General features: G+C 32.0%; 197 protein-coding genes (2 of these 197 only partly in view). 53 read left to right on the plus strand and 144 right to left on the minus strand.

Translation table 11 applies throughout. From position 1 onward, the window contains the following. From recA to J8L88_RS00280, 4 genes are all read left to right on the plus strand, one after another. Positions 1–665: the 3' portion of a recombinase RecA gene (gene recA, locus J8L88_RS00265; RefSeq protein WP_091406197.1), read on the plus strand. 349 nt of this gene lie to the left of the window's left edge; the window shows 665 of its 1,014 coding nt (coding positions 350–1,014); its start codon lies beyond the left edge, outside the window; it ends in the stop codon at positions 663–665. 190 nt (positions 666–855) lie between these two features. Beyond that, positions 856–1,278 (plus strand): hypothetical protein, encoded by a 423-nt coding sequence (locus J8L88_RS00270; RefSeq protein WP_027394308.1) that lies wholly within the window; start codon positions 856–858, stop codon positions 1,276–1,278. Positions 1,279–1,317: 39 nt separating this feature from the next. Then, positions 1,318–1,863, plus strand: coding sequence for an RNA polymerase sigma factor (locus J8L88_RS00275; protein WP_027394309.1), 546 nt, complete (start codon positions 1,318–1,320; stop codon positions 1,861–1,863). Positions 1,864–1,865: 2 nt separating this feature from the next. Next, positions 1,866–3,557, plus strand: coding sequence for a hypothetical protein (locus tag J8L88_RS00280; protein WP_211059636.1), 1,692 nt, complete (start codon positions 1,866–1,868; stop codon positions 3,555–3,557). Between the two features lie 123 nt (positions 3,558–3,680). Here the strand turns inward: J8L88_RS00280 and J8L88_RS00285 are convergent, their stop codons facing one another. Further along, a complete protein-coding gene (locus tag J8L88_RS00285) occupies positions 3,681–4,421 on the minus strand; it encodes a 1-acyl-sn-glycerol-3-phosphate acyltransferase (protein WP_118388602.1) in 741 nt (246 codons plus the stop codon). A 73-nt stretch (positions 4,422–4,494) separates the two neighbouring features. On the opposite strand from J8L88_RS00285, the gene trpS reads away from it, so the two are divergent. Further along, positions 4,495–5,463 carry a tryptophan--tRNA ligase gene (trpS, locus tag J8L88_RS00290; protein WP_027394312.1) on the plus strand — a complete coding sequence of 323 codons (969 nt, stop codon included), beginning with the start codon at positions 4,495–4,497 and terminating at the stop codon, positions 5,461–5,463. A 224-nt stretch (positions 5,464–5,687) separates the two neighbouring features. Here the strand turns inward: trpS and J8L88_RS00295 are convergent, their stop codons facing one another. Further along, the gene (locus J8L88_RS00295) at positions 5,688–7,157 is read right to left on the minus strand and encodes a hypothetical protein (RefSeq protein ID WP_211059637.1); all 1,470 of its coding nucleotides are present in this window, start codon (positions 7,155–7,157) and stop codon (positions 5,688–5,690) included. 230 nt (positions 7,158–7,387) lie between these two features. On the opposite strand from J8L88_RS00295, the gene J8L88_RS00300 reads away from it, so the two are divergent. The 3 genes from J8L88_RS00300 (at position 7,388) to J8L88_RS00310 (ending at position 9,977) form a co-directional block, all read left to right on the plus strand. Continuing rightward, positions 7,388–7,747, plus strand: coding sequence for a BlaI/MecI/CopY family transcriptional regulator (locus tag J8L88_RS00300; protein ID WP_118388600.1), 360 nt, complete (start codon positions 7,388–7,390; stop codon positions 7,745–7,747). Position 7,748: 1 nt separating this feature from the next. Beyond that, positions 7,749–9,242: a M56 family metallopeptidase gene (locus J8L88_RS00305; protein WP_211059638.1), complete on the plus strand. Its 1,494-nt coding sequence runs from the start codon at positions 7,749–7,751 to the stop codon at positions 9,240–9,242. A gap of 111 nt (positions 9,243–9,353) precedes the next feature. Continuing rightward, positions 9,354–9,977, plus strand: a complete 624-nt coding sequence (locus J8L88_RS00310; protein WP_027394316.1) for a DUF6624 domain-containing protein — start codon at positions 9,354–9,356, stop codon at positions 9,975–9,977. Between the two features lie 245 nt (positions 9,978–10,222). Here the strand turns inward: J8L88_RS00310 and J8L88_RS00315 are convergent, their stop codons facing one another. The 4 genes from J8L88_RS00315 to J8L88_RS00330 form a co-directional block, all read right to left on the minus strand. After that, complete coding sequence (locus tag J8L88_RS00315; protein WP_118388596.1) at positions 10,223–10,843, minus strand: hypothetical protein; 621 nt, start codon at positions 10,841–10,843, stop codon at positions 10,223–10,225. Positions 10,844–11,013: 170 nt separating this feature from the next. Next, on the minus strand, positions 11,014–11,409 hold the full coding sequence (locus J8L88_RS00320; RefSeq protein ID WP_211059639.1) for a hypothetical protein: 396 nt from the start codon (positions 11,407–11,409) through the stop codon (positions 11,014–11,016). A 1-nt stretch (position 11,410) separates the two neighbouring features. After that, positions 11,411–12,430 (minus strand): phenylalanine--tRNA ligase subunit alpha, encoded by a 1,020-nt coding sequence (gene pheS / locus J8L88_RS00325; protein ID WP_027394319.1) that lies wholly within the window; start codon positions 12,428–12,430, stop codon positions 11,411–11,413. Positions 12,431–13,088: 658 nt separating this feature from the next. Continuing rightward, positions 13,089–13,445, minus strand: a complete 357-nt coding sequence (locus J8L88_RS00330) for a hypothetical protein (RefSeq protein ID WP_211059640.1) — start codon at positions 13,443–13,445, stop codon at positions 13,089–13,091. 204 nt (positions 13,446–13,649) lie between these two features. Here J8L88_RS00330 and J8L88_RS00335 point away from each other — a divergent pair, with 204 nt between their 5' ends. Further along, positions 13,650–14,159 (plus strand): CvpA family protein, encoded by a 510-nt coding sequence (locus J8L88_RS00335; RefSeq protein WP_027394321.1) that lies wholly within the window; start codon positions 13,650–13,652, stop codon positions 14,157–14,159. A 9-nt stretch (positions 14,160–14,168) separates the two neighbouring features. On the opposite strand, the gene J8L88_RS00340 is transcribed toward J8L88_RS00335, so the two are convergent. The 4 genes from J8L88_RS00340 to J8L88_RS00355 form a co-directional block, all read right to left on the minus strand. Continuing rightward, positions 14,169–16,031: a SulP family inorganic anion transporter gene (locus J8L88_RS00340; protein ID WP_211059641.1), complete on the minus strand. Its 1,863-nt coding sequence runs from the start codon at positions 16,029–16,031 to the stop codon at positions 14,169–14,171. Between the two features lie 200 nt (positions 16,032–16,231). Further along, positions 16,232–16,864, minus strand: a complete 633-nt coding sequence (locus J8L88_RS00345; RefSeq protein WP_118388594.1) for a carbonic anhydrase family protein — start codon at positions 16,862–16,864, stop codon at positions 16,232–16,234. A gap of 17 nt (positions 16,865–16,881) precedes the next feature. Further along, on the minus strand, positions 16,882–18,480 hold the full coding sequence (locus tag J8L88_RS00350) for a SulP family inorganic anion transporter (RefSeq protein ID WP_118388592.1): 1,599 nt from the start codon (positions 18,478–18,480) through the stop codon (positions 16,882–16,884). 125 nt (positions 18,481–18,605) lie between these two features. Further along, positions 18,606–18,938: a hypothetical protein gene (locus tag J8L88_RS00355; RefSeq protein ID WP_027394325.1), complete on the minus strand. Its 333-nt coding sequence runs from the start codon at positions 18,936–18,938 to the stop codon at positions 18,606–18,608. A gap of 182 nt (positions 18,939–19,120) precedes the next feature. On the opposite strand from J8L88_RS00355, the gene J8L88_RS00360 reads away from it, so the two are divergent. Next, the gene (locus J8L88_RS00360; RefSeq protein WP_211059642.1) at positions 19,121–20,335 is read left to right on the plus strand and encodes a DUF418 domain-containing protein; all 1,215 of its coding nucleotides are present in this window, start codon (positions 19,121–19,123) and stop codon (positions 20,333–20,335) included. Here J8L88_RS00360 and J8L88_RS00365 read toward each other — a convergent pair. From J8L88_RS00365 to J8L88_RS00405, 9 genes are all read right to left on the minus strand, one after another. After that, positions 20,330–21,079, minus strand: a complete 750-nt coding sequence (locus J8L88_RS00365; protein ID WP_027394326.1) for an SH3 domain-containing protein — start codon at positions 21,077–21,079, stop codon at positions 20,330–20,332. The two genes, J8L88_RS00360 and J8L88_RS00365, sit on opposite strands and share 6 nt — an antisense overlap. A gap of 13 nt (positions 21,080–21,092) precedes the next feature. Beyond that, positions 21,093–22,859 (minus strand): BatD family protein, encoded by a 1,767-nt coding sequence (locus J8L88_RS00370; protein ID WP_211059643.1) that lies wholly within the window; start codon positions 22,857–22,859, stop codon positions 21,093–21,095. Positions 22,860–22,954: 95 nt separating this feature from the next. Continuing rightward, a complete protein-coding gene (locus J8L88_RS00375; protein ID WP_118388586.1) occupies positions 22,955–23,833 on the minus strand; it encodes a tetratricopeptide repeat protein in 879 nt (292 codons plus the stop codon). 68 nt (positions 23,834–23,901) lie between these two features. Continuing rightward, a complete protein-coding gene (locus tag J8L88_RS00380; protein ID WP_211059644.1) occupies positions 23,902–24,936 on the minus strand; it encodes a VWA domain-containing protein in 1,035 nt (344 codons plus the stop codon). Between the two features lie 79 nt (positions 24,937–25,015). After that, positions 25,016–25,522, minus strand: a complete 507-nt coding sequence (locus tag J8L88_RS00385) for a flavodoxin family protein (protein WP_211059645.1) — start codon at positions 25,520–25,522, stop codon at positions 25,016–25,018. 15 nt (positions 25,523–25,537) lie between these two features. Next, positions 25,538–26,542, minus strand: coding sequence for a VWA domain-containing protein (locus J8L88_RS00390; protein WP_027394331.1), 1,005 nt, complete (start codon positions 26,540–26,542; stop codon positions 25,538–25,540). Positions 26,543–26,544: 2 nt separating this feature from the next. Continuing rightward, positions 26,545–28,128, minus strand: a complete 1,584-nt coding sequence (locus J8L88_RS00395; RefSeq protein WP_211059646.1) for a DUF4381 domain-containing protein — start codon at positions 28,126–28,128, stop codon at positions 26,545–26,547. 91 nt (positions 28,129–28,219) lie between these two features. Beyond that, on the minus strand, positions 28,220–29,086 hold the full coding sequence (locus tag J8L88_RS00400) for a DUF58 domain-containing protein (protein WP_118390063.1): 867 nt from the start codon (positions 29,084–29,086) through the stop codon (positions 28,220–28,222). A gap of 96 nt (positions 29,087–29,182) precedes the next feature. After that, positions 29,183–30,184, minus strand: a complete 1,002-nt coding sequence (locus J8L88_RS00405) for a MoxR family ATPase (RefSeq protein WP_108802773.1) — start codon at positions 30,182–30,184, stop codon at positions 29,183–29,185. A 260-nt stretch (positions 30,185–30,444) separates the two neighbouring features. On the opposite strand from J8L88_RS00405, the gene J8L88_RS00410 reads away from it, so the two are divergent. Together J8L88_RS00410 and J8L88_RS00415 are read left to right on the plus strand one after the other, a co-directional pair. Further along, on the plus strand, positions 30,445–31,194 hold the full coding sequence (locus J8L88_RS00410) for an SDR family NAD(P)-dependent oxidoreductase (protein ID WP_211059647.1): 750 nt from the start codon (positions 30,445–30,447) through the stop codon (positions 31,192–31,194). Positions 31,195–31,281: 87 nt separating this feature from the next. Beyond that, positions 31,282–32,421 (plus strand): ATP-binding protein, encoded by a 1,140-nt coding sequence (locus J8L88_RS00415; RefSeq protein ID WP_027394336.1) that lies wholly within the window; start codon positions 31,282–31,284, stop codon positions 32,419–32,421. A 70-nt stretch (positions 32,422–32,491) separates the two neighbouring features. Here the strand turns inward: J8L88_RS00415 and J8L88_RS00420 are convergent, their stop codons facing one another. Beyond that, positions 32,492–33,397 (minus strand): alpha/beta hydrolase, encoded by a 906-nt coding sequence (locus J8L88_RS00420; RefSeq protein ID WP_211059648.1) that lies wholly within the window; start codon positions 33,395–33,397, stop codon positions 32,492–32,494. Positions 33,398–33,642: 245 nt separating this feature from the next. On the opposite strand from J8L88_RS00420, the gene J8L88_RS00425 reads away from it, so the two are divergent. The 3 genes from J8L88_RS00425 to J8L88_RS00435 all read left to right on the plus strand — a co-directional run bounded on the left by J8L88_RS00425 (position 33,643) and on the right by J8L88_RS00435 (position 36,179). Continuing rightward, positions 33,643–34,371 carry a metallophosphoesterase gene (locus J8L88_RS00425; protein WP_118388576.1) on the plus strand — a complete coding sequence of 243 codons (729 nt, stop codon included), beginning with the start codon at positions 33,643–33,645 and terminating at the stop codon, positions 34,369–34,371. A gap of 116 nt (positions 34,372–34,487) precedes the next feature. Further along, positions 34,488–35,465 carry a kelch repeat-containing protein gene (locus J8L88_RS00430; protein ID WP_211059649.1) on the plus strand — a complete coding sequence of 326 codons (978 nt, stop codon included), beginning with the start codon at positions 34,488–34,490 and terminating at the stop codon, positions 35,463–35,465. Positions 35,466–35,489: 24 nt separating this feature from the next. Continuing rightward, positions 35,490–36,179 (plus strand): hypothetical protein, encoded by a 690-nt coding sequence (locus tag J8L88_RS00435; RefSeq protein WP_211059650.1) that lies wholly within the window; start codon positions 35,490–35,492, stop codon positions 36,177–36,179. Between the two features lie 74 nt (positions 36,180–36,253). On the opposite strand, the gene J8L88_RS00440 is transcribed toward J8L88_RS00435, so the two are convergent. The 10 genes from J8L88_RS00440 to hemB all read right to left on the minus strand — a co-directional run bounded on the left by J8L88_RS00440 (position 36,254) and on the right by hemB (position 45,265). Continuing rightward, complete coding sequence (locus J8L88_RS00440; RefSeq protein ID WP_027394341.1) at positions 36,254–36,967, minus strand: 3'-5' exonuclease; 714 nt, start codon at positions 36,965–36,967, stop codon at positions 36,254–36,256. Continuing rightward, entirely contained in the window at positions 36,957–38,111 is a 1,155-nt protein-coding gene (locus J8L88_RS00445) for a serine hydrolase (protein WP_211059651.1), read from the minus strand. The genes J8L88_RS00440 and J8L88_RS00445 overlap by 11 nt, the downstream gene beginning before the upstream one ends. A 465-nt stretch (positions 38,112–38,576) precedes the next feature. Beyond that, the gene (locus J8L88_RS00450) at positions 38,577–39,326 is read right to left on the minus strand and encodes a LytTR family DNA-binding domain-containing protein (protein ID WP_158594474.1); all 750 of its coding nucleotides are present in this window, start codon (positions 39,324–39,326) and stop codon (positions 38,577–38,579) included. 8 nt (positions 39,327–39,334) lie between these two features. Beyond that, complete coding sequence (locus tag J8L88_RS00455; RefSeq protein ID WP_211059652.1) at positions 39,335–41,302, minus strand: histidine kinase; 1,968 nt, start codon at positions 41,300–41,302, stop codon at positions 39,335–39,337. Next, positions 41,302–41,778: a methylated-DNA--[protein]-cysteine S-methyltransferase gene (locus J8L88_RS00460; RefSeq protein ID WP_211059933.1), complete on the minus strand. Its 477-nt coding sequence runs from the start codon at positions 41,776–41,778 to the stop codon at positions 41,302–41,304. Before J8L88_RS00460 ends, J8L88_RS00455 begins: the two co-directional genes overlap by 1 nt. Further along, positions 41,778–42,896 (minus strand): CNNM domain-containing protein, encoded by a 1,119-nt coding sequence (locus J8L88_RS00465; protein WP_118388564.1) that lies wholly within the window; start codon positions 42,894–42,896, stop codon positions 41,778–41,780. The genes J8L88_RS00460 and J8L88_RS00465 overlap by 1 nt, the downstream gene beginning before the upstream one ends. Before the next feature lie 73 nt (positions 42,897–42,969). Beyond that, positions 42,970–43,485 carry a DinB family protein gene (locus J8L88_RS00470; RefSeq protein WP_027394347.1) on the minus strand — a complete coding sequence of 172 codons (516 nt, stop codon included), beginning with the start codon at positions 43,483–43,485 and terminating at the stop codon, positions 42,970–42,972. Further along, positions 43,485–43,880, minus strand: coding sequence for a c-type cytochrome (locus J8L88_RS00475; protein WP_211059653.1), 396 nt, complete (start codon positions 43,878–43,880; stop codon positions 43,485–43,487). Before J8L88_RS00475 ends, J8L88_RS00470 begins: the two co-directional genes overlap by 1 nt. A 10-nt stretch (positions 43,881–43,890) precedes the next feature. Continuing rightward, positions 43,891–44,271, minus strand: coding sequence for a TerB family tellurite resistance protein (locus J8L88_RS00480; RefSeq protein ID WP_027394349.1), 381 nt, complete (start codon positions 44,269–44,271; stop codon positions 43,891–43,893). 19 nt (positions 44,272–44,290) lie between these two features. After that, a complete protein-coding gene (hemB, locus tag J8L88_RS00485; protein ID WP_211059654.1) occupies positions 44,291–45,265 on the minus strand; it encodes a porphobilinogen synthase in 975 nt (324 codons plus the stop codon). A gap of 155 nt (positions 45,266–45,420) precedes the next feature. Between hemB and J8L88_RS00490 the strand changes: the two genes are divergently transcribed. The 4 genes from J8L88_RS00490 to J8L88_RS00505 all read left to right on the plus strand — a co-directional run bounded on the left by J8L88_RS00490 (position 45,421) and on the right by J8L88_RS00505 (position 53,385). Then, positions 45,421–46,302: an ABC transporter ATP-binding protein gene (locus tag J8L88_RS00490; RefSeq protein WP_211059655.1), complete on the plus strand. Its 882-nt coding sequence runs from the start codon at positions 45,421–45,423 to the stop codon at positions 46,300–46,302. Positions 46,303–46,304: 2 nt separating this feature from the next. Then, positions 46,305–49,904, plus strand: a complete 3,600-nt coding sequence (locus J8L88_RS00495) for a M1 family aminopeptidase (protein WP_211059656.1) — start codon at positions 46,305–46,307, stop codon at positions 49,902–49,904. Between the two features lie 236 nt (positions 49,905–50,140). Next, positions 50,141–51,649: a carboxypeptidase-like regulatory domain-containing protein gene (locus J8L88_RS00500; RefSeq protein WP_211059657.1), complete on the plus strand. Its 1,509-nt coding sequence runs from the start codon at positions 50,141–50,143 to the stop codon at positions 51,647–51,649. A 233-nt stretch (positions 51,650–51,882) separates the two neighbouring features. After that, positions 51,883–53,385 carry a carboxypeptidase-like regulatory domain-containing protein gene (locus J8L88_RS00505; RefSeq protein ID WP_211059658.1) on the plus strand — a complete coding sequence of 501 codons (1,503 nt, stop codon included), beginning with the start codon at positions 51,883–51,885 and terminating at the stop codon, positions 53,383–53,385. 4 nt (positions 53,386–53,389) lie between these two features. Here J8L88_RS00505 and J8L88_RS00510 read toward each other — a convergent pair whose 3' ends face one another. The 9 genes from J8L88_RS00510 to hemA all read right to left on the minus strand — a co-directional run bounded on the left by J8L88_RS00510 (position 53,390) and on the right by hemA (position 60,809). Then, positions 53,390–53,791 carry a hypothetical protein gene (locus J8L88_RS00510; RefSeq protein ID WP_211059659.1) on the minus strand — a complete coding sequence of 134 codons (402 nt, stop codon included), beginning with the start codon at positions 53,789–53,791 and terminating at the stop codon, positions 53,390–53,392. Between the two features lie 125 nt (positions 53,792–53,916). Continuing rightward, a complete protein-coding gene (locus tag J8L88_RS00515; protein WP_027394356.1) occupies positions 53,917–54,528 on the minus strand; it encodes a hypothetical protein in 612 nt (203 codons plus the stop codon). Positions 54,529–54,689: 161 nt separating this feature from the next. After that, entirely contained in the window at positions 54,690–55,592 is a 903-nt protein-coding gene (gene hemF, locus J8L88_RS00520) for an oxygen-dependent coproporphyrinogen oxidase (RefSeq protein ID WP_211059660.1), read from the minus strand. Between the two features lie 5 nt (positions 55,593–55,597). Beyond that, entirely contained in the window at positions 55,598–56,389 is a 792-nt protein-coding gene (locus J8L88_RS00525; RefSeq protein ID WP_108802752.1) for an EI24 domain-containing protein, read from the minus strand. Between the two features lie 80 nt (positions 56,390–56,469). Next, complete coding sequence (locus tag J8L88_RS00530) at positions 56,470–56,958, minus strand: hypothetical protein (protein WP_027394359.1); 489 nt, start codon at positions 56,956–56,958, stop codon at positions 56,470–56,472. 1 nt (position 56,959) lies between these two features. After that, positions 56,960–57,985: a uroporphyrinogen decarboxylase gene (gene hemE, locus J8L88_RS00535; RefSeq protein WP_211059661.1), complete on the minus strand. Its 1,026-nt coding sequence runs from the start codon at positions 57,983–57,985 to the stop codon at positions 56,960–56,962. Beyond that, a complete protein-coding gene (locus J8L88_RS00540; protein ID WP_211059662.1) occupies positions 57,982–58,644 on the minus strand; it encodes a uroporphyrinogen-III synthase in 663 nt (220 codons plus the stop codon). The genes hemE and J8L88_RS00540 overlap by 4 nt, the downstream gene beginning before the upstream one ends. Further along, entirely contained in the window at positions 58,645–59,559 is a 915-nt protein-coding gene (gene hemC, locus J8L88_RS00545) for a hydroxymethylbilane synthase (protein ID WP_027394362.1), read from the minus strand. Further along, positions 59,559–60,809, minus strand: a complete 1,251-nt coding sequence (hemA, locus tag J8L88_RS00550) for a glutamyl-tRNA reductase (RefSeq protein WP_211059663.1) — start codon at positions 60,807–60,809, stop codon at positions 59,559–59,561. The genes hemC and hemA overlap by 1 nt, the downstream gene beginning before the upstream one ends. Positions 60,810–61,009: 200 nt before the next feature. On the opposite strand from hemA, the gene J8L88_RS00555 reads away from it, so the two are divergent. Continuing rightward, positions 61,010–61,900 carry an AraC family transcriptional regulator gene (locus J8L88_RS00555; RefSeq protein ID WP_211059664.1) on the plus strand — a complete coding sequence of 297 codons (891 nt, stop codon included), beginning with the start codon at positions 61,010–61,012 and terminating at the stop codon, positions 61,898–61,900. A 1-nt stretch (position 61,901) separates the two neighbouring features. Here the strand turns inward: J8L88_RS00555 and J8L88_RS00560 are convergent, their stop codons facing one another. Next, a complete protein-coding gene (locus J8L88_RS00560) occupies positions 61,902–62,084 on the minus strand; it encodes a hypothetical protein (RefSeq protein WP_027394369.1) in 183 nt (60 codons plus the stop codon). A gap of 225 nt (positions 62,085–62,309) precedes the next feature. Here J8L88_RS00560 and hemH point away from each other — a divergent pair, with 225 nt between their 5' ends. The 9 genes from hemH to nadD all read left to right on the plus strand — a co-directional run bounded on the left by hemH (position 62,310) and on the right by nadD (position 73,226). Beyond that, positions 62,310–63,350, plus strand: a complete 1,041-nt coding sequence (gene hemH, locus J8L88_RS00565; RefSeq protein ID WP_027394370.1) for a ferrochelatase — start codon at positions 62,310–62,312, stop codon at positions 63,348–63,350. Beyond that, complete coding sequence (locus J8L88_RS00570) at positions 63,347–64,735, plus strand: MATE family efflux transporter (RefSeq protein WP_211059665.1); 1,389 nt, start codon at positions 63,347–63,349, stop codon at positions 64,733–64,735. Before hemH ends, J8L88_RS00570 begins: the two co-directional genes overlap by 4 nt. 104 nt (positions 64,736–64,839) lie before the next feature. Then, positions 64,840–66,582 (plus strand): CocE/NonD family hydrolase, encoded by a 1,743-nt coding sequence (locus J8L88_RS00575; protein WP_211059666.1) that lies wholly within the window; start codon positions 64,840–64,842, stop codon positions 66,580–66,582. Between the two features lie 244 nt (positions 66,583–66,826). Then, positions 66,827–69,892, plus strand: coding sequence for a glycosyl hydrolase (locus J8L88_RS00580; protein ID WP_247666402.1), 3,066 nt, complete (start codon positions 66,827–66,829; stop codon positions 69,890–69,892). A gap of 3 nt (positions 69,893–69,895) precedes the next feature. Continuing rightward, positions 69,896–70,447, plus strand: coding sequence for a CopD family protein (locus J8L88_RS00585; protein ID WP_027394374.1), 552 nt, complete (start codon positions 69,896–69,898; stop codon positions 70,445–70,447). A gap of 21 nt (positions 70,448–70,468) precedes the next feature. After that, the gene (locus tag J8L88_RS00590) at positions 70,469–71,014 is read left to right on the plus strand and encodes a GNAT family N-acetyltransferase (protein WP_211059668.1); all 546 of its coding nucleotides are present in this window, start codon (positions 70,469–70,471) and stop codon (positions 71,012–71,014) included. Between the two features lie 106 nt (positions 71,015–71,120). Further along, positions 71,121–71,987 (plus strand): YicC/YloC family endoribonuclease, encoded by an 867-nt coding sequence (locus tag J8L88_RS00595; protein ID WP_118388510.1) that lies wholly within the window; start codon positions 71,121–71,123, stop codon positions 71,985–71,987. Between the two features lie 71 nt (positions 71,988–72,058). Further along, the gene (gene gmk, locus J8L88_RS00600; RefSeq protein WP_027394377.1) at positions 72,059–72,631 is read left to right on the plus strand and encodes a guanylate kinase; all 573 of its coding nucleotides are present in this window, start codon (positions 72,059–72,061) and stop codon (positions 72,629–72,631) included. 13 nt (positions 72,632–72,644) lie between these two features. After that, positions 72,645–73,226 (plus strand): nicotinate (nicotinamide) nucleotide adenylyltransferase, encoded by a 582-nt coding sequence (gene nadD / locus J8L88_RS00605; protein WP_027394378.1) that lies wholly within the window; start codon positions 72,645–72,647, stop codon positions 73,224–73,226. On the opposite strand, the gene J8L88_RS00610 is transcribed toward nadD, so the two are convergent. The 4 genes from J8L88_RS00610 to J8L88_RS00625 are packed head-to-tail and all read right to left on the minus strand — an operon-like array spanning position 73,217 to position 76,262. Then, a complete protein-coding gene (locus J8L88_RS00610) occupies positions 73,217–73,771 on the minus strand; it encodes a hypothetical protein (protein WP_118388505.1) in 555 nt (184 codons plus the stop codon). The genes nadD and J8L88_RS00610 overlap by 10 nt on opposite strands. Positions 73,772–73,777: 6 nt before the next feature. Beyond that, complete coding sequence (locus J8L88_RS00615) at positions 73,778–74,560, minus strand: enoyl-CoA hydratase-related protein (protein ID WP_211059934.1); 783 nt, start codon at positions 74,558–74,560, stop codon at positions 73,778–73,780. 16 nt (positions 74,561–74,576) lie between these two features. Next, entirely contained in the window at positions 74,577–74,780 is a 204-nt protein-coding gene (locus tag J8L88_RS00620) for a DUF4177 domain-containing protein (RefSeq protein WP_118388501.1), read from the minus strand. Positions 74,781–74,804: 24 nt separating this feature from the next. Continuing rightward, positions 74,805–76,262: a PAS domain-containing sensor histidine kinase gene (locus J8L88_RS00625; protein ID WP_211059669.1), complete on the minus strand. Its 1,458-nt coding sequence runs from the start codon at positions 76,260–76,262 to the stop codon at positions 74,805–74,807. Positions 76,263–76,389: 127 nt separating this feature from the next. Between J8L88_RS00625 and J8L88_RS00630 the strand changes: the two genes are divergently transcribed. The 5 genes from J8L88_RS00630 to J8L88_RS00650 all read left to right on the plus strand — a co-directional run bounded on the left by J8L88_RS00630 (position 76,390) and on the right by J8L88_RS00650 (position 81,876). Continuing rightward, positions 76,390–78,078: an ABC transporter ATP-binding protein gene (locus J8L88_RS00630; RefSeq protein WP_211059670.1), complete on the plus strand. Its 1,689-nt coding sequence runs from the start codon at positions 76,390–76,392 to the stop codon at positions 78,076–78,078. Between the two features lie 101 nt (positions 78,079–78,179). After that, positions 78,180–78,725, plus strand: coding sequence for a hypothetical protein (locus J8L88_RS00635; protein ID WP_027394384.1), 546 nt, complete (start codon positions 78,180–78,182; stop codon positions 78,723–78,725). Positions 78,726–78,865: 140 nt separating this feature from the next. Next, positions 78,866–79,366 (plus strand): hypothetical protein, encoded by a 501-nt coding sequence (locus J8L88_RS00640; protein ID WP_147404065.1) that lies wholly within the window; start codon positions 78,866–78,868, stop codon positions 79,364–79,366. A 168-nt stretch (positions 79,367–79,534) separates the two neighbouring features. Next, positions 79,535–80,671, plus strand: a complete 1,137-nt coding sequence (locus J8L88_RS00645; RefSeq protein ID WP_027394386.1) for an SPFH domain-containing protein — start codon at positions 79,535–79,537, stop codon at positions 80,669–80,671. An 86-nt stretch (positions 80,672–80,757) separates the two neighbouring features. Next, positions 80,758–81,876, plus strand: coding sequence for a DNA helicase PriA (locus J8L88_RS00650; RefSeq protein ID WP_211059671.1), 1,119 nt, complete (start codon positions 80,758–80,760; stop codon positions 81,874–81,876). A 3-nt stretch (positions 81,877–81,879) separates the two neighbouring features. Here the strand turns inward: J8L88_RS00650 and J8L88_RS00655 are convergent, their stop codons facing one another. The 7 genes from J8L88_RS00655 to J8L88_RS00685 all read right to left on the minus strand — a co-directional run bounded on the left by J8L88_RS00655 (position 81,880) and on the right by J8L88_RS00685 (position 90,586). Continuing rightward, entirely contained in the window at positions 81,880–82,365 is a 486-nt protein-coding gene (locus tag J8L88_RS00655) for a hypothetical protein (RefSeq protein WP_211059672.1), read from the minus strand. Positions 82,366–82,440: 75 nt separating this feature from the next. Continuing rightward, on the minus strand, positions 82,441–86,127 hold the full coding sequence (locus J8L88_RS00660) for a T9SS type A sorting domain-containing protein (RefSeq protein ID WP_211059673.1): 3,687 nt from the start codon (positions 86,125–86,127) through the stop codon (positions 82,441–82,443). An 88-nt stretch (positions 86,128–86,215) separates the two neighbouring features. Further along, on the minus strand, positions 86,216–86,593 hold the full coding sequence (locus J8L88_RS00665) for a hypothetical protein (protein WP_211059674.1): 378 nt from the start codon (positions 86,591–86,593) through the stop codon (positions 86,216–86,218). Positions 86,594–86,799: 206 nt separating this feature from the next. Further along, on the minus strand, positions 86,800–88,353 hold the full coding sequence (locus J8L88_RS00670; protein WP_027394390.1) for an aldehyde dehydrogenase family protein: 1,554 nt from the start codon (positions 88,351–88,353) through the stop codon (positions 86,800–86,802). 162 nt (positions 88,354–88,515) lie between these two features. After that, entirely contained in the window at positions 88,516–89,055 is a 540-nt protein-coding gene (locus J8L88_RS00675) for a 3-hydroxyanthranilate 3,4-dioxygenase (RefSeq protein ID WP_027394391.1), read from the minus strand. 112 nt (positions 89,056–89,167) lie between these two features. After that, positions 89,168–89,380 carry a hypothetical protein gene (locus J8L88_RS00680; RefSeq protein WP_027394392.1) on the minus strand — a complete coding sequence of 71 codons (213 nt, stop codon included), beginning with the start codon at positions 89,378–89,380 and terminating at the stop codon, positions 89,168–89,170. A gap of 282 nt (positions 89,381–89,662) precedes the next feature. Next, positions 89,663–90,586: a nicotinic acid mononucleotide adenyltransferase gene (locus J8L88_RS00685; protein ID WP_211059675.1), complete on the minus strand. Its 924-nt coding sequence runs from the start codon at positions 90,584–90,586 to the stop codon at positions 89,663–89,665. A 214-nt stretch (positions 90,587–90,800) separates the two neighbouring features. Between J8L88_RS00685 and J8L88_RS00690 the strand changes: the two genes are divergently transcribed. The 7 genes from J8L88_RS00690 to J8L88_RS00720 all read left to right on the plus strand — a co-directional run bounded on the left by J8L88_RS00690 (position 90,801) and on the right by J8L88_RS00720 (position 96,153). After that, entirely contained in the window at positions 90,801–91,796 is a 996-nt protein-coding gene (locus tag J8L88_RS00690; protein ID WP_027394394.1) for an NAD(P)H-dependent glycerol-3-phosphate dehydrogenase, read from the plus strand. 63 nt (positions 91,797–91,859) lie between these two features. Then, on the plus strand, positions 91,860–92,105 hold the full coding sequence (locus J8L88_RS00695) for a VF530 family DNA-binding protein (protein ID WP_211059676.1): 246 nt from the start codon (positions 91,860–91,862) through the stop codon (positions 92,103–92,105). A gap of 101 nt (positions 92,106–92,206) precedes the next feature. Next, positions 92,207–92,662, plus strand: coding sequence for a nuclear transport factor 2 family protein (locus J8L88_RS00700; RefSeq protein WP_108802724.1), 456 nt, complete (start codon positions 92,207–92,209; stop codon positions 92,660–92,662). A 2-nt stretch (positions 92,663–92,664) separates the two neighbouring features. After that, positions 92,665–93,510 carry a sulfurtransferase gene (locus tag J8L88_RS00705; protein WP_211059677.1) on the plus strand — a complete coding sequence of 282 codons (846 nt, stop codon included), beginning with the start codon at positions 92,665–92,667 and terminating at the stop codon, positions 93,508–93,510. Positions 93,511–93,539: 29 nt separating this feature from the next. Next, the gene (locus tag J8L88_RS00710) at positions 93,540–94,637 is read left to right on the plus strand and encodes a glycoside hydrolase family 3 N-terminal domain-containing protein (RefSeq protein ID WP_211059678.1); all 1,098 of its coding nucleotides are present in this window, start codon (positions 93,540–93,542) and stop codon (positions 94,635–94,637) included. 39 nt (positions 94,638–94,676) lie between these two features. Further along, positions 94,677–95,381 carry a DUF3667 domain-containing protein gene (locus tag J8L88_RS00715; RefSeq protein WP_118388478.1) on the plus strand — a complete coding sequence of 235 codons (705 nt, stop codon included), beginning with the start codon at positions 94,677–94,679 and terminating at the stop codon, positions 95,379–95,381. Positions 95,382–95,439: 58 nt separating this feature from the next. Beyond that, positions 95,440–96,153: an SGNH/GDSL hydrolase family protein gene (locus J8L88_RS00720; protein WP_211059679.1), complete on the plus strand. Its 714-nt coding sequence runs from the start codon at positions 95,440–95,442 to the stop codon at positions 96,151–96,153. Here the strand turns inward: J8L88_RS00720 and dprA are convergent, their stop codons facing one another. Continuing rightward, entirely contained in the window at positions 96,154–97,257 is a 1,104-nt protein-coding gene (gene dprA, locus J8L88_RS00725; RefSeq protein ID WP_211059680.1) for a DNA-processing protein DprA, read from the minus strand. Positions 97,258–97,464: 207 nt separating this feature from the next. Here dprA and J8L88_RS00730 point away from each other — a divergent pair, with 207 nt between their 5' ends. Then, positions 97,465–98,499, plus strand: a complete 1,035-nt coding sequence (locus J8L88_RS00730; RefSeq protein WP_211059681.1) for an SPOR domain-containing protein — start codon at positions 97,465–97,467, stop codon at positions 98,497–98,499. A gap of 214 nt (positions 98,500–98,713) precedes the next feature. Next, entirely contained in the window at positions 98,714–99,223 is a 510-nt protein-coding gene (locus tag J8L88_RS00735) for an acyl-CoA thioesterase (RefSeq protein ID WP_027394402.1), read from the plus strand. A gap of 4 nt (positions 99,224–99,227) precedes the next feature. Here the strand turns inward: J8L88_RS00735 and J8L88_RS00740 are convergent, their stop codons facing one another. The 25 genes from J8L88_RS00740 to J8L88_RS00860 all read right to left on the minus strand — a co-directional run bounded on the left by J8L88_RS00740 (position 99,228) and on the right by J8L88_RS00860 (position 122,998). Continuing rightward, a complete protein-coding gene (locus tag J8L88_RS00740) occupies positions 99,228–100,001 on the minus strand; it encodes a sulfite exporter TauE/SafE family protein (RefSeq protein WP_027394403.1) in 774 nt (257 codons plus the stop codon). Between the two features lie 7 nt (positions 100,002–100,008). Then, positions 100,009–101,238 (minus strand): murein hydrolase activator EnvC, encoded by a 1,230-nt coding sequence (locus J8L88_RS00745; RefSeq protein WP_211059682.1) that lies wholly within the window; start codon positions 101,236–101,238, stop codon positions 100,009–100,011. Next, complete coding sequence (locus tag J8L88_RS00750) at positions 101,235–102,008, minus strand: DUF4292 domain-containing protein (RefSeq protein ID WP_108802714.1); 774 nt, start codon at positions 102,006–102,008, stop codon at positions 101,235–101,237. Before J8L88_RS00750 ends, J8L88_RS00745 begins: the two co-directional genes overlap by 4 nt. Positions 102,009–102,014: 6 nt before the next feature. Then, on the minus strand, positions 102,015–103,391 hold the full coding sequence (locus J8L88_RS00755) for a lipopolysaccharide assembly protein LapB (protein ID WP_211059683.1): 1,377 nt from the start codon (positions 103,389–103,391) through the stop codon (positions 102,015–102,017). A 31-nt stretch (positions 103,392–103,422) separates the two neighbouring features. Next, the gene (locus tag J8L88_RS00760) at positions 103,423–104,439 is read right to left on the minus strand and encodes a sugar nucleotidyltransferase (protein ID WP_027394407.1); all 1,017 of its coding nucleotides are present in this window, start codon (positions 104,437–104,439) and stop codon (positions 103,423–103,425) included. Positions 104,440–104,517: 78 nt separating this feature from the next. Then, positions 104,518–104,952, minus strand: a complete 435-nt coding sequence (dut, locus tag J8L88_RS00765) for a dUTP diphosphatase (RefSeq protein WP_027394408.1) — start codon at positions 104,950–104,952, stop codon at positions 104,518–104,520. Positions 104,953–104,983: 31 nt separating this feature from the next. Further along, positions 104,984–106,435 (minus strand): lipopolysaccharide biosynthesis protein, encoded by a 1,452-nt coding sequence (locus J8L88_RS00770; RefSeq protein WP_211059684.1) that lies wholly within the window; start codon positions 106,433–106,435, stop codon positions 104,984–104,986. 32 nt (positions 106,436–106,467) lie between these two features. Next, complete coding sequence (locus tag J8L88_RS00775; protein WP_118388461.1) at positions 106,468–106,980, minus strand: hypothetical protein; 513 nt, start codon at positions 106,978–106,980, stop codon at positions 106,468–106,470. Next, entirely contained in the window at positions 106,965–107,618 is a 654-nt protein-coding gene (locus tag J8L88_RS00780) for a hypothetical protein (protein ID WP_108802709.1), read from the minus strand. Before J8L88_RS00780 ends, J8L88_RS00775 begins: the two co-directional genes overlap by 16 nt. 106 nt (positions 107,619–107,724) lie before the next feature. After that, a complete protein-coding gene (locus J8L88_RS00785; RefSeq protein WP_211059685.1) occupies positions 107,725–109,659 on the minus strand; it encodes a hypothetical protein in 1,935 nt (644 codons plus the stop codon). A gap of 198 nt (positions 109,660–109,857) precedes the next feature. Continuing rightward, entirely contained in the window at positions 109,858–110,724 is an 867-nt protein-coding gene (gene atpG, locus J8L88_RS00790) for an ATP synthase F1 subunit gamma (protein WP_211059686.1), read from the minus strand. A 124-nt stretch (positions 110,725–110,848) separates the two neighbouring features. Continuing rightward, on the minus strand, positions 110,849–112,426 hold the full coding sequence (gene atpA / locus J8L88_RS00795; RefSeq protein ID WP_027394414.1) for a F0F1 ATP synthase subunit alpha: 1,578 nt from the start codon (positions 112,424–112,426) through the stop codon (positions 110,849–110,851). A gap of 74 nt (positions 112,427–112,500) precedes the next feature. Beyond that, complete coding sequence (gene atpH / locus J8L88_RS00800) at positions 112,501–113,028, minus strand: ATP synthase F1 subunit delta (RefSeq protein ID WP_211059687.1); 528 nt, start codon at positions 113,026–113,028, stop codon at positions 112,501–112,503. A gap of 7 nt (positions 113,029–113,035) precedes the next feature. Next, positions 113,036–113,536 carry a F0F1 ATP synthase subunit B gene (locus J8L88_RS00805; protein WP_027394416.1) on the minus strand — a complete coding sequence of 167 codons (501 nt, stop codon included), beginning with the start codon at positions 113,534–113,536 and terminating at the stop codon, positions 113,036–113,038. Positions 113,537–113,625: 89 nt separating this feature from the next. Further along, positions 113,626–113,817: an ATP synthase F0 subunit C gene (gene atpE, locus J8L88_RS00810; RefSeq protein ID WP_211059688.1), complete on the minus strand. Its 192-nt coding sequence runs from the start codon at positions 113,815–113,817 to the stop codon at positions 113,626–113,628. A gap of 36 nt (positions 113,818–113,853) precedes the next feature. Then, positions 113,854–114,930, minus strand: a complete 1,077-nt coding sequence (atpB, locus tag J8L88_RS00815; protein ID WP_211059689.1) for a F0F1 ATP synthase subunit A — start codon at positions 114,928–114,930, stop codon at positions 113,854–113,856. 122 nt (positions 114,931–115,052) lie between these two features. Then, positions 115,053–115,430 carry a hypothetical protein gene (locus tag J8L88_RS00820; protein WP_211059690.1) on the minus strand — a complete coding sequence of 126 codons (378 nt, stop codon included), beginning with the start codon at positions 115,428–115,430 and terminating at the stop codon, positions 115,053–115,055. 88 nt (positions 115,431–115,518) lie between these two features. Continuing rightward, positions 115,519–115,746, minus strand: coding sequence for an AtpZ/AtpI family protein (locus tag J8L88_RS00825; protein WP_051336234.1), 228 nt, complete (start codon positions 115,744–115,746; stop codon positions 115,519–115,521). Continuing rightward, the gene (locus J8L88_RS00830) at positions 115,718–116,137 is read right to left on the minus strand and encodes a polymer-forming cytoskeletal protein (protein ID WP_027394421.1); all 420 of its coding nucleotides are present in this window, start codon (positions 116,135–116,137) and stop codon (positions 115,718–115,720) included. The genes J8L88_RS00825 and J8L88_RS00830 overlap by 29 nt, the downstream gene beginning before the upstream one ends. A gap of 21 nt (positions 116,138–116,158) precedes the next feature. Further along, complete coding sequence (locus tag J8L88_RS00835) at positions 116,159–118,786, minus strand: hypothetical protein (RefSeq protein ID WP_247666388.1); 2,628 nt, start codon at positions 118,784–118,786, stop codon at positions 116,159–116,161. A gap of 216 nt (positions 118,787–119,002) precedes the next feature. Continuing rightward, positions 119,003–119,698 (minus strand): ABC transporter ATP-binding protein, encoded by a 696-nt coding sequence (locus J8L88_RS00840; RefSeq protein ID WP_027394423.1) that lies wholly within the window; start codon positions 119,696–119,698, stop codon positions 119,003–119,005. 4 nt (positions 119,699–119,702) lie between these two features. Next, positions 119,703–121,178, minus strand: coding sequence for a DUF5687 family protein (locus J8L88_RS00845; RefSeq protein ID WP_118388450.1), 1,476 nt, complete (start codon positions 121,176–121,178; stop codon positions 119,703–119,705). Positions 121,179–121,309: 131 nt separating this feature from the next. Then, a complete protein-coding gene (locus tag J8L88_RS00850; RefSeq protein ID WP_211059691.1) occupies positions 121,310–121,930 on the minus strand; it encodes a hypothetical protein in 621 nt (206 codons plus the stop codon). Continuing rightward, positions 121,927–122,658, minus strand: a complete 732-nt coding sequence (locus J8L88_RS00855; RefSeq protein WP_211059692.1) for a hypothetical protein — start codon at positions 122,656–122,658, stop codon at positions 121,927–121,929. The genes J8L88_RS00850 and J8L88_RS00855 overlap by 4 nt, the downstream gene beginning before the upstream one ends. A gap of 1 nt (position 122,659) precedes the next feature. Beyond that, a complete protein-coding gene (locus tag J8L88_RS00860) occupies positions 122,660–122,998 on the minus strand; it encodes a PadR family transcriptional regulator (protein WP_118388444.1) in 339 nt (112 codons plus the stop codon). A 203-nt stretch (positions 122,999–123,201) separates the two neighbouring features. Here J8L88_RS00860 and J8L88_RS00865 point away from each other — a divergent pair, with 203 nt between their 5' ends. Continuing rightward, positions 123,202–124,257 (plus strand): ferredoxin--NADP reductase, encoded by a 1,056-nt coding sequence (locus tag J8L88_RS00865; protein WP_211059693.1) that lies wholly within the window; start codon positions 123,202–123,204, stop codon positions 124,255–124,257. 87 nt (positions 124,258–124,344) lie between these two features. Here J8L88_RS00865 and J8L88_RS00870 read toward each other — a convergent pair whose 3' ends face one another. The 5 genes from J8L88_RS00870 to J8L88_RS00890 are packed head-to-tail and all read right to left on the minus strand — an operon-like array spanning position 124,345 to position 128,599. Next, positions 124,345–125,421, minus strand: coding sequence for a glycosyltransferase family 9 protein (locus tag J8L88_RS00870; protein WP_247666389.1), 1,077 nt, complete (start codon positions 125,419–125,421; stop codon positions 124,345–124,347). Between the two features lie 10 nt (positions 125,422–125,431). Further along, positions 125,432–126,040, minus strand: coding sequence for a DUF4254 domain-containing protein (locus tag J8L88_RS00875; RefSeq protein WP_027394431.1), 609 nt, complete (start codon positions 126,038–126,040; stop codon positions 125,432–125,434). A gap of 5 nt (positions 126,041–126,045) precedes the next feature. Beyond that, positions 126,046–127,041: a DNA adenine methylase gene (locus tag J8L88_RS00880; protein ID WP_118388440.1), complete on the minus strand. Its 996-nt coding sequence runs from the start codon at positions 127,039–127,041 to the stop codon at positions 126,046–126,048. A gap of 11 nt (positions 127,042–127,052) precedes the next feature. Further along, positions 127,053–127,682, minus strand: a complete 630-nt coding sequence (locus J8L88_RS00885) for a hypothetical protein (RefSeq protein ID WP_158594486.1) — start codon at positions 127,680–127,682, stop codon at positions 127,053–127,055. After that, complete coding sequence (locus tag J8L88_RS00890; RefSeq protein ID WP_371813593.1) at positions 127,679–128,599, minus strand: DUF6427 family protein; 921 nt, start codon at positions 128,597–128,599, stop codon at positions 127,679–127,681. The genes J8L88_RS00885 and J8L88_RS00890 overlap by 4 nt, the downstream gene beginning before the upstream one ends. A 113-nt stretch (positions 128,600–128,712) precedes the next feature. On the opposite strand from J8L88_RS00890, the gene J8L88_RS00895 reads away from it, so the two are divergent. Next, positions 128,713–128,946, plus strand: coding sequence for a hypothetical protein (locus tag J8L88_RS00895; RefSeq protein ID WP_027394435.1), 234 nt, complete (start codon positions 128,713–128,715; stop codon positions 128,944–128,946). A 112-nt stretch (positions 128,947–129,058) separates the two neighbouring features. Here J8L88_RS00895 and purD read toward each other — a convergent pair whose 3' ends face one another. The 32 genes from purD to J8L88_RS01055 all read right to left on the minus strand — a co-directional run bounded on the left by purD (position 129,059) and on the right by J8L88_RS01055 (position 165,720). Next, complete coding sequence (purD, locus tag J8L88_RS00900; RefSeq protein ID WP_211059694.1) at positions 129,059–130,330, minus strand: phosphoribosylamine--glycine ligase; 1,272 nt, start codon at positions 130,328–130,330, stop codon at positions 129,059–129,061. Positions 130,331–130,432: 102 nt separating this feature from the next. After that, on the minus strand, positions 130,433–131,698 hold the full coding sequence (locus J8L88_RS00905) for an O-antigen ligase (RefSeq protein WP_035086053.1): 1,266 nt from the start codon (positions 131,696–131,698) through the stop codon (positions 130,433–130,435). A gap of 137 nt (positions 131,699–131,835) precedes the next feature. Continuing rightward, the gene (locus J8L88_RS00910; RefSeq protein WP_211059695.1) at positions 131,836–133,188 is read right to left on the minus strand and encodes an exopolysaccharide biosynthesis polyprenyl glycosylphosphotransferase; all 1,353 of its coding nucleotides are present in this window, start codon (positions 133,186–133,188) and stop codon (positions 131,836–131,838) included. Positions 133,189–133,194: 6 nt separating this feature from the next. After that, on the minus strand, positions 133,195–134,175 hold the full coding sequence (locus J8L88_RS00915) for a UDP-glucuronic acid decarboxylase family protein (protein ID WP_211059696.1): 981 nt from the start codon (positions 134,173–134,175) through the stop codon (positions 133,195–133,197). Further along, a complete protein-coding gene (locus J8L88_RS00920; RefSeq protein WP_211059697.1) occupies positions 134,172–135,491 on the minus strand; it encodes a UDP-glucose/GDP-mannose dehydrogenase family protein in 1,320 nt (439 codons plus the stop codon). Before J8L88_RS00920 ends, J8L88_RS00915 begins: the two co-directional genes overlap by 4 nt. 22 nt (positions 135,492–135,513) lie before the next feature. Further along, positions 135,514–136,857 carry an undecaprenyl-phosphate glucose phosphotransferase gene (locus J8L88_RS00925; RefSeq protein ID WP_211059698.1) on the minus strand — a complete coding sequence of 448 codons (1,344 nt, stop codon included), beginning with the start codon at positions 136,855–136,857 and terminating at the stop codon, positions 135,514–135,516. Next, positions 136,850–138,043: a glycosyltransferase family 4 protein gene (locus J8L88_RS00930; RefSeq protein WP_211059699.1), complete on the minus strand. Its 1,194-nt coding sequence runs from the start codon at positions 138,041–138,043 to the stop codon at positions 136,850–136,852. Before J8L88_RS00930 ends, J8L88_RS00925 begins: the two co-directional genes overlap by 8 nt. Positions 138,044–138,193: 150 nt before the next feature. Next, on the minus strand, positions 138,194–139,234 hold the full coding sequence (locus J8L88_RS00935; protein ID WP_211059700.1) for a glycosyltransferase family 1 protein: 1,041 nt from the start codon (positions 139,232–139,234) through the stop codon (positions 138,194–138,196). A gap of 99 nt (positions 139,235–139,333) precedes the next feature. Continuing rightward, a complete protein-coding gene (locus tag J8L88_RS00940; protein ID WP_211059701.1) occupies positions 139,334–140,068 on the minus strand; it encodes a class I SAM-dependent methyltransferase in 735 nt (244 codons plus the stop codon). 60 nt (positions 140,069–140,128) lie between these two features. Beyond that, positions 140,129–141,505 (minus strand): O-antigen ligase, encoded by a 1,377-nt coding sequence (locus tag J8L88_RS00945; protein ID WP_211059702.1) that lies wholly within the window; start codon positions 141,503–141,505, stop codon positions 140,129–140,131. Continuing rightward, entirely contained in the window at positions 141,486–142,688 is a 1,203-nt protein-coding gene (locus J8L88_RS00950) for a hypothetical protein (RefSeq protein ID WP_211059703.1), read from the minus strand. Before J8L88_RS00950 ends, J8L88_RS00945 begins: the two co-directional genes overlap by 20 nt. Before the next feature lie 68 nt (positions 142,689–142,756). After that, on the minus strand, positions 142,757–143,557 hold the full coding sequence (locus tag J8L88_RS00955; RefSeq protein WP_211059704.1) for an FkbM family methyltransferase: 801 nt from the start codon (positions 143,555–143,557) through the stop codon (positions 142,757–142,759). Positions 143,558–143,609: 52 nt separating this feature from the next. Next, positions 143,610–144,788, minus strand: a complete 1,179-nt coding sequence (locus tag J8L88_RS00960) for a glycosyltransferase family 4 protein (RefSeq protein ID WP_211059705.1) — start codon at positions 144,786–144,788, stop codon at positions 143,610–143,612. Then, complete coding sequence (locus J8L88_RS00965) at positions 144,785–146,224, minus strand: lipopolysaccharide biosynthesis protein (RefSeq protein ID WP_211059706.1); 1,440 nt, start codon at positions 146,222–146,224, stop codon at positions 144,785–144,787. The genes J8L88_RS00960 and J8L88_RS00965 overlap by 4 nt, the downstream gene beginning before the upstream one ends. A gap of 16 nt (positions 146,225–146,240) precedes the next feature. Further along, complete coding sequence (locus J8L88_RS00970; protein WP_211059707.1) at positions 146,241–147,263, minus strand: hypothetical protein; 1,023 nt, start codon at positions 147,261–147,263, stop codon at positions 146,241–146,243. 10 nt (positions 147,264–147,273) lie between these two features. Further along, positions 147,274–148,434, minus strand: a complete 1,161-nt coding sequence (locus J8L88_RS00975; protein ID WP_211059708.1) for an acylneuraminate cytidylyltransferase — start codon at positions 148,432–148,434, stop codon at positions 147,274–147,276. Beyond that, positions 148,431–149,303 (minus strand): N-acetylneuraminate synthase family protein, encoded by an 873-nt coding sequence (locus J8L88_RS00980; RefSeq protein WP_371813594.1) that lies wholly within the window; start codon positions 149,301–149,303, stop codon positions 148,431–148,433. The genes J8L88_RS00975 and J8L88_RS00980 overlap by 4 nt, the downstream gene beginning before the upstream one ends. A gap of 266 nt (positions 149,304–149,569) precedes the next feature. After that, a complete protein-coding gene (locus J8L88_RS00985) occupies positions 149,570–150,916 on the minus strand; it encodes an exopolysaccharide biosynthesis polyprenyl glycosylphosphotransferase (protein ID WP_211059710.1) in 1,347 nt (448 codons plus the stop codon). An 82-nt stretch (positions 150,917–150,998) separates the two neighbouring features. Continuing rightward, positions 150,999–152,114: a glycosyltransferase family 4 protein gene (locus J8L88_RS00990; protein WP_211059711.1), complete on the minus strand. Its 1,116-nt coding sequence runs from the start codon at positions 152,112–152,114 to the stop codon at positions 150,999–151,001. A 253-nt stretch (positions 152,115–152,367) separates the two neighbouring features. Further along, positions 152,368–153,606: an O-antigen ligase gene (locus J8L88_RS00995; RefSeq protein ID WP_211059712.1), complete on the minus strand. Its 1,239-nt coding sequence runs from the start codon at positions 153,604–153,606 to the stop codon at positions 152,368–152,370. Between the two features lie 10 nt (positions 153,607–153,616). Continuing rightward, positions 153,617–154,912 carry an oligosaccharide flippase family protein gene (locus tag J8L88_RS01000; protein WP_211059713.1) on the minus strand — a complete coding sequence of 432 codons (1,296 nt, stop codon included), beginning with the start codon at positions 154,910–154,912 and terminating at the stop codon, positions 153,617–153,619. After that, positions 154,857–155,912, minus strand: coding sequence for a hypothetical protein (locus tag J8L88_RS01005; RefSeq protein WP_211059714.1), 1,056 nt, complete (start codon positions 155,910–155,912; stop codon positions 154,857–154,859). The genes J8L88_RS01000 and J8L88_RS01005 overlap by 56 nt, the downstream gene beginning before the upstream one ends. An 11-nt stretch (positions 155,913–155,923) precedes the next feature. Continuing rightward, a complete protein-coding gene (locus J8L88_RS23465; RefSeq protein WP_247666390.1) occupies positions 155,924–156,430 on the minus strand; it encodes a DapH/DapD/GlmU-related protein in 507 nt (168 codons plus the stop codon). After that, entirely contained in the window at positions 156,431–157,294 is an 864-nt protein-coding gene (locus J8L88_RS01015; RefSeq protein ID WP_211059715.1) for a phytanoyl-CoA dioxygenase family protein, read from the minus strand. A 9-nt stretch (positions 157,295–157,303) separates the two neighbouring features. Further along, positions 157,304–158,632: an O-antigen polymerase gene (locus J8L88_RS01020; protein WP_211059716.1), complete on the minus strand. Its 1,329-nt coding sequence runs from the start codon at positions 158,630–158,632 to the stop codon at positions 157,304–157,306. Then, positions 158,625–159,941 (minus strand): hypothetical protein, encoded by a 1,317-nt coding sequence (locus J8L88_RS01025; protein WP_211059717.1) that lies wholly within the window; start codon positions 159,939–159,941, stop codon positions 158,625–158,627. The genes J8L88_RS01020 and J8L88_RS01025 overlap by 8 nt, the downstream gene beginning before the upstream one ends. An 8-nt stretch (positions 159,942–159,949) precedes the next feature. Beyond that, a complete protein-coding gene (gene pseI / locus J8L88_RS01030) occupies positions 159,950–161,002 on the minus strand; it encodes a pseudaminic acid synthase (protein ID WP_211059718.1) in 1,053 nt (350 codons plus the stop codon). Between the two features lie 9 nt (positions 161,003–161,011). Continuing rightward, on the minus strand, positions 161,012–161,953 hold the full coding sequence (locus J8L88_RS01035; RefSeq protein WP_211059719.1) for an ATP-grasp domain-containing protein: 942 nt from the start codon (positions 161,951–161,953) through the stop codon (positions 161,012–161,014). Beyond that, positions 161,950–162,660 (minus strand): metallophosphoesterase, encoded by a 711-nt coding sequence (locus J8L88_RS01040; RefSeq protein ID WP_211059720.1) that lies wholly within the window; start codon positions 162,658–162,660, stop codon positions 161,950–161,952. Before J8L88_RS01040 ends, J8L88_RS01035 begins: the two co-directional genes overlap by 4 nt. Positions 162,661–162,665: 5 nt before the next feature. Beyond that, the gene (locus tag J8L88_RS01045; RefSeq protein ID WP_211059721.1) at positions 162,666–163,364 is read right to left on the minus strand and encodes an SDR family NAD(P)-dependent oxidoreductase; all 699 of its coding nucleotides are present in this window, start codon (positions 163,362–163,364) and stop codon (positions 162,666–162,668) included. 38 nt (positions 163,365–163,402) lie between these two features. Then, a complete protein-coding gene (gene pseG / locus J8L88_RS01050) occupies positions 163,403–164,428 on the minus strand; it encodes a UDP-2,4-diacetamido-2,4,6-trideoxy-beta-L-altropyranose hydrolase (RefSeq protein ID WP_211059722.1) in 1,026 nt (341 codons plus the stop codon). Positions 164,429–164,430: 2 nt separating this feature from the next. Continuing rightward, positions 164,431–165,720, minus strand: coding sequence for an aspartate aminotransferase family protein (locus tag J8L88_RS01055; RefSeq protein WP_211059723.1), 1,290 nt, complete (start codon positions 165,718–165,720; stop codon positions 164,431–164,433). A gap of 248 nt (positions 165,721–165,968) precedes the next feature. On the opposite strand from J8L88_RS01055, the gene J8L88_RS01060 reads away from it, so the two are divergent. Further along, positions 165,969–166,286, plus strand: a complete 318-nt coding sequence (locus J8L88_RS01060) for a hypothetical protein (RefSeq protein ID WP_211059724.1) — start codon at positions 165,969–165,971, stop codon at positions 166,284–166,286. Between the two features lie 595 nt (positions 166,287–166,881). On the opposite strand, the gene J8L88_RS01065 is transcribed toward J8L88_RS01060, so the two are convergent. The 15 genes from J8L88_RS01065 to J8L88_RS01135 form a co-directional block, all read right to left on the minus strand. After that, positions 166,882–167,637, minus strand: coding sequence for a cytidylyltransferase domain-containing protein (locus J8L88_RS01065; RefSeq protein ID WP_211059725.1), 756 nt, complete (start codon positions 167,635–167,637; stop codon positions 166,882–166,884). Positions 167,638–167,640: 3 nt separating this feature from the next. Beyond that, complete coding sequence (locus tag J8L88_RS01070) at positions 167,641–168,516, minus strand: aldo/keto reductase (RefSeq protein ID WP_211059726.1); 876 nt, start codon at positions 168,514–168,516, stop codon at positions 167,641–167,643. Beyond that, the gene (locus J8L88_RS01075; RefSeq protein WP_211059727.1) at positions 168,509–169,033 is read right to left on the minus strand and encodes a GNAT family N-acetyltransferase; all 525 of its coding nucleotides are present in this window, start codon (positions 169,031–169,033) and stop codon (positions 168,509–168,511) included. The genes J8L88_RS01070 and J8L88_RS01075 overlap by 8 nt, the downstream gene beginning before the upstream one ends. After that, on the minus strand, positions 169,030–170,175 hold the full coding sequence (gene pseC / locus J8L88_RS01080; RefSeq protein WP_211059728.1) for a UDP-4-amino-4,6-dideoxy-N-acetyl-beta-L-altrosamine transaminase: 1,146 nt from the start codon (positions 170,173–170,175) through the stop codon (positions 169,030–169,032). Before pseC ends, J8L88_RS01075 begins: the two co-directional genes overlap by 4 nt. Continuing rightward, on the minus strand, positions 170,172–171,188 hold the full coding sequence (pseB, locus tag J8L88_RS01085; protein ID WP_211059729.1) for a UDP-N-acetylglucosamine 4,6-dehydratase (inverting): 1,017 nt from the start codon (positions 171,186–171,188) through the stop codon (positions 170,172–170,174). Before pseB ends, pseC begins: the two co-directional genes overlap by 4 nt. Before the next feature lie 52 nt (positions 171,189–171,240). Next, on the minus strand, positions 171,241–172,254 hold the full coding sequence (locus J8L88_RS01090) for a type I phosphomannose isomerase catalytic subunit (protein WP_371813595.1): 1,014 nt from the start codon (positions 172,252–172,254) through the stop codon (positions 171,241–171,243). After that, positions 172,212–173,066, minus strand: coding sequence for a dTDP-4-dehydrorhamnose reductase (gene rfbD / locus J8L88_RS01095; RefSeq protein ID WP_211059730.1), 855 nt, complete (start codon positions 173,064–173,066; stop codon positions 172,212–172,214). Before rfbD ends, J8L88_RS01090 begins: the two co-directional genes overlap by 43 nt. Before the next feature lie 22 nt (positions 173,067–173,088). Further along, entirely contained in the window at positions 173,089–174,132 is a 1,044-nt protein-coding gene (locus J8L88_RS01100) for a hypothetical protein (protein WP_211059731.1), read from the minus strand. Between the two features lie 73 nt (positions 174,133–174,205). Continuing rightward, positions 174,206–174,751 carry a dTDP-4-dehydrorhamnose 3,5-epimerase gene (rfbC, locus tag J8L88_RS01105; RefSeq protein ID WP_211059732.1) on the minus strand — a complete coding sequence of 182 codons (546 nt, stop codon included), beginning with the start codon at positions 174,749–174,751 and terminating at the stop codon, positions 174,206–174,208. Between the two features lie 2 nt (positions 174,752–174,753). Further along, positions 174,754–175,611 carry a glucose-1-phosphate thymidylyltransferase RfbA gene (gene rfbA, locus J8L88_RS01110; RefSeq protein ID WP_211059733.1) on the minus strand — a complete coding sequence of 286 codons (858 nt, stop codon included), beginning with the start codon at positions 175,609–175,611 and terminating at the stop codon, positions 174,754–174,756. A 1-nt stretch (position 175,612) separates the two neighbouring features. Continuing rightward, positions 175,613–176,623, minus strand: a complete 1,011-nt coding sequence (gene rfbB / locus J8L88_RS01115) for a dTDP-glucose 4,6-dehydratase (protein WP_211059734.1) — start codon at positions 176,621–176,623, stop codon at positions 175,613–175,615. 4 nt (positions 176,624–176,627) lie between these two features. After that, complete coding sequence (locus J8L88_RS01120; protein ID WP_211059735.1) at positions 176,628–177,620, minus strand: hypothetical protein; 993 nt, start codon at positions 177,618–177,620, stop codon at positions 176,628–176,630. Positions 177,621–177,625: 5 nt separating this feature from the next. Continuing rightward, positions 177,626–179,317, minus strand: a complete 1,692-nt coding sequence (locus J8L88_RS01125; protein WP_027394480.1) for a hypothetical protein — start codon at positions 179,315–179,317, stop codon at positions 177,626–177,628. Positions 179,318–179,342: 25 nt separating this feature from the next. Next, on the minus strand, positions 179,343–180,842 hold the full coding sequence (locus J8L88_RS01130) for a GH3 auxin-responsive promoter family protein (protein WP_027394481.1): 1,500 nt from the start codon (positions 180,840–180,842) through the stop codon (positions 179,343–179,345). A 9-nt stretch (positions 180,843–180,851) separates the two neighbouring features. After that, positions 180,852–181,721: a M23 family metallopeptidase gene (locus J8L88_RS01135; RefSeq protein ID WP_211059736.1), complete on the minus strand. Its 870-nt coding sequence runs from the start codon at positions 181,719–181,721 to the stop codon at positions 180,852–180,854. Positions 181,722–181,930: 209 nt separating this feature from the next. On the opposite strand from J8L88_RS01135, the gene tatA reads away from it, so the two are divergent. Together tatA and J8L88_RS01145 are read left to right on the plus strand one after the other, a co-directional pair. Further along, a complete protein-coding gene (gene tatA / locus J8L88_RS01140) occupies positions 181,931–182,122 on the plus strand; it encodes a twin-arginine translocase TatA/TatE family subunit (RefSeq protein WP_027394483.1) in 192 nt (63 codons plus the stop codon). A 388-nt stretch (positions 182,123–182,510) separates the two neighbouring features. After that, positions 182,511–182,852 (plus strand): hypothetical protein, encoded by a 342-nt coding sequence (locus tag J8L88_RS01145; RefSeq protein WP_211059737.1) that lies wholly within the window; start codon positions 182,511–182,513, stop codon positions 182,850–182,852. A 76-nt stretch (positions 182,853–182,928) separates the two neighbouring features. Here J8L88_RS01145 and J8L88_RS01150 read toward each other — a convergent pair whose 3' ends face one another. From J8L88_RS01150 to pgk, 4 genes are all read right to left on the minus strand, one after another. Further along, positions 182,929–185,055, minus strand: a complete 2,127-nt coding sequence (locus tag J8L88_RS01150; protein ID WP_211059738.1) for a Tex family protein — start codon at positions 185,053–185,055, stop codon at positions 182,929–182,931. 46 nt (positions 185,056–185,101) lie between these two features. Beyond that, the gene (locus tag J8L88_RS01155) at positions 185,102–186,085 is read right to left on the minus strand and encodes a DUF4837 family protein (protein ID WP_027394486.1); all 984 of its coding nucleotides are present in this window, start codon (positions 186,083–186,085) and stop codon (positions 185,102–185,104) included. A gap of 120 nt (positions 186,086–186,205) precedes the next feature. Then, on the minus strand, positions 186,206–187,837 hold the full coding sequence (locus tag J8L88_RS01160) for a LysM peptidoglycan-binding domain-containing protein (protein ID WP_211059739.1): 1,632 nt from the start codon (positions 187,835–187,837) through the stop codon (positions 186,206–186,208). A gap of 219 nt (positions 187,838–188,056) precedes the next feature. Continuing rightward, positions 188,057–189,244: a phosphoglycerate kinase gene (pgk, locus tag J8L88_RS01165; RefSeq protein WP_211059740.1), complete on the minus strand. Its 1,188-nt coding sequence runs from the start codon at positions 189,242–189,244 to the stop codon at positions 188,057–188,059. Between the two features lie 204 nt (positions 189,245–189,448). Here pgk and J8L88_RS01170 point away from each other — a divergent pair, with 204 nt between their 5' ends. Both J8L88_RS01170 and J8L88_RS01175 read left to right on the plus strand, forming a co-directional pair. After that, positions 189,449–190,603, plus strand: a complete 1,155-nt coding sequence (locus tag J8L88_RS01170; protein ID WP_211059741.1) for an ATP-binding protein — start codon at positions 189,449–189,451, stop codon at positions 190,601–190,603. Between the two features lie 35 nt (positions 190,604–190,638). After that, a complete protein-coding gene (locus J8L88_RS01175) occupies positions 190,639–191,037 on the plus strand; it encodes a hypothetical protein (RefSeq protein WP_027394490.1) in 399 nt (132 codons plus the stop codon). Positions 191,038–191,086: 49 nt separating this feature from the next. Here J8L88_RS01175 and J8L88_RS01180 read toward each other — a convergent pair whose 3' ends face one another. The 11 genes from J8L88_RS01180 to J8L88_RS01230 all read right to left on the minus strand — a co-directional run bounded on the left by J8L88_RS01180 (position 191,087) and on the right by J8L88_RS01230 (position 227,680). Further along, on the minus strand, positions 191,087–197,638 hold the full coding sequence (locus tag J8L88_RS01180) for a PA domain-containing protein (protein WP_211059742.1): 6,552 nt from the start codon (positions 197,636–197,638) through the stop codon (positions 191,087–191,089). Between the two features lie 273 nt (positions 197,639–197,911). Beyond that, the gene (locus J8L88_RS01185) at positions 197,912–198,889 is read right to left on the minus strand and encodes a type IX secretion system membrane protein PorP/SprF (RefSeq protein WP_027394492.1); all 978 of its coding nucleotides are present in this window, start codon (positions 198,887–198,889) and stop codon (positions 197,912–197,914) included. Positions 198,890–198,894: 5 nt separating this feature from the next. Next, positions 198,895–213,864 (minus strand): T9SS type B sorting domain-containing protein, encoded by a 14,970-nt coding sequence (locus J8L88_RS01190; RefSeq protein WP_211059743.1) that lies wholly within the window; start codon positions 213,862–213,864, stop codon positions 198,895–198,897. A gap of 57 nt (positions 213,865–213,921) precedes the next feature. Next, positions 213,922–217,032, minus strand: coding sequence for a PorP/SprF family type IX secretion system membrane protein (locus J8L88_RS01195; RefSeq protein WP_211059744.1), 3,111 nt, complete (start codon positions 217,030–217,032; stop codon positions 213,922–213,924). A gap of 3 nt (positions 217,033–217,035) precedes the next feature. Then, entirely contained in the window at positions 217,036–219,084 is a 2,049-nt protein-coding gene (locus J8L88_RS01200; RefSeq protein ID WP_211059745.1) for a gliding motility-associated C-terminal domain-containing protein, read from the minus strand. Positions 219,085–219,742: 658 nt separating this feature from the next. After that, the gene (locus tag J8L88_RS01205; protein WP_027394497.1) at positions 219,743–220,264 is read right to left on the minus strand and encodes an OmpH family outer membrane protein; all 522 of its coding nucleotides are present in this window, start codon (positions 220,262–220,264) and stop codon (positions 219,743–219,745) included. A 229-nt stretch (positions 220,265–220,493) separates the two neighbouring features. Then, the gene (locus J8L88_RS01210; protein WP_211059746.1) at positions 220,494–221,342 is read right to left on the minus strand and encodes a bifunctional 2-polyprenyl-6-hydroxyphenol methylase/3-demethylubiquinol 3-O-methyltransferase UbiG; all 849 of its coding nucleotides are present in this window, start codon (positions 221,340–221,342) and stop codon (positions 220,494–220,496) included. A gap of 107 nt (positions 221,343–221,449) precedes the next feature. Beyond that, a complete protein-coding gene (locus J8L88_RS01215) occupies positions 221,450–221,929 on the minus strand; it encodes a hypothetical protein (protein WP_211059747.1) in 480 nt (159 codons plus the stop codon). Next, entirely contained in the window at positions 221,929–223,800 is a 1,872-nt protein-coding gene (mnmG, locus tag J8L88_RS01220) for a tRNA uridine-5-carboxymethylaminomethyl(34) synthesis enzyme MnmG (RefSeq protein ID WP_027394500.1), read from the minus strand. The genes J8L88_RS01215 and mnmG overlap by 1 nt, the downstream gene beginning before the upstream one ends. An 81-nt stretch (positions 223,801–223,881) precedes the next feature. Then, positions 223,882–224,304: an rRNA maturation RNase YbeY gene (gene ybeY / locus J8L88_RS01225; RefSeq protein WP_027394501.1), complete on the minus strand. Its 423-nt coding sequence runs from the start codon at positions 224,302–224,304 to the stop codon at positions 223,882–223,884. Then, positions 224,297–227,680 carry a DUF4175 family protein gene (locus J8L88_RS01230; RefSeq protein ID WP_211059748.1) on the minus strand — a complete coding sequence of 1,128 codons (3,384 nt, stop codon included), beginning with the start codon at positions 227,678–227,680 and terminating at the stop codon, positions 224,297–224,299. The genes ybeY and J8L88_RS01230 overlap by 8 nt, the downstream gene beginning before the upstream one ends. A gap of 102 nt (positions 227,681–227,782) precedes the next feature. On the opposite strand from J8L88_RS01230, the gene J8L88_RS01235 reads away from it, so the two are divergent. From J8L88_RS01235 to J8L88_RS01245, 3 genes are all read left to right on the plus strand, one after another. Then, complete coding sequence (locus J8L88_RS01235) at positions 227,783–228,820, plus strand: alkane 1-monooxygenase (protein ID WP_211059749.1); 1,038 nt, start codon at positions 227,783–227,785, stop codon at positions 228,818–228,820. A gap of 114 nt (positions 228,821–228,934) precedes the next feature. Further along, entirely contained in the window at positions 228,935–230,446 is a 1,512-nt protein-coding gene (gene gltX, locus J8L88_RS01240) for a glutamate--tRNA ligase (protein WP_211059750.1), read from the plus strand. 129 nt (positions 230,447–230,575) lie between these two features. Beyond that, positions 230,576–230,686, plus strand: the 5' portion of a protein-coding gene (locus J8L88_RS01245) for a DUF4177 domain-containing protein (protein WP_027394505.1). 69 nt of this gene lie beyond the right edge of the window; the window shows 111 of its 180 coding nt (coding positions 1–111); the start codon lies at positions 230,576–230,578; its stop codon lies off the right edge, out of view.

Here is a 230,686-nt window from a genome sequence, read left to right on the forward strand (position 1 = left end):
ACTTAATTATTTCCCAACCTGATAATGGAGAACAGGCATTAGAAATTGCTGATAATTTAATACGATCTGGAGCAATTGACATCATTGTTATTGATTCGGTGGCTGCATTAACTCCTAAAAGTGAGATTGAAGGAGAAATGGGAGATTCTAAAATGGGTCTTCATGCAAGATTAATGTCTCAAGCATTAAGAAAACTGACAAGTTCTATAAGCAAGACCAATTGTACTGTAATCTTTATCAACCAGCTTCGTGAAAAAATCGGAGTAATGTTCGGAAATCCGGAGACTACTACTGGTGGTAATGCCCTTAAGTTCTATGCTTCGGTTCGATTAGATATACGTAGATCTACCCAAATTAAGGATAGCAATAGTGCCGTACAAGGAAATAAAACTCGTGTAAAAGTCGTAAAGAATAAAGTTGCTCCACCATTTAGAACTGCTGAGTTTGATATTATGTATGGTATGGGAATTTCTAAAACTGGTGAAATTATAGACATCGGTGTTGATTATGAAATTGTTAAAAAGAGTGGTTCGTGGTTTAGTTATCAAGACACAAAACTTGGACAAGGTAGAGATGCAGTAAAAAATCTATTAAATGATAATCCAGAACTTATGGAAGAACTGGAAGAGAAAATCAAAGAAGCTATCAGTATTGTAAATGAATAAGTTACAATAGTATTCTATAAAAAAATCCCGGATGTCCGGGATTTTTTTATACCTTATATCGAAGTTTCATCTAATATCAATCCTTCTAAAAATAGTATTCTCGTTAAAAAACTATCATCTAAACGCAACCATATCTATATCTAAACATCTATCTAATAGAATTTGGTATGTAAACCCCAAAATTAGTGGTATGAAAAATATAAAAATAATAGCACTATTCATTTTTACAATTTGTTTATCCAGCTGTTTGAATGATGATGATGCAGGAATCAATTTTTCTTATGAATTAGTTCCAATTGAAGAAGTAAGTATTCCCGACCAATTTGTAAGAGGAGACACCTATGAGATTACAGCATCTTACTTTAGACCTTCGGATTGTCACTCTTTTAGTGGATTTGATTATGATAGAGTTTCTAATGAGCGAACTGTATCCGTGGTAAATGTAATAGTTAATGATCGTACTTGTGAAAATCTCGAACAAACTGATTTAGTTGATGTATCCTTCAACTTTTTAGTTGGGTTTGAAGATTCATATATATTTAGATTCTGGCAAGGTAGAAATGACCAAGGAGAGAATCAATTTTTAGTTATGGAAATTCCCGTAGTGGAATAATGATTTCATAAATTCTGTTAATCAAAACAAAAACTGTTAGTGAGTTTAGACCAACTCATAAAAAAGTGTAAAAAACAAGATGCCAAGGCACAAGAACAACTGTATAGATTATACGGCAGTAAATTATTTTCTATCTGTCTAAAATATTCTAACAGCTACCCTAATGCTGAAGACACCTTGCAAGACGCTTTTATTACAATTTTTGATAAAATAGAGCAATATCGAGGTAAAGGTTCATTCGAAGGGTGGATAAAAAGAATCACCGTAAATACTGCTTTACAAAAATATCGTAAACAAAAAGTTTTTGAAATTATTGGAGAAGAACAGATAGAAGAGGTAGAAGTAGAAATCGATGAAGATACGGTTTCATTAGATTATTTATTAGAAATTATCCAGCAACTACCTGATAGATATAGATTAGTATTCAATCTATATGTATTAGACGGTTATTCTCATAAAGAGATAGCGGAGATGCTAGACATTTCTACCGGTACTTCTAAATCTAATTTAGCAAGAGCCAGAAATATTTTAAAAGAAAAAATAGAAACCAATCAAGAACATCACGTTCAATCAATTGAAGGATGAAGATGAGTGATAAAAAAAATATAGACAGATTATTTCAGGAGAAGTTCAAAGATTTTGAAGTTTCTCCTAATGATGAGGTGTGGAAAAAAATTCAAGCTCGAAAAAACAAAGATCGTAAACGAGTAATTTTTATACCATTTTGGTATCGTATTGCTGGTGTTGCAGCTATCCTAGCAGTTATTTTATCCGTGGGATCTGTATTTGTTACAGATGACTCAACAAAAGAAACTATTGTAAGTACCGAGGAAGAATTGAATGACATAAAGCCTTTGTCTTCTGAGAAGCAAAATTTAGATTCTAAAAACTCTGATGATGCACTTGTTAATACTTCAGATAATAATGAATTTGACTTCAATGATGAAACTTCAGAAAGTAATAAAACAAACAACCAGGCCATTACTGAAAACTCTTTAACTAATGACAATAAAGAAGAAGAATCTTCAAAAAAATCAGAAGGTAAAAATACTTTTACCACTAATTCTTTTAAAAACCCTCCAGTAAATAAAAACAATACTGAAGGAATAACAAATATCAACGAAACAAAAAAGGAGATTGATAATATTAATGATGATTACCTCAGAAAAGATCAGACTATTTCAAAACAAAAAGTAACTAACACCGGTTCAATAACAGATATACAGAAAACAAATACTTCGCAGAAAAATACAGAAGAAAAACTTTCTGAATTTAAGAAAACAAATATTGAGAATACTATTGCAGATAATGCAATATCGTCAGGCAATAAAAAACAACAAGTCACTGATAATAAGGATAACACAAACTTTAAAGATTCTGAAGACTTTATAAAAAACACAGAAGAAAGTATTGCAAATAATACGGAGATCAATAAAAATAGAGAAACAGAGAAAACAGTTTCAGATGAAGTAATAGATCAAGACCTAGACAATGGCAAAAAATCAATCTTTGACGCTATAAAAGAAAAAGAAGCAGCTGTAGCTAAAGCAGAGTCTAAAACAATCAAAAGATGGAATATAGCTCCTAATATAGCACCTGTTTACTACGATTCTTTTGGTGGTTCTTCCATAGACTCCCAATTCTCTGACAATAATAAACAAGGGGAAGTAAATCTTAGTTATGGAATACAAGTTGCATATGCCATAAATGAAAAATTAATTTTACGATCAGGTGTTAGCAAGGTTGATGTTGGCTACAATACCGAAGATGTTGGTTTTGGAATTGCCTCATTAGGAAGAGAAAATGGATTAAGCAATACCCAAAGTATAGTTGTCTCTGATTATCAAAATGGATCTGTTAGTTTAGCGCCTCCTCCAGGAGACGTTAACAGCGAAATTTTAGTGAAATCTCAGAATCCAGGATTACTTAATCATAGTATTGGATACATAGAAGTTCCTTTAGAACTTAAATATGCACTAACCAACTCTAAAGTTGGAATTCATATGATTGGTGGAGTTAGTACTCTATTTCTGGAGGATGATGAAGTATCTATTATTGCAGGTAGTTTTAGAAACGAAAATGTGAGCAGAGAGCAAACTGTCAATGATATTAGTTTTAGCGGTAATATTGGTATAGGATTTGATTATAAGTTATCTGATAAGTTTAAAATTAATATGGAGCCTATCTTCAAATATCAATTTAATGGTTTCAAAGACAGTGCAGACAATTTTAAACCATATTATTTTGGTATTTATACAGGAGTAAGTTTTAGGTTTTAAAAACAATGAAAAAGAAAATAACTAAAATGTGTTTTAGGTTATTTTAGTTGGTTAGGTTGAATTATTGCTCTAGGGAAGCAATGATGACAAAGCTGTTTCTGGGGAGAAGCAGCTTTTGTTTTTTTATAATTGATTGGATTTTAACTTATCCAAAATAACATTTCGTGCTATCATATTCAATTCTTTCTTACGTTCTTGAGTAAATCCTTCTGTCAAAATCTCTTTATGAACATAAGCTCTCATCTTACCAGGACTTCCGCTAAAGAAGGTGTAGGAAAATCTTCTTTTATTATCCAGAAAGGTTAAAGGAAGTATTGGGATTTGGTGATCGATCGCTAATCTAAAAGCTCCATCTTTAAACTCATCTAATAAAACCGACTCATCCTCAGGCACACCACCTTCTGGAAAAATACAGATACTTGTTCCATCTTGTAGTCTTGCCTGAGCACGATCAAAGACTTCTTTTCTACTTTTTTGACTACTTCTATCTACAAGAATACAAGTTCTCTTGTAGAAAAAACCGAATATTGGAATTTTCGCTAGTTCCTTTTTACCTACAAAAACAAAAGGATTCTTTACACAATATAACATTAACATGATATCCGCCATAGAAGTATGATTAGCAACAAACATATAGCTTCTTTGCGGATCTATTTTTGTTTCATTTTTTACTCTCGGTATAAACCCACTACCATACAAAACTATTTTAGCCCAAAACCTAGCCACAACAAAAAACTGTGCGTACCATTGTTCTCTTGAAGTTAGTATTAAAAGAATAGGAAACAGAATAATGATAGGAATTCCCATCATTATATAAAACCAAATACGCCAAAGAAGAATTAATATATTCCTAAGGACAACCATAAGCGCAAAAATACACAATTGGTTTGAGGTATCTGAACAAAAAAATTACCTTTGCCGGAAACTAAAAATTACTATGGCAAGAATTTTAACCGGAGTCCAGAGTACAGGAACACCTCATTTAGGAAACTTATTAGGAGCTATCATTCCTGCAATTCAAATGGCTAATCAGCCGGAGAATGATTCTTTCTTATTTATTGCAGATATGCATTCTCTTACTCAGATTAAAGATGCTAAAACACTAAGAGAGAACACCTACTCTACTGCTGCTACCTGGTTAGCATTTGGTTTAGATATAGAAAAAACGGTGTTTTATCGCCAGAGTGATATACCACAAGTAACAGAACTATCTTGGTACCTAAGTTGTTTCTTCCCATACCAGAGATTGACCTTAGCTCATTCTTTTAAAGACAAAGCAGATCGATTAGAAGATGTTAACGCAGGTTTGTTTACTTATCCTATGTTAATGGCAGCTGATATATTATTATATGATGCAGATATTGTACCTGTTGGAAAAGATCAGGAACAACATATAGAAATGACTCGTAATGTAGCAGAACGCATGCACAATCAGGTTGGAGAACTTTTTGTACTACCAAAGGCGCAATTTCAAAAAGAAACTATGTATGTACCAGGAACAGATGGTGCAAAAATGAGTAAATCAAAAGGTAATACAATCAATTTGTTTTTACCTGATAAAAAATTACGAAAAGATGTTATGTCTATTAAGACCGATAGCACACCTTTAGAAGAACCTAAAGACCCTGATACTTGTAATGTATTTGCAATATATCAACTAATAGCCACTAAAGAACAGCTATCAGAAATGCGTGCTAATTATTTAGGTGGTAATTATGGATATGGTCATGCGAAACAAGCTTTATACGAACTATTAATTGACAAATTCTCTGAAGAACGTAAACGCTACACATACTATATGGAAAACCTAGCGGAAGTAGATAAAGCTTTAGCCATTGGTGCTAAAAAAGCTTCAGAAGTTGCCAATAAAGTACTTTCTAGAGTGCGTGAAAAAGTTGGATATTAAATATCTTTGATTCATTTTAGAATTAATAATTTCTAAAACAAAACTTAAAAAATGCAATCTCTTTATAAGTAGATTGCATTTTCTTTTTATAGTTATTCTTTAGAATCTCTTATATATATCTTAATTAAGCTTTCATTTTTTCTTAATACTAGAAAGAATTTGTGTATGATTAGTTACAGGTTAAAGAACTAACTTAGTAAATAATCCTTTGCCAAAACAATTAGCTATCGCAAAATATTAGGCAACTTTTTCCTTGTTTTTTTCGTAAGTTCAAGTTCAGGATATTTATTACCTAACTCCAATAAATCAGAGTGTTCATCTAATAAATACAAGTCAAAAAATTGTAATACTATTTTTGTAGTTACCTCATATGTTTTCCTTGGATTTATTGTTCCTGCTTCATTTATAAATTGTAAATTAATCATTAACGGAATATCCATAAAACTAGAATGTCCAGAATTCTTGATTTTAGCATTGTAAAAATCAGAAGAACTTCCATTATGATACGCCTGTATGTTTAAATTTGGGTGTGAATCATCCCATTCAGACGAAATTAAAGCAAATGGTTTGGTCATTATTGTATCTATCATTTTTCCCCATTGCATACCATCCACGTTAATTCCCGCTTTTATTCTGTCATTATCAAGTAATGCTTGACCTGCAGCTGCGCCTCCTTGAGAATGCCCAAATACGCCAATTTTCGTTGTATCAAGATGGTGTGCTAAAAAAGAAGATGTGTTCCATTTTTTTAATTCATCTATAACCAAAGAAATATCGTTGCTATATCGCTCAGTTAGTTCAGCGCCGTAATAATTTAAAATAAGATTGTGAACAGTACTAAATTGTTCTTCTGGTGTTGTTGCCTTATTATAGTTTTGCATGGCATTCCAAGCCATTTCAGCCATTTCTTGATTATTCTGTTTTCTGTCGTATTCAGAATTAAAAAGCTTTATTTCTCCATCAGGAAAAAGTGTTCCCGTACTTTCATATGTATGATTTATATTTAAAACAATGTACCCGTGACTTACAATTTCTTCTATCAAAGCATAGTAGCCCGAAGCTTGAGAATAGCTCCCATGAGAAAAAATTAATACAGGGAATTTACCTGTAGCTACAGATGGCTTAATATATGTATGCGTTTTGACAATATCTAAATAATTAAATATGGTTTTAGGCAACCCATGTTTTACTGCAAAGCTCACTCTGTCCCCGTCATTAAGATAAGGTTCTGCTTTCTCATTATCTAGGATTGCAGGATACCATGCCTTTATCATCAATTCTCTTTTATCTCCTATATCAGAAGTCATTATTTCATCTTGGGTTGATTTTAAGTGAATATATTGAGAGCCAATATTGTATTTTCCAGTAGGTTTTGGCAAGTTAAAAACAGGTAGAATATAGGGTAACACCCAACTAAATAACAATAGTAAAATTAATACTATTCCTCTTATAGTTTTTCTAATCCAACCTCCATTAAAAAATGGATATTCTTTATACAAACACCAACCTAAAATTAGAACTAATAAGTAAGTAGGAATCATTTGCCATCGGTATCCTTCAAAAACAAAATGTAAAACAGTGATGCCTCCAATAATCAACAAGGGGATTTTTTTGTTTAATCGATAGCCTTTTGTTGAAATGTAAAAAGGAAAAATTGTGCTAATGGCAAGTAGAATGATTTCTAGAATTCTCATAAAAAAAATTAAAAGATTATTTCGCAAGATTCTTAATTTAATCTATTAGTAAAGTTAAAATAGACAGACTACTCTTTTAGGGAACCTTTCTACAGAATTAACCATTTCTAAGACATCCTATTTGTTTAAAAAACAAAAATTAAACTAAAATATTAGTTCAAACTAATATTTTAGTTTATATTAGCAACCTCAAACTAAATTCTTAGTTTGGATCTGTAAAAAATAGACAAATGAAACAATTAACAAAAGCTGAAGAAGATATTATGAAAATTCTATGGAATCTGAATGAAGGGAGTGTTCTATCCATACTCGATGAATTACCAGAACCAAAACCAGCTTACAATACTGTTTCTACAATCGTTAGAATACTAGAAGATAAGGGGTTTGTAAACTATCGTAAAGAAGGACGAATTCATATCTACATTCCACTAGTTAAAAAGACAGAATATAGTAATCAAAGTATTAACAAGTTAATCGATGGTTATTTTCAAGGTTCTTTTAAAAGTATGGTATCATTTTTCATGAAAAAAAATGATATCAGTATCGCAGAAATGGAAGAAGCTATGAGAGAAATTAATAAAGAAGAATAATATGATACACTATATATTACAGATCATAGGATTTCAATTACTTTTTTTAATCACTTATGATTTATTCTTAAAAAAGGAAACATTTTTCAATTGGAATCGTGGTTATCTTTTGATAACTCCTATTCTTAGTTTTTTACTTCCACTAATTCAATTAGATGTGATAAGACAACTTATACCTACATCTTATAACATAAAGTTACCGGAGATACTTACTACTGATTCTCCTATGCAGGTTCATCTGCTACCAGAAGTAGTAATCGGATCAGAGAATCAACTGTCCAACTATTTTTCCTTAATACCAATTATTGGATATTTATGGTATATAGGAATTACAATTAGCGTATTTCTATTTCTTTTCAAAGTATATAAAATATCTAAACTAAAGCGTTCCGGAAACAAAGTACATACTAAAAATATCACTCTAGTTTCATTACCAAATACTGATACTGCATTTTCATTTTTCAATACAATATACATCGGTAATGATCTTTCTGAAGTTAAAAAAAGTAATGTCATTATACATGAAAAAATACATGTAAGAGAATATCATTCTCTTGATTTAATTTTCTTCGAGATATTACGAATTATACTCTGGTTCAATCCATTGGTATATATCTACCAGAATAGAATAGCTACACTTCAGGAATACATTGCCGATTCTGAAGCAATAGCAGAAACCAATAAAAAAGACTATTACCAAGACCTATTATCTCAGGTTTTTCAAACAGAAAAAATTTCATTTATAAATACATTTTTCAATCATTCTTTAATCAAAAAAAGACTTGTTATGTTACAAAAATCAAAATCAAAAAAAGTTTATCTATTAAAGTACTTACTTCTTATTCCAATCATCAGTTCAATGCTTATCTATAGCTCTTGTTCGGAAGATTCACGTACAATAGAAAGTAAAGAAGTACCATTAACAACCCTTACACAAAGAGCCGAGTCCTTGTTAAGTAAAATAAACAGTGAAGGTATTTACTCCGAAGAAAGCAAAGAACTGTTTTCTATACTTATGCAAGACATTGGAAATATCTCGGATGATCAATTAAAATCTGAAAAGATGGAAGTTTTTCAAAACTTAATCCAGACTATTACGAAATTAACCCCAGAGATTACTCAAAAAGAAGAAATAGAAGGCGTACCATTTATAAAAGCAGATGTTGTTCCTATTCATCCTGATTGTACTCACTTAACCGGAGAAGATGCTAAAAAGTGCTTTTCGCAGAAAATATCACAACATATTGGTAAAGAGTTTGACACTAAAATTGGTAATGATATTGGGCTTAATGGAAGATTAAGAATATATGCTAGATTTAAAATAAATAAAAACGGAGAGATTGAAGACATTCAGGCTAGAGGTCCACACAAGAAATTAGAAGAAGAAACTCTTCGCGTCATAAATACATTACCTAAAATGACACCTGGAATGAAAGATGGAAAAGCGGTAAGCGTTCTATACTCTTTACCAATAGTTTTTGAGATAAAAGAATAAAATAAATTCTTAGAATAGGCAATTTTTCTTTAAAAGCTAATAAAAAATACTACCCATCCTAGAGGATTAGTCTCGAGGGTGGTTAGGTTTAAGCATCAATTATCGAAGTTTATGAAAAGAATAATTTTTCACATAATTTTCCTTGGTTTTATCTGTAATAGCTATGCACAATCAAAACCATTATCAAAAGAAACTAAAGATTATTTAAAAAAGCAATTAGAAATAGTTTTTATGAAAGATCAATTGTTTAGAAAATTATATAAACAGGCAGAAGAACAGTTTGGTAAAGAATCTAATGAAATGGACTATTTTTGGGAAGTCGTCGAAAAACAAGACAAACTTTTGGAAAAAGAGGTCATTTCGATTATTGACACTTATGGCTGGTTAGGGATTTCAGAAGTTGGTCGATTAGCCAATACCACTTTATGGGGGGTTTTACAACATGGTTCGATTTCGTCAAAAGAGAAATATGCACCATTATTAAAAGAATCAGTACTACAAAAAGAATCCCAACCAACTCATTATGCTAGGCTTATTGATAGAATGTTAATTAACTCTAATAAGTCCCAACTTTATGGAACACAATATGAGTATAACTCTAAAGGAAAAATATCTTTTTTACCAATTAAAAGTCCTGAATCGATAAACAAAAGAAGAAAAGAAATTGGACTTAATTCAATTGAAGATTTCTCTAAATCAAAAAATATTCCTTGGACAATTCCTCAAAAAAAATGAAAAAGACATTTATAATCGTATTGCAACCGTAAAGTTGATTTATGATAACTAGGTCGAATACCTACAATTAATTAAACTAGATGGTCATTAGGAAATTATAAATTTACTCTGGCAATATAAAGATGTAAGAAGATATGGCGAATAAGTACTTTTACCTATCTACTCACATAACATAATTACAATAATAACCTGATTAGAGAGTTACTCTAACCAGGTTTATTTATTACCAACATTTTCACTAAATATTAGCGTTTGAAACCTTTTTCTACTGCTAAAATAACATTATAAGTTCCGTTCTCTTTATTATGAATCACAGGATATTCGCCAGCTTTTACTACATTACCTTGTAATCCCAATTCTTTGGAAGTCTCTGCATCCAAGACTAATGATTCCTTTACTGTAAAAACATTATCCTTAAATAAACCTTCCTCTTGATAAAATTGTAATCCCGCTATTTCTTCGTTTAATGCAAATGGCATAGCAGTTTCTCGTGGATCAATATCTAATTCTAGTTTATCTCTAAAAGAAAGAAAATCTCTAGGATCTATCTTTTCATAAATTATCCATGGATCAAAAATATCTATCCAACAAGGCACAATCCAACAAGGATCCACGATGATAGGGATACATATTCTCTTTACACCACAAACTCCATTAAATTGTGAGTAGCAATTACCTCGAAAGTTAAGCCCTCTTTCGAAAATGTAATAACATCGCCAAACAATGCCCCATTTACCCTGAACATCTGTTTCATTATCAATAAGATCAACTGTTACATTTTCATTTGCTTCCTCTACGCTTCCTTTTTCGCAGGAAAAGAACATGCTTGATAGTACTATTACCGCTAAAAAAAATACTTTTTTCATATTATTTGGTTTTAAGATTAGAATAAAAAACCCCACGACAATTGGATGTTGGCATTCCAATTATTGTAGGGGAATATAACGCTAAAGTATTATCAATTTAGAAACAATACGAGGGTTATTTAACTGTTTTTTAATAAGTTAAACAACTAATAATGGCTAAAACCTTAAGTTTATGATACTAATACGCCTCGTTGTTCCATAACAGGAATATCCCGAAAGGCACGTTCGTTTATTGTATTTTTTCTGAAGATGTATTTCTTATCATACAATTTTCCATCTGAAAAGAAGGAAACAGCAAATTCATTATTCATGGAAAACAATTCTTCCTGAATCATTTCTATTTTAGCCGATGATTTGGCATTCACGGTTCCAATACCGTGTCTAAGTAAAGATGTTTTTTTCTGGGCATCATACCCTTTTGTCACCACGAATACCATCTCTATAGGGGTATCTCTATCATTAATGATGTAAGAATTCCAATCGTCGCCTCCAAATTCATCATTCCACTCTTTCACAATGGCTATGTAAACATTTTTTACTAATGGTATTTCTATATCCTTTCTCAATTTATAATGCGGACTTAAATTGTTCTAAGAAACGTACATCATTTTCACTTAACATACGGATATCAGAGATTCCATATAATAGTAAGGCAATTCGATCGATTCCCATACCAAAAGCAAATCCACTATACTCTTCAGGATCGATATTACAATTCTTTAATACATTAGGGTCAACCATCCCACAGCCCATTATCTCTAACCAACCTGTTCCTTTGGTCATTTTATAATCTGTTTCGGTTTCTAATCCCCAATATACATCCACCTCAGCACTTGGTTCTGTGAATGGAAAATATGAAGGACGTAACCTAATCTTAGATTTACCGAACATTTCAGTAGTAAAATATTGCAACGTTTGCTTAAGATCGGCAAAGGAAACATCTTTATCTATATATAATCCTTCTACCTGATGAAAAAAGCAATGTGATCTAGCAGATATCGCTTCATTTCTATAAACTCTTCCTGGAGAAATTGTTCTTATTGGAGGTTTATTCTCTTCCATATATCTTACCTGTACGGAAGAAGTATGCGTACGCAATAAGATATCCGGATCCGTTTGTATAAAGAAAGTATCTTGCATATCACGTGCTGGGTGATACTCTGGTAAGTTCAGTGCTGTAAAATTATGCCAATCATCCTCTATTTCTGGACCTTCACTAACATTAAACCCAATACGAGAAAAAATATCTATAATTTGATTTTTTACTAAAGAAATTGGATGTCTAGATCCCAACGAAATAGGTTCAGATGGACGTGTAAGATCTCCATAGGCTCCTTTTTCTTCTTCCTTTGATTCTAACTCATCTTTTAAGGATTTTACTTTCTCTTCTGCTGCTACTTTTAGTGCATTTATTGCTTGACCAAATTCTTTCTTCTGATCATTGGCAATATTCCTGAATTCTGCAAAAAAGTCATTTACAAGTCCTTTTTTACCAGAAAACTTTATTCTAAATATTTCAACTTCTTCTTTGGTCTTCGCAGAAAACTCCTCAACTTCTGAGATATATTCTTTAATCTTATCGATCATGATCTTTTTCTTATATAGAGGACAAATTTAAACAGAAATACAATAAATAGTACCCAAAATATAATAGAAGTTATATTTAAGAGCTTAATTTTTGTTTTTTTGTTCAATTGCTTCTAAAACTACATTATCTTTCAATTGATTTTTGCACACAAATTGTATCAAAAAGAAAACGGTATTCTCTCAAACTACCAAAAAAGAACACTATAACATCCACATCTCACTCTAATCAAGAAACAGAAATACAACATACGTTAAAGCTCGTTAAAAATCTTGATAAAACAGATAACATTGATTATATTTAAGTACAGTTTTTGTGCTTATAGAAACAACTATTGCTTAGCCTAAACTTCCCAAAAAAACTCCTTAACCAATAATTTTGAATCAATGGTAATGACTAAAAGTTAGTCATGTAATGTTTAATTTAAAATTGCCGGATATGAAAAAGTTATTTTTTGGAATTCTTATTATAGATATGAAAGGATTAAAAGAATTGATTAGCAATCTTCCTTCGGCCTCTTGGTATGCAATGAGAAGATAATTATACAATTAAAAACTTAACTATAAAAAAGGAGCCTTATAAGGCTCCTTTTTTATTAAATCTCATTAATAGCGATTATTACATGTTTTAATAGATAATTAAAAAAGTTACATCGTCAAACTAAAGAATATATTGACTTGTAACAAAATAATTTACAATTGCTTCTTTCATCAAAATCGATTGTTCTCCTGCCTTAAGATTAGGAAGTTGTTCTTTTACAATATAATGTGGCCATCCTTCTTCATCAAAATAATCAAACTCATAATAACCATATGGCTCTAACAATCTACAAATTGCAATGTGCATCAAATCTAATTTTTCATCCTTTTTAAATCTACGATGTACTTGACCTAATTCTTGCACTCCAATCAAATAAATAATAGCGTCTAAATCTAACTCATCTCCATCGGCAAACTGATTAGATAACTTCATTACCAATTCTTCCCATCTTTCTTTTAATTTCTCATCTCTGGTCATAATCTAATTTTCCTCGCTTTTTATAAATACTAATTAAAAAATTAAGCAGTACAAAAATAACGCTTAACTAAAAGACCAACCATCATTTTTTGAGAAAACTTAAAGCATCCATAATATCCTAACCTTAACAAATTATTGAAGTCTAACTGTATAAATAACTCGATTTTGATTTAAAACATTATATTAGTCTAAACAAAGCTGTCAATGAATTATATCGATATCATCTTAGGTATTTTACTGCTATGGGGATTAATCAAAGGGTTTAGCAAAGGGTTATTTGTTTCTCTTGCGTCTTTAGTTGCATTAGTAGCAGGGATTTATGTCTCTGTACACTTCTCACACTTGATAGGAGGTTATCTAGAGAAATACCTTAACTGGGGAGATGGGGCTCTTAAGTTAACTGCATTTGCCATTACATTTATTGGTGTTGTAATCTTAATATCTTTAGCCGGAAAACTACTGACAAAAATTGCAGATTTTGCCTCATTAGGTATCCTAAATAAACTTTTAGGTGCAGCATTTGGCGTATTAAAATTTGCCTTTATAGCAAGTGTAATAATTATATTTGTAGACGCGGCCAATCGATCCCTAAATCTAATTAAGCAAGAGACATTAGACTCCTCTATTCTTTATGCTCCTGTAAAAAAAATAGCGCCTACAGTATTACCAAATATCCTTAGAGATACTACTAAGGAAGAAGACCAAAAAACTTAACTTATTTAGTTAAGCTGTGTTTTTTACATTATGTTCAATATATTCTAAGCAAGAATTAAAATCCTCAAATATATAATTCTCAGGTACTAAATCAGGAATAATATCTATATGTTCCATCATATATCTAGGCTGTTTAGGAAGCCCCACGAATAATACTTTGATCCCTTTTTCTTGTAACCCTAAAATGATTTCTTCCATGGTATATAATCCGGATTGATCCATATAGTGCATTTTGGCTAATCGAACTACAACTACTTTGGAAGTATCAGGGATTTGAGCCGCTAAATTTTGAAAATCACTTGTAGAACCAAAAAACAATGGACCTTTAAGGTGCTTAATGAATACTTCCTCCTTAAGTTGGTCTGGGAAATTTTTCTCATCACTCCATGCTTCTTCTTTAAGCGGCTTAACATCAGATCTTTCTGCAGTTAAATCACCAATTTTTTTCATGAACATCAAACAAGCAATTACTAATCCAATACCAACTGCATACACCAAATTCCAAAATGTAGATAACACTAGTACAATCAACATTATTAAAACTTCAGAACTTAGTTTAATAGGTCCTAACTTAATATCCTTAGGCATACTTGGTACTGCCTTTAATCCCTTATAATCCATTACTCCAATACCTACTGTAATTAGAATTCCTGCAAGAACAGCTGCAGGTATTTTTGATGCAACAGGAGCCAATCCAAGCATAACCACAAATAAAATTAATCCTGCAATCATACCAGACAACTTAGTCTTACCTCCAGCATTTATATTAACTACAGTTCTAATAGTTGCTCCAGCACCAGGTATACCGCCAAACAAAGCCGCTATACTATTTCCAATTCCTTGTCCCATCAATTCCTTGTTTGGTTTATGCCTTGTTTTGGTCATATTATCCGCAATTACACTAGTCAACAAAGAGTCAATGGCACCTAAAAGGGCAAGTGTAAAAGCTGTAAATAAATAGGGAGTTATACTACTTAAACTAAATCCGGTAAATATCTCCCATCTTGGTATTGGTAAACCACTTGGGATTTCTTTTATAGGGCGATAATCCAACCCGAAGCCATAGGCAATCCCAGACATTACAACCAACGCTACCAATGTACTTGGAACGGCTTTAGTAATTCGTTTAAAACCATAAATTATAAAAATGGTTCCTAATGCAAGTAACAATTCTAACCAATTAATGTTTTTTAACGCCCGCGGAAGTACTTTAATTGCTCCATACGCTCCAGATGCTTCTTTTCCCGCAAGCGTTTGTGATTCTTTTAAAATATCTGCTTCAGAAATTATTTCTGCCTTAGTTATTGTTTGTTTAAAATCTTCTAGCACCAAAACACCCTTACCCGCCTCTTCTTTAAGAATATTTTTAAGAATTACTTCTTGCGCTTCTGGCTTAAATTTAGAAACAAACGCATCGTCTTCTTTAGGATAATATCCAACAGATGGTAATATCTGAGTAAGTAATATAATGACACCAATGGCAGTCATAAAACCAGAAACAACTGGATAAGGAATATATTTAATATACTTTCCTACTCCTATAGCTCCTAATAAAATCTGTATCAGTCCACATAATAAAAAGATCGTTAGAATAGCAGGTAATGCTTTTTCTACACTTCCGTCATTGGCGGCAATAATTCCTGCAATTACAACCATACTTACAGCGGTCATTGGAGCTGTAGGTCCAGAAATCTGAGTATTGGTTCCTCCGAATAATGCTGCAAAAAAACTTATAAAAATAGCTCCATATAACCCTGCAGTTGGTCCCAATCCGGAAGATACACCAAAAGCTAAAGCCAACGGCAATGCTACAATACCGGAAGTTAATCCACCAAAAGCATCTCCTTTAAAATTCTTAAAAAATCCTTTCATGCGTTTTATATTATTTTTAGACATACAAGAAACTCACCAAACAAATTTACAAGAGTATCAAAATTTCATCTTGATTTGCTTCATTGTATTAAGATTTATAATATCTTTTTTTACTTAAACACTAGTGTAAAACTATTAAAAATAAAACAAAAAAGCCGACACTAAATAATGTCGGCTTTATATTAGATACCTAGCATATCCTAGTTCTCATAAAAAGTTACACTTCCATCGTTAATATCATACATCCCTCCTATAATCATAATCTCGCCATTAGCTTCCATTTCTTTAAGAACTTCACTCTGATCCTTAATGTTTTGAATCGTCATATTTACATTTTGTTCAGCAACTTCATTTACAAAATCTATATTTTTTGAATTTCTTTCTGCTGGATCAGATGGTTCTGTAACAGCAGCTACTGCTGGCTTTATTTTACTTAATAAGGCAGTAAGGTTTCCTAACTTAGCATCATCACAAGCTCCCTTAACAGCACCACACGCAGTATGTCCTAAAACCAGTACTAATTTAGTTCCTGCAAGTTTACAAGCAAATTCCATACTTCCTAAAATATCTTCATTTACAAAATTACCTGCTACTCTTGCACTAAAAATATCCCCGATCCCTTGATCAAAAATTAATTCTGAAGAAACTCTAGAATCTATACAACTTAGAATTGTTGCGAATGGAAACTGACCCGACTTAGTGTCATTAACCTGATCTAACAAATCTCTATCAGCCATATGCTTTTGTTGAAACCTTTGATTTCCTTCTTTTAATAACTGTAATGCAGTTTGCGGTGTTATTGCCGCTTGTGTTTCTTTTGTATGTGCTTTCATAATATGTTTTCTTTAATTTACGTAGTTTTTGGTCTTAATTTAAAAAATTTAATGTAACTCTCAGGGTTTTCCGCAATTCCACGTTCTGATATTAATTGAATATCAATATTTCTTTCTTTTGCTTTATAAGCAAAATCCTCTAAAATCTCTATAATATCATTATCCAAGTACCTAGTTTTTCTAACATCTAAAGTAAGATATGTATCTTCTGGTAATTGATCCAACTCTTTCAGAATAGCTCCTTTATTAAAAAAGGTAACCTCTTCTGCCAAAGTCATTTTAATTCTATGTTTTCCATTACTCTTATCTTCGATATGTAAGAAATGAGAGTTCTGATAACTTTTAAATAATATTATTACGATACCTACTGCTAGTCCTAATCCTATTCCAACCAATAAGTCTGTAAGTACAATACCTAAAATTGTTACTATAAAAGGAACAAATTGTTTCCATCCTGCTGCCCACATTGCCTTAAATGTTGAAGGTTTAGCTAATTTATATCCTACAATAAAAAGAACTGCTGCAAGTACAGAAAGAGGAATCATATTTAACAATGTAGGAATTAAAATAACCGAGGTTAATAGAAAAAATCCGTGAATTATTGCCGACATTTTACTTTTACCACCAGATTGTATATTAGCTGAACTACGCACAATAACCTGTGTTATTGGTAACCCTCCTATTAACCCAGAAACTACATTACCAGCTCCTTGAGCCAACAGTTCACGATTAGTAGGTGTTACTCGCTTTTCAGGATCTAATTTATCGGTTGCCTCTACACATAATAAAGTTTCTAAACTAGCTACCAATGCAATAGTGAAACCTGTAACCCAAACATCTCCTCTAGTTATAACTCCAAAATTTGGAAAAGCAAACTGTCCCAAAAAGCTATCAAAGTTATCAGGTACCGGTACCGAAACTAAATGTTCGGTTGTGATTCCTATTGAAGAATCCTTTGTAAATACATAAAAAAGTATTCCTATAACTACTGCTACTAAAGGACCTTGAACTAATTGAAAAAATTTCCCCTTTTTAGATAACACATTACTCCATAAAATTAAAATTCCTAAACCTAAGAGTGCCACTATTGCAGCTCCAACATTAAAACTTCCGCTCAATAATGCATTAAGAGTTTTTAGTAATTCGGTAAATGTGTTTTCTCCATCAATTTGAAGAAAAGCAAAGTCACCTTCTGGGTTTTCATCAATACCAAAAAAATATGGTATCTGTTTTAATATAATAATAATCCCTATTCCTGTAAGCATGCCCTTAATTACAGAAGAAGGAAAATAATACCCAATAATTCCAAGTCTTAAAACTCCAAAGACTACTTGAATTAATCCTCCTAAAACAACAGCTACCAAGAAATTCTCATAGCTTCCTAAAGATGAAATGGCAGCGAGAACGATTGCTGCTAATCCTGCTGCTGGTCCACTTACTCCAATTTGAGAACCACTCAATGCTCCTACCATAATTCCTCCGACAATTCCGGCAATCAAACCAGAAAAAAGTGGAGCCCCACTTGCTAAAGCAATTCCAAGACATAATGGTAATGCCACAAAGAATACAACAATACTTGCTGGTATATCGCTTTTTATATTTTTAAAAACACTCATGATTTAATAATTAAGTTATTACCTGTTAACAGGTGATTGAAATTGAAATTGATTTAAACAAATCAAAACCTATATTCTCTTCTTACTGATTAAGAAAAAGAGAACTGAAATATTTTATGTAAATCTTATGAATATTCCGGAGGTGGTGTTACATACTCTAGATATACGGAAGAATTTCCGTAACTTAAATCAGGATAACCCAAAATAATAACATTAGATATCCTAGTTTGTTTCTCATCAAAATATTGAGAAATTTTATCTTTTTCTTTTAAGTCTTCTTTTTCTGAACCGTCTTTCTCATTCGATTCAGACTTCTCTTCTGAATCATCTATAGCATAACTAATCGAAGTAATATTTCCGCTATAAAAATCCAACAAGCCTAATGAATAGTTTCCGATGTTTAAAAGAAAACCGGAAATAATCAAAAATCTAGCAATTTTTATTTTTATAGCAGGCATAAATAATTTTTATGGGTTGTAAAAATAATAGTATTACTTTCAAAATTTGTTAAATCAATCGTAAAATTATTTGAACGATTTGTTCTTTCTCTACTTTAATCTTAACCGCAACGGAACAATTAGTATAATTTAACTTCATTGCTATTGTCTAAACAACATTAATGAAGTAATTTTAATTCACTTTGACAGCTAATACTTCAAATAGAATTATAATTATCGATGCTTTGCGAGGTTTTGCATTAGCTGGAGTATGCTTAGTTCATATGAATGAACAATATATTGCATCTCCTCCATCAGAAAGTCTTATGGAGGTAACTAATACCATTTTTGATCAAATTTTAGGTGGAATTATTGGGTTCTTTATTGTTGGTAAATTCTTTGCTTTATTTTCTATCCTTTTTGGTCTTAGTTTTTTTATCCAAATGGATGCGGCTAGTAAGAGAAATGAAAATTATGGATTACGATTTCTCTGGAGAGCTTTTTTACTTTTTATTATTGGATACATTCATCAATTGTTTTACAAGGGAGATATATTAACTATATATGCAATGCTCACTCCTTTCTTAATACCTTTTTACCATATTCGTAATAAATGGACCCTTTTAGTTGCCGGGCTATTTTTAGTAAGTATTCCGCGGTTCATTTCGTTTTACTTTTTAGGAAATGAAAGTCTTTTTGGATTTCCATCAATAATGGATGGTAATAGCGAAATGAACACGGCATATATAAACATTTTAAAAGAAGGTACTATTACAGAAGTATTTGCTACTAACGGGAAACAAGGAATGTTACAAAAAATAGATTTTCAGGTAGGTTTATTTGCCAGATTTTACCTAACCTTTGGTTATTTCTTAATTGGTTTATGGCTCGGAAAAATTGGGTTATTCCATCATTCAAAGGAAAAAATCCCTTTAATTAAAAAATGGCTTAAAAGAAGTTCAATATTTTTTTTAATTGCTATGGCTATAGCAGCAGGAATATTTGCTATTTCTCCACAACCTGTTGATTTTAGTAGTTGGTTACACGTATTGGGTATCAATGTTTATGATTGGTCTAATATTGCACTGACCGCAATTATCTTATGTAGTTTTATTCTCTTATATTACAAAAAAAGAGGGTACCGATTCTTTACTTTCTTTGAATCGTATGGTAGGATGGCACTAACTAATTACGTTCTACAATCAATTATTGGTACATTTCTACTCTTTGGATGGGGAATAGGCCTTATTGGAAAATTACAAACTATATATCTTGTCATTTTTGCTTTAGCACTGATAATACTCCAAGCTTTAATCAGCAAAGTATGGCTGCAAAAATTTAAGTACGGTCCATTAGAATGGTTATGGCGTAGCGCAACAAAAGGTAAGATTCAGTCTTTTAGAAAACAAACGCTATAACTCTTTTAAATCAGTAGCGGGAATCCATCCAATTTTTCCGTCGGCAAGTTTTATTTTTTTCCAATCGTTTACCGTTTCGGTCACTTTAACCTTTGTGCCTTCATGAAGCTCGAATACCTCTTCGCTACGAAGATTAGGTTCACTTTTTATAGTAGTTTCCTGAGCAAATACTATAGCGTACTGATTATTTTCTATAAAACCATATTGTTTAAAAGCAAAGAAGATAGCAAATAAACCAACCACTAGAGATATCCAAGAACCAATAAAAAACAACCTCTTCTTAGAAGAAATACGTGTCACATAATACAATATAAATAATACTACAAAAAGAACGATACTTAATATCGAAATCCAAGCCCACATATCAAAACCAAACATATTTGTGAAACCATTAATGGTTCTAGAAATCACACCTTCTGGTATAACATCTATTGCATCGATAGTAGCATTATTGGCATAGGCAAGATTGTTTTTAATATCCTCATCATTAGGTGCTAGTTCTAATGCTTTTTCGTAGAAATATATACTTGGACCTATATTACTTAATTTATAGTTAGCATTCGCTAAATTATAATACAATGATGCAGACTCATTACCACTATTTATTATAGTTGTATATGCATCAATAGCTTGCTGATACTCTTCTTGATTATAAAACGTATTGGCCTTTTCGAATAATTCATCATTCTGGGCAAAGCCAATCATATTCATTAAGAAAACAACTATTACTACTAAATTCTTCACTACTTTCAATATTTTATAATTGTTTATCGATTGCCGAGATCACTCTAGACGCCTTATCATAATCCTGTTGCATAGCTGTTGTAGATGAAGGAGTATATCTAGCAAATTCACAGCTTTCTAATAATGCTATAAACTCTATAGATGTAGTATCATCTACTTCTTTTTCTTTTAATAACCGCTTAATTCGATCTTTACTCATATCACTAGTTTGGATATGTAATTTTGCTTTCAAATAGTTATGCAACGCTCGTTCCATTGCAATGTAAAACTCTTTCTGATTTCCTAGGTTCTTTTTAGCCTCAGAAAGATATTTTCTTGCAAGTTTATCCGCCTTACGTACTCTATTACCACTAACGTCACTTAATCTTTCTTCTCTCTTTTTTCCAAAAAACAAAAATAACGGAATCGCAAAAAGCGGAGCTGCAAGAGCTATCCAGTATCCTGTCGATTTAAAAAAATGTTTTTTCTCGATTGGTTCGAGATTAGCATTCAATTTTAAAAACCTAAACTGACTTCCCGTTTGAGTAACTAATTTTTTATTGTTACCTGTAGCTTCTGAATTTGTAACAATACTTCCACTATCAGGACCATTCTTTACATTAATTACTATTTCTTGAGATGTTATTCTTTTATAGGTTTCGGTTTTTAAATCGAAATACGAAAAAGAAACAGGAGGAATTGGATAGGTTCCTTTAAACTGAGGAACCAATGTATAAGAATCAGAAATATTCCCAGACATTCCTGTCATATTCGTTCTCACTCTTTCATTATGCTCTGGTTCATATTGTTCTAAACCGTTTGGAACACTTAATTTAGGTAGATCAAATAGTTTAAGATTTCCATTACCCGAAACCAAAATCTTAGTCTCTAGGGATTCTGTCGCATCCAACTCAGTTCTATTAGGAGTAATTTTGAAATCAAAAGACCCAACTGCACCAGAAAAATCGTCTGGTTTTCCTTCTATAGGAAGCGGTTTTACATTAATTGTTCTGGTACCAGCAGCAACCGTTTTATTTACTGTAGAATACAACTTGCCTCCAAAAATATCACGACGATTTGTAGGAACATCGACCGCAATTGATAAAGTTAAAGGCTCTATATCTAATTTTCCTGTTTTTTGGGGATATAACACTGTTTTACCACATACAACAAAGTTATACGGTTCTCCTTTGTACTCACCTCTTTCTACTTTTAACTGACCAATCTTAATCGCCTGACTCCAGAAATCACTATATTTTGGATTATCTATTTCTCTTAAATTACTAATTTGTATTCTTGGGCTTACATACAATTTGTATACTACTGTGATAGCTTCATTTAGATAAGGATTGGATTTAGAAACCTCTGCAACTAAATGTAGATTCTCACTAGCAACATAATCCGCATTATTTCCATCTTTTGGCTTTTGCACTGCAGCAGTTACTTGTACTTTTACTGGTAATGTTTTATAGGTTTGTCCATCAATTTCTATAGTCGCTTGACCAATTGTAAAATTACCTCTTTTTGTAGGAGAAAGGAAATAACTAAATGTCTTGGCATATGATCTTTTACCATTGATCCAAGAATTACTAATGGATTGATTAGGTCCTCCAACAACAGTAAATCCTTTAAAACTAGGTTGTGTAAAATTATCACCGTCTTTATTCATTTCAAAATCGACGCGTAATCTTTCATTGATACCCAGTTTTTTCTTACTCAATTTAGCCTCAAACTTTACTTGAGCGATCCCAAGCTGGGTTATTGCTAAAAATAATGTTAGAAAAATTAATTTTATATTCATCCGTTTTATATACTTTTTAGGAACAAATGATATCTAGAGTGACAAAATAGTCAATATCAAAATGTAATGCTCTTAGTCGCATAGATTTCATTCGCTTACCAATCTTTTTCAGTTTTTGTTTTTGTTCCTTTAGCTTTTTTAGCATTTATTTTATCTTGTACTTTTCTTTCTTCATTGTTCATTGCCTCTAAAAGACTTTTTACTTGCTGAGGAGATAATTGACCTTGCGCTTGTTGTGGTTGCTTCTTTTGTTCTTCTGGCTTACCATCTCCTTCTTTCTTATCTTCTTTTTTGTCTTTACCGTCATCTTTAGGATCACCTTTTTCATCTTTTTTATCTTCACCCTTTTGATCCTCTTTATCGTCTCCTTTATCTCCTTTTTTATCCTTATCGTCTCCTCCTTCTTTCTTATCTTCTTTATTTTCGCCCTCTTTCTTATCCTTGTCCTCTTTATCTTTTTTGTCGTCTTTATTCTGATCTTTATTATCCTTGTCCCCTCCTCCTTTATCTTCGTTTTGTTGTTTTTCTAATAATTGTTTTGCTAGTGCTAAATTATATCGTGTCTCATCATCTTTAGGATTATTACGTAAAGCATTCTTATAAGCCGCTACTGCTTCTTTATATTTTTTCTGTTCCATATAGGTATTACCTTGGTTATGGAATGCCTTATGTTTTTCTACTTTTGAAGTTGCTGTTTTTACAGCTTCGGTATATCGTTGGTGTGCTTCATCATATTTTTCTGTGTTGTAATATGCATTTGCTAAATTGTACTTAGCTGTTGGATCTACCGGATTTTTGGATATTGCTTTACGATATTCCCCTTCTGCTTTTGGAAAATTACCATCTTTAACCAACACTTCATTTCCAGTCGCTACAAATCGATCTGCCTCTGCTATAGCTTCTATTCGATCTTCTTCTTGCGAAAAAGTAATCCCGAATTGAAAACATAGTACTATAATCAGTAAATTTTTCATAACGTTTTTATTTTATTCTGTATCAAGCTTTAACAAGCTTATTCCTTCAATATTTTATTGCTCATAACTTATTCTTCATTAAACAAGTTTAGCCTTTTAACCCAAGAAGTTTTTCTTTCTAATAAGAAAATATCTAAGAATAGCAATAGTAAACCTGCTCCTAGAAACCATTGGAACTGATCTTTAAAATCTGCAAATTGTTTGGCTTCAAACTCTTTTTTATCCATGCCTTGCAATAATTCTGTCACATTTTCTACCACTGCATTTGTACTAGAACCATCAATGTATGTGCCATTTGCTTCATTAGCAATTTCCTGTAAAATTGTCGTATTTAATTTTGTAATAACAGTTTCTCCCTGACTATTTTTCTTATACGATTGGACTATTCCGTTACGTTTTATCGGAATTGGGCCTCCTTTGGTTGTTCCAACACCTATTGTATATATCTTAATGCCTTCTTTAGCTGCTTCTTCTGCTATAGATGCTACATTTCCTTCATGATCTTCTCCGTCGCTTATAATGAATAATACTCTATTCGTCTGTTCCTCATCATCATAATAGGTTTTTGCTAGTTCGATAGCTTCATTAATAGCAGTTCCCTGAGAAGAAAGCATATCCGTATTCATTGATTGTAGAAACATCTTAGCAGATCCATAATCTGTGGTTATTGGTAATTGCGGAAATGCACTAGCTGCATATGCAATAATACCTACACGATCACTTGCTAAATTATTAATAATCTGAGTCACCAATTGCTTTGTTTTCTCTATTCGATTTGGCGCAATATCCTCTGCGAGCATACTTTTAGAAACATCTATTGCAAATACGACATCAACACCTTCTCGTTTTACTGTTTCTAATTTAGTCCCAACTTTAGGATTGACCAAAGCAATAATAAAACAAGCAAAAGCTAAACTAATAACCATAATTTTTAGTATTGATTTAAAAATTGATTGATTAGGACTTAATCTTTTTAATAATTCCTTGTCTGCAAACTTTTTCTGAGCCGTTTTCTTCCAAATTAAAAGACCAAGAAACAACACAATTACTATTGGTATTACCAATAATAACCAGAAATATATTTTTTCTTCTAATAGATACATTTTATTATTCTTAGTTACAGCAAACACTGTAATTTACATACGAACCAACTACACTTAAAAAGTTTAGTATCCCGTATATTTATTTTTTTATTTTTAAAGCAAAAGCATTTATTTTTTCTTTCATTTCTTGAGAAAGTTCTTTATCCCGAACCCAAGTATGTATATCTCCCAAATACTGCATTCCCAAGTATTCAGCACTTCTGGAAAAAGGAAGAGGGAATTCTATTACTCTATCATCATCATTACTGCAACTGATCATCGCCATCTCTTTTCCTCTTAACATTCTTCCGAAATCTTTTTCCTTATACAGATAATCAGAAATTCTGTCTAAAAACACTTTCATAATTCCGCTCATTGTATACCAATATACTGGCGTGGCTAAAACTATCGTCTGATAATTCTGTACTATATTTTTAAAAATTATTTCAAAATCATCATTGTTGTTAAAATCGTAATCAAAGTAATTTATTTCTCTTTGATTTAAATCAACCATTTCAAAACCAGTCATTTCTTTTAAATAAGAAACTACAATACCTGTATCTCCATCACTTCTCGAACTTCCTTGAATTATGATTCCTTTTTTCAACTACTGTACTTTTACTTAAATAAAACTTCTAAACACGGTAAATCTCAACAAAAATTCAACCAACAATAACAATCCAGCTAATAACACTAATGGTCGAAATTTTTCTTCATAGTTATAAAACTTAAACTCTTCTACATCTGTTTTTTCTAGCTTATCAATCTCCTCATATATCTGTTCTAGTTTCTTATTATTGGTTGCTCTAAAATATTTTCCTTTGGTCACTTTTGCAATTTCCTTCAAAAGTTCTTCATCAATCTCAACCTTTACATTTCCATATTGAAATGATCCATTTGGTCTAATAGCAACTGGTGCTAAAGCCATTCCATTAGTTCCAATACCAATCGTATAGGTTTTAATGCCATACTCAACTGCCAATTCTGAGGCTATTTTAGGATCAATAAAACCAGCATTATTAGAACCATCAGTAAGTAATATAATTACTTTGCTTTTTGCTTTGCTGTCTTTTAGTCTATTTACAGAAGTAGCCAATCCCATACCAATTGCCGTACCATTTTCTAAAAGATTATTATATTCTATTTCTTTCATTGCACTAAGCACAATCGCCTTATCACTAGTAATTGGTGTTTTAGTAAAACTTTCTGCTGCATACATAACCAATCCAATTCTATCATTTGGTCTGCCTTGGATAAACTCTGCCGCAACATCCTTTAAAGCTTCTAAACGATTAGGTCTTAAATCTCTTGCAAGCATACTTGCAGAAACGTCAATCGCCATTACTATATCAATCCCTCGAGTTGTTTTCGTTTTAGTTGATACATCGACAGTTCTTGGTCTTGCCATCGCCGTAATGATTAATGCTAAAGCAATTAATCTCAACAACAGCAATAATGGCTTAACCTTAGCCAACCAACTCCCTGATACTTTAAATCCTTTAATACTGGAGATTTTAAGCTCAGCTTGTTGTTTATTTCGTTTCCATATATACCAAGCAATTGCTAAAGGTAGTGTTAAAAACAACCAAAAGAACTGTGGATTTTCAAATGTAAAATTTTCAAACATAGTTATTTGGCGTTTCTAAGTTCTACAGAGTTTATAATACGTTGGGCAACTTCTTTAGCATAACGATCTTCTTTATCATAAACTACCATTATCTGTTGGAAACCACCATTCTCGGCAAAATTAAGCATCAAATAATCGCTTTTTTGTTCTTTCTTGGTTACTGTATTTACAACCTCTAAATTCCCAAAGACCTTTATACCTTTTGCTCCTGCCAATGTTTCGTACTCTTCATCTTTTACGGTAATATTTTTAGCTCCTTGCGATTCGAAATTACCAACGACTCCTTCTACCACTTTATTTAAATCCACTTCTGTTTTCTGGTTGTATTGAACCGTCGAAACGGAGATAAAAAAGTTTCCTACCAAACTTCCGTATATAAAGGTTTCATTTCCTTTTAGAATTTGTTTTTGTTCTTCAGTTAATTGAAAATTATTTCTAATTAAAACTTTGGGAGTGGATATCGTAACTGGTGGTGCTCCATAAGCACTACTGATCCAGTCTGTTTCAGCTAACTCTTTCGTTGGATGCCCTAAGATTGAATCTTTCACAACATCATACCCTTTTACAACAATAAAAATCATTAATGTAATTGCGATTACACCAACACCTGCTATACTTCCGAAAATAATTTTTCTTCTTAGTTTTTTTTCTGCGACAGTTTTTCGATATTCTTCATCCGCCAGCAATTCTTCCTCAGTTGGTTCTGGAATTGCATTCTTTGTCTCATTAATTACTTTTTCAATAACATTTCTATCGGCTTTAGCAGTACCAATATCAGGTTTGGACTTAGCAAACTTTGCCATATCAGCCGTTTTTAGGACTGATTTAAGTTCTTCGATTGTATGCTTATCTAAATTTAATGATCCTGTTTTAATTTCTTCATCAAGTCGAGCTATTAATTCATCCGTAGTACTTTCCATTGCATGATCATACACTTCTTCGTCAATATACTTACGTGCTGTATCACTCAATTGAGAATAATATTCTTTATGAGAATCCTGCTCTAACAATTGTGATTCATCAATTCTTTGTAATGCTAAAATTGCTCTTTCATAAGGAGGAAGCTCATCTTCCTTTGCCTCTTTTCGCTTTTTTCTTCTTAAAACAAGAAATACAATCAACCCTATCAATGCTAGTGGTATTAGAATCCACCACAAATACTTTTTCCAGTTAAAAAAAGAAGCATCTACATCCACTATCGGTTTGATCTCAAACATTTTTTGTTTTGTAGTATCTACAACTACATCTCGAACCTCTACTTTTAATGAATCTGTAAAAAATGATCGATCCCCTATCATCACTTTTTGTCTCGGAATTGTGTAATGCCCAGAATCAAATTGTGTTAACGCATATTCTTTGATTAGATTAAATCTATTTCCGTTTTTTGTAGTATCTGTTTTATAGGATTCTATAACTTCGAGTGGCGAAAATGTTTGCCCTTCTGGAAAAATTACAATTTCGGTAGAATCTACTTCAACCTGCATTTTGTATCTAATTTCTTCACCGATTTTTATTGATGTAGAATCAATACTAGTTGCAACTTGTGCAATACCATGAAATCCAGAAAAAACAAGAAAGAGGATCATAAATATTATCTTTCTAACTTTTTTCAAAAGCTGAATATCATATGTTTTATTACTAATTAGTACTTTATAATTACTCATTCTTACTTGTAGCCTATCCTCTCCTTTTAAAATATCCTAATAATTTCTTTACGTAACTCTCATCCACTCTACTACTTATCGAACCTGCACCGCTTCTAGTAAAACTATCTTTAAAATAATCTACTCGATCTTGATAATACTTTCCATAATTGGTTCTTATTTTCTTAGAGCTCGTATTTACCAAAAGTAACTCTCCCGTTTCTTCATCTTCCATCTGGACCATTCCTAAATTAGGAATCTCCTCTTCGCGCTTATCATATACTCGAATGCCCGTAACATCATGTTTTCCTCCAACAATTTTTAACGTTTGCTGATAATCATCCGCAATAAAATCAGAAAGCATAAATACAATTGCTTTCTTTTTCATTACGTTTGATAAGAATTTCAATGCTTCCGTAATATTAGTTTGTTTACTCTTAGGCTCATATTCTAATAATTCTCTAATAATTCTTAACACATGAGATCGTCCTTTTTTTGGTGGAATAAAAAGCTCGATTTCATCAGTAAACAAAATCAATCCTATTTTATCATTATTCTGAGTAGCAGAAAATGCTAATGTCGCAGCAACCTCTGTAATAATGTCTTTCTTAAATTGTTGTTTGGTTCCAAACAATTGTGATCCAGAGACATCTACCATTAACATCATTGTCAATTCTCGTTCTTCTTCAAAAACCTTAATATATGGTTCATTATAACGAGCAGTTACATTCCAATCAATATTACGAACATCATCCCCAAATTGATATTGTCGAACTTCGCTAAAAGTCATACCACGGCCCTTGAAAGTAGAATGATATTCTCCTCCAAATATATGGTCACTCAAGCGCCTTGTCTTGATCTCAATTTTTCGAACTTTTTTTAGTAACTCTTTGGTATCCATTTTTTGTTTTGTCATTTCGCACCCGATGCGGAATCTATCAAATCATACTTTCTAACAAATAATAATGAGATTCCTGCCTTCGCAGGAATGACAATACTATGGAACTTCAATCTCGTTTACAATCTTATTGATGATATCCACTGAAGTAACATTTTCTGCTTCAGCCTCATAAGTAATTCCAATACGATGACGTAATACATCGTGTACTACAGCACGAACATCTTCTGGAATAACATATCCTCTTCTTTTTATAAAAGCAAAACATTTAGCAGCAGTAGCCATATTAATACTTCCCCTTGGTGAAGCTCCAAAACTGATAAGAGGTTTTAACTCTTCCAAGCCATATTTCTCAGGGAAACGAGTGGCAAAAATGATATCCAAAATATATTTTTCAATCTTTTCGTCCATATATACTTCTCTTACTGCTTCCTGAGCTCTAATAATTTGCTCTACGGAAACTACAGGATTTACTTTTTCAAAAGAACCTTTAAGATTTGCACGAACGATTAATTGTTCATCCTCTAATTTGGGGTAATCAATCACCGTCTTTAGCATAAAACGGTCAACCTGCGCTTCTGGTAGTGGATACGTTCCTTCTTGCTCAACTGGATTCATAGTCGCCATTACCAAGAAAGGTTTATCTAACCCGAAGGTCTCATCACCAATTGTAACTTGTTTCTCCTGCATTGCTTCTAACAAGGCACTCTGCACCTTGGCGGGAGCACGGTTAATCTCATCAGCTAACACAAAATTTGCAAAAATAGGCCCTTTCTTGATCGAAAAGTCATTTTCTTTCATATTAAAAATTAGTGTCCCTGTTACATCTGCAGGTAATAAATCTGGTGTAAACTGGATACGACTAAAACTTCCGTGTACGGCTTTTGAAAGGGTATTTATAGCTAAGGTTTTTGCTAAACCAGGAACACCTTCTAACAAAATATGTCCTTGTCCTAGTAATCCTATTAGTAATCGCTCGACCATGTGCTTCTGGCCTACGATTACTTTATTAATTTCTAAAGCAAGTAAATCTACAAATGCAGATTCTTTCTGTATTTTTTCATTGATTGAAGCAATATCAATAGAACTATTTTCTTCCATCTATTCTTTTTTTTAAAAGCGTGAATTTAACATTCATGTTTCAGCATTGCAAATTGTTAAATTATTTTTCTTCTTCTTGTTAATTATAGGTTAAATGTGTTGTCTTAAAATACGCTTACGCCCAAATTTTACAGTATATTTAGATCTTTTTACTGAAAAAGCGGACGTAACAATTTTCATCGCCTTTCGCGATGATGTTTCTAAAAGACGAAAGTCTTTAAATAATGTTGCAAAAATCTAAATGAAAAATCATCTATTTTATGAAAACAGCATTGATAACTGGAGCTACAAGTGGCATAGGAAAATCAACAGCTTATGAGTTTGCCAAAAAAAATATAAATCTAATACTTTGCGGAAGAAGACAAGAACGGTTAGATCAAATGAAATCCGAATTAAGTAAAACGGTAAAAGTCCATACGCTCTGCTTTGATATTAGAGATAAAGAAAGTGTTTTTAAAAGTATAGAAAACTTGCCTCGAGAATTCGATACCATAGATATATTAATTAATAATGCTGGAAATGCACATGGATTAGATCCTATACAGACTGGAGAGATCGATGACTGGGACGCTATGTTAGATATAAATGTAAAGGGACTATTATATGTATCCAAAGCAATTATTCCTAAAATGATTTCACAAAAATCTGGACATATTATCAATATTGGTTCTATAGCAGGTAAAGAAGTTTATCCCAATGGAAATGTCTATTGTGCCAGTAAACATGCCGTTGATGCTATTAATAAGGGAATGCTGATAGATCTAAATAAACATGGTATAAGAGTTGGAGCTATACACCCAGGATTAGTAGAAACTGAATTCAGTAATGTTAGGTTTAAAGGAGATGATAAAAGAGCTGATACCGTTTATAATGGTTTCGACCCTTTGAGGCCTGAAGACATTGCTGACATCATTAGTTTTGTAGCTACAAGACCTTACCACGTAAACATTTCTGATCTTGTAGTTTTACCAACAGCTCAAGCTAACAGTACAATTGTAAATAAAGGTTGATAATTTCTTTATCTTCAGAGTATTGTATGTTCGGTAAAAATACCTAAGTTTATGTAGGGAAAAAGAATATTGCAATATGTATGAGGAATGATTAACAAACGTCTTTTAATAAAAAATCTTTTAGCGCATAATGATGAGAACAGTTTTTATGACAAAAAACGCAAACTTAATATTGGTGAAAAAGAAGGTAAGGCTAAATTCCTAAAACATATATGCGCTCTTTCTAACTCCAATCCTAAAAACAACTCATATATTGTCATTGGAGTTGAAGATGAAGATAACCAAATCATAGGGGTAGATTTTTTTGATGATAGTAAGATTCAAAACCTAGTAAATGCTTATCTATCGAACCCACCTATTGTAGCTTACGAAAACATTCCGTTCCCTCACTTGCCTAGTGACAAGGTGGTTGGACTAGTATCGATTCGTTCTCAAGACGGCAAGCTATGTTCTCTGCGCAAAAACATTTGGAAATATTATGGTGGCAGTGTCTTTTTTAGGGATGGAAGTATCAGTATGCCTAAAGTATTTGACATAGAAATCAAAGATGTTAATTCTGACATTGTTGAGTCCATAGAGAGTCATGCTCAAAACAATATTGAATTAACATTAGATGGAGTATTTGATTTTATGAGCTCCAGAAAAGATTACAATCCTACGTATAAAGTATTTAAAGAATACTTCGTAGTATGCTGGTCTGCTAAAGAAAAACATGTAAACGAAGAGGTATACTATTCTAGAGTAGATATTGCTTTAATCAACGAGCAAGTAAAATTATTTTATTCCCAGTTTGACGAAATAAGCATCTCTATTACTGAAGATGAATTTAAAATAATAGAATATGTTCAGCTTGGTTTGCAAGAAACATATAATTACTACCCTCTAGAAGAAGTAACTATTAAATTTAAGAACAATGTTAGTTATGATATAGAAAGTAAGATTTTATTTGAACCTCCACAATTTGATAGGAAAACATTGTATCATCTATACAATAGTAACAATGCTTTAATCGAAAAACTAAAAAAGAAAATGCCATTAACTAGAAATGAGCAAAAAGACATTCTTAATCTACCTGTAACCTATCTTTTATGTTATTTTAATGATTTTAATGAAGCAAAAGATAGATTAGAAGAAGCTAAACCTTACCTAAAAAATTATACTGATAGTAAAGTATATTCATTATATAAAGAAAGTATGCGAATCTTGAGAAAAGTAAGATACAATTAGATAAAGACTATACACCTTAAAATAAATAAGGGAAAATCAATTATCTCCCCTTATTTATTAAAAACCCTAGTTATTGCTGTAATAAATCAAAAACTTGTTGTGGATAAGGACTATTAAACATTGCTCCATGACCTCCAGTATCAATTTCTATTACCTTAGCCATTCTATCACTAAGAAATGTCTTTTCCGTAGTCAACAATCCTCCTGTTTGAAAATCATCTTTTGCAAAAACATAAATCACATTAGACAAATCTCCTGCTGTAATCTTTAAAGGAAAACGCTCTCCACCGATAGCTCCTAAAAATGAAAAAACAGAGGGGCAGGATTGTTTTATATCATTATATTCTTCCAAGATATCTGTCCTATCTTCTTCTTTTGGTGTTGTTCCATTTAAAAAGTAATAAGGATTCCCTTGCAAAAAATTATCAGGTACTTCTGGTTGCATTTCTAAACGAGCCGCCATGATTACAAATTTATCCGCAGTAGTATTTCCTTTCTCTGCAATATATTTTGTTACCAAAAAACCTCCAAACGAATGTCCCATTACATATACCTTCTTTCCCTTGGACTTAAAATTCTTAATTACTCTATCTAGCATCTCTATACTCACTTTATTTTCTAAATCAGCTTGTTCCTTTTTCAATGCTTCATTCATACATAAGCTATTATTAAGTGTAAGTGCTTGATGCATATATACTCTATAATAGTTCTTAAATAAATCATTGTAATCTGTATTAAAACTACCATTAAGCTCAAAATACTCATCATCTAATTCCTTATCTGGTCCTCCTTGTTCATAGATAACAACTGTATCAGCGCTTTCATTTCCTTTAGCACTAAATAATTTTGTAATATCATCTGGTATTTTGGTAAGTGCATTTTGTATATCTAATTCTTCTAACTGTACTGAATCGTCATCATTGTTACAATTGACTAATAACAAAGCAATAGTAAATACATAAATTATTTTTTTCATTTTGGATAAATTTTTACAAAAGTCACTTCGACTTTCTTTATTTATATTTTATTCCCAAAACACATAACTCATAAAATACCCTAAAAAAACTTTCTAATATTTTATTCTTTCTCAATCTTACATTATTATCTACATCTAAAACCTTTTAGACAATATTCAAAAAAATAACATTTTACTCTTATGTAATACCTTTAAAAATGTTGTAAAATAGTATCTTCAAGTCCTCTTAAAATCAGAAGTGTAAAATGAGTAGAAATCTTGTTATTGGAGATATACACGGAGCTCTAAAAGCTCTTAAACAATTAATTAATAAAGCAAGTGTAACAACTGATGACACCTTAATCTTTCTTGGTGATTATGTTGATGGGTGGACAGATAGCGCCCCGCTAGTTTCGTTTCTTATCGACTTGCAAAAAACGCATAACTGTGTATTCATAAGAGGCAATCACGATGAACTCTGTTATACTTGGTTAAAAGAGAAAAAATATAATCCAGAATGGATAAAACACGGAGGTCAGGCCACTATGGACTCCTATCAATCCTTATCAAAAGAAGAAATTGAGACCCATCTTTATTTTTATGAAAATCTTCTTAATTATTATATTGATGATCATAATAGACTATACCTACATGCAGGTTTCACGAATATCCATGGACCACATCGAGAATATTTCAGCAAATTGTTCTATTGGGATCGAACTTTATGGGAAACTGCTCTTTCTATAGATCCTAAACTAAAGAAAACAGATCTCGCATATCCAAAAAGACTTTTACTTTTCGATGAAATTTATATTGGTCATACTCCAGTGACTAGAATAAACAAAACAACTCCTGTAAACGCAACTTGTATTTGGAATATGGATACAGGAGCTGCTTTTAAAGGCCCACTTACCATAATGGACATAGACACTAAAGAGTATTGGCAAAGTAATCCGGTATATACCTTATACCCTGATGAAAGCGGAAGAAATTAAAAACATTTACGCCTATAAAATCAATCTAAAATCGCTCTAATGAGCGATTTTTTTATTCTTGATGTTTACCTAATCATATAATACTATACTAATAGGAAACTAAAAAACGTAACGCAATGAAAACCTCAAAAATTTTATTAGTATTTCTATATGTTATTAGTATAGCATGTAATACAGAAGACGACGTAATTACAAATGATTTCTCAGACATTTCTTTGGCTTTTGATTTAAAAACTCAAGAAGATCAAATGGGAGGATTTGCAGAAAACTCCATGGTAGCATTTGAAGGAAAAATATGGTCTGTAGGTGGTGATAACGCTTATACCCCAGAAGATACGTACTCTAGCGATGTTTGGTCAAGCAATAATGGCATCAATTGGGTATCTGTTACTAGCAATATCTTCGAAGCAAGATATCGTCATACACTTACCGTTTTCAATGATCAAATGTGGTTAATTGGTGGAAAAAATAACTCTGATGAACTTTTATCTGATATATGGAACTCCGACGATGGTATTACTTGGTCTAATGTAACAATGACAGCCCCTTTTGGTAATATGTCCGCTCATACTACTACAGTATTAAACAACAAAATGTACGTAATTGGTCCTTCATCTGATCGAACTAATATGATTGTGTGGTCCACTACAGATGGTATTAATTGGACAGAAGAAACCGCAAATGCTTTTCCTGTTAGAGGTAATCACCAAACAGTAGCCTTTAATAATACCCTATACGTTATTGGAGGTAGAAATGAAACCGATAGATTTAATGAAATCTGGTCCAGTAACGACGGAATAAACTGGTCTTTAGTGTCTATTTCATCTTCAATTTTTAGCGCTAGAGATTTACATACAGCAACCGTTTATAACAACAAAGTATGGGTTGTTAATGGAAAATCAGATACATCAAGAGTTGTAAAAGATATTTGGTATTCTTCTGATATGCGTAATTGGACAAGGTATGATGAAATTATTCCTTTTGAAAGCTCGCATTCTCATACGTGCTTAGCTTATGGAGAAGAACTATGGTTGTTTGGAGGTTATATAACATCTGGAACATCCGGAGAAATCTGGACAATTGACGAAGATTAAAATCAAATAAATCCTTTTATAATTATGAAAACGCTCTTATTAATTTTCGCAATACTTATCACAACTAATAGTATCTCTCAAAATGATTGTAGTCAATTTTATCCTTCTAAAGTAGGGACTAAGATCACAATGCATCATTTTAATAAAAAAAACAAATTAACTTCTGAAACAAACTATGAGGTTTTGGAGGTGAACTCTTCAGGGTCAGGTTCTAAAATTAAAATGAATATGTCTATGAACGATTCTAAAAAACAAAAAATTATTACAGAAACACAATTTATTGCAATCTGTGATGGAGGAACTACAAGATTAGATCCTGAATCTATAATTTCTCCAGGATTATTTAAACAATACAAGGATATGGAATACAATATTAAAGGAACTGGAATTGATATTCCTAATTCCATCAGTATTGGACAAGAATTACCCGATGGTCACGTAACTATGTCAGTAGATGCTGGTGTAATGAGCATTGATATGACAGTAGATCTTAAAAAACGTAAAGTAGCATCAAAAGAGACTATCAAAACATCTGCAGGATCGTTTGATTGTTATGTAATCACCTATATCAATGAAACAAATATGAGTATGGGTATGAAACAGACATTTTATGTAAAACAATGGATTTCTAAGGGTGTTGGTTTAGTACAACAAGAAACTACTAAATCTAATGGAAAATTACTCAGTAAATCCGTTCTAGCTAGATTACAATAGACATATTTTAACCATTTACATAAGAGAATCTAATAAAAAAAGGTTCTCTTTATTGTAAATAAAAATAAGACACCTTATACCGACACAACCTCATCATCATCTAATAATTCTTCTTGTCGTAGACGTAATAGAATCTGTGCTACTGCTACTGTATCCTTTTCACAATAAATTACAATTCTGTCTATATCGTTTTCTTCATAATAAACCTGTCTTACCTGACTACCATCAATATCATCCTTAGGAGAAGGAATCCCTAAAATGTTGGTCAATAACTTTAATGAAGTATAATGTTTATAATCCCCAAATTTCCATAAATCCAAGGTATCTAGATGTGGAACTTCCCAAGGTTTTTTACCAAACAGATTTAGCTTAAATGGTAAGCTGATATTATGAATAATCATTCTTCTAGCTATATATGGAAAATCAAATTCTTTACCATTATGTGCACAAAGTAAATGATGTGGATGATTAAAATGTGTTTCTAATAAATTTTTGAAATCTATCAACAATTGTTTCTCTTCTCCGTAAAAAGAGGTAGTTCTAAAGGATCTTATTTCTCCTTTAAAGGTAAAATATCCTACAGAAATACATACAATTTTTCCGAACTCTGCCCAAATTCCTGCTCGATCATAAAATTCTTCTGGAGAGAATTCTTCTTTACGTTGATATTTGGTTTTATCAGCCCAAAGATATTTTTTCTCATCTGTTAGCTTATCAAAATTCTCTTGTTCTGGAACTGTTTCTATATCCAAAAACAAAACGTGTTCTAAATTAATCTTATGAAGCATTCTCTAACATTTTATAAGCCTCTTCTATATAAATGAAAAAATCCTCACTAAAAGATCCTTGCGGCCCTCCTCTATGATGTCCTAAACGTACAATAATTATATTATCTTCTGGAATAGTTATTACATACTGTCCCAAAATCCCTCTCATTACAAAAATATCTTTGTTCAAATGATCTGATAACCAAAAGCCATATCCGTACATATCATCATTTTCGAAACGTTTTTGGGTTGCTATTTTTGTAAATTCCTTTGGTAGTATTTGCTTTCCATCAAACTTTCCGTCATTTTTAAATAGTACTCCAAAACGAGCAAAATCCCTTGCATTACTAGCGATACAACAATAGGTTTTCTCCATACCACTATCCTCACTATCTACCTGCCATAAAGCATCTTGTTCCATACCCATAGGTTTCCAAAAGCTTTCGCTTAAATACTCTGACAAAGTCTTGCCAGTTGCTTTCTCTATCACCATTCCTAATAGCTGTGTACTCCCACTTAAATATTCAAACTCTTTACCAGGTTCGTTCACTACTTCTAACCCATTCATAACATCTCTTAATTCTGGGTCATAATATGCTCTTGCAGTTATAGAAAAAGGACTTGTATAATGCTCTGTCCAGTTTAATCCCGATGACATAGATGAAAGATCCCCTACAGTTGTTTTAGCAGCTAATCCTTCGGAGAATTTTGGCAAAAAATCTCCAATCGGTTGATTCAAACTTTTGATATAACCATCCATGATCGCCTTTCCTAGCAAGGCTGTTGTAATACTCTTTGCCATAGAAAAAGAATTCGTCTTAGACTCCGCACCATAACCTTCTGCATAGTTTTCATACCAAATCTTATCATTTTTAATAATCATAAAAGCAACGGTCCCCATTGCATCATTGGTAGTATTTAATCTTTTAGTAGGATTTACTTTATTATAATTGGTATGCAATTCCCATGGAATTGGTTTATCCCCTTTTTCTATTGTGTGATTATCAAAATAAGTGTAATCATCTATATAAGCAGTGGTATGTCCTGTCATATATACTACACGAACTCCTTTTAGAATATAATCATAATCAAAAATATATAACAAAATCACACAAAGTAGTATAATCGCCAGAAGACCTTTAAAAAGTTTTTTGATAATTCTCATCTGAATTAGAAATTTTAATCCTCTAAGGTATGAAAAATAAAATCTCTGTTTAGAACAAAAAAAATGCCCGATGAATCGGGCATTTTAATTAAAGATAAACAATTATTATGACGATAATTTAATTCGATTAGGTTATAATAGTGTAGATATATAACTTATAAGAATGCTTGTTGAGTTTGTGTTATTTTTTTGAAATATCAGTTTAATATTTCACATCTTTTATTTATAAGCTACATCTAAAAACAGAAATCTATAATTAGGGCATATGTATTACAAAATAAAGTCTCACTAAAAGCTAATCCAAGTAAACTAAAGACTATTAATCGCTATTTCAAATTTAGGAGTTATTTGTTTCAATCCTTTTGGGGAATATTTTTTTGGTATGATTCAATGTATAAAATGCAGATTTTAATGTATGAGCAGACAAATTTAAAATCATGTTCGAAAAATAATATTCTAATAAAATTAAATTACATTCAATTTCTGATATAATTCTTTCTTAGAATCTCTTGCTATTGGTAATGATTTCTCATTAGACATAACAACGTATCCTCCTTGCTCTTTCACCAAGGTATTAACGTGATCTAAATTAATTAAATAGGATCTATGAATTCTAAAAAAACCAAAAGGTTGTAATTTGGATTCTATATATTTCAGATTCTTTGATATTACTATTTCTTTCTCATTTTTTCTAATAAACGTAGTGTAATTACCATTACTAATACAATAAAGAACACTAGGTATTTTTATAACATGCGTGCCCTTAGAATCTGTTATAGAGATTTTAGGAACTTCGTGAATTTTAGCATAAAGTTGATTAAAGCTAGCTATTGGGTCTTCTTTGTCTTCACTCTTTTCTTTTATCGGAATTGCCTTATCTATAACTTCTACTAATAACTTAGGGTCAATAGGTTTTAGTAAATACCCTAGCGCATTATATTTATATCCATCTACGGCATATTGATTAAAGGCTGAAACAAAGATGATTTTAAAATTAATTTCTTCGAGCTCATCAAGAATATCAAAAATTGTAATGGATCCTAATTGTACATCCAGAAAAACCACATCTGGGTTAAGATTAGACAGACCTTCTAGTATAGATTTCTTATCACCAGCTTCTCCTATGATTTCTACCTGAGGGCAATATGTACTCAATAAAAGACTAATGTTTTCTCTAGCCTTTTTTTCATCATCAATGATAAAACATTTTAACATTTGATCCATTATTTCTTAATCTCTTTAACTATAGGCAATGTAATAATTACTTCTGTTCCTAATGATTTACCCGTATTATCATACAAATCGTTTATAACAATATTGGACTGCCCTTTTACTGTTGTATTTAAAATATCTAATCTTTCATTTGTGTTTTCTGTAGCGATTGACAAATGAGATACATCAGTTCCTTTTTTCTTTAGTTGTTCTGATGCTTCTCTACCGATTCCATTATCTACAACTTTACAAACGACCATATCCTGTTCTTTTTGCAATGTTATATTTAGTTGTCCTGCAACGGAAGAATGAGAAAAACCATGAATTATCGCATTCTCAATAAACGGTTGTAAAATCATAGAAGGTATTCTTGGGTTACTTTCTAAAAGGACTGGATCCACATCGAAACTCGCTTCAAATTCTTCCTGAAACCTTCCTCTTTGCAGATTTACATAGGATCGAATAATCTCTAGCTCTTTTTTAAAGTTAATATATACACTATCCGAACTATTTAAAACATTTCTTATTAATCCCGAAAGTTCCGTCATATATTCGTTTGCTCTGATATTATCATTTTTTAAAATATAATTCTGTAAGGTATTAAAGCTGTTAAACAAAAAATGTGGGTTCATTGAAGATCTCAACGAAGTTAATCGTGTATGCGTTAATTTTTCATTTATTTTATAATATTTAATACGATTAATATACCCTCTATATACTAATACCAGCACAGTAACTACTAATAATAGTCCAAGGAAATAACTTTGCCATTTCGTCTTACTAACTTCTTTTTCTATTTTTAGATTTTTCTCTTCTAGTCCAGAAATGACTTCTTCTTTAGCTAATAATAAATTCTTACTTTCGCTTTTCGCTAACTCTTTACTTACCTTAACCTTTAATTGCCTAGATTCCAGCAATCTTATATCTCGTAAACACTGAACACTTGCTTTTAAATTTCCTGTTGTTTCATATAGCCTTGATAAATCTTCTTTTACCGTAATTAAATCAGAAATATCGTTTTTCTTTTCGAAATTATTTTTAGAAATTAAAAAGTACTCAAGTGCTTTATCATAATTTCCTAAATCATATTGTATTGCACCCATGGTGTGCATTAATCCCGGATATAAATCATCTCCATCCTTATACGTCAAATTATCATTATCCCACTCTATATTAGTTCGTATTACCTCTAGTGCTTCTTTGGGCATTTTTTTTAAATAATATGACCAAGCAATATTATTATATACCATAATGCAATGTCTGGTCGACAATGAATTTTTCTCACAACCTACAGCAGCTAATCTAGAATAGTATAATATAGAATCAGCTTCTTTATCATTAAAAGACGCCGATAAATTTAAGTACGTAGCTCCTTTCCGTTTTTTAGTATCCTCTGGATCAATGTGTGTTAAGGCTCTTTTGAAATCAATTTTAGCTTGATCTTGATCACCAATATCTAAGAATAGTACACCTCTATTTAATAAAATATCCCACTGATAATCCGAATTGTCATCTGAAGAAGCCAAGGCTAATGCATCTCCATAATACTCTAAGGCTTTTATATATTCTCCTATTCTATTATGTAATAAACCTAATCTATTTTTTACATACATCAAGCATTTTTTATCATTCTGATTCGCACAATACTCACTTAAAAAATTAAGTACATTCATGGCTCTCAGGTATTCTCTAGTACTATCCGTAAAAAAGCGTTCAATTTTATAAACCATCCTTTTTACACTATCAATATCCGAGCTATTCTGAATTAGTTCAAAAGCATTATCGTACTCTTTTTTAGCACTTACAATGTCATTTGCTTTAAATAAGCTATCTCCTGTTTTTAGTATTTTCTGAAGAGACTCTTTTTGCAACTTTATAGGTTGATTTAACTCTTTATCTAGGGCTTCTTGAGATACAACATTAAAACACCCAAAAAAAAGTATACTAATCGAAATGAAAAAGGTTCTAAAAAAAGTCATTAAAAAAGAGATTGTTGCTTTACAGGGTTTTCATGATCTAATAACCATTTTTTGCGCCACAATCCTCCAGCATATCCGGTAAGAGAACCATCACTACCAATAACACGATGACATGGAACAACCACCCAAAGCGGGTTTTTTCCATTCGCAGTGGCGGCTGCTCTTATACATTTTGGATCGCCAAGTCGTTTAGCTATATCTAAATAACTTACTGTTTTTCCAAAAGGAATATTAGAAAGCTCTCTCCAAACTCTTTTCTGAAAATCTGTCCCTGATGGATTTAAATCAATATTGAAATCTGTTCGATTCCCTTCGAAATAATCTTGTAGTTGAGTAACTACATCTTTTAGTTCGTCTGGAATTTTATCGGAAGGTATATGTTCTTTATCTGCTGTTATAGAAATCTTAGAAACACCCTTTTCATCACCTGTAATAGAAGCAATACCTAAAGGAGTTTCTATGAAAACGGTAGAAATCACTCTTCTTTTTTATCATTCAGAATACCTAAACGTCTTGCTCTTGTTTCCCAATTTTTTCGGGCAAGGATTTGCATATCTGTTTCTGTATCACTTTCATCGACAATCTCTAGACCAAGTAGCGTTTCTATCAAATCTTCCATAGTTACTAATCCACTAACGGAACCATATTCGTCTACCACTAATGCTATATGATTCTTAGTCTGAATCAAATCATTGAGTAAATCTGGAATAGGTAAATTTCTATTAGTAAATATGATTGGTCTTTTTATTTCTCCAAGAAGTTTATGACCGTTCTGGTTGGCCATTTCTTTAAAAATTTCATCTTTTAATACCTGTCCTGTTATATTATCAGCTTTATCTTTATAAACGGGTATTCTAGAAAATCTAAGATTTTGATTCTCTTTAAAAAACTCTTCTACTGTTGTATCTTCTGAGGCAGTTTTAATAACTGTTCTCGGTGTCATTACATCTTTAGTAAAAATCGTTTTAAAATTTAAGAGATTTCTAATCACTGTAGACTCCGATTCTTCAAAAACACCTTCTTCTTCAGCTATATCAGCCATGGCTGTAAAATCTTCTCTGCTCAATACCGATCCATGATGTCCTTTTCCCCCTATCAGTTTTGTTGTTAACTGTAATAGCCATAAAATCCCTGTCCATTTAAGTGGCCAGATCAATACGTTTAATGCTTTAGAAGTAAAATTAGAGAGTTGTTTCCAATACGTAGCACCAATAGTTTTTGGTATAATCTCTGAAGCAACTAATATCAATATGGTCATTATAGAAGAAACTACTCCTACCATTAGATCTTCTGTCATTTCTATTCCAAAAATCTTACGAGTTTCGGTTCCATACATTTCTGCATATGCGACTTTTGCTTGCACACCTACTAAAATAGCTCCTACTGTATGAGCAATTGTATTAAGTGTTAAAATAGCAATTAGCGGTCGATCAACATCTTTCTTTAGTTTTTCTAATGCTGTTGCGTATGCTTTTCCTTCTTTTTTCTTAACATTAATAAAGGTAGGAGTGATACTTAGTAATACCGCTTCTAGTATTGAACATAAAAAAGAAAAGAAAATAGATACGACTCCGTATACAAGTAATAATGCCATAATTATAATTAGTTGGTTTTGCTAAAGTACGGATTTGGTATTCATTTGCGAAAATAAAAATATAGAATACTTATTACCAGCCCACATACTTTGGCGGTTTTATCTCATTGAGATTTAGATATACAATTAATTGACCTCTATGATGTGTTACATGATCTTGGAGTAGATTTAAAATCTGAAGTTTAGACTTTGGTCCTGCAAAAAAATCGACTTTAGCAGTTAATGATTCTTCTGATACCTCTGTTACTCTTTTAGATACTTCATCAAATGAATTTTTTAGAAACTCAATGATTTCATTTTTAGTATTTGGAGCATTATCTGCAAGTTTCTTCCTGTCAAAATCTTCTTCCGAGAAGTATGTAGTACTTAACCATAACATATTACCACAAATATGTAACAATTGATTTTTAAAATCCATTTCTCTTTCTGTCGGCGCAAATGCATATTTTTCTTCTGGCATTGCATCAGCCATCTCTAATAAATATGTTTTAGAATTATTCCATTTTTCTAAAAATGCGGATTTCGGTGTTATTTGCTGAGACATTGCGGTATATGATGTGAGAAAAAGAAGTAAATATATCTTTTTCATTACTTGGTTACTTCGTTCATATACAACTCTATCGCCTTTAACTCATCGTCACTGAATTTTTCTAAACGCACAAAGTTTGTTTTCATAACTGCATAGTTATCTGGATCTACAATTGGATCTTTTTTCTGTCTAAGAAAACCTATAATATCACCATTCCGTTCTTTGTATATTTTCATGATATCGTTAACACTCGGACCAACAGATTTTTTATCCAATCTATGACAAGAATAACAATTACCTTTTCCTTTAAATAGCTTTTCGCCCAATGCAAACTCTGGAGATTTTTCTTTTTTCTTTCCTCCAATTACTATTTTTTCTTTTTCAGGTTTTTTTTCTGATTGGCAGCTAGTTGCTATAAATGCAATGCTTAAGAGCGCAATAAAAATGTTCTTCATTTGTGTGATCTTATGAATTAAATAAATTATCAATATCCTTCTTAAATCTTTCTAATAAATCTTTAGAAAAACTATTAATTACCTTTTCTTCTTTAGAGCCAATACCATCCTTTGCTTCCGCGATTTTGGTCAACGCATATATCATAAAATCGTATTCTTCATCCGGACCGTTATCCGAAAACACCTCAATTACTCTTTTATAAAGTGTTTCGATATCACTATCATTTGCATTTTCATAATCAAAAGACCATTTAATTTCTTGTCCTTTTGGATGTGCTTTTAATATTTCTTCTAGCGTATGTACTTCTTCTTTTTCAATCACACCATCACTCATTGCAATTACATACAATAATTCTCCAAATGTCTGATACAATCGATCCCTACTTACCATAGCTATTTTATATTTAAATTTAACCCAAAAGTTTAACTACATCTTTTGCAAAATAACTTGCAATGATATTTGCTCCTGCTCTTTTAAAAGCAATTAATTGTTCCATCATAATTGCATTGTGATCTAGCCAACCCTTTTCTGCTGCCGCTTTTAACATAGCGTATTCTCCACTTACCTGATATACCGCAACTGGAACGTCTACAGCATCACTAACATCTCTTAAAATATCCAAATACGCCAATCCAGGTTTTACCATCACAATATCAGCTCCTTCATCAATATCCGCTAGGGTCTCTTTAATAGCTTCATCTCTATTAGAGAAATCCATTTGATATGTTTTTTTATCTCCAAAACCAGGCGCAGAATCTAATGCATCTCTAAAAGGGCCATAAAATGCCGACGCATATTTTGCACTATAGCTCATAATACCAGTGTTCTTATAGTTTTCAGTTTCTAGCAATTCTCTTATTGCCAAAATCCTACCATCCATCATATCACTTGGTGCCACAAAATCTGCTCCTGCTTGTGCATGGGACAAAGACATTTTCGCTAACACTTCGCAGGTTGGGTCATTTACTATGTATCCTTCTTCTACAATACCATCATGTCCGTATGAAGAATATGGATCAAGTGCTACATCCGTCATTACTAACATCTCAGGAGCTACATCTTTTACTATTTTAATTGCACGTTGCATTAATCCATCTGGATTCAACGCTTCGGTACCTTTATTATCCTTCAGGTTATCAGGAACTTTTACAAAAAGTAATACCGCTTTCAATCCCATATTCCATAAATCTTTGACTTCGTCTTTTAATAAATCAAGACTATATCTATAATATCCGGGCATGGAAGCTATTTCTTGCTTTACACTAGTGCCTTCTACTATAAAAAGCGGGACTAAAAAATCATTTGGGGTTATTATATGTTCTCTAACCAAAGATCTAATTGATTCTGAGGTTCGTAATCTTCTATTTCTACGTAATTGATACATTAATTTTGCTAGTAATTTGTAAGAATTGTAAATATACCAACTTATAACGTAATTTCTAGGTGATCATTTTCACAAAATTAAACCAATTGTGTAACAAACTCTTAACAACACCTACTAACTATTTAATAGATAAAAATTGCTAAAAGATATTTCGTATGCTCACAATAAAAAATTTAAACAAAACATATCCCAATGGAACCAAGGCTCTAAATAATGTTAATCTAACATTAGAAAAAGGAATGTTTGGTTTGTTAGGTCCTAACGGTGCTGGAAAATCAACATTAATGAGAACGATTGCTACACTACAGTTGGCTGATACTGGGTCTATTGATTTTGATGGTATTGACGTTTTTAAACAACCCGAGGAATTACGAAAAGTATTAGGATATTTACCACAAGACTTTGGGGTTTACCCCAAGGTTTCTGCAGAGATGATGCTTAATCACATTGCTAAAGTAAAAGGAATTACCAATAGCACAGAACGAAAAGGATATGTTGCTGATTTATTAAACAAAGTAAACTTATATAAATTTAGAGATCGTAATCTTGGAGACTATTCTGGAGGAATGCGACAACGTTTTGGAATCGCACAAGCATTATTAGGAAATCCAAAATTAATTATTGTTGATGAACCTACTGCTGGTTTAGATCCATTAGAGCGTAATCGTTTCCACAACCTACTAAGTGAATTAGGAGAAAACGCTGTGGTTATACTTTCTACACATATCGTTGATGATGTAACAAATCTATGTGAACATATGGCGGTATTTAATGAAGGGACTATATTGGCACAAGGAAATCCGCAAGAACTTTCTGCTACTTTGGATGGGAAAATATTTAAAAAGCAAATAGAAAAATCGCAATTACAACAGTATCAAAACGAATATACTGTACTCTCCAATTATCTTAGAGGAGGTCAGTTTTTTGTCAATATATACAGCGAAAATACTCCTGAAGAAGGTTTCGAAAAAATGAATAATGGTTTAGAAGAATTCTATTTCTACAGTATCAACCAAAATCAAGCACAGGAGGCATAATTATGAAAGAAATATTTTTATTCGAACTACAATATCGGTTTCGCAGACCCGCTACCTGGATTTATGCTGGATTAGGACTTTTGATGGCCGGTTTATGGGCTTACTTTCAAGAATCCTCTACTGCTCAGTTTGTAAATAGTCCCAATAATATTGCTGAGATTATTGGTCCTATTTCTGTTATTTCTATTTTCTTTTATGCAGCTATAATGGGTGTTCCCATATTTAGAGATCAAGATCATAAAACAGCACAAACCTATTTTACCTTTCCAATTACACAAAAGTCCTATGTATTAGGTAGATTCTTTGGGAGTTTTACTATTGTTTCGTTACTAAATCTCTTTATTGTCATTGGTGCTATTATAGGGTTCACTATGGGTATGTTAGCAGAAAGACCTGATTATGGAGAATATGATGTTTTTAATATATCATCATATCTTCTTCCGTTTCTATTTATTTTAGAAATCAATGCATTTTTGATTGGATCTCTCTTCTTTTGCTTAATGGCCTTTTTTAAAAAAATGCCCATTATTTATTTAGGAGGAATATTTCTGTTTTTATTGTACAGTATCTCAGGAAACTTTCTGTCTAGTATGGACAATCAATGGTTAACAATATATCTTGATCCATTTGGAGGTAGAGCTTTTTCTTTTGTGAAAAAATATTGGTCAATAAATGAACTAAACACCAATCAACTCCCAATTTATGGTAAATTTCTGCTTAATAGAATGATGTGGTTAGTTTTAGGGTTTGTGTTATTTTTAATAACCTTATTTAAATTTGATTACAAAAAGTTTTTGGTTTCTGGAAAAAAGGAAGGAAAAGTAAGAAATGATAAATTTATACCTTCTTTGATAAATCCGATTACTCAAATTTTTAATAAAAAAACGGAAAGAGCTAATCTATTATCTCTTAGTAAAATTGAATTTTTATCGATCGTAAAAGATCCTGTTTTTATAGTTTTAATTATTATAGGGATTATTTTATCCTTAATCACTATTTTCAATGCTAATGAGATTTATGGAACTCCGAATTTACCACTCACACGATTTGTAACGACTTATATTTCTGGAGGTATTTCTCTATTATCAATTGTCATTCTGATAATTTATTCTGGAGAAGCGGTACATAGAACTCGTAAAAACAAAACTTTTGTCTTTTATGATGCCTTACCGATTAACAATACAAGTCTCTATTTTTCTAAAGTAATATCTCTAGTTGGAGTGGCCGTTATTTTAGCATTCGTAAATATTATTATTGGTATTTTATTTCAAACATTTAATGGATATTTTGGATACGAATTAGGAATGTCTGTGATTTATAATTTCGTGTTAATAATTCCTAGTTTTATAACAACCATTTTCTTGTGCTTCTTTGTTCATGTATTGCTTAACAATAAGTTTTTAGGACATTTTGTAATTATACTAATATATATCGGGCTCCCATTATTAGTTACGCTAGGATTTAAAAGCAGTAATCCTCTTTTGATTTTTACGGGTAGTACTCCTATTTTCCTTAGTGATCTTAATGGTTTTGGACATTATATGCTTGGTAACTTTATGCTAAGTTTATACTGGGCTTTGATGATGGCTATATTATTAGTTATTGGAACCCTATTATGGAATCGAGGATTCTTTTCTTCTGCAAAAGAAAGACTAACGCTGGCTAAAAGAAGATTGAACTTTAAGATGGTTGGAGCGCTAATGATGGTTATTATTGCTTTTGTATCCGTAGCTGGTTATAGTTATTACAACCTAAAAGTTTTAAATACTATTGAGGATGGTGATTTCTTTAATGAAATAGCAGCAAATGCCGAAAAGAAATATACTAGATTGATCAATCAAGCACATCCACAGGTAACTGATCTCAAAGCTTATATTGATGTATTTCCAGAAACAAGAGGATTAAAAGCCAAAGGAGAATTTACATTAATTAATAATTACAATACTCCAATTGACACATTATTATTAAATGTTCAATATCCCGCAGAACACACCCAACTAGAAGAAATCTTATATAATGGAAATCCTATCAATCCTGTAATTTCTGATACTGTAAATAGAATGTATTTTTATAAATTACCAAATACACTCCAACCTAAGGATACCGCGGAATTATCAATTTCTATGTCTGCAGAAACTAAAGGTTTTTCCAATAGAATGGAAACCCAGGTATTAAACAATGGTACATTTTTGAACAGTTCTATTTTTCCTAGTTTTCATTATGATATAAGTCTAAGTGATAACGGAATCCGAAAAAAATACGGATTAAAAAAATTAGATTATTTGTTTCCTCCAAGAACAGATTCTACCGCATTAAAGAAAAATTTATTCAATGAAGATGCAAACTATATAAATTTTGAAGCAGTAGTAAGTACTTCATCAGATCAGATTGCTATTGCACCTGGTAAATTAGTAAAAGAATGGAAGGAAAATGATAGATCATATTTTCATTATGACTTAGAGTCTCAGACTGATTTATTCTTTAACGTTGTTTCTGCAAGATATGATGTAGAGCGATCCAGTTGGACCGCTCCAAGTGGAAAAAAAGTGGATATAGAAATTTACCATTCTCCTAAACACAAGAGGAATTTAGAACATTTTATTAATGGAGTAAAAGTAGCTTTAGAATATTGTTCTAAGAATTTCTATGAATATCCCAATTCTGTAATAAGGGTAGTAGAATTTCCTGCGCACTCTACATTTGCACAATCATTTGTTACCACGATTCCTTATTCAGAGGATTTTGGTTTTGCCGCAGATTTTGATAAGGCAGAGGATTTTAACTACGCTTTTCGTGTAACAGCTCACGAAGTAGCACATCAATGGTGGGGACATATTGTAACACCAAGCAAAACATCTGGAGCAAATATCATTTCTGAAACTTTAGCTGAGTATTCTTCATTAATGACTATGAAAAAAGAGTATGGTGAAAATGGAATCAAAAATTTCCTTAAATATTCCTTGGACACCTATTTACGAGGTCGTGCCTTTAGTTTTAAACCCGAACGTTCTTTAATAAATGTAGAGACAGGTGGTTACATATGGTATCGAAAGGGATCTATGATTATGTATGAATTACAAGATATTATTGGTGAAGAAAAAATCAATACTGCTTTAAAAGGATTCTTAGATGAGTACAAAAATTTCGAAAAGGGAGTCTACCCTACTTCAGAAAATTTATATGACGCAATTTATCGCGTAACTCCGGACTCCCTTAAGTATGCTGTAGAAGATGGTTTTAAGGAGATTGTTTTATATGAAAACAGAATCCGAAAAGCCAAAACTAAGAAACTAGATAACGGAACATACGAAACTACGTTTACTGTAGATTCTAAAAAGATCTATTATGATGATGAAGGGAAAGAAGAACGCACAGATGATAAAACAAATTATATAGAAATTGGCTTATTCGGTAAAGACATTGTAGACGACCAAGAAGTACCTCTTAAAAACCCATATTATCTAGAGCGAAAATGGTTACAACCAGGAGAAAATACCTTCACCATTATAACGGATAAAAAACCTGAAAAAGCAGGAATTGACCCTTACAACAAATTAATAGACAGAAATTCTAATGACAACTTAGGAGGAATAGAAGAATAAAAGATTCTAATATCTAAAAATCAAAATAATAAGACATCTCTTGTAAGAATTTAGTTAGTTAAATGCCGAAAATCACGATATGAAACAATAGTTTCGATCGTGATTTTCTTTTTTTAATAATTTGTAACAATTTATTTTACCATCCGTCTTCTTGGTATATTTATTGATCAAGCAACCATTATAGATTTATTTGCGTCTATATAAATACGTACATCAAAAAACGAAATCATCAAATCATGAATATCAAAAAACTTACAGTAGTATCAATAACTCTTTTATCAAGTTTGGCTTTATCAGCACAAACTATCAGCTCGACTATAATTGATAAAAAAACAAACGAACCAATTCCTTATGCTACGATACAACTATCAGAACATAAAGGAATCATTACTAATGAAGAAGGAAAATTTAGTATAACTCTAGACGAGCAACTAAAAAAAATAGATTCTATTTATATTTCTTCTATGGGATATCAAAAAGTAGGTATCGCATTAAATACTATTACGGATAGCATCATCTATATTGAACCCAAAGCGATAGAATTAAGTGGTGTTTTTATTTCTAATAAAAATCTAAGTATTGATGAGATAATTGACAATGTAAAAGAAAATGTAGGTCAAAACTATAGCAAGAATTTATCTCACAAAAAGCTTTTTTACCGACAATCTGATTTTAGTGATCTTAATAAGATGAATATTAAATTCAAGAAATCAACTATAAAAGAATTCAACAAGAAGTTTATAGATAGTGTGATTTCCATAATTCCTAGAAAATCGGCTTATTACACAGAAGCATTATGTGATCTCTATGGTAATTTTGATAAGCAAAAGCTTAACATAATAAAAGGCGCAGAACTGTATGATAAAAGTAATGATGGATCTATGGAAGCCTTATCCGAAAAGTTAGAAGATATTCTAAAAAAGAATGTGAAACCTAACTCTTACCTAAAAATCAAATCAGGCTGGATATTAGGCACTAAAGTACAAATGGATTCTATCTTTGATGCTAATGAAGAAGCTGCCGAAGTAAAAAATGAAGTAGAAAAACCTAATAAGAATCAAGAAAATTATTTTCTAAACTATAGAAAATCATCTTTAAAGAACCTTTTATCAAGCATGTTCTTCCAAGAAGACTCTAAATTAAACTTTATCGATAAATCTGGACGTTATAAATTTGAATTAATAGATTACACCACCATCGATGATAGTAGCGTATACATTATTAATTTTGAACCTAAAAGAGGTGCGGATTTTAAAGGAACCATCTACGTGAACACTCAAGATTTTGCAGTAATGAGAGTTGACTATGAAAACGTAAAGAATCTAAAGAATTTTGGATTACTTGGTATTAGTTTTCATGATACGATGTATAAAGGTAAAACGATTTTTACTAAAGGTGCAGATGGAAAATATAGTGTTCGATATATAGAAAAAACAAGAGGAAATGTTTTTGGTATCGACAGACCACTTAAAATCATCGAAAAAAATAAATTCGTAAAAGGTAAACGTAAACAAAATGAACTATCTCTAGGACTAGATATCGGTGCTGGCGAAATTAGTAAATACGAAGTAGTAGTTTTCGACTCTCAACCTATTACAGAAAGCGAATATGAGAGTAGTAAAGAAAATAAAAGTATCAAGCCACAATACTTATCTAAATACGATCCAGAATTTTGGAAAGGGTATAACATTATAGAACCAAATACTGCTATTAAACAATTTACAGCGATAGAAGGAGAATCATAAAATATTAGATCATATTGTTTTACCAGGTTTATCTAAAGAACTATCATAAACAATACTATTATTAGTGCTTCTAAATAATTCATCTCATTTGTTGTTATAAATCAGTAAGTATCTCGTCTTATTTTAAGAATATATTACCATAATGGTATAGTTTTTCGTCGTAACTATGTAATACATACGACGAAAACTATACTTTTATAGTATAATTTTACCAATCTACTGATCCTATGAAAATGAATAAGATTGTATTATTAACCATTGGGATATGGATGATCGCTATCTCAATGAAAGCCCAAACCATAAGTTCTAAAGTATTTGATAAAAAAACCAATCAACCTATTCCCTATGCTACTATCCAGATTGGAGAAAATCAAGGCGTAGTTACAAATGAAGAAGGAAGCTTTAATATTACTTTAGACGATATTCAATCTAAAATTGACTCTATCTACATATCTTCAATGGGGTATTCTACAGTGGGAGTTGCAGTACAAAATATTACGGATAGTATTATCTACATAGAACCAAAAGCAATAGAATTAAAAAGTGTATTTATATCCAATAAAGATCTAGATATTGATGATATCATAGATAATGTGGATGATAATATGGAAGATAATTATAGATCAGATCTTTCCAAAAACAGATTATTTTTTAGAGAAACCAATACCAACTATATTAAAAAAATGGATATTGAGTTTAAAAAATCTACCATAGAAGAGATCGATGAAAAGCTTGTGGATAGTATATCTAAAGTAATCCCTAAAAATTCTGTTTTTTACGCAGAAGCATTATGTGACTTTTATGGAAATACGGATAAGCAAAAGCTTAATGTCATTAAAGGAGCTCGGTTATATGACAAAAACAATAACGGTTCTATAGAAGGAGTCTTTAAGAAAATGGAGAAGATCTTTAAAGATAATGTAAAGCCTAATTCTTACATAAAGATAAGGTCAGGACTCTTTAGCCAAAAAGTACAGGTAGATTCTATTCTAAAAGCTAATCAGGATGCTAAAGATATAGCAGATGGAATTGAAAACCCCAAAGAGAATTTCTTCTTCAAATCCAGAAAAATGAATCTTAAGAATCTTTTTAACGAAACGTTTTATCAATCAGACACCAAATTAAATGTAATTAAAAATTCTGGCAGATATATTTTTGAACGTGTAGATTATACCATTTTAGGTGATGTTGGAGTTTACGTAATCAAATTTACACCTAAAAGAAGAGGAGATTTTAAAGGAACCTTATATGTCAATACAGAAGATTTTGCAGTTATAAGAATTGATTACAAAAATGTAAAACGCCTGCGAAGCTTTAATCTATTGGGTGTAAGTTTTGAAGAAAACGGTTATAGTGGTACCACAATTTTTGAGAAAGGTTCTGATGGTAAATATGGTGTAAAGTTTATCGAAAAAATTACTGAAAATAAATTCGGGGTAGATAGACCATTAAGTATCATAGAAAAAAACAAATATGTAAAAGGAAGGAATAAGCAAAATCAGTTATCTCTTAATCTTGATGTAATTAGTTATGCCAAAAATAAATATGAAATAATTGTATTTGATGCTAAAAGTATAACTGAAGATGAATATAAAACTAGCAAAGAAAATAAAAACGTACAATCCACTTATTTATCTCAATATGATCCCAGTTTCTGGAAAGGATATAATATCATAGAACCTAATACTGCAATCAAACAGTTTAAGGCAATTGAAGAAGCAATAGAAGATGAATAAATAATTATTCACTTATTAGTTTCAATGTCTTTAACAGTGCTTCAAAATAAAAATCTTCTTGATCAGAAATGATGGTAGTTTTATAAGCAGTATTCTTAAGAATATAATACGAGGAAGATTCTATATCTAAATCATTTTGATGTGAGTTTACTATGTTTTGAATAAAATCATTAATTAGCAATACCTCATCATACGTAATCTCTCGTCTCAATGTTGGTTGATCGCTTTTATACACTAAATAATCGTCTCTAAAACTAATTGATTTCTTTGTATCTCCTAATTTATGAAACTCGAAAGTAAAATCCTGAGAAGCAAATATCTTATTAATATTATCCACAGTAGGCTCCACATTTCGAGCACAACTAGTACTAACCAAACAAATTATTATCAGTAATACTTTTCTCATATATCGATATTAGTTTCTAAAATACAAAAGACTTTGTTGTTAGAACAAAAAAAAGGTATTGATCAGAACATCAATACCTTTATAGTTTTTAAATAAAACCAATTAACATTATTGGAATTATTACGTTATTTCGAAGCTAATCTTTTAATAGAATTTTCGAAATCTACATTCTCAAGATTACTTATTAATAGCCCTATACCACCGGATCTAGATGCTACAATATATTCAGCTTGATATTTCTTTTCTAATTTATATCCTTTCAGATATTTTAACTTTACAATCTTTGATGTTGGAGTAAAGAAAAATCTTCCGTGGATTCTTTTATAACGAACTTCTTGGCTAAGGGCTTCGTCCTTTAATTGTCTACTTAAAGCTTCTACCACTGTAGCAGCTCTATGCTCATCTAATTGAAAATAATCACAAGCATAAATAAACACATAATTTTCCACATTTTTCTCATCAACAAAAAGTTGAAAGTCAACATTTTTGTCTTCAATTTTTTTCAATTCCTCTAAGGCAATCTTCTTAAATTTAGGGCTATCCGTAAGGGAATCTAATCTAACTTTAAATTGATCTGGACTTGTTTTTTCGTACCCCTTCGTAAGCATTATTGTATTCTTACGAAATTCGATTGTGTTTTTTGAGAAATTTGAAAATTTGGTTTTCTGCTTACCTCCCTCGAAATATTGACATCCGGTCAGAAGGATCACAGTTAATAATAGTAGAATTTTTTTCATAGGGTTCTGGGTGTTAATTGGTTAAAAATTTATTACTAAGCCCCATAAGTGCGTGCAATATAATAAAAAAAACCTTATTATCAACACTTTATCCTAATTTTTATGCATTTTAACGAATTAATATTTAACTATTACCGGTTTTTTAATTGTTTTTCGTAGGATTACACCCACTCAATTGGATTCTTTAATACTTCTAATAATCGTGCTTCTTCTGTACCTGCTTCTGGATGAAAATCGTACCTCCACTGTACTTGCGGTGGTAAACTCATCAAAATACTTTCAATTCTACCATTTGTTTTTAGTCCAAAAAGTGTTCCTTTGTCGTGCACAAGATTAAATTCCACATATCTACCTCGTCTTATCTCCTGCCAATCCTTTTGTGCATCCGAATAGGTTATTTCTTTTCTTTTTTCTACAATAGGTACATACGCTTCTAAAAAACTATTGCCAACTTCGGTTACAAAATCATACCAATCTTGCATACTCATTTTTTCAGTTTTCTTACAATAATCAAAAAACAAACCTCCCACTCCACGTCCCTCATTTCGATGGGCATTATAGAAATATTCATCGCATTTTTTCTTATACAAAGGATAAAACTCTGAATCATGTTTATCACAAGCTATTTTAGACACCGTATGAAAATGTTTGGCATCTTCATCAAATAAATAGTACGGTGTAAGGTCCTGTCCACCTCCAAACCAACTATCTACAATAATACCATCGGCATCATACATTTCGAAATATCGCCAATTAGCATGTACCGTTGGTATCATAGGACTTTTAGGATGCAGAACTAAAGACAATCCACACGCAAAAAAATCTACATCGCCTACCTTAAAATAACTTTGCATGGCTTTAGGCAACTTGCCGTGAACTCCAGAAATATTGACTCCTCCCTTTTCGAAAACTCTACCATTTTCTATTACACGCGTTCTACCTCCGCCTCCTTCCGGTCGTTTCCAAATATCTTCTTTAAACTTGGCGGCACCATCCAAGCTCTCTATACAAGCTGTAATAGTATCTTGTAAATCTTGTATGTACTGATAAAATTTTTCTTTCATCTCTATTATGCTTCAATTTTAGAAACTTTTTGTTGAGTATCTACTTTAATAAGACCTTCTCTATCCAATATTTTGACTGTTTCTGAAGATGCAGCGACTACAGAAATTGGTAACGTTATTATAAATCCGATTATAGGAATAAATAACATTAGCATAAATACAATACCATTGCCAATAGCTGTTCCTCTATTTTTTCTAACAAATTCAATACTATCCTTGTATTTAAAATGGCGTTCCATTGTATAATCTATATTACCAAAACCAACATAATAAGCCTGTACTGCAAAGATTAATATAGTAGCTAATATTCCTATTACAGGAATAATACTTAGGATAAGTAATGGAATAATAAAAAGTAATTCTCTAAATAAGTTTCTAACATTGATACGAATACCTCTCATCAATTGCTGTCTAAACGAAGTATTTCTATGTTCATGATTAGCGTGTTTATCCCCTAAAAGATGTGCCTCTACCTTTTCTGAAACTGGACTCATAAAAGGAGCGGATAATGCCATTACAATATGTTTATATAGCACCAATCCCAAAGCCAATATCAATAGAATACTAAAATATTTACTGATCACCGTAAATGTCTCAGAACCCCAATCCCATACCCAAGCTTTAGCTATCACACTACCCAAAGGATCAGATAAAAACCAAGCTAACGTAACAAATAGGATTCCTGTTAAAAAACTAATAAGAATAGGGATACCGAAGTATTTCCATAGACCCAATTTTGATATTAATGCAAAACCTCCAAAATATGCTTTGATACCATTAATTATATTTTTTATCATAATCAGAAAATTTGGTTAACTCCTTATAAGTAGTACTTTTAATAGTTTTGTTTCAAAATTTTATAGATATTCTAATGGGTTTACTCTGAAAGATATACTAAATCTTCAGAAAAACTTGTTATATCTTCAATTCCTATAACTAGTTTCGCTTGTTGTAGTTTTTCTTCTATAAAGGCAATTACCTCACATTCCGTAGCAATTTTAAGTGTTTTAAAATATCTTCTCCCCAATTGATTGTTATGTAAATCCATTGCTTTTGGAACATCTCCATTAGGTGCTAATTTCTCGTGCAATGTAGTTACCTTATCTGACCAAGTAATGGCTTTAATTTCATCTTTAGAAATCTTAAACACGTTCTGACAGATTAATACATTCCATATCGCGTGTCTAAAGGCATTTGCTTTTCCATTCTTATGATGATTTTGTCCATATAACGAATCGCAGATAACCAGTGTTTTTTTAGTAGCTCTTAATGTTGGAAATATGTATTGTGGTTTTTTTAATACTAAGCCAGCAACCTTAAATAATTGCCAGAAATTAAACTTCTTAATCAAGTTCCAAATTTTCATTCTACACCTGATACTCTTTTACAGCGTCTACAAAAGCCTTAGCATTTTCTACAGGAATATTAGGTAAAATCCCATGCCCTAAATTTGCTATATATCGATCTTTACCAAATTCGTCTATCATCTGCTTAACCATCTTTTTAATATCTGATGGAGGAGATAATAATCGAGACGGATCAAAATTTCCTTGTAATGTAATATTTCCACCGGTAAGGTATCTCGCATTTCGTGCCGAGCAAGTCCAATCAACGCCAAGAGCAGCTGCTCCTGAATTAGCCATCTCATTTAATGCAAACCAACAGCCTTTACCAAAAACAACAACTTCTGTTTCATCCTTTAGAGCATCCACAATCTGTTGAATATATTTCCAAGAAAATTCCTGATAATCCACAGGAGAAAGCATTCCTCCCCAACTATCAAACACTTGAACAGCATTCACTCCAGTAGCTACTTTTTTCTTTAAGTAGGCTATGGTAGTGTCTGTAATCTTTTGTAACAACTGATGCGCGGCTTGTGGTTGTGTAAAACAAAAACCTTTTGCTTTATCAAAATTCTTAGAACCTTGTCCTTGCACAGCATAGCACAATATTGTCCAAGGTGACCCCGCAAAGCCAATAAGTGGAACTCTGTTATCTAACTTTTCCTTTGTCAAAGAAATAGCATCCATAACATACCCTAACTCTTCATCAATATCCGGAACAATAACTTGATCCACATCAGCCTGAGATCGAATTGGATTTGGCAACCAAGGACCAATACCATCTTTCATCTCTACTTCGATATTCATAGCCTGTGGAATTACCAAAATATCACTAAATAGGATTGCTGCATCTGGACCTATGATATCGATAGGTTGAACTGTTATTTCTGATGCTAACTCTGGTGTTCTACATCTTGTAAAGAAATCGTACTTCTTCTTTAACGCCATGAACTCTGGTAAATATCTTCCTGCCTGACGCATCATCCAAACTGGAGGTCGATCTACAGTTTCTCCTTTTAAAGCTTTAAGAAATAAATCGTTTTTTATCATATCCGTTTATAAAAGTATTTTACCGCTTGAACAAGAACATTCTCAACGGTTGGTTTGTTAGCAACAATGCAATTCTTAGTATGTTTTTTAGCTTCAGAAGCTGTTGTATTTCCTATACAAAAAGCCATGCTTTCATCTACTGAGTTAGTCATAGTATAGCTTTGTACTCCTGATGGACTAAAAAACAATATCCCTTCGAATGTACGGTCGAACTTCTTAGATTTCATATGCGTTTTATACACTACAATTTGTTCTAATTGAATGGTATTTTCTTTTAGAGTTAAAGGTAATTCCGCTCTTCTCATATTTCCGCAAAAAAAGTAAAACTGCTCCTTTTTATAGCTTTTTACTATAATTTTGGCCAAATTTGAAGCATTCTGAGCTATTTCTACAACTTTTTGTCCATTTTCTTCCAATAGTTTTTTAGTATTCTCTCCAACACAGAAACAATTTTCTATAGTAAATTCAGAGTTTTGAATAGCCTTTACTGCATTCTTACTGGTAAAAATAGCATTCTTTATATCTCGATTAAATTCAAGCTCCAATAACTCAATTTCGATTGCGTTATACTCAACAAATCCAATTCCAGAATTTAACAACAATTCTTTTTGAGAAGAGGAGAGTTTTCTTGTGGATAATATGGTAGCATTAGCATTCAATTATTGTAAGTCTGCTTTAATTTTCTTCATTAATTCTTTACCACCTTTGTTTAGAACTTCCTGAGCACATTGTATTCCAAACCCATCTCTTTCGGTAAGGTTAATCGATTTAGCAATATCAATTTTTTCTTTTCCGTCTAAACTCATTAAAACTCCTGTGAAATTGATTTGATCATCTTTAATAGTCGCCAAAGCTCCAATTGGCGCGGTACAACCTCCTTCTAGTTTTCGTAGAAATTCTCTTTCTATATGCACACATACTTTAGATTCTTCGTGGTCAAGATGAGAAAGTGCCTCTAAACAATATAAATCTTCCTCTTTGGCTACCACTAACATAGCTCCTTGAGCAGGAGCTGGAATCATCCAATCTAGGTCTAAATAATTCTTTGGTTTTAAGTTAATTCGTTCTAATCCAGCAGCCGCAAAAATAGCTCCATTCCAATCATTATTTTCTAACTTTTTCATTCGGGTATTTACATTTCCCCTTAGATCTACAACGGAATGATCTGGATATTTATGCAACCACTGCGCTTGTCTTCTTAGGCTTCCAGTGGCAATTGTTCCTTTCGATTGTAAAAAGTCAAGTCCTTTGTGTAATAGAATATCCTGTACATTAGCCCTTTCTAAAACCGCTCCTTCTACAATTCCTTTTGGTAAAGCTGTAGGAACATCTTTCATAGAATGAACAGCAATATCAATATCATTATTAATCATCGCGATATCCAAGGTTTTGGTAAAAATTCCGGTGATTCCTAATTCATACAATGGTTTATCTAAAACAATATCTCCTGTAGACTTTACAGGTACTAATGTTGTAGTATATCCAAGGTTTTTTAACTTATCTTGTACCGTATGAGCTTGCCAAAGCGCTAACTCACTATCTCTCGTACCAATTCGAATTGTTCTATTTTGCACTACTTATTGTGTATTTGGAATACTTTCTGAATCAATTCTATACTTTCATCAGAAGAAGTGTTTTCATCTTTAAGATGACTTGCAAAGTGATTTGTAATTTTTTGGATAATACGATCACTAATTATTGTCGCCTGTTCTTCGTTAAAATCCGAAAACTTTTTGCGTTGTAAATTGATTTCCGCATCCTTAAAAGAAGCCAATTTATTTTTTAATGCCTTTATTGTTGGTGCGAATTTTCTAGTCTCTAACCAACCATCAAATTCCGACTTAACTTCATCAATAATACCTTCTGCTTTAGGGATATGGACTCTTCTTCGTTGCAATGTATCATCTGTAATTTTAGACAAATGGTCCATATGGACTAAAGTAACATTTGGTAATTCTGTGACATTGATATCCACATTTTTTGGAACAGACAAATCCAAAATAAGTAATGGCTTATCCGTACTAATACTATCTTTAGTAATTGTAGGTTTTTGAGCCCCAGTAGCCACAATTAATACATCAGAATGATCAACTTCTTGTTTAAGATTATCATAATCTTTAACTATCAGGTTAAATTTTCCTGCTACTTTTTCAGCCTTATCTCGAGTACGATTAATTAAAACAATATGATCATTTTTAGTATGCTTTACTAGATTTTCGCAAGTATTCCTTCCTATTTTTCCAGTACCAAATAACAATATATTTTTATCAGATACATAAGGAACACGTGCCAAAATGTATTGAACCGCAGCAAAACTAACCGATGTTGCACCGCTAGAAATCTCAGTTTCATTTTTGATACGTTTACTAGCTTGGATAACCGCATTTGTCAATCGTTCTAAAAACGGATTGATCATTTGGATTTTCTTAGAAGCTCGAAAACCGGCTTTTATTTGTCCTATAATTTCGAAATCACCCAAAATCTGACTATCCAACCCAGTTCCTACTCTAAATAAATGCGAAACTGCCTTGCTGTTTTTATGAACATATGCAACTTTCTCAAACTCCTCAACAGTTCCATGTGTATGTTCACATAAAAGTTTAATCAATTGAAACGGATGTTGTGCAAAACCATACAGTTCAGTACGGTTACACGTAGACATTACTAAAAGTCCTTCTACTCCTTCTTCCTTTGCCTGCTTAAGAATTAATGTCTTTGCTTCTTCATTTATACTAAAATGACCACGTATCTCAGCATCAGCTTTTTTATAGCTAAGACCAATTGTATAAAAATTAGCTCCTTTAGTACGTAGGTGAGGTTCCATTGGGTTGTCTCAATTTTTTCCGTAGCAAAAATATCCCAGATTCACTCTAAAAAATAACGCTAGAAGTTTTTTAAGTATCGAAATACGTTCTTTATGGCTTCAAAAACACAAAATCACGTAAAAACACCTATTTTTGTATAAGTACCAAAGGTTGTTAATTCAATTGTTTAGATTTGTTCTAAATAAATATTATTGTAAATATGGAAATACAATTAAAAAATAACGCTCCAGGAATTCTTGAAGAAACCATTATAGAGGATGGTTTTTATATTCTCAAGTTTCAAAATGAAACTAATGATAGTCAACGTATTATAAGAGATATTGATAGTAGTTATATTCAATTTCATTTCTGTATTAAAGGTAGCATGAAATTTAATTTTAATAATGGAAGCTATGCAATACCGCTACCAGAAAAAAAATCTCTTCTGCTTTACAATCCACAACGTGATTTACCAATGAACCTAGAGATGGAAAAAGATTCTTGTTTGATATCTCTTCTAATTTCCATTAAAAAATTTCATTCTTTATTTTCAAAAGAAGCAGACTATATTCCATTTTTGGGAGAGGGAAATAGAGATAAAAAATATTATACCGATGCAGATGTTTCTCCTTCTATAGTCGTAGTTCTAAACCAAATTTTAAATTATAATTTACATAATTCTATCAAGCTATTGTATTTTAAAGGCAAATCTTATGAATTATTAAGTTTATATTTTAATAAACCAGAAGATGCGGATATTGATCAATGTCCTTTTCTTGTTGACGAAGAAAATGTTCTTAAAATCAAACAAGCAAAGGAAATTATTATTTCGAAAATGGCAGAACCTCCAACACTTCAAGAGTTGTCTAAAGAAATTGGATTACCCCTTAGCAAGCTCAAAGATGGTTTTAAACAAATTTATGGAGAACCAGTATATGCTTTTTTATTTGATTACAAGATGGAAGTAGCTCGTCAATTATTAGCTTCGGGAAGTCATAATGTTAATGAAGTAGGATTAAAAGTAGGATATAGCACAGCAAGCCACTTTATAGCTGCATTTAAAAAGAAATTTGGGACTACCCCAAAAAAATATGTCATGAATCTTAGTTAACTTATTGGTCTAATGGTTCCTTAACAGGAATTCCTTCTCCTTTTTGTAAAGAAACTATAGAATCATACATTCCCTTATCATCCTCATCCGCACCTCCTAATACGGATACAAACTCGAAATGCTCCAATAATTCTAGGATAAAGGGTAATTTATCCTTTTCTACGTCTACAATAATACGTTTCATCTCAATGCTTTTTTGATATTATAAAAATAAGAAAATATTATCTGAGAGTTCCTTGTTTATAATAATTTAACTTGCCCATAAAATTTACAAACAACAAAAAACACGAGCGTCTTATACATTTATTTCAGCATATTATCAACAATCATGCTATCAATAAGTCTTATTATAATTTTATGATCTATCCATAGAATAGTTTGTATTTTTACCTCTCGAAAAAGAAAAATTATGAGTAAAGGAGTACTTCTTGTCAATTTAGGATCCCCTGATAGTACGGATCCAAAAGATGTAAAGAAATATCTTGGCGAATTTTTAATGGATCCCCGTGTTATAGATGTACCATTATGGGCAAGAACTTTATTGGTTAAAGGTATAATCCTTAATACACGTCCAAAAAAATCCGCAGCAGCTTATAAAAAAATATGGTGGGATGAAGGTTCTCCGCTTATTGTTCTTTCTGAAAGACTACAGAAAAAAGTAGCTGAGCGAACTTCAATTCCTGTTGGGTTAGCAATGAGATATGGATCTCTAAACATCAAAAAAGGATTACAAGAATTACATGACAAAGGAGTGGACGAAGTTCTAATAATTCCTTTGTATCCCCAATTTGCAATGGCAACCACCGAAACTATTTTAGTACTTGCCGAAGAATTACGAAAGGAGCATTTTCCGCAAATGAAATTTACGGATATTCCTGCATTTTATGATAAGAAGGAATATATTGAAGTATTGTCTAATAGTATTGCTGAAAAAATTAAAGATTTAGACTATGAACATCTTCTATTTAGCTATCATGGAGTTCCAGAAAGACATATAAGAAAAAGCGATGTTAGTAACGGAAACTGTAAAATGGATGGGAAATGTTGTTTTAAAAAAGGATCCGTACAACACGAATTTTGTTATCGTCACCAATGTGAAATGACAACTGTACAAGTAGCTAAAAAATTAGGGCTAAAGAATGGCACATATTCTACATCATTTCAATCTAGATTAGGTTTCGATCCTTGGTTACAACCTTATACAGATAGAACTATCGAAAGAATGGGAAAAGAAGGAATTAAAAAAATGGCAATTGTTACTCCGGCATTCGTTTCTGATTGTTTAGAAACACTTGAAGAAATAGCCATGGAAGGCGAAGAAATTTTTCACGAAGTTGGTGGTAAAGAATTCACTACAATCCCTTGTCTTAATGATCGTGATGATTGGTCTGATGTTTTGGGGAATTGGGTTAATGAGTGGGCTGAAGCTAAAACCCCAGTTCTAAAATGACAAAAACAAGCTCTGAAGCTTTAGGAACACAACCCATTGGGAAACTCTTAATACAGCAAGCTGTTCCTGCATCCATAGGAATACTAGTCATGTCACTAAACATGATCGTTGATACTGCTTTTTTAGGAAACTGGATAGGGGGGTTAGCAATTTCGGCAGTACAAGTAGTTCTTCCTTTTACTTTTTTTATAGGAGCTATTGGTTTAGCAATAGGTATTGGAGGCAGTTCCGTTTTATCAAGGGCATTAGGATCTGGAGATCAAGATAAAGCATTAAGGGTTTTTGGAAATCAGACGACACTTACTTTTTTAATTTCTGGTTCATTAGCATTAATTGGATTATTATTTCAAGATTTTTTTATTGGTTTTCTGGGGGCCGAAGAATCTTTTAAAGAATACGCTCTTGTATACTATAAAATTGTTCTGTATGGTATTGTGATGTTATCCATGTCTATGATGGGTAATAATGTAATTCGCGCAGAAGGCAAACCAAAATTTGCGATGGTCGCTATGATATTACCAGCTATAGGTAATATTTTTCTAGATTATATTTTAATTAATGTTTTGGGATATGGAATGGAAGGAGCAGCCTGGGCCACTTTTATTAGCTATGCTATTTGCTTTGGATTTATACTATGGTTTTTTGTTGCTAAAAGCGAACTAAGATTAAATCTAGAATGCATAAAACTAAAAAAGAAAATTGTAAATGAAATAAGTGGTTTAAGCTTTGTAACCTTAGCCAGACAGGGCACCATTGCTGTTTTGGGAATTCTATTAAATAATGTACTTGGTAATTATGGTGATGAATTAGATATCGCATCTTACGGAATTATCAGAACAGTACTGATGTTTGCTTTATTCCCTGTAATTGGTGTTAATCAAGGATTTATGCCAATTGCCGGATATAATTATGGAGCAGAGAAATTTCAACGTGTCCGAGAATCTATTAATACGTCTATCACTTATGGAGGAATACTAGCTATTTTAATATTTACCATTATCATGGTTTTCCCGCAACAGTTTATCTCTATTTTTGTGAGCACTAAAGAATCATTAGATCCTGAAACACTTGCAAATAACAAAGAGATCCTAAATAGGACTCCTTCAGCATTACGAATTGTTTTTCTTGCAACTCCTGTAATCATTGTACAACTTATAGGATCAGCATATTTTCAGTCTATAGGAAAAGTAATCCCTGCACTATTGCTAAGCTTGACAAAACAAGGCTTCTTTTTAATTCCACTTATCCTATTATTACCTACATTTTTTGGAGTTTTTGGAGTTTGGATTTCGTTCCCTATAGCCGATGTACTCTCTACAATTCTTACGGGATATTACTTAAATAGAGAGGTTAGAAAAACTTTGGTGCTTCCAAAAAATGTTTAATTAATATAAGCACTAGATAAATCAAATATTTTATTTTCTATATTTAGATTTTAGTTTTGAAATATCCTTTACAACATTGTTATCAATAATAAAAAATGTATTGAATGAAACAAACCTTCGTCATTATTATTCTGGTATTTATTAATTGGACGTCAGTTTACACACAGGATATAGACATAAAACTCTATCAAAATATTCCGATGAGGGATGGTATCAAACTATCTGCAAACATCTATTTTCCTAACACTACTAAAAAATCGTATCCGGTAATACTTATATATACACCATATGTTAATGATGAGGCAGTTGAAAGAGGAATGTACTTTGCCAAGGAGGGTTATGTCTTTATTACACTCGATCTTAGAGGTAGAGGAAATTCTGAAGGAGAATATAGACCATTTGAAAAAGATGGGATGGACGGTTATGATGCCGTCCAATGGATAAGTCAACAGGATTGGTGTAATGGAAACATTGGTATGATGGGAGGGTCGTATCGAGGTATGGTCCAATGGATGACCTTAAAAAATAAACCAACAGCACTTAAAACCATTGTCCCCACTGCAGCAGTTGGACCAGGTATTGACTTTCCAAAATATGATGGAATATTTAGTAACTATGCTCTACAATGGTTAAATTTTACAGGTGGTAAAAGTAGAAATAACAATTTGTTTAATAATGGAACCTTTTGGAGTAATAAAGCGACTAAAAAATATATAGAGTTTATTCCATATAAAGATTGGGATCTCCTAGCACTAAACAAACGTAATCCCGTTTTTCAAACCTGGATTTCTCATCCAGATTTTGATGAATACTGGCAAAATTTTTATCCTACTCCTAAAGAATATGAATCATTTGATCTACCTATTCTTACCATAACAGGAGCTTTTGATGCTGACCAACCAGGTGCAATGACCTATTATGAAGATCATATGAAATACGGAAATCCAACGGGTAAAACCAATCATTATTTAATTTTTGGACCTTGGTCTCATGCCGGCACACGTAAACCAGAAACGGAATTGGGAGGTCTTACCTTCGGAAGTGATTCTAAACTGGATATGAAAAAACTCCATTTGGAATGGTTTAATTGGACACTCAAAAATGAGAAAAAACCAAGGTTCTTAAAAGATCGGGTAAACTATTATATAATGGGCCAAAACAAGTGGATGTACGCCAATCAAATGGATGCTATTTCAAATGACACGATCACTTACTACTTATCTAGTCCAAATTCTGATGCAAAATTATTAATTGATCCGGGACATCTTTCACCCCAAATATCCTCAGTGCCTGACACTGATATTATTGCATATGATCCTTTGGACACGGAAAATACAGCAAGTTATTCGGGATCGGATTACTATACAGCACCGATACCAATAGAAGAAAAAGGAAGAATACTATATGTCTCTAATAAACTAGATACCACCACCACAATAATCGGAAGATTCGAAGTAGGGCTATATATATCTTTAGATGTTCCTGATACAGATCTACAAGTTTCACTAAACGTAGTTAATGAAGCTGGCCAAGTTAAATATATAGGATCTGATATGCTTCGGTTAAGATATCGCGAGGGATTGAATCAACCAAAATTAGCAGTGCCTGATGAAGTCTTCTTCTGTAAATTTGATACACCGTTTATCACAGCTCTTGAATTAAAAAAAGGAAGTAGATTTATTTTTTCTATCAATTCTATAAACTCTAAGTATTTACAAAAAAATTATAACTCTGGCAAAGACGTTTCGCTGGAAACAAAAGAAGATGCTAAAAAAGCAGAAATCACAATTTATCATTCTCCAGAAAACCCCAGTTACATAAAGATCCCTATAAATAGTAAAAAGTAATCTAGGAAATTCTTCTAAAACAGATTAACATTAGTATAAATCGGTTTGAAATCATATTATCAAAAATAGCAATTGAATCAACTAAGGTTAAAATTACGTGAAAATCTTTCTCAATAGCCATTTATTCCAGATTTTAGTAGACCATCAAATCTACTAATTATGAATTTTTATGTACTAAGGCATAATCTCTAAACTCAACTAAATGTACTCAAGAATTTTTACACTTACTCTGATTGCTATTCTTATGATTGGCAATTTTTCATCATTAAACGCGCAAACATTTAACGAGGAACTATACGATGCATTAGAATATCGATTAGTTGGTCCTTTTAGAGGAGGTCGAAGTGCCGCTGTAACAGGTGTTCCTGGAAAACCAAATCTTTTTTATTTTGGAGCCACTGGTGGTGGTGTATGGAAGACAACCGACGGTGGACGTACCTGGGAAAATATATCTGATGGTTTTTTCGGAGGATCGATTGGTTCTATTTCTGTTTCTAAAAGTGATCCTAATGTTATTTATGTTGGTGGTGGTGAAAAAACACTTCGCGGAAATGTATCTTCTGGTTATGGAGTATGGAAAAGCGTAGACGCTGGAAAAACTTGGAACCAATCTGGTCTTCCTAAAAGTAGGCATATTCCAAGAATAGCGATACACCCAACCAATCCAGATATTGTATATGCCGGTGTTCTAGGAAATATTTATAAACCTACTCAAGATCGCGGTGTTTATAAAAGTATTGATGGTGGAAAGACTTGGAATAAAGTATTATTTGCTAATCAAAATGCTGGTGCAGTGGATCTAACATTAGATCCTAATAATCCTAGAATTCTGTATGCATCGACTTGGAATGCAAGAAGAACACCTTACAGCTTAAGCTCTGGAGGTAATGGTTCTGCACTATGGAAAAGTACAGATAGTGGAAAAAATTGGAAAGAAATATCTAAAAACAAAGGTTTTGCAAAAGACACCTTAGGGATTATGGGAGTTACCGTTTCTCCTGTTAATAGTGAAAGAGTATGGGCAATTGTAGAAAATAAGGAAAAAGGTGGTGTTTATAGAAGTGATGACGGCGGCGAAACTTGGAGTCAACTTAATAGTGATCGCAGTCTTCGTCAACGTGCTTGGTATTATTCTCGTATTTACGCTGATCCAAAAGACAAAGATGTCGTATATGTAGTTAACGTATCTTACCATAAAAGTAAAGATGGTGGAAAAAACTTTAGTAGTTTTAGAGCACCACACGGCGATCATCATGATTTATGGATCGCTCCAGAAAATCCTAAACGAATGGTTATTGGTGATGATGGTGGTGCGCAGATCACTTATGACGGTGGTGAAACTTGGAGTACATACCATAATCAGCCAACTTCTCAATTTTACAGAGTTACTACCGATAATAGTTTTCCTTATAGAATTTATGCAGCGCAACAAGATAATTCTACTATTAGAATTAATCACAGAAGCACAGGTTGGTCTATTTCTGAAGATGATTGGGAATCTACAGCAGGAGGAGAATCTGCACACATTGCTATAGACCCAAAAGATAACGACATTGTTTATGGAGGTAGTTACGACGGGTTCTTAACTAGAGTAAATCATAAAACCGAAACCGTAAGATCTATTAGTGTTTGGCCAGACAACCCAATGGGGCATGGAGCAGAAGACATGAAATATCGTTTTCAATGGAATTTTCCGATTATGTTTTCAAAACACAATCCAAATAGATTATATACTTTTTCAAATCAGGTTCACGTAACCGAAAATGAAGGTCAAAGCTGGAAAGTAATTAGCCCTGATCTTACTAGAAATGACCCAAGCAAACTTAAATCTTCTGGAGGTCCAATTACTCAAGATAATACATCTGTTGAATATTACTGTACTATTTTTGCTGCTGCTGAAAGTCCTATAAAAGAAGGATTATTATGGACCGGAAGTGATGATGGATTAGTTCATGTAAGTAAAGATGGTGGAAAAAACTGGAGTAATGTGACTCCAAAAGGGATGCCAGAATGGATGATGATCAATAGCATAGAACCTAGTAGTTTTGACGAGGGAACTTGTTATATTGCTGGTACTCGTTATAAGTCCGGGGATTTTGCTCCATACCTTTATAAAACTACAAATTATGGACAATCTTGGACTAAAATTACCAGCGGAATAGCTGGTGAACATTTTACACGTGTACTTCGTGCAGATCCAAAACGAAAAGGACTATTATATGCCGGTACAGAAACAGGAATGTACATTTCTTTTAACGATGGAATAAGCTGGAAACCGTTTCAATTAAATCTTCCTATTGTACCAATAACAGACCTTGTCATTAAAGACAATAACTTGATAGTAGCGACGCAAGGTAGAAGCCTTTGGATAATCGATGATCTTACCGTATTACACCAACTTAGTAATAGTTTAAAAACTCAAGAAAACATCTTATTCAAACCTAAAAATACATATAGAATGCGTGGTGGTGGAAGAAAAGGTTCTAAAACTGAAGGAACCAATCATCCTAGCGGTGTAATTACTTATTTTAACCTTAAGAACTTTGATAAAGAAAAAGATACCGTTTCATTAACATATTTTAATACTAAAGGCGATACTATCAAATCTTTTAGTACCAAATCAAAAGAGAAAAAAGACAAATTAAGTGATCTAAAAAAAGGAGCCAATCAATTTAACTGGAATATGCGTGGTGCTGGTGCAGAAAAATTAAAAGGAATGATTTTATGGTGGGCAAATCTTGATGGGCCAAAGGCAGTTCCTGGAAATTATAAGGTAAGCTTAAATGTAAATGGAAAAAAGGTTTCGCAACCGTTTACCATTTTAGCAGATCCAAGAGCAGAAGCTACAGCGCAACAAATGCAACAGCAATTCGATTTTATTACTAGCGTAAATGAAATGGTAGACAAAGCACATCAATCCATCAAAAAAATAAGGAAGATCAATACTCAATTAAAATCCTTCTCGAAACAATATAAGGATGATGACAAGACAAAGGATTTAGTTACTAAAGCTAAAGATTTACAAAAGCAGTTTGGAGAAATTGAGAAAGCACTATATCAAACTAAAAACCGAAGTGGTCAGGATCCTTTAAATTTCCCTATAAAATTGACTAATAAATTAGGGCATCTAAATTCATTAGTGGGAATGGGAGATTTTGGACCAACGGAACAAGATATAGCTGTAAAAAATGAACTTACCAAACAGATTAATGAGCAACTAAACTCTTTTGATAAATTAATTTCGGAAGAAATAAAAAGCTTTAACTCAGAATTCAATACCTTGCAACTTAATTATCTTTTTGTGGAGTAATACATGCAAGAATACTATAACTATATAAAAGCCCTGCACCTAATCTTTGTTATTACATGGTTTGCAGGGCTTTTCTATATCCCTAGATTGTTTATTTATCAAATCGAAGCCTCTCAAAAACCTTCTCCTGATAAAGAGATTTTAGGTAATCAACTAAAATTAATGGCTAAACGCTTATGGTATATTATCACATGGCCATCAGCGATATTAGCAACAACTTTTGCCATTTGTCTTTTGATTTTAAGGCCTATGCTTTTAGATCTTCCTTGGATGCACGTAAAACTAGGGTTTGTTGTTTTACTAATTATATACCATCTTAAAAGCCATCAGATATTCAAACAACTACAAATTGGTGTTGTTACATGGACCTCTAATCAAATGAGGTTATGGAATGAAGGAGCTACCATTATACTCTTTGCTGTTATATTTTTAGTAATTGTTAGAGATGCAGTTAATTGGATTTATGGAGTTGTTGGTATTCTATTGCTTGCTATTTTATTAATGCTTGGAATAAAGTTTTACAAAAGAATAAGAGAAAAAAATCCAAATGCTTAAAAATATAGTTTCCCATTACAATTGAGCTTTTTCCCAAAAACATATTCAATAAAAAATAATCATACTGTCACAATAAGACAAGCAGTATCTGATGATGCGTCAAATTTATTAAAACTAAAACTTCAATATCTAAAAAATACTGAGACGCTCCCTTTATTCGAAAACGAATATCCAAATGACATTGATCAAGAGAGAGATTTTATAGAAAGGTTTCAGTCAGAGAAAAACAGTATTATTTTGGTAGCCTTATATGATGATGTAATGATCGGAAATATAGATCTCACAGGAAGTTGGCGAAAAAAAATGGAACATACTGGAATGATCGGAATGGGAATTCATACGCAGTGGCAAAATCAAGGCATTGGAACATTATTGCTTCAAAACGCAATAGATTGGGCACATCAAAACGAAATATTAAAAGTAATTTGGTTAGAAGTATATGAAAGTAATCAATCTGGAATTGCTTTATATAAGAAAACTGGCTTTACACAATCAGGTATTATTCCTAATTTCTTTCTAGAAAAAGATGTATATATTGATAAAATTATTATGTACAGAGAGGTATAGCTACTAAAAATCATCTAGATCACGCCTAAAATCATTCTCAAGAGCTTCACCTCACTACTTTTATGTATCTTCGTGTAATTTTTTAATCCAGTACTGATATAAGCATATGATCAAATCAATGACAGGTTTTGGGAAGTCTATCCTTCAACTTCCTACAAAGAAAATTACTATTGAAGTAAAATCTTTAAACAGCAAAAACTTAGACCTAAACGCTAGAATTCCTTCTCAATATCGTGAAAAAGAGCTGGAAATGCGTAAAACCATTGCTAAAACCTTAGAAAGAGGTAAAGTAGACTTTAGTTTATATGTAGAAGTAACTGGAGAAGAAAACTCAACTAAAATTAATGAATCTATTGTAAAAGATTACATGAAACAACTAGGTTCTATCTCTGTTTATGCAAAGCAAGAAGAATTAGAGTTGATAAAAATGGCCGTTCGAATGCCAGATGCTTTAAAAACAGAACGTGCAGAAGTTGACAAAAAGGAATTTGAAGCTATAAAAGGAGGTTTATCTGATGCTCTTAAAGCTATAGAAAACTATAGGCTTGATGAAGGAAAAGCTTTAGAAAAGGATTTTATTACTCGCGTTAAAAACATTGGGGATTTACTTGAAAAAGTAATTGCAATTGATCCAGAACGTATCGAAGTAGTTAGAGAACGTTTACACAAAGCAGTCTCTGAATTAAAGGAACAAGTTGACGAAAATCGTTTTGAACAAGAATTGGTATATTATTTAGAAAAATTTGATATCACAGAAGAAAAAGTACGACTTGCCAACCATTTAGAATACTTTACTACCACTATAAATACTAAAGATTCTAATGGTAAAAAATTAGGATTCATTACACAAGAAATTGGTCGAGAGATTAATACTATTGGAAGTAAATCTAATTATGCTCCAATGCAACAACTGGTAGTTCAGATGAAAGATGAATTAGAAAAAATCAAAGAACAGTTGCTAAATATTTTATAGCGATTTAGGACTATATTTTATAAAAAAGTGGATTTACATAATCCTTTACCCTTCTGGTAAAATTTATATAGATGAAACAAGGAAAACTTATAGTATTGTCTGCACCATCAGGCAGTGGAAAAACTACTTTAGTTAAATATTTACTACATAAAGAAGAATTAAATTTAGATTTTTCTATTTCTGCTGCTTCTAGAGAACCTCGAGGTGCAGAAGTACACGGAAAAGATTATTATTTTCTTTCTTTAAGAGAGTTTAAAGACAAAATCAAAGCAGATGAGTTTTTAGAATGGGAAGAAGTATACCGAGATAATTTTTACGGCACCCTAAAAAAAGAAGTGCAACGTATCTGGGACAAAGGAAAGCATGTAATTTTTGATATTGATGTAGTTGGAGGATTAGATATTAAAAGAATCTATCCTGATCGTACATTAGCTATTTTTGTAAAACCACCAAGTATTGAAGAATTAAAAATTCGCCTTAAAAAACGTAAAACTGAATCAGAAGATAAAATCAATATGCGAGTTGCCAAAGCGTCTACTGAATTAGCTACTGCTCCACAGTTTGATGCTATCGTTACCAATGATGATTTAGAAAAAGCAAAAGCAGAAGTGTTACAACTAGTCAAAAAATTTATTTTAGGATAAATATAGATTTCTAATGAAAAAAATAGGTTTATACTTCGGAACATTTAACCCTATTCATGTGGGTCACTTGGCTATTGCGAATCATATGGCAGAATATTCTGATCTTGATGAAATATGGATGGTCGTAACACCCCATAACCCTTTTAAAAAGAAGAGCTCCCTATTGGATAATAATCATAGATTAGAAATGGTCTATAGAGCTACCGAATCCTATCCTAAACTAAAACCAAGTGATATTGAATTTAAACTACCTCAACCAAATTATACAGTTCACACATTAGCACATCTACAAGAAAAGTATGATAACCATCAATTCAATTTGATTATGGGAGAGGACAACCTTAAAAGCTTCCATAAATGGAAAAACTACGAGGTTATTCTAGAAAATCACAATGTTTATGTATATCCTCGAATTTCTGAAGGCATAACGGATCATCAATTCAAGAATCATATTAAGATTCAAAAAGTCAATGCCCCTATTATGGAAATTTCTTCAACCTTTATACGAAAAGCCATTTCTGAAGACAAAAACATCAGACCACTATTATCCAAAGAAGTGTGGGAATATATTGATGAAATGAATTTCTACAGATAACCTAAAAAATTCTTATGTAAATTAAGAACTACAGAGAATTGATGTGTTCCTATATCAGGAAATGGATTTCCATTAGTTGATATATTGTAACCATAAAATATATTTACATCACCGAAAATACCTAGACCAATCTTAGGGGTAATTACAAAATCATTAGTGTCAAAATTAGTTTGGTATTTTCCCTCTACACCAAGATTTAGTAAAGGGATCATATTTATTTCATATCCTATTTTTACTCCATAAACATCATTACCACTTATGGGAGTCCATTCTATAGCAACATAATAATCGTTAGAAAAAAAACCAACATCACTATAAGTGCAGGTATGTCTTGATAATCCAATTTCTGAATAAAAAGAATTCTGAACACCTGCACCAACTCGTGCCGAAAATCGTTTATAGGTAGTAGAACGAGAATTTGTCCTATACCCCATTTCTGTAATGCTATCTTGAGATTTTGAATTTACTCTTGATTTATCTTGGCCAGAAACAAATGAAATATAAAATAAAGTAATTACAACTAGGAAGAAACCTTTTCTTTCCATAACAACTTATTCCCCAGGAAAATCAGCTTTTCTTTTTTCTAAAAACGCCGTAGTTCCTTCTTTAAAATCCTCTGTTCCAAAGCAATTGCCAAACTCTTTTATTTCTGTTTTAAAACCATTCACACCATCTTCATAAGCCGCATTCACCGCATTAATTGCAGCACCTATAGCTACCGACGAATTTCTCATAATTTTACTTGCCAACTTTTCTGCAAGCGGTAACAATTCTTCTTGTAAAACAACATGATTTACTAATCCATAATTTAAAGCCTGATTAGCATCAATCATTCCTGCTGTCATAATCATTTCCATAGCTCTTCCTTTACCAACCAATTGAGGTAAACGCTGGGTCCCTCCATACCCCGGTATTACCCCTAAAGACACTTCTGGCAATCCCATTTTAGCATTATCGCTTGCAATTCTAAAATGTGCGGACATAGCTAGCTCCAATCCACCACCAAGTGCAAAACCATTTACAGCTGCAATTACCGGTGTTGATAAATTCGCAACAAAATCAAAAAGTAATTCTTGTCCTTTGGCCGCCAATTGACCTCCTTGATCAACAGAAAAATCAGCAAATTCGCTAATATCAGCACCTGCTACAAAAGCTTTTTCTCCGCTTCCGGTTATAATAATTGCTTTCGTTTTAACATCTTTATTTGCATCATCAAACGCATCATGTAATTCCTGAATTGTTTCCTTATTTAATGCATTTAATTTTGATGGACGATTAATGGTAATCGTTGTTATACCACTATTGTGAGTTGTGAGAATATTATTATACATTATTTATATTGTTTATTTATTATTTTAAATCTCTTTCGAAGTACAAATAGAAGTACATTCCCACTCCAAAATCTTCGACATCGGTAGATACCAATCTCCATCCATCTTTAGCATAAAGATCTAATTTTTCCTGAATATCTTTGGAAGAAGATTTTAAGATATGTTCTTTATCCAAGGTAAGTTTTGAATAGTAAATCAAAGATTCTAATTTATACTCTTTCATGATTTTTTCGTTAATATGTTCGTATTACAATTTTGGGAATTTCACTTTAAAAACCGTTCCCTTTCCTTCTTGAGATGTAAAGGTAATACTTCCGTTATACGTTTCCACAATATTTTTAACCATACCCAGTCCTAACCCCATACCACTACTTTTGGTTGTAAATTTGGGTTCGAATATTTTCTTTTTGTTTTCTTCAGTAATCCCAACTCCATTATCAGCAACCGTAATCACAACATCATCTTTTTCTGTAAATACATTTACCATAATTTTCGGAGTATGATCCTCTGATATTGCTTGTATTGCATTTTTTACCAAATTTGTTACCACACGTATTAATTGGGTTCTATCAAACTTGGCAATAATTTCTTCTTTTTCTGATGGAAAAACAATGTAATGTTCATTAAAAATATCCAAAGCCAACCCCACAATTTTTACAACATCCAAAGTTTCACTTTTCTGCGCTGGCATTTGAGCAAAATTAGAAAATGCCGAAGCTATTGAACTCATAGTATCAATTTGTTGGATTAATGTATCACTATATTCTTTTACTTTTTTCTCAATAGTAGGATCGTTAGGATCAAACTTACGCTCAAAACTTTGAACAGTCAATCTCATAGGAGTAAGTGGGTTTTTAATTTCATGAGCTACTTGTTTTGCCATTTCTCTCCAAGCGGCTTCCCGCTCACTTTTAGCCAACATTGCCGCACTTTCTTCTAATTCATCGATCATACTATTATAGGCATTCACAAGTGAATAAATCTCATCACTAGAATCACCTATTCTTATTCTCTTATTACGTTTATCTAAACGGGTCTGATCTATTGTATCAGAAATAGTTTTTAGAGATCTAGTTATGTATTTTGATAAAAAATAAGCTAAAACTATTGCAATTAAAAGCATTAATAAATACACTTGACCTAATCTTGTAAGAGATTCCCATAATTCACGAGAAAAGAAATTATCATCTTCTAAGTATGGTAAATTAAGGATCGCTAAAGGTTTTGATTTATAATCCTTGATATATGTGTAAGAGGATAAAAAATGTTCTCCATTTTTTTCTGAAACTCCTAGGTATCTTTTTTCATATCCACTACCTAAAGTGTCGATAATATGTTGGTTAAGCTGTTTATCAACTGTATCATTAACAAAAGTCTCTTCGGATTTAACCAATAATTTACCAGAAAGACTATAAATATTAATTGGTAATGTATGCTCTTGAGATATTTGATTGATTTTCTTCTTCTCTTTAAAAATTAGAGCAACGTTCTCTTCTGTAACAGGATAGGTAGTACTACTTAATGCATTATTTATAGCTATTTTAATCCGTTCTTCCTTCCTTTCCAATCGCTCACGATGATATTCTTCTGCTTCTTCTTTATATTGATATACAGTAATAGCCGCAACCAATACAGAAGCCAACAGAACTAACACGGTCATAGAAATAAAAATCCTCGTTCTAAGAGAGAGTTTGGTAAGCTTCATAGTATTCTTTGAGACGTAAATATAACAAATATCACACCAAAAAAACTTTAAAACAACGCTAGATTATATCCTAGCTACCTTATGTTTTATAGGAGGTAATTGACTAAATTTACTTAGTTTTGATACTATGGACAATGAGCCTTTACTTTCTATCAAAAACCTAAATGTTTCTTTTTCTTCAGAAAAGAAAGAAATACAGGTACTATATGATATTTCATTTGATATAAAGCCCAACGAAATACTTGGTGTTGTAGGGGAATCCGGTAGTGGGAAATCAGTTACTTCTCTGGCAGTTATGGGATTACTTTCAAAAAAAACAGCAAAAGTTTCTGGTAAAATTTTCTACCGTGATAATGACTTACTTGATTTTGACGATAAAAAATTACGTTCTATCCGTGGCAATGAAATTGCCATGATTTTTCAAGAACCTATGAGTTCTTTAAATCCTTCAATGAAATGTGGCAAGCAGGTTATAGAAATTTTATTACAACATACTAAGTTTACCAAGTCCGAAGCCAAAGAAGAAGTACTCTCTTTGTTCGAAAAAGTAAAACTTCCAGATGGAGTTCGTGCCTATAATTCTTATCCTCATGAACTAAGTGGTGGCCAAAAACAACGTATAATGATTGCCATGGCAATTGCGTGTAAACCGAAACTACTTATTGCCGACGAACCTACTACCGCACTAGATGTTACAGTACAAAAAGAAATCATTAGTTTACTCAAAGAGCTTCAGAAAGAGTACAAAATGAGTATTCTATTTATTTCTCATGATTTATCATTAGTTTCTGAAATTGCTGACAATGTTTTAGTAGTTTATAAAGGAAAAATGGTAGAACAGAATACTACTTCCGAAATCTTTAATAGCCCTCAAAAAGAATACACAAAAGCATTAATTTATGCAAGACCATCTTTAGATATTAGGTATAAAAGATTACCGACCATACAAGATTATCTAAACGATCAAAAAAAAGAAAGACAACAAATTACCAAAACAGACAGAGAAGAGCATCATAAAGAATTATATAGCAACACACCATTGCTAGAAGTAAAAAATGTAGAAAAAACATTTTTCTCTAAAGTTGGTTGGTTTGGTAAAAAGGAGTTCAAAGCAGTTGACGGAGTTAGTTTTTCGTTATACGAAGGTGAAACGCTAGGTCTTGTTGGAGAATCCGGATGTGGAAAATCTACTTTAGGAAATACCATTCTTCAATTGGATAAAGCTGACCAAGGAGAAATTTTATATAAAGGTCAGGATCTAACAGAACTTTCTCCATCATCTATACGAGTTCTAAGAAAAGATATCCAATTGATATTTCAAGATCCATTTGCTTCACTAAACCCTAGAATGACTATTGGTAAGGCAATTATGGAACCCATGAAAGCTCATAAATTATACACTGATGATACTGAACGTAAAAAAGAAACAATTAGCCTCTTAGAAAGAGTTGGACTGGATCCTTCATATTTTAATCGATATCCTCACGAATTTAGTGGCGGGCAGCGTCAAAGGATTGGTATTGCCAGAACCATAGCCCTTCAACCAAAGTTAATCATCTGCGATGAATCTGTAAGTGCTCTTGATATATCAGTTCAGGCTCAAGTTCTTAATTTATTAAATGAATTAAAAGAGAAATTTGGATTTACTTATATATTTATTTCTCATGATCTTGCTGTAGTAAAGTATATGTCAGATCAATTATTGGTTATGAACCAAGGTAAAATTGAAGAACAAGGTGATGCAGATATTATCTACGAAAACCCTAAAAAAGAATACACAAAAAAACTCATCAATGCCATCCCAAAGGGTATTTGATATAATTACCACAACATTTCTTTTTAAGAATTATCATCACCAATGATGTTTACTTATTTGTTTATAAGCACACCAAGTTTTAAATAACAAAACTTAACGTGATGAAAACAAATAGCATAAAAAATATCAAAAAGATAGTCTTAGCAATTGCAATATTATTCTTTATTTCTTGCGAAACCGACATTCCAGAAACTGATACAACTACTCCTACTTTTTCCTTTAATATTTCTGGGGATGGTTTTAATAGAACATTTACTCAAGATGATGATTTTTCTAGCATACAACTTAACTTGCGCACAGATACAACATATGATTTTATCTTTTCGGGAGCGGATACTGGTGGCGTAGAGAGAATCTCTTGGCAATATCCACATGATTACATCGAGTTTTCCGAAGAAATCCCTGCACCTTGGGAAACCACTACGCTTACATTTCTTTCTAGCTCTATCTATTGGAATGGTGATCCTACTAATCCAACAACCGGGAACATCTTAGCAGGAAAATTAGTAACTAATGGAGAATCAATAAGTATCTCATTTTCTTTTCTTGTAAAAGATTTTGGAGGATTAGATGGTTCGTCTAATACTATAGAGAAATCGATGACTATCTATATAGACAATCAAAATACAGAACTTATTTCTTTATAATCTATATTTGGTCAAATATCTTTCTTATCCAAAGACCTATTCAAAAACACTTGAATAGGTCTTTTTAAATCTAAATGTTTACCTCTTGCTATAAACCTACACTAATAGCAAACATTAAACTTAAAATGATGAAAACAACAATGAAATTTTTAACGTATGTAATAATGGCTTTTGCCTTAGTATTAACTTCTTGTGATGGAGAAGATGGAGCAAATGGACTCGATGGAGCCATTGGTCCAGCAGGACAAGATGGAAACGCTAATGTACTTGTAAAAACAGTAGATAATGTAACATGGTCAGCCGGAACCTATCTTGGAGGGGCCGCAAATGAATTTGTTATTACAGATACTGACATTGATCAAGATATATTAGATAATTCGTTAATCCTAGTCTATTTTCAATTATTTGGAGATGACATATGGTTTCCTATGACATATAATTTCCCTTTTTCAGATGGTACAGATGAAGTCATAACATTTACCTACAGTCTCGATACATTGACTATATACGCATTATCATCTTCGGGACCGCTAAACGCACAAATAACAAAACTAAAATATGTTATCATAGAAGGTACAGCAACCAGTAGTGACAATTTTGAAAACTTTGAGGACCTTCAATCTTTCTATAATCTGGACTAGTCAATATAAAGTCGACAGCATAATCCTTTGCTACCCTTTATTTGTACTTTGCAACCTTAATATGCCTTGCATATTAAGGTTTGCTTTTTTAGAATTAATCTAAAATTAATTTTTACACAAGCATCCTATTTTGTAGTTTTAGAACACGAATTATAAATCAACTCACCGATGGGAATTTTTGACGAAATAAAAAAGAAGCTAAGTAATGAATTTATAGATATTGTAGAATGGTTAGACAACACACAGGATACCATTGTACATCGTTTCGAACGTTACCAAAATGAAATAAAAAACGGAGCTCAATTAATCGTAAGAGAAGGGCAAACAGCTGTTTTTATTAACGAAGGTCAATTAGCCGATGTATTTGAGCCTGGAACCTACACTTTAAATACTCAAAACTTGCCAATTTTAACAACATTAAAAGGTTGGAAGTATGGGTTTAATAGCCCGTTTAAAGCAGAAATATATTTTGTGAACACACGTCTTTTTACAGATGAAAAATGGGGTACAAAAAACCCAATAACATTAAATGATGACCGTTTCGGTCTGGTAGAAATTAGAGCCTTTGGAACGTATGCATTTAAAGTCAGTGATCCAGGTAAATTTATAGTAGATATCGTAGGTACAGATGCTAATTTCACGAGTTTTGAAATTAACGAACATCTTAAAAGTTTAATCTCTACTCGTTTTACCGATACTGTCGGAGAGGCTAACTTTCCAATAGAATTATATGCCGCTAACACTACTGAACTATCAGAAACCTGTCAAGAAGTAATGCAACCAGAATTTAATTCTGTTGGTATTTCCTTGGAACGCTTCTTTATAGAGAATGTTTCTATGCCGGAAGATCTGAAAAAAGAAATTTTTGAATATAGTAGAATTGATAAGATTGACCTTGATAAATTAACCAAATTCAAAACTGCCAAAGCGATAGAAGCAGCCGCTGCAAATGAAGGAGGTACCGCAGGAGCAGGAATGGGAATGGGAATGGGATTTGTACTAGCACAACAGATGGGCGGAATGATGAATCCAATGGCAACACAACAACAAGCACAACCTCAGCAATCTGCACCAATTGCTCCACCGCCAATGCCAGTGCAAGTGCAATATTTCTATGCGATAAACGGACAACAAGCCGGACCAGTATCTTTTGATCAGTTAAAATCTTTATTTGCTAATAGAACAGTAAATAAAGATTCTCTAGTATGGAAACAAGGAATGGCAAATTGGTCCGCTATAAAGGATGTAGAAGAGTTAAAATCATTTTTAGGAGGTAATACTCCTCCTCCACTTCCGGGAGCTTAATAAAATAAATATGCTTTTTATCCTTTCTTTCGTTTTACCCGAAAGAAAGGATAGTTTTGTACAACCTCTACTATCATAATTCCTGAATGGAAGAAGAAAAAAAAATATTTTCTGAACAAAAGAAATCTTGTGCTAATTGTGGTGCCGAATTAACCTATAAACCTGGTACCTCTGAAATTAAATGTGATTATTGTGGTCATGAAGAAACCATTGATCAACAAGAAGATGAATTTAAAGAACTTGAGCTAAAACCTTATCTCGAGGAAATGGGATCTCTTTCCCATTCTGAAGAGATTACAATGCTTCATTGTAAAAACTGTGGTGCTAATCAACATATAGAAGAAAATTATAAATCATTACACTGTGTATATTGTACCATGCCTCTAATTATAGAGGATGCATACAAAGAAGATTGGATTCTTCCTGGAGCTGTCCTCCCTTTTCAATTTAATCAAAAAAAATCACATGAAATTTTTACAAAATGGGTAAAGGAATTATGGTTTGCTCCAAATAATCTTAAAAAAGCTGCTTTGGACCCTGAGCATACTAAGGGTCTATACCTTCCCTATTGGACATTTGATGCTCAGTTATACGCGACGTATACAGGACAAAGAGGAGATTATTATTATGTTAGCGTTCCTTACACTAAAACAGTAAACGGAAAAACTGTTAGAGGTACGAGACAAGAACAAAGAACAAGATGGACTCCTGCAAGCGGAAGTGTTAGTGGTTTTGTAGATGATACACTGATAAAAGCATCAAATCAAAGGAAAAACCCAATTCCTTCGAAAATTGCGCATTGGAATCTTAAAGCGTTAGAACCTTTTAATACTAGTTTTTTAGCAGGCTTTGTTACAGAAAAATACACTATACCATTAAAGGATGGTCATTTATCTTCTACCCAAGAAGCAGAAAGAATAGCACGTTCCTGGTCGCGTCACGATATTGGAGGTGATACGCAAAGAGTACATTCTGTAAATATGAGTCTATCAGAAGAAACATTTAAGCATATTTTGCTTCCAGTCTATATTAGCGCCTACCAATATAATGGAAAGAAATATAATTTTTTTGTAAATGGACAAACTGGAAAAATATCTGGAAAAAGACCCTATTCCTTTTGGAAAATATTTTTCTTTGTACTTTTTATAATCGTTCTAATTTTATTAATTATTTGGTTAGCCGACACCTATGGAAATCAACAATAAGAACTATTGTCTATATTCATAACCAACTATCTCATACATAGTTTGATTAAAATTCATACAAGGTTTTTCCTTAATTATAATGAAAATATCCTTACTCAGTTTTGACTTTAAATAAGTAATATCTTTTGATATTCCTTTTCTTAAAGCAAGTATTATTTCTTTATTAATCGAAACCCTATTTACCAAACCCGAACCCGAACCTTTAATTTCTTTAATCTTAACGTTTACTGCAGCTTCTTGGGAAACATCACAAATTAGTTTATTACTATAAAGCTCCATAACCTCAACTGTTAGATGAATGGTATTTGGAGCTATCTGGTTTTGAGTAAATACATTAGGCTTAGGCATATCACCATTGTTAGTATCTCCAAACTTTGGCTTCTCTACCTTTGGCTTTTCGGTTTTGTTTTTCACATTTTCTTGGGCGATACTGTTCGATTTACAAGAAAACAAGATTGCAATCAACCCTATGTACATAAGTTTATTCATAATCTTAATATAAAAAAAGGAGTCAATTATATCAACTCCTTTTTTCTTAATTAATTGTTATTAAAACCTGTAGCTCTATCTCTTAAGTAATTTAACTACAGTATTTGTATTAGTTCCTGAGATTTTCGCATAATACAAACCAGAAGCCAATCTTGATGCATCCCAATTTACGTTCGCATTAGAATTAACATCAGATATTGTATGCACTAAATTACCAGTACTATTAAATATATTAATATCTACATTTTTACTTGATTTAGAGATTGCATCTCCAAAATTAAAGAAGAACGTATTATTAGATGGATTAGGATAAACAGAAATCTCATTTACTAAGTCTAATGTAGTTAACGTAACCTCTAATTCAGGTTCTACTACATCTTCATTAGAACTTATAATATCTCCAAAAATTTGGAATGTTTGATCTAATGGATCTCTTCCTAATGCAACTGTTGTAGCAGTCCAATCTATAGCTCCTGTACCAAAAAGGTTAGCAGGATCTCTAAACTGAGTTACTTCTCCTACAACATTCTCCTGTGATGCCCAAAACCATTGGTTCCCACCATTAAAGGCAAGATTAGTATATATTGATATCCAATACTCTCCACTCTCTAAAGTAACCGCTTCTGGAAGATCTATATTTAAATTTGAAATATTTGGTTCTGAAATAGGAGCAATCTCTCCACTATTATAAACTTCTGCACCAGGAATCCCTCCTTCATTTTCATAAATAACAATACTTACGTTGTTCAATGCAGGACTTCCATTTACAGCACCAAAAGCTACTATCCTATTAATATTCCATGTATTACCCGCTGGAACTGTAAAATCATCAGCAGACTGCGCTAGACCATTAAAATCTAAGAAGTTCTGAGAAGGTATTGTAGATACCTGTGTATTTGTTTGTTCATAGATAGAAGGTTCAGATACTGTAACTGTAAAACCTTCAGCTACTTGTTCTTCTCCCGAAGTAGCAATTAGACCTATTGAAGCTGAACCGATACTATCTGGCGCATATGATAGGGTAAGTGTATTACCTGTTAATGTAGCTGTTACTAATTCTGGGTCAGAATTAGTTAATTCAATATCAATTGGTAATCCTTGAGATTGCACAAATAAACCTGTTATATCTATACTTGTATCTTCACTATTTTCACTAACACCAAAATCATCTAATAAAAAGGCAGTAACCAAATTAGATTCTGGTAATGGATTAGCAGTTACAGGAAAACGAGCACTAAACAATCCACTTCCGTGAGCAGCTACAGCAATAAATCCGTCTTTTCTTGTAACTACTTCATCGGCTACTGAATTACCAATTGCAAAATTTTCTTTTCTCCAAACAGTATTTTGCCCATTTAACCTTCTAGTAGAGTATAAACCAGTACTTGTTGCAGCAAATACTCTTTGTAATCGAGCACCAAATCTACCTGCGCTACTACCTAAAAAAGCAGTACTTCTTACAGAAGGTCCATTACCTGATCCATCCACATTTTCTTCTAAGTTACCACTAATATTTGTCCAAGTATCTCCACCATCTTCTGTAATAAATACACTTGGAATTCCGTAATTAGAATAGGTAACAATTACGCGATCAACATTAGACGGATCGATATTAATATCATTAACAAAACCTCCTGGCAATCCTTTTCCAGTTGAGATATCAATTGCTTGCTGACCGTCTATATTCGCATTATCCATTCTAAATACAATTCCAGAGTTTGTACCATAGTATAATCTATTAGCTACTGGAAATTTTGACACATCTAAAGAAGTAATAGTAGATCCATCAGGAGTTGAAGTGTTCGTAAGATTTACCCAATTCTCTGTTGCATTTGTATTTGTAAATAAAGGCAATCCATCTAGGTCGTTATTTCTCCATATCGTACTTCCTGCCGGCATATACATGATATTATCATTATTAGGGTCAAGAATAAATGGGTTAACAAAAGCAAAACCTGAGGCTCCTGCAGGTTCTACAGCAGAGAATGATTCAAATACTCCTTCTTCGTCAAAATTAAATCTAAACACATTACCTCTCTGAGAAGAAACATAACGCGTTCTACCATTATCCGCAATTGCACTATAAGCTCCATCTCCTCCAAAATCTGATTCCCAAATGGCATCAGAATCCGTGGAATTAGTAAACCAAGTACCATTATCTTGGAATCCAGCTACTAAATCATCTGTATTTGGCTCTGGATCAAATGCTACGTGATATGGTTGTGTTGTAATGTAACCATTGTTTAATGATGTCCAAGCTACTGGTTCTACACCATCATTAGTAGCTGTAATATCTTCTGTAACATAAACTCCACCATCATTTCCTGATAATACTTTATTAGGATTTGAAGGGAAAAATAATAATGCATGTTGATCTGGATGTTGATTTGTATATAGACTTACATTATTTAATGGAGAATATCCAGCTATCCAACTTTCTTGTCCAGTAGGAGTAGTAAATCCTGTAGTAGATCTGTACACATTAGTTCCTGCAACAAATACTAAATTGCTATCTGTAGGATGTACCTTTACTATCATATTATACTCTCCCTGTAGATTTAAATTTCCTACACTTCCACCAATACCAAAAGGCAAGTTTACACTTAAATCAGTCCATGTTCCTGCTGCAAGATCATATCTATTTAATAAAGCTGGAAATCCTCCAGAATTGTTTTGTGTAAGAAAATACACAGTATTCTCATTAGAAGGATCAATTCCCATAACAGTTCTTCCATACGCAGGTACAAATCCTTCTGGTGTGATATTTGTCCAAGTGTCTCCATCTGTAGAAGTAAAGAATCCAGCTGTTGGATCAGTATCAGAGTCCACTGTAGCATATATTTGACCTGTAGAAGAAATTGCTACTTCCGCTTTACTATCAAAACCACCAGTTAAAACTTCTGTAAATGAATTTCCTCCATCTTGAGATCTTTGAATACCAGTAATTGTACCTAAATAAATATCTCCGTTGGTAGGATCAATAGCTATCGAATTAATTAAATCAAAAGGTTCATTTGTATTAAATATACCAACATCAGGATTTGCTGTAGCTCGCAATAGTTCGAAAGTACGTCCACCATCTCTAGATTTGTATACTCCACTACCTTGATAGAATGCTCCTCCTGCACTTGCAGAATTTCCGTAACGTTCTCCAGAAATGTAATACCAAGTAAAGCTATGTCTTGGTCTCGGATCTTGTACAATTCCTGTAATACTAGGATCTTGGAAAGATCTCGTAACTTTTCTCCAAGTTTCTCCAGCATTCTCCGTTCTCCATAATCCTCCAGATACTCCACCTGCTAAGATTACATTTTCATTTCTGCTATCAATTGCTAACGCACGAGTTCTACCTCCTACGTTGTACGGCCCTCTATTTTTCCAAAAAGAGAACCTACCTGATTTAGCAGCAGTTTGTATCGATTTTTGTGATTCATCACTTAAATTGATCTTTTCTGAGAACTGAACCTCTGCTTTTCTAATTCCATCTGGTATTTTACCTGTAGCAGGGTTTTTTAATCTCATCAAGTCAAATTGTGATCTTTCTATAGCATTATCCGCTTGTCTTTCTAGAGGAGTTTTAGCATCAGTAGATCCTTTTTTACTATCAAACATTTTTGTTTGCTTATACAATTGATGGCCTTTATTAGGTTTTTCATCAGCTGTAGTCTTTAATTGTTGTGTTTGTGAGGTTGCAGAGAAGGTTGCTAAAGCCATTGCGCAAACACAAAAACCTCTTTTGAGGTGTTGTAGAGTTGAATTCATATTTAAGTTAATTTTGTGTGAATACCAAAACTAACTCATTGGAGCTAAAACATTTGTTAAAATATTATCAAAATATAATACTATCTTGTTAATTTGGTTGAAGAATGATTTCTCTGCTTTGTGTAATTACATGACAAATATCTTTATCAACTATTATTGGTATGGTAGAAGTAAATGTCTCGTAATTATTGCCACTTACAGTAATTACATAGTTCCCTGTTCTCTCAAAAGCGCCAACAAATGAATTTGTGTTTTCAAAATTTACTAATGTTTCGGTATAATCACCATCCGTAGCAATCACAGTAATTCCTGAAATTAAAAAAGAATCATTTATTGTTGCGTCTTTTATTGTAATATCTAAACCTGCTCTAAGCTCATCTGTACAGAATACCGGATCTAGTGTATCTTGTTCGTCTAGGTTACACCCGGTACAAATTACTAATAATATAAGTACTAATTTCTTCATATTCCTTTGCATATTTATTAAGAAGATGCAATTTAAACCATCTGGTTGCGTCTTCATTTCCGCGAATATATATAATCTATTTGATTCTTGTTCACTTTAGTAAGTTTGCAGATGATGAATAAAGTACTGCTAAGATCTATAAAAAAGTAATAAGGCGTCTATTTTTAAAAAAATAGACGCCTTATTAAAAAATATAATTTCAACTATTATAAATCAAACTTAATACCTTGTGCAAGAGGTAATTCTGTTGTATAATTTATAGTGTTTGTTTGTCTACGCATATATACTTTCCAAGCATCAGAACCAGATTCTCTTCCTCCTCCAGTTTCTTTCTCTCCTCCAAAAGCACCTCCAATTTCGGCACCAGAGGTTCCAATATTTACATTAGCAATTCCACAATCCGATCCTGCATGAGACAAGAATCTTTCTGCTTCGCGTAAATTATTAGTCATTATTGCTGAAGATAATCCCTGAGCAACACCATTCTGAACCTCAATTGCATTTTCTACATCACCACTATATTTTAATAAATATAAAACTGGAGCAAATGTTTCGTGTTGAACAATTTCGAAAGAATTATCAGCCTCAGCGATTGCAGGTTTTACATAACATCCACTTTCATATCCTTCTCCAGAAAGAACACCACCATCTACTACAATGTTTCCTCCTTCTTTTACTACTTTTTCCAAAGCATTTTGGTATCCACTTACAGCATCTTTATCAATAAGGGGGCCTACATGGTTATTTTCGTCTAAAGGATTTCCAATACGCAATTGCTTATAAGCGTCTACGACAGCATTTTTTACTTTATCATAAATTGAATCATGTATAATCAATCTTCTTGTAGAAGTACAGCGCTGTCCTGCTGTTCCAACAGCACCAAAAACAGCACCAATCACGGTCATTTTAATATCAGCGTCCGGGGTTACAATAATCGCATTATTTCCTCCAAGCTCTAATAATGATTTCCCTAAACGTTCTCCAACTGTAGCTCCAACAATTTTACCCATTCTGGTAGATCCTGTCGCAGAAATTAACGGAATTCGTTTATCAGTAGTCATCATTTCTCCTACTTTATAATCTCCGTTAATAAGACAAGAAACTCCTTCTGGAATATCATTTTCTTTTAAAACTTTAGCTATTATATTTTGACAAGCAATACCACAAAGCGGTGTTTTCTCACTTGGTTTCCAAACACAAACATCCCCGCATATCCAAGCTAAAGCTGTATTCCAAGCCCAAACAGCCACAGGGAAGTTAAAAGCAGAAATAATACCTACTATTCCTAATGGATGATACTGTTCATACATTCTATGCCCAGGTCGCTCTGAATGCATGGTTAATCCATGTAATTGTCTAGATAAACCAACAGCAAAATCACAGATATCAATCATCTCCTGAACTTCTCCCAGTCCTTCTTGATAAGATTTACCCATCTCATAGGAAACTAATTTACCAAGAGGCTCTTTTAAAACCCTTAATTCTTCTCCAAACTGTCTAACAATCTCTCCTCTAAGCGGAGCAGGCATTAACTTCCAAGATTTAAAAGCCGATTGAGCCTTTTCTATTACTTTCTCATAATCATTATTTGTGGTAGTAGTGACTTTTCCTATTAAGTTACCATCTACTGGAGAAAAAGATGAAATTTCATCACCATTAGAAAACCAATCAGAACCTGTAGAAGTTCCTTTATTAAGATCAGAAACACCTAATTGCTTTAATGCTTCTTCTATTCCAAAATCTGTTGCTATAGCTGCCATATTTTTTGAATTATATTTTTAGAGACCGTAAAGATACTGCGTTTTGAAGATATATTAAATTTTGACCCGTTATATTGATAATTTTGAATAATATTCTAAAAAAACCTTATTAAAAAAATCAATCTTCTATTAAAATTAAAAGTTTCAAATTAAATTGACTCTTTATGGTTCTGTAACAAATCTCTTATCTACTGGCATTTCTGCACCACAATTATTACAAGTTCTTAACGATTGACTACCATAAAAATGTTTAAAATGTTTAAGAAAATCCTTTTCAATATCATTTAGCTTAAAGTAAACCTCGTGTAATTTAGTATTACAATTATCACAAAACCATAATAATCCATCTTCAGCCTCTAAATCAACACGTTTTCTTTCTATTACCAAGCCTATAGATCCCTCGTGACGTACTGGAGAATGGGGAACTTTTGCAGGATGCAAGTACATATCCCCTGGTCCTAATTTCATAGTTTCTTTTTTACCATTCTCTTGTATATGAACTTCTATCTCGCCTTCTAATTGGTAAAATAGCTCTTCTGTTTCATTATAATGATAATCCTTTCTTGCATTGGGACCAGCAACAATCATTACGATGTAATCTCCCGCATCTTTGTATAAATTTTTATTACCTACAGGAGGCTTAAGTGTATCTCTATTTTCTTTTATCCATTTATCAAGATTAAAAGGTTTTCGAATTCCCATATTTATATCAATTTGAAACATAAAATTAAGCAAATCACTTGAAATCTTTATAAAAACCAAAGTAATCTTCTCTAAAAAAGCAAAAGCGAACCTAAGTTCGCTTTTGTAAAGTTTAACAACCAGTTTCTTCATATTCTGTACTCCCATCAATTGGACAAGGATCAGAACAAGATTGTGTAATTAAAATTGGGAAAGGGCTATTTCCTGGTCTAAAAACACACGCACAACATTCATCAAAAAAAGGAAAGCCTCCTCCTTGAATAGATTGTTGTTCCGTCTTACTCAATTTTTTGCTGTTGTCGATGTTTAAGATTTTTTTAAGCATATGATTAATTTGATTTGTTGAATTATTAAAGTTAGGGAATAATACACCAAATCAATAGTTTTTAAACAGAACACATCCTCATTTTGATCAAAATGAGCACTTATTATCAAGTGTTTATGATTTATTTAGCACGCTAGGTTACAAGGGAATATTCTTTAGTTCTTATATCAATTGAAATATCTTGCTACTAAAAAGAAATCGCCCAGACAAGATTTCTCTTGTAGAGCGATTTCCAACTAAATAACCAACCAAAAAAATTTATATCGTCTAGTGCGACTTATTTTATTTTGTAAGCTTCATAAAATCAGCTTTTTTTAATCTTCTTTTGTCATTCTGAGATGGTTTTCCATCTTTAGAACTCTTAAATTGAAGGTATCCTCTACCCACAAATTCATAAATTGTTCCAGAAGCAGGATGTAATAATTCTATCTTACTATCATTTATAACGGTTAACTCGAAATATTCATTGCCCAAATAATCGTAATCAAGTGTTAAATTTTTCATATAGAAATTATTAGGCACATCATCTACCGCATAATAGCCACTATAATCGTAGTATATATCATTGATATTAGACACATTAACGTCTTCAGAACTTTTAAAATTATCACCTAATCCATAATATAAAAATTGTAAATAATTTTCGTTATCAAACTCATTTAGTGCTCCAAAATCACTTGTATACACTTTTTCCCAAGTAACATATTCATGTAAGAAGTAATGTATGTTATCATAAAACACTCTATCATAATCAAACGTATTTCTTTGATACCCTATTAGATAATAACTAGTATTAGTAACTCCATCATATAATCTAATTTCATTATTTCCATATTGAGTGACATCAAGACTATATACACCATCAATATCATGACTAATATCGACCTCCATTCTAAACGTATTATAATACCCAACATCCAATCCAAAACCATTTCCATTACTCCCAATTCCTACTAAGTTATTATTAGCATAAAAGGTTCCATTCTTAAAGGAAACGGTAAACGCTTTCTGAAGAAAAGGAATTTCCCCATTACCTTGTGTACGTTCTATATCCACGTACCAGATTTCATATGTATTTAATAGTTCGTTTAATGTAATTGCAGGTTCTTCAATAAAAACATCATCTTCTACTACTACTTCTGTTACACAAGAAGTTAGAAGCATTGAACTAATCATAAAAGCCGAAAGTAATTTTAAAGTCTTCATAAGCTAAGTGTTTTTCAATTTTATCTGCTCTTTTTATTGTTTTTCAATTGTCAGATAGGATTCGCCATAGAACATTTAGTTTTGCACCAACATATTGTAATGGCTCATTTCATAATCTAGAAACCAAAACGTGTGCCAAAAACTCATTTAACTGGTTATCAAGTGTTTATTTTGAGTTGTATTTTCCTTATTTTTGAACTCACAATCATTTTACATGGATAAAGAATTAAAATTTGCTGTGATCGGTGGTGGTAGTTGGGCTACTGCTATCGTAAAAATGCTTACCGAAAATCTAAATGAAGTAGGCTGGTATATGCGAAGTGTATATGCTTTAGAACACCTAAAAAGACAACAGCACAATCCAAATTATTTAAGCTCTGTAGAGTTTAAGATGGATCAACTTAAACTTACTAATGATATTAATGAAGCAGTTACCTATGCGGATTATTTAATTTTTGCGATACCATCGGCTTTTTTACATACCGAATTGCAAAAGCTTACTGCATCCTTAGAACATAAAGTTATTTTCTCTGCTATTAAAGGAATTGTACCCGAAACAGGTTTAATTGTTGGAGAGCATTTCCATGATATTTATAATATTCCTTTTAATAATATCGGCGTAATTACAGGTCCTTGTCATGCAGAGGAAGTCGCTCTCGAACGCCTATCATACCTAACAATTGCATCTAACGATGAAGACAAAGCAAAAATCGTTGCCAAAAACCTAAGTAGTGAGTACATCAAATGTAAAGTAAGTGATGATATTATTGGTACGGAGTATGCTGCAGTATTAAAAAATATTTACTCTGTAGCAGCAGGAATTGCCCATGGATTAGGATATGGAGATAATTTCCAAAGTGTTTTAATGAGTAATGCTATTCGCGAAATGAAACGTTTTATTAAAAAAATTCATAAAATGAAACGTAATATTAACGATTCGGCATACCTAGGAGATCTACTTGTTACTGGATATTCTATTTTTTCGCGTAATCGCATGTTTGGTAATATGATTGGTAAAGGCTATACCGTAAAAAGTGCTCAAATGGAAATGAATATGGTTGCAGAGGGATATTATGCTGCCAAAACTGCTTATGAACTGGATGCTACCAGTAGTACTCGTACTCCAATAATTGATGCAGTACACGATATATTATATGAAAACAAAAATCCCAAAAAAATATTCAAGAAGCTGGCGGACAAGTTGGACTGATAATACTATCTAAAATTTAAATAATTGGGTAAAAAATAAAAGCATTTATCGATAAGCATATTAATGGACAATCAAAACAAAACCATCAAAAAACAACCGAATAACCCATTACACGGAATGAAGTTGTTAACTATATTAGAATTGCTTGTAGACCATTATGGTTGGGAAGCATTGGCTAATGAAATTTCTATCAATTGTTTTAAAAATGATCCATCTATTAAATCTAGTCTTAAGTTTTTAAGAAAAACACAATGGGCACGAGATAAAGTTGAGCGTCTTTATCTAGAGTTAGATGCTATGAATAAATAAGGTTAAAAACAAGGTTTCACAATGTTTGCGTGTATTTCTCAAATATCAATAAGAAACCCTTATGCACTTATTAGTATATATTTCTTTGTAACTTTATACATATGAAAGAACTTATCGAAAAATTTTATACTGGATTAAGCGAAGGAAATGCAGAGAAAATGATTTCTTGTTATCACGATGATATTGTTTTTGAGGATCCTGGTTTCGGAAAATTAAAAGGTGAAAGAGCCAAAAAAATGTGGCAAATGCTTTGTAAAAATGGAAAAGATCTTAAAGTAGAGTTCTCTAAAGTAGAAGCAGATGATCAAAAAGGTTCTGCACACTGGGAGGCTTGGTATAGTTTTAGTCAAACAGGAAGGTCTGTTCATAATAGTATCGATGCCGAGTTCGAATTTAAAGATGGTAAAATCATAAAACATACTGATCATTTTAACCTACACAAATGGGCTTCGCAAGCAATTGGCTGGAAAGGAAAATTACTTGGAGGAACTAGTTTTTTTAAGAAAAAACTACATCAACAGACAAATAAATTACTTGATAAATTCCAAGCATCCTAAGAATGAATACTTTAGAATTTCCATCACCAATAGTTTCAGTAGATTGGGTATTTAAGCATTTAGATCACCCAGATCTTATTATTCTTGATGCAAGTATTAAAAAAGTGACTTCTTCTGTCGCATCTGATCAAGAATTACAAATTCCAAAAGCTCGATTTTTTGATATCAAAAAATCCTTTTCTGATCAAGATTCGAACTTACCAAATATGTTTCCTTCTTCTGATTTTTTTGAAAAAAATTGTAGAAAATTAGGTATCAACACTAACTCAAAAATTGTAGTGTATGATACTTTAGGTATATACTCAAGTCCAAGAGCCTGGTGGATGTTTACCTCTTTAGGTCATAAAAATGTAGCAGTACTTAATGGTGGATTACCTGAATGGATAAAAAGCGAACTACCTACTGAAAACAAAGGGTCTGCGACCAAATTTCCATTAGGAAATTTTAAAATAAACGATCATTCCAAATATACTGTTGACGCTAAAAATATTTTATTTGAAATGAACAGTACAAAATCCGTGATCCTTGATGCACGTTCTTTTGGCCGATTTAAAGCAATTGATCCAGAACCCAGAAACGATCTAAAAGGCGGACACATTCCTAACTCATTAAGTTTGCCTTATACAAAGGTATTACAGCATGGAAAAATGCTTCCAACAAAAGAACTAATAAGACTATTGGATGATTTTGAAATTGAAAATAAAAAATTGATCTTTAGCTGCGGTTCAGGTATTACTGCTTGTGTGATTTTATTAGCAGCTCATCTTGCTGGATACACTGACTTGTGGATTTATGATGGTTCTTGGAGCGAATGGGGACAATTAAAAGATGCTCCAATTCATTGTTAATCTATTTAATAAAACCCAAATCATTACCTATGCGATATTTTTCATTATTACTACTTTCAGTTTTATCTATTATTCAAAGCAATGCACAATCTAAAAAATTCGGGTTACAGGATTTTTACACCTACAATTCCGAATTGGAGTATACCGTAGACTCTATCTATAATACACTTTCAGAAAGACAACAAGTAGCTCAAATGATCATATCATCAGCTGGAGAGTTAGGAAAACCTATGGCTACAGTGAAAAAATTGACCGAAAATGACGCCATCGGAGGAGTGGTCTTTCTTAAAGGAAGTAAAAAAACACATACAGAAAGTATCAACACCTTAAATGCAATTTCTACTAAAAATAAGACACTGCCTCTACTTTTTAGCATGGACGCAGAGCCCAGTTTATTTGCCAGTCGAATTAAAGGAGCAAAAGATGTTGGAAAAACAATTGATATAAAAACCGAGGCACAATCTGATGCAGTAGTTAATACAATTAATACAGAACTTAGAGAAATTGGAGTACATCATAATTACGCACCTGTTTTAGACATAAGTGCCAGTAATGAAGCGATTAAATCCAGAAGTTATGGTAGCGATAAGAATGCAGTAATTACTTTGGCCAATCAATTTATAAAATGTACGCAAGCAGGTGGAATCATCGCCACTGCAAAACATTTTCCTGGTCATGGTTTGGTAAAAGGAGATACGCATAAACAAAGTGTTTATATTGATGGTCCATTACAGGAAGTAGATAATTATAAAAAGATTATTGAAGATGGTGTATTATCCATTATGATTGCGCACATAACCATCCAAAATAACGAGAAATATGGAACTGATGGATTGCCTTCTAGCTGTTCTAGAAAAATTATTACAGGATTACTAAAAGAAGAAATGGGGTTTAAGGGAATTATAATTTCTGATGCTTTAAATATTATGAAAGCTGTTACTATTCTTAATAACGCACCTTTATTGGCTTCTAAAGCGGGTTGTGATCTAATTTTAATGCCTAAAAACGAAAATGCCACCATAAATGCAATTCTTTCTGAAATGAAAACAAACCCTGCTTATAAAAAACAAGTTGTTCAATCCGTTAAGAAGATACTTCGTTTAAAGGTTTGTGGAGGGGTTATTTAAACAGATACAATTACTTTAAAAAAACTAAACATTATAAAATTGACCAACTGTTTAAACTGTGAAACAAGTTATAAAGGAAACTTTTGCCCAGAATGTGGACAAAAAAGTACCGTAGAAAAAATTACCTTTTCTTTTCTGGTTAATGATTTTGTATCTAGATTCATGGATATAGATAAGGGAATGTTATTCAATCTTCAGTATTTAACTACATCTCCTAAAAAAACAGTTTTTAATTACATTCACGGAAAACGAAAAAATGTTTTTAATCCCGTAAGTTATGCCTTGATTGCTACCTCTCTGAATTTAGTAATAATTTCTTTATTTGAAATGCATTGGGTAGACACTTCTAAATTTGAAAATTTCGAAGGAGAATTATATTCTAATAGTTATGAAGCAGGTAAATTTATTGGGACTTATATAAAATTCTTTTGGTTACTTAATATTGTATTTCTTAGTTTATTTTCCAGGTTGTTTTTCAAAACATTTAGTTTTTTAGAACACCTTGCTATTAACTGCTTTATAGTAGGGCATGTAACTTTACTTGGTATGCTATCTTATACTATTTTAAGATTTCCTATAGTTTTTGATCCTATTGTATTCATATATATCATATTGCTTAGTTTTATGATTTTCCAAAAAAAAGGAGAGAGATTCGAAACAATAGTTGCTTCTATTTTTTCTGTATTTTTTTCTTATCTACTTTTCTACATTATTCCTTTCATTATAGTATTTCTAACTAAATAGATGATTTACAAAATCATAAAGTTTAAAAATGCTTAAATTAGATCAAAAGTCATACTACATGAATAAAAATGTATATACAATTCTTCTTATAGTTTTTGTGCTCTTTTTCGGGTGTTCATCAGATGATACCTCTTCCTTAGAAATTATTGAAGAAGAAGATCAAACTGAAGAAGTTAAAACATTCTCTTTTTTAGCATTGGGAGACTCTTATACATTTGGCGAGGGAGTTACAGAAGATCAGACCTGGCCGTTCCAACTAAAGGATGCTTTTGCTACACCTTCTAAAAAAATTGATGATGTGAAAATTTTTGCCACAACTGGGTGGACTACAACCAATCTTATAGCGGCTATGGAAGAAAGTAGTTTACAAAGTCGTGATTTAGTTTCTCTAATGATTGGCGTAAATAATCAATTCCAAAGAGTAGATTTTACAACCTTCGAATTAGAGTTTAATGAACTATTAAGTAAAGCAATATCACTTGCCAATAATGACAAAGATCACGTAATTGTTATTTCTATACCTGATTATGGTGTAACACCTTTTGGTTCTAATAATAGTGAAATAATTGCATCAGAAATTGATAACTATAATGCTTACATAAAACAAAAGTGTATCGAGCAACAAATTGCGTTTATTGATGTTACTCCAATCTCCAGAGAACTCGGAGACTCAGAAGGAGCTTTGGTTGCAGATGATTTACATCCAAGTCCGTTTCAATATAGTTTATGGGTAGAAAAAATAGTACCTGTTGTTAAAGAAATACTTGAATAATCATATAATTTCAAACAATTTTCCAGGTAATGGTCGTATTACTCCTTTTAGCTCAAGATTAAGTAAAACGGAAGCCACTTTAAACGTCGGAATTTCACATTGTAATGCAATCACGTCCAGTAATTCTTTTCCATTTTTGCTAAGAAAATCATAAATCCTTTTTTCATCACCTTCTAACTCCACAAAAAGTTGTTTTTGTACAATAGGTTGTTCTTTTTCTTTCAATTCCCAATTGAGCATATAAATCAAATCCGCAGCATTAGTTAACATATGCGCTCGTTGTGTTTTGATAAGCATATTACAACCTGCACTAAGTGAATCACTAGCTCTTCCTGGTACTGCAAACACATCCCTATTATAAGAATTTGCTATTTCTGCTGTTACTAAAGAACCGCCTTTATCTGCACTTTCAATTACTATTGTTGCTTCGCTTAATCCCGCGATAATACGATTACGTCCCAAAAAATTCTTTCGATCAAAAGTATCTGTACTCCAAAAATCTGTGAAGAAACCACCATTTTCCTCTATTTGTGCCATATATTTTTTATGTGCTTTTGGATATATCTGATTTAATCCATGAGCAAGACATCCTATCGTCTGCAATTGATGCCTTACCGCTGCTCTGTGAGCAGTGATATCAACACCATAAGCAAAACCCGAGACTATTGTGGGGTTTAAAGGAACAATCGTTTCAATTAGTTCTTCGCAAAATTTTACTCCATAATTAGTAACTTTTCTAGTGCCAACAATACTAAGTATTCTTCTATTTTTTAAATCAATATTTCCTTTGCTAAATAAAACTACAGGACCATCTATACAATATTTCAATTTTTCTGGATAATCAACTTCGTCATAAACAGTATAGTTGATATCGTTGTCCTCCACAAACTTCAACTCATTCTCTGCGGCATTACGATGCTTTGCACTATGTATTTCTTTAATTCTAATAGTTCCAATACCATCGATCTTTAACAAATTAGCAGGTTTTTCTTTCAAAACTGCTTCTGCAGAGCCTATTTCTCTAATCAGTTTCTTAATAGAACTATCTCCAAGATTGGGTACTTTCTTTAAGGTAAGTAAGGCAATTAATTTTTCTTTAGTCATAAACTATTATAAGTCAGCACAAGTAACGAAAAAAAACAAAACTGTTAATAAAATCAATGAACCTACTTAGTATTAAACCCTATTTTTTTTACCTTTGACTAACCAAAATAACCAACTAATTCTTCAAGTTAAGCTAACCAAGATTCGTATAATCTTTAAAATGGTTTAAACTGAAAATATTGAATAAGATTTTAAGATAGGGGGACGATGAATCATACAGCGAAATACATAAGTGAATTATTATATAGATACGAATGTGTAATCTTACCAGGATTTGGTGCTTTTTTAACAAAGCGACAACCTGCCATGATTCAGGAATCTACCCATGCTTTTTTTCCTCCTCAAAAAATTATTTCTTTTAATAGCCAGCTACAAAACAATGATGGTCTATTAGCCAATTACATAGCAACTTCAGAAAATATATCCTATACTGATGCTGTTGCTAAGATCCAGCGTTATGTTTTGTCACTTAGAAATAAGATGGCCAATGGTAAACGACTTGAATTAGATGGAATAGGTTCTTTTTACACTTCTGTGGAAGACACTTTACAATTTGAACCTTCTCAGAATACAAATTATTTAACGGAAGCATTCGGCTTAAACTCTTTTATATCTCCTTCAATTCTTAGAAAAGAACAAAAAGTTACTAAAAAAGTAGTAATGCCTCAGGTAACCAGAGAAACTTACAAAGAGCAGGTCGAAGCAATTGAAGAAGTTACACCAATTGCATTCACTCCTGAAAGAAGAAGAGAACGCCCTTATTTAAAATATGCCGCTGTTGCTGCAATTGGACTTATCATAGGCTCTTTGGGCTTATACCAAGTTAATACTCAGACCAATTTAGAAAATGGTCGCATGTTAGTAAAAGCGGAAGAGGAAATTCAAAACAGAATCCAAGAAGCTACTTTCGATATTACAAGTCCCTTACCTGCTATTAATCTTAACATCATTAAAGCGGATGCAGCTTCTGCTAAGAACCCAGAAAACAAAAATATTGAAGTTGTAAATACTTCTGGAAAATACCATATTGTAGCTGGAGCATTTAGAATAAAAGGAAATGCCAATAAAAAGGTGCAAAAGCTAAAATCAAAAGGGTTTGATGCGCGATTAATTGGCATTAACAAATATGGATTACATCAAGTTGTCTATAACACTTTTGAGGATAGATTAGAGGCCCTTAAAGCATTACAAAAAATAAAAAAACAACAAGATCGTCGTGCTTGGCTATTAGTTCAAAAATAATAACAATTGTTTTTTAGTTGATTTTCACTCTCAACGGTATTGTCTTGTTACTTTCTATATTAAATTTTGAAATCTAGGTAGATTTCTTTTTATTTTTCGCAAAAGCATTGAATATTTATTAATTTACCAAAGACAGCTGAATATCAGTTTTCTGTATTAGTATAGTCGTTAGTTAATCTTACCTGATTATCTTTGCCCAAAATTACCAAAATTCATGGAATCCAGATATCCTTCAGAATCTAGAACTATATTGACTGATCTTGTTTTACCGGGAGAAACTAATCCTCTTAACAATCTTTTTGGAGGTGAATTATTAGCTCGTATGGATAGAGCTGCCGGTATTGCTGCAGGAAGACATTCTAGAAGAATTGTAGTAACCGCCTCAGTAAATCATGTAGCATTTAGCAAAGCCATCCCTTTAGGAAGCGTTGTAACCGTAGAAGCAAAAGTTTCTCGCGCATTTAAATCGTCTATGGAGGTAGTAATAGATGTTTGGATAGAAGACCGCCAAACAGGAGATAAAACGAAAGCAAACGAAGCCATATACACCTTTGTTGCCGTTAACGAAAGTGGATCACCAGTTTCTGTTCCTCCGATCAAGCCAGAAACTGAATTGGAACAACAACGATACGATGCTGCACTGCGCCGTAAACAACTTAGTTTAGTATTAGCAGGTAAAATGAAACCTAATGATGCTACCGAACTGAAAGCGCTGTTTACTTAGATTGTTAAAGGAATCCAGCTCCTAATGCAATTGAGATTAGGATTAACATAATAGCCACAACTATCTGAAGAAATTTTAAGGTTACTTTTTTCAATAACTTATTCCCTAAAAATGCGCCAGCTATAGCCGATAATGTTGCACAGATAACTAATGGAAGGTTTTCTGTAATACCCGATTCTGATACATTGGTGGCATATACACTAAGTCTAGTAAAGTCTACAAAAGTAGAAACCACCACTGCAGTTCCTATAAATGCTTCTTTAGAAAGTCCCGCTTTAATAAGAAAAGCTGTTCTTAGCGCTCCTTGATTACCGGAAAGCCCTCCAAAAAAACCACTTAAAACCCCTCCTAGAGGAAGTTTCTCTTTGCCAAATTTTAGATTCGAGAAATATGGTATCAAATCCATACTCGCGAAAATTATCAATAAAATTGATATAATAAACTTTACCGGATATACCTCAAACTCTTTATCAAATAATGTATACGTAAAAAGTGGTTGTATATCAGGAATATGTATCAACAACCAAGCACCTGCAAAAGCAGCTATTACAGCCGGAATTCCAAATCTTAGTAACACCGACTTATTTGCATTTCTTCCTACCAGAACTAATTTAAAAACATTATTAAAGAAATGCACAATACCTGTTAACGCTATCGCTATTTCTACAGGAAAAAAAATCATTAATACTGGTGTCAAAATGGTACCTAGACCGAATCCAGAAAAAAAGGTAAGTATTGAAAGTAAAAAAGCTACAACCGAAATAATAACTATTTCCATGTTATCATTACATTTTATAAATCCAAGATTGTGGATTTAGTTTTTTAGTGTCTTTAAAAATTAAGAATTTCATAATGGCGCGACCAGTGGTTGGGTTTACACGTACTTCTCCTATACTCTGTTTAGTTAACAATTTCTGACCTTCCTTTACAGAAATATTCTCCAGATTATAATACACTGTGATATAGTTACCGTGTCTTACGTGAACCAATCTACCTGCACCTTTTAATTTCTGAATTGCCATTACTTCTCCTTCGAAAATCGCTCTAGCTTTTTCTCCAGGTCTTGTTTCTAACTCTACTCCACTGCTATTAATCTGAATATTCGGTAACGTTGGATGTGGTTGACGACCATACTTCCTAGTTAATTTACCGGTACCTACTGGCCAAGGAAATTTTCCTTTATTAGAAGTAAAATTATCCGCCAACTTCTTATCCTCTGGAGTTAATGCAAAAGTTGTAGCCGATCCTTTCTTAGAAGCTTTCTTTCCAGCCTTCTTATTTGCTTTAGCAATAGCTTCGCGAATTAATTTTTGAATAGCTTTATCCAATGCGCTTGCCTGCTCTTGTTTTTTCTTTATCTCTTTTTTATATGTCCCTTCTTTTTTCCGAATAGACGCCATCAAGGATTGTTGTTGTTGTTTTTCTTCTTTAAGGCGTTCTTGAGCATCTCGATTTTCTTCAACTAATAACTGCTTATTTTTCTTTCGCTCTAACAAGCCTTTATTTAATGTTTGTAATTCTTCGGTACGGCTCTGTATTTGATCAGCCTGCTCTTTACGATGCTCATTATACTGCTTCATATATTGCAATCGCTTATAAGCCTGCGCAAAATCGCTTGAAGACAGTAAAAACATAATCTTACTTTGCTGAGATTTACTTTTATAAGACTTTACAATCATTCTTGCATAATCTTCTTTTAAAGCTTTCAACTCATCGCGATACGACTCCATTTTCTTCAGGTTATTATTTATCTCTCTGGTCAATAAATTTGCCTGTTGATTGGTAATCTTAATAAGGTTTTGCCTAGTACTTATCTGAGAACTTAACGTTTCTACCTCATCTAACACGGAACGTTCTTTAAGTTTTGTGTCAGCAAGCAATACCCGCATCTGTTCAATCTGCTCTTTAAGACGGCGTCTTTGCTCTTCAAGCTGTTGCTGCTTGGTAGTTTGAGAAAAAGAAGGAATACTCATTAAAAGCATCCCGAAGATATATATACACTGTTTTAACCTCATTCTATAGTCACTTGCTCGTATCCTGATGGTATTTTAAACGGAAAACTTACCTTAGCATTGTAATCAACACTACGATATTCTATCATAATAGAAGTTTTCGCAATACCTTCTGTAGCTAGAACACTGATTTCTTTCGGAAAATCTTGATTTCCTACCTTTTGGTAACTATTATAGTTAATAAGAAGGTTTCTATTTTCTATTGGTTGTTTCAACTGTTGGGAAAAAATCTTAAAATTATCTGGATTTAAAATAAATAATCGCTCGAATAACGCTAACTCCTTTTTAGGTTGAAGTCTATATTTTTGATTTTCTACTGAAGAAATATACTTGTCATCTCTTAGGTCAAAAAGCGCTTGACCAATCAATAATTGTTGTACTTTATTAAAATCCAAATCAGTCCCTAGCCAATTACTTAACAACACAAAATCACCTTCAAAATAAGTATTATTGATCTTTTCATAATAGCTCACCTTATCAGGCGTAATGAGAGCTTTTGCCAGAGTTATTCCCAAAAGCTTAGCACTGACCCATATTTTCTTGTCTTTTTCAAGACGTATTGTTACATTAGGGCTAAATGATTGTTTCCCATCATTATATCTAACTTTTACCTTAGCATTGATTGTAGAAAAGTTAAAAGCTTTATCGTAATGATTAGATATGACTTTTTCGGTTTTCAGTTTTTTGATATTAGATCCTGAAATAGCTTTGGTTCCCTTACAAGACTGAAGTATAACTAACGAAATACATAATAGATAAAATATTCTATTCATTACCTTTTATGATTTTTTTTTAAGTTGAACTGATCGCTCTTTATACTCTAAAGCTTTTGCCTCATTTCCCATTTTCATATATGCTTCTCCTATTTGATCATGGAAGTCAGATTCCATTTTAAAATCATCAATAATATAATCCATACCGATACCTAAAATATCTATAGCTTCTTCATAATTATTTAAATTAATTAGAGAAACTCCACTTACTAAATATAGAATTGGCTGCGAAGGATACATTTCTATTGCTAATTCACTTCCTATTTTAGCTTTTTCATACCTCTTTAAATCTAACTGCAACAACAGCATTTTTCTTAAAATCCCAAAATTACTAGCGTTATCTTTAATTCCTCTCTCATAGTAATTAAGTGCTTGCTCTTTTTTGTCTTTTTCATAAAAATAGTTTCCAATTTCCGTAAACACTTTACTACTTCCTGAATCATCAGAAAAAACTTTGGTTACTTCAATAAGTTGAGTTTCATATTGCGGGTTTTTGTCCACAAAAATCAAAAAATCATTTATTACTTTATACTTAGATTCTTCGTCTATCTTATCACTCGATAAGACAATTTTCATAGAATTAATAGCTTCTTTTGGTAAGTTATCATCCAAATAAAACTTATATAATGCTAAATGAGCCAACTCTGACTTAGGCTTCTCTTTTAACAACATCTGAGCCGTTCCGTATGCCTTTTCGATCTGATTATCTTGACTGTATAGGTAAATTAAATTCAAATAATTCTGCTCTTCCTTTGGATTAGAAGCTATTTTCTCTTGTAATCTTGTGATTTGAGAATTAGGATTACTTATTTTTAAGGTTATTTTTTTTCTTAATTTATCTCTATATGAATCTAAACCCAATTCCTCTATCAATTCATCTACAACTATTAGAGCATCATCATAACGGGTTTCTAAAAAATAAAGGTTAGCCAGTTGTTCTTTGTACATACTATCGAAAGTCACCAATTTTTCAACAACCTCTATAGATTCTGTGTACTTTCTTTCTGTAAAATATATTTCGAATAATAACTCCAAAACATATCGATCATTAGGTCTTTCTTTAAGAACTTTTTGCAAATTTACCGTTGCTTTATCATATTGCTTTAGCTCCAAGTAATTTCTACCTAATTCATAATATAAAACAATTGGTTTTGGATTTGTCGAAATACATCGCTCTAGCGCTATGATTGCTTTATCATAATTTGTGATTGCTCTTTGCTTCAGTGCTTCAAAAAAACTTTCCCTAAACACATCAGACACGTCTCCAAGATCATCCAAAATCTCTATTTTTTTAAGCGATTCTGGTTCTTGAGCTAAAACGGCATTAACTCCTCCTCCAAGAAAGATCAAGCAAATTAAAATATGTCTCCAAAGTTTAGGCATATAAGTCATTCAAAGTAATATAAATCACATATTATTCTAAAGTAGAATAGTCTCCGATACTAATGGTGGTGTATTTTCCATCATAATACACATGATTCCCTATCATAGCATTGTCTAAGGTAGCATTTTTTACGATAGTTTGGTTCTGTATTAAACTATTTTTAATAGTACTATCTTCAATACTACAACCGTCTCCAATTGAAACATTAGGTCCAATAGATCCATTTTTAATTACAACCCCTTTCCCTATACAACAAGGAGGGACAACAGTAGCATTTTCTAAAACAACATCGTCGCTTATTAGTTTTTCTTCATCTTTTTCCAAAAAACCTAGCATTCTAGAATTCGTTTCTACCGTAACATTTTTGTTTCCACAATCCATCCATTCTTCTACCTGACCAGGAACAAAAACTTTGCCATCTGCCATCATGCGCTTAATACCATCATTAATCTGATATTCTCCACCATTGATTATATTGTGATCTAACACATATTGCAATTCATTTTTTAATACCGCAATATCTTTAAAATAATAGATTCCTATCACAGCTAAATCAGAAACAAATTCTTTTGGTTTCTCTACCAATTCTACGATCTCTTTATTCTCATTAAGCTTTACTACACCATAAGCTTCTGGCTGATCAACTTGCTTAACCCAAATCACAGAATCCGCTTCTTTATCAAGATTAAAATCTGCTCTAATCAATGTATCAGCATACGCTACAACAGCTGGACCTGATAAAGAATCTTTAGCACACATAATTGCGTGTCCTGTTCCTAAAGGCTGATCCTGTCTATAAATAGAGGCCTTAGCACCTAATTCTTCTGCTAATTCTGTTAAACTCTCTACCACATCATCACCAAAAAACGCAGGATCCCCTAAGACAAATGCTATTTCTTCTATTGGCTCTCCTAAAACCTTAGCTATATCAGAAACTAATCGATGAACAATTGGTTTTCCTGCTACCGGAATTAAAGGCTTTGGAACTGTTAGTGTATGAGGTCTTAATCGAGAACCTCTTCCTGCCATTGGAACAATTATTTTCATTACTTACCTATTTTTTGATTGGTTGATTTTATTTAATATTTTTTAATTCTACTATTATTGTTTACTTGGCAAATATTTCTATTTAACTCCAGTACTTCCAAAGCCACCTTCTCCTCTAGAGGTTTCGGTAAGTTCAGTCACCTCTATCCACTCAGCTCTTTCGTGTTTTGCAATAACTAACTGCGCGACTCTTTCTCCATTTTCTATAACAAAATCTTCATTGGATAAGTTTACTAAAATAACTCCTATTTCACCTCTATAATCAGCATCGACAGTTCCTGGTGCGTTTAATACCGTAATTCCTTTTTTAGCAGCCAATCCACTTCGTGGACGAACTTGTGCTTCAAAACCTACAGGCAATTCTATAAATAATCCCGTTTTTACAATTGTTCGTTCTAATGGTTTTAATGTTATTGATTCTGTTATGTTTGCTCTAAGATCCATTCCTGCTGAAGCTATGGTCTCATAATGCGGTAACTTGTGCGATGATTTATTAATTATATTTATTTGCATATCTACTATAAAGCTCTTTCTAAAGCGTTGATTATCTTTTTAATATTTGTTTTAATTCTTTTTTTTCTGAGGCATACAAAACTACTAAAAACACCACTAATAAAGGGATTGAAATCATATAATTACTATCAAAGACGTAAAACGAAATAATTGAAAAACTGATCGATAACGACAGATACATCCCCATTTTTTTTAGATCGTATGGAATTGGGTAGTATTTTCTTCCCAAATACCAAGATACTAACATCATCGTCCCATATGCCGCTAAAGTAGCGATAGCCGAACCAACATAAGTGTATTTAGGAATTAATAAAAAATTAAGAAGTAATGTAATAATAGCGCCAAAAACCGATATATACGCTCCAAATCTTGTTCTATCCGTTACCTTGTACCAAACCGAAAGATTATGATAAATTCCTAAACAAAAATTAGCTAATAAAATGAATGGAACAATTTTTACCGCTTCCCAATATGCTACATCTCTTAAAAAAATAATTTTTAACAGATGAACAAATACAATCACAAACAGAAAAATAAATGACCCTAGAATTACAAAATACTTAGTAATTCTAGCATATGTTTCTGGGGCATTTTTATTATCGGCATAATTAAAGAAAAACGGTTCTATTCCTAACCTAAAAGCTGTAGCAAATAATGTCATAAACAATGCTAATTTATAACAGGCAGAATAGACCCCTACCATATGCTCGGCGACATTCTCGGGTAACAATTTATCTAATAGAATTCTATCAAAAGTCTCATTAATTGAATATGCGATTCCTGCTATCAAAATTGGCAGGGCGTATCTCATCATTTTTTTCCAAAGAACTTTATCAAAGTGATATTTAATTTTAATATAAAATGGTAACAAAACTATTAACACAAATCCACTTGCAATAAGATTAGAAATAAATATATAACTGATTTCATAATCATCTTTACAAATCCAATTAAATAAAGAAAAATGAAATGAAAGTTGTTTTAAATAGAGTAAGAAAAATATATTTAACCCAAAGTTAATAGCAACATTTGTTATTTTAATAATCGCATACCTAATAGGTTGCTCATTGGCTCTTAACCAAGAAAATGGTATAATAACTAAAGCATCTAGAAGTAATATCCATATTACTAAATTTATATATTCTAATTTAATATCTGCCCAAATTGATATTTGCTCTCTTAAAAGGATGGCGATCACCAAAAATATCAATGATGAAGTTATTAATGATATAGCAGATGTACTAACCACCTTTTCTTTATTAGATTCTTTATTAAAAAACCTAAAAAAAGCAGTTTCCATACCATATGCTAAAACTACATTGAGCAATACGAAGTATGAAAAAATAATCGAAACCTTACCATATTCTTCTGTTGGTAATTGATTGGTATATAGGGGTACCAAAAGAAATGACAACATGCGTGGTAACACAGTTGCCATTCCGTATATAAAAGTTTGCTTAAAAAGTTTTTGAAAAATCCCCAAGTGCTTACTATTGTGATTCTAAAAATACAATTTTATTGTCTTGGCTGCATAGGATATGCTTTCAATTCTTTTTTTGGTAATTTATCAATTCTAAAATATCCTTCTTGTCCATTCTTAGAGTACGCTATGATGCATTCTCCTTCTTTAAGCTCAAAAGGTATTTTTTCTTCGATCTCCGGAACTTTATTGTTGTATTCCTCCTTTTGATCACTACTCATCACGATATCCTTTTTAACCGTAATAGGATCTGTATAACGACCTACATAAACAGATTCGTTTTGTTTACGTTTCAACTGAACCGCTTTTCCTTTAAAATAAGCATTCTCCAATGTAACATTTGAAGCAGGATCTACTGGAAAATAAAGCATAAAGCCAGCACCACCACCTTTTACTCCAGAAACCCAATCTTGGAAATACGGTGAATTTAAAGCTACTGGAGCTGTTTTATCAATTTTTTGGCCTGTAGCGCATTGCCCGAAAGTCATCAAAATACTTAATAATCCGACTTTGGTCAGCAGTTTTCTAAAATTTATTCTTTGTCCCATTTTTCTTTTAAACGTTCACGATGTTTTTGTTTCATTTTCTTAATATCCTTGGTATTAAAAACAAAGTTTATACCAAAGTTAAAAGCAACTCCAGAAAATAGCTTCGTATCATCCCCATTTGTAATATTTAATCCATACATATAAGGAAGACCAAATTCTAACTCTAAGCACTTTGCAAATTTATAATTTATTCCGGCACCAGCAGAAAATAATAACAAACCTCCACTATTATCTTCAATTGCCGCGTCTGCAGGATCATTTGCTTCATATCTGATAGCTCCAATCCCGACTCCAGATTCTAAATAAAAACTAAATTTACCACTATTAATTGCATGTTTCCTAAAAGAAGGTATAAAACCATAAGCCTGCACTTCGGCATCTATTCCATTTTCCTGCTCTATATCTTGTGGTAATAATATAAAAGCTGATGTATTAACTGCGAAATGTTCCGAAACATAGAACGATAAACTTGGTTTAGCTACTATACCGCTATAACCATCACTTAGATCCAAAAGTGGAACCGCAGAAATTCCCATTTTAATATCTCCTGCTTTATACAAAGTTTCTGATTCCTGCGCATTGGTAGTAGTTACTAATGATACAATCATTAGTAAGATAAAAAGTCTAATTGTTTTCATTTTTCTTTTTTCCTTTAAAGATAAAAAATGAAAACAAGCTTTGTCATAAAAAAAACAAAAAACCCCATACACCAAAGTATATAGGGTCTTAATCTATTTTATGTTTTTATTGAAGGTCAAAAACCAATGTTCCTGAACCTGTATTATTACTATACCCTGCAACTTCAACATAATAATTACCAGGAGATAATGTTCCAGTAATCTGGTAATAATCACTTCCACTTATGTAATTACCACTAGCGTCATATAAATAAATATAATCATCATAATTTTCGTTGATAATTTCAAAAGCATAAAAAGCCTCAGAATCAACACTAAATTCATACCTAATTTTTCTATCAATTTCGCCTGTTGTATTAAAATCGAATGATTGATTAAAAGGTACTGTAAGTGCGCCAAGATCAATATCAGATTCGTTCGGAGAGCTAAGTGTTATGTTTAAAGTTCCAGATATATCATTATAGTCTTGATTGACAATTTCTAAATAATAACTTCCGGCATTTAAATTCTCTCCATAAATATCTCTATATCCGTAGTTTATATAATTACCATTACTATCATATAAATTTAAATATATTCCTGTTTGAGTTGTAAACGAATACCCTGTAGCGCTATTAATCTCAAATAAATACCGAATCTTCCCATCAGGTTCTGTTATAGACACATTAAATTCTACTGAATCTGTATAAGGTATTGATAATGTTCCTAAATCAACATCTGTGGTAGTAGGATCTTTTAAAACCATTGTAAAGGAGCCAGAATTAATATCATTATAATACTGATACACTTCTAAATAATAGGTTCCAGGTTGAATCGTCTCAGTAAACGCTCTCCTATAACCAGATGTAATAAAGTTTCCGTTTACTTCCCTAAGCTCGAAATTAATATTATTCTGAGAAAAAACCGAAAAACCTGTTTCCTCACTAATCTGAAAAGTATAACCTATTTTATTATCTGGTTCGTTATTTGGTAAAGAAAAGTTTAACGCCTCCTCATACGGGACTCCTAAGGTTCCCAAATCCACATCTGATTCTTTTGGATCTTTTAAAACAAAAGAAAGCGTACCAGATAAGTTCGAATTATTATAATAATTTTCTATTTCTAAATAATACGTTCCTGCGGTCAACGATTCTCCATACAATCTTTCATAACTTCCATTTATATAATTACCTTGATCATCGGATAACCTTAACTGTAAATATTCACTAGACTGAATTACATATCCAGTATTTTCATCTATCTGAAAAGTGTAACCGACTCTACGGTCTACTTCTTCTTGATTAATTACATACTCCATAGAACTATCATATGGTATTGATAATGTTCCTAAATCAACATCTGTAGCTCTAAAGTCAAAAGATTTACTAATTTCCGTTATACCACCATCTCTATCATTCGCAACAACTTTAATAATAATTTCATCATCCACATATTGAGAATAATCAGTGTTATAATATATATTACCCAAACCGTCATAATCATCTGATCCAATAATGTAATTTTCTCTTAAAACAACATCATTAAGATACACGTCATAAGATAAGATATCATCATCCTCATCTATCGCTGGATACCAAGAAACCTCTAACCAGTTATAGTACGAGAAATCAAAATTAATATTTGCAAACTCGAACGTACTTGGATCTCTATTAACAAAGACATTTCGTTTTACAATCGATTCATCAGAAACACCACCATTAGTATCATATGCCTTAATACTAATTGTTAACTCTAGATTTAATCCTTTTTGTAGATTATTAGACCTATTTGTCAACAAACTGGCCACATTAAATTCTGTAGATAATTCCGATGTTTTATCAGCAACTACCCTATCATTAATTACTACATCATATGATAGTTCATCGTTATTAGCATCTTCCGCTTCTGCCCAACTTATTCTTACAAGGGTACCTTCAATTACTTCTGCTTCTATATTCGACACTTCCATTGGTGGAAGGTTTCCAATTGCATCATCATCACTCCCACATGACGATATAATAATAAGTAAGCATACATAAAAAAGATTGATAATTTTTTTCATAAAAAGTGGTTTTAAAAATTAATGTTTAGTACTTGATAGTAAGTGCCTAAAACGGGGAAAATGTTACTCCTAAAAATCACTTTTTATTGATCTTTCAACGAAATCTGGAAATAAAAAAAACTCGACATAATTAATGTCGAGTTTTTAAGATATACTCTCTTTTTTAAGATTATTTATCGAAATCCGATAAATATCTAATTATGAGTTCAACGCTTCTGCACCACCAACAATCTCTAAGATCTCATTAGTAATAGAAGCCTGTCTAGCTTTGTTATATTGTAATTTTAAAGAATCTCTTAATTCAGTAGCATTATCTGTAGCTTTATGCATCGCTGTCATACGCGCTCCATGTTCAGAAGCAAAAGAATCACGAATTGCCTTATAAAGCTGTGTTTTTAAAGATTTTGGAATTAATTCTTCAACTATTTCCTCTTTAGATGGTTCAAAGATATAATCTAAGTTAGCACTTTTTTCACCTTCAGTTTCTACTGGTTTAATTGGCAAAAACTGCTCTGTTGTAACTATTTGCGTAGCTGCATTCTTAAACTTGTTATATACCACAACAATTTTATCATAAGAACCATTCGTAAACATTTCCATCAACTCTTCTGCAATAGCAGCAACATTAGCAAACGTAAGATCATCAAACAATTCACTTTTATTAGCCACAACTGTATGTGTTTTGGAAACTATATCATTTACTTTTTTACCAATAGTAACAAAGTCTACTTGTTTACCAGCATACACATTATCATATAACTCTCTAGAAGCTTTAACAATGTTAGAATTAAAAGCACCTGCCAAACCACGATTAGAAGCAATTGCAACTACTAACACTTTGTTTACCTCACGTTGCTCAGAGAATGAACTTGCACTATCTCCTTCAAGAGAAGCACTCAAACTCTGTAATAATTCAGTAAGCTTGTCTGCATAAGGACGCATAGCAGTAATTGCCATCTGTGCTTTGTTCAACTTTGCTGCCGATACCATTTTCATGGCACTAGTAATTTGCATCGTTGATGATACAGAGGTAATTCTACTACGTAATTCTTTTAAATTTGCCATCTTTCTTAGTATTGAGTATTGATTAGCTAATAACTAAGTACCTCTAAACAATACCTTTCTAATATTATAACTTTATATAAAATACAGAGTACTAAAAATCTTAATACTCTGTACTCAATACTATTTACTTATATTTTGCTGAAATCTCTTTACAAGCTGAAAGTAATACATCCGTTACTTCGTCTGTTAACTTCCCAGCCTTTAAAGTGTCTAAAGTGTCTCTATGTTTAGCATTAAGATATTCTATAAAGTCACTTTCGAATTCTTTTATTTTATTAACAGGAACATCTCTTAATAAGTTTTTAGATCCAGCATAGATAATTGCAATTTGATCTTCTACTGTATAAGGGTCATTCTGAGCCTGCTTTAAGATTTCTACGTTACGCTTACCTTTTTCAATTACGTTTAAGGTAGCTGCATCAAGATCAGAACCAAACTTAGCAAATGCTTCTAGTTCACGGAACTGTGCTTGATCAAGCTTTAATGTACCTGCTACTTTCTTCATTGATTTAATCTGAGCCGATCCACCTACACGAGATACAGAAATACCTACGTTAATTGCTGGACGAACACCGGAGTTAAATAAATCAGAAGTTAAGAATATCTGACCATCTGTAATAGAAATTACATTAGTTGGGATATATGCAGAAACGTCACCCGCTTGTGTTTCAATAATTGGTAATGCAGTAAGTGATCCACCACCTTTTACTTTATCTTTTAATGAATCAGGTAAATCATTCATATCTTTTGCAATACTATCATCAGCAATTACTTTTGCAGCACGCTCTAATAATCTAGAGTGAAGATAGAATACATCCCCAGGATATGCCTCACGTCCTGGTGGACGACGTAATAATAATGATACCTCACGATATGCAACCGCTTGCTTAGATAAATCATCATAGATAATCAAAGCAGGACGACCTGTATCACGGAAATACTCACCAATTGCAGCACCTGCAAACGGAGCATATACCTGCATTGGAGCAGGATCAGAAGCATTCGCAGCTACAATTGTAGTATACGCCATTGCTCCTTTATCTTCTAATACTTTAGCAATACCTGCTACTGTAGATGCTTTCTGTCCGATGGCAACATAAATACAGTAAACTGGCTCACCAGCATCATAAAATTCTTTTTGATTAAGGATTGTATCGATACAAACTGTTGTCTTACCAGTTTGACGGTCACCAATCACCAATTCACGTTGTCCTCTACCTACTGGTACCATTGCATCAATAGACTTAATACCTGTCTGTAATGGTTCTGTTACCGGCTGACGGAAAACTACACCAGGAGCTTTACGCTCTAATGGCATTTCAAAAGTTTCACCCTCAATCGCTCCTTTTCCATCAATAGGATTTCCTAAAGTGTCCACTACACGACCTACAATTCCTTCTCCAACATTAATAGAAGCAATTCTTTGTGTACGTTTAACCGTTACACCTTCTTTTACATCTGTCGAAGAACCTAAAAGTACTACACCAACATTATCTTCCTCAAGATTCAGTACGATTCCTTCTAGTCCAGATTCGAATTCTACTAATTCTCCATATTGAGCGTTAGACAATCCGTATACTCTGGCGATACCATCACCAACCTGTAATACTGTACCTACTTCTTCTAGTGAAGCTGTAGCTTCAAATCCAGATAATTGTTGTTTTAATATTGCTGATACTTCAGCAGGATTCACCTCTGCCATTTTATAATAGTTTGTAAAAATGAGTAAACCTACTCATTCTCTTATTATTAAATTTATATAATTGAAGTAATTTATTAATTACTTAATTCTCTTTTTAAACTTGTTAGCTTATTAGCTATACTCGCATTATACTGCAAATCACCTACTCTTAGAATAAAACCACCGATGATGCTCTCATCAATAACATTTTCTATAGTCGCTTCGTTTCCAGTCAATTCTTTTACCTTAGCTAAAACTTTTGAACTTAACGTTTTATCTAAAGGAACTGCAGTGGTTACCTTAGCAACTTGAGTATTATTTAATTGATCAAATAAAACGATATACTGCTTTGCCACATTATCTAGCAAGCTTACTCTTTTATTTTCTATTAATGTGTCAAAAAGTTTTTGTGTAAGATCTCCTGAACTTTTAAAAATCTCACGCAAAGAAGCTAGCTTTACTTCGCTTTTGATCAAAGGACTGTTTAATACCATTTTAAGATCAGAACTACTATCAATAGTAGCGATAATATTTTGCATATCTTTCTGAACATCCTCAGTGGCATTTTTATCCTGAGCCAAACTCAAAACTGCCTTAGCGTAACGTATTGCTGCTCTACTCATCTTATGATTAGTTTAAAGTAACATCTCCTAACATAGACTCTACTAATTCTAGTTGTTTGTCTTTGTTAGCTAATTCTTTTCTAACTACTTTTTCTGCAATTTCTACAGATAGTCCCGCAACTTGACTTTTAAGGTCAGCTATCGCAGCTTTCTTTTCACTTTCTATTGTAGCTTGTGCTTGTGCAACAATCTTATCAGCTTCCGTCTGCGCTTCAGATTTTGCGTCTGCAATCATGCTCTCTTTTAATTGTCTTGCTTCTTTAAGCATTCCATCTCTCTCAGCACGTGCTTCATTAAGGATACGCTCATTATCAGCCTGAAGGTTTTGCATTTCTTTTTTAGCCGCCTCAGCAGACTCTAATGCATTTTTAATTCCTTCTTCTCTATTATTAACTGCTTCAAGAATAGGTTTCCAAGCAAATTTTCTTAATAATAATAGTAATCCTACAAACAATAGTATCTGCCAAAAAAACAGACCGAATGAAAAATCATTTATTAACTTATCCATAATTAAATATGTTATTTTCTTTAATGTTTAATTTCAAAGTAAACAACAACTGCAACCAACCGTTGCAGTTATTGCTTTTAATTGAATGATTAAGATGCGAATAACGCAGCAAATCCAATACCTTCAATAAGTGCAGCTGCAATAAGCATAGCTGTTTGAATCTTACCAGAAGCTTCTGGTTGACGAGCAATAGCATCCATTGCCTGACCACCGATTCTACCGATACCAACTCCAGCACCTATTACAATTAAACCTGCTCCAATAATTCTTGGGATTTCCATGATTATATAATTAAAAATTAAACTTCAAATTAAATTCTAATGATGCGCCTCTTCACTAGCCATACCAAAATATAACGCAGCTAACATCGTAAATATATATGCTTGTAATGCCGCAACCAATAATTCTAATATCGATAATGCGAACGCTAAACCGAATGATAATGGACTACCAATCCAACTTTTAAACACAAACATTAATCCAACAATACTCATTAATACTACGTGACCTGCAGTCATATTCGCATACAAACGAATCATTAATGAAAAAGGCTTGATAAAAACACCTAACAATTCTATCGGTGCTAAAACCACTTTCATAAATGTTGGAACACCGGGCATCCAAAATATATGGCCCCAATAATTTTTATTTGCTGTAAAATTTGTGATTAAAAATGTTATCAATGCCAATGCAAAAGTAACGGCAATATTTCCAGTAACATTTACTGCTAAAGGAGTCATTCCTAAAAGGTTTAAAAACCAAATAAAGAAAAACACCGTAAGCAAAAAACTCATATATCTCTTATATTTATTTTCACCGATATTAGGAATAGCGATCTCATCTCTTACAAAAAGGACCAATGGCTCTAAGAAACGACCTGCTCCTGTTGGGATACTATTATTCTTTTTATAAGATTTTGCAAGACCTCTAAACATAAAAAACATTAACAAACCAATTAAAAATATACTTACTACATTTTTGGTAATTGAAAAATCTAATGGTTTTGTATTTGTAGCATGATGGTCTTCATCATAATTGATAGTACCTTCGGCGTCCGTCTTATATATTTTACTATGGTATAACTTGTAGTGATTACCATCAACCTCAGCAACTGTTTCTCCGTGATGAAATTTTGAAGAAGAAAAAACTTTTAACCCTCCATCCCAAAGGATAACAGGTAATGGAAAGCCATAATGTTTACCAGTTTCTTTATCAGAAAAAAATGTAAAATCGTGTGAATCAAGAAGGTGATGATCAATAAACTCTTTGATCTCAAGCTTTAAACCATCCTTTCCTTCTTTCTCTACTTTCTCAGTATCTTTTGCCGCCAGATTCAAAGAAGTGAGAATCAAAGCTAAAGTCATAAAAATTCTAACTACACTAATTTTTTGCATTCTAGGTCAGATTTCGGTTCCTAAATTTCGGTGCAAATGTACATAATTAAGTTAGATTCTTAAACTATTTTACACAAATAAGTTTGAGAATATTTCAAAATAATTAACGTATTGATTTTCAGTTATTTATTTGAATTAAGGATTTTAGAAACATAGTACACTTCCAAAATTAAACTAATCACATAGGGCGTAAAAAAGTCAAGAAAAACGCTTTTATCCATCACTATACCATTGAGCTTAGTAATGGCTACAAAAACTCCTAATTTAATGAAGCTTCCTGCTAAAAAAACAAAACCAATCTGATCTTTAAACTTTTTTCGAAGAATCAAAATTGCAGTAATTAATATGATCGTATATACCGTATTAAAAATATATGAAAGATTAATAATTGCAGGATTATTATTGATTGAAAAAAAACTTCCAACCCAAATATGTACTCCGTATACAACTAATAAGACTAAAAGAAAAATGCTTAAAAAGCTAAGTAAATTTTTAATCATTTATTTAGTTTACTAAATTTTAATTGCTTTTTTGTTTTTAAAAAAGGTGTTAGGAAAGATTTTCTGAAATAATTATTGTAAAAACAACTTATTTCTTAGGATTATTAATCCTATCTAATTGCTTTATAACCAAATATAATGATGATGCTACCCCAAAAAGAACTAACCCCATTGTGCACCAATTTTTTTCGAATTGATAATAGGCATCTAATTTCTTACCTGCATATGCACAGACAAAAATGATCGCTCCCATTTCAAAAGCAATACCGGTTAGAGCTAAATATTTTCTAAGCTGATTTCCCTTGTTTTTGCCCATCTTGTTTGCCTCCAAGAGATTTTACACCACCTTTCATGACACAAGATGCATTGAAAGTCGCTCCTGGCTCTACAGCTAATTTACCTACAGAAACTTCTCCTTCGATATGTGCTGTTGGTTTTAAGGAAAGTGTTCCTGAAATCACAAGATTTCCTGAAAACTTACCTTCGAAATCAGCATCAGAACATTCTAATGTTCCCTGAATAAAACCTGATTTTCCGACTACTACTTTTCCTGTAGTTTTAAATGTACCTTCTATAGTACCTTCTACCCTAAAACCACCTTCGGAGACTACATCTCCTACAATTTTAGTTCCTTCTGAAATTTTGTTTTGATTTCTTGAAAAATCTGTTAAAGCCTGATCTTTTCCTTTTTTATTGTCTGAAAACATACTAATCGGGGGATTAAATTATTATTCTGATTTAGGTTGCAAATAACTATCTAGGTTCTTATGTATCTGGATGATTCTATAATTTTTAGAAGTAACTAAAAAATATTCTTTATCTACCTTCTGATAGTATTTCTTCCTACGGTTCCATTTTGTCATATCTACTCCTCTGGTATCTTCTATTTTACCCAGAATCAAAAGTTCTGCTAGACCTTCTGCACCTAATTTATCTCTTTTGGTATGAACTACCACAAATTGTTGATCTTTTGTATAGATATCTAACGATACTTTCATTTTATCATACCTAAGATCTTTTAAAATAGCTTCTAATCTCTCTTTAAGCTCTTGAGCTTGATTATCTCCAAATCTAGAATATTCATATACCAACTTGTGGTTTTTTTCTTGATCCGTACCTTCTAACACAAAATCACTATTCTGTATTTGTGGTATTGTTGTTTGATATATTAATTGTGCCTTTTTACCTTCTGGACTTTGTGGGTAATTAAGCGATACATAATTCAAGGCTTCTTTATACGCCTCAAAACCTTGGTAACGACCAATCGCTTGCGCTTTTAATAATTCAAATTTTGGAACAAAATCTTCTCCACCAAACTTAGTAATCAACTCATCACTTTCTTTTATTACTGAAGCATATTTTTGGCCCTTAAAATCCTTATACAATTTATTATACAAAGATTTTGGGCTATTTTGATCATCTTTTAATGCTTCATCAGGATTTTGAAGAATTTTAGCATAACGTGAATCTCCATGTGTATTAATAATATCTTGCTTAAGTGCATTCGATTTTTCTACGTTGCCTTGTAAAACATAAATTTTATATAAATTATATTTAGAGGGAACGATTAGACGCTCTTCTGGATTACTTTCTAACAGACCTTCAAACTTATCTGTTGCTAATTCATATTCCTGAAATTTCTCCTTATAAATAACCCCTAATTGATAGTAAGCAAAGTTTCTATCGGTTTGCAAACTATCCAAAACAACCTCATCTGTTGGTAATTGGGTAATATACGTTTGTGGATCAAAAGTAGGATCCGACTCAATCGAATACTCTTCTACTTCACCCTGTTCTTCACTAGAAACCGCTGTTGGATTTGTAATACTGGATATCCTCCAATTATCCTGCAATTCCCGATTTCCATAAGTTCTTTTAAAAGCAGTTTTACCATAAGCTACCGTAGTAGGATTATAAAAATAAAACGTTCCTCCTTCTTCTGGGTTTGGTCCGCCACTAGCTCCTAATCCAGTACTTGGTCTATTAAATCGTTGTTCGTTAGGAAGTTCTCCTTTTATTCTTGCAATTTCTGCCGCTTCTTCAGCTGCAATAGCTTCTGCCTTAATTTTCTCAGTATACTCAGAATAATATGCTAATCTTTCTTCTGGAGACATCGCTACAGCACTAAGAATACTATCATTAGTTTGCGCAATTCCTTCATATAAAATTACATCGTCTAAATTGACTCTTTTCTTTTTTAATACACGGTATTTTTTAGAATCAACAACCATTCTTTCCAGGGTACTATCATAATAAGCACCCGCTACTGCATATTCCTTATCATCAAAATTTATATCTCCTAGTGTTTTATAGTTAAGTGATTGTAAATATGTATCTTCAGAATCTGTTCTTAAAGATTTATTATAAAATTGCACCGCTAAATCTATAGAATCTAGTGTATTAAAATAAACGGCTTTCTGATTATAAATTTTATCAAGGAAAGGTCTATTTTCGCGATTCTCCTCTAAATCTGTTAAAAGCTCTAAAAACTCTTGTTTATTTCCTGTTTCGTAATTAAAACTTCTGGCTTTTGCCATATACGCATTTAGCATATATCGCCTAGGTGTTTTTCTGTTCAGATCAATTACTTGATCGAACGCATAATTAGCACTATCCTTATATCCTAACTGATTTAACAACTGACCCTTTATATAAAGATACCTACCTTTTTCTTCATTATTTTTTGAGTGAATCGCTGCTTTACTAATATACGTAACTGCAGAATCCTTTTGTTCTAGATTAATATATGCTTGCGCAATCATCGCCACTGCATCAGAGTAATCTTGAGCTTCCATATATTCTTCTTCCACCATCTTCATTAAATCCTCTATAGCCTTCTCATTATTATCTAAACGAAGATTGGCTTTTGCTCTCCAAACCTTAGCATGATTGATATTATTACTGGTTGGATATTTATATAGAATATAATTAAAAGCTTCTAAAGCTGGAATAAATCGTTGTTCGTTATACCTCGCTTTTCCTAAAAGTAAAAATGACTCATCAATTTTAGGATTTCGCTCTCTATCATCAATAAGCATGCTATGCTTTTGTATAGCTTTAGCTGCCTTTTCCTCTGCTTTATCAAAATTTTGATTAAGAACTTCATTAGGAAGCCTAACATCTTCACCAACAATTAATCTTTCTACCGGAAGTAATTCCCAAAAATTGTCTTTATATGTTTGAACAATATCCTGCTTTCCTTTCTCAAAAGCCACTCTTCCGTTATAAAGTGTATTGTTTTTTGTAGTTACATCGTGCCAAGTCCTATTAGTCCATTTGTCTTTTTTACGCGAACAACTAAACCCAATAGCAATTAGGAGAAATACAACGATGATTTGTGATAAATTTCTGTTCAAATCTGAATAATTTATACGCTGATAACTTAAAAACTTGCGTTTTAGTGCATCAGAACGGCATAAAAACCTTGCGTGAAATGTAAAAATACATTTCTTCTAGTAAAAAACCTCTGAACAACACATTTTTTTGTTGTTTCGATAGTTTTAATAAAAAAAGCATCGCTAACAAAAGATCAGCGATGCTTCAAAGTTTCCCGAAAACTTAATTGCTTATACTTATTTATTAAAATGCTCCTCTAATTCCTTTAATGTTTCTGTAGAGGTTGCAAGATCTTTAACTACTTCTCCTTTATCCAATACCACAATACGCTCACACACTTCTGTTACGTGCATCAAATCATGACTAGAAACCAAAACAGTAACATTAGGATCTGCAGCCAAATCTTTGATGATTTTCTTTAAACGAATCTGAGTTGTAGGATCCAGGTTGGCAAATGGTTCATCCAGAATAACAACTTCTGGATTTCCTATCAATGCAGCCACTATTCCAGCTTTCTTTTGATTCCCTTTAGACAAATCCCTTAAATACTTCTTTTGACCTAATATTTCTCCGTGAAAAAAATCTTCAAACTCTGCTAACAACGCATCTACATCTGCTTTATTTTGGCCTCGAAGTTCTCCTATGAAATAGAAATATTCCTCTGCTGTAAGATAACCGATCAAAAATGTTTCGTCGATAAATGCCGATGTGATTGATTTCCAATCTTCACTCTCGCTTACTTTTATCCCACTATTTTCTATATGACCTGTTGTTGGTTTAATAAGATCCAATAAAGCACTAAATAAAGTTGTTTTCCCGGCTCCATTATTTCCTACTAAACCAAAACTATCTCCCTTAGGAATTTCTAAATGCTCAATATTTAATACCGTATTCCCTGCATATGTCTTTGTAATATTATGTACTCCTATCATCTTCTTATTTTTTTTGTTTGTATGCCCAGATCGTTTTATACTTCTCTGTTCTATAAATTCTTTCAATTTTATCAAAAACCATATTCCTAAATGCAAAACCAGCAATTCCAGCAACAGCAACCAATGCATAACCTGCATATGGACTATATGCATAATGTCCTATTGCATATAACACCATTGGTAATGCAAGTTTTGGCAATGATAACATTAATGTTTTCATATTAAAGGATTGTTTGTCTCCAAAAGCCTTTTTATTACTAGTTAAATCTATTGGAGTTTTTACATAAGCACCTGCCCATAATACGACGTGTGCATTCATTCCCATATTATAGATCGCACCAACAACAACCGCTAAGTATGCCTCCCATCCAAAATATAAATATCCTGATGCTAGAACAGCAGAAATAAATGTCGCTATTACCATTAACCACCATTTTGAAGAAAGATATTCTCGGTATTTAATATTTTGGCTCATCATTAATGGATAATAAGAACTATCCCAACTTGGAACGAATTGTCCAAAACTCATTAAAAATCCACCAGAAACAAAAATCCCTGCAAATATTTTCCAAACAGGTCCTTCATATGCTTCGACAGCTCCTGTGAAGAATAACAGACCATAAAAAAGAAATAACGCACTCACTATTACTGTTGATCTTGCTCTTTTATTTCTTTTAATAAGCTTAATATCATTTTTTAGAAATACTGCGGTTTTACCAAATCGATCCAACCATTCTAAATTTTCTGTTTTTACAGTTTTAGATTTCGTTGCCAATCCAGCATCCAGATACAAATCCTTTACAAAAGACTTAAATGCAATAATATAAAGTGCAATCGCAGCAACTACTGGAATAACTACTAAAAACTTTGATTCGTATAATCCCTGAAAAAACGGTGCTGTATACTGTGTAACATCAAAATATCCGAAATAATGCAATCCACCTAATAACGCCATAACGCCACCAACTCCATAAATAAGATTGTCTTTATTGTTTAATAAGATATTAAGGAAATTATTACCATATATCAATGCAATCAATCCTATATTCCATAACAACACGTTTAATACAGGTGCATCTCCATTAGCAATCAAAAGAACTGAAAATGGAACAAAAAAGAAGGCATGAATAATATTAAAAAACGATGACATTGTCTTACCCAAAGCAAATGATACAATTTTGCTTTTACTAAAAGGTAAAATCAATAAAGGTTTAATATTGATAACAGGCATTTTTTGTAACGCATATCTAAAAATAAGATCAAATGCCCACCAATAGATCAAAAATCTATTTACCACTTCTAATGGATCTAGACATAAATCTTTGCTGATATATTTATAGGCAATAAAACTGCCTCCCATCATCATTAAAATAAAATATACCGCCCAAAATCCCATGAAGATTTTCATCCAAACTCCCGAAGAAGCAGATGCAGATCGCCAAAAAGATTTCCACTGTAAGGATATAAAATGTTTAAACATAGTTGTATTAGTTTTAAAAGAAGTAGGAAAGACTTCTTACACTATTTAGTAATCAAAAAATGGATTTTGTTACAAAAACAGTGAAAGAAAAGTTAAAAAACTATGCATTTTAAGGGCAGAAGAACAGATTGTTATATCAGTTGAAAGCGTTTTTTATAATAAATCACTAATGAAATCATTGTTTTTAAACTACAAACAAAAAATATGGACATAATCACTAAATTGACAAAATAAAACAATGAAGGTTCGTCTAAATAAGGAATAAAATAATAGTTAAACGAAAAAAAGATAGATACCAAAACCACAAAATTTCCAATAAAAGAAAACTTCTTTTTACCAAAAACTACAATAGGAATAAAACCAACTAAAGCCATCAAAAACGTTGGAAAAAAAGTAATTGTAAAACCATCAATATGAAAATACTTATAGAGGCTATTGAAAATCCAAAAACACAGTACACTACCAAGTATTACTTGCCAAGAATATAGGTTTCTTAGAAATTGTTTACATACACTTTTAAATACTTTAGAGTTAAAAGGTCTACTCCCTTGTTTTTCTAAAGAAGCTTTATTTTCTATCATATAGTCTTTAAAAATATCATAGAAATCTCGGTTATCTCCTTGATTCATTGAATTTTCTATTTCTGAAGCTACGTGATCTATCATTTCAATTCGTATATCTTCATAGTGAATATCAGAATTAGATAAATACGTATCTATGAATTGTATGTCTTCAATAGTAAGTTTTTTCATGATTCCGATAATAATTTATAGTGTTGACTATATTCTTTTTCCATTTTTTGATACCCTCTAAAATTCACAAAAGTGAAGAAAACTGCAATCAAAGTAAATAATGTATACGAATACAAAAAGATATCTGTGTGTATTATATTGGGATCTATTTGTTTAAAAATATTTAAGAAATTGGGAAAATAAATCATTAATCCCACCCAGCCAGAATAGACTACTAAATTAAGGGATTGATTTTTTCTTTTTTTGTATTGATCAGCCCAGACAAAAATGCAAGGAATCAACATTAAAATGACACTTCCGAGAAACATCATTTTCCACCCTATTCCTTCTGCAAAAGAAAAAATCAAACCAACCGCTACCAAAAAAGGAATCATAACCTTATAATCTCTTAGAGTTTCTTTAGCAACCTCAAGATTCGTTCTTCGAATCTTTTTTGTAATATGTTTTCTCTTTTCTATCAATAACTTTTTGTACCCTCTACTATCTTCATAAATAGATTTTCCTGATTTATTTACACCTATATCCCAAGCATAAAAAGATACTTTATTGCCGAAGCTTTTATGAATTTGCTCCATCGCAGTTTCAAAAGAAATATTATGCTGCAATCTTTGTTCAACTTCACAAATAATATGATCTAATAATTCTATTCGAATATCCCAATACTTTACCTTATTAGATATTAGATATTCTTCTATAAACTTAATCTGTTCTTTGGTTAATTTGCTCATATTAATTTATGCTCCATTTTGGGTTAATAATGGTTTGCATAGTGCGGATGTATTCTTCTAATTCTGTTAACCGATTAGCAGTTTCCTTTGTACCCTTTTCTGTGAGTTTATAGTACTTACGAAGACGATTATCTACTTTTTGCATTTCCACATCCAACAATCCTTCTGCCTCTAGTTTATGTAATGCAGGATACAAGGCACCTTCGGTTATGTTCAATTCTCCTTTAGTAATTTCTTTTACTTTTTGGGTAATCTCATACCCATACATCTTGTCACTCTCTTCCAAAAGTTTAAGAATAATAGTATTCAAACTACCTTTATATAACTTAGAATTGCCCATTATTACAAATATTAGAACGCAAATATATACATAATTTTCTTATGCATAAGTTTTTTAGGTATATAAAATTATGTCAAAACCATTATATGCAATAATGCATTTGTTATTTTTGCGCAAAATAATTTGTAAAAGATTAATTACTATTAAAGTGTAAACTGAAAACTTAATTATTAAGAGTTCAGTTTAAAGTATACCTAATTGCTATGTCAGATTTCCATACGCTTACTATAAAAAACATTACTAGAGAAACTCCAAAAGCTGTTTCCATAGAATTCGATATTCCTTCAGAGTTAAAAAACGATTATTCCTTTATTTCTGGTCAATATATAACTATCAAAACTCAAGTTGAAGGTAAGGAAATAAGGAGGGCGTACTCTATTTGTAGCTCTCCAAAAAGTCATTCTCTTCGTGTTGCGGTTAAAGAGATCGAAAACGGAACTTTCTCCGCAATAGCAAATAATAAATTACAAGTCGGTGACACACTAGATGTGCACACACCAGAAGGTAATTTTACCCTAAAATCAGATCCAACTGTAACTCATAGTTATGCCGCCTTTGTTGCTGGTAGTGGAATCACTCCTGTAATGAGTATGATTAAAAGTGTTCTAGAAGAGGAACCTAATAGTAATTTTGTTTTGGTATATGGTAATCAGACTCCTACAGAAACAATTTTTTCTAAAGAACTTCTATCATTACAAGCAAAATATCCTGATAGATTATTTATTGAATTCTTCTATAGTAGAAGTCAAGAAGATGGTGCTCGTTTTGGAAGAATTGAAAAATCTACTATTAATTACATCACTAAGAATAAATTTAAAGAAACAAACTTCGAAGCATTCTACCTATGTGGTCCAGAAGAAATGATCAATACAGTAACAGATGTTTTAATAGAAAACGGAATCCCTAAGGACAATATTCATTTTGAACTTTTTACCAGTAGTAGTACTTCTAACACAGAAGTTGATGCTGCTTTAGATGGAAAAACTAGTATCACTATATTAGTAGATGATGAAGAGTTTAGTTTTATTATGGATCAGAAAAAAACCATTCTTGATGCTGCTTTAGAGGAAGATATTGATGCTCCTTACTCTTGTCAAGGTGGTGTTTGTAGTTCGTGTATTTGTAAAATTACTGATGGTACTGCAGTTATGGAAAAAAACAGTATTCTTACCGATGGAGAATTAGCTGAAGGTCTGGTATTAGCTTGTCAGGCGCATCCAACCTCTTCTTCTATAAAAGTAGATTTTGATGATGTTTAAATTATCAATTAGAAAATAAGTAAGGTTTTTCTTTTTAAAAATTGATGCTACATACTCTATGGCTTTATAGTAATTCGGCGAAAACGTCTACAATTTAAGTATTGCATTAACCACAGTTTCGGGTTCAATAGTATTCATCACATCTTCATATCCTTCGGGAACTTTGTTCCCATAAATTGATGTAGGGATCTGATCATACTTTGCTAAATTAGGAAGAATAGCATTTTCCATAGGTTGTCCAAAAGGCATAAATCCTGCAAATGGATGAGTAACACCCCAAAGTGTTATGGTAGGAATCCCATACATGGCCGCTAAATGTGCATTACCACTATCCATGGATAACATTACGTCTAAATTTCCAATTAGTTTTAACTCATCTTCAAAAGATAACTTACCTGCAATATTGATCACGTTTTTATATTTGCTTTCAATATTATTAAGCAAGTCAATCTCTTTTTTACCGCCACCAAAAAGGAATATTTCATAGATATCACCTTGATCGAGTTGTTCAATTACCTCAATCATAAACTCTAAAGGATATACCTTGCTCTTATATTGAGCAAAGGGAGCAATTCCTAGCCACTTTTTAGTAGACTTCTTTGTGAACTTTAGAATTTCTGGGGTTAATGCCATTTTTTCTGGAAAAGAATGCTCTCGTAAATCAATAGGATATCCTAATTTACCTAAAACATCTGCATACCGCTGATGCGTTGCTTTTAATTGCTTAAATTCTTTATTCTTTGATCGGGTTAACGCCTTTTTTTCTGCTCTTCCTTTATCTACTTGTACTACTTTTATACCATGAAGAGAGAAAAAATTCTTAAGTACATTAGATCGTAGTACATTATGCATATCTGCCACAGCTGATATTCCCAAGCCTCTTAATTCCTTTGATAGCTTTGACAATCCAAAAATACCTTTATGCTTCCCATTAACATCGGCGTGATACACTTCTAAGTTATCAATTCCGGTAAAAATTGGTTCAAAAAATTTTCTCGTTAGCACAGTTATTTTTACAGTCGGGTATATTGCTCTAAATGTTCGTAATACAGGCACAGTCATAGCCACATCACCCATTGCAGAAAGCCTAATAACCAGAACATGAGCATCAAAGCCCTCTGAAAGGGCTTTGCTTTTGTTTGATATATTTTTTACTTTATTCAAAAAAACATTACTATTTTTCTCCTCGTAAAACTGGATTTAACTCATCATCATTATACATTTTCATCTGTTTGTAAACCTTCATGTACTTATCACCTTTCTCAATATCCGTAAGCAAGGTATCTATTGCTGTAGAAAGATCTACTTGCTGTTCTAGTAATACATTATACTTTTTTTGACAAGCAGCCTTATGAGTATCCGATGCACCTTCTCTAACAGTCTCTTCATGCATATGATATACTTTAAGCGCTAATATCGATAATCTATCTACTCCCCAAGCCGGACTTTCTGTATTTATCGTAGCATCTTGTTTAGGAATAACATCTTTATATGTCTCTAAAAAATAGCTATCGATATACTCAACCATATCTGTACGGTCCTGGTTAGATGCATCAATCTGTCTTTTTAGTTTTAAAGCTGCAACCGGATCAATTTCTGGATCACGAATAATATCTTCATAATGCCACTGTACCGTATCGATCCAACATTTTCTATATAATAAATGTTCTATTTGTTGTGATTTACTATCATATGGATTTGAAAATTCCTGATCTACACGATCAATCACATGATACATGTCTATAACTTCTTTAAAAATTTTGTTTGCTTTATCTGTAAACATTATACTTATTTTTCTAAGATGTGTAAATATTCTTTTGTTTCTGTGGCTTTGTGGTTTCTGTTTTCCGTTTTATCCGCTTTAAACCTCTTATATTTTGTAGTTACTAAATCGTATCTACCATAACGTTCCATAATTTGTCTTATTTCTTCTTCAGACATTAAACCTTCATTGTTATAGCTAAGAAAAATATAAGTAAACTGCGAATTCTTGATTAAATCTTCAAAAACCTTTACTACTAAACCTTTTTTACAATAATTAGATCTTTGATAAGGTCTTAAACCAGTCTTTCCAACTGGGACAAAGGTATCATATTTTGCAATAGTATTTAGTATATGATAATTGGCTCCATATTGTCTAGCATTATACGGTGGATCAAGATATAAAATGTCTCCTTCTATTTGCTTTATCAATATATTACTATCCTCATTATAAACCAGATGCTTGTTTTCTGTGAAGTCAAAATTTGCTGGAACGAGCTCTAAATTTTTCTGAGCAGTTTTTTTTAGGCCCTTTAGATATGATGCATATACAGAGGCCGTATTAGCAACTTTATCGGCTCCTTCTAAAAGTGATACTAGTAAAAAATAATAGGTATTTTCATCAATTTCTTTACTATCCTTCCATTTTTCAATTTGTATTCTTGCCGCATCAATTTTAAGTCCATTATCATCACTAAAATACTGACGTCCAGACAAACTTCCGTTACAATAATTATTGTAGACAAAACCTTTTTTTCCTTGCAAGCGGTTTAATTCTGCAATGTAATCCAAAGAATTAATCTCTTCGCTATTTCCAATATAATTCCGGTTTAGCGCATAACTATAATACTCCAGGTCATTTGCAATCACCTGTTTTACAATAGTTTTAAAACTTCTTCCAACTACACCTGTTCCTGCAAAAAGATCACAAAAAACTTTATCTTCTAAATCAGCGCCTACTGTTTCAAAAACAGAAGTTCTAATAAAATTAGAGAGTTTGTATTTTGAGCCGATATAATTCATCGTTTATTAAGTCAATTTGCTTGTCCCTTAACAGCCCAAATCAAACCAATCTTACTGATTTGATAAGGTTGTAATTGTAGTCTAAATAATCTTGAATCATCAAATGTAGCAACATATACCGAGATTATATCTCTAAGCCAAGAGATTTGTGCTTTTAATTTCCAGTGTTCATGATCATCTGCATATAAAACTATAAAAATGATATTTTCTGAATTCTTTTTTGGTTGTTGACTTGAACTATTAGCTAACCAGTACATTAATTCTTTAGAATTTTCTCTTGTATACTGCAACGATTTCCCAAAACCTTCAGGAAAGACAATCATTTTAAAATCAAATAATTTGTTTCCATCATTATCGGTTGAAAATATATTTCTCGAATTTGATAAAATTAGCTCTATCGCTATATCACTCCAGTAGTCATACCATCGGTTTATAGTATAATTAAAAAATTCCTCCTCTTTAACTTTATACTTAATTGCCGACTTCGAAATTTTAGAAACTACATTTTCCCATTTTACCGTAGTATAAATAAAATTACCATAATCATCCCAAAGATGATTTTGCTTTTTATTCCATTCACAGTTAATAGATAATCTATGTTGTAATTCTGATTCTATAATATCTAGATAAGGATCTTTCAAAATAACAGCGTCATAAATGGCAATAATAGAAACACCCAAAGATTAATTTCTTTTACAAATTTTCCATGATCAATCTCTAAGTAAGTTGTTCCAATAATTGCTAATGGAGCCGCTATAAAAATCATTTCAGAAGTGTTTTTATGCAGAGCTATCATAACAACAATTAATGAAATCAATAATTGTGCAATAATAAGTTTTAAAATAGGTTTTGATTTTGTTGGTTTTCTGCTATATTTTATCAAATACACTGTTAAAAAAAACAGTATACAAATTATTAGTACTCCAATTGAAAAGAATCCTTGATCACTAAAATATCCTTCGAAAGAAAACGATATTGGCGCTACATAATCAGTAATAGCAAAGAATGAATCATAAAATAATAAGGTAAAACAATTGGATAACATATAGACGGTTAGTAACCCTATAAACGGAATTATCCAGTTCCTATAATTTTTAGATTCAAAATATAATACTCCCAAAAAAACTATGACAATAAAAGCTATGCTCCAGAAATAGGCTAAAGAAGCCAAACCAATATATAAAGAAGCATTTAAAACATTAGATTTAACATACTTACCGTTTCTTAAACTTAGTATACTTCTCATACTCAAAATAACAAATAAGTTTGACAACAGAACACTAGGGTTAACTAATGACATTGGCAAGATTCCCGTTAAAAAAGCAAATAGTAATATTGTGTTTGTACTTTTATATGTTAAATCATTCTTTTGCGTAACATGATTTAATATGAGCATCGTGAGGATATATGCAACACAACTAGCAAAAAAGATCATAATTTTAAAATAATCCAAGTCGATACCATTTCGGTAATGCGCTATTATATACATTACAAACATGTATAATGCAACAATTATAAAATTAATTGGTTTTGATTTATTAAAAAAGCTTGATAACACTACTATTTTTTATATTTTTGCGCTAAACAATATATTATTGTTTTTAATTATAATATAACTAATTTATAAAAAGTTTTTAGTTAGCTTTTTATAATGAAAACGAAGATCATATCATGAAAGATTTTTTTGAAGCGATACAATCCCTATTTGTAGATCTGCTTTTAGCTCCAATGGATGCTCTAAGAGCTTTAGAATTAGAGAGCTGGAGTGCTGCGAATATCATAAATTGGATGTTTATGCTAATTGGTTTTGTAGCTTTTTTATATTGGATGAAGGAATTAAAGAAGTTTAACGACAATGACGAAGAAGATAGAGATCCAAAAGCTCACTCATTTTTAAAACCATAATATCTATTTATTAGAATAAAATATTGAGGAAATTTATCCTCTTTTACATAAAAAAGTCAAGTGTTCTTAAACACTTGACTTTTTTTATACGATTTGATTTAAATAGAAAACTCTATAAATCAAATCCTAAATCCTTTCTATAATACATTTTATCAAAATGCAATTCTTCGATGTTTTTATATGATAACTTAAGTGCTTCTCTAAAATCATCATGGAATGAAGTTACAGCAATAACTCGTCCACCATTAGTAACCACTTTATCAGCTTCTATTTTAGTTCCGGCATGAAAGACAATAGAATCATCTATCCTATTAATACCTGTGATTTCCTTTCCTTTTTCATATGATTCTGGATATCCTCCTGATACCGTCATTACGGTTGCGGCACTTCTAGGATCTATGTCGATATCTATTTGATCCAAAGTTTGATTTGATACATGATTAAATAAGGATACTAAATCCGTTTTTACTCTAGGTAGCACCGCTTCTGTTTCTGGATCTCCCATTCTTACATTATACTCTATTACTTTAGGATCATCACCTACCTTTATTAATCCAATAAAAACAAAGCCCTTATAATCGATTTCTTCCTTTACTAAACCTTCTACTGTTGGTTTGATGACTTGAGTTTCTATTTTATTCATAAAAACATCATCCGCAAAAGGAACCGGAGAAATTGCTCCCATTCCTCCCGTATTAAGTCCTGTATCTCCTTCTCCAATGCGTTTGTAATCTTTTGCCGTTGGTAACGTAACATAGTTTTTACCATCCGTTAGTACGAAAACACTTAATTCGATTCCATCTAAGAATTCTTCAATCACTACTTTTTCACTTGCAGCACCGAACTTTTTGTTCGTAAGCATATTTTCAAGTTCTCTTTTAGCTTCGTCTATATCTTGAAGAATAAGAACTCCTTTACCAGCAGCAAGACCATCCGCTTTTAAAACATATGGCGGATTTAATGTTTCTAAAAACTCTTTCCCTTCTTTAACTGTCTCTGCTGTAAAACTTTGATATGCTGCAGTTGGTATATTATGTCTAAACAAAAATTCCTTAGCATACTCTTTACTACCTTCTAACCTAGCTCCTTCTTTTGATGGTCCAATAACAGCAACTTTGTTTAGTTCATCATCTTGTGAAAAGAAATCCGTTATTCCTTGTACCAAAGGATCTTCTGGTCCTACCACAACCATTTCTATTTCTTCTTTTAAAACAAGAGCTTTGATCGCCTCAAAATCTGTAACTGATATTGCCACATTCGTTGCAATGGCAGCTGTACCTGCATTTCCTGGGGCAACAAATAATTTTTTACATAAACTGCTCTGAGCAATTTTATAAGTAAATGTGTGTTCTCTTCCTCCAGATCCTAATATTAAAATATTCATTTTCAAACGATTATATGATAGCTAAATTTTATGCGATCAAAAATAGTTCATTAGCTGTTTTCTTGCTAATAATTTCGTGGTCTATTTTACATTTTTAAACTATTATACCGGAGTATTACGTATGATTCTGCTGCTTAAAATGCTTCTCTTCTTAAGTAATAATGGCATTATAATAGAGAAAAATACAATCCCATTAAATCGTACCAACATGGATTCGAATACAAGTGAAACAAATAATATTAAAAATACTGAAAATTCATTTCGACTTCTTTTCATACGTATTGCCAAAACAACAAAAATGAATATTAACACTCCTAATCCCACTACTCCTGTCTGAAGTAATGTTTGAAGAAACTGATTATGAGCATTATACTTATTTTCAAAATTATAGATGTACCCTAATTCTTTATATTTTTTAATTAACACATCATTTGCATCCCCAATTCCATATCCCAATAGTGGTGCTTCTTTAATTAGTTCAGCACTAGACTTCCAAGATAACAGTCTTGCTTTTTCTGAAGTAGAATTCGCATATTCCATTGTCATTCCAAAGTCTTTAACTTTTGCATAAAAATCAAACACACGAGGATTATTGACAAACACTAAAATTCCTAAAAGGAACATAATAATCATTGTATGCTTTCTACTTTTATCAGAAATATTAAAAATCAAAAGTAAAGACATTACCGTAAGGATCATATATGCTGCTATAGAAGCCAACAAAAACAGATATAGAAATAATACAAGAACGATCGCAGTTCTCAATTTTGTATCTAAACTGTTTTTTAAATAATAACTTAATACTAATAATATATATAATGAGAGATAACTAGGGTTAATTAGCTTAGAGAACTCATCACCAATAAAATAGTTCCATCCATTTATAATTGCATCTAAAAAAGTATTGAGATCTGCCATTGAAATTTCTAAAGAAAACCCTCCTTTTATTATTGACATTGAATGGGAAATTGCAATTGAAAAATTTATGAAAAATGAGATAATCAATCCTAAAAGCAAAAAATCAAATAACTTTCTTACAGAAGACGCATCCTCTTTTACAAAAAGAAAAATTACAGGAAACAAAAGCAACGATAAAGATCGTTGTAGTAAGTTTAATCCACCAAAAATATTATCTGTATATATTAAACTAAATAGCATTATAATAAAATACAAAGGGAATAATAATAGGGCTTTATTCTCTAAAACAAACTTCTTCCTTGATTGAAAAATATTCACTATTCCAAGGCCTATAGAAACAATAAAAAATGGGGTAGGGAGATTAATTCCTAATGGTAATAGAAGAAATGCTATATATAAACTATTCCAAAAAATAGTAAGTACCAAACTATCGTCATGTTTGTAAAACATTTCAGTTAGGGTATATATTTTTTTATCTAATCTCACTTTTTTAGCACAGTTTATTGGATAAATTGTTTTGTATAAGAAGCTATTAGAAAATAAGACCTCATTAGTTTTTACCTTCTCTTAATTTAATTACAAATTCACTAATATGCTTTCTCTTGTCCTTTGATGAGATTTAATATTGTATCAATTATAATTTTTGAATCTAACAATAATGACCAATTTTCTATATAAAAAATATCGTACTTGATTCTATTAACAATATCCTCATCATTTTCAACTTCTCCTCTATATCCTTTTACTTGTGCCATTCCTGTAATTCCTGGTTTTACTGAATGGCGGAACACAAAATTATATTTATCTATTCTTTTACCATAATCCTTGGTATAAGAAATCATATGAGGTCTTGGTCCAACAACGGACATATCACCAAAAAGCACATTAAAAAATTGTGGTAACTCGTCTATACTGGTTCTTCTTATAAAACGACCTATTCTGGTAACTCGATGATCCTCTTTTTTAACTTGAACAAGGTCAGAAAAATTTTCATCTCTCATTGATCTAAATTTATAACAAACAAATTCTTTGTAATTAATTCCATTACGTCTATGGCTATAAATTAATGGGCCTTTAGATTCTAGTTTTATTAAAATATATAACAAAGGAATTAACCATGAAAGCACCAAAATGATAACCAATAAAGAAAAAACAATATCGAAACCTCTTTTAATAGCTCTATTTGTTGCGCTGTTTAATGATACTTCTGGAATTGATAGAACAGGTAAGTATTCATAATAATCGGTTTTAAGACGTTTAGAAAAAATACGTTGCGAATTGGGTATAAACTTGAGAACACTGTAATTCTGATCTGCATATTTTACATATTCATTTACCACTTCATCAGAAATTTCATCTATTGAACAATATATTTCATCTACATCCTCATTTTTTAAAAACTTAAAACTATCCTCAATTTTATTATTAAGTTGATCTGAAAATACCTCTAAGACCTGATAACCTAGATCTTTTCTTTTCTCAAAAAACATCTTTAATTGTTGAGCACTTTTATTATTCCCAATGATAATTACTCTTCTATTATTTCCGCCCAAATAAGAACGATATCTTCTAAGAGCATAATATGTAATCACCTTAACAACACCTACTGAAGAAATAGTTATTGCAATGAAATCAAAGGTATCTTTTACGGAAAAGTAATTTATTTTTAATAATCCGAAGTAAGCATATAACAATATGAGAACCAATAATCCTTGTCGGATTAAAAGTGAAATAACTGTAATTATCTTGGTAAATCGGTATACTTCATAAAAATTTAGTAAGTAAGAGGAAATCAACCAAACAATTGATAAAAACACATAAAGTTGATTAGTAACAATTTCATTTAAAAAATAAAAAGAAGAAACTAATAAAATAATTAGATCAATTACAATAAGTATTGGTCTAATTAAATATGAATATCCTCCTCTTTTATGATGCATTAGATATTAAGAATAAGATGAAAAATCTTTATGTTCACTTCTATATAACTCCTCCTTAGATAGACTCTTAAAATACTCTAAGGTTTGCTTCATTCCTTCAGATCTATCAACCTTTGGTTCCCAGTCCAAAATTTCTTTTGCTCTATTTATGTCAGGTTGTCTTTGTAAAGGATCATTAACTGGTAATGGTTTATAAATTACTTTTTGATCAGTACCGGTAAGTCCAATAATCTCTTCAGCAAAATCACTAATTGTAATTTCATTTGGGTTTCCAATATTAACGGGATATACATAATCACTAAACAGTAATCGATAAATTCCTTCTATTAAATCGTCGACATAACAAAAAGAACGTGTTTGAGAACCATCACCAAAAACGGTAAGGTCTTCTCCTCGCAAAGCTTGTCCAATAAAGGCTGGAACCACTCTTCCATCATTTAATCGCATTCTAGGTCCGTATGTATTAAAAATACGTACGATTCTTGTTTCTACTTTATGATACGTATGGTATGCCATAGTTATAGATTCCTGAAATCTCTTTGCCTCATCATACACTCCACGTGGTCCAATAGTATTCACATTGCCATAATAATCTTCTGTCTGAGGGTGAACTAATGGATCACCATATACCTCACTAGTTGATGCTATTAAAATTCTTGCATTTTTCTCTTTAGCTAAACCGAGTAGATTATGTGTTCCAAGAGATCCAACCTTCAAGGTTTGAATAGGAATTTTAAGATAATCTATTGGGCTTGCTGGAGAAGCGAAATGTAATATATAATCTAAGTTACCAGGAATATGAACAAACTTTGAAACATCGTGATTATAAAACTCAAAGTTTTTTAATTTAAAGAGATGCTCTATATTTTTTAAATCACCTGTTATCAAATTATCCATTCCAATAACGTGATACCCTTCTTTAATAAAACGATCACAAAGATGTGACCCTAGAAAACCAGCTGCTCCAGTAATTAGAACTTTCTTCATTTTATAATTTTAATATCTTTTCTTCCAATAGAAAAGTATGTAATTTCTTCTTCCTCCAAATCTGTAAGATCATATAAGTTTCTACCATCAAAGATAATTGGATTTATAAGATTATTCTTTATTCTATCAAAATCCGGAGTCCTAAAAATACTCCACTCCGTACATATCACTAAAGCATTTGCACCATCCAAAACTTCATACATTGATTTTGAAAATGTAATTTTGTTTTCATATTTCCTAGCTACATTATCCATAGCTTCAGGATCAAAAGCTCTAACATTAGCTCCTTTGCTCAATAAAACGTCTATTACATCTAACGCAGGTGCTTCTCGGATATCATCCGTCTCAGGTTTAAATGCCAGTCCCCAAATAGCAAAAGTTTTGCCCTTAAGATCATCGTTAAAATAATTCGTGATTTTTGGAATTAACGCTACTTTTTGCTTTTGATTTACTTCGATTACAGATTCTAATATTTTAAAATCGTAATTATCATCCTTTCCGGATTTATGTAATGCCTTAACATCCTTAGGAAAACAAGAACCACCGTAACCAATCCCTGGAAATAAAAAACGCTTTCCTATTCTAGAATCTGTTCCCATACCTCTACGAATCATATCGACATCAGCACCTACCTTCTCGCAATAATTAGCTATTTCATTCATAAACGTAATCTTAGTCGCTAAAAATGAATTTGCCGCATATTTAGTTAATTCAGCTGACTTTTCATCCATAATCAATATCGGATTACCAGATCTAACATAAGGCTTATATAGCTTTTGCATAAGCTCCGTTGCCCTATTAGATGAAGAGCCAACAACAATTCGTTCCGGCTTCAAAAAATCATCAACGGCAAACCCTTCCCTTAAAAATTCTGGGTTAGATACCACATCAAAATCACATTTTGCGTTTACTGATATAGCTTTGTGAACTTTTTCTGCAGTGCCAACGGGAACAGTACTCTTATCTACAATGACCTTATATTCTGAAATAATTTTACCTATTTCATTTGAAACCCCTAAAACATATGATAAGTCAGCAGAACCATCCTCATCTTCTGGAGTAGGTAAGGCTAAAAAGATAATTTCTCCGTGATCTATTCCTTCTTTTAGAGAAGTTGTAAACTGTAACCTATTGGCTTGGATATTTCTCTCAAACAACACATCTAAATGAGGTTCGTAGATAGGAACTTCACCATCTCGCATTTTTTGAACCTTTTGTTCATCTATATCAACACAAATAACCTCATTACCCGTCTCAGCTAAACAAGTTCCCGTAACTAAACCAACATAACCCGTTCCTATTACCGATATCTTCATTTATTCTTTTTCTTATTTAAAACTAGTACGCTTTATCTTCTCCTTTAAAGATATTAATAACCGTTTGTAAAATTATATTAATATCTAAAATAAGTGACCAATTTTCTACATAAAATATATCGTATCTCACTCGGTTCAACATATCTAAATCACTTGCGATGTTACCTCTATATCCACTTATTTGAGCTAAACCTGTTATTCCTGGTTTAACATTATGACGTATCATAAATTTATTTATTTTATCCTTATAATCATCTGTATGGCTCATTAAAAGGGGCCTAGGACCAACTACAGACATTTCTCCATATAATACATTAAAAAACTGAGGTAACTCATCTAGACTAGTTTTTCTAATAAATTTACCCATTCTAGTTACCCTAGCATCATTTTTGGACGCTTGCATTTTATCGGATTCTTTGTTTGGTGTCATAGATCTAAACTTATAACACAAAAAAAGATTAAAATCTGCCCCATATCGATGCTGTTTAAAAAAAACAGGACCTCGGCTTTCTATTTTAATTAATAGAGCAATTATAGGAATAAGCCAAGATAATAATAAGACTATTACCGAAATAGAAAATACAATATCAAAAGTTCTTTTTATTAAATCCTTTATTGGATCATCTAATGGTATTTTGGATAGAGAAAGAATTGGAGTAAGATTATAATAATCTAGCTCTAAATTTTTCGAAAATAATTCTTTATCGTCTGCAACAAATTTTACCACTTTTAAATTTCGTTCACAAAACTCGGTAAGTTCTTTTATTTGCTCATTACTAAGTTCTTTAGTTGAACAATATACTTCGTCAATATTATTTTCTAAAATAAAACTATAACTCTCTTCTATAGTCCCACTAATGTTAGAACTATCTCTATTATCAAAAAAACCTCTAAACTTGTAACCGTACTCCGGAGAATTATCGAAAAATGAAGCTAATTTTTTTGTAGATTGATTCAACCCTACGATAACTACATATACATTATTACTACCTGTAATTATCCTGTATTTTTGAAAAAAAACAAATAAAAAAACTCTCCAGGTAGTAATAACAATTAGGAGTGCTAAAAAGAAATTAATAATATTTGCCTTCGGTATAAATATTCCAGTGATATAGTAGTATGTAAAAACCAGCAGCGCTAATAATACCGTTTGCCGGAAAAATAAAGATATAATTTTTGTGATTTTTGTAAATCGATATATCGCATAAACAGAAATCAAAAATGATAATACAATCCAAAAAAGCATTATAAATGCTATATCCAAAAAGCTTTTGGTTAAAAGAAAATATGCGAAAAAAGAAACCATTAATAGGTCAATACCATATAAAAGTGGCCTTATGTATTTTGAGTATCCACCTTTATTCATAAACACTTTTTTCGTGACTCTCTCGAATTAAACTATTGTCATCCATCCTATTTCTCCAACGGTCATATAGCTTTTCTATTGTTTTTTTAAACTCTTTTTCGAATCGCTCTTTACTGAAAAGCTCTGCCTGCTTGCGAATTGTTTGCTTATCAAAAGACCGCTCGTGTCTTTCAAAAAATTCAATTGCTCCAAGTAATGAGTCAATAGTCTGTTCTTTAAAAAAAACTCCTGTATTCCCTTCTATTACATTATCTGTTATAAAACAACCCTTAATTGTTTCTAAAACTCCTCCTTTAGCAAAAGCGATAACAGGTACTCCACAAGCCTGAGCTTCAATAGGAGCTATTCCAAAATCTTCCTCTGCAGCAAAAACAAAGGCTCTGGCTTTTTTAAGAACATCCTTTTTATCCTTTGTGCTTAAATAACCCTTCATCTCAATGTTAGGTTTACTTATTTTTTTTATTTTCTTATAATCTGGTCCATCTCCGATAATAATTAATCTTTTATCCGTATTAGAAAAAGCTTTCGCTATGAGATCTATCTTTTTATATGGAACTAAAGAAGAACAAGTAACATAATAATTTGAAGTTTCTGATGAAATTTCAAATTTCGTTGTTTCTACTGGAGGGTAGATTACTTTAGCTTCTTTATTATAAATTTTTCTTATCCTATTTGCTACATATTTGGAGTTTGCTATGTAAAAATCAGGCCTATTAACAGTGGCCACATCCCATATTCTGAGTCTGTGAAGAAAATACTTAGCCGCGAAACCCTTTAGACCTCTATTAAGTCCACTTTCTTTTAAATATTGATGATACAAATCCCAAGCATATCTCACCGGAGAATGCATATAACAAATGTGTAACTGATTATGGTTAGTAATTACACCTTTTGCAACACAAGAGGATGAAGAAATAATCAATTCGTAGTCACTAAGATCGAACTGTTCTATTGCTAATGGAAATAATGGTAAATATGAGCGGTATTTTTTCTTTCCAAAAGGAAGTCTTTGGATAAATGAAGTTGTGGGTTCAACACCTTTAAAAACAAACTGCTTTTCATCCTCAGACAAGGTATTTACCAAGGTATAATAATCAAAGTCCTTCCATATATCAGTGATACTTGCAACACAGCGTTCTCCTCCTCGATATTGCGTATACCAATCATGTATTAAGGCTTTTTTCATTATTATCCCTTTGTAAATTAAATAACAAACTGAGTTTGGGAAAACCAATTAGTAACAACATCTAATTTCCTTACCAATCTTAAAAAACAAAGTTAAATTAATTTATCAGTATTAACTGAAATTTTATAGGAAATGAAGTATTTAACCCAACTATATTTCTTTCAGGATAGAAAACATTTTTAATGCGCTCTTCTCCCAAGAATATTTTTTTTGAAAAAAAGAACTATTTGGGACTATTGGATTCTTTAAACTCTCTTGAATTTTATTAGTCATATCTATCTCATCTAAAGGATCAAAATATATTGCCTGTTGCCCACAAATTTCTTGAAAAACTGGAATATCAGATACACATATACTAGTACCATAACTAGCTGCTTCTATAATAGGGATTCCAAAGCCTTCATAAAGGCTAGGATATACAAACAATGTAGCATTCTTGTAATACGTCGCTAATTCTTGATCTCCAATATTCTGCTCAAAAATTACTCTATTATTTTCAGTTAAGTCTTCTTTTGCATAAATACTACTATAGTTCCCGACTATAATTAGTTTAATTTTTTTATTTGAAATTTTTGAAAATGAATTTATTAATCTTTTGAAATTTTTTCTAGGTACATGTGATGACACTGTAAGAATGTACTTCTCATCTTCATGCTTATTTATACAGTTTAGATCTTCAAAAAAAGGAGTCGCTGCATTATAAATAACTGAAATTTTCGTTTTTTCAGCACCCAATATATCTTCAAGTTCTTTTTTTGAAGTCTCACTTACAGTGAATACGTGTAGTGCTTTTTTTACAATCTTTGGAATTAGAAAATTATATACTTTTCTAAATCCAAATGAAAACCATTCTGGATGATGTCTAAATCCCAAATCATGAATTGTTACGACTTGTTTTTTTACAAAAAGAGGTCCCGTATTGCCTAAAGAGACTAGTAATCCATTATGTTTATCGACATATCTTTTTAAATCCACCTGTTCCCACAGGTGTCCTTGAAATCTTCCAATAACAATTGCTTTTAGTTCCCTAAATATATCACTATGCAAGATGTTTTTTGGTGCTACAAAAATAAATTGATCATCCAATTTTTTCAACTCTCTGCATATTTCTATTGCAAATCGTTGAACACCAGAAACGGGTTGTGTTAAAAATCTACAGTTTACAATAAAAGGGGTATTTCTTCGTGACATTAACATATTTACTTCAAATAATAAAAAATAAATTTTAACTATTAATTATTTTTACTGATAACTGTTTTATTAATAATAAAAATTCTTGAATTTGCCTAATTATTGTTTTTGAAAAACATAATTACAAGTACAGGGTATTATATTTGCCAAAAAAGGCATTTTCCCCAAAAAATAATAATACATAGTAGCTACTGGACCCCTCGATATTGTAGAAAAATGAAATTCATAATAGGATTTCAACCCTAAATCAGTTGCGATTGACATTATTTCTTTAGTTATTAATACATCTTCCGGTACATGAGGACGCTTTTTATTAACTCTTTTGTATGCCAATGGATACAAGAATTTTCTACAACTAGGTTCATACATATATATGCATCTCCCTCCCTTTTTAAGAACTCTTTTTACTTCTTTCAAAGTTTTTTTGTGTTTTACAAAATGATGAGCTGCTGCAAAGGCAAAAACTAAATCTACCGAATTGTCTTCTAAAGGTATCTCATAAGATTTACAAGCAAAAGAATGATCAATTTTAACTCCAAAAACCTTCTCCCAGTTTTTTAAACTTTCTATAGCATAATTACTTATATCAGATAAATAAACCTTTTTAGAATACTCTTTTTTAATTAAACAGGATGCCCAGCCTTGTCCACCTCCTAATTCCAATATAGTTTCAGAATTTTGAAATAGATCTTCATGTTTTTTAAATACTCCATAAAACACCTTAGCCTCAGATAATTTATTCAAAAGGTTCTTAGTGGAAAAATTAGTTGGATTCTCTGTGGGAGAATTTTTCCAAAATTCTATTTCAATTCTTTCCTTTTCTTCTAGATTCATTTTTTACTAAATTATTTTTATTAACAATATCAGTTGTAACATATAATTAATTCTAAAACCCTAACCATCAAGTGTTTCATGACATTTATTAATGTCATTAGTAGATAATAAAATTAAAGACACGAAAAGGCTAAAAAATAGTACTCCATCCGAACGACTAAGCAGGTTTTCTGTTATAAATACAATAGAACTAATTAGTACAAAATAAAAAAGAACACTTTTTTCGATAAGGAATGTTTTTTTTATCAAAAAAATTAAAAACATCAAAAAAGTAATTAGTCCAACAATACCAGCACTTAAAAGAAAGAAAAAATATTGATTATGTGAATTATAATCCTTCCATTGATAAATTTCAGCTCCTATTTTTTGATCATAACAATTTGATAGATTTTCTTGAACATCTCCGATTCCTAATCCAAATAACCAGTTATCCTTCGCAACGATTCCTGAACAATAATAGATCCCAACTCTTACATTTGTAGAGTTGTAATTATATATATCATTCCCTGTTGTCGGGAGAATAAAAATATTATCTAAAATTTCTATAAACCTTGTTTGTATTGGTTTTAATGTTACCAATAAAATGCAAAAGCACCCTAAAAAAATACCACCTAACAAAGTTACTTTTTTAAGATTATAGTACTTAAATAGTATCATTGTCATAATTCCGGCAATAAAAGTTGCTATCAGAGGCATTCTGGAAGAAATTAAAACCATCCAAAAGAGCATCAAACAAATTATAAAGATCTTAACAATTTTTTGCAAAACCGAATGCGACCTAAACTTCAGTTGATGATAATTAAAATAGATTACAAACGACATCCATAAACCTTGATAAATAGGATGTGAATCAACAAGTTTTGTAATAAAATTTCTCAATCTTCTTATTTTTACCTGTTGAATCTGATCCTGACTTATATTACTTAAATGATGTAAATTGTTTCTTTTAATTTCTGCTATACTAAGGTCATTTGTTAAGATATCAAAATTAAATCCTAAGCATAAAACCTGATATATAACAAAAACTAGTACTGACAAACAAAACAAATTAGTAATCCAATCTATTCTTTGTTTTGTAAAAACCTGCTTGTTTAAATAAAATATTGTAGGGATTAAAACTATTGGAAACATACGTAGTAATCTTTTTACTCCATCGGGAATATTTTCCGTATACAACAAGCTAAAAATCAGAAAAACAAAAGAAATGGATAAAAAAGCAATTATAAATTTGTCCGTTTTATCTATTATTCTTGGGAAAGAATAATTCTTTATTAAACATAAAATTCCTAAAAAACCCCAAACCGCAATAAGTATAGATCTAATTCCAAAAGATAATATAGGAAACATAGATAATAAGCATGAACATATTAAAAATAAACTATTTACACTAAATCCTGACTCTAATCCGAAGAGGTATTTATAGTTGTTTAATTTCATATTTTTTATCATCTACCCAATATCTAAAAACCAACCCGAGACATATGCTCATTACCGGTAATTCAATAACATTTGTAGTTACACCATACCCAAATACATATATTGAGAGTATATAGAATAATTTGTATACTTCTGTTTTTGTTACTTCTTTATTGTAAACGCCTCTTACTAAAAAACCGTATATAATGAATGCTCCTATACCAAAAATAGCTATAAGATATACAAACAAATTATCGCCTGGATGCGATAGTTCTGGTTCAAAAATATTTTGAGGTACTCCTATTCCTCCTATTCCTCTTCCTGTAAATAAATTTCCAGATTCAGAAATTAATCTATAAGCCTCAGGCCAAGTTCCTTCCAACCTCATTTCAAAAGACCTTAAAAATTTAACACTTGTTATATCCTCAATAGAAAATGACCAAGAAAGTATAGGTAACGCAAGGTTAATAAATAATATCGTAAGCAGTCCAATTTTTTTTGAAGAATCAGAAATATGATTCCAAAGAAGTACCAGCAGTGAAATAAGAACATATGCTATTAAAATCCCTTTAGTATCTGTAAAATAAATAGCTACCCCTGCTAATATCCATACAAGATTAATTTTAAAATTTTTTAATATATACATAATCCCTAAAAAAAGCATATATCCCGCTGTTTCGAATGAAGATCTTCCTAATCCAGAAAGCCTTCTAACACCAGAAGCAGTCCAAAAACGATTCCCTTCGATAGTTTTTCCATAGACCTCATACTTAAAACCCTCCCAAGGAAAAATCAAAATTAAATTAAAAAGAACTCCTAAAATCCCAATAATTAAAATGATTTTATAAAAATGTCGATAACTCAATATTCTTTCAAAAAAAGGATACATTACAAAACCATAAAGAAGAGGTATTAAAATATAAACCCCCATAAATACTTGAAGAACGGTTTTTGTATAAATGACACCTATACAAAGCGCCAAAACAATCATAATTGCCAAAATTAAAAAATTCCTCTTTACCTTAATTTGATTTAAAAAAGAAATAAAATGGATACTAACAACAATAATCATTAGTAATTGAGAAATATAAACAATAGGGAAGAACGGAGTGTTAAATAGATAATAACGAAAAACTGAATTAAAAATACCAAATAGAAGTACTAGGTAAAAAGTGACACCTTCTAGATTAAAACTAATTTTCATTAATCATCATATTATTAAACTTATCTAATACCTTTAAGTCTTGGTAAATTTACGTTTTTAAATTCTACTTAATAATTTGGGGAAAACTTTTCCCAAACCTGAAAATGTCCATCTCTCTTTACTATTCTAAACCCAAGTCCCAAAAGAATTTCTTCACATTCTTGAGCTTCTTCCTTGGTTAATATACCAGCAAATGGATGAATTTCGAAAAAGATCATTTTAAATTTTTTGATTTCTTCTTTATGATTTCTAAAAAGCTCTAATTCTCCACCTTCAATATCCATTATCAAAGTGTCAAAATTAACATCATACTTTCTCCTTAATGAATCAAAAGTAGTACCTTCAATATTGACTTGTTTTCCTGTTTTTCTTTTTAAACTTCCTCCGACAATTAAATCATGAATATAAAACTGAGTTTCTTTTTCTTTTGTTACCACTAAATTTTCAATAGAAAAAAAACAGTTATTATCTTCTTTATTTTTTTGAATTAACGGTATCAAATTTGGATTTGCTTCCAAAACTATATGTTTAGTCCTATCTAGAAGTATTTTATTAGTTAGGCAAGATACAAATCCTAAACATCCACCTAACTCAATAACTGTTGCCTCCGGGGGTAAATATTTAGAAAGATATTCTGCCTCTTCAGTTTCATAATTGTTAAAAACAAATCGCCCTCTAAACTTAAAATCAGTAAGTGAGAATGGTATTGTAATAGAAACTCCATTATTATTGTACTTTTTAATAAAATACGTAAAATAAACCCCCGCTAAAACAAGTTTAGTGTTTTGAGGAAAGAGTTTTATTTTTCTTAATCCAAAAAAAACACTTTCGGGCAATAAGTTTTTTATGTTCTTTTTATTTTTTTCCATTAATTTCATTCTATTAATTTCAAAAACCATTCTTTTGTAAAGAAAGATGAAATCATTTTTTTAATTCCTTATATGTTTTTACATATTCATCAATCATACACTCTAAAGAATATAACTTGTGGAAATCGTTTATATCAATATTAAAAGTATTTAACTCCTCTGGGTTTTCTAATATTGATTGTAGTAAACTTTTTAAATCCTCTTTAAAAGGATTAAATGTAAACTTTGAATTACCCGTTAATATTTCCTTTATACCACCCTTTTTGCTACCTAGCACAGGAACATTACTTAAAAGTCCTTCTAATACAACTCTTCCGAATGGTTCTTCCCATAAAGATGGTACAATTAAAACGTTTATGATGTCAAAAAAAGTATCTTGTTTCATATACCCCATAAATTCAACTTTTTCATCAGGTAAAAACGATAATAGATAGTCCTTATACGATGGATCTACATTACCTGCAATGAACAGTTTCCAGTTATCGTAATCCTTAAGTTCCTCCAAACTTCTTATTAATACTTCAATTCCTTTTGCTTTATTTATTTGTCCAATAAAACCAAATTTCACAAAAGTATGTTTCTCAAAATCCGAATTTGATAATATCTCTTTTTTAGTATCAAATCCATTATAAATTACTTTCTTAAGCGCATATTTAAAATATCCTTTATCTATGTGATCTTCTAATATAAAATTACTAATTCCCACAACACTATCAACTAGCTGAGATTTCGCCTTCTTCATAATGGAAAAAAACATACATTCTGTGCACTGTTTTTCACAATTATCGTTCTTAAACTTATTGGTTTTAGGACATTGTAAATAATAATCTCTAAGTGTATGTATTATTTTGATTTGTCTCCTTTTGGCAATATCCCAAATTGCCACAGAAAAACCAGTAAGATTATTCGTGTGAATTACATTAGGACAAAATTCATCAATAATTTTATCAATATTCTTGTCATACTTTTTATTATGAATATCCGAAAAATGCCATTTTAATTTTTTAATTTTTGAATAGTTTATTTCGTTAAAGGGCCAAAATAAGTTTTCTATTTTTAATCGATAAACCAGTACATTATTTATAATAGTTTTTTCAGTTTTTTCCCCTAAAGTCAACACTGCTACCTCTATTCCATTCTTCACCATACCTTCCGTAATAGATTGAACAGAGATTTCTGCACCACCTACTTTATAAGGTTCATATAATGTATTAACAATTAAAACTTTCAATGGAATATTCTCTTTTGTTTAAATAACGTTTTTATTCTTTTCTTAAAATGTAAAAAACACAAAAACAAAACAACAACAAAGATGATGATTTTTAAACTTAAAAAATGATACACATCAAAATATGGCATATAGCTTAAAAGTGAAACTATGTAAAACCCTAAAGGCATTAAAACCATATATAGTACAGGGTATTTTATTTGAACAAATTTATTGTAAAAAAAACTAAGAGATACTGATAATAAAAACTTACTGATCAATGTGGCTACCGCTGCTCCAAAAATCCCAAGTCGAGGGATTAATGTAATATTTAAAACAATATTTATTGCTGCCGCTAGTATTGTAAATACAGGAATAATACGATTTCCTCGACCTTGAATATCATAAAACAAAGCGCTTGCGAAAAAGTAATACACACCATGGTATACAAATGCAAAAGAAATACAAGGTATTACTATCCAAGAAGCATGATATGCTTTTGGTGTAATTAACATAATTACTTCCTTACTAAAAAAAGATAATCCCAAAGCGATTACACTATAAAAAACAATAAGCAACTTTGCAATTTCCGGAATTGATTTTTGGTCATTATCCTTTATTTTTTGATTGAACCAAGGGACAAAAGCTTGATTTATTCCTGAAGCAATTAAAAAAACAATGCTACCAAAGTTATTTCCAATACTATAAATCCCCACTAAAGATGTATTCAACAACTTATTAATGATTATTCTATCAATAAGCATTGTCGTAACTCCTGATAAGGTATGGGGGATTAATGGAAAAGCATATTTTAAAGACTTCTTAAGTATATCAACATCAATTCCAAAGGTTATATATTTCCTAAACCTTGATAAAGTATAGATAAAGAAAATAACATTGGTTATTGCTAAAGAACCCAAAACTCCTTTAGCTCCCATATCTAACAAAATTACACTTGTTAATAGAAGTATAATATTTACTAAAAAAAATATTGCATTATTTTTTCCAAAACGAACGCCTTCTTGTCTAGCTTGTAATGAACTTTGATATATTGCATAACAGGGATTAAAAATTACAGATACAAGACCAAGAGCCATAAAAGGGAAAAAATCAACATTTTCTAAAAATGGTAATAACAACCATTTTCTTCCCAAAAAGATAATTCCGGTGACAACAAAACTATTGAACAAAACAAAAGTAATTATAGTTCCGAACAGTTTTTTTATCTTTTCTTGATCATCTTTAAATTCGTAATAAAACCTATTTAACGTACCGGGTAATGATAATAAATAAAATACATTCAGAAATGCATTGATTGCAATCACAATAGCTACAACTCCATAATCATATGTGGACAAATAAATTGTCAGCACAGGGATTAGAATAAAATTAATCCCTTTTTGAAGTAGCATTAAAATGCTATAAATTCCAGAATTTTTAAGAAGTTTTTTTTGACTCAACTCATTAAGTATTTCATCAATAATTATTAATTAATTGAATATTTTCAGAATTTCGATTCGTTTCAAAAAGATTATTGATTTCCGATTTTCTATATAATAATTTATCCGTAGGAATAAAAAAAGATCTGAGTTTTAATTCATCCCCCAGAATAATTGATAATGTCTCAGCAACTGATGAGAAAAATAGCCCAACTTCCTCAGGAAACTGAGAAGAGAACAAAAAATGTAACTCTAATGGTAATTTATTTTTTATGATCACCCAATTAGGCATTTTTGCAACTAACTCTAAAACTTCATCAGATTCATTTCTGTGTGCATAATATTCTACTGTAATTCCTTCCGGGTATCGTTTTTTATAGTAGTCATCAATATTATTCAACAAACTAAGATAAAAATCTAACGTTAGCAATTTAGAATCTACTAGACTTTGTCCAACAAAAGCAATTTTCTTTTCAACTTTAGAACTCTTTTTACTTTTGAGACTTCTCATGTAAGAAAAAGTATTCTCTAATACGTGGATATGATTTTTCACTTCAACTTTCTTAGCATAATATGAGAAAAAAGTATATTTCTTAGATAATAGATATGGTTTCACTGAAAAAAAAGCATACAGCAATGTTTTTAGTTTAAAAGCTTTTGTGCTATAACCAAACCTGTTTAAAAAAGAGATATCATCTAACGTTCTTGTTCCATCATCAACACAAATATATTTTGTGTTATATAAGTTTGCAAAAGCAGCTTGGTATATAGATCTGAAATGACCTATAATAATATACTCATAGTTATTATATAACTTATGTTTTTCTAAATTTTTTAAAAATAACATTCTTTCTAAGAAATTTAGATTTTTTGGTATTTTAATAATTGATAGGGCTGTCTTAATTTTTAGCTCTTCTAGTAACAATTTTACCTGTCTTTCATTAGTGGTATTTCCATCACTAAAAAAAGTAATATCTGTACTTTTAATCTCTAAATGTTCTTTTGCTTCAATAGCATTAATCAACTGTAAAGGAGAAGCTATTATAAGTTTTGCCTTCATAAAAGTTTATCTAAAGAATTTTTGCTAAAACTTCTTCATAAAACTCTCTAACAACACCTTCTCCTCCTTTTCTAGATAGTTTTATAATTCCTGGAATATTCCTAATCTTCCTTAAAGCATTAGATGGACAAGCTGCTAGCCCGACTGCACTCAATAATTCAAAACAATTAATATCGTCACCGATATAAGCTACATCTTCAATCGTAACACCTTCTTTTTCACATATTTCTAAAGCAGCGGATAGTTTTCCTCCATCTCGTTTTCCTTGATATAAATAATCAACTTTCAATTTATCTGCTCTTCTTTTTACCAATTCAGTATTTTCTGATGTTATAATAGCTGTTTTTACTCCGCTTTCACGGATCAATTGAAAAGCCATTCCATCATGAGTATTAAACTTCTTTAACTCGTCTCCATTCTCACTATAATACATTCCAGCATCTGTCAATACTCCATCTATATCAGAAATAAATAATGTAATTTTTTTCTTTGTTTGTTCAGGAAGTATATACTTTTTCATTAAAATTTCTGCCCTCTGCCAATCATCTTCTTCATCAAGTTCTACATCCGTATATTCAGGCATTAAACATATTCCTATATTACCCGAAAGTCTATTACTTGATTCTTTAATCTTTCCAACAGTATTTATATAAAAAGCCCCATTTTCCATATATATTCCTTCAAAATCTTGCCTTCTAGGTCGACTATAAGGATCATAATTTATAGGATCACCATTCCCTTTCCAAAAAAAACGTTTTGATAACACACAAGAAAGCACACTATCATACTCTTGTTTATCAAACATCTTAATTCCAGCAGTTAAATCTTTTGCTGATAACAAAGGTGATGTCGCTTGAATCAAAACAAATGCATCTTTTTTATCTAATTCTCTTACTTCTAAATACTCTAAAATTACACTCTCTGTTGACGAACTATCCTGAGCATTACTGCTATTCCTTCTATATACAGATACTTTATTAAAACCAAAAGAATTTACTTCAGTTTCTATTTGTTCGTGATCTGTGGCGATAATAATCTCATCAATAGATTTAGTTTCTACAGCGGCTTTAATAGTCCAATATACCAATGGCTTACCACAAAACTCCTTAATATTCTTTAAAGGAATGGATTTACTGCCTCCTCGGACGGGTATGAATGCAATGGTTTTCATTGTTTGCGATACTTGAGTTTGTCTCTTTGTACCTGTTCTATTTCTAGAATTTCTGTTTTTTTATAATTCAATGCCTTAAAAGTTGCGAATAAATCTCTACATAACTTTCTTAATCCTGTTGGCTCTAAAGAGGCCGCGTGATCAGTACCTTTCCAAGTTCGATCTTTAGTAAAATGCCTTTCCACCCAAGTTGCTCCTAACGTGTAAGCGGCATTATCAATTGCAATCCCTAAATGATGTCCAGAAAACCCAACATCTTTTACTCTGTTACCATACTCATTCTTTAATCGAGAAATTTCCAATAAACAAACATCTTCAAATGGCACCGGATATCCTGATGTACACGAGTAAATAACTAATCTGTGTTTTGCTTGATCTGTTTCTTCAAAAAAGGATATAATTTGTTTTTCTTCATCTTGGTTTGTCATACCAAATGATAAATGTACCTCTCCAGTATATTCATCTCTTAATACACGTAGCATATCAAAATGATTATTACAAGCGGATGGAACTTTTAGCATAGATGGATTAAACGTTATCATTTCTCGTGCGGAAGTAACATCCCAAACTGAGGTAGAATATTCTATCCCTATTTGATCGCAATAATTCTTAAGTTCTTTATGTTGTTCAACCGAAAACTCAAGAAATTCTCTATGTGCTCCATAGGTATCTCCATAAGAATTACTTGGATTGGGGTGTGGAGCATTATATTGTTGTTCGGTAAGTAACTCTCTATTATTCCTCTTTTGGAACTTAACGACATCAGCATTACATTCTTTTGAAAGGCGTAATAGCTCTTTAGCTATATCCATATCTCCTTTATGATTGCAACCTATCTCCGCAATTACTTTCGGTTTTTTATACTCCATATTCATTATATTTAATCTATTACGTAATAGATTAATAATTATTGTTATTCTCTATATTCTATAATTAAAAACAATATAGAAACTGCTACTAAATAAAGAGGATAAAAATACTTAAAATATCCTATAGATCTCCCTTAAATGAATATTTACTAATATAGTTTGTGGTTATGAATTAAGCTAATAGGTTGGTTTATTTCCATCACTATGTGAAAAACATATTGAAAATAGCATATCATATTTACTTTGTAAGAAAAGTAAATATGTAATTAATATGCTTTTTCTTCACCTTTTAAAGCATTCAATATTGTTAAAAATATGATTTTAATATCTAAAAGAAGAGACCAATTTTCTATATAGAAAATATCATATTTAACACGGTTTACAATATCCTTATCTGTTTCAATCTCTCCTCTAAAACCACTTACCTGAGCTAAGCCAGATATTCCGGGTTTTACAAAATGACGAACCATGAATTTATCCACCTTACGCGCAAAATCCTCATTATGTTTTACCATATGTGGTCTTGGCCCAACAACTGACATATCACCTTTTAGCACATTTATAAATTGCGGTAATTCATCTATGCTAGTCTTTCTTATGAACTTTCCAATTTTTGTTACTCTAGCATCTCCTTTAATTGTTTGATTTCCTGTAGTATTAGGTGTCATTGACCTATATTTATAGCAATAAAACTCTCTATAATCTATACCGTTTCTTCTTTGCATAAAGAACACTGGACCCTTAGATTCTAGTTGCATTAAAAAGAATAGTAATGGTGTTAGCCAAGAAAGTATAAAAACCATTACGGCTAATGCTAAGATAATATCAAAACATCTTTTAACAAATTTATTAATTGGATCATCCAATGGTATCTCTCTAAAAGATAAGACTGGAACATACCCATAATAATTAAAAACTAACTTTTTGGTAAAAATATCTTTATTATCAGGAATAAACTTTAACACTTTTAAGTTGTTATCGGTAAAATTTACAATTTCTCTAAGTTGTTTATTTGTAACTTCTGCTACTGAACAATAAATTTCATCTATTTCTTTATCTAAAATATATCTAAAACAATTTTGCAAATCAAAACTATCTTTTCTAACACAAAAGTTTTTGTGAAATTTATATCCAAAATCACTTCTTTCCTTAAAAGTTTCAATTAACTGGTTTGTTTTTTTATTGTTACCAATAACTACTACATTTCTAAAATTACCTCCTAATATCTTCCGATATTTATTCAACAGATATAATAATAAGTATTTAGCAAATGAAACTGAAATAAATGACACAAAAAAATACTTTGCTAAATCAAGTCTACTAATCTCAGGTTGTTTAAAAAACCCAACAAATGCGTAAAGGATTAGGGCAAAAATTATAAACTGTCTTAATAAAGATGATAGTGTTTGAATTACTTTTGAAAACCTTTTTGTATCATAAAATCCAGTTGCGATTGATAAAATGATCCAAATAACACAAATATAAACAGGAAATAAAAAATAAGGATTTGACTGAACACCTAATAAAAAAAGAAGAATATTAAGAATCAACAAATCTACCAATAAAAATATTGGTTTTATAAAGATAGAATAGCCTCTTCTTTTTGATTTCATCACTATTATTTATTTTTTTCGTTTAGAAAACAAATCTCATTAATAAAATCATAACATCAAATCTTTACTATTCATTATTTACTTAGTGTAACCTTTTAAAATTGACATATTTTTCTTCAACAAATTCTTTCATTTCTTTTTCAAACCTTTCTTTAGAAAATTTTGAAGCATGGCTTCTGATTAAATTTGAATCAAAATCATTCTGTTCAAACTTTTCCACTGCTTGAACAATATCTTTAACCTCTTGATTATCAAAAAATACACCTGTTCTCATTTCTACAACCGTTTCTTTTAGGCCTCCCCTATTCAAACCTATTACAGGCGTACCACAAGCTTGGGCTTCAACTGGTATTATTCCAAAATCCTCTTCCGCAGCAAAAACAAAAGCCTTAGCATTTTGCATTAAATTGGTAAGCTCTTCTTCACTTACAAATCCTTTCAATTCTATATTTGATTTTGCGATCTTTTTAATTTTAACAAAATCAGGTCCATCACCAGCAACTATAAGTTTCTTATTTGGCATTTCATTAAATGATCTAACAATAAGATCAATCTTTTTATAAGAAACCATTCTTGACGCAGTAAAATAAAAGTCATCTTTATCTTTTTTTAAAGAAAATTTATTTATGTCTACTGGAGGATATATTACAGTTGAATCTCTGTTATAAACCTTTTTAATTCTATTAGCTATATATTTAGAATTAGCAATAAAGTGATCCACTCTATTGCTATTAATTATATCCCAAACTCTTATTTTATGAAGAACATATTTAGCATATATGCCTTTAAATCCCTTTTTTAAATTCGCTTCTTCCAAATATTGATGATAAAAATCCCAAGCATAGCGCATAGGTGAATGACAATAACAAATATGTAATTGACTCTGATTTGTCAAAACCCCTTTAGCAATAGATGCCGAAGAGCTAATTATTACATCATAATCTTTCAAATCAAACTGTTCTATCGCATATGGAAAAAATTGCAAGAATTTTCGATGATTTCTTTTTGCTGTGGGTAGATTTTGAACAAAACTAGTAGTCACGTCTTTATTTTTCAAAATAAACTCTCTGTCCTCTTTAGTTAAAAAATCAATTAATGCAAAATGATCAAAATCGTCCCAAATATTATTTATTGAATGAATAACTTTTTCCGCACCACCATTTACATAATACCAATCATGAACTAAAGCTTTTTTCATCTTTTATTTTAATATTAAAAAATACACACCTATAATAAGTACATAAAAAACAGATGTTTTATTCTGTCTACTATTAAGCTTACTATCGACAAATATACATTTATCAATAAAAGATATCCCTAGATTATTTTAAAAAACTTCATCTTACAATCAAAATCATAACGCAGAACTGGTTAAGTTAGAAATATTAACTAGCATTAATAAATAAAAAGTATGCACTAAAAAACACTCACAAATTCTAAAAACTTATTAATTATGCATTTTTAGAATTTAAAAGTTTACCATTTTCATTATGATTAAACAGAATAGCAACAAAAAAAGCTGTGAATATAATACCATGCTGTCTGGATAAAAAAGATTCAATCAAGCATATAATAATGATAAAAGTTGAAAAGTATAACAATTCATCATTTTGTTGAATTCCTTTTTTAAGAATTACAAACAACATAAAACAAAAAATAGCACTTCCCAAAACTCCTGTCTTAAGTCCTTCGGTTAAATACTGGTTATGTGAATTATACTTTTCTTTAATACCTGCTTTAAATCCCAGTTTTTCATATTCTTTATAAAGTAGATCCAATTGATCACCAGTTCCAACTCCTAAAACAAGGTTCTCTTTTATTATATTAAAAGATGCATATGCTTTTAGTATTCTGTATTCTATTGTGTTTCTACCATAGGTGATTTTGTTTTTGGTTATTATGGTTTCTAAATCAAAGTCGATTGTTCTGGAAAAACGTTTAATCTTATTACCCATTGAAGGTGTAATTAAAAACAATAACATCAATAATAACGGTATGCTTATTAGAATAGCAATCTTCTTTTTAATAGCTAAATTTTTTAAGGTTTTCAGTACGAATAACACTAAGGCTACAAGTATTATTATTATAAAAATTCTCATTCCTAAAAGAGTTATAAAAGCTAAAAAAGTTCCCAACTCGATATATAAATAAATGCTCTTAAAACTTTTTCTTTTTAATTCAAAAACTATCGTGATTATTGCTAAATAAATAAAACCTGAGAAATAAAAAGGTGATATTTCTAGAATTGTAAAACCAAAATTAGCAAATGAACTAATAGGCCTACCCAAATAAAAATAATGATATACGCTTAAAAACAAGAGAAGTAACAAAATCCAATATTTAAATATCAATAATATTTTTTTCCTTTGTGTGCTAGAAATCTTTTCGGAAAGAATAACCATTGGTAAGACTAGAAATGGAATTAAGGCCTGCACTTCTTTTAAGCCTTCTTTTAGGTTCTCTGTATATATTAATCCAAAAACCTGAATAAAAAAATACAAAGTCATAGCCCAAAAGACTTTGTGCTTTCTTAGTATTTCATATTTTTTATACAAATTTTCTTTAGAATCAATAAAAAAAAACATCGACAATAAAATTACCGATAGAGAATTAAGATTATAGGTTATTGGTAACGTTAGAACGATTAGAAGTAATAGGATTAAATATATGTTAGTTCTATCTAGTTTCATGCTTTATCGTTTAAATATAGAAGTAAACCATCATTGAAATAAAATACGTACTAAAAACCATCGAATAGGTTTTTAATAATTTTATTTTTTTAGAATTATATAGGATAAAAAGTTGGTATGTTATTGCCAAAAACATCGAGGTATATTGAAACAATACAATTTTTTCAATAGTCAGGTTTTCTCTAAACAAAAATAGTATTATTAAGAACCCCATTAATATGAAAATAACACCTTTATTCATTTTTTTTGTTAAATTTTCTCTATAAATCATATTTTCAAATATTCCTAAAGAAATCCAACATACAACCTGATAAGACAATAAGAAATGAAGTCCTCTATTTTCTTCTAGTGTGCTAAACATTTTAAACATCCCTTTTCCGAGAATAGGAGTAATAAAATATGATATTGTTGTTGAAATTATTATCAGTAGAAAGAAAGCAATAAAAATTTTGTCAAGTTTAGCTGAGCTTAAAGTATAAATTTTCTTAAAAAAAACAATATTAAAAACCTGATATGCAATTAAAACTAATGAAGAAATTCTAAAATAAAAAGAATAAATTCCTACATCCTCTGGGTCTAAAAAGAAATCAACAACTATCCTTCCTGAATTCGATATAAATATCATTAAAAAACCTGAAACGACAAGAGGTAGTCCATATTTTACTAATTTTAGGAACTTTATTATTATAAGGTTCTTATCTACATTATAAAATTCTCTTAGAGTCATTATAATAAAGAACATTACATATACTAATAACACGATTATCAATATGTTTAAATCAGAAAAGTCTGAAAAACTAAGCACAATATATCCCAATAGCAATGCAATATATAAACCTGAATCAATTAATGTCGCTTTTAAAATTTTTTCAGAACTTTTAAATCTAATCGAATAAATAACTTGGTTAGAAATTATATATGAGATTATAAAAACTGTAACATATTTCGTACTGTTGAGAAAAAAGGATAATGTAATGGCTAACAAACATAAACCTAACAAATATAATTTATGAAGCGAAAAACCTTCATATACTGTTTTATAGTTTCTTTTTAACCTAAAATATGGGTATGAAGATGGAACACCTAAACTAATTAAAGTAGCTATCAAAACACCTAAACTAAGAGAATATTCGATTAGGCCATAATCTTTAGAAGAAAGTGTGTTAGAAAGTAATAATGGAGTCAAAAAAACAATAGCTTTCGAAAAACCAAAAGCTATTAGGAATGGTATAGATTTTTTATAAACCTTATTATTTATGTTTTTTTTGTTTAAATTTTTTAACCAGAACATTTGTAAAAGCGTCATTAGAATTTATTGGTAATTTTTCTGTTTTACCTATTAAAATAAGGTGTTCTATAATTGTTGGTTCTTCAAATTTCCCTTCATCAAACCATATTGAATATCTACCCTTAGAATTGGTCTTATTAATTTCGATACTACCTATTTCCGAATTATTACATTTATTAAACCAAACGCCAGAAATCATTTTAGATTCTTCTTTCTGTGCGTCTTCCAATGACTCCATGTTTATAACAGATCCAACCCCAAAATTATCAACAATTAATTCATCTATTTTATGCCTATCACCTGTCAAATAAACACCATGTCTATCAGAAGATTTTATCAAAACCTTTTTAATAATTATTCCTTCGGGGTTATTTCCCCAACCATGAATCTGTAATGCTGCCCTAGAAAATTTATATTTTTCAGATCCCGATCCTAAATCTCCAACAACCAAATTATTCATTCTAAGATTTTTAGTCCCAGCATATATATCGCACCCCATACTCCTTAAACCAAGTAAACTTTTAGTCGTATCTGATCTAATTATTAAGTCCTCTACATATATTTCGTTAGAATTTCTAGTAAAAAACTTAGTATAAGTTGTCAATTGTCCTTTTAAAATTATATTTGAAGACTTTATTTTTTTTATTGCATCATCAATAATTTGAATACTTCCCCCAAATTCAGCTTTATTAAAGTTAACTTTGACGTTCTCTCTCCCTTTAAAAACTAACTCTGATTTATAATACCCTTCAGGAAATGTAATTTCAATTCCTTTTTCTGCAATATCTAGAATAGTCTCCAGAGTATGCTTTTTGCTATATGGGTGATTTCCAATGGTAGAATTTGGCATACATCCATATCTACGAACATCTCCAATTCTATAATCTCCATTAATAACATATTTCTCATCATTAAAATTTGATATTACATCTTTTCTCTCCTTAATCAAGGTAGAATTATTACATCCTAATGCCAAAAAAAAAATTATAGTAGCTAAAGCCTTATCTAAAAAATTCAATATTCTTATTATTAATTATGTTTTATATCCCTATTTCTTGCTCCTACGATTACTGCTCCCTCTGGAACATCTTTTGTAATAACAACACCTGCAGCAATAACAGCATTCTTGTTAATCGTTACTCCTCCTAAAATTATCGCATTTGTTGCGATCCATACATTATCCTTTATTACAATAGGTTTAGAAATATGCCTAGATTTTGCAGATTTTGATAAATCTAACCCAGCTGTTTCTATAATAACTCCTCTTGAGATTGTAACATTATCTCCAATTGTAATAGGGCTTTTAGCCCCTAAACTACTATATTTTCCGATTGCACAGTTATCTCCAATCACTATATTGTCTCCATACTTTATTTCTACCGTATAATGACAAACACTATCACCAGAATTAGTAATTAATGCTTTAATTTTCAAGTGACTAATTACTCTCGATAAAGCCCAAAACACTTTTATAGTTAGTAAAGAAATCCATCGCATTAAGACAAAAGAAGACAACAATCGGATTAGTTTTTTCATTTATTTTAATATTAACCTATTAATGTAACTGTCATATGAATGCGAACCAATATCTACTGGGCTATATTGTTCTATTCCGATAGGAGTTAATGAGTATTGTACCTGAAGTAATAATCTCGTTTCTTTTTCTGGTAATAATCCCTTGTGGAATCCATACGTGTCAACTATAAAAGCATTTCCTTTTGATGCTGTAAAATACTTAATCTTATCTTCACCAAAAACATCAATAATTTCTTCATCTTTATATCTTCTGATTTTTCTTAGTTTTTTTGAAACCGAAGAACCTTCTACATACACATGTGGCCCACTATCTAACTCAACATCAGTAAGGTAAATAAATAGTTTGCAAAACTTATAATTATCAACATCTCTATGGAACAATTGGGCTTGTTTTGCTTCTTTTTTACCTGGAATAGACCACCACATATTAATATTACTAATTGTTGGTTTTGCTCCTAAAAAATCCTGGACCGCTTCCAAAACATTAGTGTTATTAGCAATATTCAGAATCTCTTTGAATTTACTTAAGTCCTGTCTTCTGTAATTTGCTACATGAACCTCGTTTGGCACATTGTCTATTGAGAATTCACCTAAAGAAGGATTAAACGGATCGAAACATTTTAAATTATCTGATATTAAGTCCTTTATGTTTTTCACTTCTGATTCCTGAAGAAACTTACCAAGCACAGTGTACCCTTTATGCGTTAATTCTTTGGAATTAACTGATACAGTTTTACCAATATCCTTAGGGATTTCTGTTTTTCCTATTTTTTGAGCAATCTTGTTTGAAATTGAATCTCTAATTGCTTTATTTTTTATCAATCTTTGAAAATAAAAACCTACTTTTTTTATAATATTCTTCATTTCTTATAATTATTTTAATAATCTAATATAAATTCTAGCACCATTCTGCTTATAAAAAATTAGTTTCTTATTTAAAATTGAATATGCAAATAAAAATAACCCGAAAGCGGTAATAATATAAATCCCTTGAGCCGTAGTAATAAAATTGACTACCGGCATAAAAAATGTAATAATCAGCATATAAAATAATAATGGTAAAAAATAAAATTTTCCTTTAATTGCCTTGTTAAAAATTACTTTTTGAATTAATCCTAAAAGAAACATAAAAACAAATGCCATCCATCCAAAATCTATAAAAACTGGACCAAAAAAAGTGGTATAAACACCAACTCTAGGAGGACTCATTTGTACTTCTTTCAAATTAATGTCTAAACCGAAAAGTGTTTTAAAAAATTTAGCAAATATAGAAAATGAATATGCTCCGTAATGATAATCCTTGCTATAATTATTATACAAATAACCAAACTCAAAAAAACCGTGGATATAATATTGTGAAAAATTTACATACCCCAATTTCAAAGCCTGATATGTTTCATTATTTATTGCTGTTATATCTTTTACTACATCATTTTTAGGTTCAATTGTATAATTATAGCCTGCATTTGTTAGAATATGTTTTACCGCCAATTTTTTTGAACCCAAAATTTCAGTAGTTCGGTCTATAAAAATATTTGTTGAAAAAACACCTAACCCCCCTAAAATCAGTACAAAAAACACTGATTGATACCACTTTATTTTTATTTTTTTAAAATAGAATAAATAAATAGATAGAAATATTAAAACCACAAAAAGGCCTGACCTAGAACTAAGCACGATGTATTCAAATGAAGATGCAAAAAACAAAAATAAAGATACTAAAAACAAAAACCTCTTCTTTATCCCTAATAGGTAATAAATAAATAGTGGTAAAAAGCTAAATGGATTTAATACCGCAGAAAAAACACTAATCATAGAGGGACCTGATGACATAAGTATTTTTCTGTTTTCTAAAGAACTTCCTGAAAAAGATATTCCTCTTAAATAAAATTTATCAATAAATCGAAATATAAAGCCTATAAAAGCAATTATTATAATAACATAAAGAAATTTCAGAAGTCTGGTTTTATGGTTTTCTGATAAGACAAGTTCCACCCCTTTTGGTTTCTTTAAACTTAATGCTCCAAGTATGAAAAAAAAATAGCAGATAATAATATATAAAAAAGGAACAAACCCCATAGGTTCTTTCACATTTACAGATGCAAACAAATACAAAATAACCCAAAAAAACATTCCATAAAGAGCGACCTTAAAGGGTGTTACTTTGTTTAAAAAAGCTTTATTTATAATATCATCACTCATATTTTTCTAACAGCTGATTAAAAGCTTTAACAACATCTCTTATGTTTTCTTTATTTACACAATTTGGATCATGAAATGGATCTGAAATAACTCCTTTAAAACTAGTTTTATTTAAATGATTTATAAACTTTATTTTTTCCTCTAATTCTATTTTTGGAAAACTATTATCTTCCACTTTCTTAATCCACGTTGTAATCTGTGATAAGTTATTCAGGTAAACACAATTTCTAGATCTATTATTTAGAGTTTCCACCAAATTAAGTACAGGTTTGTTTGACAAAATACATTCTATAGCAATTGTTCCTGTTACCGTAATAAACAAATCAACATTAGGAAATATTGTATCCATAGATGTTGAATGATGTATACCGGCTATTCTTTCATTATTACTAACAAATTCTATCAACTCTTCTGATAACTCATATTTAGATTTTGGATTAGGTTTAATATAAAAATTATATTCTTCCTTTAAGTTATAATAAATATCTTTTATTAATTGTAATTGATCTCTATATTTCCTACCCCAAACATCAATATTTGCTTCAGGTTGCATTTGTAAGGGATAGACAATATTTAATTTTTCGTTAGATAATTCTTTTATGGCTATCTTATCCCAGGCTTCTATATTTAATTTCTTTTGCTTTTCTAAATCGTATTTTACAAACGGGTTAGGAGTATTAAATTTTTCACCAAAAAAATAGCCTTTAAGTATTGTTATTTTGTCTTTACCATTCTTAACTCTATTCTTTTTCACCTTCTTCATATAATCTGGTTTGGCCGTTCTTTTAGAAATGCTATCAATTATTTCGATTGCGCTTTCTTCATGTAATGATTCATTACTGCCATTATATGGAACTAAGGTGTCGTTAACATAAAAGGAAAATCTATTTTTTGGGTATCTACATGAACTAGGATGAAAATAAGGGATCTCAAGTTTTTTACATATACTTATGGTTAATAATTCATGAAAAGCAGTACTCTCTCCAAAAACCACTGCTGGTTGAATTTCTAAAATTTTTCGATTGATATAGGAATGATAATAATAAAAATGACTTTTATCTTTTAACTTAAAAAAATTAATTTGTCGGTCTCCCGAAATAATATTTTCTATTTCCTGGTTTTTCTCCCATGTTTCATTTTTCCTTTTATTTGAATATGGAATTACATGATTATGGAAGGTTTTGTTTTCTTTTTTAAAAATTTTATTTTGAACTAACCAATGAATTTCATGTCCTCTATTACTTAACTCATTAGCAACTTCGGCAAAAAAATATGTTTTATATCTATTTTCTATAAAAAGAATAATCATGACCTTTTCTATTTAATATACTGCCAAGACATAGGTGTCCCCTTTTCAATATTTTGAGTTGCTTTTTTCCCTAATATCTCATTATAATATTTAGGGTGTATTCCATTACCCGGTCGAATGGATTTAACGTTATCTTCGGTTAGTATTTCTCCTTTTTCAACATCCTTAACAATAAAAAGAGAACGAGAAGCTAATTTAGATAAGTTTGATGCTTTCCCACCTATGTTATAAGATACCTCTCCTATTGCCTTTTCAGCATTTCGAACAGAAGCCACCATTTCTGTAAATTCATTAACATCCAATGAGAACGCCGCGTCTGCTCCACCAATGGATTTATCCATTATAAAGTGCTTTTCAATTACCTTAGCTCCAAGCGCAACCGAAACTGTAGGTACAACTGTTCCTAACGTATGATCTGAGAGTCCTGGTATAACTCCAAAGGTTTCTGCCAAACTATTTAGTGTCTTCAAATTAGCATCTTCAATGGGTGCTGGATATGAAGTCGTACATTTTAGTAGTATAATATTTTGATTTCCAACATTTCTGCATGTATTAACCGCGAGTTCGATATCAGAAATACTTGCAATACCTGTACTTATAATAATTGGTTTTCCAGTTTTTGCGCATTTTTCAATTAAAGGGATATCCAGAATTTCTGGAGATGCTATTTTATACGCAGGTGTCTGCAATTCCTCTAAGAAATCAACAGCCGTTAAATCAAAAGGAGAAGAAAAGCAAATTAAACCTTCTTCTTCAGCGACTTCAAAAAGCCTTTTATGCCATTCTCTAGGCAAATACGTCTCCTGATATAAGTCATACAGGTATCTACCATCCCACATGGTCCCATGGTTTATCAAAAACTCTGGTTTTTTCGAATCTATAGTTATTGTATCAGGGGTAAAGGTCTGCAACTTTATTGCATCTGCTCCCGTCTTTTTTGCTTCTCGTATACTTTCAATCGCAATATCAATCTTGCCTCCATGATTTGCAGAAAGTTCAGCTATAATAAAACAAGACGCATCTCCTCCTATTTTTCTATTTCCAATATAAAACTCTTTCATAATCATTAGTTAAGAAATATATTCATTAAATCCTTTATAAAACTTTTTCCCTTTTTCCACTTCTACATATTCTGATATATTTTGGTCCGTTTTATCTTCTATAGACCATAATAAATCTTTAAATCCAAACATATGTCTAAATAATACAGTGCTGGAAAATCTTGGATTAATCTCAAAAACCACAGGTCCTTTTGTAGTTAATCGCAATTGTACATTTATACTACCCACCAACTCTAATTTCTCAGCGATTGTTTTAAGCAATGATGATATTTCATTGTTAGAGATAACCTCACCATAACCACTATATCCTCCTGTAAGCTCTCGCTTGAGTATAATATTTCTTATTTCTCCCTTTTTGCTTCTAAATAATCCACAGGTATATTCTCCTTGTTCTGATGACAAATACTCTTGAACAATATACTCCGGATGTTTCTTTTTTAAATAATTAAATTCAATATCATCTTTTACTATGTTTACTTTAGATGATCCAGAACCTGTTCTTGATTTAATTATCACCGGAAATTTTTCTGGTTTTGAGCAGTTTTCGATCAAAACTGTTTTTGGGAACGGCAGATTATTTTCTTCTAAAAAATTTGCGGTTTTTAATTTATCGAAACCTATTTCCAAAGCAGATTCATTTGCACAAACCATATGTGCGTCTCCAATTTTATTTAATATTTTTGATGTTGAAAAAAAACGTAATTCAGGCTCTGCAATAGGTATTACAAGATCTATATTATTATCATTAATTACCTGTTTCATTTTTTTTAAATACTCTTCGTGTGTATAGGGTAATCCTAAAAAGAAGTTCTTATAAATAAATTGACCCGCATTTTTATCAGATATATCACATCCCATCAAGTGTTTTATATTTTCACTTTCATTTAGAATTTTACCGATACTTTGTCCAATATCTCCTCCGCAGCCTGTAACTAATACATTCAATTTCATAATGTGCTATTATTTCTTCTTAGAATTTTATATAAATATTCTCTTTCTTTATTCTTTTTTAACCTTTCTTCTAACTTGGATATATCATAAGGAGTACTTAAAGGAGTATATACTTTATTTTTTGTATTAACTATACCCCAATTTGCAATTCCACCAATAGTTCTTGCCTGACCAATTGAGCCAACATTAACAATCATTGTGTTTTCACCTTTATAAACCATAGGGTAATGTGTATGTCCCATAAAAACAAAATCGCAATTCTTAGAGTCACAATCGTCTAAAACTACATTTTCTGCATCGGGATAGATATATTGATCCTTATCCATTGGTGAGCCATGACACAATAAAAACTTAATACCATCAACTACTACCTCTTTATTATCAGGAAATTGTGATATTTCGGTAATTAAATCATCACTAAAACTTTTTTCATAATGCAAATAACTAGTCCCATATTTAGCAATTACATTTTCTCTATATTCTTTACTTTCCTTTAAGAAATTTAAAAATATTCGTTCATGATTTCCTGAAATTACATGACAGTCCCATTTTTTGATCTCATCAAAAACTTCTATAGCTTCAGGGTAATATCCCAAATGATCTCCTAAAGAAAACACTATATCAACTTTCTGTTTTTTCATCTGGTCTATTACTGCTTTAAAAGCATCAATATTACCGTGAATGTCCGATAAAATAGCAATCTTCATAATTCTTAACGTCGAAACAATTTAGTTCGATTAATAATTTTAATAGCTGCTGCTTCAGGAGTCTGTAGTTTGTTATTTTTCTTTAACTCAATAAAATCATTTACCCCAGGAAAAAGCTTCTCATCTATTGTTCTAATTATTTCTTGCATCCCTGAATCTATTACGCCAGGGTCAACATTTACTACATTAACATTTTCATTTTCTTGTTCTTGTTCTTTTAATGTTTTAAAAAACATTTCATTTGCGGCTTTAGAAGCACAATACAAACTCCACCCAACTATCGGAGATGTTGCTGCACCACTAGAAAGATTTATAATATTTATCTTTTTACCTTGTACCTCTTTAAACAAGTAATTAGTTATCACTATCGGGACAAATGTATTTAGATGCAATAGCTCCATTATCTCATTATTCTGAAAAGCTCCAATTTTATTAATAGGGCTAATGGTTGCGGCATTATTTATATATGATATTTCCTCTGCGTCATCAAGTAATTTCGAAATTTTCAAATCTTCCTCGGGATTACTGAGGTTCAGTAAATCCATTTCTACATAAATAAATTTATTGTTTTTAAGTAATTCTTTCTGCTTTTGTGTAATTCTTCTAGAAATCCCCACTACCCTATAGCTCTCATCATCAATTAGATAATCAAATAATGCTTCTCCAAGCCCCTTATTTATTCCAGTAATTAATATTAGCTTCATAATGCAAAATTTTGAAAGAGGGTTATCTTTCTTTTAACTTAATTGACTTTACTCATAAGGTCATTAATTAATTGTAGAAACCTTTGCTTTTGATTTCCATCTATACATTTAGCTTGGTTATCTGTATATGACTTTAACAAAGATACATCAGTAAACTTTACAATAATATCTTTTAAGTTATTAAAATCAAAATCACAGAAATCATCTATTCCATAAAAACATCCACGTTCATTAAACCATTTATATACAGATTTCTGATTATATACAAAATACCCAGAGATAATCACCATTTTTACACAGGTAAGCTCATATAATATGGTACTTGTCGGTGCAATAGCCAAATCACACAACTTCATTGTTTCTAGTAAATCTTTTTCTGATAAATTTCTATGTATTTGTATTCTTGTTGGAAACTTTTGTTCTAATCTGTTGATTTGACCGTCATCATATGCAGCTCCTAAAACAATATGGATTTTCTCTATTTGGCTGACATCAAGTAGCGCCTTTGTTGCTTTTAATGAGAAATTAAACTTATCTGCTCCTCCAAAACAAATAAAGACTTCATTTATAGATGTGATTGATCTTTTTTCTTTTGCTATTTTTAAAAAAAGAGGTCTAAGTAAGGCATATTCTGTTCCTAAAGCGAACTTAGTATGTTTTTCATGATTAAAATCTGATATTTTATAAGAAGATGAGTGATTAATCACAATATCTGCATACATGTGTTCCCGTGCTAGATCATCTATATAAACTAAAGAAAAACCTAATTCTTTTATTTTCTTTTGATAAAGTGACGTAAAGTGATAACCATCTGCAATAATTACATGCTTTTCTGGGTCAAAATTATTAGCAAGCCAATTTGGCTCTTCAGAAAGCTTTATTTCTTGACCTATTATGGTTAGAGGAAAGTCTTCTGGAATTACTTCTGTATTAGAGGAAGATTGTGTTATATACATATAGTCATAACTATCCTTAAACACCTCTACAAGAGCAAATAAACGATATAAATGACCAAGACCTGTTGTTGTATTACCGTCCGCTCTAAAAATAATTTTCTTCTTCAAAACTATCTTACTTTAAACAAAGGAACTAAAGGTTTCGATTTTAAAATCGTCTTAATATTTTTATGCTTTTCTACTTCCTTTAATGTGTCAAAAAACACAACATAAACCTTCATTAATTGATCTATATCTTTTTTAGTATGAGCATAACTTAAATTATGGGTTCCTAAAGCAAAAATTCCATGTTCAAACATAATTTGCATGAATAGTGTTTTCAATTCTTCAGTACTTGCCCAATTTGTTTGTTTCATTACCAAAAAAGACCAGCAAGGATATCCTTGGACCCTAATAATATCTTCCAGCTCATATTTTGTAATTAATCCATTTAAATTATCCATCAAATATTCTCCAATTTCAAATATCGATTGAATTACCGGCTCCGTTTGTAGAGTTGATAAGGTAGCGTAAGCCGCTGCTAATGATAATGTTTCTCCTCCAAAAGTAAAAGAGAAAAAGACATCTTCCATTAAAGCCATAATTTCTTTTCTACCTGCCACAGCAGAAACCGGATAACCATTAGCTAAACCTTTCCCAAAAGTTGCTAAATCAGGAGTTACTCCGAAAAATTCTTGAGCGCCTCCGTTAGCATATCTAAATCCAGTTACTGTTTCGTCGAATATTAAAACAGCACCTTCTTTGTGAGTTAACTCTTTTACTTTTTCCAGAAAATTATCTTTTGGGGGAGCAATATTTACTGGTTCCATTATTACCGCTGCAATATTTCCCTTTAATTCCTTTATCTTATCTTCAAGTGAATTTATGTCATTATATGTGAATTTATGTGTTAATTCCTGTGTTGCTTTTGGGACACCTCCATTTCGGGTTGTAGATCCTATGTACCAATCTTGCCAGCCATGATATCCACAGACCAAAACATAATCTTTTTTTGTATAAGCCCTCGCGATTCTAATAGCTCCTGAAGTTGCATCTGAGCCATTCTTACCAAACCTTACTCGTTCAGCACAAGGTACCATTTCGCAAATTTTCTCTGCAACCAAAAATTCTAATTCATGTGCCAAAGAAAAAATAGTTCCTTTTTCTAATTGCTCTGTTACAGCCTTTGTTACTCTTTTATCATTGTACCCTAAAGTTATTGCAGCTAAAGAGTTAACAAAATCAATATATTTATTTCCATCGACATCCCACATGTACGCTCCTTGACCCTTAGAGGCGAAAAAAGGAGAAATTCCGATCGGAAGTTGTGTTTTACTTTTGCTAAAAGTTTGTGATCCAAGAGGAACAGTCTTTTCTGCTCTTTGTAAAAATTCTTCTGATTTTTTATATCTATTACTCATATTCCACTTTTAATTGTGTTCTATTCGAGCGACAAAAATACATATAATTTGCAAACCTAAATCCTTTCAACAGACTAGTTCCTCAAAAAATTAATCTAATCTACTTTACCCAAAAAATCTCACGTCTAGTGCTAAATTTTTTAAGCTTTACTTAAAAAAAGTAGTTAGATTTGCTAATAAGGGATTATTGTATCCTTTATTATAATTTGAACCTAAATAATATTTGATTTTAAAAAAAATTAAAATCGATGAAAAAACATCTTTTTTTTCTAAGTATATTGCTGACGTTAAGTAATTGTCAAAATTCCGATGACGAAGAAAACATACTTACTTCAATTCCTATAGTACAAATTTCTATTGATAAACAAACTATCTATGAAAATCAACAAATAATTATAATTAAAGCGGAACTTGATCAACCTGCTAATGCGGACGTAATTGTTCCAGTGGAACATAGCTGTTTTGGAACAATTAACCAGCATTATACTGCTCCTTCGATCATAACCATTCCTAAAGAAAATTTAATCAGTACCATTGCTTTTACCCAGATGGATAATACAATTTAAATTTACACAAAAAAGTATTAGTTAGAATAACCGAAGCCACTAATGCTAAGCTGAAAGATATATTTAGTTAATATCTTTATATTTTTAATAACCAAGTCGATCCCATTATAAGAGAATGGGTGATACACAGCGTAACGATAAATGATGGGATGGATCCTTAGTATGATTCAGATACTTTAAACCGAGCTTGTAGACGAACCAACAGTATAAATATACCCGCTTCTACTTATCTGGCTAATCAAGATTATGTTTTAAGATATGGCGCTCAAACAGCATTTTACGTTTATTTGTCATCAATAACTCAGTGTGGTATCGATTTTCAAGGCTCCTTCATTATAGAAAAATTTGTATTCCAATAACAAATATGAACGAGATTCTCATATATATCAATACTCAACAAATGGAGTTAATGAATTTTTAACTTATAGATATACAGGAGCAAATGACAATCTAGAGGTTTTTTAAATAAACAAACACTAAATATTATATATTCAAATTTCAATTAAAGATAATAGTATTTAGCTTTATCCAAAGCTTGGCTTTTGACATAAAACAGGAACTTTCGATTTGGTTTTTAATCAAAATCCAAACTTTTCTAATCTTTATTCAAGGATTTTAAATACCCTTCATTTCTGGTGATATTTTTATTCAATAGGTTGACATCTTCGTTCTTTATATAATAATCAGCATATGTTTTCCAGTCCTTATCAAGACCTAAAGCACTAATCATCTTTTCAATCACCTCGAAATCTACTTGTTCATCAACAGTAAGTCTAACGTGATTATAATTTTCATCTGTAAAATGGTTATCAGAAGTAAATAGGGTTCCTTTTTTATAAGAGGAGTTATTTCTAATATAAGGAGTTACATGTTCCCTATCAGATTTTAATTTAGTTTCATTCCAGGATTTTTCAAGGGCTTTAAATGTAAAAACTTCTATATCTTGACCATCTGGGTACAATTCCTCCAAAACGTTAGCATAATAGTCCAATTTTCTATCTTTGGCTTGTTTAATCACCTCGTCTATTAGCTTTGGATCTATTAAAGGGCAATCGGATGTTAATCTAACGATAAGATCAGGTTTAACATCTTTTACTGTCTGATAAAAACGATCTAAAACATCATTTTCACTCCCTCTATAATAACGCACGTTTAGTAGATTTGCAAGTTCTTCTATTTTATCGTCCTCTTTATTAATAGTCGTTGCGATAAAGATATCATCAACTAATTCCGCTAACCTTATTCTATCAATATGAATTTGAAGTAACGTTTTTCCTTCTATTTCCATTAAGACCTTATTAGGCAATCTAGTAGAGCCTGATCTCGCTTGTGTAATAACAACTACTTTCATTGATTAATTCCAATTTGAAGGGTTTAGTAATTCTTCTTCAATAACACGTATATTATCAATTTTATGATGAGGAATATTAATTTTTTCTTTACAAAAATTAATATTGTTTTGCAATTGCTCACTACTTTCTACACCTATTAAAACGTAATCTATATATTCTTTTTGAAGCACATATTGTAATGCTAAAGTTTCAGTATTCAAAACCTCTTTTTCTTTAACATTTTCCAATGTTTTCAAATATGGTGCTAAAGAATTAAGTTTATTAGGTATCTCAGTACTATCTTTAAAAAAAAGACCTTGTAAAAACACAGAACGTGTATGGATTTCTATTCCTGCATTTTTTGCTTTCTCTAAAAGTTCTTTTCTTTTAGATTGGTTATCAAATAGGTTAAAAGGGATTTGAATAAAATCAAAGTCACTATAGTTAGAAATTATATCTTCTATTTCGGCATTTGTATAGAGAGAAATTCCTGCTTTTTTAATTATCCTTTTGGATTTTGCATGCAAAATCTTGTCATAAGAATCAGTATTTTTCTTGAAGCTTTGATAATTATGAAACATATATCCAAAAAGTTCTTTGGTTTCTAGAATCTCACAACTTTTTAGAATACGACTTAAAAGGTCCTTATTTTCTAATTTATAACCAGGATCAAGTTTAGTAATAACGTTAAAAGTTTTTTTAGGATTATCTTTGTGAAACTTTCCTATCACTTCTTGAGAGTTTCCGTATGCTTCTGCAGTATCTAAAACTCTAATTCCATTATCGTAAGCAATATGTAATATATCAAATGCAGTCTTCAAAGAAGGCTTTCCTGATTGATTATTGATTCCGTAATCCAATCCTAATTGAACAGTTCCTAAAATAAGCTTATCAGTCATTTTCTTTTATCATTCTTATTGAATTACAGATTTCTCCCTGATAAATTCCACTATTTTCAATTACTGATTCAACGACAAAACCTATTTTTTCATATAATTTTAAGGCATTGACGTTATTATCAATTACTCCTAATGTAATCTTAGAAAGCGCTACTTCATCGAAACAGTATCCAATAATTCTTAACGAAGCTTCCTTCGCATATCCCTTTCCCCATTCACTCTTATCACCCATCATTATACCATATTCTCCAGAATTATCTATTTTATTAATTGGGTCAATTTTAATATTACCAATGTGTTTATTAGATTCTTTGAGGTGAATAGCCCAAAATAATATTTTTTTTTCTTCTTGCTCTTTAAGATACTTCTCTAATTCTTCAATTGTATAGTTTCCTCCTGTTTCAAGATATTTATATACATCCAAATCATTCATCCATTTAACATAAGTGTTTGATAGATGATCTAATGATAATGGTTTTAACAATAATCTTTCAGTTTCTAACTCAATACATTTCATTCTATAAAGCTTAGTATCTTCTCTATAACAAACTCTTGTTCCTCATCAGACAATGTAGGGTACATCGGTAAACTAATGCAATGAGTATAATATTTTTCTGAATTACTTAAATCGGCGTTTTGATATCCAATCTTTTTATAATATGGCAAGGTATGAACAGGGATATAATGTATCTGAGCATAAATACCCTGTTCTCTCAAATAATCATATAATTCTTTTCTATCATCCACTTCTATCACGAATAGATGATGCGCATTATATGTATTTGGAGGTAGGGATTGAAACTTTATGGTTCCTTGAAATGAATTTTTGTATTTTTCAGCTATTTCATTTCTTCTTTTAACTCCTCCATTATTTTTTGCTAATTGGGTAATTCCTAGAGCGGATTGAATATCCGTTAGTCTATAATTAAAACCAAGTTCTTGCATCTCATAAAACCAGCCTCCATGATTCTCCGACATATTCTCTTTAGTAATTCCATGGGTTCTTAGTGATAATAGCTTTTTATATATCTCTTCATTATTAGTGGTTATCATACCTCCTTCTCCACAAGCAATATGCTTAACTGGATGAAATGAAAAGATTCCTATGTCGGCATACTGACCATTTCCACACATATGCTTCTTATTCTGAGAATCTATGAAATATCCTCCAGGTGCATGGCAAGCGTCTTCAATTATCCATAATCTATGTTCATCTGCTAATTCTCTAAACTCTTGCAAATTAACGGGAAGTCCTGCAAAATCCACAGGGATTATACCTTTAAAAAAACCTTTTGGTTTACTCTCTATCAATTTTCTTGTACTTTCCAGAGAAAGTAAGTATGTATCTGGATCTATATCAGCAAACCACACTTCACCTCCTCCATACTTAACACAATTTGCAGAGGCTGCAAAAGTAATTGGGGTTGTAATAACTCTATCACCGGGTTTTAATCCTAGTGTTAATACAGAAATGTGTAAACCGGCAGTTGCATTACTAACAGCAACAGCATATTTAGAGTCCACATATTTAGCAAATAATTCCTCAAACTCCCTTACTTTTGGACCTTGAGTAAGAAAATCTTCCTGTAACGTTTTTATAACTGCTTCTATGTCTTCTTGTTCTATAGACTGTCGGCCATAAGGTATCGCTTTCATCATACTGTAAAGTTTGGATCTACATGCAATCTTACAAGCTCTCTTAAACTCTCTACAGTTTCCCAATCCGTATTTTCTCCAGAATTATAATAAAATCCTTCAGGAACCCTTATTGCATTATAATTAGACACATATTTCTCTAAATCAAAAATTGGTTTTTGCGGAAGAATCGTGTAGTATTTTCCTAAATCCCAAGTATTAAATGAATCTGACATCGTGATCATTTCTTCATGTAATTTCTCTCCAGGACGAATTCCAACAACTTCATGTTTACATTCTGGTGCAATTGCTGTAGCAACATCTGTAATTTTATACGACGGTATTTTAGGAACAAATATTTCACCTCCCCAAGCATTTTCTATAGCATTAAAGACCATCTCACAACCATCTTCTAAGCTAATATTAAATCTTGTCATTCGATTATCTGTTATTGGTAATTTCCCTTCTGATTTCTTTTTTAAGAAAAACGGCATCACAGAACCATTGGATCCCATTACATTACCATATCGTACTACTGAAAACTTAACATCTCTTTTTCCTCTTATATTATTAGCTGCAACAAATAATTTATCTGATGCCAATTTTGTCGCACCGTAAAGATTAATTGGCGCAGCAGCTTTATCTGTAGACAATGCTACTACGTTCTTAACTCCAGTTTCTAAGGCCGCATTTATAACATTTTCTGCTCCCAAAATATTAGTTTTGACACATTCCATGGGATTGTATTCTGCAATATGCACGTGTTTCATTGCAGCAGCATGAATTACAATATCAATTCCTTCAAAAGCTCTTATCAAACGGTCATGATCCCTAACATCTCCAACAAAATACCTCATCGCCGGATACTTATCATCAGGGAAATCCATTCCCATCTGAAAATGCTTTTGTTCATCTCTGGAAAATATTACTAATCGCTTTACATTCGGAAAGCGATTTAAAATTAGTTCTGTAAATTTTTTACCAAAACTACCTGTTCCTCCAGTAATAAGGATAGATTTTCCATTTAAATCTAACATAATTTAAAGTTTTTCTTTATTCTAATAATTAATAGATGTTTTTAAAATAAACCTATGAAACAAATATTTCTAAAATACTGGTTTCTTCAGCTTCAATTACCACATTTTTAACATTTGCAGGTAATAAAATGGTCTCTCCATAAACAACTTCTTCAATAATCTCGCCCAATTTTATTTTAAAACTTTTGTCAACACACATAAGTATAACGAAAGAATCCAGATCTGAGTAATCTCTAATGTATTTATTCTCAACTTTTAAAAAATTAGTTGTAAAATATTGACACGAAACCAACAAATTTAATTGGTTAATTGATCTATCATAATGAAGTTTAAAATCTTCTTTTGATTCAAAGTCAATAGCTTCTAAAGCTAAATCCGTATGTAATTCTCTTTTAACTCCATTTTTATCTTTACGATCCCAATCATAAAGTCGATATGTTATATCCGATGTTTGCTGAATCTCTGCAATCAAAGATCCTGCACCAATCGCGTGTATTTTACCTGTATTAATAAAATAACTATCTCCTTCTGAAATATGTTCAAAATTTAATAATTGTTCAATTTTATTGGCTTCCAAATAATGATTGTATTTTTTTTTAGAAACATCTTCCTTAAATCCTACAATTAGTTCGGCATCTGCATCAGCCTGGACCACATACCACATTTCTGTTTTACCAAAAGAATTATGCCTTTTTTTAGATAATTCATCATTTGGATGTAATTGAACAGATAAGTTTTCTTTAGCGTCTATAAATTTTACTAATAAAGGAAACTGAGCACCAAACTCTTTATATACACTTTTGCCAAGTAATTCTGACGTAAACATATCTATAAGTTCTTGTAGAGACTTACCTTCAAAAACACCGTTAGAGACAATTGATGCATTATTATCTACAGTTGATATTTCCCAACTTTCCCCAATATCAGTCTTATCCGAAGTTTTATTAAGTAACGTTTTTAACTTATCCCCACCCCATATTTTTTCTTTTAAAATCGGATGAAATTTTAATGGGTATAACATGTTTACTCCAGTTTTACAATTAACTCCTTCAACGACTTCTTCCAACTCAAAATATTAAAATTAAAAGACTTAGTGCTTTTGTTTTTAGATAAAACACTAAATTTTGGTCTTTTTGCAAAAGTAGGATAATAATTTGTTTTTTTTAATTGTATCGTATCTATTTTTCCTATATTTATAAGAATTTCTTTTGCAAAATCATACCATGTTCCTTCCCCAAGATTACTAAAATGATAAATACCATATTTATCACTTTTCGTTACTATGATGTGTAAAATAAATTTAGCTAAATCATTCGCATTTGTTGGTGTGCCAATCTCAGAATTAACAATAGTCAGCTTTTCTCCTTTTTCCGATTTTGATACTATAGTATTGAAAAAATTTTTTCCATATTGAGAATACAACCAAGATGTTCTTATAATAAAAAAATTATTAAGCAATTTTTGAATATATTTTTCTCCTTGTAATTTCGATTTACCATACTCATTAATAGGATTACTAATATCTTTCTCCGAATAAGGAATGTTTTGATTACCATCAAATATATAATCTGTAGAAATATGAATTAAAATTGTGTTATACTCCTTACAAACTTCGGATAAGCTCTTTACACCTTCTGCATTCACAAAATAGGCTTGTTTAGAGTCTTTCTCAGCTTGTTCTACATTAGTGTAAGCTGCACAATTTATAACATAATTGAAACTTTCTTTATAAAAAAGAGAATTCAACAATTCTTTATTAGTTATGTCAACGTCCTCTCTTGTTCCAAAAACAAAAGTTAGTTCTTCAAATTCATTTTGAAGTTTTTTTATACATCTGGCTAGTTGACCTTTAGCACCTGTAACTAAAATCTTTTTCATTATGCATTTATCAGAAGAAAAATTAATTTTGATTATAATTTTTCAAAAATTTATTCAAAGACAATAGAATTAAGCTAAAGAAAAGAAGTCCTATAAATATTAAAGGAAGTAAAAATTTTTTACTTCTTAAAAAATCATTCACTAAAGCTCCTCTGCTTGGGAAATCGGAAATAACATTAATAGTATTTTCCGTATTGGCCTGTAAATTATTTAATCTAATCTTTTCATCTTGTAAAGACTTAGATTGAAGTAATAAATTAATCTCAGAGTTCCTCTCATTCGAAGCTTGTTCGGAAAGACTTATGTTTGTGCTTCCCATGGGTTTATTGGCCTCAACTATTTTTATTTTTTTGTAAAAACCTTGTAAAGAATCTATCTCTGTCAACTGTTTTTCTATAAGAGAATCCTTTAGCGCTATATTAATGTCATTAACTTTTTTTTGAAGTTGAAAATATTCATTATTTTCTATGGATCTTACAATTGCATTTTGACACTTTTTTGCCACAATAGGACTAGTTGCTTTGATCTGTATTTTATGAAATTTTGAGTTAATATCATTAAAATTTTCAAGATAATCTTTATAATCCACGAGCTTCCGAGAAACTGTGTCTAATTCTTGAATAAAGCTACTAAACTGCCTAATCTTTTGAGTATTATCCGAAAAAGATTCTATTGTAATACCTTTAATAGTCTTAGCTAAACTATCACCAATTACTAATTCTTGAGACAATACTCTATTTTCTTCTTTATCGGCTAATTCATTATAAAATTCGATATTATTGTATAGCTGTTGGGCACTACTAAAATTAGGTTCTATTACCATAGAAGACACATAAACAGGCTCAGAAACAGAATCCCAATACCAGCCTAAAACAGAACCAAATACTCCTGCAATAACAAATTTTATAAAATGTAACCTAATAAACTGAAGAAAAAGTATTACTAAATGAAATAATCCATAAAAGGTTTTTCTAATAAATAACATTAACTTATTAAAAACGTCTCCTATTAATCTAAATAATTGACCAAGGTCAATTTCTTCAGAAGTGTTTTCTTTATTACTCATAATCGGTTACTATTGATCTTTTTAAAAGTGCGCCAAAGGTACTGTGTTTTCAATTAAAAAAAAGAATTTTATATCATTTATTTAAATCATTAAAACTTTGTAAAACCCTATCTTTAGCTGATAGTAATATTTCTGATGATTCTAATTTCCAATCAATTCCTAAGTCAGAATCGTTAAAAATTATACCCGATTCAGCTTCTTTATAATAATAATTGTCACATTTATAGTTAAAAACCGCTTTATCGCTTAGTACTATAAAACCATGTGCAAAACCTCTTGGAACAAATAGTTGATAATTATTTTGATCATTCAGTTCAATCGAAAAGTACTTTCCAAAAGTTTTAGAATAAGGTCGCAGATCTACAGCAACATCTAGCACACTACCTTTTGTAACTCTCACCAATTTTGCTTGTGCATATTTACCTTCTTGAAAATGTAATCCCCTTAACACTCCTTTTGAAGAAATTGACTGATTATCTTGCACAAAATCTATTTCTAGACCTGTTATTTCTTTAAACTTGTTCAGGTTAAAACTTTCGAAAAAAGAACCTCTTTCATCTTCGAATATTCTTGGTTTTATTATAAAACAGCCTTCTAGAGGCGTTTTTTCAACTTCCATACTTAATCTAATTGCAATAAATATTTTCCATACCCACTTTTAATAAGTGGTTTTGCTAACTTTTCAAGTTCATTTTTAGTTATAAACTCTTTTTTATAGGCTATTTCTTCAATCGCCCCTATCTTTAAACCTTGTCGCTCTTCTATTACCTGAACAAATTGAGAAGCTTGCATAAGAGAATTAAAAGTACCAGTATCTAACCAAGCCGTTCCTTTGTCTAAAATACTAACCTTCAACTTACCTTTTTCTAAATAAGCATTATTAACATCTGTTATTTCCAATTCTCCCCTATTACTTGGTTTAATATTTTTGGCTATTTGAACAACTTCGTTGTCATAAAAATAAATTCCAGGAACAGCATAGTTTGATTTAGGATTACTTGGTTTTTCCTCTATAGAAATAGCATTCCCTTTATCATCAAAATCTACTACTCCATATCGTTCGGGATCCTGTACATGATATGCATATATGATTCCACCATCTGGGTCATTATTACTCTCTAATAGCTCTTCCAAACCTGAGCCATAAAAAATATTATCTCCTAAAATCAATGCAACCTTATCATCACCAATAAATTTTTCACCTATAATAAAAGCTTCTGCCAATCCATTTGGTTCTTCTTGAACTGCATATTCGAAAACACATCCATATTTCTTACCATCACCTAACAATTTCTCAAATAACGGTAAATCTAACGGAGTAGATATTACCAGTATTTCTCTTATACCCGCAGACATTAATGTAGAAAGTGGATAATATATCATAGGTTTATCATATACAGGCATTAATTGCTTACTAATAGCCAAAGTTAATGGGTGTAAACGCGTTCCTGATCCTCCTGCTAATACGATTCCTTTCATCCTAATTATGCTTTTCTAAATACCAATGTATTGTTTTTTCAATTCCTGATTCGAAGTTCTCTTCTGCGAACCATCCCAATTCATTTTCAATTTTAGAAGCATCAATAGCATATCTAAAATCATGCCCCGGCCTGTCTTTTACAAAAGTAATCAGGTCTGAATAAGATTTCTGACTTTCTAATGGTTTAATATTATCCAGAATTTCACATATTGTTTTAGCAATATATATATTCTCTCGTTCATTTTTTCCTCCAATATTATAAGTTTCGCCTAGCTTACCTTTTTCTAAAACTAAATTAATTCCTTTACAATGATCCAAAACATACAACCAATCGCGTATATTCTTGCCATCACCATAAATAGGAATGTTTTCTTGAAAAATTGCTTTTCTTATAATAGTTGGTATTAATTTTTCTTTGTGTTGTCTTGGTCCATAATTATTAGAACAATTTGTCGTAACCACAGGCAAACCATATGTATGAAAATAACTTCTTACTAACATATCGGAAGAGGCTTTGGAAGCACTATAAGGACTGTTAGGAGCGTACGAAGTTTCCTCAGTAAACAAACCTGTTCTTCCTAAAGTTCCGTATACCTCATCCGTTGAAACATGAAGAAATTTAGAGTTTTCTTTTCCTTCCCTAAAAACATTAGGGGCATCCATCCAGCTTTTATATGCGGCTTGAAGCAAATTGAAAGTCCCTACAATATTAGTATCTATAAAAGCACCTGGATTCGTTATAGAATTATCCACATGAGACTCTGCAGCAAAATGAACAACTTCATCAATTTTATGTTCTAAAAAAATCTTTTGAACTAAATCAGCATTACAAATATCACCCTCAATAAAAGTATAATCACAATTATCATTAATTTTTATATTATCAAGGTTCGCAGCATACGTAAGATTATCAAGATTTACTATTTTAATATTTTCCTCCTTTGATTTATAATTCAAATAATTTGAACCTATAAATCCCGCTCCTCCAGTTACTAGTACACTTTTAAACATAAACTTAATTATTAATAAAATTTTCTAATTTTTTAGAGGAGTTTTTTATTAAAAAAACAAACGACACAAAAAAGCAAAGAAAAACAGGCAATAATACAATTAGTCGTTTATGTATTCCTAGTGCATCCCTAACAATATTACCATAATCTATAACATCTACCAAGTTAGTATCTAATTGCAGAATTTTTTCCTGGTCATTAATTGTTCCCAATAAAAATGCTTTCTTATCTATTAAAGAAGCTATTGTAGGTATTTTCGATTCATCCCCTAAGACTATTACATCCTTTGATTCAGAAATGGGGTTTTTATTTAACCTATCTAAATAGTCCTCGATAAAAACCAATGTGTTTTTATTTTTTTCTAAATCGGATTTTGTCTGTTTTTGAATCAAAGAAAGTTCTTTAGCGTAATATTGATTAGCACTTATAAAACTTAATAACTGTTTAGAAATTTTAGCATTATTCTTATTCTCATTTTTAAATACTAAGGTCAATTTATGGTTTTTAAAAAAACTTTTATACTTCTCACTTTTTAAAACCTCATCTTCATATCCATCCATAAATTTATTAAAATAATTTTGACCAGGATAAATGATTTGTAGTTTATCCAAAACATCTTTTGATTCAAGTATTGGCTCTATGGTAACCTTTTTAAGATACTTTAAATCTGAAGAATGTAAATCTATTTCTTTTAAGAATAATTTATCCTTAAATTTAATATTCAAGTTTTCAACAAAATCATATATGTAAGGAATAGTACTATATTTTGGAGCTAAAATAATTTCTTGTTTATGTCTCTTGTTTAAAACTAAAGCCTTCTCAATAAAATAGCCGCCAATAGCTCCCAAAATGAATAAAATTGAAAACAAAACCCATTTTTTCTTGTAAAATAATAGAGCTTTTATCAAAAGTTTTAACAACCCCTTCAAGCCTTTTACGAGAGACCTAAAAAACTGTCCTAGATCTATTTCTATATTATTTGTTTTTTCCTGGGTCATTATTCTTATCCTTCTTTAAATATTTGCTCTAAAATCTTTTCGGTAATCAAATATGTAGGTTTTACTCCTGTAGTCCCTAATCCTCCTGATGCTAATGTGCTTCCGGTTTCTAATGGATTATCCGAAGCATAATACGCGTAATTTACTTTTACATCAGAACTTATGCTTCCTCTTAACTTAGAAGCAGATTGAATGGCTTTTTGATAATGAGCTCCTTCCATTTCTAACCCTATAACATTCCAAGTAGAATCATGAAAAAACTTTAAAATATCTCTGTTTTGCAACGATGTTCCTAATACAGTTATCATTGCTCCTTCATATATATCAATACCTTGACCTTCTAAATCTCCCTTCTTTAATCCATTATCAAAAGGGTAGTTATCAGCAGTACCTTCAAAAACGTGAGCGGACGGTATCATAATATCACCTTTTCCTCCTTCTAAAATACCCGCTTTTCCCATTAGGGAAACAGATTTGACATTCAAATATTTTACTCCATCAGGTTTAACATAAGGTTTCAAAAGTTCATCCATCGTTTCATACGCTTGCTCTCCAAACGCATAATCCATTACTATAATAACTGGTTTATCTTCTTTCTTAACATCTTTTATAAAAGAAGCATAGGTGTCACCCGTATAATTAGCGCTATCAAAAATCTGAACATTTATATTAGTTCCGCTTTGATCTTCTATGTAAGTCATCCCTTTCTGTAACGCCAATTTTTCCACCTTAGCTCTTAACTTGTCACTCTTATCTTCACTTAGCAACTCATAAATATCAAAAGTAGTCTTATTCTTTAATTCCGTTTTTAAGGCAATTGGTGCATACATTGTATTCATTACACTATGCATATTAGCACTTATAACGTGTATTGGCCTATCCAATAAGTCTAGCTCTTCTAACTTGTTTTTGATACTATTTGCCCATCTTTCTCCATGAATATGGTGTCCTAAACGTTCTCTTAGAACTGGACTAAAAGTAACAATCCTTTTATTTTCATTTACAGATTCGTCAATAGCTAACTTACCTAACCAATATATTATATGAAGAAATCGCTCTTTATTTTCAGGGCAAGAAAAGCTATTGTAAATAGAAGTCACCTCCTGAAAAGTTCTTCCTAAAATATTTGCTGTATGTGTAAGTGCAACTTCCCTTTGTGCCTTGGTAAGTTCTTTTTTAGAAGAAACAGCTTTTTCTAATTTATCCCAATCTCTAGTAACATTTCCTTCTTCATTAATCACCACTCGATTCATTATCTTATGAGATTCTACAAATAAAAAGGTTAAGTGAGTAAGAATATCATATATCTCAGATCTACCTCGAGTGATCTCTATATTCATCTGCTCTTCATCAATCCTGTAGCAGTTTCTTCTTCTTTTTGGAGGGACAATCGCTTTAAAATGAGAGTTTTTATAACCCTCTTCACTAGTAAGATTTATATATCTACACTCTTCAATACCAATTGGTAAACGATCAATTACATACAACAAACCATCTAATTCTACTTTTTCCTCAGCAACAGAACCATAAATTTCTGGTCGAAGCGTAAGCAATCCTTCTCTTAAAGTATCACCGGAAACTCCCATCGGTTTATAAAAACCTCTATTGAATAAATGTCGCATTGTAATATACATGCGTTCTATTGCGCTGGAACTTTCCTGTGCTCTTGTTCTTCCTTTTAATTTTTGACTTGTCATAAATTTTTCCTAACAAATATATAACTTATTTACCTATACTGATTCCTAAGGAATCTACAATCTTTCTATCATTAGAAAGCCTTGGTAACTTATTTTGTCCTCCCAGTTTACCAATAGATTTCATATATAAATTAAAACCATCTCTTGGAACCGACCTAACTTTTAAAGTTCTCAATACATTACCAACGATAAGATCATCATAATACGTATTTTGTTTTCTCAAAGAATTGTCAATCTCAATAGCAAAATCATCTAGGTTTTGGGGATTTTCCTGAAACTCTATAAACCATTCGTGATATGGTAATTCTGAGTCTTCTGGATTAATCTGTGGTGCTACTGTAAATTCTTTAATTATAGTACCTGTTATTTCTGTTGCTTCTTTAATTGCTTGTTCTACCTCTTTACCAATTACATGTTCTCCAAAAGCAGAGATAAAGTGTTTGATTCTACCAGAAACCACTAATCTGTATGGTGAAGTCCCTGTAAACATAACCGTATCTCCAATATTATAAGCCCATAGACCTGCATTAGAAGAAATAAGCATTACATAATTTACTCCAACTTCAACTTCGCCGATTGTTAATCGCTTGGGGTTTTCTTGAAAAAACTCATCAGCTTTTATAAATTCATAAAACATCCCAGAATCCAACTGCAAAAGCATTCCTTTTTCATTTTGTGTATCCTGAAAAGCAAAAAAACCTTCAGAAGCGGGATATAGCTCAATACTGGGAACTTTTCTTCCTATTAGTTTTTCGAAAGTAGCCTTATATGGTTCAAAATTTACACCTCCGTATATAAATAATTCGAAATTTTTAAAAAGCTCTCCAATTGGTTTATCGGTCTTCTTTTTAAGTTTTTCAAAATACATTTGTACCCAAGGAGGAATTCCGCTAATAATAGTCATGTTTTCATTAACCGTTTCCTCTACAATAGCATCTACCTTAGTTTCCCAATCATCAATACAATTCGTTTCCCAACTCGGTAATCTATTTTTCTGAAGATATTTGGGAACATAATGCGCAACAATACCCGAAAGTCGACCTAAATTAATTCCGTTTTTTTCTACAAGTTCCGGACTTCCTTGTAGAAATATCATTTTTCCATCAACAAAAGCCGCATTCTTACTTTCTGCTACATAACATAGTATTGCATTCCTTGCCGCTCTAATGTGAGTTGGCATAGAATCCGGTGTTAAGGGAATATACTTTACTCCACTAGTGGTTCCAGAAGTTTTTGCAAAGTATATCGGTTTTCCCGGCCATAATACGTCCTTTTCTCCCTTTACAACTCGATCAACATACGAACGTAGCTGTTCATAATCCCGAACAGGTACTTTTTTAATAAAATCATTATGAGTTCTTATACTACCAAAATCATGGTCTTTACCAAAAGCAGTATTACTCGCTGAACTTATCAAATTATCGAAAACACGTTTTTGTGTAGTTACGGGATTCTTTGCCCATTTATTTATCTTTTTGCGAATGCGCTTTGCAAAAATCTTTGCCCCTAATGATTTAATAGACATTGTATCTTATTATTCAAAATCAATAAACTTTGATGGATCTGTCGGATATCCATCTCTCCATAATTCAAAATGCAAATGCGGACCTGTAGAAAGTTCTCCCGTAGATCCAGCGGTTGCAATTACTTCTCCTGACTTTACCAACTCGCCTTGCTGTTTGGTTAAAGAAGCATTATGCTTATAAACCGTAAGTAGACTATTTCCATGCTCCAATATAATCACGTGACCTGTTTCTGAAGTCCATTCTGCAAAAATTACAGTTCCAGATGCAGCAGCTTTAATTGGAGTGTCTTTTGGTACAGCAATATCAATGGCATAATGTTTCTCATTAACATTATACTTAGATGTAATACTTCCTTTAACAGGAGGGAAAAGCGAAAAATCAGTACTTGATTTTTCACTCTCAAACAAACTATATTTATCTTCTCTAGATACCTCTTCTCTAAGTTTTATATCCTGTTCGGATGGGTTTAAATCAACCTCATCTGGATTTAATTTTTGAGACTGTACAGCAGAATCTATATCAAACTCAACAGTTTTAACATCTCCGTTAAGTACTTTTTTAATAGAATTATAATATTCCTGATTAACTGCTAATACAGTTTCTAATGAATCTGCCGTAGAAACTAATCTAGTTGCTTTTTGATTAAGAGAGGTCGAAGAATATCCAGGAATATATTCTCTCAGTGGTGTAAACGCTATCAAAATAGTTGTACAAGAAACCAAAACAATAGAAGTAATCATTAACAATACAAATACATTTAGCCTAGTAAGCTTAAATGATATTCGTTCTTCGAAAGTATCTTCATTAAGAATTACCAATCGATACTTGTTTAATAGCTTCTTAGTAATTCTTTTTGGTTCTTTTTTCTTTTTAGCCATACATCAATCTAATATCGACAGTTGTGTTAGATACGCAAATATACATATTCTCCTTGCGGATAAAAATGCCAAATTTTATATTAAAACGTTATTTAAAAGTGAATAGTCTTATTATAAGGTGTGAATATTCTCTTAAAAGAAGTTTTTAGCTGTCTAAAAATGCCTTTTTTACCTAAATCTTATTAACTTTGTATTCTAAATTTAAGAACATGATGTCATTAAGTGTATTTTTAGGAATGTTAGGCCCGTGGCAAATTGCATTGATAGTTGCTGTGGTTTTACTTTTATTTGGAGGTAAAAAAATTCCAGAATTGATGAGAGGTTTAGGAAGCGGAATCAAAGAGTTTAAAGACGCCTCTAAAGAAGAAGAAGATCCGAATAAGATAGAAGAGAAAAAATAACCTATAGGTATATAGTAGAAAAATGCCCGGCTTATTAAGTCGGGCATTTTTTATTAATGAAATCCTTGTTTTCCCAAAAGAACTTACTCTTATAGTAATTAAAACACCACAGCTGTTAACGATTTGTGAAAATTATACCTCCATTTTAAAAAATCTCACATCTAGCTCATTTACAGCATATAAATAAAAAATATTCTCCTAAAAACATCAATAAAATCGTTGTTTTGACACAAAAAGCATTTTGTTTTTACGGTAAAACCATAAAATTTGTGTATTTCATCGAAATAAAAAACCACTTCATCTAAAAGTTATTCATATGTTTTATAACACCATTATTTCGTGTTAAATTTGAATCAAATAAGTAAGTAACTTCATAAAGCCCCAAACTATGAAAACTATATTTTTTACCATCGTAATTTTATTTTCTTTCTCAACTATTAGTGCTCAAGAAACTACTGTTCAAAACACTAATGAAAATACAACTACTGTTAAAGCATCAAAAGTAGATTTTTATAATGCACTTATAAAGGCAAATAACTTTGACATTACTATCAAGGAAAACAAGAAAGAAGTTACTAATACTACTAAAAAAGACTTTTATAACCTTTTATTAGAAAAAAACGGTTTTAATACTGATACTCAAAAAACAACAAGATTAACAAATCTTGTAAACAAAGAAGAAAATACAAGAATCACTCAAAAAAATGCTACTGTAAGTTTACTACCGTAATTATTGGGGCATAAAAAATATAGTAAATACTCCTTTTATATAAAAGGAGTATTTTTTTTGACTTTATTTAAACGTTTTAATCAACTAATGAAAGTTGAATCCTTTTTCTGGATAGATCCACACTCATCACAGTAACCGTTATATGTTGGTTTAATTGGACCACGGCATTCACATCACTTATATACTCATTTGCAAGTTTAGAAATATGTATTAATCCACTTTCTTTAATACCTATGTCGACAAAACATCCAAAATTAGTGATGTTGTTTACGATGCCTGGCAATTTCATTCCTGATTTTAAGTCATTAATGGTTTTTACATTTGGATCAAACTCAAAAACGGTTGCCTTCTTTCTAGGATCAACACCTGGTTTTTCTAATTCTTTTACAATATCTGTTAAGGTAGGTAATCCAACATCTTCAGAAATATAATCTTGTAACCTAATTTTAGTAATTGCTGTTTTATTTCCTATTAATTCTTTTAAGGAAACTCCAGCATCTTTAGCCATCTTAGAGACTAACTTATATCTTTCTGGATGTACTGCTGAGTTATCTAATGGGTTTTTTGGTTCTGTTATTCTTAAGAACGCTGCTGCTTGTTCATATGCTTTTCCTCCAAGTCTAGGCACTTTTTTTAATTGCTCTCTGGACGCTAAAGCTCCATTTTCCGATCGATAGTTAACAATATTTTCAGCAAGCTTGTCTCCGATTCCGGATACATAACTTAATAATGGTGCACTGGCTGTATTTACATTAATACCTACACTATTTACACAACTCATCACTACCGTATCCAATTCATTTTTTAGCTTGTTTTGATCAACATCATGCTGATATTGTCCTACTCCAATTGCTTTAGGGTCAATTTTAACCAATTCAGCTAGAGGGTCTGCCAATCGTCTTCCAATAGAAACTGCTCCACGAACTGTAACATCATAACTAGGAAATTCTGCTCTAGCAATTTTTGAAGCTGAATATACAGATGCACCACTTTCATTAACCATAAAAACTTGAATCTGTCCTTCGAATGGAATTTTTTTAATAAATGCTTCTGTTTCTCTAGCAGCAGTGCCATTTCCTATCGCTATCGCTTCAATTTTATAAGCATTTACTAAAGATCTAATCTTTTTTATAGCATTGGTCGTTTCACGTTGTGGCGGATGTGGATAGATATTTTCATTATGAAGTAAATCTCCTTGCTTATCCAAACAAACCACTTTACATCCAGATTTAAAACCGGGATCTAACGCTAATATTCTTTTTTGGCCTAAAGGAGATGCTAATAGCAATTGTTTTAGGTTTTGAGCGAAAACTTTAATTGCATTATCATCAGCTTTTTCTTTTGCTAGATTTAATACTTCGGTAGAAATCGCTGGTGCAAGTAATCTTTTATATGCATCAGCAATTGCTAAAAATACTTGATCCGTACAAGTTTCTACATTAGATGTAATCATTACATCATCAATGATATCTAATGCGTCATTTTCTGGAACTGTAATTTTTACTCTTACTATCTTTTCGTTTTCTGCTCTAAGAATGGCCAGTAATCTATGCGAAGGGCATTTATGCAATGGTTCTTCCCACTCAAAATATTGTTGATATTTCTGAGCTTCGTCTTCGTTTTTTTTTGTCTTAATAACCACAGAAGTTATTGCTGCTCTACGTTGGTATAATCTTCGAAGTCTGTTTCTTATCTTTTCATTTTCATTTACCCATTCTGCAATGATGTCCCTTGCGCCTTGTAATGCTAGTTCTTCATTAATGATCGTATCATTAAGATATTGAGATGCCACAAAAAGAATCTCCTCTTCTCGTTGCTCCATGATTATTTTTGCCAGAGGCTCAAGTCCTTGCTCCTTAGCAACGGTTGCTTTCGTCTTTCTCTTTTTCTTATATGGAAGATATAGATCTTCTACTTCGGATAGCGTTTGTGCAGCTTCTATTCGCTTTTGTAACTCTGGAGTAAGCGCTTCTTGCTCTGTTATAGAAGCAAGTACACTTTCCTTTCTTTTCTGTAAGGTCTCAAAAACCGTTTTATACTTTACAATTTCACCAATTTCTACCTCATCTAAATTACCAGTCATCTCTTTACGATATCTAGAAATAAATGGAATTGTGGCACCATCATTTAATAATTCGATGGTTTTGGTGATTTGCTTTTCAGAAACAGGAACCTGTTTAGCGATATAAGAAACAATATTCATTAATTACATTTTTTAAACCGCTAAATATATATAAAATTACCTATTTCTACTCAAATTTAATGGACTTGATAATCGCCTCCAATTCGAACATGAAATTTCTTTTTCTTACTGATGGAGCCAAAACAAAACCTTCTATTACCAATTGTCTATTATTCGCTACATCATCGATTGCGTAGTTTACAAAAGGTCCTGCCATATAACGATCTTTGATTTCCCAAGTTCCCTTAGTTTCGAAAGCAAATTTATCATCTAACTTGGTTTCATAAAGATAAGGTGCATATGCTTCTTCTGTAATAAATTTTCCGGAATTAGTAGGTATTTTTAATACTCCTATAGAGTCTCTTACTTTAATAATTTTAGCAATTGTACTAGAATCTTTAGGGATACTTCCTAGAGGAAGTTCATATATCATCAGGTTCATATCCCCATTAGTAATATCTTTACGCAACCAAAAGAATTTATCTTCTTCTTTAGCAATGCGATATGCAGAAGGTATTTTAAGCGTAATACCTATTTTTTCTTTTAGCTGCGGAATATATTCTACCGATTTTTTAATTCGATATTGTTTTTCTCGCATTTCTACTTTTTTATACTTTGCGATCATACCTGCTGACCGTTCTTGGATCAGACGAATAATCTCATCCTGACTAGTTCCAGTAATTACATATCCTAATTGTGGAGTTGCGTATTTATTATTTGCAACATATACTTTAGACTCATCGCCTTCTTGAATTTTTAGAAACGTACGATATCTTCTAGCTAAACCAGTAAAAACGTCTGGAGGAATTTGTCTCATAGAAAACAACGGCTCTTCTTGTGGTAAACCAGGGACTTCTGCTCCAAAATACTTTCGTATTGTATCTCCTAAACTACCTGTCCAAAGTTCATTATCTATAATTACAGATAGTTCATTAATCTTACCTATGGATTGTGCGAGTGAACCATTAATTTTTTCTGAAGTATTCTTTTTAGTTTCTGTACAACTTACTATACAAAATACACAAATGATGGCTAGAGCTAGTTTTTTCATAATACAAATATACTTGGGATGTTATAATATTAAAAATAATACTATCCAGATAACGGATATACTTCGCGTTATAACATCATAAACCGTTCCAATTGCATTTTTTTAATCAATAAATGACGATTAAGATTTCGATAATTTTAACTTCATACCAGGTTTGATTCCGGTACCGCTGATATTATTCCAACTTCGCAGATTCTCTATCGAAACTCCTTTGAATTTTTGTGAAATGCTCCATAAGGTATCACCCGATTTTACTGTATACGTTTCGGAACTACTAGGATTCGTACTTGCAACTGCTTTTTGTGTATTTATTTTCTTTTTTGGTCTATCAACTACGGGGCGTCTTGGATAAATAGTTAATCGCTGTCCTATTCTAAGATTGTTACTACGTAACCCATTCCATCGTTTTATTTGGCTAACGCGTACACCATATCTTCTGGCAATTTTTCCCAAAAAATCACCGCTACGTACACGGTATCTTATTTTATCATTAGCTTCAATAAGCTTAGGGAGTGGTTTTTCTCTCTTATTAAACTCTTCTTGTGCTAGCGCATATATTTGGTTTTCATTAGCAACGAATTTACCTACTTGATCCAACGGCAAACGCAAAACATAGTTTTCATCTTTTATGTGAGGAATAATATCTAACTTATAGGAAGGATTCAAAAATTGTAACTCCTCCATATTAATATCCATAACCTCGGATACCTGATCCAAGGTAATCATCTGCTTCACTTTAATTGTATCTGTTTCAAAATAAGCAAATTCTGGTTTTCTTGGTTTAAAACCATGTTCTTCCGCATATTCAAAAATATACATTGTAGCTAAAAATGCTGGTAAATACCCCGCAGTTTCTCTTGGCAGATTATGACGAATATTCCAGTAATTTGTGTATCCCCCACTTCGTCTGATCGCCTTTGTTACATTTCCTGGTCCTGAATTATAAGATGCTAATGCCAAATCCCAATCACCAAATACACGATAAAGACTTGCCAAATATTTACAAGCAGCCTGCGTAGCCATAATAGGGTCCATTCGTTCGTCTACATATGAACTTACCTCTAATCCAAACATTTTTCCGGTTCCAAACATAAATTGCCATAATCCTGTAGCTCCAACTCTTGATTTCGCTCTAGGTTTTAGCGCAGATTCTACGATGGCTAAATACTTTATTTCTAATGGAATATTTTGGTTATCTAATTCTTGTTCAAATAATGGAAAATAAAACTCGCTCAATGCCATCAATCTCTCAAGATGCTCATGGCGATTTTTTAGGTAATTTTTAATCACACTTTCTAATGAGGTATTGTATTCAACGTTAAAAGGTGTACGTGCATTTAATCTTGCTAATCTGGCCTTTAATGTATCTGTTGGAAGATCTACATATTCGACAGGCTTATAATCCAATTCGGTAACTGATTTATAAATAGTATCAAATAAACTAGAATTATACAATTCTTGTTTCCAAATAGAATCTAACTTGGCCAATTGAGGATGATCCTCAATCGCATACATCACACTATCTTTAACACTTGTTTTAGTAAATGTAGTTGTTTTAAGCTCTCCGACCGCACTAATAACTTTAGTGGTATCTACTACCTGAACTGTATCTTTTTGTAATGTTAATTCTTTATCAAGTGTTACTATTCTTGAAGGTTTCGCTTTAGAGCTTACGGGTGGGATTGTATCTTGTGCTTGTAACGAAACTAGACAAAAAAGAAAACTAAGATAAAACCAACAATTTTTAATCATTTTCAGATATTGTTTACAATTACTCAAACTAACGGATATTTAAGGGTAAATAGTGTCAACTTTCAACAAGTTATTAACAACACTGCTGCGAAAATCGCATTTTTTTTCTAAAACGCAAAAAATCAACAAGTTAAAAACATAAAAAAATCAGTCGAAACGACTGATTTTTAATAACTTTAGAGTTTATTAAGACTTTTCTTACAATAATTTAGTCGATTGTTAATTTTCTATAGCAGCAATACCCGGAAGTGTTTTTCCTTCTAGACTTTCTAACATCGCTCCTCCACCAGTAGAAACATAGCTCACTTTGTCACCAAATCCAAATTGCTTTACCGCAGCAACAGAATCGCCACCACCTACAAGAGAAAAAGCTCCTTTTTCTGTAGCTTCGGCAATAGAATGTCCTAAGGCAATTGTTCCATTAGCAAAATTTTCCATTTCAAAAACACCTAAAGGTCCATTCCAAAGTATTGTCTTAGAATCTAGAATTACTTGATGAAAATTCTTTATCGTTTCTGGTCCTGCATCTAATCCTTGCCACCCATCAGGAATTGCATCTACACTCATTGCCTTTGTATTAGCATTATTATCAAATGCATCTGCCCCAATTACATCAACCGGCAAGTGTATTTGCACTCCTTTTTCTTCAGCTTTCTTTAAAATCTCTAATGCTAATTCTTGTTTATCATCTTCGCAAATAGAGTCTCCTATCTTTCCTCCTTGCGCTTTAATAAATGTATACGTCATCCCTCCACCAACAATCAAATTATCTACTTTATCAAGGATGTTTTCTATAATTGTAATTTTAGAAGAAACCTTAGAGCCTCCAAGAACAGCCGTAATTGGTTTTTCTCCACTTTTAAGTACTTTATCAATACTCTCGATTTCTTTTGCTAATAAACTTCCAAAACATTTATTTTCTGGAAAAAATTGCGCCACAATCGTTGTAGAGGCATGTGCTCTATGCGCTGTTCCAAAAGCATCATTAACATAAACATCTCCTAGTTTTGATAATTGTTCTGCAAAATTAGTGTCACCAGCTGTTTCTTCCTTATGAAATCTTAAGTTTTCCAAAAGTAATACCTCTCCTGGATTTAATTGAGCAACTGCTGTTTCCGCCTCTTCTCCTACGCAATTAGATACAAATTTTACCTGTACCCCAATTACATCCGCAACTTGATCTACAATATGATTTAATGAAAACTCATCTTGAATTCCTTTAGGACGACCTAAATGTGACATTAAAACAGCACTTCCACCATCTTCTAATATCTTAATAATAGTTGGTTTAGCAGCCTGAATTCTAGTGCTATCAGTTACTTTAAAATTTTCATCAAGTGGAACATTAAAATCTACTCTGATTAATGCTTTTTTATTTTCAAAATTGAAATCATTAATTGTCTTCATCGGATTGGATTGATTTTGGTAAACGAAAATAATTTTATTTCCTCAAAAACACTGAAAACTATTAGAAAAATTAAACTAATTTTTCTGCAAACTTCCACTTTTATCGATTTTTAGCAAAAAGAGAGCTTTCAATGAAAAAATCACATTTAATTTATATCTATTACACGCGATACATATTGTACATTATTAAATTATATTTGCTTTATGCTTTTTTCAAAAATATTAGGGCTTTCACATATCAAAAGCTACCTCACCACTAGTGCAGAAAGAGGTCGTATTCCTCATGCTCAACTTTTCGTAGGACCTAGTGGTAGCGGGACACTACCAATGGCTATTGCCTATGCACAATATATTTTATGTCAAAATAAAGAAGGTGAGAACACAGGAGGTAATTCTTCTTGTAATATAAAGTTTGATCATTTAGCACATCCAGATTTACATTTTGCATATCCTGTGGCCACTAATGATAAAGTAAAAAAACACCCTACTGCCAATCACTTCGCTGAAGAATGGAGAGCTTTTATAAATGACAACCCCTATGGAAGTATTTTTGATTGGTATCTTTCACTAGGTATTGAAAAAAAACAAGGACAGATAGGTGTTGATGAAGCATTGGATGTTGTAAAAAAGTTATCGTTAAAAAGTTACGAAGGTGGTTTTAAGGTCATGTTAATCTGGATGGCTGACAAAATGAATGTCGCTGCTTCTAATAAGTTGCTTAAACTAATTGAAGAACCTCCAGAAAAAACCGTTTTCATCTTAATTACGGAAGACGAAGAGCAATTGATACAAACCATAAGGTCTAGATGTCAAGTATTACACTTTCCTCCTTTGGGTGAACAAGTTATAAAAGATGCCTTAAAAGCATCAGAAAATGTTTCTGATACAGAAGCTTTAAAAATTGCACACCAAGCAAATGGAGATTATAGTAAAGCATTACACCTATTACATCACGATGGTGGTGATGAACAGTTTGAAGACTGGTTTATACAATGGGTGCGAACAGCTTTTAGAGCTAAAGGAAATAAATCTGCAGTTAATGATTTAATCAATTGGAGTGAATCTATCGCAGGATCAGGAAGGGAAACACAAAAAAGGTTTTTAAACTATTGTCTTGATTTTTTTAGACAAGCATTATTATTAAATTATAATGCAGAAGATCTTGTATTCCTCGAACCCAAAACTAATGGTTTTAAGCTTAAGAATTTCGCACCATTCATTCACGGTGGTAATATCATGGATATAAGTAATGAATTACAAGACGCAATTTATCATATAGAACGCAATGGTAACGCAAAAATCATCTTGACTGATCTATCTATTAAACTTACTCGATTATTGCATAAAAAAGCTTTATAAGCATTTTTTAGAATTTCAAAACTAAACTCAATTTTATGGACAATTTTATGACTCATATTGTTTCAATTACGATTTTACTGTTTTTACTTATCACTTTTTTACAATCTGGTATCGATAAAATTGCAGACTGGAAAGGAAATCTAGGTTGGTTAAAAGAGCATTTTTCAAAAACATTTTTAAGAAATATGGTACCGACCCTTCTAGGGTCTGTTTTAATTATTGAAATCATCACTTCAATCCTATGTATTGGTGGTATCTATCATTTAATAATGGATAATCATATTGGATTTGCAATTGCAGCAATGTTCGCTGCATGTATAACTCTTTTAATGCTTCTGTTTGGTCAACGAGTTGCTAAGGACTATCCAGGTGCTTTAACTATTACATGCTATTTTATAGTAGCTGTTTTTGGGTTATATGTAATTACCTCATAAAAAAAGAGCACTATAAAAGTGCTCTTTTGTACTATGAAAACAATTAATGTTATTGCTTTACTAATTTTATAATTTTCTTAGCACCTTTGCTAGTTTCAACTTCTGTAAAATACACTCCTTTTTTTAGTAAACTAATATCAAAAGAGCTCTGGATACTTTGTAACACTAACTTTCCAGATACATCAAAAACTTTTATTAAACTTATATCTGTATTAATACTTACTAAAGTATTTGCTGGGTTTGGATATAGATGAATATTTGTCTTTTCATTTTCTATTACATCTAATGTGTTCCCTTCTGCTCTAAAATAATATATTTCCGTGCTTTGTGCTACTCTATTAGCAAATGTAATAACTACTCTATACTCTCCAGGTTCTAAGACCATACAATCAGCCCCTGTTTCAAAATCAAACCAATCCGAACTACAACTATCATCTGTAGTTGGACAAGTTTCATCAAATGGTCTATTACAAGAAATATCATCCAATCTTTGCCATACAATAGATGCTGCATTTGTAAAAGATACATCGACCTCTTCTCCATTTTCATCCTGAATACTAATAACCGGATAACCCTGTCCTATCAATGCACAGAATAGAATTTCATCCGCATAATCAATGATTGGATTTTGGTTAGTTATTGTTACCGTAATCGATTCTAGGACTTCACAACGATTTACATCTAGAGCTTTTACCACATATTCACCTGAAACATCAACATCAAAAGTATTACTTGTTTGTTCTGGGAAGAGCGTCGTAATTCCATCGGCACTTAATAATTGATAGGCATAAGCTGGTGTACCTCCACTGGCATTTACGATAATTGTTCCGGTTTCATCGATATCCACGGATACCAAAAGTTTTGATGGATCTATGAGTGTTATCGGAATAATAAAACTACAACCTAGGCTATCTTGAGCTAAAAATTCATAAGATCCCGTAGGAATATCTGTAAACATATGTTGACCAGTAACACCATCCGCATTATCAGAATAGAACAAAGTTGGATTTAAAGAAGATGTAAACGTATATGGTGGTATTCCTCCAGAAACTTCCAATCTTACAATTCCATCGGCATCACCATTACAACTTATATCCGATACTAACTCCCCCGTTACAACTAATGGAGCTATAGGGTCTATTCCATAATCTTCTGTATAACTACAGCTATCATCTGTTCTTGCCTCAAAGGTGTAGGTGTATCCTTGTTCCAAATTAGAAAATGTATTTGACATTTGCCAAGGAGTTGTTATCGGAGCACTAATTCTATATTCAAAAATACTAGCACCATTAGTTCCGGTTGCAATTACTGTAATACTCGTAGAAGAAGCAGAACAAGTAATGTCTGAAGCTGTAAAATCAAGATCTACTACCTCATTAATTGGATCTATGGTCAAGGTTCCTAATAAAACAGGACAAGTAATTGTATTAGAATCTCTTATATAAACCGTATAATCTCCATCTATTAATCCAATAAATTGATTATTTACCGACCAAATTATAGCATCTAAGCTGTACTCATATTGACCATTCCCTCCTGTTGGGTTTGAGACTGTGATTTCTCCAGATGTATCACAATTATAATCTTGGGTGATTGCTATATCTGCCGTAATCGGAATAACATCCTCTGCAGATATCATTGCGTTAAAAAAACAATAAGAAGTTGTTCCTCGTCCATCATCAGTCGTAACAACGATATAATCTCCAGAAGGGACTCCAGTATATTCTCCAGTAGAATTTCCTGTTGTATTAGCAACAGGTGTTCCAGTGCTATCTTGTAATTCATAGGATAATGTTCCTTCGGCAGCACCTGCAGTTATCATCGTTGTTATCACTCCATTAGCATCACCACAAGTAGGAGCTGTAGTAAATGCCGCGCTAATTGTTAACTCATCATAAACCCTAACGATTGTGTTCACTGAACACCCGGATTCATCTGTAATCGTTACTACATAAGTTCCTGATGTTGCTACTATAAATTGGTGATTATTATTATCTATATTACCTACTACTGCAGTTCCGTCATCCAATTGATACAATAAGGTACCAAAACCTGTTCCTTCAACACTTATTACATTATTATTATCATAAACACAATCATCTATAAAACTTGCTACAACTGTCGGAAGTGGGCTTACTATTACACTAACATCTACAGGTCCAAAACTACATCCATTAGCATCTGAAACCCAGATATCAAAATCACCAGCGACGTTACCCAAATCAATTACATTGTTATTTATAGGATAAACACCTGGGTTACTAGCCCCATCAGTAGTAAGTGCATAGGTATAACCATCAGCTGTCTGAGAAATATCAAACTGAGTACCACCATCTGTTTGCATTATTATCTGTGCATTATCACCACAACTATTCGCTGGTGTTATATTTGTTGGAACTGAATTTAATGAATCGGGAATATCTATCACAAAATCTTGTCTAGCTGGACAACTCGTACCATTTTCTCTAACAATTACGTAATATTGACCTGCTGAAAAATTTGATATAGCTACGGGAACGTTGGTTCCAGTTAGGTTCGTTGCAGTTCCAGAATACGCAACTCCTAAAGAAACGTTCGTAATTTGAGAAAATACTTCCCATGAGACTTGAGTTACGAATGGATCGTATTCCGAAATTTCAAAACTAATTTCCCCGTCTCCTGAATCTGGCACTTGTCCACAACTTGCATCAGTAACAGTAAAATTCAAAATTTTTGGTTCAGACGGAGGGTTAATTGGTGAAATTAATTCCCTATAGATACAATTTGTAGCATTATCTCTAACTTCAATCGTGTAAGCTCTATAAAATGCTAAACCAGAATATTTATGATCTCTTATTGGTGTATTGGCATCTACTATTGTTGATCCTCCTTCACCATCATTTAGCGGCACAAAATCTCCAAGACCTGGCGATGGTTCACCGACAATGCGTATATCAAAACCTGGCGGCGGATCTGTTGGAGGACTTATACCTGCACCTCCTTGCAGAACGACATCTAGAATAATACCTTCTGAACAACTAGGGCCTACAGTTATATTAGTTATTAAATCATCTGGTGGTGATACCATGTCATATGGTCCAAATGATACCTGACTACAACCACTGATATTATCTGTACTTTGAACGAAAATATAATACTGTCCAAAATTAAGCCCTTCAAAGCGAACTTCTGTAGCCGTAGTTAAAATTGGATTTGAAGAAATAGTAATAGAAGGAATCAATGGTGTAATTGCTATATTCGCAGCATCTACCAAGGTATATGTATATGGTCCTGTCCCTCCACTTATAGTTAAATCTATAGCTCCTAAATCAGTAATAATATCTGACCCTCCACAAGTTACCGGCGTAATAGCGTTAGACACCTCAATAATAGCATTAGGTGCATTAATACTAACATTTTCGAAATTTTCGCATTGGTTACCATCTATTATCTGAATCTCATGATCTCCAATTTCCACATTATCAAAAGTTATTGTGTCTTCTACTATGGGGCCAATTTCCACATTTCCATCCAAAATATAAGTGAATGGAGGTGTTCCGTCTGTAATAACAACTTCTATTTGTCCAAATTCTTCTGCACATACAGGATCTACGCTAGTTACAGAAATTACAGGATCAACAGAAGGCACATTAATCGTAGCTACATATTCACATCCAGGAAAGTTACTATCTATAGCATATACTGTTACATCTCCCTCTGCAGAAATAACGAATGTTCCTGTAGTATTAGTGTAAGGTCCTCCAGAAGTTAAGCTAAAAGCAAAATTAGTTAGTACATTTACAACACTAACACTACCTTCATTATCACAACCTATAGGATTCATAGAGAGTTCTGGTTGATATTCATTTTTAAATACACTAAAATGAAATGGAATAACGCATCCACCTTCAAATTCTGCAAGAATTCTGTAATCCCCTACTTCTGAAACTGTATAACTTGAAGTATTACCACCTGTAACTTCTTCCCAGTTAGCATCTGTACAATTACCATCTAATAAAGAACAAGGATCATTAAAATTTGCCTGACAAGTACCTGAATAACTTAAACGTTGCCAAGAAATACCATCCAAAACAGATGAATCGAAATTTGTTTCTAAAAATAAGCTCTGATCACCACATAGTAAAATTTGTGGAATAGAAAGACTATTACAATCTTCTGTTACCACAGTGGTTCCATTAACATAGTCCAAAATTGGATTCTGGATGTCGCTAAAACCTTCGACATTAAACTCTTCTACTGATGTTATACATTGTGGATCCGCCCCATCAACATCTTCTTTTATTACTTTAAAAACACCTGTTTGAGGATTTGGAACCTGAAATGTATTACTCGTAGTAACTATAGGAGTTGAAATACCCGGTCCCGACCAAGTATAACTACTATATCCATTTCCCGCTGTTAATAATAACTCTCCTCCACAAAATGGCACATCAATTTGACAAGGAGCAAAATTTATAATCGTATTTCCTATTACCTCTGGTATAGAGTTACAACTGTCTGATGAAACTCCATTATCATCCACAATTGCTATTCCTGAGAATAACCCTGTATATGAAACAGTAGTTGTGTTAATAACTTGGTCAGAGCATGCATCTGCTAAATCATTACAGCTAGTTACTAATTGGGTTGTAAATCGTATGGATATCGCATCGCTTGTTACTTCCAATAGGCTACTTGGTACCAGAAATTGTAATCTTCCTGGAGATATCTCCGAATATGTCACTCCTGGTGGTAGCGTTTCGTCAGATATACCTAATAAATTTGTATTTACCGGAAGTATATCTGTAATTATTACCGATCCATCAATGAAATCTTCATTACCAACGTTTTCTATTTCTAGATCATATATAATTTCGTCTCCTAGCTCAACATTTCCTCCAGTAATTTCAACGGTTCCATCTGCGTTAAAAACACGTTGTACCAAACTAAGTTCTGGTTCCATTGTTGTAGTAGAAAAAGAATTTAAAAAAACACTAAATCTATCTCTAGTCGTTATTAATTGAAATACTGCGGAAGTTTGACCATTTCCAATAATCGAATTACTTGGGTTTGGCAAATCAAAAATATCGATGTCAAATCCTTGGGTATTTCTAGAATTAGGAGTTCTGCTCGTAACATATGCTCCATCAGACGAAATTGAACTATTAAAAAAATTTGTAGCTGGATTAGCCGTGTCAGCCCCTTGTCCTAATGCAACATAATCACCACTTGTATTCAATACATTTAATTGGTCTCCATCAAAACTAAAGTCTCCTTCCAATGATGCCACTCCATATCTAGTAGATACTGGTAGATTTCCTTGTGGTGTCATAAAACCATTATATGTAAATTCTATTGGGGCATCTCCACTAAATATCTGAGCAAATCCATCGCTAATACTTATGTATTTTGCATCATCTTGAGGGTCTTCATAAATAGCCACTAAAACCCATCCTCCGCAAGCTCCATCTCCACCACTTGTAAAACCTTGTGTTGCATTCATATCGGCAACAGTATACGTTCCAAAAGGATTATCTAGATCCAATAAGCTAGTAACATCTGCATAACATACATAAGGAAATTCATCATTTGCGGTATTCCCCAAAGGATTCGTAGGTGTATTGCTATATCCATCAAAAACCACACTAGTAGCAGCAACATCTATATAGGTACCTCCGGGAATTTTAAATTTTACATTTCTAAAGTCTGCTGGCCCCTGTTTTCTTGGATCAATAAGGGGAAGGTCTGTTAAAACATCATCTCCCTGATCCGTAGATAAAGTAGCTAACACTACGTTAGTTTGTGACTGAAGAAGCGTTACTAAATCTTCATCAAGAAAATTAGCATTACTAATATCGTCATTACCTATAGATACTACGGGTACTGTTATCTCTGGTCCGTTCCCAATAAGTCTTGGTAAAAGACCATTATCATTTACAATAACTACTCCTACCGCACCGGCATTTTGAGCATTTACAGCTTTCTCTCTTAAAGAACAAGTACCTCCTTTTCTAAGCACTGCTATATTGCCAGTTAACTCTGCCTCATTAGTAATACTGCAACCATCGATAGATTGAGCTACCACCAAATAAGAAGTTACCGGACTTCTTTGTATATCGACATTATCATTATCAAACTCAGCATTTCTTACAGCATATTGTTGAGCTAGTGGGCCATTATTTATAATTAATGCTGTATTCGTATCGGAATTACTTGCAATTTCAGCATCCAAAAAATTATTAGGACTACTCGCTCTTGTCATATAATAATTTGCTGACCAATATAATCCCGCATATACCAATTTACTGCACTCTTCTCTCGGAGCTGTTAACCTAGCTTCACTTGAACTAAAAGTAGTTGGATCATCATCTACATCTATATAAGCAGTAACAGTATTACCATTATTATCAATACCGTTATAATTTCCATTAGGATCTGTAAATCTATTTCCATCCTTGTCCTCAATCATACCAACAATATCGTTACCGGTCATGATCAAATCTCCTTTAACACCTGAGATAGATTTTCTAATCTGAAAAGGAACAGTTTCTTGACTAAAAACTGTGGTGCTAACAAGTAACAAGCATATCGCTATTAATTCGAGACGTAATTTTTTATTCATTTTTTCTAAAATTGATAAATCTGGTTTTTAATGTAAGTATCATAACAAAGGAAAATGTTACCATAACTTTATTTTTTATTTGACCTATACAGATTAATATTCTCTTTTTTTATGTCTATAACTAATCTTAATAGTGGTTCAGTCAGTTATTTTATGTTCTTAAACATGGTAACAATTACATTTTAAAGGCAAAAAAAACACCTATCTAATAGATAAGTGTTTCCAATATTTATATTTTATCGTAGTAAAAAGAGTAGTTATTTACGATTTATTTTAATAAGTACATCCACATTTACTTTGTCTACATCCAAAGTCAATCCCCAAAGTAATCATATGCGATCCTGCTGCGTTACTTGCATCAAATACTTCATTCACATTTACCTGATATCCATAGGCAACATAGAAATTAGATTTTTTAATACCAATCATCGGAGAAACAGATAACGGTTTAAAATCCTGATCTACTAATGACCTTAAACTTATTCCAGCCCAATAATAATCTCCTCTATGTAACTTACGTACTTTTAAATTAAGATCCGCTGTACTTCTACCATCACCAGCAAAGTTCTGATATAACACTGAAGGCTCTACTTCTATATCGCTAAAGCGATCATAAAAAGTATATCCAGAATACACATAGTAGTTCTGTATAGAAGAAGGTTCCGTAGGATTAAAATCATCTATTTGCTTCTGTAGTAAATTCACCGCATTAGCACTTAAGAAGAATCTTCCTAATCGATACAATACTCCAATATCAAAGTTGGAGTTATTTACTGTAACATTCTCTAAACTTTCACTAGGCGGCATATTAGGGTCTCCATCATTGAACTGAGATGTGTCTATTCCAAACTGAGTAAACTTATAACTAATACCAAAGGATAGGTATTGATTGGTATACTCATTTAGTGTCAAGTGGTGTGCAAAAGATAATTGTACACCTTTTTGAGAAGTTGCTCCATTTTTATCATTAAATAAAATAGCTCCTACACCCGAACGATCAGAAATACGACCATCTATAGACACTGACTGTGTTCCTGGGGCATCAGCAATATCAACCCACTGTTCAAATCCCGAAGCTCGAACCTGCCAACAATCTCCAATACCTGCATAAGCACTAGATATTAAATATGGATTATCTGCAATATATTGGTTTTGAACTGGTGCAAAAAACTCTTGACCATAACTTCTATTACCAACTATAGCTGTTATTAAAACTATAGCTATTATTATATGTCTTGTGTACGTTCTCATACTTATTATCTATATAAAGTAAAGTGACCTGTAAACTCTCTGTTATCAATGTCATTAAGAATAATGGTAAACCAATAATCTCCTGATGGCAACTCACTTCCTTGGTAAATTCCATCCCAACCGTTATTGGTTCCTTGGTCTCCAACAAACTCAGCTAATAATCTACCATATCTATCGAATACCTTAACTTCCATATCATCAAAGAAGAATGGATCTCTAAACGGATCTTGTCTAGGATACCAGGTATCATTTGTACCATCACCATCAGGTGTAAAGTAATTCGGAATGATAATGTTAATAAAAATCAATTCTTGAACTCCAACTACCTCACAACCCATATTATCTACAACTCTTAATGCATACTCCGCAGTTTCATCAATAGAGAAAATATTATCATCTAATTCTCTATAATCCGCATCGGTTAAATCATTCACCGTTTGCCCATTAGGTATGATTGCTACAAAATAAGTGTAATCTCCACTACCTCCTGTTACAATAATTTCATACTCATTAGGATCCTGAGGATTATTTGTCATCTGAGCAATTGGTGTTGCTAAAGGAATATATTCTTCTATTGTTATTGATCCTAAATCAAACACACATCCTGTAGGAGTATAAGTCATAGTTCCTTGATATTCTCCTGGTTGTACAATGAATGTTGGAGATAAACTATCTCCTGGACTCACACCTCCATCTAGTGATACTAGGTTGTAAAGAATATCAGTGTCTACAGAGTCATCGCCTAAAATAAAGTCTATGTAATATATAGGTGGTTGATTTATCGAACCATCTGTATTTATTATTGGACAATCAACTCTAGGACTCATTACTCCATTAAGAATAGCTCCTTCTGGAATATCCACTGGTAAGTTTATTCTACAATCATTAGCATCTCTAATAAAGATCGTAGTAGTTCCGCCTGGAAGGTCCATATAAGTCAACACTCCGTCCATAAAATCTCCATCATTATTTGTGATATTTGTTGAATACGGTGGTGTACCTCCGGTAATATCGATAGTAACCGCTCCATCACTATCACCAAAACAAGTTTCTGGCGTTATTGCTCCCACAATATTAGCCATTAACTGATCAGGCTCACCGATAGTTACATCATATACTTGTCCACAACCATTAGCATCCTGTGCAAATACCTGATACGTTCCAGGAACTAAATTGGTAAACGTATGTTGGTTAGGAACATTGTCCGATTCATCGTTAAAGAATTGACCTGGATTTGTACTTATTGCAAAAGAATAATCTGGTGTACCTCCAGCCGCAAATACAATAATAGATCCATTATCCTCTCCGAAACAAACCACATCTGTAATTTGAGGTGGAATATTTTCAAACTCCGCAGGATTTATAATATCGAAATCTACTTGAGCAACACAATTTCTATCACTTCTTACTAAATATGTATAGTTTCCTGGTGGTAAGTCAATAAATTCACTATTATTTTGAGGACCCCAAGTTTGAGTAGTAGTATTATTCGTTAACTCAAAAATATAGTCTCCAATACCTCCGGTAACAGTAGCATTAATAACAGCTGTAGCTTCATTAAAACAGTTAATATTTGCAGCAGTTGTATCTAAAGCAATCATTATCTGATTAATTGGTATTACAGGAACTGGCGAAGATAATTGAGATCTACAACCATTTACATCCTCTACAAAGAATTGATACTCTCCTGCTCCAAGGCCTGTAAAAATTCCAGATCCTCCATTTGCTACTTCATTACCATCTTGATCAACGTAATAATATTCAATGATTGCTACATCACTTGTTCCACTGATTGTTACATCAATTGTATTAATATCACACGTAACTTCTGTAACACTATCTATACTAACAGTAACTTCATTTGGCTCATTTATAATAGCAGTAGTTGTCGCTGTACAATTTAAATTATCAGAAACTGTAATCGTATAAGTTCCTGCACCTAGATTATTGAATACATTAGTAGGCTGTGGTCCACTAGTAGTAACTCCATCAGGGAATGTTAAAGTATACAAATAAGTTCCTGGTCCTTGACCTCCACTAGCAACAACAGTAATACTACCATCAACATCCTCAAAGCAGGTAACACTGCTATCCGCTATTGGATCAACAATTATAGCATTAGGTGACTGTATGGTAAACTGCTCATCATCGGTACATCCTTGACTATCTTCAGCAGTAACCGTATACAATCCAGCAGTTAGATTTTCGAATAACCCTGTTGTATTAGAAATAGCGCCAGGAGTTAACGTATATGTAACTGTTCCTTGTGCTCCAGTAACAGACGCTTGGAAAGATCCATCACTACCAGGAACACAAGACTCTACTGTGTTGATAGCTGATATCGCTGTTACAATTGGTGCACCAGGTCCTGTAATTGCAACAACATTCGATCGTTCTGTACACAATGGATCCGCGGTTTCCACAATTTCTACAATATATACACCTTGTGGTAAATTAACCGGTAAAATATATGGATTTGGATCCGTTGTTGTATCTCCTGTTCCGGAGAACGCTGTTGGATTCCCATTTTCATCAAGAATTGTAAAATTATATGGTCCTGTATATCCAGTTATCGATATATTGATCGTACCATCTGCATCTCCTAAACAAGTTTCAGGTGTTTCCTCAGCAGCTACCAATTCTACAAAATCGAATTGATCAATTTCATGAGTAACAGTAATCGTACACATCGTAATCTGATCTGTAATTCTAAATGTATAAATACCTAAAGGTCTTGGTAACACAAAATTAGCTGTTGACACACCAGCAGGTGTATCTACAGGTGCAGGTGGATTAATCACTGTACCAGTATTGTCAATTAATTCAAACAAGAAATCCCCTGAACCTCCCTGTACAGATATAGTAACTTCTTCATCAACAGCACAAGTGATATCTGTTACGATAGCAACAGCAGGATTTGTCATTATTGGGAATGGTGCTACTGTTTCCGTTTCAGTTACAGGATTTGTAGCACAGCTATTACTATCCGTAACTGAAATTAAATAATCTCCTTCTTCATCAGCAGTAATTTCATAATCTATTTCAGGAGTACCTAAATTAGCGTCAGCGATATCTAATTCAGTTACAACTACTCCAGAAGGTGTTTCATAAGAAATACTATATGGTGCAGTTCCAGCTGTTATTGTTACAGTAATTATAGGGAATACTGAACTATTATCTGGAGCACAGCTATATGCACTTTGAGAAATTGCTACAGCAACTTGCGTAGCATTCGCAACCGTAATAGCAACCTGACCAGAACAACTTCTATCTGAGGTTACCACAACTACGTAATCTCCAAATGGTAAATCAGTAAATACTGGATTATCTATTTGATCAACTCCAACCTGTTGCGCTAAATCAGGGTTTCCTGTTCCATCATCAACATATATTTGATATGTGTAAGGACCATCTAAATCAGTACCTGTTTGTAATGTCACGGTAACTGTTCCATCAGTCGCTCCTATACATGATACAGCAGTTGACGTTGCAGATGGAATAGGATCCAACGGCACCGTTAATTCTGGAACATCTATTGTAATTGTACACGGCGTAGTAATCGCAGCGATATTAACATCTGTAATTTCCACTATATAATCACCCGCAGCGATTGGAGTAAAAATATTATTTCCTACCTGAGGTCCAGCAACAATTGCATTTGTAGCTTCATCTCTTAGGGTAAAAGTGAAATTACCTGGATTGACAGCAAAATCTGATCCACCATTAACTGTTACTGTTATTGTTCCATCAACATCTCTACAAGTAGGGTCCGTCGTGAAATCTGCAGTAGCAGTTAATTCTGGTAATATCGTTATTGATTCCACATTAGAAGGACATCCATTTTCATCATATGCAGTAACCGTATAAGTTCCAGGAGTAGCTACAGTGAATGTATGCGCAGTACTTCCGTTATTAGCATCTTCTATAACACCTGTATCTAATTGGAATCTTAATATTCCTGAACCTGGCGGTACCGGAACATTACTAGTTCCTGATGCAGATATTACATAACTTCCATCATGAGTACATACATCATCCACCGTAAGTGGATTAAGTACAGGATTATCAGTTCTATTTACCGTAACCACTATAGAAGCAGGATTAGAAGTACAGGAATTATCATCCACAACACTAATTGTATAATCGGTACTAGTGCCCGTAACAGGTAAATCAAATATTCCTGTTGTGTTTGTAGTTGTAAATGTTCCTCCACTTGGCACATCTGTTGCAGTAAAAGTATAAGGAGATGTTCCTCCAGAAGCTATTACTACAACTCTTCCATCTTCATTACAATTTGCATTAGTATTAGAATCTAAGGCTAATAGTAATTCTGTAGGTTGAGCAATATTGACAACATTAGACGTATCATTACAAGTAGAAACAGGATCTATAATTGAAACCTGAATACTTCCTGCTTCTAAACCAGTTATGGTAATAGGGTTCTGTACAGTGGTATCTGCACCTATAGGGCCTGTAACGGTTCCTGTAGTCGTATTTGTTACTGTATAATTATAAGGACCTGTATGCCCTGTAACAGTAAGTTCAATATTTCCGGTAGCATCTCCAAAACATAGAATATCTGGAGTAACTACTGCAATATTTGCTTCAATAGTATCATATGGCAATATTTCATAAGGAGCTGTATCAATTGAACAACCAGTTCCTGTATCCGTGACTCTAAAGATATAATTACCAACTCCAGGAAGGAAGAATGATGCACTAGTAGTAGTAGCACCTCCTGACGCAACTCCTAATTGAGAAGGAACTGCTCCATTAATTTCAACAAAATCATAAGGTCCTGTTCCTCCAGTTACAGTAACTGTAACTTCTTCAGTATTTGTAGCACAATCTATTGGTGTTACCTGATTAACTACCGCGTCCGTCATTATCGGGAATGGAGGTATATTAAACGGCACCAATACATTTGGACAATCATTAGTGTCAAAGATTGTGAATGTATAATTACCTGCTTCATTTGCTATAATCTGAATACCTGCTATTCCCGTATCCGTATCCAATGTAGCTGGATCTACTGGTCCAACTGTATTTCCTGATGGATCTGTATAAGATATAGTGTATGGTGAATTACCTCCAGCAAAGTTATCTACAGTAATTACAGGAAGATTTATCGCAGCACCAGTACATCCATAAGGTGTCTCCAATGCTACAGTTGCTACAGGAAGTGAAGGTTGGTCTATAATATAATCTTCAGTATCCAAACAAATCACATTTAAAGCTCCGTTTGGCTTAGTAACCCTTACTTCAATAGTATATGTTCCAATACCTAAACCTGAGAATACAGGACTTGTTTGGAATGGAGTTACATCTGCTATCGGTGCAGAAATTCTATATTCATAAATAACCGCTGGGTCAGTATCCGTCGATGCAGCTGTTAATGCTGCCGTTATAACACCATCCGTATCACCTATACAAGTAACAAAAGTAGTTTCAGGTACAAGTACTGGAGGCGTCGGAGCATCTATACTTACCGGAGCAGAGAACGAACAAAATGGTGCAATAGTTCCACGTCCATCATCCGTAGCAACTACGATATAATCACCTGGAGCAACACCAGTATAAATTCCATTAATATCACCCGTTACATTTCCTGTTGGTGTTCCAGTTCCGTCTTGTAGTACATATGTTAATGTCCCTTGTACAACACCTGATGTAATTGTTGTAGTAATAACACCTGTAGGGTTTTCACAATCTGGAGCAGTTGTAAATGCTGCACTAATAACTAGTTCGTCATAAACCACAACCGGAAGCGTATCTACAGAACAACCTGTTTCATCTGTAATTGTTATTATATACGATCCAGGAGTAGATACAATAAATTGGTGATTATTATTATCTATACTACCTGTAACCGCAGTTCCTCCATCAATTTGATACAATAATGTTCCAAGACCTGTACCATCTACATCAATTACATTACTATTATCATATGCACAATCATCAATAAAACTCGCTGTAACAGTTGGTAGTGGATTTACCACTACGGTAACATCTACAGGGCCAAAACTACATCCATTAAGATCTGCTACCCAAATATCAAAATCTCCCGCAGTATTACCTAGATCAATTGTGTTATCATTTAATGGATACGTACCTGGATCACCAGCACCATCGGCCACTACAGCATATGTATATCCATCCGTAGTTGGTGGTATTCCAAAAGGTGTACCACCATCAGTATCCATTATTACCTGTGCATTAGTACCACAACTATTAGCTGGAGTAAGATTAGTAGCTACAGAAATTAATGGATCTGGGATATCTATTTCAAAATCTACTCTGTTCGAACATAAAGTTCCATCATCTTCTCTAACAATCACATAATATCTCCCTGGTGGGAAATTAGAAATTGTAACTGGAACTGTCGCAGGAGATACTACCGCCGAAGTACCAGAAAAAGCTGCTCCTAAAGAAACATTTGTAAACTGATCAAATACTTCCCATGAAACAGATGTAACAGTAGCATCATATCCAGAAATATCAAAACTTATTTCCCCATCATCCAGTGCTGGCACCTCATTACATGTAACATCCGTCGACACAAAATTAATAATATCTGGATCAGACGGAGGCGTTACAGGTGGCACCAACTCCTGATACAAACAACCCGTAGCGTTATCTCTTACTTCTAAGATATAAGTTCTATTAAATTGAAGAACATCAAAAGCACCAGCAGTCATTCCTCCATATCGATGAATTCTTATTGGGTTAGTAGGAGTTGTAACCGTAGCGTTCAATGGTTCATCATTTAAAGGAACAAACGTACCTAAAGGTCCAGTTTCTCCAACAATACGAATATCAAATCCTAAAGGTGGATTTGTAGTGTTATCCTGACCAACACCTCCAACAACATCTATATCAAAAATTACACCGGCAAGACAATTACCAGTTGCAACAACATTCTGAACTAAATCACTTGGTGGTGAAAATATATTAAACGGCCCTATAGGATCCGGGTTAGAAACGCAACCATTATCATCTTCTACAAAGATGAAATACTGACCAAAATTTAATCCTTCGAATCGAACTGTTGTTGAAGCACTTAGTACAACAGGATTCGTTGAAGTAGTATTAGTAGAAGGAACAATAGGTCTTATTGAAACATCACTTGCATCTACCAATGTATAAGTATATGTTCCTGAACCACCACCTATTTCTAAATCTATCGCTCCTAACTCTGTAACAATAACAGATCCACCACAAGTAACAGGTGTTTCTGTTCTACTTACCTCCAAAATTTCGTCCGGTGCAGCAATTTCTACAGTTCCTGGATATAAACATCCTCTACTACTTCTTACAGTAAAGTTATAAGTATTCTCTACTAAATTAGGGAAAGTTATTTGAGTACCTGTAATTGCCACAAATGTTCCTGTATTTCCGAAATCAATTTCATAAGGGGTTTCTGTTCCTGTCACAGTTACTACAGCAGTACCTGTGTCACCAAAACAATCTACATTTACAGTTGGTGCTGTGATTGTCGGAGCAACCGGATCTGTAACTGTAAAAGGAGAAGTAGTAAATGTACATCCTCTATCATCAGTAACTCTAAAAATATAAGTTCCAGCTCCTGAAGTAGCTACATAATCAACAAATGGTGTAGTACCATTAGTAATATGATCTACAAAAGCACCTCCATTAAATGAAACCGCAATGTCATAAGGCGTGTATCCTCCATTCACAACAAAAGAAAAAGAAGCATCAACAGGAGTACCTGCAGCATTACAAGTAATATCCGCCACCTGGGTAACATCAAGTGAAACCGCCTCTGCAATAGTTTCAGTAAGTGTTACTGGACAACCATTACTGTCTGTTATTGTAATTGTATACGTACCTGCTTGTGTTAATGCAGGCGTTGTAGTAAAAGTAGTAACGGCACCCACATTAGTGTCTGGTATCACTATCGTTCCACCTAATGCAACATTATATATATAATCTGGGGTTCCAGAGTTTGTTCCGTCAATGTTTATCGTAAAACTTACTGTCCCATCATCCAAACAGAAATCAGAACCCGTATCTACTGTAGCTGCTATCTGTGGTAATTGATTAATATCTAAAGTTTGTGTAGCAGATACACAAGAATTACTATCCGTTACTATAATTTGATACCCTGTTCCATTAGGAACATTTAAATAAGGATCAGTAACTGGTCTACTTGGACCAACAGCTGTTCCTCCTGAATCATTTAATATCCAAGTGTAACCAACACCACTTCCACCCATCACATTACTAATGGTAACAGTACTTGTATTAGCAACACAATCTTGATCAATAGGATCTATAGTAAACGTAATAACATCAGGTTCTCCAATAATTACTTGATCTGTTGCTGTACAATTAGTTCTTTCATCTGTAACTAAAATATCATATGTTCCAGCTGCCAATATATCTCCTGTTGGAATAGTTGCTGTGTTTTGACCTGTTGCTTGCGCAACAATAGTTCCTCCTATAGAAACCTCGTATTCATAAGTCTCTGTTGTTAAATCAATTCCTGAAACTGTAAATGATAATTCTCCTGTACTTTGTCCATTACACAATGGCTCATTAACTAAGGTAGCATTCACTGCTATTAAATCAATAGTAGGAACCGTAAAAGTTTCAGTATATACACATCCATCCGTATCTGTTCTAGCTAAAAAAGTATATGTTGTTCCAGAGGTTAACCCTGTAAACACATTAGATACCTGAGGACCTACTGCTATTGGAGCTGTAATTTCATACATTACAGTGCTCGTTCCATCTAAAGTTGGAGTCAATGTAACATCTGCTTCTAACGCAGGACATTGAACTTGTGTCGCAGCAAAAGAAAGATCAGTAACTTGCACTAATGGATCAATTGTTAACTGACCTAAGTTTATTGGACAAGAAACTGTATTTCCGTCTCTAATAAACAATGTATAAGTACCATCTGTTAATCCTGTAAATATTCCTGTTGTATTACTAAAGTCTACACCATCTATACTATATGCATATGGCGGTGTACCGTTTGCAGGATTAGATACCGTAATCGTTCCTAATTGAGGAGTTGTACTTGATCCTGTAGCATCACATCTATACTCTTGGGTAATAGCTATATCTGCTGTTATTGCAACTGGAGCAACAATTGTAGCGTTGACATCCAATGTACAAGCAGGACTTGCTCCTGATCCATCAGTTATAGTTATTGTATGTGGTCCTACTGGAACATTGTTAAACGTTATTGGTCCGGTTCCAGTTGGTCCTTGCGTAGTGGTTGCATCTCCATCCAGTACATAAGTAAATGGTCCTTCTCCCGCGGTAACCGTAATTTCTATACTTCCGTTATCTGTAGGACAATCTGGATTTGTAACTACAGGAGCACTTGTAGCAATAGTTTCGTATGCTGTAACAGTTTCTGGATTAGAAAAAGCTGTACATCCTTGATCATCCGTAACCTGAACAACATATGTTCCTGGTGTCGAAATTGTATGAGGAGATGTAATATTTGCTTGCACCAATGTTGGTGGTGAACCTTGAGCATATAAATCAAACTGAGTATACACTGTACTTCCTCCTGCAGGAGTAAATGTTATGTTCGCATCTTCATTACAATTAATATCATTTGCCAAATCAGCGGTGATCGTCAACTCCGGATTTATTGTAAATGCCAATGCTGCAGTCGAACAATTTGTTGCTGTATTTGTAACAATTACCGTGTAATTTCCTGGTGTAAGATTAGGAATTTCAAAAGTATTTACCGGAGCAGGTGTCGCAACTGGTAAAAACGTTATTGCAACTCCAGTTCCTCCATTAAGGCTATACTCAAAAGGACCTAAAGGAGTAGGTATTCCAGGAGTAATTGTTACCCATTGCGTTGCTTGATCTGTTCCATCGTAGCAATTATCTCCTCCTGTCGCCAGTACTATTGTTGGCGAAGCAGACTGCGTAATTGATTCAGTATTATTAATCTCACAAGCGGCTGCAGAATTACCATCTCTAACAAAAATAGTGTATGTGTCTACTGCAAGCCCTGTAAATATATTATTAGTGTTAGGATAATCTACGATTACTCCGCCTCCACTATCCAATAATCTGTATTGATAGTTTCCTCTACCACCACTTGCAGTTACAGTAATAGTACCTGTATTGGCACCACAATTTGTCTCTGTAGCTACTGTTGTAAAAGTAAGTGGTGTTGCTGGTTCTGTTACATCTACCATTGCTGTATCAGAACAGTTTAATGGTGAGCCTGAACCTCCAGGATTCGTATCTGTAACCGTTATTGTATATGTTCCCGCAACTAAGCCGATAACATTTACCGGACTTGTAGTGATACCATTACCAGAATCAACTGTAGTTCCACCCAATGTAACGGTGTAATCAAAAGAAGTGCTATTTGTTACTGTAAAAGATAAGGCTCCATTATTTTCTCCAACACAAACAACAGGAGTAGTTTCTACAGCACTTGTTATATCTATAGGATCAATTACATCTACTCTATAATCATCATTAAAAGTACATTGATCATCACTTCTTCTGGCGGTAATGGTATACGTAATACCTTGAGCTATTGTATAGGTATTCGTAGTTAAAAAACCTGTGTTTCCCGTAGCACCTGTGCCAGTAGCGGGATCAGGAGACACATCATATTCATAGACCACTCCAGCAGCTATATCAGCAGCTGATAATGGAGGTTGTGCCTCGAAACTAACTTCTGAACTTTGAGAAGTACAATCACTATTTCCTGGTGTAAAAGTAATAGAGTCAATAGAAACAAGTGCAGGTACGTCTATAACAAAAGGAGCAGCACAATCTGCACTTCCTTGGTTTCTAATGTATATTGTATAAGCCCCATCTATACTTACCAAAATATCAAATGGAGTAGTTGTTACATTTGTAAAAGTAACATTATCTAAACTCCACTCATAAGAACCAGAACCTCCTGCTATATTATCTACTTGAATAATAGCATCTTCGCTACCAACGATACAACTTAATGGTCTTTCAAGAGTTACATCCGCTGTGATTCCTGTTGGGGAACTAATAGAAAATCCATATTGTGTAACTGGACATATTATTGCCTCTGGTACTGGAAAAGAACAGTCAGGATTTGTAATTGCAGGTGTAGTATTAGCATGGGTTACTTGAACTACATATGAATTACCATCAGGAACTCCCGTAAATGTAATCGTTTGACTTCCTGTAGAACTAATATCATTAACCAAAGTCCATAAACTTGGATCTTCATCACTCGGATCAGCAGGATCACTAATACCGTTACCACAATTTGGATCCGCAGCACAATCCCAAAGTTGATATGTATATAATCTTCCTGCTACCGTTGGTGAAACATCTACCTGTATTTGTCCTGTATCTCCAGGACAAGGAGGTTGTGTAACAGTAACATTGTCAATTACAATTGGCTCATATGGTGATATATTATCAATACTTGCAGAAATAACACAAGCTGGTGAACCACTAGGAATACTATTATCACTTATTCTAAATGTATATGTAGTAGCTGGATTTGCAGGACTAGGAATCTCGAAAATATTACACGCTACAAAATTACCATCACCGTTATCATATAAATAATCACCTGAACCATTTAAAACATTTACTTGAACTAAAGCTCCACTATCACAAGTTTCAGGTGCTAATAATACCACTTCCGCGTCAAAAGCTGGAGCAGGATTAATCGTAACAGTTGCATCAAAAACACACTCTGGTGTTGGCCTATTTGAAATTACCTCTACAGTATACGTACCTGCTGGTAAATTATTTTGTGTATAATTACCGTTGTTTGCACTACTATTAGGTACAATTATAGGATCTGCGGCTCCTAATGCAGCACTTGAAATCGTATATTGATATTCAGGTATTCCACCTGTAACAGTTATATTAATTCTTCCAAAACCTGTTCCATTATCATCATTAACACAAGATGGGTCAACTCCTGTAACACTAAATGTTGGGTCAATCGAAGGAACATTTATTGTTTCAGAATACTCACATCCTGGAAAAGTAGTATCAATCGCATACACAGTAACATCACCGGCAGTAGATATAGGAAAAACACCAGTGGTATTTGTATAAGGACCTCCAGATGTTAAACTAAACGCAAAATTAGTAGGTACATTTATTACACTAACACTACCATCACTACCACATTCTATTGGGTTCATGGTTAAGTCTGGTTGGTAATCGTTCTTAAATACACTAAAATAAAATGGTATAATACATCCACCATCAAACTCTGCAAGAATTCTATAATCACCTGCTTCAGAAACAGTATAATCCTCTGTATCTCCTCCTGCAACCTCAACCCAATTGGCATCAGTACAATTACCATCTAACAGGGAACAAGGATCGTTAGGATCTAAAACACATGATCCCGAAGGGGTTAGTCGTTGCCAAGAAATATCATCTAAGCTAGAAGGATCAAAATTAGTTTCGAGTAATTGTGTCTGATCACCACATAATAAAATTTGCGGTATAGGAACACCACTACAATCTTCAGTAACTATGGTCGTGCCATTTACATAATCCAGAACAGGATTCGTAATATCTCTAAAAGCAGTTACTGTAAATTCTTCTGTAAGAGACATACAACTAGGGTCAACACCATCTGTATCTTCTTTAATAACTGTATAAACACCTGTTTGAGGGTTTGGTACATTAAAAAAGTTAACCGTAGTAACTACAGGTGTAGCAATACCAGGCCCCGACCAAGTATATTGATTATAACCTGTACCTGCAACTAAAAGTAACTCATCATCACAAAAAGTTACGTCTAATTGACATGCAGGAACATTAACAAGTATATTAGAAGCTTCGTTTAATTGATCTCCACAAACTCCTAATTGAGAGCTACTAGTAGTACTTCCAAGAGTACCAGACTGTAATCCAGTATAGGTAGCCGTGGCAGAATTTGTAATAACATCGGAACAAGCATCTCTTAATTCTTCACAACTACTTACTAATTGTGCTCTAAATCGTATAAATATTGGCCCATCTCCAACTCCAACTGGTTCGTCATTTCTAGTTTCTACAATACTTGCAGGTATATTGAACTCTAGTACACCTGGTGACGTTTCTGTATAAGTTACTCCAGGTGGTAACGTGGCATCAACTACTCCTAATAGATTTGTATTAGGGGGTAATATATCTGTGATAATAACTGTTCCATCAACAAAATCTTCATTACCAATATTTTCTATTTCTAAATCGTAAAAAACTTCATCTCCCAGTTCGACATTATTTCCGGTTATTTCCGTAGTACCATCTAAATCAAAAACCTTTTTAATAATTCTTAGTTCAGGCTCTATAATAGTAACAGAAAAAGCATTAAAAAAAACACTATATCGATCTCGATCTGTGAACAACTCAAACGTCGCAGATGTTTGTCCATTACCTACAAGATCTTTTGTGACATTTGGAAGTTCAAAATAATCCATATCAAACCCTTGCGTATTCTCCGAATTAGGAGTTCGGTCTGTAATATAATTACCATCAAAAGATATAGATCCATTAAAAAAATTAGTCGTTGGATTGGCACTTGCATTTCCTTGTCCTAAGGCAGTAAGTCCTCCAGATGTATTCACTATTCTTAATTCATCTCCACCCAAACTAGTATCACCTTCTAATGAAGAAGTACCAAATCTTACATTAACAGGTTCACTAGCTCCTGTAGGTGTCGTAAACCCACTATAGGTAAACTGTAATGGAGTTTGACCACTAAAAATCTGAACAAACCCATCACTCGTACTAATAAACTTAGCCGATTCTTGTTGATCTTCATAAATAGCAACTATAAACCAACCTCCACAGGCACCATCACCACCACTGGTAAAACCTTGTGTAGCATTCATGTTAGCTACCGTATAAGTACCAAAATTATTGTCAGGATCTAATAAACTTGTTACATCCGCATAACAAACATAAGGAAGTTCGTCATTTGCATTATCTCCTAAAGGATTCGTAGGTGTATTTCTATATCCATCAAAAACAACACTGCTTGCCGTTACATCTACATATGTTCCTCCTGGTACCTTAAATTTTATATCTCTAAAATCTGCAGGACCCTGTTTTCTTGGATCTGTAAGGGGTAAGTTGTTTAAAATATCATTTCCTTGATCCGTTGATAGTGTAGCCAGAACTACATTACTCTGTGCCTGTAGTAAAGGTATTAAATCTCCACCGGCAAAATTGGCATTATTTATATCATCATTCCCTACTGATACAGAAGGAATGTTTATTGCCGGACCATTCCCTGTAAGTCTAGGCAAAAGCCCTCCATCATTTACTATTACAACTCCAACCGCACCTGCATTTTGTGCATTAACTACTTTTTCTCTTAGTGAGCAGCTTCCACCATCTCTAATCACAGCTATATTCCCCGATAGCTGAGCTCCATTAGTAATCCCACAACCATTGACAGGTTGAGCTACTACTAAATATGAAGTTACAGGATTTCTTTGTATATCAGAATTGTCATTACTAAACTCCGAGTTTCTGGCAGTATACTGTTGAGCGAGAGGACCGTTATTAATTATTAAAGCTGTATTGGTATCCGAGTTACTAGATATTTCATTATTACTAAAATTATTTGGACTATTACCTCTTGCCATATAATAATTAGCCGACCAATATAATCCGGCATATACTAAACGGCTACAATCTTCTCTAGGTACAGTTAAACCCGCTTCACTAGAGCTAAAAGTAGAGTCATCATTATCAACATCTATAAAAGCCGTAACATAGTTACCATTATTATCATTACCATTATAATTCCTATTTGGATTGGTAAAGGTGGTCCCATTATCATCTTCTATTACACCGACAATATCATTACCGGTCATTACCATGTTTCCTCTAATATTATTGAATTGAGCTCCTGGTCTTGGAGTAAGAGGGACCGATTCTTGCGCACTTATATTACTTATGGTACTGATAATAAATAATATTAACAGTACAGCTTTTTTGGGGAATAGTGTTTTCATAAGCTGCTTTTTATTTGAGTTGAGTTATTCATTCTAATATTTTTTTTGGGGTGCTCACTATTCTATTTTTAATATATATAGATCGCCGTTATATGTATTATTTACGTTAGAAAATAAACTTTGTTTTGCATTATCTAATGTGTCAAATTTGTTTAAATAAACATATATGTAATTATCTTTTGGATTTCTAAAAAACTTAGGCTCCAAACCTTGAGATTTCAGTCTTTCCATTCCTCTTTCAAAATAATTTTCTCTTTTGAAAATATTGGTTATTAAATAATAACCATTCTCTATATTATGTCCTCCGATATAGGATAAACTTTCCGTTAAAACCGTGTCATCTTTTACTGTATCCTTAATCAATCTTGATTCTTGTACTAGCCTTTTTAAAGATTCTACCCTACTCTTAGCAATATTTAATATCCACATATCACCAAAGTATTTATTTCCTATGTTGTTTAAATAATTCTCTGCCGCTTCCTCTTTATTAGCATAATACTTAATTGCAACATATTGATATTGGTTTTCCGGATTTAAGATTACCTGAGAATCATTAAATCCTAAATCTTTTAACTTATTAGTAAAACTTTCTGCGTAAGTTCCTCCTCTAAACACATTACCAATCAAATAAAATCCTTCTGGATATCCTGGTATATATTTAGTAGCATACTTAGCTTCGGGTCTTGTTGCTTCGGCGAACTTTATAAATCTATTTTTAGAAGTAAGTCTTTTAGAGCTTGTAGGGTCATTGTTTTTCTTAACCTCTTCAGCTTCATCACTCATGCTTACTAAAGACTCCAAAAGTTTATTAAACTCTCTCTTATCCAAGTTTTTTGATGATGTTAATAGAGAATCTCTCGATGCAATTAATTTATCAGTAATTCTACTACTATTATCTAACTCCTTTTGTATTTCTTCTAAATCTTCACCACCATCATTTTCAGCCTCTGCTTCCTGTCTCTGTCTTTCTTCTTCTGCCAATCTTGCAGCTTCAGCTTCTTGTCTTTGTCTCTCTTCTTCAGCTAATCTTGCAGCTTCCGCCTCTTGTCTTTGTCTCTCTTCTTCAGCCAATCTTGCAGCTTCTGCCTCTTGTCTTTGTCTTTCTTCCTCAGCCAATCTTGCAGCTTCCGCCTCTTGTCTTAATCTTTCTTCCTCAGCCAATCTTGCAGCTTCCGCCTCTTGTCTTAATCTTTCTTCCTCAGCCAATCTTGTAGCTTCCGCCTCTTGTATTAATCTTTCTTCCTCAGCCAATCTTGCAGCTTCTGCCTCTTGTCTTAACCTTTCTTCCTCAGCCAACCTTGCAGCTTCTGCTTCTTGTTTTAATCTCTCTTCTTCAGCTAATCTTGCAGCTTCTGCTTCTTGTTTTAATCTCTCTTCTTCAGCTAATCTTGCAGCTTCTGCTTCCTGATCTTTTTGTACCGAAACTTCTCTTTCTAGTGTTTTCTGAGACTCTTCTCTTCTTCTCTGCTCTGCCATCTCCAGCTCTAACTTCTTCTGAGCCGCTAATCTTTCTTCCTCAGCCTTTTGCTCAGCTATTTCAACTTCCAATCTCTTCTGAGCAGCCAATCTTTCTTCTTCAGCTTTTTGTTCAGCCATTTCAACTTCCAATCTCTTCTGAGCAGCTAATCTTTCTTCTTCCTCTCTAGCTGCTTGAGCTTCTGCTTGCTTTCTAGCTTCTTCTGCAGCTACTTCTTGTCTCTCAAGCTCAGCAGCTTGTTGGGCAAGTCTAGTTGATTCTTCTGCTTTTCTTCTCTCTTCAGCTTCGGCTTCAGCAGCAGCTTCTTGTTGTTCTGCTTCGGCTTCTCTAGCAGCTTCTTCTGCAGCTATTCTAGCCTCTTCTGCTTGTATTCCTGCAGCTTCTTCTGCTTTTCTTCTCTCTTCAATTTCTAATTCAAGATTTTTCTGAGCAGCTATTCTTTCTTCCTCAGCCTTTTGCTCTGACATCTCACGCTCTAATTTCTTTTGAGCTGCTAAGTCTTCTGCTTGCTTATTGAGTAGTTTTACTTCTTCTTCTCTTTGTAAAGCTAATTCTCTTGCTTTTCTAGCTTCTTCTTCTTTAGCTTCTTGAATAGATCTCTCTAATCTATTCATTGTTCTTTGTGCCTGACTCAGAGAATCTCCTCCTGTCCTCTGTAGTTCTCTTATTATTTTATTTTGATCTAAGATCTCTTTCTTAAGTCTTCTAATTTCAGAGTCCCTCTGTAATGAGCTTTTTGAAGAAATATTTCGCCTTTTGCTTCTACGTTCTTCTTTAGCAAAATTAAACGCCAGTCCAAATTCGTGTGTAGCTCCGAACTCAGCAGCCGTAGCATCTCCACCGATACCTGGTTCAACAGTATAGCCTATAGAAACCACTTTTGTAATATTTGCTCCAATTCCTATAGAACCTCCATAAAAACTATTATAACCTAATTGTGCCCATCCGTATTTTGGTATTTCGAATAACACATTACCTCCATATCTTAAATCCTGTTCACCTGGTTTAGAGGCATAAACCATTCCACGTAATTCATTGTCAATTCTTCTCCAATCTAATTCTGTTGTGTACATTACATGACCAGAATATTCGAAATTATCAGTTAGTAATTCGCTCGCAGTTAGGTTATAAGTAACTAAGTTTCCAACGGAAACACCAACATCGAAATTACCATAATTGAAGTTTACACCAGGACGTAATAAAAACACAGAGCTATTTTCGTAATTATTGATTATGTCATCATTTACTTGTGCCTCATCAAGATTACTTTTTAAAGCACTTTGGGAATAACTTAAATTTACCCCAAACGTAAAATTCATATCTCTGTTAAGTTCTATATTATATGCATAATTTAATGTAGCACCAAAAAACCTAAATATCCCTACATTCTGCTGAAACAAACCAATACCTATTCCTGTTTTTTCCTCGAATCTAGCAGAATAATTAAGAAAATATGTCTGAGAATTATCACTAAAACTTGCTCTAGGGTTTCGATTATATATGTTTATTGAATTTTTATTTTCTCTTACCAAAGAAAAGGTAGGATTAAACATAAATCGATTATACTTAAGAGAATTATGTAACGGAATATCTGAAGGTAATATACCTGATGTATTAGATGATCCATCTTGTGAATGCACAAGATGTGAGCAAAAAATTAATGTGGATATATAAAGTATTTTTTTAATCATAAATTATCTCATTACTGTAATTGTCCCCTTTTTAACGACTGTACTACTTCTAGAAATTATATAATAATAAATAAGTTCACTTGCTTGAGATGCAGAATCATTTGGCCAATCTGCATTATAACCTCCAGTTTTTTGGAAATCTATTTTTCCATTCGATGAATAGATAGTAACTTCTACATCATTTTCGCTAAATGAATTTGGTAAAACCCATGAATCATTTGCAACATTTCCTCCAGGTGTAATAACATTAGGGATTAATTCTGACAATGCTGCTGGTCCTCCAACCACGGCAGTTTGTGTATCAACCGTACATAAAGAAGTACTTATTCTGGCAAAGTAGTTTCCATCTTCTGTTACCGTTAACGTGTTTGTTGTTTCGCCATCTATTAGAACTTCTTCTCCATTTTCAATTACATACCACTCATATGTAAAATTCACATTTAATGGTGCTGTCAATACAACAGACTCTCCAGGTTCTAAAACCGGAGGAGTAATATCTAATATTATATCACTAGATAAAAAATCAATAGGTAAATTATTTGAAACAGTATCTGGTAGACCTCCAGGTCTAAAAACAGCTCTTAATTCAAAACTTCCTCCGCTATCCGAACGACTTACATCTAACGACAAAGAAGTCTCACCAGTTGAGACTCCATCATTAAACCACTCGAAATCGAAAAAATCAAATTGTTCCGTTGTCAATGGAACCCGATCTCCTGTCGAGGTTATTCCGACCATTTCTGTCAATGTTATTGTAATTGGATCCTGTTCACAATCAACCACTTCCTCAGGTGCTATCACAATATCGAATCTTTCTGCTGATCTTATTATAGTTTCTGAAAACAACATTGTCATACATGGATCATCCGGAAATAGTGCATCAATCTCTACTCTATAATCCCCAACTCCATTTGCTGGTACATCAAAAATAATTGTTGGACCTGTTGTAATTCCTTGAATTAAAACATTTGTATCTCTTATCCATCTAAACGTACTACCGATTGGGGCATCAGTTTCTACCGTTAAAGTTAATATCTGCGTAGGTAACAATATCAAACCTTCTGGTAGTGGAACTGTTATGCTTGAACCCTCATTAGTAACTGTTACTAGGTCAGTAATTAGCGTACAATCCTCACTTAATTCTATTCGTAAAGTATACTCTCCACCAAAATCATTATCAGGTAAAATTATATTTGGAGAAATTTCTCCATCCAGTTCTTCACCATCCTTTATCCACTGATAGTTATATGAAAAATCTACTAAGCTTGCTCTTAATTCTTTGAACTCATCAGGGCAAAACGAAAAATCATCATCCGTAACTATAGTAATATCATCAGGATTAATCAACGAAGCATCCACAGCATTCGATCTATTAAGAGGATTGAAAAAGTTATTACATAATCCTAGAGGAACTCTTGCTATATATCTTCCTACTTCTGTGATTATTAAAGATGGGCTGTTTTCTCCGGGAATTATTGCTCCATCCTTTAACCACTCCCATTTCAATGTGTTTACATCTACCGAGTTGTCATTTTCATCTCTAACTTCAACAGCTATCTCCTTAGCAAATGAGGCTACATTACAAAAAATTATCTCATCCCTTCCATTTAAAATTATTTCTAAATTATCATCAAAAAAATGAAATGCTGTTGCATCAGAAATTTCACTAATTATATCAACCTCTGAAGCCCGGACCCGTATTCTAAAATCATCACTGTTAGCATTAGTGGGTACCGATATATCCGTGAAATTGATGTTAGAAGTCGCAGCGGTTCCATTATTTGGACCCGTAACTCTTCCTAATTCTGTTATGTCAGATTGATTTGCAAAACTTCCTGTAGCGTCTGAAAGTTCCAAAATAAACTCATTATTTGTTGGTAATGCATTACCAGGCGATAACTCCGCAGTAAAATCAAAACCATTAGTCAACGTACCACAGGCTTGTGGAGCCGAAGTAAGAGATGGCGGACCGATATTACGCTGCGCTTTGGCAACATGGATTCCCATTGCCAAAACGATCATGACGATTAAGAGGTTAAGTCTTTTATTCATAGCTATCACATCAGTTAAATTTGTGTGAATATATGCAACATTAATCAAGCGATTTGGGGCGCTTGTTGATAATGTTGTTAATATAAATATTGTAAAGTCATAAAATTATGAATTAAAAATTTATATCAAACCAATTTTTCGTTTTTTTTTGTAATAATATTCTTACTTCGTTTTGAGGAGTATGATTACATCTCTAAAAACATAAAGTATTAGTGCTAATTATTTATATTAAAATATTGATAATCAACATTTTACATTAAAAAAATACACCTTAAAAGTTACATAAAAAAGCAGGATTTTACATTTTTTATCGATAAAAATCAAAAATTTTTTGAATGAAAAAGTGAAAAAAAAAATAATTTTTTGATGTTATGCTCACATCATAAACACCTAAAAAAGGCAGTTTTTGCCGATTAAGTGTACTAATTTTTTTAAATTATTAACCAAATTTAACGTTAATTATTACAGAAAAGCTTATCATAAATATCACAAACATGCTTGGAGAAAAAATTGTAATAATTTTCCTTAAATATTGTCTAAAAAGGATGTATTTTTTAATAACAAAAGTTTAAGCAAAAAAAGGGAAAATTCCCTAAATATATACATAAAAAAACCCCGAAATTAGTTCCGAGGCTCTAAACTTTAAACTATCTAAATATTACTCATTAGATGTCTTTTCTCCATTAAGTTCTTCTATAATTTTATCTGTAAGATCCAATTCTTCCTTAGCATAAAACAAGTTTTTCACCTCTGTTTCTCCATAGATATAAGTATATCCATTTTTCTTACCATACTCTTTTATAAAACCTTCTACTTTTGAAATTATAGAATCTATTTCAGCTTGACTACCTTGCTGAATTTCTTGCATTCTTGTTTGCTGTTCTCTTTGTAGGCCCTGTTGTTTCACCATCAGCTCCTGTTCTTTCTTTTCTCTATTCGTTTGAGACATTGATTTCATAATATTTTGGTATCCCTGGACCTCAATCTGAAATTGTTTTGCTTTCTCTTCTAATTCTGCACGTACTTCATTATTCTTCTTAGTCCACTTTTCTTTAGCGGTCTTCATTTCATTAAAATCCGATACCACTTTTGTATTATTTACAAAACCAGTTTTCTCAATTTGTTGATTGCAAGAAGTCAATCCAATTATCGCAACAGCAATCCATATAAAATTTCTCATTATTCTAAAATTTAGTTCTGCGCAAAAATATCAAAGTTAGATTGATGTTATACCCATAAGTACATCAAATTACTCATGTATAAGAAAAAACAATAGCAAAAGAATTTACTATTACAAAAATCAATAATTTTTCATCGAAATTCTGCAATTTTAAGGAGTTTTTACAAAAAACAGAAGGGAATTACCTCAAAACACTAAAAAACACCCTTAAAAGCTCTTAAAAAAGAAATTATCCATTTTTAAGAATATAAACATGAGAAGAATATTCTTTTGATCGTTTTGCCTTAACATTCGAAAGAAAACCAATCCAAAATGCTCGAAAATAGTTCATCGCACCATTTTTATATTTCTCCGATAACAATGCAACATAAAACGAATCGAAAACCAACGGTACGATTTTCTTTAAATAAATATTTTCTTTTGTAAAAAGCTTTTCTATTGACGTTTTAGAAAAATGCCATAAATGCCTTGGTACATCATAAGCCGCCCAAAATGATTTATAATAACCAGCGTCAAATGACCTAAAATTAGGAACTGCTATTATTATATATCCACCAGGTTTTACCAATCTTTTTAACTCCTTTATCTGAATCTCTAAATCAGAAACATGTTCCAATACATGCCACATAGTAACAACATCATAATTATGCGAAGGCAAATCAGTAGTATCTGGTTCTAAAATAATCTTCTTTTTTTGCGCAATTTCTCGAGCTTGTTCATTTGGCTCTACACCTTTTACCTGCCAACCTTTCAACCTAGCTTGCACTAAAAAATCTCCTGTTCCTCCACCTATATCCAAAAGAGTACCAGAACCTTGATTTAAATTTGAAATTAATTTGACCTTTTTATTAAGTGAATATTTCTTAACTAAGTGATAAAGTTTCTCAAAAAAGCTTCGTTTAGAATCCGTATGGGAAATGTAATCCTCACTTTCGTAATATTTACCTAAGTTTTCAACATCAGGTTTAGGCAATGTTACTAACATATCAAGATCCTTATCTTTATATAGTTTAAACTTTTCTCTAGAAACTGTAAAATCTTCACACTCTATATAAAAATCTAATTTTTCCTTATTCATTTTTAAATCGAAAACTATTTTCTTCTAATTACTAATGCTCTTTCGAAATTACACTATCTATTTACTAAACATTTTAAACTCTAATCTATCACATGTTCCACGTGGAACTATAGTTTTGTAGCGTCATAAACTTCTACATCTAACATTTCACTTAACGAATTTGCAATACCCAAAGCTTTTTCATAGTTACTTGTTCTATACAACGTAACTTTTCTATTATCTGTAAAAAACCGTACAGCCAACTTATCATGTCTTTCTTTTGTTCCTATTCCACTCACAGCTCCCCATTCATTACTCGAACTTACGGAACCATAAAAAACAGATATATAACTAGGAAATTCCAATTCCAGCTTAGTTTTAAACAAAACACAACCAAAAACAGAAAACAATTTTTGGTTATTAAAATCTTTATTTATTTTGTAAGATATAGAAAAACCAAAAATCAAGAATGAGCATATAAAAAAAAGTATTCTTCCTGATAATGGTTCAGAATCTAAAAACAATCCAAATACAGAAATAACAAGAACAATTGTGGTAAGAATTTTTCCTTTCAGTGCTCTTTCTTGTTTACATATTACACTTTTCATTATCTACCCATATACACTAATAAAACAGAAATATCACTAGGTGAAACTCCACTAATTCTAGAAGCCTGAGAAATTGTAGCTGGTCTAATCTTACTCATTTTCTCACAAGCCTCGTAAGAAAGAGATTTTAACTTTGTATAATCAAAATCCTTTGGGATTTTAACATTCTCTAAACGATTAAGCTTATCAGCATTATTTTTTTCTTTTTCTATATAACCAGAATATTTAACCTGTATTTCTGTTTGTTCTAAAACCTCTTTGTCCAAATTATTTTCTTCAATATAGCTCGACACTTTACTAAAGCGTTTCATGTCATCTAATGTAATTTGAGGACGTGCAAATATTTTAAACATCTTACCGCTTTGATTAATCGGTGAAGACTTTTTATCTTCTAAAACAGGATTTGCTTCAATAGGTCCAACACTAGTTTCTCTAAAAAAGTTAACAAACGCTGTTGCCTGCTTTTCCTTCTGTTCCATTCTTTTTAATCGCTCATCTTTAGCTAAACCAATTTTATGAGACATTGGTGTTAATCTAAAATCAGCATTATCTTGTCTTAATAACGTTCTATACTCAGCCCTAGAAGTAAACATACGATACGGCTCCTCTGTGCCCTTAGTAATCAAGTCATCAATAAGAACTCCTATATACGCCTCGCTTCTTTTTAGTGTAAACTCGTCCTCTTCTCTTACCTTAAGAGCAGCATTTATACCCGCCATTAAACCTTGCGATGCTGCTTCTTCGTAACCAGTAGTACCGTTAATCTGTCCAGCAAAAAATAATCCTGAAACCAATTTAGTCTCTAATGTGTGCGTTAATTGCGTTGGTGGAAAATAATCATACTCTATTGCATATCCAGGTCTAAAAAACTTTACATTTTCAAATCCTACAACAGATCTTAACGCTTTAAACTGAACATCCTCTGGTAAAGATGTAGAAAAACCATTTACATAAACTTCGACTGTATTCCAACCTTCTGGTTCGATAAACATTTGATGTCTTTCTTTATCAGCAAATCTATTTATTTTATCCTCAATCGAAGGACAATATCTTGGTCCAATACTTTTTATTCTACCATTAAACATCGGTGATCTATCAAAACCTTCTCTTAACAAATCATGCACTTCTGTTGAAGTATATGTCATATAACAAGATCTTTGATTCACCAATGGTTTAGATAAATTAGAATAGCTAAACTTTTCAGGATTATCATCACCTGGCTGCTCTGTCATTTTAGAATAATCCAATGACCTACCATCAACTCTGGGTGGTGTCCCAGTTTTCATTCTTCCTGAATCAAATCCTAAATCAACTAGCTGTTCTGTAATTCCTGTAGCTGCTCTTTCACCAGCTCTACCTCCACCAAATTGCTTTTCACCAATATGAATCAATCCATTCAAAAAAGTTCCATTAGTTAACACAACAGTCTTGGCTTTTACCTCAATTCCTAACGAAGTTCTTACACCTTTGATTTTATCATTTTCTACAATAAGTCCACTTACCATATCCTGATAAAAATCTAAATTCGGCGTTTGTTCTAATAAAAGCCTCCACTCTTCTGCAAACCTCATTCGATCGCTTTGAACCCTTGGACTCCACATTGCTGGTCCTTTTGACTTATTCAGCATTTTAAACTGAATGGCCGTTCGATCACTTACGATACCACTGTATCCTCCTAACGCATCAATTTCTCTAACAATTTGTCCTTTTGCGATTCCTCCCATCGCAGGATTACAACTCATTTGAGCTATATTCTGTAGGTTCATTGTTATCAACAACGTACTACACCCTAAATTTGCGGCTGACGCCGCAGCTTCGCTCCCAGCGTGCCCAGCACCAACTACTACTACATCATACTCTTTATCAAACATAACACTATAATTTGTTCCACGTGGAACACTCTCTTTATTAAAAAATAAAATGTTCCACGTGGAACATTAATAAATGAAAAACTAAAGATGTTCCACGTGGAACATCTTTAGTTTTTCATTTTCTTTTTGTCTCATAAGAATTTCCTCCTCCTTCGTTTTGTCCTTATATCCACAAAAATGCAACACCCCATGAACAATCACTCTTCTCAATTCATCCACAAAACTTACACCATAATGGTCAGCATTTTCCGAAACTCTTTCCAAAGAAACAAAAATATCTCCAGCAACAATATTTCCCAAACCATTACCAAAACTAATTATATCGGTATATGTGTCATGGTTCAAAAAATCCTGATTTATTTGTAATAAATATTCATCATCACAAAAAATATAATTGATCTCTCCAAGCTTCTTTTCTTCAGAAATTAAAACCTTTTCCAACCAAGAGCTTACAGCCCTCTCATCAACATCATAACCAGTAGTTTCGTAAAAATAATTAATCATTAGTCTTTCTAAAATATTCCTGCACTTTACGCTTATAATTCTCGCGCAAAGGTAATACTTGTCTGTTTAATATTTCCGTTGTATTAAAATATTGTTTCGCCTTCAATATTTGCTCATTATTATCATTACTGAATTTCTTATTATTACTTCTACTTTCTCTCCTATCCTCTTCTCCTTGTTCTATAGTAGCATCCTCTAATTTGAGTAATTCATGTTTTAAATCCATCATCTTACTCAAGGTGTTGTTATTAAAACCTTTCTCCAACAACTCACCCTCAATCTGCTCCATTTTATTTAAAAGCCCACTTCCTTTTCCTTTTCCAATTCCTTCCTTCTTCAACTTGTCTTCTAATGCGTTACGCAATTGTTGTTGTTGCTTATATATTTCATATAACTCACCATTCATATCCTCTTTTTGCATCTCAGATTCACCTTGACCATCTTTTCCATTTTTTCCTTTCTCACCTTTTTCCTTTCCTTCTTTGCCACTTCCTTTACCTTTTCCCTTTTCTCCATCTTCACCAGATGATCCACTATTAGATTCCCCTTTCTGTTGACCTTCTTTTTTTCCTTTTCCCTTTTCAGCACCTTCCTTCATTTTCTCATTTAACTCACCCTGCTTTTTAATGATATCTGGTAATTGGAACCCTTTAGACTTATTCCCGCTTTTACCTTTTCCTTTAGCTGACATACTGTTTTGCATCTGATCCAAAATTATACTTAGAAAATATGCCAGATCATTAGAACCAGTTACCGCATACTGTTGATTTGCCGTTCCCTGAATCACTTGATTCTCCGCCAAACGCTCTAATGACTTGTCCAAATTAAACTCTATATCCGTAAGCTTACCTGTAACTTCATCAGATATTTTAGGCCTACGCAACGCTAATGCATACAAACTGTCATCTATATGTATAAAATTTTCTCTTAATACACTTTGCCTTTTTAATTTGCCAGAATATGTTGGGTTATCATTATTAATTCCTTTAAATTCTTTCATCAATCCCTCCTGTTCAATTGAAAAATCGACCAAGTTGTCTAGAATTTGTCTCAACATTTCCATATCCTCTTGTTCCTGTTCTCCTCCACCCATCTGCATTTGCATCTGCATACCCTTGCTCATTTGCTTCATTTTTTCAGCTGCACTCTTTTGATTTTTTTTAGCCTCAGATTTATTTTTCTTATCTAAATTATCACTCGCATCTTCTTGTTCCTTTGTCACATCCTCCTCATCTTTTTTGTTTTCATCTAACTTCATTGGTTTCTGTAAATCCTCATTATCCTTTCTAAGATCCTCCATCTCTTCCTTAAACCTTTCAAACTCTTTGTTTAAATCCTCCTGCTTTTCTTTTGTGTTTTCCTCTCCCTTTTCAGATAATTCCTCCTGCTTCTCAGCCATTTCGTTCAACTTATTAGCTAACTTTTCATGCTTTTCTATCACATAATACCTTTTGGTTAATTCTAATAATTGCTCCAAATTTTTCTTTAAATTCTTATTATCCTTTGCCAGTTCCTCCAGCTTCTCCGTCAGCTCCTCCTTTTGCAATTTTTCTGCTATCTTATTTATTTCATCTAAAAGCTTTTCATTTTTCTTTAGCTTTTGTTCGTTGCGTTCTAACATTTCCTTTAATGCATCTTTAAAAGGTTCCTCTTCCTTTTTGTCTTCCATCTGCTCCAAATTATCCTTCAACTTTTTAGAGAAATTCTGCATCATCTTCTCCTGTTCCTTTTGCCTTTTTAAATAATCCTCGAGCTTCTTTTTGTCATTATAATCCAATTGCTTTTTCTCCTTCTGAAGCTTACTAATACTCCTTAAATCCTGTTCTTGAGACTTAAACTTTTTTAATGATTTATTTAATCCAGATATAGCCTGATTCTGTTCATTCAGTTTTTTCTCCTCCTCTTCATTCGTGGTTAATTTTCTATAACTAAAAACCTGGCTTTTGGTGCTCTTACTTTTATTTATTTGGTCATTATCAAAAACTTCGAAATAAAACTCGTAATTAACCCCTTCCTTTAAATCCAAATTTCCAGGAAACACGTGAATAAATTCATCAAATACCGCAGAATTTATACCTATACTTTTTGTTTCTTTATTTGATTCCTGATCGCTATCATAATACACCAACCTTAGACCATTAAGACCATAATCATCACTAACTCTACCAAAAAAATACATAGTATTATTATCTACAGTATCCTTTTCTGCTGTCAACTTAATCTCTGGATATTGATCTTTTATTACATTTACATTGAAGGAAATATTATCATAATCATGCACATTTTTATTAGATGTTGTAATCCTATAATCCCAATTGCTATATAAAACATTTCTATATTTAAAATTAGAATCACTCTTTTCGAAAACATACGAAGAATCCATAGTAACCATTTTTACTTTTTCTGTATTTCTAGTTCTAACTTTCCATTCCACTTTTGTTCCTTCCGGTACAATTGCATTACCCGAACTTTGTAAGGCTTCATCCTTTTTTCCGGTATATGAAGGATAATCCAATTGCATAACAAAATCTAATAATGTTGGTACTGGTACTACCTCTAATTCATAGTCCTTTGAAACAACATCGTTAGAAGACAAAACAAAATCTATAGAATTTTTTGGTTGCGTAAATATATATTCATAAGATCCAACGCCTGTATTCTTTAAAAAATAAATCTCATCGTTATATTTTATCTGCACCTCTTCAGGAAGAACCTCACCAACCGTTTTAACTTGTAATAAAAAATCCTTGTTTTCTAGAGCATTTAGGGATTTATTAACCACGAAAAACTGAAACGGCGCTGGAGGTTCATATGCAGTTTCGTAATTAACTACACGTTTATAACTCTCCGAAAACCAACTACCACTATTAAAAAAACTTACTAGTAAAAAAACTAAAACAGGAATCAAGGCATATTTTAAATATTTAGCATTTTTCTTAAAATCTATAGCTAATTTAAAAGGTATAGGTTTTAATTCTAAAGACTTCTGTTCTATGCTTGCCAAGAGTAAAGATGAAGAAGAATCATCATTATTTAACTGTAGTAAGTTTAATAATTTATCATTAACATTTGGAAAATGATCACCTATAATCTTCGAAGCATTTTCATAATTAATTCCATTAGCTATTTTTAACAACTTAGCAGCTGGTATTAAAATAAATTTTATAAACAGGGAAATTTCCACAACAACAAACAACCAAAACAACACAGTTCTCCAAGTACTATTTAACCAAAAGGCATACTCTATTAACAACGTAATCAAAAAATATAATACTCCTATAGCAAAAAATAGTATAATCCCTTTTATCAATTCGTTGATATAGTATTTTCTAATAAACTGCTCTAATTTCTCCTTTATGAATTCAAAACTACCCATAACTCTCTCCTTTTCTATTTCAGTAATCTATAAAACTACAACTTTATTTCTTATAGATTTGTTATATTTATTATAATTCAAACCCCTATACAGTAACTTATTATGAAAGATTTAAAATATATATCCGCATACACCATTCCTGTTGTTGCATTTCTAAGCATATGGTTACAAGGAATCTATACTTATTTAACTCCTATATATGTATTTGGGCTAATTCCCTTTTTAGAATTATTTACATCCGCATCCAATGAAAACTTAGAAGAAGATCTTCGTTTATCTAAATCAAAAAAACGTCTTTTCGATTGGTTACTTTACATCAATCTTCCTCTTATATATTCCATTTTATTCTATGCCATATATACTATTACTAGGAATACCTTATCCCTCTATGAAATTATAGGTATCATAATATCAACAGGAATAGTTCTTGGAGCTAATGGTATTAACGTGGGTCACGAGCTAGGTCATCGTTTTACAAATGAAAGGTTTATAGCAAAAGCACTACTACTACCCTCCTTATATATGCATTTTTATATCGAACACAATTTTGGTCATCATCTAAAAGCAGCTACAACAGAAGATCCAGCTACCGCCAAATATAACCAACCTGTATATTTATTCTGGATCACTTCTGTTATAGGTCAATATATAAGTGCTTGGAAAATTCAAACCAAATTATTAACCCAAAACAATCTCTCTTTTTTCTCAATCAAAAATGATATGTTTTGGTATCTAATTATTACAACACTATACCTAGGATCTATATACTTCTTTTTTGATCTTTACGGTTTTTACATCGCAATTTCTAGCGGAGTTATTGGATTCCTATTGTTAGAAACTATCAACTACATAGAACATTATGGTCTTAAACGAAACAAAAACACTTCTGGTAGATATGAAAGAGTTAGAGAAATTCACTCCTGGAACTCTAATCACTTATTAGGGCGTATACTACTTTTTGAACTTACAAGACATAGTGATCATCACTATCGTGCATCTAAAAAATACCAAATTCTTGATCATCATGATAAGAGCCCTCAGCTACCGTTTGGTTACCCAACTTCGATGGTAATTGCGCTTCTCCCTCCTCTTTGGTTTATACTTATGAATAAAAGAGTACCTACCGAAATGAAACCATAAATTATTTATAGTTTTTTATATATATTTATTAGATAAAATCTTTTTTAAACACTTATTTTAGATCGTATCTTTGCCATCACTTTTGCACGTCTTATTCAGCAAAAAACAAAGATTATGACAAAAAACATCAGGGTACGATTTGCCCCAAGTCCAACTGGACCTCTTCATATCGGTGGAGTAAGAACTGCTCTATTTAATTATCTTTTTGCAAAAAAAAACAAAGGAACATTTGTTCTTAGAATAGAAGATACTGATCAAAATAGATATGTTCCAGGTGCTGAAAATTATATAACTGAATCATTAAACTGGTGTAATATTCCATTTGACGAAGGCCCAGGTAAAGAAGGTAATTTTGGTCCATATAAACAAAGTGAAAGAAAGCACTTATATAAACAATATGCTGATCAATTAATAAAAAATGGTCATGCTTATTATGCCTTTGATACATCCGATGAGCTTACTGAACACAGAAAAAATCATGAAGCAAAAGGTAAAACCTTTATATATAATTGGCATAACAGATCCAAGTTAAATAATTCGTTGTCGCTATCAGATAACGAAACAAGACTAAAAATTGAATCTGGTGATCCATATGTAATCCGTTTTAAATGTCCTACAGATGAAACTTTACATTTAACTGATGAAGTACGTGGAGACATTACTATAGATACTAATATATTAGATGATAAAATATTATTTAAAAGTGATGGAATGCCAACGTATCATCTTGCCAATATAGTAGATGATCACTTAATGCAAATCACTCATGTTATTCGCGGGGAGGAATGGTTACCTTCTTTAGCTCTGCATGTATTATTGTATAGATCTCTAGAATGGAAAGCTCCTAGCTTCTCTCATCTACCTCTAATACTAAAACCAACAGGCAAAGGAAAATTAGGTAAAAGAGATGGAATCACCGGGGGGTTTCCTGTTTTTCCTTTACAATGGACAGATCCTAAAACTAATGAAGAAGCCTCTGGATATCGTGAAGATGGATATTTACCAGAAGCAGTCATTAACATGCTTGCTTTTCTTGGTTGGAATCCTGGAACAGAGCAAGAACTTTTTTCTTTAGAACAATTAATAAATGAGTTTGATCTAACCAGAGTTAACAAAGCCGGAGCAAAATTTGATCCTGAAAAAACTAAGTGGTTCCAACAACAACATTTTCAGCTAGCTCAGAACTCGGTACACGTGGAACAATTGCAACAAATACTTTCTGAAAATAATATTTCTACTTCTTATGATCTAAATGAAGTAATTGAACTAATAAAAGAACGAGCTGTTTTTTCTAAAGACCTCTGGGATCTTAGTAAGTTTCTGTTCATTGCTCCTTCAGAATATGATGAAAAAGCAACTAAAAAAGCCTGGAAACAAGAAACTCCTGATTTAATGCACGAGCTCACCAGAATAATTAGTGATATTCATGATTTCAACGCGGAAAACATTTCTAATACAGTTAAAAGCTGGATAAAATCTAAAGAAATTGGATTTGGTAAAATCATGATGCCTTTACGAATTGCGTTAGTAGGATCATTACAAGGTCCTGACATCTTCAAAATTATAGAAATTATAGGTAAGGATGAAACTATAAAACGAATCGAAGCTATTATAGAAAAACTATAATATTTATAAATTTCTAAACTATAAAAACACCCCTCTATCTTAATTAGATAGAGGGGTTTTATCTTATTAGTTGTAACAATTTACAATAAATATATACTGATATAATATATATTATAAATAATGTCAACAATGGGAAAGCAATATAAAGTTCTTAAATTATCAAATTTATGGTCAACCGAAAAACTACGAAAGCAAGCTGAAGATACTCTAAATAAAGCTTCTCAAGAAGGATGGGAAATT

It is taken from the genome of Aquimarina sp. MMG015 (genome assembly GCF_018100855.1).
In the GTDB taxonomy this organism is placed as follows: Bacteria; Bacteroidota; Bacteroidia; order Flavobacteriales; family Flavobacteriaceae; genus Aquimarina; species Aquimarina latercula.

Excerpts from the sequence above, each read along its gene's own strand:
- J8L88_RS00270 (WP_027394308.1), top strand. The coding sequence starts at position 856 with ATGAAAAATATAAAAATAATAGCACTATTCATTTTTACAATTTGTTTA.
- J8L88_RS00280 (WP_211059636.1), top strand. The coding sequence starts at position 1,866 with ATGAGTGATAAAAAAAATATAGACAGATTATTTCAGGAGAAGTTCAAA.
- J8L88_RS00285 (WP_118388602.1), bottom strand. The coding sequence starts at position 4,421 with ATGGTTGTCCTTAGGAATATATTAATTCTTCTTTGGCGTATTTGGTTT.
- trpS (WP_027394312.1), top strand. The coding sequence starts at position 4,495 with ATGGCAAGAATTTTAACCGGAGTCCAGAGTACAGGAACACCTCATTTA.
- J8L88_RS00295 (WP_211059637.1), bottom strand. The coding sequence starts at position 7,157 with ATGAGAATTCTAGAAATCATTCTACTTGCCATTAGCACAATTTTTCCT.
- J8L88_RS00300 (WP_118388600.1), top strand. The coding sequence starts at position 7,388 with ATGAAACAATTAACAAAAGCTGAAGAAGATATTATGAAAATTCTATGG.
- J8L88_RS00305 (WP_211059638.1), top strand. The coding sequence starts at position 7,749 with ATGATACACTATATATTACAGATCATAGGATTTCAATTACTTTTTTTA.
- J8L88_RS00310 (WP_027394316.1), top strand. The coding sequence starts at position 9,354 with ATGAAAAGAATAATTTTTCACATAATTTTCCTTGGTTTTATCTGTAAT.
- J8L88_RS00315 (WP_118388596.1), bottom strand. The coding sequence starts at position 10,843 with ATGAAAAAAGTATTTTTTTTAGCGGTAATAGTACTATCAAGCATGTTC.
- pheS (WP_027394319.1), bottom strand. The coding sequence starts at position 12,430 with ATGATCGATAAGATTAAAGAATATATCTCAGAAGTTGAGGAGTTTTCT.
- J8L88_RS00330 (WP_211059640.1), bottom strand. The coding sequence starts at position 13,445 with ATGACCAGAGATGAGAAATTAAAAGAAAGATGGGAAGAATTGGTAATG.
- J8L88_RS00335 (WP_027394321.1), top strand. The coding sequence starts at position 13,650 with ATGAATTATATCGATATCATCTTAGGTATTTTACTGCTATGGGGATTA.
- J8L88_RS00340 (WP_211059641.1), bottom strand. The coding sequence starts at position 16,031 with ATGAAAGGATTTTTTAAGAATTTTAAAGGAGATGCTTTTGGTGGATTA.
- J8L88_RS00345 (WP_118388594.1), bottom strand. The coding sequence starts at position 16,864 with ATGAAAGCACATACAAAAGAAACACAAGCGGCAATAACACCGCAAACT.
- J8L88_RS00350 (WP_118388592.1), bottom strand. The coding sequence starts at position 18,480 with ATGAGTGTTTTTAAAAATATAAAAAGCGATATACCAGCAAGTATTGTT.
- J8L88_RS00355 (WP_027394325.1), bottom strand. The coding sequence starts at position 18,938 with ATGCCTGCTATAAAAATAAAAATTGCTAGATTTTTGATTATTTCCGGT.
- J8L88_RS00370 (WP_211059643.1), bottom strand. The coding sequence starts at position 22,859 with ATGAATATAAAATTAATTTTTCTAACATTATTTTTAGCAATAACCCAG.
- J8L88_RS00375 (WP_118388586.1), bottom strand. The coding sequence starts at position 23,833 with ATGAAAAATTTACTGATTATAGTACTATGTTTTCAATTCGGGATTACT.
- J8L88_RS00380 (WP_211059644.1), bottom strand. The coding sequence starts at position 24,936 with ATGTATCTATTAGAAGAAAAAATATATTTCTGGTTATTATTGGTAATA.
- J8L88_RS00390 (WP_027394331.1), bottom strand. The coding sequence starts at position 26,542 with ATGTTTGAAAATTTTACATTTGAAAATCCACAGTTCTTTTGGTTGTTT.
- J8L88_RS00395 (WP_211059646.1), bottom strand. The coding sequence starts at position 28,128 with ATGATCCTCTTTCTTGTTTTTTCTGGATTTCATGGTATTGCACAAGTT.
- J8L88_RS00400 (WP_118390063.1), bottom strand. The coding sequence starts at position 29,086 with ATGGATACCAAAGAGTTACTAAAAAAAGTTCGAAAAATTGAGATCAAG.
- J8L88_RS00405 (WP_108802773.1), bottom strand. The coding sequence starts at position 30,184 with ATGGAAGAAAATAGTTCTATTGATATTGCTTCAATCAATGAAAAAATA.
- J8L88_RS00410 (WP_211059647.1), top strand. The coding sequence starts at position 30,445 with ATGAAAACAGCATTGATAACTGGAGCTACAAGTGGCATAGGAAAATCA.
- J8L88_RS00415 (WP_027394336.1), top strand. The coding sequence starts at position 31,282 with ATGATTAACAAACGTCTTTTAATAAAAAATCTTTTAGCGCATAATGAT.
- J8L88_RS00420 (WP_211059648.1), bottom strand. The coding sequence starts at position 33,397 with ATGAAAAAAATAATTTATGTATTTACTATTGCTTTGTTATTAGTCAAT.
- J8L88_RS00425 (WP_118388576.1), top strand. The coding sequence starts at position 33,643 with ATGAGTAGAAATCTTGTTATTGGAGATATACACGGAGCTCTAAAAGCT.
- J8L88_RS00430 (WP_211059649.1), top strand. The coding sequence starts at position 34,488 with ATGAAAACCTCAAAAATTTTATTAGTATTTCTATATGTTATTAGTATA.
- J8L88_RS00435 (WP_211059650.1), top strand. The coding sequence starts at position 35,490 with ATGAAAACGCTCTTATTAATTTTCGCAATACTTATCACAACTAATAGT.
- J8L88_RS00440 (WP_027394341.1), bottom strand. The coding sequence starts at position 36,967 with ATGCTTCATAAGATTAATTTAGAACACGTTTTGTTTTTGGATATAGAA.
- J8L88_RS00445 (WP_211059651.1), bottom strand. The coding sequence starts at position 38,111 with ATGAGAATTATCAAAAAACTTTTTAAAGGTCTTCTGGCGATTATACTA.
- J8L88_RS00450 (WP_158594474.1), bottom strand. The coding sequence starts at position 39,326 with ATGTTAAAATGTTTTATCATTGATGATGAAAAAAAGGCTAGAGAAAAC.
- J8L88_RS00455 (WP_211059652.1), bottom strand. The coding sequence starts at position 41,302 with ATGACTTTTTTTAGAACCTTTTTCATTTCGATTAGTATACTTTTTTTT.
- J8L88_RS00465 (WP_118388564.1), bottom strand. The coding sequence starts at position 42,896 with ATGGCATTATTACTTGTATACGGAGTCGTATCTATTTTCTTTTCTTTT.
- J8L88_RS00470 (WP_027394347.1), bottom strand. The coding sequence starts at position 43,485 with ATGAAAAAGATATATTTACTTCTTTTTCTCACATCATATACCGCAATG.
- J8L88_RS00475 (WP_211059653.1), bottom strand. The coding sequence starts at position 43,880 with ATGAAGAACATTTTTATTGCGCTCTTAAGCATTGCATTTATAGCAACT.
- J8L88_RS00480 (WP_027394349.1), bottom strand. The coding sequence starts at position 44,271 with ATGGTAAGTAGGGATCGATTGTATCAGACATTTGGAGAATTATTGTAT.
- hemB (WP_211059654.1), bottom strand. The coding sequence starts at position 45,265 with ATGTATCAATTACGTAGAAATAGAAGATTACGAACCTCAGAATCAATT.
- J8L88_RS00490 (WP_211059655.1), top strand. The coding sequence starts at position 45,421 with ATGCTCACAATAAAAAATTTAAACAAAACATATCCCAATGGAACCAAG.
- J8L88_RS00495 (WP_211059656.1), top strand. The coding sequence starts at position 46,305 with ATGAAAGAAATATTTTTATTCGAACTACAATATCGGTTTCGCAGACCC.
- J8L88_RS00500 (WP_211059657.1), top strand. The coding sequence starts at position 50,141 with ATGAATATCAAAAAACTTACAGTAGTATCAATAACTCTTTTATCAAGT.
- J8L88_RS00505 (WP_211059658.1), top strand. The coding sequence starts at position 51,883 with ATGAATAAGATTGTATTATTAACCATTGGGATATGGATGATCGCTATC.
- J8L88_RS00510 (WP_211059659.1), bottom strand. The coding sequence starts at position 53,791 with ATGAGAAAAGTATTACTGATAATAATTTGTTTGGTTAGTACTAGTTGT.
- J8L88_RS00515 (WP_027394356.1), bottom strand. The coding sequence starts at position 54,528 with ATGAAAAAAATTCTACTATTATTAACTGTGATCCTTCTGACCGGATGT.
- hemF (WP_211059660.1), bottom strand. The coding sequence starts at position 55,592 with ATGAAAGAAAAATTTTATCAGTACATACAAGATTTACAAGATACTATT.
- J8L88_RS00525 (WP_108802752.1), bottom strand. The coding sequence starts at position 56,389 with ATGATAAAAAATATAATTAATGGTATCAAAGCATATTTTGGAGGTTTT.
- J8L88_RS00530 (WP_027394359.1), bottom strand. The coding sequence starts at position 56,958 with ATGAAAATTTGGAACTTGATTAAGAAGTTTAATTTCTGGCAATTATTT.
- hemE (WP_211059661.1), bottom strand. The coding sequence starts at position 57,985 with ATGATAAAAAACGATTTATTTCTTAAAGCTTTAAAAGGAGAAACTGTA.
- hemA (WP_211059663.1), bottom strand. The coding sequence starts at position 60,809 with ATGGAACCTCACCTACGTACTAAAGGAGCTAATTTTTATACAATTGGT.
- J8L88_RS00555 (WP_211059664.1), top strand. The coding sequence starts at position 61,010 with ATGGAAATACAATTAAAAAATAACGCTCCAGGAATTCTTGAAGAAACC.
- J8L88_RS00560 (WP_027394369.1), bottom strand. The coding sequence starts at position 62,084 with ATGAAACGTATTATTGTAGACGTAGAAAAGGATAAATTACCCTTTATC.
- hemH (WP_027394370.1), top strand. The coding sequence starts at position 62,310 with ATGAGTAAAGGAGTACTTCTTGTCAATTTAGGATCCCCTGATAGTACG.
- J8L88_RS00570 (WP_211059665.1), top strand. The coding sequence starts at position 63,347 with ATGACAAAAACAAGCTCTGAAGCTTTAGGAACACAACCCATTGGGAAA.
- J8L88_RS00575 (WP_211059666.1), top strand. The coding sequence starts at position 64,840 with ATGAAACAAACCTTCGTCATTATTATTCTGGTATTTATTAATTGGACG.
- J8L88_RS00580 (WP_247666402.1), top strand. The coding sequence starts at position 66,827 with ATGATTGGCAATTTTTCATCATTAAACGCGCAAACATTTAACGAGGAA.
- J8L88_RS00585 (WP_027394374.1), top strand. The coding sequence starts at position 69,896 with ATGCAAGAATACTATAACTATATAAAAGCCCTGCACCTAATCTTTGTT.
- J8L88_RS00595 (WP_118388510.1), top strand. The coding sequence starts at position 71,121 with ATGATCAAATCAATGACAGGTTTTGGGAAGTCTATCCTTCAACTTCCT.
- gmk (WP_027394377.1), top strand. The coding sequence starts at position 72,059 with ATGAAACAAGGAAAACTTATAGTATTGTCTGCACCATCAGGCAGTGGA.
- nadD (WP_027394378.1), top strand. The coding sequence starts at position 72,645 with ATGAAAAAAATAGGTTTATACTTCGGAACATTTAACCCTATTCATGTG.
- J8L88_RS00610 (WP_118388505.1), bottom strand. The coding sequence starts at position 73,771 with ATGGAAAGAAAAGGTTTCTTCCTAGTTGTAATTACTTTATTTTATATT.
- J8L88_RS00620 (WP_118388501.1), bottom strand. The coding sequence starts at position 74,780 with ATGAAAGAGTATAAATTAGAATCTTTGATTTACTATTCAAAACTTACC.
- J8L88_RS00625 (WP_211059669.1), bottom strand. The coding sequence starts at position 76,262 with ATGAAGCTTACCAAACTCTCTCTTAGAACGAGGATTTTTATTTCTATG.
- J8L88_RS00630 (WP_211059670.1), top strand. The coding sequence starts at position 76,390 with ATGGACAATGAGCCTTTACTTTCTATCAAAAACCTAAATGTTTCTTTT.
- J8L88_RS00635 (WP_027394384.1), top strand. The coding sequence starts at position 78,180 with ATGAAAACAAATAGCATAAAAAATATCAAAAAGATAGTCTTAGCAATT.
- J8L88_RS00640 (WP_147404065.1), top strand. The coding sequence starts at position 78,866 with ATGAAATTTTTAACGTATGTAATAATGGCTTTTGCCTTAGTATTAACT.
- J8L88_RS00645 (WP_027394386.1), top strand. The coding sequence starts at position 79,535 with ATGGGAATTTTTGACGAAATAAAAAAGAAGCTAAGTAATGAATTTATA.
- J8L88_RS00650 (WP_211059671.1), top strand. The coding sequence starts at position 80,758 with ATGGAAGAAGAAAAAAAAATATTTTCTGAACAAAAGAAATCTTGTGCT.
- J8L88_RS00655 (WP_211059672.1), bottom strand. The coding sequence starts at position 82,365 with ATGAATAAACTTATGTACATAGGGTTGATTGCAATCTTGTTTTCTTGT.
- J8L88_RS00660 (WP_211059673.1), bottom strand. The coding sequence starts at position 86,127 with ATGAATTCAACTCTACAACACCTCAAAAGAGGTTTTTGTGTTTGCGCA.
- J8L88_RS00665 (WP_211059674.1), bottom strand. The coding sequence starts at position 86,593 with ATGAAGAAATTAGTACTTATATTATTAGTAATTTGTACCGGGTGTAAC.
- J8L88_RS00670 (WP_027394390.1), bottom strand. The coding sequence starts at position 88,353 with ATGGCAGCTATAGCAACAGATTTTGGAATAGAAGAAGCATTAAAGCAA.
- J8L88_RS00675 (WP_027394391.1), bottom strand. The coding sequence starts at position 89,055 with ATGGGAATTCGAAAACCTTTTAATCTTGATAAATGGATAAAAGAAAAT.
- J8L88_RS00680 (WP_027394392.1), bottom strand. The coding sequence starts at position 89,380 with ATGCTTAAAAAAATCTTAAACATCGACAACAGCAAAAAATTGAGTAAG.
- J8L88_RS00685 (WP_211059675.1), bottom strand. The coding sequence starts at position 90,586 with ATGAAGACTTTAAAATTACTTTCGGCTTTTATGATTAGTTCAATGCTT.
- J8L88_RS00690 (WP_027394394.1), top strand. The coding sequence starts at position 90,801 with ATGGATAAAGAATTAAAATTTGCTGTGATCGGTGGTGGTAGTTGGGCT.
- J8L88_RS00695 (WP_211059676.1), top strand. The coding sequence starts at position 91,860 with ATGGACAATCAAAACAAAACCATCAAAAAACAACCGAATAACCCATTA.
- J8L88_RS00700 (WP_108802724.1), top strand. The coding sequence starts at position 92,207 with ATGAAAGAACTTATCGAAAAATTTTATACTGGATTAAGCGAAGGAAAT.
- J8L88_RS00705 (WP_211059677.1), top strand. The coding sequence starts at position 92,665 with ATGAATACTTTAGAATTTCCATCACCAATAGTTTCAGTAGATTGGGTA.
- J8L88_RS00710 (WP_211059678.1), top strand. The coding sequence starts at position 93,540 with ATGCGATATTTTTCATTATTACTACTTTCAGTTTTATCTATTATTCAA.
- J8L88_RS00720 (WP_211059679.1), top strand. The coding sequence starts at position 95,440 with ATGAATAAAAATGTATATACAATTCTTCTTATAGTTTTTGTGCTCTTT.
- dprA (WP_211059680.1), bottom strand. The coding sequence starts at position 97,257 with ATGACTAAAGAAAAATTAATTGCCTTACTTACCTTAAAGAAAGTACCC.
- J8L88_RS00730 (WP_211059681.1), top strand. The coding sequence starts at position 97,465 with ATGAATCATACAGCGAAATACATAAGTGAATTATTATATAGATACGAA.
- J8L88_RS00735 (WP_027394402.1), top strand. The coding sequence starts at position 98,714 with ATGGAATCCAGATATCCTTCAGAATCTAGAACTATATTGACTGATCTT.
- J8L88_RS00740 (WP_027394403.1), bottom strand. The coding sequence starts at position 100,001 with ATGGAAATAGTTATTATTTCGGTTGTAGCTTTTTTACTTTCAATACTT.
- J8L88_RS00745 (WP_211059682.1), bottom strand. The coding sequence starts at position 101,238 with ATGAGGTTAAAACAGTGTATATATATCTTCGGGATGCTTTTAATGAGT.
- J8L88_RS00750 (WP_108802714.1), bottom strand. The coding sequence starts at position 102,008 with ATGAATAGAATATTTTATCTATTATGTATTTCGTTAGTTATACTTCAG.
- J8L88_RS00755 (WP_211059683.1), bottom strand. The coding sequence starts at position 103,391 with ATGCCTAAACTTTGGAGACATATTTTAATTTGCTTGATCTTTCTTGGA.
- J8L88_RS00760 (WP_027394407.1), bottom strand. The coding sequence starts at position 104,439 with ATGAAAATAATTGTTCCAATGGCAGGAAGAGGTTCTCGATTAAGACCT.
- dut (WP_027394408.1), bottom strand. The coding sequence starts at position 104,952 with ATGCAAATAAATATAATTAATAAATCATCGCACAAGTTACCGCATTAT.
- J8L88_RS00775 (WP_118388461.1), bottom strand. The coding sequence starts at position 106,980 with ATGGGACAAAGAATAAATTTTAGAAAACTGCTGACCAAAGTCGGATTA.
- J8L88_RS00780 (WP_108802709.1), bottom strand. The coding sequence starts at position 107,618 with ATGAAAACAATTAGACTTTTTATCTTACTAATGATTGTATCATTAGTA.
- J8L88_RS00785 (WP_211059685.1), bottom strand. The coding sequence starts at position 109,659 with ATGAAAAAAATTATCAATCTTTTTTATGTATGCTTACTTATTATTATA.
- atpG (WP_211059686.1), bottom strand. The coding sequence starts at position 110,724 with ATGGCAAATTTAAAAGAATTACGTAGTAGAATTACCTCTGTATCATCA.
- atpA (WP_027394414.1), bottom strand. The coding sequence starts at position 112,426 with ATGGCAGAGGTGAATCCTGCTGAAGTATCAGCAATATTAAAACAACAA.
- atpH (WP_211059687.1), bottom strand. The coding sequence starts at position 113,028 with ATGAGTAGAGCAGCAATACGTTACGCTAAGGCAGTTTTGAGTTTGGCT.
- J8L88_RS00805 (WP_027394416.1), bottom strand. The coding sequence starts at position 113,536 with ATGGATAAGTTAATAAATGATTTTTCATTCGGTCTGTTTTTTTGGCAG.
- atpE (WP_211059688.1), bottom strand. The coding sequence starts at position 113,817 with ATGGAAATCCCAAGAATTATTGGAGCAGGTTTAATTGTAATAGGTGCT.
- atpB (WP_211059689.1), bottom strand. The coding sequence starts at position 114,930 with ATGCAAAAAATTAGTGTAGTTAGAATTTTTATGACTTTAGCTTTGATT.
- J8L88_RS00820 (WP_211059690.1), bottom strand. The coding sequence starts at position 115,430 with ATGATTAAAAATTTACTTAGCTTTTTAAGCATTTTTCTTTTAGTCTTA.
- J8L88_RS00825 (WP_051336234.1), bottom strand. The coding sequence starts at position 115,746 with ATGGGCAAAAACAAGGGAAATCAGCTTAGAAAATATTTAGCTCTAACC.
- J8L88_RS00830 (WP_027394421.1), bottom strand. The coding sequence starts at position 116,137 with ATGTTTTCAGACAATAAAAAAGGAAAAGATCAGGCTTTAACAGATTTT.
- J8L88_RS00840 (WP_027394423.1), bottom strand. The coding sequence starts at position 119,698 with ATGATAGGAGTACATAATATTACAAAGACATATGCAGGGAATACGGTA.
- J8L88_RS00845 (WP_118388450.1), bottom strand. The coding sequence starts at position 121,178 with ATGTTTAAACATTTTATATCCTTACAGTGGAAATCTTTTTGGCGATCT.
- J8L88_RS00850 (WP_211059691.1), bottom strand. The coding sequence starts at position 121,930 with ATGAAAAAACTTACTATTGAAGACATACAATTCATAGATACGTATTTA.
- J8L88_RS00855 (WP_211059692.1), bottom strand. The coding sequence starts at position 122,658 with ATGAGCAAATTAACCAAAGAACAGATTAAGTTTATAGAAGAATATCTA.
- J8L88_RS00860 (WP_118388444.1), bottom strand. The coding sequence starts at position 122,998 with ATGGGCAATTCTAAGTTATATAAAGGTAGTTTGAATACTATTATTCTT.
- J8L88_RS00865 (WP_211059693.1), top strand. The coding sequence starts at position 123,202 with ATGTCAGATTTCCATACGCTTACTATAAAAAACATTACTAGAGAAACT.
- J8L88_RS00875 (WP_027394431.1), bottom strand. The coding sequence starts at position 126,040 with ATGTTTACAGATAAAGCAAACAAAATTTTTAAAGAAGTTATAGACATG.
- J8L88_RS00880 (WP_118388440.1), bottom strand. The coding sequence starts at position 127,041 with ATGAATTATATCGGCTCAAAATACAAACTCTCTAATTTTATTAGAACT.
- J8L88_RS00895 (WP_027394435.1), top strand. The coding sequence starts at position 128,713 with ATGAAAGATTTTTTTGAAGCGATACAATCCCTATTTGTAGATCTGCTT.
- purD (WP_211059694.1), bottom strand. The coding sequence starts at position 130,330 with ATGAATATTTTAATATTAGGATCTGGAGGAAGAGAACACACATTTACT.
- J8L88_RS00905 (WP_035086053.1), bottom strand. The coding sequence starts at position 131,698 with ATGTTTTACAAACATGACGATAGTTTGGTACTTACTATTTTTTGGAAT.
- J8L88_RS00910 (WP_211059695.1), bottom strand. The coding sequence starts at position 133,188 with ATGCATCATAAAAGAGGAGGATATTCATATTTAATTAGACCAATACTT.
- J8L88_RS00915 (WP_211059696.1), bottom strand. The coding sequence starts at position 134,175 with ATGAAGAAAGTTCTAATTACTGGAGCAGCTGGTTTTCTAGGGTCACAT.
- J8L88_RS00920 (WP_211059697.1), bottom strand. The coding sequence starts at position 135,491 with ATGAAGATATCGGTAATAGGAACGGGTTATGTTGGTTTAGTTACGGGA.
- J8L88_RS00925 (WP_211059698.1), bottom strand. The coding sequence starts at position 136,857 with ATGAATAAAGGTGGATACTCAAAATACATAAGGCCACTTTTATATGGT.
- J8L88_RS00930 (WP_211059699.1), bottom strand. The coding sequence starts at position 138,043 with ATGAAAAAAGCCTTAATACATGATTGGTATACGCAATATCGAGGAGGA.
- J8L88_RS00935 (WP_211059700.1), bottom strand. The coding sequence starts at position 139,234 with ATGTCACGAAGAAATACCCCTTTTATTGTAAACTGTAGATTTTTAACA.
- J8L88_RS00940 (WP_211059701.1), bottom strand. The coding sequence starts at position 140,068 with ATGAATCTAGAAGAAAAGGAAAGAATTGAAATAGAATTTTGGAAAAAT.
- J8L88_RS00945 (WP_211059702.1), bottom strand. The coding sequence starts at position 141,505 with ATGAAATTAAACAACTATAAATACCTCTTCGGATTAGAGTCAGGATTT.
- J8L88_RS00950 (WP_211059703.1), bottom strand. The coding sequence starts at position 142,688 with ATGAAAATTAGTTTTAATCTAGAAGGTGTCACTTTTTACCTAGTACTT.
- J8L88_RS00955 (WP_211059704.1), bottom strand. The coding sequence starts at position 143,557 with ATGGAAAAAAATAAAAAGAACATAAAAAACTTATTGCCCGAAAGTGTT.
- J8L88_RS00970 (WP_211059707.1), bottom strand. The coding sequence starts at position 147,263 with ATGAAGGCAAAACTTATAATAGCTTCTCCTTTACAGTTGATTAATGCT.
- J8L88_RS00975 (WP_211059708.1), bottom strand. The coding sequence starts at position 148,434 with ATGAAAACCATTGCATTCATACCCGTCCGAGGAGGCAGTAAATCCATT.
- J8L88_RS00980 (WP_371813594.1), bottom strand. The coding sequence starts at position 149,303 with ATGGAGTATAAAAAACCGAAAGTAATTGCGGAGATAGGTTGCAATCAT.
- J8L88_RS00985 (WP_211059710.1), bottom strand. The coding sequence starts at position 150,916 with ATGAAATCAAAAAGAAGAGGCTATTCTATCTTTATAAAACCAATATTT.
- J8L88_RS00990 (WP_211059711.1), bottom strand. The coding sequence starts at position 152,114 with ATGAAAAAAGCTTTAGTTCATGATTGGTATTATGTAAATGGTGGTGCG.
- J8L88_RS00995 (WP_211059712.1), bottom strand. The coding sequence starts at position 153,606 with ATGAAACTAGATAGAACTAACATATATTTAATCCTATTACTTCTAATC.
- J8L88_RS01000 (WP_211059713.1), bottom strand. The coding sequence starts at position 154,912 with ATGACGCTTTTACAAATGTTCTGGTTAAAAAATTTAAACAAAAAAAAC.
- J8L88_RS23465 (WP_247666390.1), bottom strand. The coding sequence starts at position 156,430 with ATGAAAAAACTAATCCGATTGTTGTCTTCTTTTGTCTTAATGCGATGG.
- J8L88_RS01015 (WP_211059715.1), bottom strand. The coding sequence starts at position 157,294 with ATGAAGAATATTATAAAAAAAGTAGGTTTTTATTTTCAAAGATTGATA.
- J8L88_RS01020 (WP_211059716.1), bottom strand. The coding sequence starts at position 158,632 with ATGAGTGATGATATTATAAATAAAGCTTTTTTAAACAAAGTAACACCC.
- J8L88_RS01025 (WP_211059717.1), bottom strand. The coding sequence starts at position 159,941 with ATGATTATTCTTTTTATAGAAAATAGATATAAAACATATTTTTTTGCC.
- pseI (WP_211059718.1), bottom strand. The coding sequence starts at position 161,002 with ATGAAAGAGTTTTATATTGGAAATAGAAAAATAGGAGGAGATGCGTCT.
- J8L88_RS01035 (WP_211059719.1), bottom strand. The coding sequence starts at position 161,953 with ATGAAATTGAATGTATTAGTTACAGGCTGCGGAGGAGATATTGGACAA.
- J8L88_RS01040 (WP_211059720.1), bottom strand. The coding sequence starts at position 162,660 with ATGAAGATTGCTATTTTATCGGACATTCACGGTAATATTGATGCTTTT.
- J8L88_RS01045 (WP_211059721.1), bottom strand. The coding sequence starts at position 163,364 with ATGAAGCTAATATTAATTACTGGAATAAATAAGGGGCTTGGAGAAGCA.
- J8L88_RS01055 (WP_211059723.1), bottom strand. The coding sequence starts at position 165,720 with ATGAGTAATAGATATAAAAAATCAGAAGAATTTTTACAAAGAGCAGAA.
- J8L88_RS01060 (WP_211059724.1), top strand. The coding sequence starts at position 165,969 with ATGAAAAAACATCTTTTTTTTCTAAGTATATTGCTGACGTTAAGTAAT.
- J8L88_RS01065 (WP_211059725.1), bottom strand. The coding sequence starts at position 167,637 with ATGAAAGTAGTTGTTATTACACAAGCGAGATCAGGCTCTACTAGATTG.
- J8L88_RS01070 (WP_211059726.1), bottom strand. The coding sequence starts at position 168,516 with ATGACTGATAAGCTTATTTTAGGAACTGTTCAATTAGGATTGGATTAC.
- J8L88_RS01075 (WP_211059727.1), bottom strand. The coding sequence starts at position 169,033 with ATGAAATGTATTGAGTTAGAAACTGAAAGATTATTGTTAAAACCATTA.
- pseC (WP_211059728.1), bottom strand. The coding sequence starts at position 170,175 with ATGATGAAAGCGATACCTTATGGCCGACAGTCTATAGAACAAGAAGAC.
- pseB (WP_211059729.1), bottom strand. The coding sequence starts at position 171,188 with ATGTTAGATTTAAATGGAAAATCTATCCTTATTACTGGAGGAACAGGT.
- rfbD (WP_211059730.1), bottom strand. The coding sequence starts at position 173,066 with ATGAAAAAGATTTTAGTTACAGGTGCTAAAGGTCAACTAGCCAGATGT.
- J8L88_RS01100 (WP_211059731.1), bottom strand. The coding sequence starts at position 174,132 with ATGAGTAATAAAGAAAACACTTCTGAAGAAATTGACCTTGGTCAATTA.
- rfbC (WP_211059732.1), bottom strand. The coding sequence starts at position 174,751 with ATGGAAGTTGAAAAAACGCCTCTAGAAGGCTGTTTTATAATAAAACCA.
- rfbA (WP_211059733.1), bottom strand. The coding sequence starts at position 175,611 with ATGAAAGGAATCGTATTAGCAGGAGGATCAGGAACGCGTTTACACCCA.
- rfbB (WP_211059734.1), bottom strand. The coding sequence starts at position 176,623 with ATGTTTAAAAGTGTACTAGTAACTGGAGGAGCGGGATTTATAGGTTCA.
- J8L88_RS01120 (WP_211059735.1), bottom strand. The coding sequence starts at position 177,620 with ATGACCCAGGAAAAAACAAATAATATAGAAATAGATCTAGGACAGTTT.
- J8L88_RS01125 (WP_027394480.1), bottom strand. The coding sequence starts at position 179,317 with ATGACAAGTCAAAAATTAAAAGGAAGAACAAGAGCACAGGAAAGTTCC.
- J8L88_RS01130 (WP_027394481.1), bottom strand. The coding sequence starts at position 180,842 with ATGTCTATTAAATCATTAGGGGCAAAGATTTTTGCAAAGCGCATTCGC.
- J8L88_RS01135 (WP_211059736.1), bottom strand. The coding sequence starts at position 181,721 with ATGGCTAAAAAGAAAAAAGAACCAAAAAGAATTACTAAGAAGCTATTA.
- tatA (WP_027394483.1), top strand. The coding sequence starts at position 181,931 with ATGATGTCATTAAGTGTATTTTTAGGAATGTTAGGCCCGTGGCAAATT.
- J8L88_RS01145 (WP_211059737.1), top strand. The coding sequence starts at position 182,511 with ATGAAAACTATATTTTTTACCATCGTAATTTTATTTTCTTTCTCAACT.
- J8L88_RS01150 (WP_211059738.1), bottom strand. The coding sequence starts at position 185,055 with ATGAATATTGTTTCTTATATCGCTAAACAGGTTCCTGTTTCTGAAAAG.
- J8L88_RS01155 (WP_027394486.1), bottom strand. The coding sequence starts at position 186,085 with ATGAAAAAACTAGCTCTAGCCATCATTTGTGTATTTTGTATAGTAAGT.
- J8L88_RS01160 (WP_211059739.1), bottom strand. The coding sequence starts at position 187,837 with ATGATTAAAAATTGTTGGTTTTATCTTAGTTTTCTTTTTTGTCTAGTT.
- pgk (WP_211059740.1), bottom strand. The coding sequence starts at position 189,244 with ATGAAGACAATTAATGATTTCAATTTTGAAAATAAAAAAGCATTAATC.
- J8L88_RS01170 (WP_211059741.1), top strand. The coding sequence starts at position 189,449 with ATGCTTTTTTCAAAAATATTAGGGCTTTCACATATCAAAAGCTACCTC.
- J8L88_RS01175 (WP_027394490.1), top strand. The coding sequence starts at position 190,639 with ATGGACAATTTTATGACTCATATTGTTTCAATTACGATTTTACTGTTT.
- J8L88_RS01180 (WP_211059742.1), bottom strand. The coding sequence starts at position 197,638 with ATGAATAAAAAATTACGTCTCGAATTAATAGCGATATGCTTGTTACTT.
- J8L88_RS01185 (WP_027394492.1), bottom strand. The coding sequence starts at position 198,889 with ATGAGAACGTACACAAGACATATAATAATAGCTATAGTTTTAATAACA.
- J8L88_RS01190 (WP_211059743.1), bottom strand. The coding sequence starts at position 213,864 with ATGAAAACACTATTCCCCAAAAAAGCTGTACTGTTAATATTATTTATT.
- J8L88_RS01195 (WP_211059744.1), bottom strand. The coding sequence starts at position 217,032 with ATGATTAAAAAAATACTTTATATATCCACATTAATTTTTTGCTCACAT.
- J8L88_RS01200 (WP_211059745.1), bottom strand. The coding sequence starts at position 219,084 with ATGAATAAAAGACTTAACCTCTTAATCGTCATGATCGTTTTGGCAATG.
- J8L88_RS01205 (WP_027394497.1), bottom strand. The coding sequence starts at position 220,264 with ATGAGAAATTTTATATGGATTGCTGTTGCGATAATTGGATTGACTTCT.
- J8L88_RS01210 (WP_211059746.1), bottom strand. The coding sequence starts at position 221,342 with ATGAATAAGGAAAAATTAGATTTTTATATAGAGTGTGAAGATTTTACA.
- J8L88_RS01215 (WP_211059747.1), bottom strand. The coding sequence starts at position 221,929 with ATGAAAAGTGTAATATGTAAACAAGAAAGAGCACTGAAAGGAAAAATT.
- mnmG (WP_027394500.1), bottom strand. The coding sequence starts at position 223,800 with ATGTTTGATAAAGAGTATGATGTAGTAGTAGTTGGTGCTGGGCACGCT.
- ybeY (WP_027394501.1), bottom strand. The coding sequence starts at position 224,304 with ATGATTAATTATTTTTACGAAACTACTGGTTATGATGTTGATGAGAGG.
- J8L88_RS01230 (WP_211059748.1), bottom strand. The coding sequence starts at position 227,680 with ATGGGTAGTTTTGAATTCATAAAGGAGAAATTAGAGCAGTTTATTAGA.
- J8L88_RS01235 (WP_211059749.1), top strand. The coding sequence starts at position 227,783 with ATGAAAGATTTAAAATATATATCCGCATACACCATTCCTGTTGTTGCA.
- gltX (WP_211059750.1), top strand. The coding sequence starts at position 228,935 with ATGACAAAAAACATCAGGGTACGATTTGCCCCAAGTCCAACTGGACCT.